This is a genomic window from Streptomyces caniscabiei (genome assembly GCF_014930365.1).
GTDB lineage: Bacteria > Actinomycetota > Actinomycetes > Streptomycetales > Streptomycetaceae > Streptomyces > Streptomyces caniscabiei.
In genome coordinates, this window is the sequence record NZ_JABXWI010000005.1 from 1 (window position 1) to 226,888 (window position 226,888).

At 71.4% G+C, this 226,888-nt stretch carries 208 protein-coding genes, 3 pseudogenes and 1 riboswitch (1 of these 212 cut by a window edge); of the genes and pseudogenes, 88 read left to right on the forward strand and 123 right to left on the reverse strand.

Annotation, left to right across the window (positions count from 1 at the left end; translation table 11 throughout):
* Positions 1-439 precede the first annotated feature (439 nt).
* The gene (locus tag HW837_RS15075) at positions 440-1,081 is read right to left on the reverse strand and encodes a DNA-3-methyladenine glycosylase (RefSeq protein ID WP_045560777.1); all 642 of its coding nucleotides are present in this window, start codon (positions 1,079-1,081) and stop codon (positions 440-442) included.
* A 211-nt stretch (positions 1,082-1,292) separates the two neighbouring features.
* Between HW837_RS15075 and HW837_RS15080 the strand changes: the two genes are divergently transcribed.
* From HW837_RS15080 to HW837_RS15090, 3 genes are all read left to right on the forward strand, one after another.
* Positions 1,293-2,075 carry a sporulation protein gene (locus tag HW837_RS15080; RefSeq protein ID WP_045560778.1) on the forward strand — a complete coding sequence of 261 codons (783 nt, stop codon included), beginning with the start codon at positions 1,293-1,295 and terminating at the stop codon, positions 2,073-2,075.
* A 52-nt stretch (positions 2,076-2,127) separates the two neighbouring features.
* Positions 2,128-2,667, forward strand: coding sequence for a YbhB/YbcL family Raf kinase inhibitor-like protein (locus HW837_RS15085; protein ID WP_045560779.1), 540 nt, complete (start codon positions 2,128-2,130; stop codon positions 2,665-2,667).
* Positions 2,668-2,818: 151 nt separating this feature from the next.
* On the forward strand, positions 2,819-3,325 hold the full coding sequence (locus tag HW837_RS15090) for an HNH endonuclease (protein ID WP_033529234.1): 507 nt from the start codon (positions 2,819-2,821) through the stop codon (positions 3,323-3,325).
* 132 nt (positions 3,326-3,457) lie between these two features.
* Here HW837_RS15090 and HW837_RS15095 read toward each other — a convergent pair whose 3' ends face one another.
* The 3 genes from HW837_RS15095 to HW837_RS15105 form a co-directional block, all read right to left on the reverse strand.
* The gene (locus HW837_RS15095) at positions 3,458-4,405 is read right to left on the reverse strand and encodes an SPFH domain-containing protein (RefSeq protein WP_033529233.1); all 948 of its coding nucleotides are present in this window, start codon (positions 4,403-4,405) and stop codon (positions 3,458-3,460) included.
* A gap of 158 nt (positions 4,406-4,563) precedes the next feature.
* Positions 4,564-4,995 carry an NfeD family protein gene (locus HW837_RS15100; RefSeq protein WP_045560780.1) on the reverse strand — a complete coding sequence of 144 codons (432 nt, stop codon included), beginning with the start codon at positions 4,993-4,995 and terminating at the stop codon, positions 4,564-4,566.
* A gap of 145 nt (positions 4,996-5,140) precedes the next feature.
* Complete coding sequence (locus HW837_RS15105) at positions 5,141-5,932, reverse strand: ABC transporter ATP-binding protein (protein WP_045560781.1); 792 nt, start codon at positions 5,930-5,932, stop codon at positions 5,141-5,143.
* A 149-nt stretch (positions 5,933-6,081) separates the two neighbouring features.
* Between HW837_RS15105 and HW837_RS15110 the strand changes: the two genes are divergently transcribed.
* The gene (locus tag HW837_RS15110) at positions 6,082-6,867 is read left to right on the forward strand and encodes a hypothetical protein (RefSeq protein ID WP_045560782.1); all 786 of its coding nucleotides are present in this window, start codon (positions 6,082-6,084) and stop codon (positions 6,865-6,867) included.
* 238 nt (positions 6,868-7,105) lie between these two features.
* On the opposite strand, the gene HW837_RS15115 is transcribed toward HW837_RS15110, so the two are convergent.
* The 4 genes from HW837_RS15115 to HW837_RS15130 form a co-directional block, all read right to left on the reverse strand.
* Complete coding sequence (locus HW837_RS15115; RefSeq protein WP_193382203.1) at positions 7,106-7,345, reverse strand: chaplin family protein; 240 nt, start codon at positions 7,343-7,345, stop codon at positions 7,106-7,108.
* A gap of 210 nt (positions 7,346-7,555) precedes the next feature.
* Positions 7,556-7,804, reverse strand: a complete 249-nt coding sequence (gene chpE, locus HW837_RS15120) for a chaplin ChpE (RefSeq protein WP_033529228.1) — start codon at positions 7,802-7,804, stop codon at positions 7,556-7,558.
* 157 nt (positions 7,805-7,961) lie between these two features.
* Positions 7,962-8,603, reverse strand: coding sequence for a response regulator (locus HW837_RS15125; protein ID WP_093788510.1), 642 nt, complete (start codon positions 8,601-8,603; stop codon positions 7,962-7,964).
* Positions 8,596-9,741, reverse strand: a complete 1,146-nt coding sequence (locus HW837_RS15130) for a GAF domain-containing sensor histidine kinase (protein WP_045560785.1) — start codon at positions 9,739-9,741, stop codon at positions 8,596-8,598. The genes HW837_RS15125 and HW837_RS15130 overlap by 8 nt, the downstream gene beginning before the upstream one ends.
* Before the next feature lie 269 nt (positions 9,742-10,010).
* Here HW837_RS15130 and HW837_RS15135 point away from each other — a divergent pair, with 269 nt between their 5' ends.
* The 3 genes from HW837_RS15135 to HW837_RS15145 all read left to right on the forward strand — a co-directional run bounded on the left by HW837_RS15135 (position 10,011) and on the right by HW837_RS15145 (position 12,774).
* The gene (locus tag HW837_RS15135) at positions 10,011-10,706 is read left to right on the forward strand and encodes an SDR family NAD(P)-dependent oxidoreductase (RefSeq protein ID WP_193382202.1); all 696 of its coding nucleotides are present in this window, start codon (positions 10,011-10,013) and stop codon (positions 10,704-10,706) included.
* Positions 10,703-11,791 (forward strand): S-adenosylmethionine:tRNA ribosyltransferase-isomerase, encoded by a 1,089-nt coding sequence (locus tag HW837_RS15140; protein ID WP_193382201.1) that lies wholly within the window; start codon positions 10,703-10,705, stop codon positions 11,789-11,791. Before HW837_RS15135 ends, HW837_RS15140 begins: the two co-directional genes overlap by 4 nt.
* Before the next feature lie 314 nt (positions 11,792-12,105).
* Positions 12,106-12,774: a transglycosylase SLT domain-containing protein gene (locus tag HW837_RS15145; protein ID WP_045560787.1), complete on the forward strand. Its 669-nt coding sequence runs from the start codon at positions 12,106-12,108 to the stop codon at positions 12,772-12,774.
* A 79-nt stretch (positions 12,775-12,853) separates the two neighbouring features.
* On the opposite strand, the gene HW837_RS15150 is transcribed toward HW837_RS15145, so the two are convergent.
* Positions 12,854-15,367, reverse strand: coding sequence for an ABC transporter ATP-binding protein/permease (locus tag HW837_RS15150; RefSeq protein ID WP_193382200.1), 2,514 nt, complete (start codon positions 15,365-15,367; stop codon positions 12,854-12,856).
* Positions 15,368-15,608: 241 nt separating this feature from the next.
* Here HW837_RS15150 and HW837_RS15155 point away from each other — a divergent pair, with 241 nt between their 5' ends.
* Both HW837_RS15155 and serB read left to right on the forward strand, forming a co-directional pair.
* Positions 15,609-17,558, forward strand: a complete 1,950-nt coding sequence (locus HW837_RS15155; RefSeq protein ID WP_193382473.1) for a streptophobe family protein — start codon at positions 15,609-15,611, stop codon at positions 17,556-17,558.
* Positions 17,559-18,106: 548 nt separating this feature from the next.
* Positions 18,107-19,315 carry a phosphoserine phosphatase SerB gene (serB, locus tag HW837_RS15160; RefSeq protein ID WP_045560790.1) on the forward strand — a complete coding sequence of 403 codons (1,209 nt, stop codon included), beginning with the start codon at positions 18,107-18,109 and terminating at the stop codon, positions 19,313-19,315.
* A gap of 123 nt (positions 19,316-19,438) precedes the next feature.
* Here serB and HW837_RS15165 read toward each other — a convergent pair whose 3' ends face one another.
* The 4 genes from HW837_RS15165 to HW837_RS15175 form a co-directional block, all read right to left on the reverse strand.
* Positions 19,439-19,957 (reverse strand): SixA phosphatase family protein, encoded by a 519-nt coding sequence (locus HW837_RS15165; protein WP_045560791.1) that lies wholly within the window; start codon positions 19,955-19,957, stop codon positions 19,439-19,441.
* A gap of 97 nt (positions 19,958-20,054) precedes the next feature.
* Complete coding sequence (locus HW837_RS15170; RefSeq protein ID WP_045560792.1) at positions 20,055-20,270, reverse strand: hypothetical protein; 216 nt, start codon at positions 20,268-20,270, stop codon at positions 20,055-20,057.
* Positions 20,271-20,448: 178 nt separating this feature from the next.
* The gene (locus HW837_RS49595) at positions 20,449-20,565 is read right to left on the reverse strand and encodes an SGM_5486 family transporter-associated protein (RefSeq protein ID WP_093788503.1); all 117 of its coding nucleotides are present in this window, start codon (positions 20,563-20,565) and stop codon (positions 20,449-20,451) included.
* A 50-nt stretch (positions 20,566-20,615) separates the two neighbouring features.
* Positions 20,616-22,016: a CynX/NimT family MFS transporter gene (locus tag HW837_RS15175; protein ID WP_237270215.1), complete on the reverse strand. Its 1,401-nt coding sequence runs from the start codon at positions 22,014-22,016 to the stop codon at positions 20,616-20,618.
* Positions 22,017-22,098: 82 nt separating this feature from the next.
* Here HW837_RS15175 and HW837_RS15180 point away from each other — a divergent pair, with 82 nt between their 5' ends.
* Positions 22,099-22,794 carry a FadR/GntR family transcriptional regulator gene (locus tag HW837_RS15180; protein ID WP_045560794.1) on the forward strand — a complete coding sequence of 232 codons (696 nt, stop codon included), beginning with the start codon at positions 22,099-22,101 and terminating at the stop codon, positions 22,792-22,794.
* Here the strand turns inward: HW837_RS15180 and HW837_RS15185 are convergent.
* The 3 genes from HW837_RS15185 to fabG (HW837_RS15195) form a co-directional block, all read right to left on the reverse strand.
* Positions 22,769-23,143, reverse strand: coding sequence for a hypothetical protein (locus HW837_RS15185; RefSeq protein WP_045560795.1), 375 nt, complete (start codon positions 23,141-23,143; stop codon positions 22,769-22,771). The genes HW837_RS15180 and HW837_RS15185 overlap by 26 nt on opposite strands.
* A 180-nt stretch (positions 23,144-23,323) precedes the next feature.
* Complete coding sequence (gene fabI, locus HW837_RS15190; RefSeq protein ID WP_193381632.1) at positions 23,324-24,091, reverse strand: enoyl-ACP reductase FabI; 768 nt, start codon at positions 24,089-24,091, stop codon at positions 23,324-23,326.
* A gap of 5 nt (positions 24,092-24,096) precedes the next feature.
* Entirely contained in the window at positions 24,097-24,816 is a 720-nt protein-coding gene (gene fabG, locus HW837_RS15195) for a 3-oxoacyl-[acyl-carrier-protein] reductase (RefSeq protein ID WP_045560797.1), read from the reverse strand.
* 251 nt (positions 24,817-25,067) lie between these two features.
* On the opposite strand from fabG (HW837_RS15195), the gene HW837_RS15200 reads away from it, so the two are divergent.
* The 3 genes from HW837_RS15200 (at position 25,068) to tyrS (ending at position 29,388) form a co-directional block, all read left to right on the forward strand.
* Positions 25,068-26,591, forward strand: a complete 1,524-nt coding sequence (locus HW837_RS15200) for a TldD/PmbA family protein (RefSeq protein WP_045560982.1) — start codon at positions 25,068-25,070, stop codon at positions 26,589-26,591.
* Positions 26,592-26,673: 82 nt separating this feature from the next.
* Positions 26,674-28,077 (forward strand): TldD/PmbA family protein, encoded by a 1,404-nt coding sequence (locus HW837_RS15205; protein WP_045560798.1) that lies wholly within the window; start codon positions 26,674-26,676, stop codon positions 28,075-28,077.
* A 42-nt stretch (positions 28,078-28,119) separates the two neighbouring features.
* Positions 28,120-29,388, forward strand: coding sequence for a tyrosine--tRNA ligase (gene tyrS, locus HW837_RS15210; RefSeq protein ID WP_045560799.1), 1,269 nt, complete (start codon positions 28,120-28,122; stop codon positions 29,386-29,388).
* 107 nt (positions 29,389-29,495) lie between these two features.
* Here the strand turns inward: tyrS and HW837_RS15215 are convergent, their stop codons facing one another.
* A complete protein-coding gene (locus HW837_RS15215; RefSeq protein WP_045560800.1) occupies positions 29,496-29,774 on the reverse strand; it encodes a GlsB/YeaQ/YmgE family stress response membrane protein in 279 nt (92 codons plus the stop codon).
* A gap of 245 nt (positions 29,775-30,019) precedes the next feature.
* On the opposite strand from HW837_RS15215, the gene HW837_RS15220 reads away from it, so the two are divergent.
* Positions 30,020-30,391, forward strand: a complete 372-nt coding sequence (locus tag HW837_RS15220) for a DUF3099 domain-containing protein (RefSeq protein ID WP_045560801.1) — start codon at positions 30,020-30,022, stop codon at positions 30,389-30,391.
* A 217-nt stretch (positions 30,392-30,608) separates the two neighbouring features.
* The gene (locus HW837_RS15225) at positions 30,609-30,848 is read left to right on the forward strand and encodes a hypothetical protein (protein ID WP_045560802.1); all 240 of its coding nucleotides are present in this window, start codon (positions 30,609-30,611) and stop codon (positions 30,846-30,848) included.
* 6 nt (positions 30,849-30,854) lie between these two features.
* Here HW837_RS15225 and moaA read toward each other — a convergent pair whose 3' ends face one another.
* From moaA to HW837_RS15240, 3 genes are all read right to left on the reverse strand, one after another.
* Positions 30,855-31,844 carry a GTP 3',8-cyclase MoaA gene (gene moaA, locus HW837_RS15230; RefSeq protein WP_045560803.1) on the reverse strand — a complete coding sequence of 330 codons (990 nt, stop codon included), beginning with the start codon at positions 31,842-31,844 and terminating at the stop codon, positions 30,855-30,857.
* A 156-nt stretch (positions 31,845-32,000) separates the two neighbouring features.
* Entirely contained in the window at positions 32,001-33,626 is a 1,626-nt protein-coding gene (locus tag HW837_RS15235) for a solute symporter family protein (RefSeq protein ID WP_045560804.1), read from the reverse strand.
* Complete coding sequence (locus HW837_RS15240) at positions 33,623-33,979, reverse strand: DUF485 domain-containing protein (RefSeq protein ID WP_045560805.1); 357 nt, start codon at positions 33,977-33,979, stop codon at positions 33,623-33,625. Before HW837_RS15240 ends, HW837_RS15235 begins: the two co-directional genes overlap by 4 nt.
* 477 nt (positions 33,980-34,456) lie before the next feature.
* Between HW837_RS15240 and HW837_RS15245 the strand changes: the two genes are divergently transcribed.
* The 4 genes from HW837_RS15245 (at position 34,457) to HW837_RS15260 (ending at position 40,197) form a co-directional block, all read left to right on the forward strand.
* Positions 34,457-35,986 (forward strand): S8 family peptidase, encoded by a 1,530-nt coding sequence (locus HW837_RS15245; protein WP_093788493.1) that lies wholly within the window; start codon positions 34,457-34,459, stop codon positions 35,984-35,986.
* Between the two features lie 37 nt (positions 35,987-36,023).
* Positions 36,024-37,556 (forward strand): S8 family peptidase, encoded by a 1,533-nt coding sequence (locus HW837_RS15250; RefSeq protein ID WP_045560807.1) that lies wholly within the window; start codon positions 36,024-36,026, stop codon positions 37,554-37,556.
* 68 nt (positions 37,557-37,624) lie between these two features.
* Entirely contained in the window at positions 37,625-39,013 is a 1,389-nt protein-coding gene (locus tag HW837_RS15255; protein WP_045560808.1) for a CoA transferase, read from the forward strand.
* Between the two features lie 134 nt (positions 39,014-39,147).
* Positions 39,148-40,197 carry a CopD family protein gene (locus HW837_RS15260; protein WP_390623566.1) on the forward strand — a complete coding sequence of 350 codons (1,050 nt, stop codon included), beginning with the start codon at positions 39,148-39,150 and terminating at the stop codon, positions 40,195-40,197.
* A gap of 33 nt (positions 40,198-40,230) precedes the next feature.
* Here HW837_RS15260 and HW837_RS15265 read toward each other — a convergent pair whose 3' ends face one another.
* Together HW837_RS15265 and HW837_RS15270 are read right to left on the reverse strand one after the other, a co-directional pair.
* A complete protein-coding gene (locus tag HW837_RS15265) occupies positions 40,231-40,944 on the reverse strand; it encodes a lysoplasmalogenase (protein ID WP_193381630.1) in 714 nt (237 codons plus the stop codon).
* Positions 40,941-41,873: a sterol desaturase family protein gene (locus HW837_RS15270; protein ID WP_193381629.1), complete on the reverse strand. Its 933-nt coding sequence runs from the start codon at positions 41,871-41,873 to the stop codon at positions 40,941-40,943. The genes HW837_RS15265 and HW837_RS15270 overlap by 4 nt, the downstream gene beginning before the upstream one ends.
* A gap of 190 nt (positions 41,874-42,063) precedes the next feature.
* On the opposite strand from HW837_RS15270, the gene HW837_RS15275 reads away from it, so the two are divergent.
* The 3 genes from HW837_RS15275 (at position 42,064) to HW837_RS15285 (ending at position 44,251) form a co-directional block, all read left to right on the forward strand.
* Complete coding sequence (locus HW837_RS15275) at positions 42,064-43,074, forward strand: DEDDh family exonuclease (RefSeq protein ID WP_093788487.1); 1,011 nt, start codon at positions 42,064-42,066, stop codon at positions 43,072-43,074.
* Between the two features lie 80 nt (positions 43,075-43,154).
* Positions 43,155-43,388, forward strand: coding sequence for a hypothetical protein (locus HW837_RS15280; protein ID WP_078853751.1), 234 nt, complete (start codon positions 43,155-43,157; stop codon positions 43,386-43,388).
* A 59-nt stretch (positions 43,389-43,447) separates the two neighbouring features.
* A complete protein-coding gene (locus HW837_RS15285; RefSeq protein WP_093788485.1) occupies positions 43,448-44,251 on the forward strand; it encodes an SURF1 family cytochrome oxidase biogenesis protein in 804 nt (267 codons plus the stop codon).
* Positions 44,252-44,263: 12 nt separating this feature from the next.
* On the opposite strand, the gene HW837_RS15290 is transcribed toward HW837_RS15285, so the two are convergent.
* From HW837_RS15290 to HW837_RS15305, 4 genes are all read right to left on the reverse strand, one after another.
* Positions 44,264-45,223, reverse strand: a complete 960-nt coding sequence (locus HW837_RS15290) for a hypothetical protein (protein WP_093788483.1) — start codon at positions 45,221-45,223, stop codon at positions 44,264-44,266.
* 221 nt (positions 45,224-45,444) lie between these two features.
* Positions 45,445-45,633, reverse strand: a complete 189-nt coding sequence (locus HW837_RS15295; RefSeq protein ID WP_045560816.1) for a YbdD/YjiX family protein — start codon at positions 45,631-45,633, stop codon at positions 45,445-45,447.
* Entirely contained in the window at positions 45,630-47,780 is a 2,151-nt protein-coding gene (locus tag HW837_RS15300) for a carbon starvation CstA family protein (protein ID WP_045560817.1), read from the reverse strand. The genes HW837_RS15295 and HW837_RS15300 overlap by 4 nt, the downstream gene beginning before the upstream one ends.
* A 65-nt stretch (positions 47,781-47,845) precedes the next feature.
* Positions 47,846-48,085, reverse strand: coding sequence for a DUF3311 domain-containing protein (locus HW837_RS15305; protein WP_045560818.1), 240 nt, complete (start codon positions 48,083-48,085; stop codon positions 47,846-47,848).
* 168 nt (positions 48,086-48,253) lie between these two features.
* Between HW837_RS15305 and HW837_RS15310 the strand changes: the two genes are divergently transcribed.
* From HW837_RS15310 to HW837_RS15330, 5 genes are all read left to right on the forward strand, one after another.
* On the forward strand, positions 48,254-49,810 hold the full coding sequence (locus tag HW837_RS15310) for a sodium:solute symporter family protein (RefSeq protein ID WP_193381628.1): 1,557 nt from the start codon (positions 48,254-48,256) through the stop codon (positions 49,808-49,810).
* Entirely contained in the window at positions 49,807-50,514 is a 708-nt protein-coding gene (locus HW837_RS15315; RefSeq protein WP_193381627.1) for a SigE family RNA polymerase sigma factor, read from the forward strand. Before HW837_RS15310 ends, HW837_RS15315 begins: the two co-directional genes overlap by 4 nt.
* Positions 50,511-50,804: a hypothetical protein gene (locus tag HW837_RS15320; RefSeq protein ID WP_045560820.1), complete on the forward strand. Its 294-nt coding sequence runs from the start codon at positions 50,511-50,513 to the stop codon at positions 50,802-50,804. The genes HW837_RS15315 and HW837_RS15320 overlap by 4 nt, the downstream gene beginning before the upstream one ends.
* A 76-nt stretch (positions 50,805-50,880) precedes the next feature.
* Positions 50,881-52,683 (forward strand): glycoside hydrolase family 15 protein, encoded by a 1,803-nt coding sequence (locus HW837_RS15325; protein WP_193381626.1) that lies wholly within the window; start codon positions 50,881-50,883, stop codon positions 52,681-52,683.
* Positions 52,684-52,688: 5 nt separating this feature from the next.
* Positions 52,689-53,444, forward strand: coding sequence for an SDR family oxidoreductase (locus HW837_RS15330; RefSeq protein WP_086803828.1), 756 nt, complete (start codon positions 52,689-52,691; stop codon positions 53,442-53,444).
* A 16-nt stretch (positions 53,445-53,460) separates the two neighbouring features.
* Here the strand turns inward: HW837_RS15330 and amaP are convergent, their stop codons facing one another.
* From amaP to HW837_RS15355, 5 genes are read right to left on the reverse strand one after another with little or no spacing between them, the layout of a single operon-like run.
* Positions 53,461-54,039, reverse strand: a complete 579-nt coding sequence (amaP, locus tag HW837_RS15335; protein ID WP_093788475.1) for an alkaline shock response membrane anchor protein AmaP — start codon at positions 54,037-54,039, stop codon at positions 53,461-53,463.
* Between the two features lie 6 nt (positions 54,040-54,045).
* Complete coding sequence (locus HW837_RS15340; protein WP_093788473.1) at positions 54,046-54,777, reverse strand: DUF6286 domain-containing protein; 732 nt, start codon at positions 54,775-54,777, stop codon at positions 54,046-54,048.
* The gene (locus HW837_RS15345; protein ID WP_196789051.1) at positions 54,774-55,211 is read right to left on the reverse strand and encodes an Asp23/Gls24 family envelope stress response protein; all 438 of its coding nucleotides are present in this window, start codon (positions 55,209-55,211) and stop codon (positions 54,774-54,776) included. The genes HW837_RS15340 and HW837_RS15345 overlap by 4 nt, the downstream gene beginning before the upstream one ends.
* Positions 55,208-55,393 carry a hypothetical protein gene (locus tag HW837_RS15350; protein WP_045560825.1) on the reverse strand — a complete coding sequence of 62 codons (186 nt, stop codon included), beginning with the start codon at positions 55,391-55,393 and terminating at the stop codon, positions 55,208-55,210. The genes HW837_RS15345 and HW837_RS15350 overlap by 4 nt, the downstream gene beginning before the upstream one ends.
* A gap of 27 nt (positions 55,394-55,420) precedes the next feature.
* Positions 55,421-55,906, reverse strand: a complete 486-nt coding sequence (locus HW837_RS15355) for an Asp23/Gls24 family envelope stress response protein (protein ID WP_045560826.1) — start codon at positions 55,904-55,906, stop codon at positions 55,421-55,423.
* A gap of 88 nt (positions 55,907-55,994) precedes the next feature.
* On the opposite strand from HW837_RS15355, the gene HW837_RS15360 reads away from it, so the two are divergent.
* Positions 55,995-56,783: a nucleopolyhedrovirus P10 family protein gene (locus tag HW837_RS15360; protein WP_193381625.1), complete on the forward strand. Its 789-nt coding sequence runs from the start codon at positions 55,995-55,997 to the stop codon at positions 56,781-56,783.
* A gap of 30 nt (positions 56,784-56,813) precedes the next feature.
* Here HW837_RS15360 and HW837_RS15365 read toward each other — a convergent pair whose 3' ends face one another.
* From HW837_RS15365 to abc-f, 3 genes are all read right to left on the reverse strand, one after another.
* Positions 56,814-57,605 (reverse strand): enoyl-CoA hydratase/isomerase family protein, encoded by a 792-nt coding sequence (locus tag HW837_RS15365; RefSeq protein ID WP_045560828.1) that lies wholly within the window; start codon positions 57,603-57,605, stop codon positions 56,814-56,816.
* Between the two features lie 159 nt (positions 57,606-57,764).
* Positions 57,765-57,986 carry a helix-turn-helix domain-containing protein gene (locus tag HW837_RS15370; protein ID WP_006123601.1) on the reverse strand — a complete coding sequence of 74 codons (222 nt, stop codon included), beginning with the start codon at positions 57,984-57,986 and terminating at the stop codon, positions 57,765-57,767.
* 336 nt (positions 57,987-58,322) lie between these two features.
* Complete coding sequence (gene abc-f, locus HW837_RS15375; protein ID WP_045560829.1) at positions 58,323-59,921, reverse strand: ribosomal protection-like ABC-F family protein; 1,599 nt, start codon at positions 59,919-59,921, stop codon at positions 58,323-58,325.
* 219 nt (positions 59,922-60,140) lie between these two features.
* Here abc-f and HW837_RS15380 point away from each other — a divergent pair, with 219 nt between their 5' ends.
* Entirely contained in the window at positions 60,141-60,554 is a 414-nt protein-coding gene (locus tag HW837_RS15380; protein WP_107073795.1) for a VOC family protein, read from the forward strand.
* Between the two features lie 18 nt (positions 60,555-60,572).
* Here HW837_RS15380 and HW837_RS15385 read toward each other — a convergent pair whose 3' ends face one another.
* The 3 genes from HW837_RS15385 to HW837_RS15395 all read right to left on the reverse strand — a co-directional run bounded on the left by HW837_RS15385 (position 60,573) and on the right by HW837_RS15395 (position 64,195).
* Positions 60,573-61,976, reverse strand: a complete 1,404-nt coding sequence (locus HW837_RS15385) for a hypothetical protein (protein ID WP_177261683.1) — start codon at positions 61,974-61,976, stop codon at positions 60,573-60,575.
* A 204-nt stretch (positions 61,977-62,180) separates the two neighbouring features.
* Positions 62,181-63,308 carry an alpha/beta hydrolase family protein gene (locus HW837_RS15390; RefSeq protein ID WP_193381624.1) on the reverse strand — a complete coding sequence of 376 codons (1,128 nt, stop codon included), beginning with the start codon at positions 63,306-63,308 and terminating at the stop codon, positions 62,181-62,183.
* Between the two features lie 140 nt (positions 63,309-63,448).
* Positions 63,449-64,195 (reverse strand): class II aldolase/adducin family protein, encoded by a 747-nt coding sequence (locus tag HW837_RS15395; protein ID WP_045560832.1) that lies wholly within the window; start codon positions 64,193-64,195, stop codon positions 63,449-63,451.
* Between HW837_RS15395 and HW837_RS50350 the strand changes: the two genes are divergently transcribed.
* From HW837_RS50350 to HW837_RS15420, 5 genes are all read left to right on the forward strand, one after another.
* The gene (locus HW837_RS50350; protein ID WP_390623565.1) at positions 64,184-64,663 is read left to right on the forward strand and encodes a glycoside hydrolase family 25 domain-containing protein; all 480 of its coding nucleotides are present in this window, start codon (positions 64,184-64,186) and stop codon (positions 64,661-64,663) included. The two genes, HW837_RS15395 and HW837_RS50350, sit on opposite strands and share 12 nt — an antisense overlap.
* Positions 64,645-65,904, forward strand: coding sequence for an inorganic phosphate transporter (locus tag HW837_RS15405; RefSeq protein WP_045560833.1), 1,260 nt, complete (start codon positions 64,645-64,647; stop codon positions 65,902-65,904). Before HW837_RS50350 ends, HW837_RS15405 begins: the two co-directional genes overlap by 19 nt.
* Before the next feature lie 28 nt (positions 65,905-65,932).
* Positions 65,933-66,154 carry a hypothetical protein gene (locus tag HW837_RS15410; protein ID WP_033529177.1) on the forward strand — a complete coding sequence of 74 codons (222 nt, stop codon included), beginning with the start codon at positions 65,933-65,935 and terminating at the stop codon, positions 66,152-66,154.
* A gap of 224 nt (positions 66,155-66,378) precedes the next feature.
* The gene (locus HW837_RS15415; protein WP_093788467.1) at positions 66,379-67,236 is read left to right on the forward strand and encodes a helix-turn-helix domain-containing protein; all 858 of its coding nucleotides are present in this window, start codon (positions 66,379-66,381) and stop codon (positions 67,234-67,236) included.
* A gap of 41 nt (positions 67,237-67,277) precedes the next feature.
* On the forward strand, positions 67,278-67,790 hold the full coding sequence (locus HW837_RS15420) for a hypothetical protein (RefSeq protein ID WP_093788465.1): 513 nt from the start codon (positions 67,278-67,280) through the stop codon (positions 67,788-67,790).
* Here HW837_RS15420 and HW837_RS15425 read toward each other — a convergent pair.
* Positions 67,720-68,031 carry a hypothetical protein gene (locus HW837_RS15425; protein WP_234442704.1) on the reverse strand — a complete coding sequence of 104 codons (312 nt, stop codon included), beginning with the start codon at positions 68,029-68,031 and terminating at the stop codon, positions 67,720-67,722. The two genes, HW837_RS15420 and HW837_RS15425, sit on opposite strands and share 71 nt — an antisense overlap.
* A gap of 31 nt (positions 68,032-68,062) precedes the next feature.
* On the reverse strand, positions 68,063-68,281 hold the full coding sequence (locus tag HW837_RS49600) for a DUF397 domain-containing protein (RefSeq protein WP_064744319.1): 219 nt from the start codon (positions 68,279-68,281) through the stop codon (positions 68,063-68,065).
* 224 nt (positions 68,282-68,505) lie between these two features.
* Positions 68,506-68,648: riboswitch (cobalamin riboswitch) on the forward strand.
* Between the two features lie 98 nt (positions 68,649-68,746).
* Here HW837_RS49600 and HW837_RS15435 point away from each other — a divergent pair.
* The 5 genes from HW837_RS15435 (at position 68,747) to HW837_RS15455 (ending at position 75,410) form a co-directional block, all read left to right on the forward strand.
* On the forward strand, positions 68,747-69,688 hold the full coding sequence (locus HW837_RS15435) for a cobalamin biosynthesis protein (protein ID WP_093788463.1): 942 nt from the start codon (positions 68,747-68,749) through the stop codon (positions 69,686-69,688).
* The gene (locus HW837_RS15440; RefSeq protein WP_045560837.1) at positions 69,685-71,202 is read left to right on the forward strand and encodes a cobyric acid synthase; all 1,518 of its coding nucleotides are present in this window, start codon (positions 69,685-69,687) and stop codon (positions 71,200-71,202) included. Before HW837_RS15435 ends, HW837_RS15440 begins: the two co-directional genes overlap by 4 nt.
* 172 nt (positions 71,203-71,374) lie before the next feature.
* The gene (locus HW837_RS15445) at positions 71,375-73,441 is read left to right on the forward strand and encodes a putative cobaltochelatase (protein ID WP_045560838.1); all 2,067 of its coding nucleotides are present in this window, start codon (positions 71,375-71,377) and stop codon (positions 73,439-73,441) included.
* Positions 73,442-74,041 carry a cob(I)yrinic acid a,c-diamide adenosyltransferase gene (cobO, locus tag HW837_RS15450; RefSeq protein ID WP_033529174.1) on the forward strand — a complete coding sequence of 200 codons (600 nt, stop codon included), beginning with the start codon at positions 73,442-73,444 and terminating at the stop codon, positions 74,039-74,041. It begins immediately after the preceding gene.
* Positions 74,042-74,045: 4 nt separating this feature from the next.
* Positions 74,046-75,410 carry a cobyrinic acid a,c-diamide synthase CobB gene (locus HW837_RS15455; RefSeq protein ID WP_045560839.1) on the forward strand — a complete coding sequence of 455 codons (1,365 nt, stop codon included), beginning with the start codon at positions 74,046-74,048 and terminating at the stop codon, positions 75,408-75,410.
* A gap of 29 nt (positions 75,411-75,439) precedes the next feature.
* Here the strand turns inward: HW837_RS15455 and HW837_RS15460 are convergent, their stop codons facing one another.
* Complete coding sequence (locus HW837_RS15460; RefSeq protein ID WP_193381623.1) at positions 75,440-76,168, reverse strand: ZIP family metal transporter; 729 nt, start codon at positions 76,166-76,168, stop codon at positions 75,440-75,442.
* Between the two features lie 184 nt (positions 76,169-76,352).
* Between HW837_RS15460 and HW837_RS15465 the strand changes: the two are divergent.
* The 3 genes and pseudogenes from HW837_RS15465 to cobC form a co-directional block, all read left to right on the forward strand.
* Positions 76,353-76,721 (forward strand): annotated as a pseudogene (locus HW837_RS15465) (cobalamin biosynthesis protein); the annotation flags it as partial.
* A 172-nt stretch (positions 76,722-76,893) separates the two neighbouring features.
* Positions 76,894-77,862, forward strand: coding sequence for a sirohydrochlorin chelatase (locus HW837_RS15470; RefSeq protein WP_193381621.1), 969 nt, complete (start codon positions 76,894-76,896; stop codon positions 77,860-77,862).
* Positions 77,852-78,991: an Rv2231c family histidinol phosphate aminotransferase CobC gene (gene cobC, locus HW837_RS15475; protein WP_078853752.1), complete on the forward strand. Its 1,140-nt coding sequence runs from the start codon at positions 77,852-77,854 to the stop codon at positions 78,989-78,991. Before HW837_RS15470 ends, cobC begins: the two co-directional genes overlap by 11 nt.
* A 98-nt stretch (positions 78,992-79,089) precedes the next feature.
* On the opposite strand, the gene HW837_RS15480 is transcribed toward cobC, so the two are convergent.
* The 6 genes from HW837_RS15480 to HW837_RS15505 all read right to left on the reverse strand — a co-directional run bounded on the left by HW837_RS15480 (position 79,090) and on the right by HW837_RS15505 (position 86,548).
* Positions 79,090-79,743 (reverse strand): hypothetical protein, encoded by a 654-nt coding sequence (locus HW837_RS15480; protein WP_045560841.1) that lies wholly within the window; start codon positions 79,741-79,743, stop codon positions 79,090-79,092.
* Positions 79,744-79,856: 113 nt separating this feature from the next.
* Positions 79,857-81,767 carry a DUF2264 domain-containing protein gene (locus HW837_RS15485; RefSeq protein ID WP_177261682.1) on the reverse strand — a complete coding sequence of 637 codons (1,911 nt, stop codon included), beginning with the start codon at positions 81,765-81,767 and terminating at the stop codon, positions 79,857-79,859.
* Positions 81,768-81,868: 101 nt separating this feature from the next.
* Positions 81,869-83,032, reverse strand: coding sequence for a LacI family DNA-binding transcriptional regulator (locus HW837_RS15490; RefSeq protein ID WP_237270216.1), 1,164 nt, complete (start codon positions 83,030-83,032; stop codon positions 81,869-81,871).
* 44 nt (positions 83,033-83,076) lie between these two features.
* Positions 83,077-84,720: a type 2 periplasmic-binding domain-containing protein gene (locus HW837_RS15495; protein ID WP_045560842.1), complete on the reverse strand. Its 1,644-nt coding sequence runs from the start codon at positions 84,718-84,720 to the stop codon at positions 83,077-83,079.
* Positions 84,721-84,755: 35 nt separating this feature from the next.
* Entirely contained in the window at positions 84,756-85,616 is an 861-nt protein-coding gene (locus HW837_RS15500; RefSeq protein WP_045560992.1) for a carbohydrate ABC transporter permease, read from the reverse strand.
* Positions 85,617-85,693: 77 nt separating this feature from the next.
* The gene (locus HW837_RS15505; RefSeq protein WP_045560843.1) at positions 85,694-86,548 is read right to left on the reverse strand and encodes an ABC transporter permease; all 855 of its coding nucleotides are present in this window, start codon (positions 86,546-86,548) and stop codon (positions 85,694-85,696) included.
* Between the two features lie 411 nt (positions 86,549-86,959).
* Between HW837_RS15505 and HW837_RS15510 the strand changes: the two genes are divergently transcribed.
* Together HW837_RS15510 and HW837_RS15515 are read left to right on the forward strand one after the other, a co-directional pair.
* Positions 86,960-94,039 (forward strand): golvesin C-terminal-like domain-containing protein, encoded by a 7,080-nt coding sequence (locus tag HW837_RS15510; RefSeq protein WP_193381620.1) that lies wholly within the window; start codon positions 86,960-86,962, stop codon positions 94,037-94,039.
* A 38-nt stretch (positions 94,040-94,077) separates the two neighbouring features.
* The gene (locus HW837_RS15515) at positions 94,078-94,623 is read left to right on the forward strand and encodes an Imm1 family immunity protein (protein ID WP_045560844.1); all 546 of its coding nucleotides are present in this window, start codon (positions 94,078-94,080) and stop codon (positions 94,621-94,623) included.
* A 1-nt stretch (position 94,624) separates the two neighbouring features.
* Here HW837_RS15515 and HW837_RS15520 read toward each other — a convergent pair whose 3' ends face one another.
* Genes HW837_RS15520 through HW837_RS15535 form a run of 4 tightly spaced genes read right to left on the reverse strand, consistent with a single transcriptional unit; the run spans position 94,625 to position 98,256 of the window.
* Complete coding sequence (locus HW837_RS15520) at positions 94,625-95,716, reverse strand: amidohydrolase family protein (RefSeq protein ID WP_045560845.1); 1,092 nt, start codon at positions 95,714-95,716, stop codon at positions 94,625-94,627.
* 49 nt (positions 95,717-95,765) lie between these two features.
* Positions 95,766-96,563 (reverse strand): amino acid ABC transporter ATP-binding protein, encoded by a 798-nt coding sequence (locus tag HW837_RS15525; protein ID WP_193381619.1) that lies wholly within the window; start codon positions 96,561-96,563, stop codon positions 95,766-95,768.
* Entirely contained in the window at positions 96,560-97,399 is an 840-nt protein-coding gene (locus HW837_RS15530) for an amino acid ABC transporter permease (RefSeq protein WP_045560847.1), read from the reverse strand. The genes HW837_RS15525 and HW837_RS15530 overlap by 4 nt, the downstream gene beginning before the upstream one ends.
* Positions 97,396-98,256, reverse strand: a complete 861-nt coding sequence (locus HW837_RS15535; protein WP_093788457.1) for a transporter substrate-binding domain-containing protein — start codon at positions 98,254-98,256, stop codon at positions 97,396-97,398. Before HW837_RS15535 ends, HW837_RS15530 begins: the two co-directional genes overlap by 4 nt.
* 173 nt (positions 98,257-98,429) lie before the next feature.
* Here HW837_RS15535 and HW837_RS15540 point away from each other — a divergent pair, with 173 nt between their 5' ends.
* The 5 genes from HW837_RS15540 (at position 98,430) to thpD (ending at position 103,171) form a co-directional block, all read left to right on the forward strand.
* Positions 98,430-99,530, forward strand: a complete 1,101-nt coding sequence (locus HW837_RS15540) for a pyridoxal-phosphate-dependent aminotransferase family protein (protein WP_193381618.1) — start codon at positions 98,430-98,432, stop codon at positions 99,528-99,530.
* 340 nt (positions 99,531-99,870) lie between these two features.
* Positions 99,871-100,401, forward strand: a complete 531-nt coding sequence (gene ectA / locus HW837_RS15545; protein ID WP_177261681.1) for a diaminobutyrate acetyltransferase — start codon at positions 99,871-99,873, stop codon at positions 100,399-100,401.
* A gap of 107 nt (positions 100,402-100,508) precedes the next feature.
* Complete coding sequence (ectB, locus tag HW837_RS15550; protein ID WP_045560851.1) at positions 100,509-101,780, forward strand: diaminobutyrate--2-oxoglutarate transaminase; 1,272 nt, start codon at positions 100,509-100,511, stop codon at positions 101,778-101,780.
* A 64-nt stretch (positions 101,781-101,844) separates the two neighbouring features.
* Complete coding sequence (locus HW837_RS15555; protein ID WP_033529158.1) at positions 101,845-102,249, forward strand: ectoine synthase; 405 nt, start codon at positions 101,845-101,847, stop codon at positions 102,247-102,249.
* Positions 102,250-102,274: 25 nt separating this feature from the next.
* Complete coding sequence (gene thpD / locus HW837_RS15560) at positions 102,275-103,171, forward strand: ectoine hydroxylase (RefSeq protein WP_045560994.1); 897 nt, start codon at positions 102,275-102,277, stop codon at positions 103,169-103,171.
* 98 nt (positions 103,172-103,269) lie between these two features.
* On the opposite strand, the gene HW837_RS15565 is transcribed toward thpD, so the two are convergent.
* The 5 genes from HW837_RS15565 to HW837_RS15585 all read right to left on the reverse strand — a co-directional run bounded on the left by HW837_RS15565 (position 103,270) and on the right by HW837_RS15585 (position 108,197).
* On the reverse strand, positions 103,270-104,289 hold the full coding sequence (locus HW837_RS15565; RefSeq protein ID WP_193381617.1) for a maleylpyruvate isomerase family mycothiol-dependent enzyme: 1,020 nt from the start codon (positions 104,287-104,289) through the stop codon (positions 103,270-103,272).
* Between the two features lie 76 nt (positions 104,290-104,365).
* Positions 104,366-104,974, reverse strand: a complete 609-nt coding sequence (locus HW837_RS15570) for an RNA polymerase sigma factor (protein WP_045560853.1) — start codon at positions 104,972-104,974, stop codon at positions 104,366-104,368.
* A gap of 162 nt (positions 104,975-105,136) precedes the next feature.
* Positions 105,137-105,853 carry a DsbA family oxidoreductase gene (locus tag HW837_RS15575; RefSeq protein WP_193381616.1) on the reverse strand — a complete coding sequence of 239 codons (717 nt, stop codon included), beginning with the start codon at positions 105,851-105,853 and terminating at the stop codon, positions 105,137-105,139.
* Positions 105,854-105,943: 90 nt separating this feature from the next.
* Positions 105,944-106,552 (reverse strand): DUF1349 domain-containing protein, encoded by a 609-nt coding sequence (locus HW837_RS15580; RefSeq protein WP_045560855.1) that lies wholly within the window; start codon positions 106,550-106,552, stop codon positions 105,944-105,946.
* Positions 106,553-106,667: 115 nt separating this feature from the next.
* Entirely contained in the window at positions 106,668-108,197 is a 1,530-nt protein-coding gene (locus tag HW837_RS15585) for an aldehyde dehydrogenase (NADP(+)) (RefSeq protein WP_193381615.1), read from the reverse strand.
* 154 nt (positions 108,198-108,351) lie between these two features.
* On the opposite strand from HW837_RS15585, the gene HW837_RS15590 reads away from it, so the two are divergent.
* Positions 108,352-109,125, forward strand: coding sequence for an IclR family transcriptional regulator (locus tag HW837_RS15590; RefSeq protein ID WP_013004606.1), 774 nt, complete (start codon positions 108,352-108,354; stop codon positions 109,123-109,125).
* 95 nt (positions 109,126-109,220) lie between these two features.
* Complete coding sequence (locus HW837_RS15595) at positions 109,221-110,672, forward strand: peptidoglycan D,D-transpeptidase FtsI family protein (RefSeq protein WP_093788447.1); 1,452 nt, start codon at positions 109,221-109,223, stop codon at positions 110,670-110,672.
* A gap of 69 nt (positions 110,673-110,741) precedes the next feature.
* On the opposite strand, the gene HW837_RS15600 is transcribed toward HW837_RS15595, so the two are convergent.
* Positions 110,742-112,193: an NCS2 family permease gene (locus tag HW837_RS15600; protein ID WP_193381614.1), complete on the reverse strand. Its 1,452-nt coding sequence runs from the start codon at positions 112,191-112,193 to the stop codon at positions 110,742-110,744.
* A gap of 269 nt (positions 112,194-112,462) precedes the next feature.
* On the opposite strand from HW837_RS15600, the gene HW837_RS15605 reads away from it, so the two are divergent.
* The 4 genes from HW837_RS15605 (at position 112,463) to HW837_RS15620 (ending at position 116,601) form a co-directional block, all read left to right on the forward strand.
* Entirely contained in the window at positions 112,463-113,065 is a 603-nt protein-coding gene (locus tag HW837_RS15605; RefSeq protein ID WP_045560859.1) for a SigE family RNA polymerase sigma factor, read from the forward strand.
* Complete coding sequence (locus HW837_RS15610; RefSeq protein WP_045560860.1) at positions 113,062-113,931, forward strand: hypothetical protein; 870 nt, start codon at positions 113,062-113,064, stop codon at positions 113,929-113,931. Before HW837_RS15605 ends, HW837_RS15610 begins: the two co-directional genes overlap by 4 nt.
* Before the next feature lie 125 nt (positions 113,932-114,056).
* Complete coding sequence (locus HW837_RS15615) at positions 114,057-114,887, forward strand: pectate lyase (protein ID WP_093788445.1); 831 nt, start codon at positions 114,057-114,059, stop codon at positions 114,885-114,887.
* 31 nt (positions 114,888-114,918) lie between these two features.
* On the forward strand, positions 114,919-116,601 hold the full coding sequence (locus HW837_RS15620; protein ID WP_045560862.1) for a rhamnogalacturonan lyase B N-terminal domain-containing protein: 1,683 nt from the start codon (positions 114,919-114,921) through the stop codon (positions 116,599-116,601).
* A gap of 130 nt (positions 116,602-116,731) precedes the next feature.
* Here the strand turns inward: HW837_RS15620 and HW837_RS15625 are convergent, their stop codons facing one another.
* The 21 genes from HW837_RS15625 to HW837_RS15725 all read right to left on the reverse strand — a co-directional run bounded on the left by HW837_RS15625 (position 116,732) and on the right by HW837_RS15725 (position 142,131).
* On the reverse strand, positions 116,732-117,886 hold the full coding sequence (locus HW837_RS15625) for a right-handed parallel beta-helix repeat-containing protein (protein ID WP_045560863.1): 1,155 nt from the start codon (positions 117,884-117,886) through the stop codon (positions 116,732-116,734).
* 224 nt (positions 117,887-118,110) lie between these two features.
* The gene (locus HW837_RS48650; protein ID WP_193381613.1) at positions 118,111-119,721 is read right to left on the reverse strand and encodes a lipase family alpha/beta hydrolase; all 1,611 of its coding nucleotides are present in this window, start codon (positions 119,719-119,721) and stop codon (positions 118,111-118,113) included.
* Positions 119,722-119,839: 118 nt separating this feature from the next.
* A complete protein-coding gene (locus HW837_RS15635) occupies positions 119,840-120,952 on the reverse strand; it encodes a right-handed parallel beta-helix repeat-containing protein (RefSeq protein WP_045560865.1) in 1,113 nt (370 codons plus the stop codon).
* A gap of 35 nt (positions 120,953-120,987) precedes the next feature.
* Positions 120,988-122,205, reverse strand: coding sequence for a dienelactone hydrolase family protein (locus HW837_RS15640; RefSeq protein WP_193381612.1), 1,218 nt, complete (start codon positions 122,203-122,205; stop codon positions 120,988-120,990).
* The gene (locus HW837_RS15645) at positions 122,192-123,220 is read right to left on the reverse strand and encodes a pectinesterase family protein (protein WP_193381611.1); all 1,029 of its coding nucleotides are present in this window, start codon (positions 123,218-123,220) and stop codon (positions 122,192-122,194) included. Before HW837_RS15645 ends, HW837_RS15640 begins: the two co-directional genes overlap by 14 nt.
* 1 nt (position 123,221) lies before the next feature.
* On the reverse strand, positions 123,222-124,367 hold the full coding sequence (locus HW837_RS15650) for a pectinesterase family protein (RefSeq protein WP_193381610.1): 1,146 nt from the start codon (positions 124,365-124,367) through the stop codon (positions 123,222-123,224).
* Positions 124,367-125,674, reverse strand: a complete 1,308-nt coding sequence (locus HW837_RS15655; protein WP_193381609.1) for a pectate lyase family protein — start codon at positions 125,672-125,674, stop codon at positions 124,367-124,369. Before HW837_RS15655 ends, HW837_RS15650 begins: the two co-directional genes overlap by 1 nt.
* A gap of 115 nt (positions 125,675-125,789) precedes the next feature.
* Positions 125,790-126,596: a rhamnogalacturonan acetylesterase gene (locus tag HW837_RS15660; RefSeq protein ID WP_045560870.1), complete on the reverse strand. Its 807-nt coding sequence runs from the start codon at positions 126,594-126,596 to the stop codon at positions 125,790-125,792.
* Between the two features lie 137 nt (positions 126,597-126,733).
* Positions 126,734-128,080 carry an ABC transporter substrate-binding protein gene (locus HW837_RS15665; protein ID WP_045560871.1) on the reverse strand — a complete coding sequence of 449 codons (1,347 nt, stop codon included), beginning with the start codon at positions 128,078-128,080 and terminating at the stop codon, positions 126,734-126,736.
* Between the two features lie 71 nt (positions 128,081-128,151).
* A complete protein-coding gene (locus tag HW837_RS15670; protein ID WP_193381608.1) occupies positions 128,152-130,161 on the reverse strand; it encodes a pectinesterase family protein in 2,010 nt (669 codons plus the stop codon).
* A 32-nt stretch (positions 130,162-130,193) separates the two neighbouring features.
* Positions 130,194-131,756 carry a glycoside hydrolase family 43 protein gene (locus HW837_RS15675; RefSeq protein WP_371271387.1) on the reverse strand — a complete coding sequence of 521 codons (1,563 nt, stop codon included), beginning with the start codon at positions 131,754-131,756 and terminating at the stop codon, positions 130,194-130,196.
* Positions 131,753-132,601: a DUF6807 domain-containing protein gene (locus tag HW837_RS15680; RefSeq protein ID WP_045560873.1), complete on the reverse strand. Its 849-nt coding sequence runs from the start codon at positions 132,599-132,601 to the stop codon at positions 131,753-131,755. The genes HW837_RS15675 and HW837_RS15680 overlap by 4 nt, the downstream gene beginning before the upstream one ends.
* On the reverse strand, positions 132,598-133,773 hold the full coding sequence (locus HW837_RS15685; RefSeq protein WP_060885190.1) for a Gfo/Idh/MocA family protein: 1,176 nt from the start codon (positions 133,771-133,773) through the stop codon (positions 132,598-132,600). The genes HW837_RS15680 and HW837_RS15685 overlap by 4 nt, the downstream gene beginning before the upstream one ends.
* The gene (locus HW837_RS15690; RefSeq protein WP_093788427.1) at positions 133,770-135,074 is read right to left on the reverse strand and encodes a pectate lyase family protein; all 1,305 of its coding nucleotides are present in this window, start codon (positions 135,072-135,074) and stop codon (positions 133,770-133,772) included. The genes HW837_RS15685 and HW837_RS15690 overlap by 4 nt, the downstream gene beginning before the upstream one ends.
* Positions 135,071-135,973: a carbohydrate ABC transporter permease gene (locus HW837_RS15695; protein WP_045560876.1), complete on the reverse strand. Its 903-nt coding sequence runs from the start codon at positions 135,971-135,973 to the stop codon at positions 135,071-135,073. Before HW837_RS15695 ends, HW837_RS15690 begins: the two co-directional genes overlap by 4 nt.
* Positions 135,970-136,926: a carbohydrate ABC transporter permease gene (locus HW837_RS15700; protein WP_045560877.1), complete on the reverse strand. Its 957-nt coding sequence runs from the start codon at positions 136,924-136,926 to the stop codon at positions 135,970-135,972. The genes HW837_RS15695 and HW837_RS15700 overlap by 4 nt, the downstream gene beginning before the upstream one ends.
* A gap of 171 nt (positions 136,927-137,097) precedes the next feature.
* Positions 137,098-138,819: an L-arabinonate dehydratase gene (gene araD, locus HW837_RS15705; protein WP_045560878.1), complete on the reverse strand. Its 1,722-nt coding sequence runs from the start codon at positions 138,817-138,819 to the stop codon at positions 137,098-137,100.
* Positions 138,820-138,857: 38 nt separating this feature from the next.
* Positions 138,858-139,769 (reverse strand): dihydrodipicolinate synthase family protein, encoded by a 912-nt coding sequence (locus HW837_RS15710; protein ID WP_045560879.1) that lies wholly within the window; start codon positions 139,767-139,769, stop codon positions 138,858-138,860.
* A 97-nt stretch (positions 139,770-139,866) separates the two neighbouring features.
* Positions 139,867-140,523, reverse strand: coding sequence for a GntR family transcriptional regulator (locus tag HW837_RS15715; RefSeq protein WP_193381607.1), 657 nt, complete (start codon positions 140,521-140,523; stop codon positions 139,867-139,869).
* 174 nt (positions 140,524-140,697) lie between these two features.
* Positions 140,698-141,447 carry an MBL fold metallo-hydrolase gene (locus HW837_RS15720; protein WP_093788425.1) on the reverse strand — a complete coding sequence of 250 codons (750 nt, stop codon included), beginning with the start codon at positions 141,445-141,447 and terminating at the stop codon, positions 140,698-140,700.
* Between the two features lie 90 nt (positions 141,448-141,537).
* Positions 141,538-142,131 (reverse strand): TIGR03086 family metal-binding protein, encoded by a 594-nt coding sequence (locus HW837_RS15725; RefSeq protein WP_045560996.1) that lies wholly within the window; start codon positions 142,129-142,131, stop codon positions 141,538-141,540.
* 155 nt (positions 142,132-142,286) lie between these two features.
* Between HW837_RS15725 and HW837_RS15730 the strand changes: the two genes are divergently transcribed.
* Together HW837_RS15730 and HW837_RS15735 are read left to right on the forward strand one after the other, a co-directional pair.
* Positions 142,287-143,480 carry an MFS transporter gene (locus HW837_RS15730; RefSeq protein WP_045560882.1) on the forward strand — a complete coding sequence of 398 codons (1,194 nt, stop codon included), beginning with the start codon at positions 142,287-142,289 and terminating at the stop codon, positions 143,478-143,480.
* A 21-nt stretch (positions 143,481-143,501) separates the two neighbouring features.
* Positions 143,502-144,110, forward strand: a complete 609-nt coding sequence (locus tag HW837_RS15735; protein ID WP_193381606.1) for a dihydrofolate reductase family protein — start codon at positions 143,502-143,504, stop codon at positions 144,108-144,110.
* A gap of 33 nt (positions 144,111-144,143) precedes the next feature.
* Here the strand turns inward: HW837_RS15735 and HW837_RS15740 are convergent, their stop codons facing one another.
* A complete protein-coding gene (locus tag HW837_RS15740) occupies positions 144,144-145,310 on the reverse strand; it encodes a hypothetical protein (RefSeq protein ID WP_193381605.1) in 1,167 nt (388 codons plus the stop codon).
* On the reverse strand, positions 145,307-146,263 hold the full coding sequence (locus HW837_RS15745; RefSeq protein ID WP_045560885.1) for a 5-dehydro-4-deoxyglucarate dehydratase: 957 nt from the start codon (positions 146,261-146,263) through the stop codon (positions 145,307-145,309). The genes HW837_RS15740 and HW837_RS15745 overlap by 4 nt, the downstream gene beginning before the upstream one ends.
* A 265-nt stretch (positions 146,264-146,528) precedes the next feature.
* On the opposite strand from HW837_RS15745, the gene HW837_RS15750 reads away from it, so the two are divergent.
* From HW837_RS15750 to HW837_RS15775, 6 genes are all read left to right on the forward strand, one after another.
* Positions 146,529-147,338, forward strand: coding sequence for an NAD-dependent epimerase/dehydratase family protein (locus tag HW837_RS15750; protein ID WP_045560886.1), 810 nt, complete (start codon positions 146,529-146,531; stop codon positions 147,336-147,338).
* A 309-nt stretch (positions 147,339-147,647) separates the two neighbouring features.
* Positions 147,648-148,418, forward strand: a complete 771-nt coding sequence (locus tag HW837_RS15755; RefSeq protein ID WP_045560887.1) for a DeoR/GlpR family DNA-binding transcription regulator — start codon at positions 147,648-147,650, stop codon at positions 148,416-148,418.
* A gap of 126 nt (positions 148,419-148,544) precedes the next feature.
* Positions 148,545-149,912, forward strand: coding sequence for an ABC transporter substrate-binding protein (locus HW837_RS15760; protein WP_093788423.1), 1,368 nt, complete (start codon positions 148,545-148,547; stop codon positions 149,910-149,912).
* Positions 149,909-150,847, forward strand: coding sequence for a carbohydrate ABC transporter permease (locus HW837_RS15765; protein ID WP_193381604.1), 939 nt, complete (start codon positions 149,909-149,911; stop codon positions 150,845-150,847). The genes HW837_RS15760 and HW837_RS15765 overlap by 4 nt, the downstream gene beginning before the upstream one ends.
* Positions 150,844-151,680, forward strand: a complete 837-nt coding sequence (locus tag HW837_RS15770; RefSeq protein ID WP_193381603.1) for a carbohydrate ABC transporter permease — start codon at positions 150,844-150,846, stop codon at positions 151,678-151,680. The genes HW837_RS15765 and HW837_RS15770 overlap by 4 nt, the downstream gene beginning before the upstream one ends.
* Entirely contained in the window at positions 151,677-152,666 is a 990-nt protein-coding gene (locus tag HW837_RS15775) for a zinc-dependent alcohol dehydrogenase family protein (RefSeq protein ID WP_045560891.1), read from the forward strand. The genes HW837_RS15770 and HW837_RS15775 overlap by 4 nt, the downstream gene beginning before the upstream one ends.
* Positions 152,667-152,693: 27 nt before the next feature.
* Here HW837_RS15775 and HW837_RS15780 read toward each other — a convergent pair whose 3' ends face one another.
* A complete protein-coding gene (locus tag HW837_RS15780) occupies positions 152,694-153,572 on the reverse strand; it encodes a nuclease (protein WP_193381602.1) in 879 nt (292 codons plus the stop codon).
* Between the two features lie 175 nt (positions 153,573-153,747).
* Between HW837_RS15780 and HW837_RS15785 the strand changes: the two genes are divergently transcribed.
* Complete coding sequence (locus HW837_RS15785) at positions 153,748-154,962, forward strand: TerD family protein (RefSeq protein ID WP_193381634.1); 1,215 nt, start codon at positions 153,748-153,750, stop codon at positions 154,960-154,962.
* Positions 154,963-155,070: 108 nt separating this feature from the next.
* Here the strand turns inward: HW837_RS15785 and HW837_RS15790 are convergent, their stop codons facing one another.
* The 12 genes and pseudogenes from HW837_RS15790 to HW837_RS15845 form a co-directional block, all read right to left on the reverse strand.
* Positions 155,071-156,588: an MFS transporter gene (locus HW837_RS15790; protein WP_045560894.1), complete on the reverse strand. Its 1,518-nt coding sequence runs from the start codon at positions 156,586-156,588 to the stop codon at positions 155,071-155,073.
* A 45-nt stretch (positions 156,589-156,633) separates the two neighbouring features.
* On the reverse strand, positions 156,634-156,981 hold the full coding sequence (locus tag HW837_RS15795; protein WP_052683071.1) for a CU044_2847 family protein: 348 nt from the start codon (positions 156,979-156,981) through the stop codon (positions 156,634-156,636).
* Positions 156,982-157,004: 23 nt separating this feature from the next.
* Positions 157,005-158,270, reverse strand: a complete 1,266-nt coding sequence (locus tag HW837_RS15800; protein WP_045560895.1) for a hypothetical protein — start codon at positions 158,268-158,270, stop codon at positions 157,005-157,007.
* Positions 158,267-159,217 carry a hypothetical protein gene (locus HW837_RS15805; protein WP_045560896.1) on the reverse strand — a complete coding sequence of 317 codons (951 nt, stop codon included), beginning with the start codon at positions 159,215-159,217 and terminating at the stop codon, positions 158,267-158,269. Before HW837_RS15805 ends, HW837_RS15800 begins: the two co-directional genes overlap by 4 nt.
* On the reverse strand, positions 159,214-160,641 hold the full coding sequence (locus HW837_RS15810) for a VWA domain-containing protein (RefSeq protein ID WP_078853754.1): 1,428 nt from the start codon (positions 160,639-160,641) through the stop codon (positions 159,214-159,216). The genes HW837_RS15805 and HW837_RS15810 overlap by 4 nt, the downstream gene beginning before the upstream one ends.
* Before the next feature lie 51 nt (positions 160,642-160,692).
* Positions 160,693-163,011, reverse strand: a complete 2,319-nt coding sequence (locus HW837_RS15815) for a tetratricopeptide repeat protein (RefSeq protein ID WP_193381601.1) — start codon at positions 163,009-163,011, stop codon at positions 160,693-160,695.
* Positions 162,998-164,728 (reverse strand): trypsin-like serine peptidase, encoded by a 1,731-nt coding sequence (locus tag HW837_RS15820; RefSeq protein WP_193381600.1) that lies wholly within the window; start codon positions 164,726-164,728, stop codon positions 162,998-163,000. Before HW837_RS15820 ends, HW837_RS15815 begins: the two co-directional genes overlap by 14 nt.
* Before the next feature lie 187 nt (positions 164,729-164,915).
* Positions 164,916-165,935, reverse strand: coding sequence for a 1-aminocyclopropane-1-carboxylate deaminase (locus tag HW837_RS15825; protein WP_045560899.1), 1,020 nt, complete (start codon positions 165,933-165,935; stop codon positions 164,916-164,918).
* 72 nt (positions 165,936-166,007) lie between these two features.
* On the reverse strand, positions 166,008-166,673 hold the full coding sequence (locus HW837_RS15830) for a GntR family transcriptional regulator (RefSeq protein WP_045560900.1): 666 nt from the start codon (positions 166,671-166,673) through the stop codon (positions 166,008-166,010).
* A 104-nt stretch (positions 166,674-166,777) separates the two neighbouring features.
* Complete coding sequence (locus HW837_RS15835) at positions 166,778-168,364, reverse strand: TROVE domain-containing protein (RefSeq protein ID WP_045560901.1); 1,587 nt, start codon at positions 168,362-168,364, stop codon at positions 166,778-166,780.
* 460 nt (positions 168,365-168,824) lie between these two features.
* Positions 168,825-170,302: pseudogene (locus tag HW837_RS15840) on the reverse strand (alkaline phosphatase PhoX).
* Positions 170,303-170,973: 671 nt separating this feature from the next.
* A complete protein-coding gene (locus HW837_RS15845; protein ID WP_045560903.1) occupies positions 170,974-172,476 on the reverse strand; it encodes a hypothetical protein in 1,503 nt (500 codons plus the stop codon).
* Between the two features lie 395 nt (positions 172,477-172,871).
* On the opposite strand from HW837_RS15845, the gene HW837_RS15850 reads away from it, so the two are divergent.
* Entirely contained in the window at positions 172,872-174,695 is a 1,824-nt protein-coding gene (locus tag HW837_RS15850) for an endonuclease/exonuclease/phosphatase family protein (protein ID WP_045560904.1), read from the forward strand.
* Positions 174,696-174,731: 36 nt separating this feature from the next.
* On the opposite strand, the gene HW837_RS15855 is transcribed toward HW837_RS15850, so the two are convergent.
* The 5 genes and pseudogenes from HW837_RS15855 to HW837_RS15875 form a co-directional block, all read right to left on the reverse strand.
* Positions 174,732-175,475, reverse strand: a complete 744-nt coding sequence (locus HW837_RS15855; protein ID WP_093788405.1) for an SRPBCC family protein — start codon at positions 175,473-175,475, stop codon at positions 174,732-174,734.
* A 37-nt stretch (positions 175,476-175,512) separates the two neighbouring features.
* Positions 175,513-176,157: an ArsR/SmtB family transcription factor gene (locus HW837_RS15860; protein ID WP_093788403.1), complete on the reverse strand. Its 645-nt coding sequence runs from the start codon at positions 176,155-176,157 to the stop codon at positions 175,513-175,515.
* A 155-nt stretch (positions 176,158-176,312) separates the two neighbouring features.
* Positions 176,313-177,026 (reverse strand): antibiotic biosynthesis monooxygenase, encoded by a 714-nt coding sequence (locus HW837_RS15865; RefSeq protein ID WP_045560907.1) that lies wholly within the window; start codon positions 177,024-177,026, stop codon positions 176,313-176,315.
* Between the two features lie 945 nt (positions 177,027-177,971).
* Positions 177,972-178,133: pseudogene (locus HW837_RS50355) on the reverse strand (DUF3618 domain-containing protein); the annotation flags it as partial.
* Positions 178,130-178,591, reverse strand: coding sequence for a phage holin family protein (locus HW837_RS15875; RefSeq protein WP_078853755.1), 462 nt, complete (start codon positions 178,589-178,591; stop codon positions 178,130-178,132). The pseudogene HW837_RS50355 and the gene HW837_RS15875, both read right to left, overlap by 4 nt.
* Positions 178,592-178,832: 241 nt before the next feature.
* On the opposite strand from HW837_RS15875, the gene dapA reads away from it, so the two are divergent.
* Complete coding sequence (gene dapA / locus HW837_RS15880; protein ID WP_045560909.1) at positions 178,833-179,762, forward strand: 4-hydroxy-tetrahydrodipicolinate synthase; 930 nt, start codon at positions 178,833-178,835, stop codon at positions 179,760-179,762.
* A 9-nt stretch (positions 179,763-179,771) separates the two neighbouring features.
* Here the strand turns inward: dapA and HW837_RS15885 are convergent, their stop codons facing one another.
* The 8 genes from HW837_RS15885 to HW837_RS15920 all read right to left on the reverse strand — a co-directional run bounded on the left by HW837_RS15885 (position 179,772) and on the right by HW837_RS15920 (position 185,895).
* Positions 179,772-181,004: a WD40 repeat domain-containing protein gene (locus HW837_RS15885; protein ID WP_045560910.1), complete on the reverse strand. Its 1,233-nt coding sequence runs from the start codon at positions 181,002-181,004 to the stop codon at positions 179,772-179,774.
* A complete protein-coding gene (locus HW837_RS15890; RefSeq protein ID WP_045560911.1) occupies positions 181,001-181,558 on the reverse strand; it encodes a SigE family RNA polymerase sigma factor in 558 nt (185 codons plus the stop codon). Before HW837_RS15890 ends, HW837_RS15885 begins: the two co-directional genes overlap by 4 nt.
* A gap of 179 nt (positions 181,559-181,737) precedes the next feature.
* Entirely contained in the window at positions 181,738-181,962 is a 225-nt protein-coding gene (locus tag HW837_RS15895) for a hypothetical protein (RefSeq protein WP_045560912.1), read from the reverse strand.
* 105 nt (positions 181,963-182,067) lie between these two features.
* Positions 182,068-183,057 (reverse strand): 2,3,4,5-tetrahydropyridine-2,6-dicarboxylate N-succinyltransferase, encoded by a 990-nt coding sequence (gene dapD, locus HW837_RS15900; protein WP_045560913.1) that lies wholly within the window; start codon positions 183,055-183,057, stop codon positions 182,068-182,070.
* Between the two features lie 152 nt (positions 183,058-183,209).
* Positions 183,210-184,208, reverse strand: a complete 999-nt coding sequence (locus tag HW837_RS15905; protein WP_196789054.1) for a CU044_5270 family protein — start codon at positions 184,206-184,208, stop codon at positions 183,210-183,212.
* Position 184,209: 1 nt separating this feature from the next.
* A complete protein-coding gene (locus tag HW837_RS15910; protein ID WP_193380834.1) occupies positions 184,210-184,872 on the reverse strand; it encodes an RNA polymerase sigma factor in 663 nt (220 codons plus the stop codon).
* Between the two features lie 166 nt (positions 184,873-185,038).
* Positions 185,039-185,575, reverse strand: coding sequence for a TetR/AcrR family transcriptional regulator (locus tag HW837_RS15915; protein WP_045560914.1), 537 nt, complete (start codon positions 185,573-185,575; stop codon positions 185,039-185,041).
* Entirely contained in the window at positions 185,575-185,895 is a 321-nt protein-coding gene (locus HW837_RS15920) for a DMT family transporter (RefSeq protein WP_045560915.1), read from the reverse strand. Before HW837_RS15920 ends, HW837_RS15915 begins: the two co-directional genes overlap by 1 nt.
* A gap of 294 nt (positions 185,896-186,189) precedes the next feature.
* Here HW837_RS15920 and HW837_RS15925 point away from each other — a divergent pair, with 294 nt between their 5' ends.
* On the forward strand, positions 186,190-187,116 hold the full coding sequence (locus HW837_RS15925; RefSeq protein WP_196789055.1) for an AbfB domain-containing protein: 927 nt from the start codon (positions 186,190-186,192) through the stop codon (positions 187,114-187,116).
* Between the two features lie 72 nt (positions 187,117-187,188).
* Here HW837_RS15925 and HW837_RS15930 read toward each other — a convergent pair whose 3' ends face one another.
* The 8 genes from HW837_RS15930 to HW837_RS15965 form a co-directional block, all read right to left on the reverse strand.
* Positions 187,189-187,521: a metal-sulfur cluster assembly factor gene (locus tag HW837_RS15930; protein ID WP_005477879.1), complete on the reverse strand. Its 333-nt coding sequence runs from the start codon at positions 187,519-187,521 to the stop codon at positions 187,189-187,191.
* Positions 187,518-187,988 (reverse strand): Fe-S cluster assembly sulfur transfer protein SufU, encoded by a 471-nt coding sequence (gene sufU / locus HW837_RS15935; RefSeq protein ID WP_045560916.1) that lies wholly within the window; start codon positions 187,986-187,988, stop codon positions 187,518-187,520. The genes HW837_RS15930 and sufU overlap by 4 nt, the downstream gene beginning before the upstream one ends.
* Positions 187,989-188,004: 16 nt before the next feature.
* On the reverse strand, positions 188,005-189,261 hold the full coding sequence (locus HW837_RS15940; protein WP_193380833.1) for a cysteine desulfurase: 1,257 nt from the start codon (positions 189,259-189,261) through the stop codon (positions 188,005-188,007).
* Positions 189,258-190,022, reverse strand: coding sequence for a Fe-S cluster assembly ATPase SufC (sufC, locus tag HW837_RS15945; RefSeq protein WP_045560918.1), 765 nt, complete (start codon positions 190,020-190,022; stop codon positions 189,258-189,260). Before sufC ends, HW837_RS15940 begins: the two co-directional genes overlap by 4 nt.
* A gap of 7 nt (positions 190,023-190,029) precedes the next feature.
* Entirely contained in the window at positions 190,030-190,350 is a 321-nt protein-coding gene (locus HW837_RS15950; protein ID WP_045560919.1) for a non-heme iron oxygenase ferredoxin subunit, read from the reverse strand.
* A complete protein-coding gene (gene sufD / locus HW837_RS15955) occupies positions 190,347-191,540 on the reverse strand; it encodes a Fe-S cluster assembly protein SufD (protein WP_045560920.1) in 1,194 nt (397 codons plus the stop codon). The genes HW837_RS15950 and sufD overlap by 4 nt, the downstream gene beginning before the upstream one ends.
* Positions 191,541-191,628: 88 nt before the next feature.
* The gene (gene sufB, locus HW837_RS15960) at positions 191,629-193,053 is read right to left on the reverse strand and encodes a Fe-S cluster assembly protein SufB (RefSeq protein WP_045560921.1); all 1,425 of its coding nucleotides are present in this window, start codon (positions 193,051-193,053) and stop codon (positions 191,629-191,631) included.
* Positions 193,050-193,781 carry a helix-turn-helix transcriptional regulator gene (locus HW837_RS15965; RefSeq protein ID WP_045560922.1) on the reverse strand — a complete coding sequence of 244 codons (732 nt, stop codon included), beginning with the start codon at positions 193,779-193,781 and terminating at the stop codon, positions 193,050-193,052. The genes sufB and HW837_RS15965 overlap by 4 nt, the downstream gene beginning before the upstream one ends.
* 161 nt (positions 193,782-193,942) lie before the next feature.
* On the opposite strand from HW837_RS15965, the gene HW837_RS15970 reads away from it, so the two are divergent.
* The 4 genes from HW837_RS15970 to HW837_RS15985 all read left to right on the forward strand — a co-directional run bounded on the left by HW837_RS15970 (position 193,943) and on the right by HW837_RS15985 (position 197,588).
* A complete protein-coding gene (locus tag HW837_RS15970) occupies positions 193,943-194,776 on the forward strand; it encodes an AAC(3) family N-acetyltransferase (protein WP_193380832.1) in 834 nt (277 codons plus the stop codon).
* 10 nt (positions 194,777-194,786) lie between these two features.
* Positions 194,787-195,710, forward strand: coding sequence for an ABC transporter ATP-binding protein (locus tag HW837_RS15975; protein WP_045560924.1), 924 nt, complete (start codon positions 194,787-194,789; stop codon positions 195,708-195,710).
* Complete coding sequence (locus tag HW837_RS15980) at positions 195,707-196,486, forward strand: ABC transporter permease (RefSeq protein WP_045560925.1); 780 nt, start codon at positions 195,707-195,709, stop codon at positions 196,484-196,486. Before HW837_RS15975 ends, HW837_RS15980 begins: the two co-directional genes overlap by 4 nt.
* A gap of 67 nt (positions 196,487-196,553) precedes the next feature.
* The gene (locus tag HW837_RS15985; protein ID WP_045560926.1) at positions 196,554-197,588 is read left to right on the forward strand and encodes a COX15/CtaA family protein; all 1,035 of its coding nucleotides are present in this window, start codon (positions 196,554-196,556) and stop codon (positions 197,586-197,588) included.
* 24 nt (positions 197,589-197,612) lie between these two features.
* On the opposite strand, the gene HW837_RS15990 is transcribed toward HW837_RS15985, so the two are convergent.
* The 4 genes from HW837_RS15990 to HW837_RS16005 all read right to left on the reverse strand — a co-directional run bounded on the left by HW837_RS15990 (position 197,613) and on the right by HW837_RS16005 (position 201,052).
* Positions 197,613-198,380: a nucleotidyltransferase domain-containing protein gene (locus HW837_RS15990; RefSeq protein ID WP_193380831.1), complete on the reverse strand. Its 768-nt coding sequence runs from the start codon at positions 198,378-198,380 to the stop codon at positions 197,613-197,615.
* 18 nt (positions 198,381-198,398) lie between these two features.
* A complete protein-coding gene (locus tag HW837_RS15995) occupies positions 198,399-199,505 on the reverse strand; it encodes an amidohydrolase family protein (protein ID WP_045560928.1) in 1,107 nt (368 codons plus the stop codon).
* A gap of 57 nt (positions 199,506-199,562) precedes the next feature.
* Positions 199,563-199,910, reverse strand: a complete 348-nt coding sequence (locus tag HW837_RS16000; RefSeq protein WP_045560929.1) for a hypothetical protein — start codon at positions 199,908-199,910, stop codon at positions 199,563-199,565.
* Positions 199,911-200,095: 185 nt separating this feature from the next.
* Positions 200,096-201,052 carry a heme o synthase gene (locus HW837_RS16005; RefSeq protein ID WP_045560930.1) on the reverse strand — a complete coding sequence of 319 codons (957 nt, stop codon included), beginning with the start codon at positions 201,050-201,052 and terminating at the stop codon, positions 200,096-200,098.
* A 374-nt stretch (positions 201,053-201,426) separates the two neighbouring features.
* Between HW837_RS16005 and tkt the strand changes: the two genes are divergently transcribed.
* The 5 genes from tkt to pgl are packed head-to-tail and all read left to right on the forward strand — an operon-like array spanning position 201,427 to position 208,263.
* The gene (gene tkt, locus HW837_RS16010; RefSeq protein WP_193380830.1) at positions 201,427-203,514 is read left to right on the forward strand and encodes a transketolase; all 2,088 of its coding nucleotides are present in this window, start codon (positions 201,427-201,429) and stop codon (positions 203,512-203,514) included.
* Positions 203,515-203,547: 33 nt separating this feature from the next.
* Positions 203,548-204,666 carry a transaldolase gene (gene tal, locus HW837_RS16015; RefSeq protein ID WP_093788391.1) on the forward strand — a complete coding sequence of 373 codons (1,119 nt, stop codon included), beginning with the start codon at positions 203,548-203,550 and terminating at the stop codon, positions 204,664-204,666.
* 5 nt (positions 204,667-204,671) lie between these two features.
* Positions 204,672-206,195, forward strand: coding sequence for a glucose-6-phosphate dehydrogenase (gene zwf / locus HW837_RS16020; protein WP_045560933.1), 1,524 nt, complete (start codon positions 204,672-204,674; stop codon positions 206,193-206,195).
* Positions 206,192-207,484: a glucose-6-phosphate dehydrogenase assembly protein OpcA gene (gene opcA, locus HW837_RS16025; protein ID WP_045560934.1), complete on the forward strand. Its 1,293-nt coding sequence runs from the start codon at positions 206,192-206,194 to the stop codon at positions 207,482-207,484. The genes zwf and opcA overlap by 4 nt, the downstream gene beginning before the upstream one ends.
* On the forward strand, positions 207,481-208,263 hold the full coding sequence (pgl, locus tag HW837_RS16030) for a 6-phosphogluconolactonase (protein ID WP_193380829.1): 783 nt from the start codon (positions 207,481-207,483) through the stop codon (positions 208,261-208,263). The genes opcA and pgl overlap by 4 nt, the downstream gene beginning before the upstream one ends.
* A 200-nt stretch (positions 208,264-208,463) precedes the next feature.
* Here pgl and HW837_RS16035 read toward each other — a convergent pair whose 3' ends face one another.
* Positions 208,464-209,864 (reverse strand): MFS transporter, encoded by a 1,401-nt coding sequence (locus tag HW837_RS16035; protein WP_093788390.1) that lies wholly within the window; start codon positions 209,862-209,864, stop codon positions 208,464-208,466.
* A gap of 452 nt (positions 209,865-210,316) precedes the next feature.
* Here HW837_RS16035 and HW837_RS16040 point away from each other — a divergent pair, with 452 nt between their 5' ends.
* The 12 genes from HW837_RS16040 (at position 210,317) to fabG (HW837_RS16095) (ending at position 222,591) form a co-directional block, all read left to right on the forward strand.
* On the forward strand, positions 210,317-211,141 hold the full coding sequence (locus tag HW837_RS16040; RefSeq protein WP_177261680.1) for a 2-amino-3,7-dideoxy-D-threo-hept-6-ulosonate synthase: 825 nt from the start codon (positions 210,317-210,319) through the stop codon (positions 211,139-211,141).
* A complete protein-coding gene (locus tag HW837_RS16045; protein ID WP_093788388.1) occupies positions 211,138-212,340 on the forward strand; it encodes a 3-dehydroquinate synthase II family protein in 1,203 nt (400 codons plus the stop codon). The genes HW837_RS16040 and HW837_RS16045 overlap by 4 nt, the downstream gene beginning before the upstream one ends.
* A 6-nt stretch (positions 212,341-212,346) precedes the next feature.
* Positions 212,347-213,762: a class I adenylate-forming enzyme family protein gene (locus tag HW837_RS16050; protein WP_045560939.1), complete on the forward strand. Its 1,416-nt coding sequence runs from the start codon at positions 212,347-212,349 to the stop codon at positions 213,760-213,762.
* A gap of 76 nt (positions 213,763-213,838) precedes the next feature.
* Positions 213,839-214,123, forward strand: coding sequence for an acyl carrier protein (locus HW837_RS16055; RefSeq protein WP_177261679.1), 285 nt, complete (start codon positions 213,839-213,841; stop codon positions 214,121-214,123).
* The gene (locus HW837_RS16060) at positions 214,120-214,509 is read left to right on the forward strand and encodes an acyl carrier protein (RefSeq protein WP_237270218.1); all 390 of its coding nucleotides are present in this window, start codon (positions 214,120-214,122) and stop codon (positions 214,507-214,509) included. The genes HW837_RS16055 and HW837_RS16060 overlap by 4 nt, the downstream gene beginning before the upstream one ends.
* Positions 214,499-215,770 carry a beta-ketoacyl-[acyl-carrier-protein] synthase family protein gene (locus tag HW837_RS16065; RefSeq protein ID WP_193380828.1) on the forward strand — a complete coding sequence of 424 codons (1,272 nt, stop codon included), beginning with the start codon at positions 214,499-214,501 and terminating at the stop codon, positions 215,768-215,770. The genes HW837_RS16060 and HW837_RS16065 overlap by 11 nt, the downstream gene beginning before the upstream one ends.
* Positions 215,767-216,663: a beta-ketoacyl synthase N-terminal-like domain-containing protein gene (locus HW837_RS16070; RefSeq protein WP_234442707.1), complete on the forward strand. Its 897-nt coding sequence runs from the start codon at positions 215,767-215,769 to the stop codon at positions 216,661-216,663. Before HW837_RS16065 ends, HW837_RS16070 begins: the two co-directional genes overlap by 4 nt.
* Complete coding sequence (locus HW837_RS16075; RefSeq protein ID WP_193380827.1) at positions 216,650-218,422, forward strand: class I adenylate-forming enzyme family protein; 1,773 nt, start codon at positions 216,650-216,652, stop codon at positions 218,420-218,422. Before HW837_RS16070 ends, HW837_RS16075 begins: the two co-directional genes overlap by 14 nt.
* Positions 218,419-218,988, forward strand: coding sequence for a hypothetical protein (locus HW837_RS16080; protein WP_045560942.1), 570 nt, complete (start codon positions 218,419-218,421; stop codon positions 218,986-218,988). Before HW837_RS16075 ends, HW837_RS16080 begins: the two co-directional genes overlap by 4 nt.
* A gap of 3 nt (positions 218,989-218,991) precedes the next feature.
* Positions 218,992-219,912, forward strand: coding sequence for an NAD-dependent epimerase/dehydratase family protein (locus HW837_RS16085; protein ID WP_045560943.1), 921 nt, complete (start codon positions 218,992-218,994; stop codon positions 219,910-219,912).
* 136 nt (positions 219,913-220,048) lie between these two features.
* Positions 220,049-221,725 carry an MFS transporter gene (locus HW837_RS16090; RefSeq protein WP_234442708.1) on the forward strand — a complete coding sequence of 559 codons (1,677 nt, stop codon included), beginning with the start codon at positions 220,049-220,051 and terminating at the stop codon, positions 221,723-221,725.
* Entirely contained in the window at positions 221,722-222,591 is an 870-nt protein-coding gene (gene fabG / locus HW837_RS16095) for a 3-oxoacyl-ACP reductase FabG (protein ID WP_234442709.1), read from the forward strand. Before HW837_RS16090 ends, fabG (HW837_RS16095) begins: the two co-directional genes overlap by 4 nt.
* 79 nt (positions 222,592-222,670) lie before the next feature.
* On the opposite strand, the gene pgi is transcribed toward fabG (HW837_RS16095), so the two are convergent.
* The 5 genes from pgi to HW837_RS48265 form a co-directional block, all read right to left on the reverse strand.
* Positions 222,671-224,326 carry a glucose-6-phosphate isomerase gene (pgi, locus tag HW837_RS16100; protein WP_193380826.1) on the reverse strand — a complete coding sequence of 552 codons (1,656 nt, stop codon included), beginning with the start codon at positions 224,324-224,326 and terminating at the stop codon, positions 222,671-222,673.
* 287 nt (positions 224,327-224,613) lie between these two features.
* Positions 224,614-224,949 (reverse strand): RNA polymerase-binding protein RbpA, encoded by a 336-nt coding sequence (locus HW837_RS16105; protein ID WP_003957010.1) that lies wholly within the window; start codon positions 224,947-224,949, stop codon positions 224,614-224,616.
* Positions 224,950-225,177: 228 nt separating this feature from the next.
* Positions 225,178-225,408 (reverse strand): preprotein translocase subunit SecG, encoded by a 231-nt coding sequence (gene secG, locus HW837_RS16110; RefSeq protein WP_029181151.1) that lies wholly within the window; start codon positions 225,406-225,408, stop codon positions 225,178-225,180.
* Positions 225,409-225,509: 101 nt separating this feature from the next.
* Entirely contained in the window at positions 225,510-226,286 is a 777-nt protein-coding gene (gene tpiA, locus HW837_RS48260) for a triose-phosphate isomerase (RefSeq protein WP_045560945.1), read from the reverse strand.
* Between the two features lie 6 nt (positions 226,287-226,292).
* Positions 226,293-226,888, reverse strand: partial view of a phosphoglycerate kinase gene (locus tag HW837_RS48265; RefSeq protein WP_193380825.1) — the 3' end only. It continues 616 nt past the right edge of the window; only the last 596 of its 1,212 coding nucleotides appear in the window; the start codon falls outside the window, past its right edge — the gene reads right to left on this strand; its stop codon occupies positions 226,293-226,295.

Below are 226,888 nucleotides of genomic sequence, written 5' to 3' on the forward strand. Positions count from 1 at the left end.
GATGACCGGCCGGGAACGGGGTATCAACATATCTGGCGTTGATTTTTGGCACGCTGTTGAGTTCTCAAGGAACGGACGCTTCCTTTGTACTCACCCGAGCTACTCTCGGGCTTTCCTCCGGGCAGTTTCCCTTCGGTCTTGCTGTCTTGCGTTTCCGACTCTATCAGATCTTTTTCCGATCCGATTCCCTGTCGGGGGGATTTGCCTTTCGGCTGTCTTTTGGCCTCGCGGTTTCCCTTGCGGCCTTTCGACATTCACTACGTTAGCCGATTCCCTCGGCAACTCATAATTGAGTGGTGCGGGCTGAAATCAGGGCATGCCTGAATCGCCCCCGCTGAAGGGATGTCGTAGGTAGTGGGTTGGCCGCTCTCGGCTGCTGGCTGATCGCCGTAACCGGTTCAAGCGGCTCGGGCTACGTTACGGATCGCCCAGGGGCGAGTCAAGTTGAGCGCCGACGGGGGACGTGGGCCCGATAGGGGCTGACCGTCGGGTCGTTGGCGATCCAGAAGCGCCAGGGGTGGACGCCACCGTCTCCGGCGACTCCCGTACGGGGACCGTTGAGTACCTGGTCAGAGCTGACGGGGGTGCCGGGCAGGACGGTCAGGGGCGAGGCCTCGGACGCGCAGGCGTCCGTGCCGTCCAGGGCTCGGTCCACGTCCAGGGCCGTGGCCAGGCGGGCCGGTCCTTTGGCCAGTTCTTTGTCGTTTCGGGCCGAGATTCGACGTTTGCGGGCAAGTTCGACGCCCTCGGTGATCTCGCCGGCGCGCAGCAGGACCGCGCTCGCCCGGCCCTCCGGACCGCACACGAGGTTCATGCAGTGCCACATGCCATAGGTGAAGTAGACGTACACGTGTCCGGGTGGACCGAACATCACGTCGTTGCGGGCGGTGCGACCCCGATAGGCGTGCGAACCGGGGTCGTTCGCGCCGTCGTACGCCTCGACCTCCGTCAGGCGCAGTGCGATCGGCCCGTCCGGGGTGGAGCGGACGAGGACGCGCCCGAGGAGGTCCGGCGCCACCTCCAGTACGGGGCGGTCGAAGAACTCGCGGGCGAGGGGCGTACGGTCGGGGCTCGCGATCATGGCGTACGAGCGTAGTCCAGACGGGTGCGTGCCGACGGGTGGCGTGGTGGCGTCCTCCTTGGAAGGGTGAGGAACCGGGTGGACGCGGAACCGGGTGCCGTCGGTTTGCGTTTGTAGGGATCAAGGCTCCGCGCCACGCAGAGCGATCCACACCACAGAGAACACAGAACCACGCAGATGCGCAGGCTTCGGCCTGACGGGAGGAACAGACATGGGGTTCAAGCGGCTGCTCGCGAGCCTGGGAGCCGGTGGCGCTTCGGTCGAGACGGTGCTGACCGAGGTCAACGTCGTCCCGGGCGGTGTCGTCCAGGGTGAGGTGCGGATCCAGGGCGGCTCCGTGGACCAGCAGATCGAGGCGCTGTCCGTCGGGCTTCAGGCCAAGGTCGAGGTCGAGGGTCAGGACGCGGAGTACAAGCAGGACATCGAATTCACCAAGCAGCGGCTCGGCGGTGCCTTCGAGCTGAAGGCACAGGCCGTCCACGTGGTGCCGTTCGGACTGGAGATCCCGTGGGAGACGCCCGTCACCACCATCCAGGGGCAGACGCTGCCCGGGATGCACATCGGTGTGACCACCGAGCTGGAGATCGCGCGCGCGGTGGACTCCGGTGACCTGGACCCGATCAACGTGCACCCGCTCCCCGCGCAGCAGGCTCTGCTCGACGCCTTCATCCAGCTGGGCTTCCGCTTCAAGAACGCGGACATGGAGCGCGGCCACATCCGCGGGACCCGGCAGAAGCTGCCGTTCTACCAGGAGATCGAGTTCTACCCGCCGCAGCAGTACCACGGCCTGAACCAGGTCGAGTTGAGCTTCGTCGCCGACGAGCGCGAGATGGACGTCGTGCTGGAGATGGACAAGAAGCCGGGTCTGTTCAGCGAGGGCAGCGACTCGTTCCGTTCCTTCAAGGTGGGTCTGCACGACTACCAGAGCACGGACTGGGCGGCGTACCTCAACCAGTGGCTGTCCGAGGTCGGCAGCAAGCGCAGCTGGTTCTAGGCTCGGTACGAACGGAACCACACCTTCCCCGGATCCATCAGGAGGTACCGAGGTGACCGAGCCGAAGAGGCCGCCGCTCCCCCACGATTTCCACCCGGTCGTGCCGTCCTTCACGGTCGCGAGCGAGGACGTCGAGGCGGGTTCCACGCTCAAGGACGCTCAGGTCTACGCGGAGGGGAACACCTCTCCGCAGCTGCGCTGGGAGGGCTTCCCGCCGGAGACCAAGAGCTTCGCCGTGACGTGCTACGACCCGGACGCCCCCACGGGGAGCGGATTCTGGCACTGGGTCGTGTTCGACATCCCGGCGTCGGTGACGGAGTTGCCGACGGGTGCCGGCTCGGGGAAGTTCGAGGGCCTGCCCGAGGGCGCCGTCCAGGCGCGCAACGACTACGGGACGAAGGACTTCGGTGGGGCCGCCCCGCCGCCCGGCGATCCGGCCCACCGGTATGTGTTCACGGTGTACGCCGTGGACCAGGAGAAGCTCGGCCCGGATGCGGACGCCTCTCCGGCCGTGGTCGGGTTCAACCTGCGGTTCCACACGCTGGCCCGTGCGCAACTCATCGGTGAGTACGCCGCTGTGGCGGAAAAGTAACGAAGCCGGACGTTCATTGAACGTTTGCCCGTCTCTGGTCTTGGAAGTGATCAGAGACGGGCATTTTTTATTGCGTTGTCCATCTCGGCGTGCCCGGCCAGAGTTGATCCAAGCCCGCCGGGGGGTGGGCTGGCACAGGAGGTGGGCTGGGATGCGGGACACGCTGGTACTGAACGCGAGCTTCGAGCCGCTGTCGACGGTGACGCTCAACCGAGCCGTCGTGCTGGTGCTGCAGGACAAGGCCGTCGTCGAGCAGACCCATCCCGAGCTGCGCATGCGGGGAGCCGCGGTCGACATACCGGCGCCCCGGGTGATCAGACTCTGCCGCTATGTGCGGGTGCCGTTCCGAAGACAAGCGCCGTGGTCGAGGCGGGGGGTCCTCGTACGGGACAGGCACAGGTGCGCGTACTGCGGTCGTCGGGCGACGACCGTCGACCATGTGGTGCCGCGGTCGCGGGGCGGTGGTGACACCTGGCTGAACACGGTGGCCTCCTGCGCCGAGGACAATCACCGCAAGGCCGACCGGACTCCGGAGCAGGCGGGGATGCCGTTGCTGCGGCAGCCGTTCGAGCCGACTCCGGCGGATGCGATGCTGCTGTCCTTGGGCCACGATGACTTCGACGCGCTTCCTGCCTGGCTGTCGCAAGGCGCCGCGTAACGCCGTTGGGGTTCGTGTCGTTCGCGGGCTGCGGGTCCGTTGTGGCTGATCGCGCAGTTCCCCGCGCCCCTTAAAAGCAAAAGAACTGGGGCCCGCCTTCTTCTTCGAAGGCGGGCCCATCGTCGTGTGTGCTCAGTCGATCGCCGGCTTCTCACGGCGTTCGCCGTTGCCGTCGGTGGGGCGGGGGACGGTCGGGCCGCCGCCCAGGTTGCCGAAGTTGCCCATGGCTCCGGAGAGGCCCTTGAGGGCGTCGCCGATCTCGCTGGGGACGATCCAGAGCTTGTTGGCGTCGCCCTCGGCGATCTTCGGGAGCATCTGGAGGTACTGGTAGGACAGCAGCTTCTGGTCCGGGTCGCCGGCGTGGATGGCCTCGAAGACCGTACGCACGGCCTGGGCCTCGCCCTCGGCGCGCAGGGCGGCGGCCTTGGCCTCACCCTCGGCACGCAGGATCTGGGACTGCTTCTCACCCTCGGCGGTGAGGATGGCCGCCTGACGCGTACCTTCGGCGGTGAGGATCGCGGCGCGCTTGTCACGGTCGGCGCGCATCTGCTTCTCCATCGAGTCCTGGATGGAGGTGGGCGGCTCGATCGCCTTCAGCTCGACGCGGTTGACGCGGATGCCCCACTTGCCGGTCGCCTCGTCGAGGACGCCGCGCAGGGCCGCGTTGATCTCCTCGCGGGAGGTCAGGGTCCGCTCCAGGTCCATGCCACCGATGATGTTGCGCAGCGTGGTGACGGTGAGCTGCTCGATGGCCTGGATGTAGCTGGCGACCTCGTAGGTCGCGGCGCGGGCGTCGGTGACCTGGTAGTAGATGACCGTGTCGATGTTCACGACCAGGTTGTCCTGGGTGATCACCGGCTGCGGCGGGAACGGCACGACCTGTTCGCGGAGGTCGATGCGGTTGCGGATGGAGTCGATGAACGGGACCACGATGTTGAGGCCCGCGTTGAGTGTGCGCGTGTAGCGGCCGAACCGCTCGACGATGGCCGCACTGGCCTGTGGGATCACCTGGATGGTCTTGATCAGGGCGATGAAGACCAACACCACCAGAATGATCAGGACGATGATGATCGGTTCCATCGTTGCTCCCCGTGCCCTTCTCCGCCGTGGCGCTTCCTGAAGATCTTATGCCTGTTCGGACTGTTGAAGATCTTGCTGGTCGAGTCTGGCAGAACACCGCCTGCCGGGTGGGTCGTTCAGGCCATTGCGTCATCGCCTCGTGACCACGTCGTGCGAGGTCACATGACGATCGCCGTGGCTCCCTCGATCTCCACCACGTCCACTTCCTGACCCACCTCGAAGGCCTGGCCGGTGTCGAGCGCCCGGGCCGACCACACCTCGCCGCCCAGTTTGATACGGCCGCCCGCGCCGTCGACCCGTTCGAGGACGACGGCGTGTTTGCCCCGCAACGCGTCGATGCCGGTGGCGAGTTGCGGCCGCTGCGCTCTGTGCCGGGCCGCGATGGGCCGGACAACGGCGATGAGGGCGACGGAGACGATCGCGAAGACGACGACCTGGAGTACGACACCACCGCCCAGCCCCGCGACCACGGCGCCGGCGACCGCGCCCAGGGCGAGCATTCCCAACTCGGGCATCGCGGTCACGACGAGGGCGATCCCGAGCCCGGCCGCGCCGATCAGCCACCACACCCATGCGTCGATGCTGTCCACATCGGCAATGGTAGAACCGCGATCGGGCCGCCGAACAGAGCGCCCGGTCAATGATCGCGTACAAAGGCCGCCCAAGTCGGGTGCGCGCGGGCCGTGTTGCGGCCCTCGCGCGCCCGACGGACGGGAGATCGACAGGAGTTGGAGGTCAGGTGAGCGGCAGGCCGCGGGCGGTCCAGCGGTCGTCGAGCTGCTCGACGACGAGCGGGAGGCCGAAGCAGAGGGAGAGGTTGCGGGAGGTCAGCTCCAGCTCCAGCGGGCCCGCGGCGAGGACCTTGCCCTGACGGATCATCAGGACGTGGGTGAAGCCCGGGGGGATCTCCTCGACGTGGTGCGTGACCATGATCATGGAGGGGGCGATCGGGTCGCGGGCGAGGCGGCCGAGGCGGCGTACGAGGTCCTCGCGGCCGCCGAGGTCGAGGCCTGCGGCGGGCTCGTCGAGGAGCAGCAGCTCGGGGTCCGCCATGAGGGCGCGGGCGATGAGGGTGCGCTTGCGCTCGCCCTCGGAGAGCGTGCCGAACTTGCGGTCGACGTACTCGGTCATGCCGAGGCGGTCGAGGAAGGCGCGGGCGCGCAGCTCGTCGATCTCCTCGTAGTCCTCGTTCCAGGTGGCCGTCATGCCGTAGGCGGCGGTCAGCACGGTCTGCAGGACGGTCTGGCGCCGGGGGAGCTTCTCCGCCATGGCGATGCCGGCCATACCGATGCGGGGGCGCAGGTCGAAGACGTCGACCTTGCCGAGGGTGTCGCCGAGGATCGTGGCAGTGCCCTTGCTGGGGTAGAGGTAGCTGGACGCGATGTTCAGGAGGGTGGTCTTGCCGGCGCCGTTCGGGCCGAGGATGGCCCAGCGCTCGCCCTCCTTGACCGACCAGGAGACCTGGTCCACCAGAGCCCGGCCCTCGCGGACCACGGATACGTCCTCCAGCTCCAGAACATCGCTCATGAGCGCGCTGTCTCCCCTTGCAGTGTCGGCCTGACTCGGCTGTCGCGTACGCCTGTGGTTGGAGCCACCGCCGGGTGGGCGCAGCCCATGGGGAAATCTACGCCACCGGTCGGGCCGCCCATCGCCTCGGTCGTCCTTAGGGTGGGGGCATGCTCTCGGAACCACGCTCAGGACGCCTCGCCTCATGGGGAAATGCCCTTCTTGCCGGACTTGTCTCGCCGGATGACGCGGTGCTCGCGATCGTCGGGGACGACGCGGTGCACCGGGTGGAGGGACTGCCCGGCGAGTCGGGGCCCGTGGGACTGACGCTCGGACTGGGTCGGTTGCGGGCGCTCGGGGTGACGGGATTGCGGGTCGCGCTGCCGGCGCCGGGGCATCCGCTGGGGCTGAGCGGGCCGCCGGAGTTCAACAAGCGGGCGCTGGAGGCGGAGGAGGCGGTCGTCTGTCACGGGGGTGCGCTGGGGCTGGTCCCGGAGGTGTCCTCGGTCGGGCCGGCGGGCGACGAGCACGTCGAGGTCGTCTGGCACTGCCTGGAGGTGCGCGAGGCGCCGCCGGCCGATGTGCCGTCGCTCGGGGAGGCCGAGCGGGAGTTGGCGGAGGGGCTCCGGGAGGCGACGGAGGTGTTGTCGCGGCTGGACGTGGCGGCTTCGGGGCCGGTGGCGGAGGCGGCGATCGACGCGTACCGGGCTCGGGCGGAGCGGGGGCGGGAGGTGCTGGCGCCCGGGTATCCACCGCGTGCGGTACGGGTACTGGAGCTGGCGCAGCGCATCGGGCTGCTGATCTCCGTGGCGTTCGAGAACGGGCACGGCGGGGCGGTGAGCGCCTCGGAGATGGCCTCGCGGACGGCTGCGCTGCGGCCGGTGGAGCGGACGGCTCGGCGGGCGCAGGTGGCGGCGTACAACGCGTTCGTGGAGGAGCGGGAGCGGGGGCGGTAGGGGGCCAAGGGCACGCCTGGGCCTGGGTGCTGCGTTGCCCGGCGTCGGGGGCCAGGGGCGGGGCGCGGGCGGGCTGAGCACCTGGCGGTGTGTGGCCCGGCGGCTGCGGCTGGGCGGGCGGGGTCTCGCTCACCGGCGCTTGCCGGGTGCCGCATGCGCCCACCCGTGCCGCCCCTGGCGGCACGATTGCCCGCAGCTGGGACGGCCGGATGGTCGGCGCGGCCGAGCGCGGCCGTGCTCAGTGGTTGGCGGTGATGTTGCCGAAGGTCGGGTTGAGTGCGGCGATGAGGTTGGCGCTGAGGCCCGTGACGGTGACGGGGACGTCGACGGGGACCTGGACGTCCAGGCCGGAGGCGACGCCCGGGGAGCCCACGGCGGCGCTGTCGGCGACCGAGTCGGCGACGGCGGCACCGGACGAGGCGCCCGCGGCGAGACCGGCGGCGGTGACGGTCAGGGCGGCCTTCTTGGCGAAGTTCATGAACTGTGTTCCTCCTGCGTCGTACGTGTCCGGCCCAGCCGCGGGCCGTGCGCTGATCAACGCCCGGTGGCTCCGCGGTGGCACGCGCCGACGGCGGGAACGGCCCCTTCGGCGCATTGAGGCGATGGAACGACTACAGGACGAAACCTGACCGGCCCTCCAGGGGATGCCTGGAGGGCCGGTGGTCACTGGTGCTCCGGGGCGGGCACGTCAGTGGTTGACACCCAGGTTGCCGAAGGCCGGGTTCAGGATGCCGACGACGTTCACGCTGTTGCCGACCGCGTTCACGGGGATGTGGACCGGGGCCTGGATGACGTTGCCCGAGACGACGCCCGGCGAGCCGATGGCCTTGCCGTCGGCGTGCGCCCCGCCGTCGGTGGCGGAGGCCATACCGGCACCGGCGGCGACGAGGCCACCGGCCACCATCGTGACAGCGGCGGCCTTCTTCAGGTTCTTCACTTTGAGCCCTTCCTTGCGATCACTGCGGCGGTCGCACGCAGCACGCACTGAAGAACGCCGGGGGTTCCGGCAGGATGCGCCACCCGGGGGACATACACCCGACAGTATGAATCTCAGCCCGGAGGGGAACCCTCCGTGTTGCCGGACAATCCGCACATCATCCGGTCACACCATGGCGTACCGCCCAGAGGGCGGCCTGGGTCCGGTCCGCCAGGTCGAGCTTCATGAGGATGTTCGAGACATGGGTCTTCACCGTCTTCTCGGACAGCACCAGCGCTCGGGCTATCTCGCGGTTGGAGCGGCCGTCGGCGATCAGGCCGAGCACTTCGCGCTCCCGCTCCGTCAGCGAACCGCCTCTCCCCTGGCCGGAGTTGGCCTCCTCCTGGGACAGCAGGGCGTCGGCGACCTCCGGCTGGAGGAGGATGTGTCCGGCGTGCACCGAGCGGATGGCGCCGGCCAGGGCGTCGGGGTCCACGTCCTTGTAGACGTATCCGGCGGCGCCGGCGCGCAGGGCGGGGACGACCGTGCGCTGCTCGGTGAAGCTGGTGACGATGAGCACGCGCGCGGGGTTGTCGAGTTCGCGGAGTTTCCGCAGGGCCTCGACGCCGTCCATGCCGGGCATCTTGACGTCCATGAGGACGACGTCGGGCCGGAGCTCCTCGGCGCGGGCGACCCCTTCGGCGCCGTCGGCGGCCTCGCCCACGACCTCGATGTCGTCCTGCACCTCCAGGAAGGTGCGCAGACCTCGGCGGACCACCTGGTGGTCGTCGACGAGGAGCACCTTGATCGCGTCAGCCACCGGGGACCTCCATCTCGATGGTCGTGCCCTTGCCGGGCGCCGATTCCACGGCCAGCCGGCCTCCGACCCCGCTCGCCCGGTCGCGCATGGAGACCAGGCCGAGGTGGCGTCCCGCGCGGCGTACGGCCTGGGGGTCGAAGCCGTCGCCGTCGTCGGTGACCCGCAGGACGGCTCCGCCGCCGTGCCGGTCGAGCGTGACGTCGACCCGCTCGGCGCCCGAGTGCCGCAGGGCGTTGTGCAGGGCCTCCTGGGCGACGCGCAGCATGGCCTCCTCCTGGGCCGCGGGCAGCGCGCGGGTGCCCCGGCCGGAGAAGGTGACGCGGGCGCTGTGGGCACGGTCCAGGACGTGGACCTGGGTGCGCAGTGTGGCGACGAGGCCGTCCTCGTCGAGCCCGGCGGGGCGCAGTTCGACCACGGCGGCGCGCAGTTCGTCCGCCGCCTCGGCGGCGAGGGCGGCGACCTGCTGGAGTTCGCCCTTGGCACGTGAGGGGTCGCGGTCGACGAGGGCGGCGGCCGCCTGGGCGGTCAGGCGCAGCGAGAACAGCTTCTGGCTGACCGCGTCGTGGAGTTCGTGGGCGAGCCGGGAGCGCTCCTCGGCGATGGTCAGCTCGCGGCTGCGCTCGTAGAGGCGGGCGTTGGTGAGGGCGATGGCGGCGTGCTGGGCGAGGATCGACAGCAGGTCCTCGTCCTCCTCGGTGAAGCCGCAGCCACCGTCGGGTTTGGGGCAGCGCTTGTTGGCGAGGAAGAGGGCGCCGATGACCTCGTCGCCGTCGCGGATGGGCAGGCCCAGGAAGTCGATCAGGTCCGGGTGGGCGCTGGGCCAGCCCTCGAAGCGGGGGTCCTTGCGGACGTCGGCCAGGCGCTCGGGGGTGGCCTGGTGGAGCATCGCGGCGAGGATGCCGTGCTGGCGCGGGAGCGGGCCGATGGCCTTCCACTGGGCGTCGCTGACGCCGTCGACGACGAACTGGGCGAAGCCGCCGTGGTCGTCGGGGACGCCGAGCGCGGCGTACTCCGCGTCCAGCAGTTCACGCGCGGAGGCGACGATCGTCTTGAGGACGTCACGCACCTCCAGGTGCCTGCTCATGGCCAGCAGCGCGCTGCTCACCGCGGCGAGGCCGGACCGTGGACCTTGACTCATGACCTCACCGTACCGGCGGGTCCGACAGCGCGGATCGGACCGACGGAGGCTCCACCGGGTCCTCGGACCTAGGCCGGAGGCCTACGACCGGACCTAGGTCCGGGGCCGGTCCGGGGCCCACGGCCGTCCCGGGGACCGGCCCGGGGCCTAGGGCGAAGGGCCCCGGCGCTCTGCGGCCCGCGTACGAGGCGGCGGGGGCGGTCCCGTTCCTACGTTGGGATCACCGCCGCCCGGGTCGGGTGGCGTCCGAGGACGAGGGGACGGATGTCATGCCCGTAGCGATCATCACGGGGGCTTCGAAGGGGCTGGGCCGCGCGCTGGGCGCGGCGCTGGCGGAGCGCGGGTGGGATCTGGTGCTCGACGCCAGGACCGCCGGGGTGCTGAAGGAGGCGGCGGCGGAGCTGTCGGCGTACGGGACGCGGGTGGAGGCCCTGGCGGGGGACGTCACGGACGCCGGGCACCGGGCGGAGCTGGTGGCGGCCGCGCGGGGGCTGGGCGGGGTGGACCTGCTGGTGAACAACGCGAGCGCGCTGGGCGCCGAGCCGCTCGTACGGCTGGAGGAACTGCCGTTGGAAGGGCTGCGGCGGGCCCTGGAGGTCAATGTGGTCGCGGCGCTGGGGCTGGTCCAGGACGCGCTGCCGCTGCTGCGGGCCTCGGGCGCGGGTTCGGTGATCGCCGTCAGTTCGGACGCGGCGGCCGAGGCGTACGGGACGTGGGGCGGGTACGGGGCCTCGAAGGCGGCGCTGGACCAGTTGTCGGCGGTGCTGGCGGAGGAGGAGCCGGGGCTGCGGGTGTGGGCCGTCGATCCCGGGGACATGCGCACGGACCTGTACGCGGCGGCCGTGCCGGACGACGACGATCCGCGGCCGGAGCCGGCCGGCGTGGTGCCCGCCTTCCTGCGGTTGCTCGACGAGCGGCCGGCCAGTGGCCGCTACGCGGCGCCGTCCCTGATGGAGGGGCGATGACGACGGTGACGGTGCGGGTGCCGGAGGGACTGCACGCGCGCGTGCCCGCCGAGCAGCGCGGGCCGGGCCTCGACCGGGACGGCGTACGGCTGCTGGTCTCGCGGGGGACGGCGGTGTCGCACCACGCGTTCGCGGGGCTGCCGGGGCTGCTGACGGCCGGCGATCTGCTGGTGGTCAACACCTCGCCGACGCTGGCGGCGGCGGTGGACGGCAGGATCGGGGACGCGCGCGTGGTGGTGCATTTCTCCACGCGGGGTGACGACGGGCGGTGGGCGGTCGAGCTGCGGGATCTGGACGGGCGCGGCACCACGCGCGCGCGTGCGGGCGGTCCGGCGGGGACGGGGGTGTTGCTGCCCGGTGGCGTACGGCTGGTCCTGGAGGAGCCCCTGAGCGAGCGGGGGGACCGGTTGTGGTGGGCCCGGGTGTCCTCGTCGGCCGTGGCCGGGCTGCTGCGGGAGCACGGGCGGCCCATCCGTTACTCCTACACCGAGCGGGACCAGCCGCTGTCGGTGTACCAGACGGTGTTCGCGCTGCCGTCGCGGGACGGGGCGGGGAGTGCGGAGATGCCGAGTGCCGGGCGGCCGTTCACGGCTCGGCTGGTGGCGGAACTGGTGAGCCGGGGGGTGCAGTTCGCGCCGGTCTCGCTGCATACCGGGGTCGCTTCGGCGGAGGCGCACGAACCGCCGTATCCGGAGCGGTTCGCGGTGCCCGGGGCCTCGGCGCGGCTGATCAACGCGGCGCGGGCCGGTGGCGGGCGGGTCGTCGCGGTGGGGACGACGGCGGTGCGGGCCGTGGAGTCGGCGGCCGGGTCCGACGGTGTCGTACGGGCCCGGGAGGGCTGGACGGATCTGGTGGTGACGCCGGTGCGCGGGGTGCGGGTGGTGGACGGGCTGCTGACCGGGCTGCACGAGCCGGAGGCCTCGCATCTGCTGATGCTGGAGGCGGTGGCGGGTCGGGCGGCGATCGACCGTGCGTACGAGGCGGCGATCGCGGGGCGGTATCTGTGGCACGAGTTCGGGGACGTGCATCTGATCCTGCCCGGACCGCCGGAGCCTGGAGAAGCACCTCACGCAGAGCATTGCTGACGCAACTAGCCGTGAACAAACCGTCGGGGCGATGTGAGGCCTCCCATAGGGCCCACATCACGTACGAAGAAGCCTAGGAGATGCATACGGGCGGTATGAGCGGGAAGGACGGGGCGGTCTGTCCTATTTTGCCGGTTCCGGTGCAACTAAGTGACATCGTAGGTCACACCTTTGCCACCCGATTTTGCGGCCGCTAAGAATTGCTGCTGTCGCTCGACGCCGCGGGTCAAACCGCGGCGTTTGTGCTGGAAAAGCTGTGTCCCCCACCTGGCACGCAGAGCGACCTCCGCGCTATTCGAAGAGGTCCATCACTCATGCTCAAGAACGCCAAGATCCCCGGCCACAGTCTCGCGCTGACCAAGACCCACAAGCTCTCGTTCGCCGGCGTGGCCGCCTTCGGTGCCGCCGCCCTCGCGTTCTCGCTGGTGCCGGCCGAGGCTCAGACCGCCACGCAGACCGTGTCCGCGGCTCCGGCGGCGTTCAGCCAGAACCCGGCCCCGGCCGCGAAGGCCAGCGTCGTCGACCAGGCCGCCGACGCCGAGAAGAAGGCCGCCGCCGCTGCCGCGCAGAAGAAGGCCGCTCAGGAGCGCGCGAAGAAGGAGGCCGCGAGCCGGTCCGCCAAGCGCGCCGCCCAGATCAAGGCCGCCGCCGCGAAGTCGTACCCGGACAACCTCGACGGCTGGATCCGCGAGGCGCTCGACATCATGAAGAAGCACAAGATCCCGGGCACCTACAACGGCCTGCACAAGAACATCATGCGGGAGTCCTCGGGCAACCCGAACGCGATCAACAACTGGGACATCAACGCCCAGAACGGCGTCCCGTCGATCGGTCTGCTGCAGGTCATCAAGCCGACCTTCGACGCCTACCACGTCCCGGGCACGAAGAAGAGCCAGTACGACCCGGTCGCCAACCTCACGGCCGCCGCGAACTACGCCGCCGACCGCTACGGCTCGATCGACAACGTCAACAGCGCGTACTGAGGCCCGCGCGGGACCTCTGAGAACGTGGAAGGGCGGCACCCGGACCGGGTGCCGCCCCTCGTTCGTCAGTGCCCGTAGGTCACTTCCGCATGACCTCCGGCTCGTGGCGGCGCAAGAAGCGGGCCACGAGGAAGCCGCAGATCACACCCAGCACGATCAGGGCGATCATGTCGAGGCTGTAGGCGCCGACCGTGTGGTCCCACAGCGGGTCGGTGTCGCCGGCCTCCTTGGGCGGGCTGATGTTGTTGAAGTCCAGCGTGGCACCGGCGGCGGCGACCGCCCAGCGCGACGGCATCAGGTACGAGAACTCGTTGACGCCGGGGCTGCCGTGCAGGGCGAAGAGGCAGCCGGTGAAGACGACCTGGACGATCGCGAACATGACCAGTAGCGGCATCGTCTTCTCGGCGGTCTTCACCAGCGAGGAGATGACCAGGCCGAACATCATGGACGTGAAGCCGAGCCCCATGATCGGGATGGAGAGCTCCAGCATCACGGCGACCTTGCCCTCGCCGAAGATCAGCGCCTCGTCCGGGATCGTCCGGCTGGAGAAGCCGATCGCGCCGACCATGGCGCCCTGGAACACGGTCACCGCGCCGAGCACGATCACCTTGGACATCAGGTACGCCGAGCGCGACAGGCCGGTGGCCCGCTCCCGCTCGTAGATCACCCGTTCCTTGATCAGCTCTCGGACGGAGTTGGCGGCGCCCGCGAAGCACGCGCCCACCGCGAGGATCAGCAGCACCGTGGTGGCCGTGCCGTTCGGGATGGGCAGGTTCGTCGCCGGGTTGATCTTTCTGACCAGCAGGTCCTTGTCCGGGTCGATGAGCAGGCTCACCGCGCCGAGGACGGCCGGCAGGATCACCGTCAGCGCCAGGAAGCCCTTGTCCGAGGCGATGACGGAGACATAGCGCCGGACCAGGGTGCCGAGCTGGGAGAACCAGCCCTGCGGCTTCGGCGGACGCATCGACTGCGGCGGCGGCATGTGCACCGACTGCGGTGCGACGGCGTCGATGTCCGCGGCGTACATCTGGTAGTGCTGCGAGCCCTTCCAGCGGCCCGCCCAGTCGTAGTCGCGGTAGTTCTCGAAGGCGGAGAAGACGTCGGCCCAGGTCTCGTAGCCGAAGAAGTTCAGGGCCTCCTCGGGCGGACCGAAGTACGCCACCGAGCCGCCCGGGGCCATCACCAGCAGCTTGTCGCAGATCGCCAGCTCGGCGACGGAGTGGGTGACCACCAGGACCGTGCGGCCGTCGTCGGCGAGGCCGCGCAGCAGCTGCATGACGTCGCGGTCCATGCCCGGGTCGAGGCCGGAGGTCGGCTCGTCCAGGAAGATCAGCGACGGCTTGGTCAGCAGCTCCAGGGCGACCGAGACGCGCTTGCGCTGGCCGCCGGAGAGGGAGGTGACCTTCTTGTCCTTGTGGATGTCGAGCTTGAGCTCGCGCAGCACCTCGTCGATGCGGGCGTCGCGCTCGGCGGCCGTGGTGTCGGCCGGGAAGCGCAGCTTGGCCGCGTACTTGAGGGCCTTCTTGACGGTCAGCTCCTTGTGCAGGATGTCGTCCTGCGGGACCAGACCGATGCGCTGCCGCAGCTCGGCGAACTGCTTGTACAGGTTCCGGTTGTCGTAGAGGACGTCGCCCTGGTTGGCCGGGCGGTAGCCCGTGAGCGCCTTCAGCAGGGTCGACTTGCCGGAGCCCGAGGGGCCGATGACCGCGATGAGCGACTTCTCCGGGACACCGAAGGAGACGTCCTTCAGGATCTGCTTGCCGCCGTCGACGGTGACCGTCAGATGGCGCGCGGAGAAGGAGACGTCACCGGTGTCGACGAACTCTTCCAGGCGGTCGCCGACGATACGGAACGTCGAGTGGCCGACGCCGACGATGTCGTTCGGGCCGAGGAGGGCCGAGCCGCCCTTGGCGATCGGCATACCGTTGACGAACGTGCCGTTGTGCGAGCCGAGGTCACGGATCTCGAAGCGCCCGTCGGGCGTCGCGTGGAACTCGGCGTGGTGGCGCGAGACCTGGAGGTCGGAGACCACCAGTTCGTTCTCCAGGGCACGACCGATGCGCATGACACGGCCGAGCGCCAGCTGGTGGAACGTGGTCGGGCTGCGGTCGCCGTAGACCGGCGGCGCCCCCGCGCCACCACCGGGGCCCTGCTGCGGGAAGCCCTGCTGGTGCGGGACCTGCGCCGCCTGCGGCTGCTGCCAGCCCGCCTGCGGGGCCTGCTGCTGCGGGCTCTGCTGGCCGGCGTATCCGGCGCTCGCGCCCTGCGCCGCGTACGGCTGCTGCTGTGCGACGGACGCGGCGGTACCGGAGAGGCTGAGTCTCGGTCCGTCGGTCGCGTTGCCGAGGTGCACGGCCGAGCCGGGGCCGATCTCCAACTGATGGATCCGCTGCCCCTGCACGAAGGTGCCGTTGGTGCTGCCGTGGTCCTCGATCACCCAACTACGGCCGCCGAAGCTGATCGTGGCGTGACGCCAGGACACCCTGGCGTCGTCGAACACGATGTCCCCCTGCGGATCACGTCCGAGGGTGTATGCCCTGGACGGATCGAGCGTCCAGGTTTGTCCGTTCAATTCCAGTACGAGTTCCGGCACTCCATGCCCCACTGAGTTGTCCCCCGAATTACCCCCAACACAGGGAGTCTAGGGATGTCGAACATCGGGGGGAACTATTTCAGGCTCGACCCCCTGACCGAAAGTCGGGCCTTGTGAAGAGAACGTACGGGGGCATCCGCCCGTCCCGTTGACGGGGTTGAAACCGGGCCGGAGAGTGGTAATCCCACGCGAGGGGGACATCAGCGGTGCAACACCGCGATGCGGATCGGGGGGTCCGACCATGAGCGACCGGAATGCCGACCGTGTCGGCCGCGTGCCGTGGGGCGAGGTGGTGGTCTCCGCGATCGCCGCCGTGAGCTGGGCGTTGATCGGCATGGCGGGTGTGGCCGCGCTCGGTCTGCATCTGCTGGAGGCCGACACCGCGGGCGAACTCGGGCCCATGACGGCGGCTGTAGTGGCGCTCGGGGCGGGTGGGTCGGTGACTCCGTCGGGCGATGTGTCCGTGATGGGCCTGGAAGGGGCCGAGGCGACCACCGCCATCGAGATCACGCCACTGGGTGTCAGCCTCGTGGGTGCGCTCCTGCTGGCCTGGTTCTTCCTGCGCTCCTTGCGCGGCGCGGGAGTTGTCGTGCGGCCCGGGGAACTCCTCGCGCGCGCGGGCTCGGTGCTCGTGCTGTTCGTGGCGGCGATGGGCGGGCTGTCCTGGGCGGGGAACGCCGTGGTCACCCTCGACGGCGGCTCACTCGGCATCGAGGAGCGGTTGCCGGGCGGCGGCGACCTCGGGGACGTCGAGATCCCCGGGCTCGGCGACCTCGGCGGCGGTCTGCTGCCGGACCGGCTGGGCGACCTCGCCGACGCCGACGCCCGGGTCGGCTTCACCGTCGACGCCGTGCCGACCGTGCTCGGCGGCCTGACCTGGTGCCTCGGCGTGCTGCTCATCGCCCTGCTGGCCTCGCGCCGCGCTCCCCTGCCGCCCGGATTCGAGGCGGTGCACCGGGTCGTACGGCCGGCCGTGTCCGCGATGGTCACCGTGCTTCTGGTGGCGGTCCTGGCCGGGCTCGCGGCGGCCGTGTACGCGGCGATCGGCGACCCGAACCCCCGGCGGATCGCCGGCGCGGCCCTCCTCGGCGCGCCGAACGGGGTCTGGCTGGGCGTCCCCCTCGGCCTCCTCGTCCCCTGGGACGGCAGGGCGACCGGGGCGCTGGCCGACCTCCTGCCCGACCCGCTCGACGAACTGCTGCGCGTCGACGCGGGCGAGTCCGTCACGCTGGGCCGCCTGGCCGAACTCGACGACCGCGTCTGGCTGTTGGGCCTCGCCGCCGCGCTGATGATGCTGTACGCGGGGGTCCTGACCGCCGTGCGTACGCCGTTCGTACGGGGGTCGGCTGCCGCTGTTGCCGGGGGTGCGTCCGGTGCGGATGTACGGGGCGGGAGCGTGCTCGGCTTCATCGGTCACTGCGCGCTTCGGCTCGGGCTCGCGACGGCGGTGGCACTGCCGCTGCTCGTGTGGGCGACGGAGGTGTCGGTGGACGCGTCGCTGGCCGTGTTCGGCATCGACGCGTTCGACGCGGGGGTGGAGCTGCGGGGGCGGGCGGCGACGGCGGCGCTGCTGGGCGCGCTGTGGGGCGCGGGGGCGGGGGCGGCCGGGGCACTGCTGGCCTGCGCGACACGGGCGGCCGGGCTGCGGGCGTCGCCGGCGGCGCGGGGGGACGGGGGTGGCCGCGGGACGCCGGCGCCCCCCGCGCCCCACGAGGCGGCGCCCACCGGGCCGTACACACCGCACACGCCGTACCGGCCGCCGAACCCGGACACGAATCCGTATCTGCGACTGCCGGGGGCTGATGAGTTGCGGGGGATTCGGGGGGCGCAGGGGGCGCGGGGGGCTGGGGGGTCAGGAGCAGCTGGGGGATCTGGAGGGGCCGGGCCCGGTGGAGGGGCTGGGCGAGGTGGAGGTGGGTCTGGGGCGTCCGGCGGCTCCAGCGGCCAGGGGGCGCAGGGGGTGCCTGATGTGTATGGGGCGCCGACGGTGGTGCGGCGGTTCACGCAGCCGCCTCGGCGACCGGGGCAACGGCCGGGGACGGGGGCGGGCTCGGGCTCGGGGGCTGGATCAGGAGGGTCGGGGGCAGGGTCGGGGGCTGGCGCCTGGCCCTCACCGCCGCCGCCACCGGAGGAGAGGCCACCGCCGCCACCGCCTCCTCCCCCGCCGCCACGGGGGCCGCGAGGGCGGTGAGGGGCGCCGAGGGGGCGACGTCGGTCGAGCCGCCCAGGCAGGGCGTAGGGCGCCGTAGGGAGGCTTCTCAGGGCCGGTGGTGAGGCCCAGTGGGGCATCTCTCGGGCCCGGTGGTGGAGACCGAGGGCTGCTTGACGGGGCCGGTGGTGCCAGCCCGGAGGCCGGCCTCAGGGGCCGGTGGTGGAGCCCGCAGGCCGGCCTCTGAAGCCCCGCCGATCAGACCGGCCCCCTCGATGCGAGGGGGCCGAGCCGCGCCAGGTCAGCGCCGAGCCATGAGTGGCCCACCCGAATGGCGCTCTCGGGCCGAAGCGGGGCCCACCCGGGCCGGCCCCCGCGCTGCGGCGCCGACCTCCGGGCACGGTCTGCGTGCGACGGCGGCGCAGAACTCCCGGCACGGTCCGGGCGCGACGGCGGCGTCCCTCCGCACGCTCTCCGAGGCGTCGTGCGGCATCCCGGTGGGGTTCGGTCGTCGGTAACCCAGTGTTCTCCGTCCGCTGGGCGGACCTCAGGGGCAAAAGGCACGGGGCGCCGGATACGGTTGGCACATCATGAGCGCTTCGCAGACCTCCTCTGACATCCCCACCCTCCTCGTCAAGATCTTCGGCAAGGACCGGCCGGGGATCACCGCCGGGCTGTTCGACACCCTCGCCGCGTACTCCGTCGACGTGGTCGACATCGAGCAGGTCGTCACCCGTGGCCGGATCGTGCTGTGCGCGCTCGTGACCGAGCCGCCCGCCGGGCAGGAGGGCGACCTGCGGGCGACCGTGCACAGCTGGGCGGAGTCGATGAAGATGCAGGCGGAGATCATCTCCGGCCTGGGCGACAACCGGCCCCGCGGTCTCGGCCGCTCGCACGTCACCGTGCTGGGCCACCCGCTGACCGCCGAGTCCACCGCCCGTATCGCCGCCCGCATCACGGCCACCGGCGGCAACATCGACCGTATCTTCCGGCTCGCCAAGTACCCGGTGACGGCCGTCGAGTTCGCGGTGTCCGGCACGGAGCCGGAGACGCTGCGGACCGCGCTGGTCACCGAGTCGGTGGCACTCGGCGTGGACGTCGCCGTGGTCGCGGCGGGGCTGCACCGCCGGGCGCAGCGCCTGGTGGTGATGGACGTGGACTCCACGCTCATCCAGGACGAGGTGATCGAGCTCTTCGCCGCCCACGCCGGGTGCGAGAAGGAGGTCGCCGAGGTCACGGAGGCCGCCATGCGCGGGGAGCTGGACTTCGAGCAGTCGCTGCACGCGCGCGTGGCGCTGCTGGAGGGGCTGGACGCCTCGGTCGTGGAGAAGGTGCGCAGCGAGGTCCGGCTCACGCCGGGCGCGCGCACGCTGATCCGTACGCTGAAGCGGCTCGGCTTCCAAGTCGGTGTCGTCTCCGGCGGGTTCACCCAGGTCACGGACGACCTGAAGGAGCGGCTGGGCCTCGATTTCGCGCAGGCCAACACCTTGGAGATCGTCGACGGCAAGCTCACCGGCAAGGTCGTGGGCGAGATCGTGGACCGCGCGGGCAAGGCGCGGCTGCTGCGCCGGTTCGCCGCCGAGGCGGGGGTCCCGCTGGCCCAGACCGTGGCCATCGGCGACGGCGCGAACGATCTCGACATGCTCAACGCGGCCGGTCTGGGCGTCGCCTTCAACGCCAAGCCGGTCGTCCGCGAGGCCGCTCACACCGCGGTGAACTTCCCCTTCCTCGACACCGTGCTGTACCTCCTCGGGGTGACCCGTGAAGAGGTCGAGGCGGCGGACACGCACGACGAGTAGCGGGGCCCGGCACAGCACGAGGGCCCGGCACCGCTGAGGTGCCGGGCCCTCCTCGTGCCGGATACCGGATGCCGGATGCCGGACGAGAGATGCCGGGTGCCGAGGATCGGCTACGCGGCGGAGTTACTCGGTGGGCGCCCAGTAGTCGGCCAGCGTGGTCACGCCCGGCTCCAGGCTCTTCCAGGCGCCCTCGAAGGTGAGCACGGCGTAGGCGGCGGCCGGGAAGCCGAGGCGGTTCATGCGCTCGCGGGCGTCGCCCTCGGAGCTGCCGGCGAGGATGTCGGCGAGAGCCTGGACCCCGGGGTTGTGGCCGATCAGCACGACGTTCTGCACGTCGTCCGGGGTTTCGTTGAGCAGGGCGATCAGCTCGCCGGGCGAGGCCTCGTAGATCCGCTCCTCGTAGACCGTTTTCGGTCGCTCGGGGAGTTCGTGGACGGCCAGCTTCCAGGTCTCGCGGGTCCTGACGGCGGTCGAGCAGAGGGCAAGGTCGAAGGGGATTCCGGAGTCGGCCAGCTTGCGCCCGGCGACGGCGGCGTCCATGCGGCCCCGGTCGGCGAGCGGCCGCTCATGGTCGGAAACTTGGGGCCAATCGGCCTTAGCGTGCCGGAAGAGGACAATCCTGCGGGATTCTGCGACGCTCATGCGTCCCAGCTTCGCACGAAACAGGCCACGGGGCGCAGGGAGTTGAAGTGCGGATACCCGAGACCGGTACATGTGCTTCCGGTGTGCCGGGCGCTCGTCACGGTGTGTGGCTCGCCAGGGCGTGCCGTATGCGCTCCACGAGGTCGGCGATCACGGGGTCGCCACTCGCGGCCTGGGCCTGCGCGGGGTCGGAGATCAGCAGCAGGAGCATGACGAAACCTACGGCGGGCAGGGCGATCGCCCACCAGGGCAGCCGGACGACGACGGCGCTCGTGGTCGCCGGGTGGGGTCGGGGGTGCGTACGGGCCGACATGCCGCCTCCGTGGTCTGCGAGTCCTCGTGGCCCGGTCCTCCGTGGGCCCTCGCGGGTCCCCTGCGGCCACATCTCGACGTTACGGAACGCGGGCGGTCCGACCCATCCGGTGATCCACCCACTTCACCCTGAGACTCGCCCCCTAGGGGACGGGGGGTTTTCCCCACCCCCCGGGCGGTCACGGTGAGGCGATGGCCGCGATGATCCCGATGACGACGAAGATGGCGAGGAACGAGCCGAAGACCACGAGCATCTTCTTCTGGCCGTTCTGGGGGTTCGGGTCGAGCACTGGCATGCGCCCAGTCTCGCACCCCGGGACCCCCGTCGGGCCGCCGGGGGTGCGCCTCAGCGGGCCGCCTCGTCCTCCACGACCCGGTCACGGCCCGCGAGGACGCCCGCGACGATCTGCGGGAGCATCAGCGCGGCCATGAGGGCGAGGGGCAGGCCCCAGCCGCCGCTGTGCTGGTACAGGACGCCGACGACGAGCGGGCCCGGGATCGAGATCAGATAACCCGTGCTCTGCGCGAAGGCGGACAGCTGGACCACGCCCGCGCCGGTCCTGGCCCGCATGCCGACCAGGGTGAGCGCCAGCGGGAAGGAGCAGTTGGACACACCGATCAGCAGCGCCCACGCCCAGGCGCCCTGGGCCGGGGCGAGGTGGAGGCCGCCGTACCCGAGGAGGCCGCAGACGCCCAGGGCGACGACGATCGGCCCCTGGTGGGGCAGGCGGGTGGCGAGCCGGGGGATCACGAAGGCCAGGGGCACCCCCATGACCATGGTGAGGGCCAGCAGCAGCCCAGCCGTACCCGCGGGGACCCCGGCGTCCCGGAAGATCTGCGCCATCCACCCCATGGTGATGTAGGCGGCGGTCGCCTGGAGGCCGAAGAAGACGGCGAGCGCCCAGGCCGTACGGCTCCGGGTGATCCGCAGGGCGGCTGCCGCCTCGCGCCCGGCCCCCGACGCTCCCCCGGCACCGCCCACCGACCCCGACGCTCCCCCGGCACCGCCCACCGACCCCGACGCTCCCCGGGGACCGTGTGCCGCCCCCGACGCTCCCCGGGGGTTCTCCGCCGAGCGCGCGTCCCGGGCCCGCAGCAGCGGGAGCCACGGGACGACGGCCGCCGTCGCGAGGAGCGCCCAGACGGCCAGCCCGGTCCGCCAACTCCCGCCCAGCGCCGAGGTCATGGGCACGGTGACGGCCGCGGCGGTCGAGGTGCCGAGGGCCAGGGCCATGGAGTAGAGGCCCGTCATGGAGCCGACGCGGTCGGGGAACCAGCGCTTGACGATGACCGGCATCAGGACGTTGCTGACGGCGATGCCCATCAGGGCGAGGGCGCTCGCGGCCACGAATCCGGCCGTGCCGCCCGCGTACGGCCGTATCAGCAGGCCGGCGGCGATCGCGGCCATGCCCGCGCAGACCACGGCGGCCGGACCGAACCGGCGGGCGAGCCGGGGCGCCATGACGCCGAAGAGGGCGAAGCAGAGCGGCGGTACGGAGGTGAGGAGCCCGGCGACGCTGCCGCTCATACCGAGTCCGGTGCGCACCTCTTCGAGGAGGGCGCCGAGGCTGGTGATGGCGGGACGCAGGTTCAGGGCCGTCAGGACGATGCCGACGACCACGAGACGGATCGTCCACGCGCGCGTGGCGGGCGCCGGGGGTTCGGACCCGGCCCGGTCGGACCCGGGTGCTTCGGACGGTGCCCGGCCCGGTGCGGATGTCGTCGTCGCGGTCTCCTGGCTCACCATGACACCCATCATAGAATCATAGGATGATTGGTTGTCCATGGCCCGACCGCACCCGGTCGGTCACTTCGTGCGAAGGTGTGCCATGCCGTTGAGCCATCCCCGTCGATCGGCGCTGTCCGAGCAGGTCATCGCCGCGCTGCGGAACCAGATCACCTCGGGCGAGTGGCCGGTCGGCTCCCGCATCCCCACCGAGCCCGAGCTGGTCGAGGAGCTGGGCGTCGCCCGGAACACGGTCCGTGAGGCCGTCCGCGCGCTCGCGCACAACGGCCTTCTGGACATCCGCCAGGGCTCCGGCACCTACGTCGTCGCGACCAGCGAGCTCGCGGGCGTGATGCACCGCCGCTTCGCCGACGCCGACCCGGGCCACATCGCCGAACTACGCTCCGCCCTGGAGTCGAGCGCCGCGAAGCTGGCGGCCGAGCGGCGCACCGAGAAGGACCTCAAGCAGTTGGACGCGCTGCTGGCGCGCCGCGAGGAGGCCTGGGCCTCGGGCGGCGCGGAGGCCTTCGTGACCGCCGACGCGACCTTCCACATGGCGGTCGTGGCCGCGTCCCACAACGACGTCGTGACGACGGTCTACGCCGACCTGGGCGAGGTCCTGCGGGACTGGCTCCGCGGTGACGTGGGCGAGGAGCTGACCCCGGAGACGTACATGGACCACGCCCGGCTGGTGGACGCGATCCGCGCGGGCGACGCGGAGACCGCCGCGGCAGAGGCGGCCGGCTATCCGTTCCACTGCCGTCCCGGCCGGGTCAGCCCTCCCCCCGCTGGTGGCTGAACCACACCGAGCCGACTTCCTTCCAGCAGCGCCCGGTGAGCCGTACCGTGCGCGCGGGACCGGCCTCGACCGCGGCGCTGTCGCTGTCGATGTCCCACCACCGGGCGCACTCGATGTGCAGCCGGACGTGGTCGACGGCCGCGTGGGGGTTGAAGCAGTACCCGACGACCTGGGAACCGGTGACGGTGCTGCGGCAGGCCGCCCCGAACGCGTCGGGCTTGTCGTCCGCCCCTACGCGCGCGGGTGACTTCCCGGTCTCCACGCGCGCGTACGGTGCCGATTCGGACGGAAGAGTGAGGACGAGAACCAGGGCGACGACAGCTGGGGCGATGCTGCGGAGGATGCGCACAAGGGGGACCTCCTCGGCCGAGTGGCTGAGCGGTGTACGTCCAGCGTGCGCGGCACCGGCCTCCGGCGGCCCGCCGGATGAGCCGAACGAGTGATGATCCCGGCGGACAGGAGTACGGCGAGGGCGCGCACCCGAATGGATGCGCGTCCTCGAACCGTGGCAGAGCCCTGTGGGTGACGCTCACGCGCCGATCGCGTGCAGCCCGCCGTCCACGTGGATGATCTCGCCGGTGGTCTTGGGGAACCAGTCGCTGAGCAGCGCGACGACACCACGGCCGGCCGGCTCGGGGTCCTTGAGGTCCCACTCCAGCGGCGAACGGTCGTCCCACACGGCGGCCAGCTCGCCGAAGCCCGGGATGGACTTGGCGGCCATGGAGGCGAGAGGGCCGGCGGAGACGAGGTTGCAGCGGATGTTCTGCTTGCCCAGGTCGCGAGCGACGTAACGGCTGGTGGCCTCCAGGGCGGCCTTGGCCGGACCCATCCAGTCGTACTGCGGCCAGGCGAACTTCGCGTCGAAGGTCAGACCGACGACCGAGCCGCCGTTCTGCATCAGCGGCAGGCAGGCCATGGTCAGCGACTTCAGGGAGTACGCCGAGACGTGCATGGCCGTGGCGACCGACTCGAACGGCGTGTTCAGGAAGTTGCCGCCGAGGGCGTCCTGCGGGGCGAAGCCGATGGAGTGGACGACGCCGTCCAGGCCGCCCAGCTCCTGGCCGACGATGTCGGCCAGGCGCCCGAGGTGCTCGTCGTTGGTGACGTCGAGCTCGATGACCTTGGTGGGCTTGGGGAGCTTCTTGGCGATGCGCTCGGTCAGCGTGGGCCGGGGGAAGGCCGTGAGGATGATCTCGGCGCCCTGCTCCTGGGCCAGCTTGGCGGTGTGGAAGGCGATGGAGGACTCCATCAGCACACCGGTGATCAGGACGCGCTTGCCCTCGAGGATTCCGCTCATGGTGATCAGTGACCCATTCCCAGTCCGCCGTCTACGGGGATGACGGCTCCAGTGATGTACGAGGCGTCGTCCGAGGTGAGGAACCGCACCGTCGCGGCGATCTCCTCGGGCTGCGCGTAACGACCGAGCGGCACCTGCTTCACGATGCCCGCGCGCTGCTCGTCGGTGAGCACCTTGGTCATGTCGGTGTCGACGAAGCCGGGGGCGACGACGTTGAAGGTGATGTTGCGCGAGCCCAGCTCACGGGCGAGGGAGCGCGCGAAGCCGACCAGGGCGGCCTTGGAGGCGGCGTAGTTGGCCTGGCCGGGCGAGCCGTAGAGGCCCACGACCGAGGAAATGAGGACGACGCGGCCCTTCTTGGCGCGCAGCATGCCGCGGTTGGCGCGCTTGACCACGCGGAAGGTGCCGGTGAGGTTGGTGTCGATGACCGAGGTGAAGTCCTCCTCGGACATACGCATCAGGAGCTGGTCCTTGGTGACGCCGGCGTTGGCGATCAGCACCTCGACCGGGCCGTGCTCGGCCTCGATCTCCTTGTAGGCCTGCTCCACCTGCTCGGGGTCGGTGATGTCGCACTTGACGGCCAGGCAGCCCAACTCTGTCAGGGCGGCCGGCGGCTCCCCCGAGCGGTATGTGATGGCGACCTTGTCGCCGGCGTCGGCGAACGCGCGGGCGATGGCGAGGCCGATGCCCCGGTTGCCTCCGGTGACGAGAACCGAGCGGCTCAACGGATCACCCTTTCCTTAGCGGTCTGAACGCCTGCCCGCATGCCTGGACGGCAGGCGCCTTCCCTCGAAACCTATCGGTCCACTTCCCCCGGCGGGCATTCGAGCTGTGACAGTGGCACGGGGTAGTCGCTGTGGGGTCCCTACAGAAAGCCCGCCGACCACAGCCGGAAAGATGTGGTCCGGCCGGCCGCGGGCGCGACATGATCGGATCCGACACGCCACGACAACCGTTCGGCGACAGGGAGACCTCGGTGCCTCATTCCATCGACGAAGCCTTCACGGCACTACCGCTGAGGGCATTGGCCGACGCCGCGCTCGCCCGCGCCCGTGCCCTCGGCGCCGAGCACGCCGACTTCCGGTTCGAGCGGGTGCGCAGTGCCTCCTGGCGGCTCAGGGACGCCAAGCCCGCCGGGTCGTCGGACACCACCGACCTCGGGTACGCGGTGCGGGTCGTGCACGGCGGGACCTGGGGGTTCGCGTCCGGGGTGGATCTGACGATGGACGCCGCCGCGAAGGTCGCCTCACAGGCCGTGGCCATGGCCAAGCTGTCCGCGCAGGTCATCAAGGCCGCCGGGTCGGACGAGCGCGTGGAGCTGGCGGACGAGCCGGTGCACGCGGAGAAGACCTGGATCTCCTCGTACGGGATCGACCCGTTCACCGTCCCCGACGAGGAGAAGACCGCGCTGCTCACGGAGTGGAGCACGCGGCTGCTGGCGGCCGACGGGGTCAACCACGTCGACGCCTCGCTGCTCACCGTGCACGAGAACAAGTTCTACGCGGACACCGCCGGGACCGTGACCACCCAGCAGCGGGTGCGGCTGCACCCGTCGCTGACCGCCGTGTCCGTCGACGAGTCCAGCGGCGAGTTCGACTCGATGCGGACGCTGGCGCCGCCGGTCGGGCGCGGCTGGGAGTACCTGACGGGCACCGGCTGGGACTGGGACGACGAGCTGGCACGCATCCCCGAGCTGCTCGCGGAGAAGATGCGGGCGCCGAGCGTCGAGGCGGGCGTCTACGACCTGGTCGTCGACCCGTCCAACCTGTGGCTGACCATCCACGAGTCCATCGGGCACGCGACAGAGCTGGACCGCGCCCTCGGCTACGAGGCCGCGTACGCCGGCACGTCGTTCGCCACCTTCGACAAGCTCAACAAGCTGAGGTACGGCTCCGAGCTGATGAACGTCACCGGTGACCGCACCGCCGAGCACGGCCTGGCGACCATCGGGTACGACGACGAGGGCGTGGCGGGGCAGTCCTGGGACCTGGTGAAGGACGGCACCCTGGTCGGTTACCAGCTCGACCGTCGTATCGCCAGGCTCACCGGGCTCGGCCGCTCCAACGGCTGTGCGTACGCCGACTCGCCCGGACATGTGCCGGTGCAGCGCATGGCCAATGTGTCGCTGAAGCCGGACCCGGCGGGGATGTCGACGGAGGACCTGATCGGCGGGGTCGACCGGGGTGTCTACGTCGTCGGGGACCGGTCCTGGTCCATCGACATGCAGCGGTACAACTTCCAGTTCACCGGCCAGCGGTTCTTCAAGATCGAGAACGGGCGGATCACCGGGCAGCTGCGGGACGTCGCCTACCAGGCGACGACGACCGACTTCTGGGGTTCGATGGCGGCCGTGGGCGGGCCGCAGACCTATGTCCTGGGCGGCGCGTTCAACTGCGGGAAGGCCCAGCCGGGCCAGGTCGCCGCGGTGTCGCACGGCTGCCCCTCCGCCCTCTTCAAGGGCGTCAACATTCTGAACACCACGCAGGAGGCCGGTCGATGAGCGTGCACCACGGGATCTGCTGGGGGTCCGGGGGTCGTCCCCCGGGCGAGCACAGCCTGAACACCACGCAGGAGGCCGGTCGATGAGCGGGCGGAACACCAAGGCGCACAAGCCGCACGAGATCGTCGAGCGGGCCCTCGAACTCTCGCGTGCCGACGGCTGTGTGGTGATCGCCGACGAGTACTCGACGGCGAACCTGCGCTGGGCGGGCAACGCGCTGACCACGAACGGGGTCACCCGGGGCCGGTCGGTGACGGTCGTCGCCACCGTCGACGGCAAGGAGGGCACCGCCTCCGGGGTCGTCTCGCGGGCCGCCGTCACGGCGGAGGAGCTGGAGCCGCTGGTGCGGGCCGCCGAGACCGCCGCGCGCGGCGCCGGTCCGGCCGAGGACGCCCAGCCGCTGGTCACAGGGGTGGCGCACTCCCCCGACTTCACGGACTCGCCCGCCGAGACCTCCTCCGCCGTGTTCACCGACTTCGCGCCGGCCCTCGGCGAGTCGTTCGCACGCGCGCGTGCGGGCGGCCGTGAGCTGTACGGCTTCGCCAACCACGAGCTGGTGTCGAGCTACGTCGGTACGTCCACCGGCCTCCGGCTCCGCCACGACCAGCCGAACGGGACGCTGGAACTGAACGCCAAGTCCCCGGACCGCAAGCGCTCGGCCTGGGCGGGACGCTCCACGCGGGACTTCAAGGACGTCGACCCGGCGGCCCTGGACGCGGAGCTGGCCGTGCGGCTGGGCTGGGCCGAGCGGCGGGTGCCGCTGCCCGCCGGACGGTACGAGACGCTGCTGCCGCCGACGGCCGTGGCGGACCTGCTCATCTACCAGATGTGGTCGGCGTCGGCGCGGGACGCGGCCGAGGGCCGGACGGTGTTCAGCAAGCCCGGTGGCGGCACCCGGATCGGCGAGCGGCTGACCGAGCTGCCGCTGACCCTGCGCAGCGACCCGAACGAGCCGGGTCTGGAGTCCGCGCCCTTCGTGCTGGCCCACTCCTCCGGCGGCGACAGCTCGGTGTTCGACAACGGGCTGCCGCTGACGGCGACCGAGTGGATCAGCCGGGGCGAGGTCGCGCATCTGCCGACCACCCGGCACAGCGCGGGCCTGACCGGGCTGCCGGTGGTGCCGACGATCGGCAACCTGATCCTGGACGGCGGTGAGGACCGCTCCCTGGCGGAGATGGTCGCCGACACCGAACGGGGGCTGCTGCTGACCTGCCTGTGGTACATCCGCGAAGTCGACCCGGCGACGCTGCTGCTGACCGGCCTGACCCGCGACGGGGTGTACCTCGTGGAGAACGGCGAGGTCACGGGCGAGGTCAACAACTTCCGGTTCAACGAGTCGCCGGTGGACCTGCTGGGCCGGGCCACGGAGGCGGGCCGCACGGAGAAGACACTGCCGCGCGAGTGGAGCGACTACTTCACCAGGGCCGCGATGCCCGCGCTGCGGGTGCCGGATTTCAATATGAGTTCTGTCAGCCAGGGCGTATAACCTCGTACCTGATTACGACCCGAACGAGGAGACACGAGAACCGTGACGGACATCGTCGACGAGCTGAAGTGGCGGGGACTGTTCGCCCTGTCCACCGACGAGGACGCCTTGCGCAAGGCGCTCGCGGACGGTCCCGTCACGTTCTATTGCGGTTTCGACCCGACCGCGCCGTCCCTGCACGTCGGGCACCTGGTGCAGGTGCTCACCGTGCGCCGGCTCCAGCAGGCCGGTCACCGGCCGCTGGCGCTGGTCGGCGGTGCGACGGGCCTGATCGGCGACCCCCGCCCGACGGCGGAGCGCACGCTGAACGACCCGGAGACCGTGGCCGGCTGGGTCGGCAAGCTGCGCGGCCAGATCGAGCCGTTCCTGTCCTTCGAGGGCGAGAACGCGGCCGTGATGGTCAACAACCTCGACTGGACCGAGGGCCTGTCGGCCATCGAGTTCCTGCGGGACATCGGCAAGCACTTCCGCGTCAACAAGATGCTGACGAAGGACTCCGTCGCCCGCCGGCTGGAGTCCGACCAGGGCATCAGCTACACCGAGTTCAGCTACCAGATCCTCCAGGGCATGGACTTCCTCCAGCTCTACCGGAGGTACGGCTGCACGCTCCAGCAGGGCGGCAGTGACCAGTGGGGCAACCTCACGGCCGGCCTGGACCTGATCCACCGCCTGGAGCCCGGCGTGGAGGCGCACGCGCTGGCCACTCCGCTGATGACCAAGGCGGACGGCACCAAGTTCGGCAAGACCGAGGGCGGCGCCGTCTGGCTCGACCCGGAGATGACCACGCCGTACGCGTTCTACCAGTTCTGGCTGAACGTGGACGACCGGGACATCACCCGGTACATGCGGATCCTGTCCTTCAAGTCCCGTGCGGAGCTCGAGGAGCTGGAGAAGCAGACCGAGGAGCGGCCGCAGGCGCGGGCCGCGCAGCGGGCGCTGGCCGAGGAGCTGACGACGCTGGTGCACGGCGCCGCCCAGACGGCCGCCGTGATCGCCGCGTCCCGGGCCCTGTTCGGTCAGGGCGAGCTGGCGGAGCTGGACGAGAAGACGCTGGCCGCGGCGCTGTCCGAGCTGCCGTCCGCGAAGGTGACCGAGCTGGCGCCGGTCGTGGATCTCCTCGCGGAGGTCGGGCTGGTGCCGAGCAAGTCCGCGGGGCGGCGGACCGTGAAGGAGGGCGGGGCGTACGTGAACAACGTGAAGGTCACCGCGGAAGACGCCGTGCCGGCGTCGGAGGACCTCATTCACGGGCGGTGGCTGGTGCTGCGGCGGGGGAAGAAGAACCTGGCCGCGGTCGAGGTCATCGGGGCCTAGGCGCGAGCGAGTTTGCCGGGGCATAGGCGCCGTAGGGGCGTGGGTGATCTGGCGAGTGCCGCTTCGGCGTAGTTGCTCGCGCAGTTCCCCGCGCCCCTTTCGGGGGCTCAGGTCCGCTGTTTTCTCTTGCCCAGGGTCGCCATGTACGCCATGTCGCCCAGGGCCACGATGGCGATCGCGGCGACCAGCTGGAAGATGTGGCGGCTCCAGTCGATGCCCGCGGTCTCCTCGACACCGAAGCCGCGTGCGATCGCGTTGCCGACGACGGCGCCCAGCATGCCGAAGATCGTCGTCAGCCAGAGCGGGCTGTGCTGCTTGCCCGGGAGGATCGCCTTGGCCAGCAGGCCCAGCACGAATCCCACGATGATCGCCCACAACCAGCCCATGGCTGCCTCCTCGTACGGCTCGACGTGAGCATTACGCCCAGTCTCGGCCCGCCTGCGGTACGCCGCATGTCGGGCACGGCCGTACGCGACGCGGCGCATTTCCTCCACTCTCCGTGGAAGGTGACCCGGTCTCGTAGGCGGCGCAGACGCGGCGTAACGTGGAACGTGTCCGGACCGTGTTCCTGTGGCGGGCACGGACGGGCCCGGGCCGGGGAGCGTCCGATACAGGCGGGTGGTGGAACGTGATGCGGAAGCAGCACAACGTCGAGGTCTTCCGGATCACGGGTGCCCGGCAGGGCCTCGCCGACGACGTCCGCGGCCGGCAGCGCCGCTACATCATCTCGATGTCCGTGCGCACCCTCGCGGTGATCGCCGCCGCGGTCCTCTGGAACGTCGAACGGCACGTCGCGGTCGTCGCGCTGGTGCTCGGCGCTGTGCTGCCGTACGTCGCCGTGGTGATCGCCAACGCGGGCCGGGAGAACGCGCCCTCGCTGCCGTCCACGTTCGTCAGGGCCCCCATGCGACCGATGATCACGCCGCCCGCGGAATCCGTCGCGGAGGACGCGGCGGCCGATTCGGCGGGGCAGAGGCGGAGCGAGCCGCGCGAGCGGGCCTGAGCGCGGGCCGTCCGGCAACCTCGGCGAAGCGGAATCCGGCCACCCGCCAAGCTCAAGAAAAGCTCAGATCAATCATGTAGTTCCTGTGCCGGGCAGAGGCCCACCCGTGACATACTTCGAGAGCGCTCCGCATCCCCCGTCGGAGCGACAGACCGACGCCGGGCAGCTCCCCCCGTGGCTGCTCGGCGTCGCCTTTTCTGCGGCTAGGGTCGACGTCGTGAACATCCTCAACGTCCCCGGGTCCGATCCTTCCTCCCCCATCTGTTCGGCCAAGGGGTGTCGGGCCGACGCGGTCTGGGTGCTCGCCTGGAACAACCCGAAGCTGCACACGCCGGAGCGGCGCAAGACATGGCTCGCGTGCGACGAACACCGGGAGCATCTGTCGCAGTTCCTGGGGGTGCGGGGGTTCTTGAAGGACGTGGTGAAGCTGGACGACTGGGAGGAGTCGGCGCCGTAGGACCGCTCAGCCCCCGATCGCCGACATCGGCCGGTCGGGCTGGACGAACGACGGGTCGTCGAGGCCCGCGCCCGCCTTCTTGCCCCACATCGCCAGACGCCAGATGCGGGCTATCTCCTCGTCCGGGGCGCCGGAGCGCAGCGCGGCGCGCAGGTCGGTCTCCTCGCGGGCGAAGAGACAGGTGCGGACCTGCCCGTCGGCGGTGAGGCGGGTGCGGTCGCAGGCGGAGCAGAAGGGGCGGGTGACGGAGGCGATGACGCCCACGCGGTGGGGGCCGCCGTCGACCAGCCAGCGTTCCGCCGGGGCGGAGCCGCGTTCGTCCCGGCCCTCGGGGGCGAGGTCGAAGCGGGTGCGCAGGGAGGTAAGGATGTCGCCCGCGGTGACCATGCCGTCGCGCTTCCAGCCGTGCTGGGCGTCCAGGGGCATCTGCTCGATGAAGCGCAGCTCGTAGTCGTGCTCGACGGCCCAGGCGAGGAGGTCGGGGGCCTCGTCGTCGTTGAGGCCGGGCATCAGGACCGAGTTGACCTTGACCGGGGTCAGACCGGCGTCGCGGGCGGCTTCGAGTCCTTCGAGGACGTCCTTGTGGCGGTCGCGCCGGGTGAGGGTCTTGAAGACGTCGGGGCGCAGGGTGTCCAGGGAGACGTTCACCCGGTCCAGGCCGGCCGCCTTCAGGGCCGTCGCCGTGCGCCTGAGGCCGATGCCGTTGGTGGTGAGGGACATCTGGGGGCGAGGGGCGAGGGCCGCCACACGCTCCACGATGCCGACCAGGCCGGGGCGCAGGAGCGGCTCCCCGCCGGTGAAGCGGACCTCCTCGATGCCCAGGATCCGGACGGCTATGTCGATGAGACGGACGATCTCGTCGTCGCTCAGCAGGTCGGGCTTGGCCAGCCACTGCAGGCCCTCCTCGGGCATGCAGTACGTACAGCGCAGATTGCACCGGTCGGTCAGCGAGACCCTCAGGTCGGTGGCCACTCGGCCGTAGGTGTCGATGAGCACGTGGGCCCCCTCCCTCGCGGCGGATCACAATTGTTCGACATCTGCGAGCCTACGTGACCGCGCCGACAACATCACCGGCCCGATCGCACAAGACGCGGCGAGGGGCCGCCGTAGAGATCTACGACGGCCCCCTCGTGACGGCGTCCCCCGGCGGAGCTAGTGCGCTCCGGTGCCCGTGAGGGAGCGGACCTCGAGCTCCGCGTACTTGGCCTCGTCGGGCTTCTCCTTGGACAGGACCGTGCCGAGGAAGCCCATGAGGAAGCCGAACGGGATGGAGATGATGCCCGGGTTCTTCAGCGGGAACCAGGCGAAGTCGACGTCCGGGAACATCGCCTTCGGGTCGCCGGAGACGACGGGCGAGAACAGCACCAGGCCGACGGCGACGATCAGACCGCCGTAGATCGACCACAGCGCGCCCTGGGTGGTGAACCGCTTCCAGAAGAGGCTGTAGAGGATCGTGGGCAGGTTGGCGGAGGCCGCGACCGCGAAGGCGAGGGCGACCAGGCCGGCCACGTTCAGGTCGCGGGCGAGGGCGCCGAGACCGATGGAGACGATGCCGATGAAGACGGTCGCCCACCGGGCCGCGCGGACCTCCTCGGCGCCGGAGGCCTGTCCCTTGCGGATGACGTTGGCGTAGATGTCGTGCGCGAAGGACGACGACGAGGCGAGGGTGAGGCCGGCGACCACGGCGAGGATCGTCGCGAAGGCCACCGCGGAGATGGTGGCGAGCAGGATCGCGCCCCAGGCCGAGTCGATGCCGCCCAGGTGCAGGGCGAGCAGCGGGGCCGCGGTGTTGCCCGACGGGTTGGAGGCGATGATCTCGTCCTGGGAGATCAGCGCGGCGGCGCCGAAGCCGAGGGCGATGGTCATCAGGTAGAAGCCGCCGATGATGCCGATGGCCCAGTTCACGGACTTACGGGCGGCCTTGGCGTTGGGCACCGTGTAGAAGCGGATCAGGATGTGCGGCAGGCCGGCGGTGCCGAGGACCAGGGCGATGCCGAGGGAGATGAAGTCCAGCTTGGAGGTGCCGGTCGCGCCGTACTGGAGGCCGGGCTCCAGGAAGGCGGCGCCCTTGCCGCTGTTCTCGGCGGCGGTGCCGAGCAGATCGGAGATGTTGAAGTTGAACTTCAGCAGCACCAGGAACGTAATGAGGATCGTGCCGCCGATGAGGAGGACGGCCTTCACCATCTGGACCCAGGTGGTGCCCTTCATTCCGCCGATGGAGACGTAGACGATCATCAGGATGCCGACGAGGGCGACGATGAGGATCTTGCCCGCGTCGGAGGTGATGCCGAGGAGCAGCGAGACGAGGACGCCCGCGCCCGCCATCTGGGCCAGCAGGTAGAAGATCGACACGACGATCGTGGAGGTGCCGGCGGCGGTGCGGACGGGGCGCTGGCGCATGCGGTACGCGAGCACGTCGCCCATGGTGTAGCGGCCGGAGTTCCGCAGGGGCTCGGCGACCAGGAGCAGGGCGACCAGCCAGGCGACCAGGAAGCCGATGGAGTAGAGGAAGCCGTCGTAGCCGAAGAGGGCGATGGCGCCCGCGATGCCGAGGAACGAGGCGGCGGACATGTAGTCGCCGGAGACCGCGAGGCCGTTCTGGAAGGCGCTGAACTGGCGGCCGCCCGCGTAGAAGTCGGCGGCGTCCTTGGTCTGGCGGCCGGCCCAGATGGTGATGCCCAGGGTCGCGAGGACGAACAGCGCGAAGAGGGTGATGATGAGCGGCCTGTGCTCGCTGGCCTCGTTGGCCGCGAGGATCGTCTGCGTTGCGGGGCTCATGCGCCGCCCTCCATCCGGGACTTGATCGCCTCGGCCTTGGGGTCGAGCTTCGCGGCGGCGTGCTTCGAGTACCACCAGGCGATGAGGAACGTGGTGACGAACTGTGCGACGCCCAGGACGAAGGCGACGTTGATGTTGCCGAAGAGCTTGGTGCCCATGAAGTCGCCCGCGTAGTTGGAGAGCAGGACGTACAGCAGGTACCAGGCGATGAAGCCCACGGTCAGCGGGAAGGCGAACGAGCGGTAGGAGCGGCGCAGTTCGGCGAACTCGGCGCTCTCATGGACCGCGGCGAACTCCTCGGGTGAGGGGAGGTGATGCTCGGCCTTCGCTGGGGGCGGTGCGTCGGTTGCCACGGAGTCTCCTCGCGTCTCCGCCGCGTTCGCGACGGTGGATGGTGACCTCTTCGCCGTCGGATCGGGGGACGGACTGGGTGCGGACATGGGGTCGGTTCTGTTCCTTCGGTGACGGGCGCACGATCGTGCTCGGGCTCCCTGCTCAACGTCACGGCGGGGCGCGAGGACCGGTTCAACCGTGCGTGTTTCTTTCGAAAACCGATTCGGAAACCGTGGCGGGGTCCGATGCGTGGCCGACTCCCGACCGACGCGTCGGCCGATCCGTGACGGCGCGTGGCCGAAGTGCGCCCGATGCGGAAATGGCCAGGAGATGCGGCGACTTCGAGGGTTACCCCTCTACTTCCGCCTCCCGCCCGTGAAGTCATTGCTGGCCGGCGACGACCAGAGATAGCTTCGAGCTGCACCACCAACGTCATGTACCTGCCCAGGCACACGTGTGTCTCGGGCCGGTTTCTTTGAGAATGATGTGGAGATCACATGGCTCATCTGCGCTCCAGGCGACGGCTCGCCCTCGCGGTGCCGGTCGTCCTGTCGCTGACCGCCTCGCTCGGTTTCCTGCCGGGTGTCGCCTCGGCGGCCCCGTCCGCGGAGTCCACCGCCGCGACCGCGGAGGGCCCGAACCTGTCGTACGTCGTGAACACCAAGACGGACAAGCGCACGATCGCCAAGGTGCAGAAGGCGATAGCCGAGGCCGGCGGCAAGACGGTGGTCACGTACGCCAAGATCGGCGTGATCGTGGTCCACTCGACCGACCCGGCCTTCGGTGCGAAGATCCGCGCGGTGCGTGGGGTGCAGTCCGCCGGTGCCACCCGGACCTCGCCACTGACCCCCGCCGGTACGACGGACGTGGGCGCCGTCGACATGCTGACGGACGCGGAGGCCGCGAAGGTGAAGGCCGCCTCGGCGGACATCCCCGACGCCGAGCCCCTCGAGGCCGACCAGTGGGACCTGCGGGCGATCGGCGCCGACAAGGCCGCGAAGATCGACGACGGCAGCAGGAAGGTCACCGTCGCGGTGATCGACACGGGCGTCGACGACACCCACCCGGACCTCACGGCGAACTTCTCCAAGTCCCAGTCCGCCAACTGCGACGGCGGTGTCGCGGACACCAGCGAGGGCGCCTGGCGGCCGTACACCGTGAACGACTACCACGGAACGCACGTCGCCGGTGAGATAGCCGCGGCCCGTGACGGCGTCGGCGTCGCCGGTGTCGCTCCGGGCGTGAAGGTCTCCAGCATCAACGTGACCGACCGGACCAGCGGTCTGTTCTACGCCGAGAGCGTCGTCTGCGCGTTCGTGTTCGCCGCCGACAAGGGCGTGGAGATCACGAACAACAGCTACTACGTCGACCCGTGGCTCTACAACTGTGTGGACGACCCGGACCAGGAAGCCATCGTCGACGCGGTGAACCGGGCCCAGAAGTACGCCACGAGGAAGGGCACCCTGCACCTGGCCTCGGCCGGCAACTCCAACCACGACCTCGCCTCCGACGCGATCCTGGACGCCTCCAGCCCCAACGACACCACGCCGGTCGAGCGCACCATCGACCCGAGCGAGTGCTTCGACGTCCCGACCCAGCTGCCGGGCATCGTCACGGTCAGCGCGACGGGCGTGAAGAACGAGAAGTCGTACTACTCCACGTACGGCAACGGCGTCATCGACATCGCCGCGCCGGGCGGCGACGCCCGCTACCAGATCCCGGACACGCCGTCGAAGAACGGCCGCATCCTGTCCACCATGCCGAACGGCGCCTACGGCTACCTCCAGGGCACCTCGATGGCGTCGCCGCACGCCGCCGGTGTCGCCGCGCTGCTGAAGTCCACGCACCCGTGGGCGTCCCCGAAGCAGCTGCAGAAGCTGCTGAAGGCCCAGGCGGACGAGCAGGCCTGCCCGACGTCGTACGACCAGAACGGCGACGGCGTCCAGGACGCGGTTTGCGAAGGCAGCCCCAGCGTGAACGGTTTCTACGGGTTCGGCATCGTCAACGCCCTGAAGGCCGTCAAGTAACCCGGTCGACGAGCAGCCACGACGAACTGGAGACAGCATGACAGCGCCGCCTCTCGAGCGCTCCCGTCGTCTGACCGCGATCCCGCTGGGGATGGCCATGGCGACCGCGCTGGTCGTCGTACCGAACGTCACGGCCTCGGCGGCCGAGTCGTCCGGGTCGGTCGCGTCGGCCGGGCGGGCCGACGCGACCGGGCTCAGCTACGTCGTCAACGTGCGCGCGGGGCACGGGCCCTCCGCGCACGTGAAGAAGGCGATCGCTCAGGCCGGCGGCACGATCGTGACGTCGTACGACCGGATCGGTGTGGTCGTCGTCCACTCCACGAATCCCGGCTTCGCCGCGGAGATCCGTGAGGTGCGCGGGGTCCAGTCGGCCGGTGCCACCCGCACCGCGCCGCTGCCCGCGCAGTCGACCACCGACGTGGGCACCCCGAGGGTGCTGACCGCCGAGGAGATCGCGGACGTCGAGGCCGCGGACGGGCAGGACCCGCTGGAGCCGTTGCAGTGGGACCTGCCGGCCATCAAGGCCGACAAGGCCCACGAGGTGTCGCTCGGCAGCCGGGACGTCACGGTCGCCGTCATCGACACGGGGGTCGACGACACGCACCCGGACATCGCGCCGAACTTCGACCGCGACGCCTCCGTCAACTGTGTGACGGGCAAGCCCGACACCACCGACGGGGCCTGGCGGCCGGGGCCGACGGAGAGCGCGCACGGCACCCATGTGGCCGGGGAGATCGCCGCCGCGAAGAACGGCGTCGGTGTCACGGGTGTGGCGCCCGGGGTCAGGGTGTCCGGCATCAAGGTGTCCACCACCGCCGGCTTCTTCTACACGGAGGCCGTGGTCTGCGGCTTCATGTGGGCCGCCGAGCACGGGGTGGACGTCACCAACAACAGTTATTACACCGATCCCTGGTACTTCAACTGCAAGCACGACCCGGACCAGAAGGCGCTGGTGGAGGCCCTCGGCCGGGCGACGAAGTACGCGGAGAGGAAGGGCGCGGTCAATGTCGCCGCGGCCGGCAACGAGAACTACGACCTCGCTGCCGACGAGATCACCGACCCGGTCTCCCCCAACGACTCGACCCCGTCGGACCGGGTGGTCGACCCGTCCGAGTGCCTCGACATCCCGACCCAGCTGCCGGGTGTCGTCACGGTCGCCTCCACCGGCGCCAAGGGCATCAAGTCGTCCTTCTCCAACCACGGTCTGGGCGTCGTCGACATCGCCGCACCCGGCGGCGACTCGACCCGCTTCCAGACCCCGGCCCCGCCCGCCACCAGCGGCCTGATCCTGGGCCCGCTGCCCGGCGGCACCTGGGGCTACATGGCCGGTACGTCGATGGCGTCGCCGCACGTCGCGGGCGTCGCCGCGCTCATCAAGTCGACCCATCCGCACGCCCCGGCCGCCCTGGTCAAGGCGCTGCTGTACGCCGAGGCCGACGCCACGCCCTGCACCGACCCGTACGACATCGACGGGGACGGCAAGGCCGACGCGGTCTGCGAGGGGCCGAAGAACTACAACGGCTTCTACGGCTTCGGCACCGCGGACGCGCTGGACGCGGTGACCAGGTAGGGGTCTCCACGGAAGTCGGGCCGGGCGGTGGTACACCGCCCGGCCCTTTCGTTGCGTAGGTTCGGATCATGACTGACATGGATGATGTGTGGGCGGCCCTGGGCGGCGATCCCGCTCTGCTGCCGAGGGTCTCGACCGTCGTACGCGGCGGGGTGCTCGACGCCCGGCTGCCGGTACGGGAGCTGGCGCGGACCTGCGTCGGGGTGTGCGCGCTGGCGGCGGCCGAACTGGGGGCGCGCCGGGCCGGGCTCGCCGAGGTCCCCCGGGTCCGGGTGGACGACGGGGCGGTCGGCACGGCCTTCGTGAGCGAACGTCATCTGCTGGTCGACGGGCGGGCGCCGGTCAACTTCGCGCCGCTGTCGCGGTTCTGGCGGACGGCGGACGGGTGGGTGCGGACGCACGCGAACTATCCGCATCACCGGGAGCGGCTGCTGTCCGTGCTGGGGGTGCGTGCCGATGAGCTGCCCGACGAGGCAGTGCCCGCCGTGGGACCGGCGCTCGCCGAACGGTCGTCCCTGGAGGTCGAGGAGGCCGTGTGCGCGGCCGGGGGGCTGGCGTTCGCCCTGCGGACGCCGAAGGAGTGGGCGGCGCACGAACAGGCGGCGGCCGTGCGGGAGCGTCCGCTGATCGAGTGGCGGCGGTGGGACGGCGCCGACGCGCCACGCGCGCGCGTGCTCGATGCCGGGGCGGAGGTGTCCGCGCCGGCCGCCGGGGTGCGCGTCCTGGACCTGACCCGGGTCATAGCGGGACCGGTGGCCACGCGGACGCTCGCCCTGCTGGGCGCGGACGTGCTGCGGATCGATCCGCCGGGGATGCCCGAGATCCTCGACCAGCACGCCGACACGGGCTTCGGGAAGCGGTCGGCCACGCTCGATCTGGGTGCGGACCCCAGGGCCTTCGAGGCGCTGCTCGCCGAGGCGGACGTCGTCGTCACCGGGTACCGGCCCGGCGCGCTGGACCGGTTCGGGCTGTCGGCCGAGGCACTGGTCGAGCGCCGGCCCGGGCTGGTCGTGGCACAGCTCTCGGCGTGGGGCGCGTACGGCCCGTGGGCGGAGCGGCGGGGCTTCGACAGCCTGGTGCAGGTGGCCACCGGCATCGCGGCGGTCGAGGGTTCCGCGGAGCAGCCGGGCGCGCTGCCCGCGCAGGCGCTGGACCACGGGACGGGGTATCTGCTGGCGGCGGCCGTACTGCGGGCACTCACCGAGCGGGCGGACGGGGGCGGCGGCCGCGTCGTCCGGATGGCACTCGCGCGTACGGCGGCCTGGTTGACGGACGGCGTCGAGCCCGGCCCCGGCGGGCACGCGGGCTACGACGGGCCGGAGGCGTGGCTCGCCGAGCGGGACAGCCCGCTGGGACGGCTGCGGTACGCGCGGTCGCCGGTCTCCTACGAGGGCGGACCGGGCGACTGGGCTCGGCCTCCGGGGCGTTGGGGCGCGGACGAGGCGCGCTGGCGGTGAGTCACCTCAAGCCCTGAACCGCCGGAAGCCCTGAACCATCGGAAGCCTCGAACCGTACGTATGGGCGGAATATCGAACTGCCAGTTGTTTTCCGGCACTTGCCCGGTTCTGGTACGACTGGTGAACTTTCCGGGGTGAGCCTGACGAGACGGACGACGGAGGAGACGGACGCCACGCACGCGGCGGGAGGGAAAGCCGACGGGCCCGAGGGGCGGGCCGGGGGCGAGGCCGGGCGGGCCGTCGTCGCCCTCGTCCTGGTGGCCGTGGCGGCGTTGATACCCCTGTTCGGCCCGCGGGTGGCGCTCGACGGCACGGGTGAGGCCGGGGCGCCCGGCGCCGGCGGGGTCGCCCTGCTGCGGACGGTACTGCTGGCGGCGCTGTGCGTGCCGGTCGGCGAGCTGTTCGTGGCCCGGCTGGCGCGACGGGTGCCCGGCGCTCCCGGGCAGGCGCCGCGCAGTTGGGCACCCTGGGCGGCGGGGGCCGGTTTCGTGGCCTCGCTCGGGCTGGCCTCGGTCGTGGCCACCGGCAATCTGGTGCCGGACTCCCCCGCCGACATGGACGTGGGCGGCCTCCACGAGACCCGGGACGGCACGCTCGCCCTCGTGGAGGTCAACGCCTTCGCGGCGGCCGGTCTGCTGGCGCTGTCCCGGCGGCCCGCCGCCCAGGCGCTGCCCCTGGCCGCCGTCGTCGTCGCGGAGGCGCTGCGCGCCCACCCGAGCGCCGACCACCACGACCCGCTGGTCGGCACCGGTCTGACCCTGGTGCACCTGACGTGCGCGGCCCTGTGGGTAGGCGGACTGCTGCACGTGCTGCGGACCCTGCGCACGCACGCGTGGCGCTCGTCGGGGCCGGCCACCGCGTTGCTGGGCCGCTACGCGCGCGTGGCCGCCGCGCTGCTCGCCGCCGTCACCGCCAGCGGGGTGTGGAGCACACTGCGCCGGATGCCGCCGGGCACGGTGCTCGACCAGCTGACGGAAACGGCGTACGGGCGCGCCCTGTTCGCCAAGGTCGTGCTGGTGGCCGCCGTCGCCGTGCTGGCCCTCCGGGCGCGGCTCCGGCTGCGCCGCGCGGCCGACGACCCCCTCGGCGCCTGTGCTCCCGCGCGCGTGGAGGTGGTGCTGCTGGGCGCGGTCGTGGCGGTGTCGGCGCTGATGACGGCCCTGCCGCTGCCGATCCGCTGGTGAGAGGGCGGGGGCAGGGCGGGAGGACCGCCCCGTTCACACCGTGGGCCGGGGCACCTCGTCCTCCGCCGGGGTGGACGGGGGACGCGCGCCGGAGGTGCCGAGGACCCCTCGGGTCAGCAGGTACTGGGCCGCCAGGTAGGTGAGCATGATCCACAGGTCGGGGCGGGGCGGCTGCGGCCACTCGGCGACGCCGGTCGCGATGAGCATGTCCGACACCACGAAGAGCGCGCCGCCGAGCCCCGCAACGGGCCCGAGCCGGGCGGCGGCCCACGCCATCGTGGTCAACAGGGCGCTGTAGCAGGCGACGGGCAGCCGCAGCTCCGCCGGCAGACCGGGCCAGAGACCGACGACGGCGACGACCAGGGCGAGGGCGTACGCGACGCCGTACGCGACACCGGACGCCGCGCGGTACGTGGACTGTCCGGACCTGCCGGGTCCGGTGGGTCCGGTGGGTCTGGCGAACAGCACGAGGTAACAGACGTGGCCCGCCGCGAAGGAGCCCATCCCGGCGAGGAAGGCCGGTTCGGCGTCGGAGAGGAGCATCACGTCGCCGCCCCAGCCGAACAGCAGCGCGGCGAGCAGCGGTCGGGGCGCGCCGCGCGTGTATGCGTACGCCGCGAGCAGGGGCATCAGCAGGGGCTTGGCGGCGAGGTGCCCCGCGTCGAAGCCGACGGCCAGGGAAGCGAGGTCGACGCCGGCGGCGACCCCGAAGGCGACGAGGAGGGCGGTCCCTCTGTCCCGCCTCACGCGACGGTCTTCGAGGGCGGGGCCGATGGTGAGGAGGAACTGGGAGAGCTGGAGGAACCGGAGGAGCCGGCGGAATCGGGGAGGTCGGCCGACGACGGCTGCGCGGGCTTCCAGCCCGGTCCCCCGAAGACCCGCCCCGCCCGTTCCCCCCAACCGCTCGCCCTCCTCAGGTCCTTGGCGATGGCGACGTACTCGTGGGTGGCGACCCGCAGCGGGTTGTATGTGTCGATGTTCTTCGTCAGGCCGTACACCGGTCGCTCGGTCTCCTCGACGAACGAGCCGAAGAGCCGGTCCCAGACGATGAGGATCCCGCCGAAGTTGCGGTCCAGATAGCCGCCCTGGGAGGCGTGGTGGACCCGGTGGTGCGAGGGCGTGTTGAAGACGAACTCGAAGGCGCGGGGCAGCTTCCCGATGCGTTCGGTGTGGATCCAGAACTGGTAGACGAGGTTGGCGGAGGAGCAGAAGGCGAGCGCGGCCGGGTGCACGCCGAGGGCGATGAGCGGGACGTAGAAGGGCCACACCGTCCAGGTCGTCCAGGGCTGCCGGAGGGCGGTGGTGAGGTTGAACTTCCGGCTGGAGTGGTGGACGACGTGACAGGCCCAGAGGACGCGGATCACGTGGTGGCCGCGGTGCGACCAGTAGTAGAAGAAGTCCTGCGCGAGCAGCATCAGCGGGATCGTCCACCACAGGACCGGGACGCGCAGCGGGGTCAGTTCGTGGACGGCCGTGTAGATCGCGACGATCGGGATCTTCCAGAGGAAGTCGAAGGCGAGGCTCCCGAGCCCCATGCCGACGCTCGTCGCGGCGTCCTTCGTCTCGTACCCCGCGGCATCGTCGTCCGGATGGATCCGGACACTGATCACCTCGATCACGGTGAGCAGCACGAAGGCGGGTATCGACCACAGCACGACATCGGGCAGGTTCGGCATGGGGGCACGGTAGATCCGCTGGTCGACGGGGGCTAGACGTTGTTACTGACAAGTATTTCCGGCGGTACGCGCTTGCTTCTTGGCGCTCCTCGCCAAAGCGGGGGGTGAGGGGAGAGCTGTCGCCCCGTCACTTGTGCGGCGCCACCGCCGGGTAACGAGCTGTCAGTCCCGGCCCGTATCCTCAGGGACCATGCTCGAAGACCACACGACCGCAGCGTCGCAAGCGCCTTGGCCGGCCGCGTATCCCCAGGGGTACGCGGTCGTGGACGTGGAGACGACCGGGCTGGCCCGGGACGACCGGATAATCTCCGCGGCTGTGTACAGACTGGACGCGCGGGGCGAGGTCGAGGACCACTGGTACACGTTGGTCAACCCGGAGCGGGATCCGGGGCCGGTGTGGATCCACGGGCTGACGAGCGATGTGCTCGAAGGGGCACCGCTGTTCAAGGAGATCGCGGAGGAGTTCTCGTCGCGGCTCGCGGACCGGGTGCTCGTCGCGCACAACGCGGTGTTCGACTGGTCGATGATCGCCCGGGAGTACGCGCGCGCGGAGACCGAGGCGCCGGTGCGGCAGCGGCTGTGCACGATCGCGCTGTCGAAGGAGCTGGCGCTGCCGCTGCCCAACCACAAACTGGAGTCGCTGGCGGCGCACTTCGGGGTGGTGCAGCAGCGGGCGCACCACGCGCTGGACGACGCGCGGGTGCTGGCGGAGGCGTTCCGGCCGAGTCTGCGGGCCGCCGCCGCGGGGGGTGTACGGCTGCCGCTGCACGAGTGCCGGCCGCTGACCGAGTGGCGGGACAGCCCGGCCACGCCCCGCATCGGGCAGCAGGCGGGTCACGGCGGCGGTCAGGGTGGGGGTTACGGCGCTTACCGGCCCACCAGTTGGCGCCCTTCGCGGAAGCGGCCCGCATGCCCCTATCCCAACCCCGGGCGCTTCGAGGACGGCAAACCGCTCAAGCAGGGCATGCGGGTCGCCTTCTCCGGGGACACCTCGATCGAACGCGATCTGCTCGAGGACCGCGCGATCGAGGCGGGTCTGCATGTGGCGACGACTCTGTCCCGGGTGACCAGTCTGCTCGTCACCAACGACCCCGACTCGAACACGTCGAAGGTCGTCAAGGCCCGGCAGTACGGGACACCGGTGGTGGACGAGGCCGCGTTCGGGCAGTTGCTCCGCGATGTGGCGCCCGCCGACGAGTGACCCGTACGGACGGGTGATTGCCGGGCGACTCGCCCGGCGCCCGCTCGCCCGCGCGGCGGCGACGGCTCACCCTGTGGCGCATGGCGAGATGCGAAGTTTGCGGCAATGACTACGGAATGACCTTCGAGGTCCACGCCCAGGGCGCGGTGCACGTCTTCGACTGCTTCTCCTGCGCGATCCACCGCATGGCCCCCATCTGCGAGCACTGCCGGGTGCAGATCATCGGCCAGGGCGTCGACGTCGACGGCCACTGGTACTGCGGCGCCCACTGCGCGCGGGCCGAGGGGAAGGCGGGCATCGTCGACAAAGTCTGAACACCTGCGAGTGCGCACCCGCCCGAACGCACCCCACGACCGAGTTGTACGGTCGTGGGGTGTACCGCTTCCTGTTGTCCCGGCAGTGGGTGATCCTCGCGCTGCTCGCCCTCGTCCTGGTCCCGACCATGGTCAGGCTGGGTATCTGGCAGATGCATCGCTACGAGGAGCGCAGCGCGCGCAACCAGCTCGTCGCCGAGGCACTGGCCGCGAAGCCGGTCCCCGTGGAGCGGCTGACCTCCCCCGGGCACACCGTCACCAGCGCCGAGCGCTACCGCACGGTGACCGCGAAGGGCCGGTTCGACACCGATGACGAGGTCGTCGTCCGCCGACGGGTCAACGCCGACGACGAGGTCGGCTTCCACGTCCTCACCCCGTTCGTGCTCGACGACGGCAGGGTGCTGCTGGTCAACCGGGGCTGGATCCCCGCGGACGCCCCGAGCCAGACCACGTTCCCCAAGATCCCCGCGCCGCCGGCCGGCGAGGTCACCGTCACCGGGCGGCTGATGCCCGACGAGACGACCGAGGCGAGCGGCATCAAGGATCTCCAGGGCCTGCCGGACCGGCAGATCATGCTGATCGACAGCGAGCGGGAGGCGGAGCGTCTCGGCGTCCGGGTCCTCGGCGGCTATCTCGCGCAGACCGCTCCCGAGCCCGAGGGTGACACCCCGGAGCAGCTCGACAGCCCCGGCAACGAGAACGCCGCGCTGAACTACGCCTACGCCCTGCAGTGGTGGCTCTTCGCCCTGGGTGTTCCCATCGGCTACGTCGTCCTCGCCCGCCGGGAGCGCCGCGACCGCGCCGAGGCGGCGGCCGCGGCGGAGGCCGAGGACGACAAGGAGACGGCACCGACCCCGGTGTAGGTGCCGGCCGGCTCAGGTGCGGTCGTGGCTCTCCGCCGAGCGCTCCCACCAGTACGCGAACGTGCGGCGCGGTTCGGGGAGCAGGTCCCACGGGTGGGTCGTCATATGGCGGCCCAGGCGGGCGAAGACGGGGGCGGCCTCGGCCGGGCGGTGGGCGCGGGTGAGGGCGAAGGCGAGGGTGTTGAGGTCGGTGACGGCCTCGGCGTGGGGTGCGGTGCCGACGTCGAACCAGCCCTTGAGGGCGAGGTCGATCTCGTGGACGGACCGGGGCTCGTTCCAGTTGCCGCCGCCCGAGCCGAGGGCGTCGACGGGTGTCGATCCCTGACGGTGGGCCATGAGTTCGACGCGGGCCGCCACCGGGAGCAGGGCCAGCGGCGAGCCGTGGGGCGCGCGGGCGGCGGCCTGCCAGGCGAAGTCCATCATGTCGGGGACCGTCCCGTGGCCGCGCGGGGAGAGATAGCGCAACAGCCGGTGGTAGGACGTCCGGAGCCAGGGGGCCCGGTCGACGGCCTCCGTCCACACGGGCACGGCGTCCCTGACCGGTACGGCACAGGTGTCCATCAGCGACAGCAGCGCGAGCCAGGGCGTGGGGTCGTCGGGGCAGGCCTCGGCGGCGCGGAGGCAGGAGTGTTCGGCGCGGCGGACGGCGGCCCGGTCGGTGGCCGGGGCGCGGTACGACTCGACGAAGGCGCGCAGGGTGAGGGCGTCGCCGTCCTCCGGGCGGTCGGCCGTCCAGCGTTGGGGGACGGCGGCGGGGAGGCGTCGGGCCAGTACGGCGACGCGGTGCGCCCGGCGGTCCCAGTCGCGGCCGGTGGCTCGGAGGAGGTCGGCCACGGGTTCCCATGGGGGGCGGGTGCGGCCGGCGCCGAGGCCGTGGAGCTGGGGGGTGGGGCGGAGTTCGGTGAGCGTCCTGTGCAGGGGGTCGTCGTCGAGTTCGGGGCGGATCAGCAGGGAGGGTCGGCGTCTCAGCATCTCTGGATCCGGGGGTCGGAGGGGGTGGGTTCGGGTGCGTCGGCGGGTGCGTTGCGGGGTGCGTTGCGGGGTGCGGGTCCGGTGGGGCTTCTCGCGCAGTTCCCCGCGCCCCTGAAAAGCAGGGGCTGGGCTTTTAGGGGCGCGGGGAACTGCGCGACCAGCCCCCACGCACCCGCACCCGACAACGCACCCTGGGCCGGCTCAGCACGGGGCCGTGGCTCTCAGCAGCAGCGGCCCTCCGGGTGTTCCTCTCTCCGCCGGGTCCGCAGGGTGTCGTACTCCCTGCGGGTCGGGAGCGGGGCCTTCGGGTGGTGGCGGCGCCGACGCTCGCAGTAGCGGTCGTACTCGGCCTCTCCGGTGAGTTCCCGGAGGTACCAGCGGACCCCTCGGGCCCAGCTCCGGACGGTCATCGGCGGGCCCCCACCAACTGCTTCTCGGTCTCGTCGTCGTCGATGCGGGACTCGACGTACGGGGCCTCGGTCGACGGCAGGGGCACCGGGGACCGTACGGCGCGGACGCAGACCACCGCGCAGTTGACCAGCACCGTGAGGACCAGCAGCAGGAAGATCGCCATGATCACGCCGTCGACCGTGTTGTTGGTGACGATCGTGTGCATGTCGTCCATGTTCGTGGCGCCGGGCAGGAGTTCGCCCTTGTCGATGGCCGCCGCGTACTTGTCGCGGAGGGCGAAGAACCCGATCGCGGGGTTGTCCGAGAAGATCTTCTGCCAGCCGGCGGTGAAGGTGACGGCCACGTCCCAGGCCAGCGGGATGCCGGTGACCCAGGCCCAGCGCAGCTTGCCGGACTTGATCAGGACGGTGGTGGTGACGGCCAGGGCGACGGCGGCGAGCAGCTGGTTGGCGATGCCGAACAGGGGGAACAGCTGCTTGATCCCGCCGAGGGGGTCGGTGACACCGGCGTAGAGGAAGTACCCCCAGGCGCCGACGACCAGGGCGCTGGTGATCCAGATGCCGGGCTTCCAGGTGACGCGGCCGATCGGCTTCCAGACGTTGCCGAGCATGTCCTGGAGCATGAAGCGGCCGACGCGGGTGCCGGCGTCCACCGTGGTGAGGATGAACAGGGCCTCGAACATGATGGCGAAGTGGTACCAGAAGGCCTTCATCCCGGCGCCGCCGAAGACTCCGGCGAAGATCTCCGACATGCCGACGGCGAGCGTGGGCGCGCCGCCGGAGCGGCCGACGAGGGTCTCCTCCTCGACGGCCTTGGCCGCCGCGGTGAGCTGTTCCGGGGTGATGGTGAAGCCGAGGTTCTTGACCGCCTCGGCGGCGGTGTCGACGGTCGGGCCGAGCAGCGCGGCCGGGGAGTTCATGGCGTAGAAGAGGCCGGGCTCCAGCACACAGGCGGCGATCAGGGCCATCACGGCGACGAAGGACTCCGTGAGCATGGAGCCGTAGCCGATCAGCCGGACCTGGGACTCCTTCTGGATCAGCTTCGGCGTGGTGCCGGAGGAGACCAGGGCGTGGAAACCGGACAGGGCGCCGCAGGCGATGGTGATGAAGAGGAAGGGGAAGAGGGAGCCGGCGAAGACGGGTCCGGCGCCGGTGTGGGCGAACTCGGTGACCGACTCGGCGCGCAGGTTCGGGGCGGCGACCACGACGCCGACGGCCATCAGGGCGATGGTGCCGACCTTCATGAAGGTGGAGAGGTAGTCACGCGGGGCCAGCAGCATCCACACGGGCAGCACGGAGGCGACGAAGCCGTAGCCGACCAGACAGAAGACCAGGGTCTCGGGGCTCCAGACGAAGTACTCGGCGAGCGAGGAGTCCTGGATCCAGCCGCCGCCGAGGATGGCGAGCAGGAGCAGGGCGACGCCGATGAAGCTGGTCTCGACGACCCGGCCGGGGCGCAGGTAGCGCAGGTAGAAGCCCATGAAGAGGGCGATCGGGATGGTCATGGTGACCGAGAAGGTGCCCCAGGCGGACTCGGCGAGGGCGTTGACGACGACCATCGCGAGGACCGCGAGCAGGATGATCATGATGGCGAAGACACCGATCAGCGCGGCGGCGCCGCCGACCTTCCCTATCTCGTCGCGGGCCATCTGGCCGAGGCTCTTGCCGTCCCGGCGCATGGAGAGGAAGAGGACGATCATGTCCTGCACCGCGCCGGCGAAGATCACGCCCGCGATGATCCAGATGGTGCCCGGCAGATAGCCCATCTGGGCCGCCAGCACCGGTCCGACCAGCGGGCCCGCGCCGGCGATGGCGGCGAAGTGATGGCCGAACAGCACCCGCTTGTCGGTCGGGTGGTAGTCGACGCCGTCCTCCAGCCGTTCGGCGGGGGTGGCCCGGGTGTCGTCGACCTGGAGGACCCGGCGGGCGATGAACCGGGAGTAGAAGCGGTATCCGATCGCGTACGAGCCGAGGGCCGCCATGAGCAGCCAGACGGCCGAGATCTCCTCACCCCGGGAGAGGGCGAGCACGGCCCAGCCGATCGCCCCGACGAGGGCGACACCGATCCACAGCGCGATCGATTTCGGTGACATGCGTGGCTTTTCCGGCGCCTCGCGACCGGATTCGGGCATGGCTGACGTAGACATGGCGGCTCCTGACCTCAACGGGGTACGGCAGGGAAGGGAAGAAAAGGGGAGGGTGCGGCGGCGGCTCAGCGATGTCGGTCGCGGTGCCCGGCGGAGCGTCGCCGCTCCGTCAGCGCGTACGCGGCGAGCAGGCAGAGGCCGCAGCCCGGCACCCAGGCGAGCTGGTACCAGTAGAAGAACGGCGTGCCCGCGAGCCGTGGTGCGGCACCGGCGTACCAGGGGACCCACAGCAGGCCCGCGGCGGGCGCGAGGAGCAGTACGGCGATCGCGACGCGCCGTAGCCGGGGGTGACCGGTCTGTGCCATGACCTGCTCTCCTCTCCCGCTTCCTGGGGGTCTGTGCAAGAGTTGCCCACTCGCCGGGATCGGTTGACAGCGAATTTCCAGAAGATTTCCCGCCGATTCCGTGTCATCCGGATCGGCCGTCCCCGCAACCAACAGGCGAGGGCCCAGGCACACCAAGGACGGTGACCCATGGCGGACGCTGCCATGACCGCGACGTTCCTCGCCGTGATCGGCGGAGCGTCGCTGCTCGCCGTCACCGCGCGCCGGCTGCGGCCCAGCGACCGGCTGCCCTCGCTGGAGGGCTGGGCGCTGGCCGACCGCGGCCTCGGTCCCGTGTGGACCTGGCTGCTGCTCGGCGGCACGATCTTCACCGCGTACACCTTCACCGCCGTCCCCGGCCTCGCGTACGGCAACGGGGCGCCGGCGTTCTTCGCGGTGCCGTACACGGTGATCGTCTGCCCGCTGGCTTTCGTCCTGCTGACCCGGCTGTGGGAGGTGGCCCGGCGGCACGGATACGTGACGGCCGGGGACTTCGTGCGCGGCCGGTACGGTTCGGCGCCGCTCGCCCTGGTGGTGGCGCTGACCGGGATTCTCGCGACGATGCCGTACCTGGCGTTGCAGCTGCTCGGCATCAGGGCGGTGCTGACGGCCGGGGGTGTCTATCCGAAGGGCGCGGCCGGTGACCTGGTGATGGTCGCGCTGTTCGCGGGCCTCGCGGTGGCGACGTACCGGCACGGGCTGCGGGCGCCCGCGGTGATCTCGGCGCTGAAGGCGGTGGCCGTCTTCGTGTCGCTGACCGCCGTGTGCTGGCTGGTGCTGGAACGATTCGGCGGCCCGGGCGCGGTCTTCGAGGGAGCGGCCCGGCGGCTCGGCGGCGCCGGCGTCGAGGAGTCCGCGCTCCTCCTGGCGCCCGAGCAGCAGCCCGCCTACGCCACCCTCGCACTCGGCTCGGCGCTGGCCCTGCTGATGTATCCGCACGTACTGACCGCCGGGTTCGCCGCCGACGGGCCGCGCACGGTCCGCAAGGTCGCCGTGGCGCTGCCCGCCTGGACGGGGCTGCTGGCCCTCTTCGGCTTCCTCGGGGTCGCGGCGCTCGCGTCGGGCGTGCGGGCCCCCGAGGGCGGTGCCGAGGCGGCGGTGCCGATGCTGGTGGACCGGCTGATGCCGGGCCCGCTGGCCGGACTGGTGTTCGGCGCGATCACCGTGGGCGCGCTGGTCCCGGCGGCGGTGATGTCGATCGCGGCCGCCACGGGCTTCGTCCGCAACGTGTACGTCGAGTACTTCCAGCCCACCGCCACGCCCAAGCGTCAGGTGCGCATCGCCAAGGTGGTGTCGCTGACGGCGAAGGTGGGGGCGGTGGCGTTCGTGTTCGGCCTGCGCGACCAGGACGCCATCAACCTCCAGCTGCTCGGCGGGGTGTGGATCCTCCAGATCTTCCCGGCGGTGGCGGTCGGCCTGTTCACCGGGCGGCTGCATCCCCGGGCGCTGCTGGCGGGGTGGGGCGTGGGCATGGTGACCGGCACTTTCCTTGTGGTGCGCGAGGGGTTCTCCTCCATCGTGCTGCTGGGCGGCGGCTCGCTGGAGATCTACGCCGGGCTGCTCGCCCTCCTGCTCAATCTGACCGTCGCCGTCACCGGCACCGCGGTCCTCGAACGGCTCGGTGTCCCGCGCGGCGCCGACGCGACCGACCTACCGTCCCGCCTGACCGTCAGGCGGCGCCCCGAGACGGGAGCGAGCAACCCGTGAGACGCAGAACGCACATGCGTATGCCGGTGGCCCCGGCGGCTTCCGCACCGCTGACCGCCACCGACCCTCCGGGGCAGGTGCCGGCTCCGCCCGCCGTCGAGCCCCCGGCCCCCCGGGCCGACGCCCTGGTCCCCCGCCCCGCGCCGGCCCCGGACTCCCCGCCGGTCCCGAACCCCGCGCTGCCGCCGGGCGCCCTCGGGGACCCCGCCGACGTGGAGCGCGAGGCGGGGGTGGCCCGGCTGTTCGAGCTGCACTACTCCTCGATGCTGCGGCTCGCGGTGCTGCTGGGCGCGGACGACCCCGAGAACGTGGTGGCCGAGGCGTACTACCAGATCTACCGCAAGTGGCGGCGGCTCAGGGACGCCGAGGCGGCGGAGGCGTACCTCCGCTCCACCGTCTGCAATCTGACCCGGATGCGGATACGGCACCTCCAGGTCGCCCGCCGGCATGTGGAGCTCCCGGTGGTGGAGGAGCCGGTGGCCTCCGCCGAGAGCACCGCGCTCCTCCACGACGACCAGCGGGTGCTGATCGGCGCGCTCCAGCAGCTGCCCGCCCGGCAGCGGGAGGCGCTGGTGCTGCGCCACTGGCTCGGGCTGAAGGAGAGTGAGATCGCGGCCGCGATGGGCATCTCCTGCGGCTCGGTCAAGACCCACACCGCACGCGGCCTCGCCGCCCTCACCCAGGCGATGGAGGCCCGGCGATGAACGACACCACCGGAAACGACACCGGCCAGGACCGCACCGAGCGGGAGCTGGCCGCGGCGCTCGCGGCGCTGGCGGGCGGCGTGCACGCCGCGCCGGACGCGTACCGGACGGCCCGGGGGGACTGGCTCCGCCGTGAGCGCCGGCGGCGGCTGGTGCTGGCCGTCCTGATGCTGGTGGTCTTCACCGTCGCCACCTTGATCGGCCTCTGGGTGCTCAACCAGGCCCCCTCCGGCTCCGGGGTGATCTTCTCGGGGGTGGGAGGGACGACGGCGGGGACGGGGCCGGGCTGACGGGGCCGGGCTGACGGGGCCACGCCCTCCGGATCCCGCCGGACTGATCACCCCCGGCCCCGGGAACCCGACCCCCGTGCATCCCCACATCGAGGACTACGCCCTGATCGGTGACCACCAGACGGCCGCGCTGGTGAGTCGCCACGGTTCCGTCGACTGGCTCTGTCTGCCGCGCTTCGACTCGGCCGCGTGCTTCGCCGCGCTGCTCGGTGACGAGGAGAACGGCCACTGGAGGATCGCGCCCGAGGAGGGCGGCACCTGCACGCGGCGCTCCTACCGGCACGACTCGCTCGTGCTCGACACCGAGTGGGAGACCGACGACGGCGCGGTACGCGTCACCGACCTGATGCCGCAACGCGACCGCGCCCCCGACGTCGTACGGATCGTGGAGGGCCTGTCCGGCCGGGTCACGATGCGCAGCACCCTGCGCCTGCGGTTCGACTACGGCTCGGCCGTTCCCTGGATGCGCAGGTCGGACGGCCATCGCGTGGCGGTCGCCGGCCCCGACTCGGTGTGGCTGCGCAGCGAGCCCCGGGTGCGGTCGTGGAGCGAGGACCGGGCCACGTACGCGGAGTTCACGGTGGAGCCGGGCGAGAAGGTCGCGTTCGTGCTGACCTGGCACCCCTCGCACGAGCCCCGCCCCCGCCTCGTCGACCCGTACGAGGCGCTGGAGACGAGCCTGCACGACTGGCGGGCCTGGGCGGCGCGCTGCCGCTACGACGGCCCGCACCGCGACACCGTGGTCCGCTCGCTGATCACCCTCAAGGCCCTCACCTACGCCCCCACCGGCGGCATCGTCGCGGCGGCCACCACCTCCCTGCCGGAGGAGATCGGCGGCGTCCGCAACTGGGACTACCGGCACTGCTGGCTGCGCGACTCCACCCTCACGCTCGGCGCGCTGCTGTCCTGCGGCTACCAGGAGGAGGCCGAGGCCTGGCGCGACTGGCTGCTCCGCGCGGTCGCGGGCGACCCGGCCGACCTGCAGATCATGTACGGCCTCGCCGGTGAGCGCCGCATCCCCGAGTACGAGCTGCCATGGCTGTCCGGCTACGAGGACTCGCGCCCGGTCCGGGTCGGCAACGACGCCGTACGGCAGTTGCAGCTGGACGTGTACGGCGAGGTCATGGACTCCCTGTTCGTGTCCCGGCGTTCGGGCCTCCCCGACAAGCCCGACATGTGGCGGATGCAGTGCGCGTTGATGGAGTACCTGCGGACGGCCTGGCGCAAGCCGGACGAGGGGCTGTGGGAGGTGCGCGGGCCGCGTCGCCACTTCACCCACTCCAAGGTGATGTGCTGGGTCGCCGCCGACCGGGCCGTCCGCACGCTGGAGGACGACCCGACCCTGACCGGCGGCGACCTCGAGGGCTGGCGGGCCCTGCGCGACGAGATCCACCGCGAGGTCTGCGACCGCGGCTACGACGCCGAGCGGGGCACGTTCACCCAGTCCTACGGCTCCCGCGAACTCGACGCCGCGCTGCTGCTCATTCCGCTGATGGGCTTCCTGCCGCCGGACGACCCCCGGGTGGTCGGCACGGTCGACGCGATCCGCGAGGAGCTGTGCCACGAGGGGTTCGTCCGCCGCTACGGCGCCGACCACCGCACGTCGGCGACCGGCTCGGTCGACGGGCTGCCGGGCGGCGAGGCCACGTTCCTCGTCTGCTCGTTCTGGCTGGCCGACGCACTGCGTCTGACCGGCCGCACACAGGAGGCCCGCGACCTGTTCGAACGGCTGGTGGGGCTGGTCAACGACGTGGGCCTGCTCGCGGAGGAGTACGACCCGGTCGCGGGCCGTCAGCTGGGGAACTTCCCGCAGGCGTTCAGCCACGTCGGTCTCGTCGGCACCGCCCTCGCCCTCTTCGACGGGGAGAAGGCAGGATAGGGGCCATGGATCTTGGGCTGAAGGACCGTGTCTACATCGTCACCGGGGCGACCCGCGGACTGGGCAACGCGGTCGCGCGGGAACTCGTCGCCGACGGCGCGAAGGTGGTCGTCACGGGCCGCGAGGAGGAGACAGTGGCCGCGGCGGCCGCGGCGCTCGGGGCGAACGCGGTGGGTGTCGCCGCCGACAACGCGGACCCGGAGGCCGCCGGGCGGCTGATCGCCGCCGCCCGTGAGCACTTCGGGCGCTTCGACGGCATCCTGGTCAGCGTGGGCGGACCGGCGCCGGGCTTCGTCGCCGACAACACCGACGAGCAGTGGACCACCGCGTTCGAATCGGTGTTCCTGGGGGCGGTGCGCCTGGCGCGGGCCGCGGCCGAGGAGCTGGGCGAGGGCGGGGTCATCGGCTTCGTGCTGTCGGGGTCGGTGCACGAGCCGATCCCCGGGCTGACCATCTCCAACGGGCTGCGGCCGGGGCTCGCCGGGTTCGCCAAGTCGCTGTCCGACGAGTTGGGGCCGCGCGGCATCCGGGTGGTCGGCCTGCTCCCGGCCCGTATCGACACGGACCGGGTGCGGGAGCTGGACGGGATGTCGGCGGATCCGGAGGCGACACGGGCGGCCCACGAGTCCCGGATCCCGTTGCGGCGGTACGGGCGGCCGGAGGAGTTCGGGCGCGCGGGGGCCTTCCTGCTGTCTCCGGCCGCGTCCTATCTGACGGGGATCATGCTGCCGGTCGACGGTGGGATGAGGCACGGGTTCTGACGGTCGTCGGCGATCGTCAACTGACCCTCTCCGCCCGGTGTCCGGCCCCTCGCAGCCGGACCTCCGCCGGCAGCGCGGCCAGTCCCGCCGACTCCCTGGCGTGAGCCAGTGCCTCGGTGGTCAGCGTGTGCAGGGCGTCCCCCGGGTTCACATGGGGCTGGAGGAGGAGGCGGACCCTGGCCTCGGGGGCGGTGCGGCGGCCGGTCAGCCGGGCGTGGGCGCGTGCGACGCCGTCGGAGCCGGCCGCCTCGGCGGTGAGGACGCCCTCCAGCGCCCGCCCCCGGAGCAGCGCGCCCTCGCCGTCGCCGGTGTCGACGAGCACCTCGGCGAGGCGGTGGCGGCGCAGCACGGCTGTCAGCCACCACAGCGCGAGCAGGACGAGGACGGCGAGCACCGCGATCACGGTGGGCCACCACCAGCCCGAGTCGCGCCAGCGGGTCCGGTCGGCGTCACTGAGCAGCACGTCCCCCCGGCCGTCGTAGGGCCACCAGGAGGGCGGGGCCACGCCGAGCCCGACGGCGAGGACGGCGCCGCCGACCACCACCAGGACGAGCCCGACGACTCCGAGCAGCACGCGGTTGACGATCCTCAGCATCGCGGGTCACCCCTTCCGGCCGGGTCGGCGGACATGCACCGAGAGGGCGGGGGGCCGGGCCAGGCCCAGGCCCCGGATGCCGTCGGCGAGCGTGACGTCCAGGTCGGCCCGGACGTCGTCGAGTTCCCGGAAGTGGGACACCGCGCGGACGTCGACCCGCTTGCGTCCCGCCCGGACCCGTACGGACCGCACGCCGGACACCTCCATGGCCCGGTCCCGCAGGGCCAGGGCGGCGGCGTCCCGGTGCAGTCCGGCCCGGACGTGCGGGTGGACGCGCCGCATGGGCAGGACGTCACGCAGCCCGGGGGTCGCGGCCAGCACCAGCAGCCAGAGGCCGAGGAGGACGGCGACCGCGGCGCCGACGAGGACCCAGATGTCGTCGAGGGGCCGCTCGGCGAGTTCCCGCGCCAGCGAGCGGCGCCATGCCATGGCGGGCCGGTCGGCGCGGACGGCGACGACGTCGTAGAGGAGGAGGCCCGCGCCCGCGAGGAGGAGCACCGCGAGGACGGCCGCGGGGACTCTGCGCGCGGACCAGAAGCGCCGCTCGCCGCCGCTCTCGCCCTTCCCCCCTTCGGGGGCGGTGGGCGGGTGGTAGGCGGAGGCGGACGCGGACTGGTCCGGATCGCGGCCGGCCGCCTCGCCGCCGGCGGCCGCGTCGTCCGAGACCGCCTCGGCGGCGGCCTTTTCGATGACAGGTAGGCGTCGCGTGGTGCCTTCGGTGCCGTGGGGTTCGCTCATCGCGTCCTCCCCTGTGCCACGTCGTGGGCGTGTGCCAGGTGCAGCCGTTCCACCTGGACGGCCACCTCCGTCACGCGCATTCCCGCCAACGCCCCTACCCGCTCGGTGACATGACGACGCACCGCAGCGCACTGGCCACCGATGTCCGAGGGGTAGAGGAGCCCGAGCGTGACACGGACGCGCGCGGTCTCGTGAACGACGACGACGGTGGCGTTCGGGGGCGCGGTGGCGGGCGCCGGCGCCACCAGTGCCTCGCGCGCCGCCTGGGCGGCGATCTTCGCGACCACCCGGTCGGCGATCCGCGTCGCCCCTCGCCCACCGGGCGCCACGGCCTCCGCCGACGGCGTCCGGCGCGCCGTCCACGTGTCCTGCGTCTCCTGCGTCTCCTGCGTCTCCTGCGTGTGAGGGGAACGGCCGCTGTCCGCCGGGGTCATCGGCGTCGGTCGTCACGCGGGCGGAAGAAGTCGCGCAGGTCCAGGTCCCCCTCCAGGAACCGGCCGACGACGAAGCCGACGGCGCCCAGCGCCGCCACCAGCAGGAAGGCTCCGAATCCGCCGAAGTATCCGGCGAAGCCCAGCGCCATCCCGGCGACCATGCCGATCACGGCCAAGCTCATGCTGCGCTCCTAGCGACTCGAGCCCGCTCACTGCAGCCGGGACTCCGGCTCCTCGTCCTCCTCGTCCGGCAGCTTCACGTCGCTGACGGCGATGTTGACCTCGACGACCTCCAGGCCGGTCATCCGCTCGACGGCCGCGATGACGTTCTCGCGCACATCACGGGCCACGTCGCTGATGGACACCCCGTAGTCGACGACGATCTCCAGGTCCAGCGCGGTCTGCACCTCGCCGACCTCCACTTTCACACCCCGGGTCACGGACTTGGCCCCGCCGGGGACCCGGTCGCGCACGGCCCCGAAGGTCCGGGAGAGCCCGCTGCCCATGGCATGCACACCCACCACTTCCCGCGCGGCGAGTCCGGCGATCTTCTCCACGACGCCGTCGGCGATGGTCGTACGCCCACGGGCCGCCGGATCGCCGCCGCCGCGCCGGGTGGTCCTGCGCCCGACCTGCGTCGGCTCCTTGGTGGTGTCGGGTCCTTCCGTCCGGTTCCGCTCCGTCATGTCAGTCATGCCGTCAGTCCCTTCCGGTCGTCCCCCCTCAAGCCCACAGTAAGCGCGGTTGCGGCGCCGCGCGCCGGGGATGCGGCAGGCTGGAGGAATGACGGCGGACGGTTGGACGAAGGCGGTACGCCAGCAGCTCGGGCTCGGCCGGGTGCTACCCCTGGGCGGCCCGCACGACGGCACATGGATCACCGAGAGCGCGGCCGTGGCGGCCCTCGGCCGCACGGCGGCGGCCCTGCGGGGGCTCAGCCTCGACCGGCTCCGAATCGAGCCGGCCGACTCCGGTGCGAAGGAGGGTGAGGAGGGTGAGGGCGCGCATGAGTACGGTCACGACACGGCCGTGCCCCCGCCCCCGAGTGCCCTGCCGCCCGGTCCGCTCCGGATCACGGCCGATCTCGCGGCCATGGCGGGCCCGGCCGCCGAGCCTCTCCCGGCCACGGCGGCCCGTCTGCGCACGGCCCTGTTCACCGCCGCCCGGGAACGCCTCGGACTGACGGTGACCGAGGTGGACCTCCGGGTGACGCGGCTGCTGGAGGCCGACGCGGTGCCGTCCGGTCCGGCGCCCGCACTACCGCCCTCCGCCGCCGCTCCGACAGCGCCGGCCGGCGACGACGAGGAGTCCCGCGTGGCCGCGGCGGCGCTCTCCGTCCCCGGCGTCGCCCGTCTGACCGGCGCACTCGGAGGGCTCGGGGGTCCCGGCGGCGTCGGCCGCCCGGTCGACATCGCCGCGGGGCCCGCGCTCCCCCGCCGCCATGTCCGCGTTGAGCTGGCGGTGACGGAGGAACGGCGTGCGCTGGACGTGGCCCGCGAGGTACGCGGGGCGGTGACCGTCTGCCTGCCGGACCACCCCTCGGTGGCGGTGCTCATCACAGCGATCGGCACCTGACCCCGCAGCCGGCCGGAAGGACCGGCCGGCTTACTCGCCGATGCCCGCGAGATCCCGCAGGCGCCGGGCCTGGGCCGCACGCTCGGCCGCCCGCTGCTCGTCGTACCCGCGGTCCTGGGCACCGCGCAGCAACGCCTTGGTCTCGACGACGGCGTCCCGGGGCGCGGTGACCAGTGCACCGACGAGGTCGCGCACCGTGGCGTCGAGCTGGTCGGCGGGTACCGCGAGGTTGGCGAGGCCGATCCGCTGGGCCTCGTCCGCCTGGACGAACCGTCCGGTGAGGCAGATCTCCAGCGCGCGGGCGTACCCGACGAGGCTCACCAGGGGGTGTGTCCCGGTGAGGTCGGGCACGAGTCCGAGGCTGGTCTCGAGCATGGCGAACTGCACGTCGTCGGCGACGACGCGCAGATCACAGGCGAGAGCGAGCTGGAAGCCGGCACCGACGGCGTGCCCCTGCACGGCGGCGACGGACACGATGTCGTTGCGCCGCCACCAGGTGAACGCCTCCTGGTACTCGGCGATGGTCGCGTCGAGCCCGGCGTCGTCACGGCGCGCGAGATCGATGAACGACGGCTCCCCTTCGATGCCTTCGGGCGTGAACATCTGCCGGTTGAGTCCGGCGGAGAACGATTTGCCCTCGGCCCGCAGCACGACCACACGGACGGAGCCCGGCACCGACCGCCCGGCCTCGGCGAGGGCCCGCCACAGGGCGGGGCTCTGCGCGTTGCGCTTGGCCGGATTGGTCAGCGTCACCGTGGCGACGGTGTCGTCGACGGTGAGCCGTACGCCGTCCTTGTCGAGCAGCGGTTCGAGCGAAGCCATGGTTACGCCTCCGATGGGTGCGGTCAGCAGAGCGAGGGAACCTCGCCAAGTGACTGCACAGTAACCACCCGGTCGATCTGGGGTCCCCCCAGGTCCCTTGAGGGCTCTGGGGGACGACCGACCGGGTGGCCACCATCGAAGCCGATGGGCCGCCCGGCGTCAGGCCGAGGCGGCTTTCTTGCCCCGCGTCGCGCCGCCACGCCCTCGGAGCGTGACGCCCGACTCGCTGAGCATCCGGTGTACGAAGCCATACGAGCGGCCGGTTTCCTCGGCCAGCGCCCGAATGCTCGCACCGGAGTCGTACTTCTTCTTCAGGTCTGCCGCGAGCTTGTCGCGCGCGGCGCCGGTAACCCGGCTGCCCTTCTTCAGAGTCTCGGCCACCCGGTCCTCCTCATGGGAAGTGCGCTCTGGTCTCCTCATGATCACCCCTCCGGGGCGGGTTGGCCACCCATTCGGCAAGGTCCGTGCGACAAGGTTGTGACGACAGGAGCGCGTCCCCACGAGCGGAATGTGTGATTCCGCCCGGTCGTGTCCGTACGGCCGAACGGGTTGTTCCGTGAAGCCCCAGGTCAGAGACGCACGACGGCCGAGCCCTTCGCACAGAAGGGCTCGGCCGTGAAATCGATGTAGGACACACCTCAGTACGAGGAGATCTCACACAGATGATGGATCACCGATGGGCCGAATGATCCAGCGGCAGTTGATCAACCGATTCGATCAAGCGAGCGCGACGAGATCCGCGTAGTCCGCGCCCCACAGATCCTCGACGCCGTCCGGCAGCAGGATGATCCGCTCGGGCTGGAGCGCCTCGACCGCGCCCTCGTCATGGGTGACGAGGACGACCGCGCCCTTGTAGGTGCGCAGGGCCCCGAGGATCTCCTCGCGGCTGGCGGGGTCGAGGTTGTTGGTCGGCTCGTCGAGCAGGAGGACGTTGGCGGAGGAGACCACCAGGGTCGCGAGCGCGAGACGGGTCTTCTCACCGCCGGAGAGGACACCGGCGGGCTTGTCGACGTCGTCGCCGGAGAACAGGAACGAGCCGAGCGTCTTGCGGATCTCGACCAGGTCCAGGTCCGGGGAGGCGGAGCGCATGTTCTCCAGGACCGTGCGCTCCGGGTCGAGGGTCTCGTGCTCCTGTGCGTAGTAGCCGAGCTTGAGGCCGTGGCCCTCGATCACCTCGCCGGTGTCGGGCTTCTCGACGCCGCCGAGGAGGCGGAGCAGGGTGGTCTTGCCGGCGCCGTTGAGGCCGAGGATGACGACCCGCGAACCCTTGTCGATGGCCAGGTCGACGTCGGTGAAGATCTCCAGCGAGCCGTACGACTTCGACAGGCCCTCGGCGGTGAGCGGGGTCTTGCCGCAGGGCGCGGGCTCGGGGAAGCGCAGCTTGGCGACCTTGTCGGAGACCCGGACCGCGTCCAGGCCGGCGAGCAGCCGGTCGGCCCGCTTGGCCATGTTCTGCGCGGCGACGGTCTTGGTGGCCTTGGCGCGCATCTTGTCGGCCTGCGAGTGCAGCGCGGCGGCCTTCTTCTCGGCGTTCTGCCGCTCGCGCTTGCGGCGCTTCTCGTCGGCCTCGCGCTGCTGCTGGTACAGCTTCCAGCCCATGTTGTAGACGTCGATCTCGGCGCGGTTGGCGTCCAGGTAGAACACCTTGTTGACGACCGTCTCGACCAGGTCGACGTCGTGGGAGATCACGATGAAGCCGCCGCGGTAGGTCTTGAGGTAGTCCCGCAGCCAGATGATCGAGTCGGCGTCGAGGTGGTTGGTCGGCTCGTCGAGGAGGAGGGTGTCCGCGTCGGAGAACAGGATGCGGGCCAGCTCGATACGGCGGCGCTGACCGCCGGAGAGGGTGTGCAGCGGCTGGCCGAGCACCCGGTCGGGCAGGTTGAGCGCGGCGGCGATGGTGGCGGCCTCGGCCTCGGCGGCGTACCCGCCCTTGGTGAGGAACTCCGTCTCCTGGCGCTCGTACTGCTTCAGCGCCTTCTCGCGGGTGGCGCCCTGGCCGTTGGCGATCCGCTGCTCGTTGTCGCGCATCTTGCGGATCAGTGCGTCGAGGCCGCGGGCGGAGAGGATGCGGTCGCGGGCGAGGACGTCGAGGTCGCCGGTGCGGGGGTCCTGCGGGAGGTAGCCGACCTCGCCGGAGCGGGTGATGGTGCCGCCGGCCGGGATGCCCTCGCCGGCCAGGCACTTGGTGAGAGTGGTCTTGCCGGCGCCGTTGCGGCCGACCAGACCGATGCGGTCGCCCTTGGCGATGCGGAAGGTGGCGGACTCGATGAGGACGCGGGCACCGGCGCGCAGCTCGACGGCGGAGGCGGAGATCACGGACAGACTCCAGGGCGGATCGGGGGTGGCGGGTGGGCGGCTGAGGACGTTCCCGCCGTCTAATGCGCGAGGAGAATGGCCATGAGCCGATTCTAACTGGGGCCGGCAAGCGGTTTTCCGCCCGTATGACAAGGGATCACGTGGCCTCGGTCACCGGCTCACGAGGAACGGAAGACGGACCCGGACGACGGACCGGACGACGGAGAGGTCGTGATCGGTATGGCGGGAAAGGGCGACGGACGCCCGAGCATCTGCCCGACGCTGCTCTACGCGGACGCGAAGGCCGCCGTGGGGCAGCTCACGGAGGCGCTGGGCTTCACCGAGGTGGCGGTGTACGAGGGCGAGGACGGCATCGTGCGCCACGCCGAGCTGGCGCAGGGCAACGGCGTGGTGATGCTCGGTTCCAAGGGCAGCGGCAGCGTCTTCGACGGCGCGATGAAGGGCGCGGGGCCCACCGGGGTGTACGTCGTCGTGGACGACGTGGACGCCCACCACCGGCGGGCCGTGCAGCACGGCGTGGAGATCCTGATGCCCCCGACGGATCAGGACTACGGCTCGCGGGACTACCTGGCCCGGGACCTCGAGGGCAACGTGTGGAGCTTCGGCACGTACGCCCCCGGGACGGGCGGCTGACCCCGCCGGCCGGTCCGGTCAGCTGCCTCCGGTGTGCACCTGGAAGGCGGCGCGGCGCACGGCCTTGGCGAGGGCCGGGTCGGGGTGGGCCGCCGCGAGGGCGACCAGCACCTGGACGGTGCGGGGGTGGCCGACCGCGCGGACCTCGTCGAGCAGCGCGGGGACGGTGGCCTGCACGGCGGACTCCAGATGCCGTACGAGCAGGGGTGCCTCGCCGTGGTCGGCGACGGCCGCGGCCGTGTCGACCCAGAGCCAGGTGGACTCCTCCCGGGTGAGGACCTCGTGGGCGTCCTCGGGGTCGGCGCCGTCGTGCTCGGCGAGCCACAGCAGCGCGTAGGGGCGCAGCGGGGTCTCGTCGGCGACGGTGCGGACGTCGGGCTCGGCGGGGGCGCCGACGACCCGCAGGGCCTCGAAGGCGAGGCCGCGGATGAGGGCGTCCTCGCCGCGGGCGGCGGCGATGAGTTCGGTGACGGCGCCGCCGACGGGGCGGGCGGCGAGCCAGGCGCGGTACTCGGCGCGGGCCGCGTTCGGGCGGAGCTGGGCGCAGCCTCTGAGCATGTCCTCGGCGGAGACCTCGATGTTGCCGGCGGGGCTCTGCGCGGCGACACAGATCTGTTCGAGCTTGACCCAGACCGCCCAGCTGCCGAGCGGGGTGAGGGTGGCCTGGCCGTCGCCGTAGGTGAGGGCGCCGACGGAGGCGAGGGCGCGCAGGGACCAGTCGAGGAGCGGGGCGAGGGGGGTGTCCTCGGCCGTGGGCTCCGCGCCGGACCCGGGATCGGGCTGCGGGCCGTAGGGGACCTCGCAGCGCTCGGTGCGCAGTTCGGTGACGCGCTGCTCCAGGAGGTCGAGGAGCTGCTCCACGGGGACGGGCCCGGCGGAGAGCTGGAGGAAGGAGAGGACCTGGGGCATGGCCGAGACGACCTCGGCGACCGCCGCGGGTTCCCGGTCCTCGGGCTCCGGATAGGCGATGGACCAGGCGTCGAAGAACGCGACCCAGCCGCGCAGCACGGCGCTGTCGTCGCGGTTCCAGGCGCGCAGGCGCCAGCCGGGGCGCGCGCTGTCGCCGTGCACCTCGATCAGGCCGGCCAGACGTGCCGTGTCCCAGTCGTGGCGTACCTGAGCCGGGGTCAGCCCGAGGTCGGCGGCGGCCCGTTCGCCGGTCGCCGCGGAGAGGGTGCCCTTGCCGTCGGGGCTCGCGCCCTCGCGGCCCGGGCGCAGGGCGGCATCGGCCCAGCGGGCGACGCGGGCCGCGTCAGCCAGGACGGCGCGGGCCATGCGGGCGAGTTCCACGGGCGGCGGTGTGCCCTCCGGGGGCCGGGGAGCCGGTCGGCGGCGCTGGGTCACTGCTGCTCGGGGAGCGGCGGCCAGGGTTCGCGGGCTGACGAGTCGGAGCCTGGAGTCGCGCGGATTACGGGACGTCACGGGGGCAGTCTTCCGGTTGACGGTCCGAAAACCCAAACGGAATGTCACAGCGGGCGACAGGGGTGGCCAACGCACGGGTTTTCCCAGGGGTCCGCACCGAGGAGGATCGCCTTGGTTCGACACTAAACGGAATGTGGCGTACCTCTCTCCGGCGGGGCGGTGCGCGGCCCCTCCCCCGCTCTGCCGCCGGTCGGCCGCGGGCCGCTAGATCAGCGGGGTGAGGAAGCGGCGGAGGGTCTCTTCGTAGGTCTTGGGGTCGGCGTTCCACATGGCGCCGTGCGGGGCGTGACGGACCGTGCGGAGGGTGACCCGGTCGGGCCGGCGGGCGGCGAGGCGCCGGGAGGGGCCCCAGGGGGCGACGGTGTCGTCGGGGCCGTGGAAGATCAGGGTCGGTGCCCCGAGCCCCGAGGGGTCGCCGTCCTGGTGGGCGGGGGCGACGCCCAGTCCGGTGCGGCCCTGGGCGGCGCGGACCGCGAGGGGCAGCAGGGCCCCGGGGGTGCGGCGGGCGGCGGCGAGGGCGCGCAGGGTGGCGGTCCAGTCGAGCACCGGCGAGTCCAGGACGAGTCCGGCGACGCGGTCGCGCAGCGCGGAGCGGGTGGCGGCGCGCAGGGCCATGGTGGCGCCGGTGGACCAGCCGAGCAGGACGACGCGTTCGGCGCCGAACCTGACGGCGTGCCGGACGGCGGCGTCCACGTCGCGCCACTCGGTCTCGCCGAGGTGGTTCAGGCCGTCCGGGGAGCGGGGGGCGCCCGGGTCACCGCGGTAGGCGAGGGTGAGCACCGGGAAGCGGTGGCGGTGCAGGAACTCCATGACGTTCATGGGGTGTTCGCGGGTGGTGCCCAGGCCGTGCACGGCGATCACCCAGATGTCGCGGTCCGCGGGGGTGAACCAGGCGGGCAGGGTGCCGAGTTCACCGGGGATCTCGACGTCCTCGTGGTCGAGGCCGAGCGCGGTGCGCGGGTCGCCGAGGTGGAGGGTGGGGGTGAGCCACACCTTGTCGCCGGGCTCCAGGGTGCCGTGGGTGACGCGCTCCAGGCGGCGGACGACCGCGTCGGGGGCGTGCGGGGCGCCGTCCAGGACACCGCCGACGACCGCGTGGGCGCCGTGGCCGGTGAGGCCGTAGGTGCCGGGGCGCTGGGAGGCGAAGGCGCGGGTCAGGGCGATACGGCCGGCGGCGGTGGCGTGCACGGTCAGCCGGGGTTCGGTGGGCAGCGGTTCGCCCGGCGGTGCCTTCAGCGCGACATCGCTGGCCAACCGGCCCGCTGCGACACTGGCCGCACCGGCCGCGAACGCGACCCCGACCGCGGCGACGGCCGCTTTGACTGCACCCACCCCTCCAGTGTCCCGGCGGACCCCGCCTCCGGCCAGTGGGCACCGACCGGGGAGTGACCGGAGGGGCGAGGACGGCGAAGAGAGCCGCACGAGGCGGTCGACGCCACGACGGAGAAGCTCGGGCGGGAAGTGGCGCGGCACTAGGTCGGCTGGCCGTAGTCGCGGAGGTGGGTGGCCACTGTCGTCAGTTGGGCGGGGGTGAGGAGGTGGGGGGTGCGGTCCGGGAGCGAGGACGCCGTCAGCCAGACTCTGCACATCCATTCGAGCTGGGCCGTGCGGTCGTAGGCCTCCGTGAGGGTGCTCCCGTAGGTGATCGTGCCGTGGTTCTGGAGGAGACAGCCGCTGCGCCCCGTCAGAGCGCGGAGCATGTTCTCGGCCAACTCGGCGGTGCCGTAGGTCGCGTAGGGGGCGACCCGGACCGGTCCGCCGAGGGCGGCGGACATGTAGTGGATCAGCGGCAGCTCGCTCACCAGCGTGGAGACGGCCGTCGCGTGGACCGCGTGGGTGTGGACGACGGCACGGGCGTCGGTCGTGCCGTGGATCGCCAGGTGCATCGGGAGCTCGCTCGTCGGGCGGAGCGTGCCGAGGACCTGCCGGCCGGAGAGGTCCACACCCGTCACGTCGTCCGGGGTCAGGCGGTCGTACGGGACACCCGTGGGGGTGACCAGGACGGTGTCCCCGACACGCACGGACACGTTCCCCGAGGTGCCCACGACCAGACCGTCGGCCACCGTCCGGCGGGCCGTCGCGACGAGTTCGTCCCACGCCCGCGCCACGTCTTCCGGCACGCCCTGCGCACCCGCCGCACCGCGCCGCCGCGCGTCCCGCTCGCCCTGCTCGCCCTGCTCGCCCCGCTCACCCTGGGCGTTCCCCTGTTGTTCGACCATGCCGCGATCCTGCCAGGCGGCCGGCGCGCGGACGGCTGGACGCTTCCGTCGGCGCTCGACATCGCATACAACCCTTACGACCGGAAGCGGAAGTGCCACGGCCTGAGCGACGCCGCGACGGTCGGCTGGATCACGTCGTTCAGCGACGAGGTCAGGCGCCGCATGGGCCGTCGCCCGGTGATCCGCACGACCACCCGCTGGTGGGGAACCTGCACCGGCGACGGCGCGACCTTCGGCTGGAAGCACGCCGCGGGGTTAGCGGATCTTCCCGTTCCGCCTCCGTTCGAAGGGCGGACGGCCGCCCTCTGCGGCCCGGGCCGCCCGGCGGCCGGAAAGCGGAGTGGCGACACCTCGTTCATTACACCCGCGCGCCTGCCTCAGTTCATCTTCCGTTCACCCAGGTTGCCTACGGTCCACATGCCACTGACGTCCGAAAGAAGCTCGGGTAAATGGAAAACTTCTCGCTGATCCTCGCGATCGTGGTCATCACCGCGCTCGCGTTCGATTTTACGAACGGTTTCCACGACACCGCCAACGCGATGGCTACCACCATCTCGACCGGCGCCATGAAGCCCAAGGTCGCGGTGGCCATGTCCGCCGTGCTCAACCTTGTCGGCGCGTTCCTGTCCATCGAGGTCGCCAACACCATCTCCAAGGGACTCGTCGACGAGTCCGGGATCCAGCCAGAGGTCATATTCGCGGCGCTCGTCGGCGCCATCCTCTGGAACCTGCTGACCTGGCTGGTCGGTCTCCCGTCCAGCTCCTCGCACGCTCTGATGGGCGGCCTCGTCGGCGCCACCATCGCCTCGGTCGGCGTCACCGGTGTGCACGGCGACGTGCTCGTCACCAAGGTGCTGATCCCCGCCGTCGCGGCCCCGCTGGTCGCCGGCATCGCGGCGATGCTCGCCACCCGGCTGACGTACAAGCTCGGAGAGCACACGAGCGAGAAGGCGTCCGGCAAGGGCTACCGCGTCGGCCAGATCGCCTCCGCGGGCCTGGTCTCGCTGGCCCACGGCACGAACGACGCCCAGAAGACCATGGGCATCATCACCCTCGCCCTGGTGGCCGGCGGCGTCCTCGCGCCCGACTCCGACCCGCCGGTGTGGGTCATCGTCTCCGCCGGTCTCGCCATCGCACTCGGCACCTACCTGGGCGGCTGGCGCATCATCCGCACGATGGGCAAGGGCCTGACCGACCTCCAGCCGCAGCAGGGCTTCGCCGCCCAGACCAGCGCGGCGACGGTCATCCTGGCCTCCTCGCACCTCGGCTTCTCGCTCTCCACCACGCACTCGGTCTCCGGTGCGGTGATGGGCGCGGGCCTCGGCCGCAAGGGCGGGGTGGTCCGCTGGTCCACCGCGACCCGGATGTTCGTCGCCTGGGGTCTGACCCTGCCGGCCGCCGCGCTGGTCGCCGCGCTCGCCGAATGGGTGACGAGCTTCGGCAGCTGGGGCACGGCCGTCGTCGCGGTCTTCCTCATCGCCTCCAGTGCGGCGATCTGGGTGATCTCGCGCCGCGAGGTCGTCGACCACACGAACGTCAACGACACCGAGGAGCCGCCCGGTGTGGTGACCACGGCGATGGCCGCCGTGACCCCGCCGCCCACCGCCGCCGTGGCCGAGGAGCTCACGGCGACCATCCCCGCGGCGGCCGCGGCCGCCGCAGAGACCACGGCCCCGGCGAACTCGTCCGCGCCGACGCCCGCCGTCTGAGCCCCGCGACCTCCTGAGGAAGATCACCATGCACATCGACTGGGCAGCCCTGGGCTCCGTCTTCGGAGTCAGCCTCGTGGTCACCGTGGCCCTCGTCGGCCTCTTCACCCTGGGGATCGTCGGTCTCTCCAAGCGGGAGGCCGCGACCACCGCGGGCACCTCGCCCGCGCTCGCCACGACAGCGGCGTACGCCTGCTTCGCGGCCTGCACGGCGGCGGTGGGTTACGGGATCTACCTGATCATGGCCTGAGGCCCCGGCACCCCCTCCCACCTCGCACGACACATACAGACAAACCCCTCGTACCGTTTGACCCGGTACGAGGGGTTTGTCTATTGTCCACACAAAGCCGTGACCCTCGTCGAAATGACATATGTCATTGAGGAGGTGTCTGTACGACGATATCCAATCGGCGTAAGCTATCAGATACATGCCGATTCGACGATGGCCACCCGACAGCTGAACAGGGGAGCGCCATGCCCAGGGACATCGATCCGAGCCTGAATCGACGCAGGCTCAGAGTCGAACTGCGCAAAGCCCGCTACACACGCGGGCTGACCAAGCAGCAGACCGCGGACGCCCTGGAATGGTCACTGTCGAAGATCATGCGCATCGAGGCCGGCACGGTCGGAGTCAGCGTCACCGACGTCCGGGCACTCATCCAGCAGTACGGGATCACGGATCCGGCGCTGGTGAACGAGTTGGAAGAGGCCGCGCGGGGCTCGAAGGGGCCGTCGTGGTGGGCTCCCTGGGGGAATCTGGTCTCCCAGCCGTTCGCCCAGTACCTGGGCTACGAGGGGGCGGCGACCTCGCTCCGCATGTACAACCCCATCGTGCTCCCCGGCCTCCTGCACACCGAGGACTACGCCACCGCCCTGCTCTCCCCCACGTCGGAGCCCACCGATGTGCGCCGCTCGGTGGAGCTCCGGCTCGCCCGGCAGGAACGGCTGATCCACTCCGACTCCGGCCCGCGCATCGACATCGTCCTGGACGAGGCCGCCGTACGGCGGGTGATCGGCGGCCCTCGCGTCATGCGACAACAGCTGGACCACGTGAAGGCGCTGGCCGGGCGCCCCGGCATGGGCATCCGGCTCCTGCCGTTCACGGCGGGGGCGCACTTCAGCACCCTCAGCCCGTTCATCCTGCTCGGGTTCAGGGACGACGACGACCTGCTCTACCTGGAGGGCCCCAACGGCGGGTTGTCCAACCGTGAGGATCTCGATCTCACGGTCCGCCACCAGGAGTGCTTCGCGGACATCAGCGACCTCGCGTACGAGGGCGACCGGATGATCGAGTTCCTCGACACGGTCCGGGAGAGCCTGGACAACGACTGAGCACCGGGCCGGGACGCCCGGCGGAATCGGGGGGAGGGCCCATGGCGGTCTTCGGATGGCACGAGTGGTGGAGGCGGCTGACGGCGCGCCGAACCGTTCCGGGCGGCGGGGACCCGGACGCCCCTCCTCCGGGTGACCCCCCGGAGACCGGCGGTCCGGGCCGGCTGGACGACTGCACGCTGAAGGCGTACGCCATGCAGGAGGCGGAGTGGGCGGAGGCGCTCATCCGGGTGGAGAGCGCCCGGGTCGACGGCGAGATACGGCTCCTGTCCACCCGCCTGTTACTGGGCACGTTCTGCGCCAGCGTCCTGCTGCTGAGCATCGCCGTGGCCGGTCGGGTCGTCCCCACGACCCGGTTCGACGCCACCGCACCGCTCGCCACGGCGATCACCGGCGCGATCGCCGCCGCTCTGCTCACCTCGCTCGCGGCGGGCATCGGCAGGGTGCTGCGCGCCCGTGCCGACGCCGGGCGGCCCGGCGGCCTCAGCGTTCCTCCGGCCCCCGCGGCCGAGCCCCGACCAGAGCCCGGTCCAGGGCCCTCAGCCGCTCCGTGACCGGGGTGAGCCCCCACCACAGGCCCGCCCCCGTCGCGATCAGGGCGGTCACCACCAGCCAGACGACACCCCGCGCCTCCGTCCCCGGCACCAGCAGGGCGGCGAGAGCTCCCACCCCTACGGCCAGGACTCCGGCGACCGTGCTGAAGAGCACCAGCGGGGCGGCGGCGGACAACAGCGTCCGCCGGTCCCTCGATGCCCGCGCGCGCGCCGAGGCGGATCCCTTGGTCCGATCGTCCATCGCGTGTACCTCCCGTCCCCCGAACGGTTCTTCAGGAGCCGTCCGCTCCCGGGTCCACAAGCCCCGCCAGAAAACCACACCACGCGCTGTGACGGAAGGAGAGCACAGCGTTCTTCTTCGAGTTCGAGTCACGCACCAGAACCCGCCTCTCCCCGAACGCCGCCTCCACGCACAGGCCGGCGTCGCCCGAATAGCTGCTCCTGATCCAACTCCGCGCCGAGAACTCCCTGTCGGACACCCTGACCTCCACCTCACAAGTCAGCGCGCCGACACGCGTCCACCGCGACGACCCGAGCGCCGTGGCCGGCCGCTGCCGCTCGTCGGCGCTCAGTCTTCGTACTGCCGTTCCCTCAAGTGTTCCCGTCCGAGGCCGTGGAAATGAGCGCAGAAAGAGCCGATTCGGGCGTCTGGCGATATTTCAGCGATGTGGGGCTGAGCACACCCCTGCGCCGCAGGTCAACAGCAAGTTGACGGGTCTTCCGGGGGCGTGGTGGACTGCCGGGGCCATGTACGACGGCAGGAGAGGAAGCCGGTGGAAGTCCGGCGCGGTCCCGCCACTGTCACCGGGGAAGAACCTCCCGGGAGCCAGGAACTCTCGCCGTCGGTCTCGTCGAACCAGGGCGTGGACACCCTGAGTGAGGACATATCGCCATGTGCGGCTGCCGTTTGAGTCCCAGCACCGGATCCCCGTCCGACCTCGCGACCGGCTGAACCCGTGCGTGCCGATCGCGTCTTCGCGTACGGCGCCACCGCCGGACTCCTCGGTGATCTGCTGCTCGGCGATCCTCGCCGGGGGCATCCGGTCGCCGTGTTCGGGCGGGCGGCCGGTGCCGTGGAGCGGGTGCTGTGGCGGGACCACCGGGGGTGGGGCGCGCTGCACACCGCCGTGTGCGCGGGAGGCGCCGTGGCGCTCGGGGCCGTCGCCTCGACTGCCGTACGGCCGTCGCGCGCGGCCTCCGTCGCGTTGACCGCCGCCGCCACCTGGGCCGTCGTCGGGGGGACTTCGCTCGCGCGGGAGGCCCGGACGATCGGGCGGTCCCTCGACGCGGGGGACATGGAGTGCGCGCGGGCCCGGTTGCCCCATCTGTGCGGGCGGGATCCGCAGGCCCTCGACCGGGACGGGATCGCGCGGGCGGTCGTGGAGTCCGTCGCCGAGAACACCTCCGACGCGGTGGTGGGGGCGCTCGTGTGGGGTGCCGTCGCGGGTGTGCCCGGGCTGGTGGGGTTCCGGGCCGTCAACACGCTGGACGCCATGGTCGGCCACCGGTCGGAGCGGTACCGGCGGTTCGGCTGGGCCTCCGCACGGCTGGACGACGTGGCGGGGTGGCCGGGGGCCCGGCTCACGGCGGTGCTGGCCGCCGCCTCCGGTGGGGACGCCCGGGGGGCCGTACGGGCTTGGCGCGCGGACGCGGACAGGCACCCGAGCCCCAACGCGGGGCCCGTGGAGGCGTCGTTCGCGGGGGCGCTCGGAGTGCGATTGGGGGGCACGTTGTCGTACGGGGGGCGGGTCGAGCACCGGCCGGTGCTGAATGGGGAGGGACGCGCCGTCGAAGTGGGGGACATCGAGCGGGCCGTGCGGTTGTCCCGGCGGGTCGGGTGGCTGGCGCTGGGGATCGGTGCGGGTGTGTCGCTGCTGCGGTCGAGGAGGCAGGGATGAGTGGCGGGCTGCTGGTCGCCGGGACGACCTCCGACGCCGGGAAGAGCGTGGTGACCGCCGGGATCTGCCGGTGGCTGGTGCGGCAGGGGGTCAGGGTCGCGCCGTTCAAGGCGCAGAACATGTCGCTCAACTCCTTCGTGACGAAGGAGGGCGCCGAGATCGGGCGGGCGCAGGCCATGCAGGCGCAGGCGTGCCGGGTCGAGCCCAGCGCGCTCATGAACCCGGTGCTGCTCAAGCCCGGGGGTGAGCGCAGCAGTCAGGTCGTGCTGCTCGGGAAGCCCGTGGGCGAGATGAGCGCGCGCGGCTATCACGGCGGGCGGCAACAGCGCCTGCTCGGGACCGTGTTGGAGTGCCTCACCGAGCTGCGGGGCACGTATGACGCGGTGATCTGCGAGGGGGCCGGCTCTCCGGCCGAGATCAATCTGCGGCGGACCGACATCGTCAACATGGGGATCGCCCGCAACGCCGGGCTGCCCGTGCTCGTGGTCGGCGACATCGACCGCGGTGGGGTCTTCGCGTCGTTCTTCGGGACCGTCGCGCTGCTCTCCCCCGAGGACCAGGCCCTCGTCGCCGGGTTCCTCGTCAACAAGTTCCGCGGGGACGTCTCCCTGCTGGAGCCGGGGCTCGACATGCTGCACGGGCTCACCGGGCGGCGGACGTACGGCGTGCTGCCGTTCCGGCACGGGCTCGGGATCGACGAGGAGGACGGGCTGCGGGTCTCGCTGCGCGGGACGGTCCGCGAGTCGAACGTCGCGCCGCCCGTCGGGGAGGACGTGCTGCGGGTCGCCGTGTGCGCGGTGCCGCTGATGTCCAACTTCACCGACGTGGACGCGCTCGCCGCCGAACCCGGTGTCGTGGTGCGGTTCGTGGACCGGGCCGAGGAGCTGGCCGACGCGGACCTCGTCGTCGTGCCGGGGACCCGGGGCACGGTGCGGGCGCTGGAGTGGCTGCGGGAGCGGGGGCTGGCCGACGCGCTCGTGCGGCGTGCCGCCGAGGGGCGACCGGTGCTCGGGATCTGCGGGGGGTTCCAGGTGCTCGGGGAGCGCATCGAGGACGAGGTCGAGAGCCGGCTCGGGCGGGTGGACGGGCTCGGGGTGCTTCCCGTGCGGGTCCGCTTCGCCGTGGAGAAGACCCTGACCCGGCCCGTGGGCAAGGCCCTCGGTGAGCGGGTCGAGGGGTACGAGATCCATCACGGGGTCGCCGAGGTCCTGGGGGGCGAGCCCTTCTTGGACGGGTGCCGGGTGGGGCAGACCTGGGGCACGCACTGGCACGGGTCGCTGGAGTCGGACGGCTTCCGGCGGGCCTTTCTGCGCGAGGTGGCGGCGGCTTCGGGGCGGCGGTTCGTGCCGGCCCCCGACACGTCGTTCGCCGCGCTGCGCGAGGAGCAGCTCGACCGGCTCGGCGATCTGATCGAGGAGCACGCGGACACGGACGCGCTGTGGCGGCTCATCGAGTCGGGCGCGCCGACGGGGTTGCCGTTCGTGCCGCCGGGGGCACCGGGGGTGCCGGGATGAGGGCGCCGGGTCGGTTCCGCCGGGAGAGCCGGGGGAGGGAGCGTCGTCCGCCGGCCGGTGGGGCTTCTCGCGCAGTTCCCCGCGCCCCTGAAGAGCGGGGGCTACGCCCCGCGCTCTTCATCCCGCCGGTCGGCACTCGTCTCATTCATTCACCTGTAGGAGGGACCACCGCGTGAGCACGCACTTCCCCTTCACCGCCGTCGTCGGGCAGAGCGACCTGCAACTCGCCCTGCTCCTCAACGCGATCTCACCGCGCATCGGCGGTGTGCTCGTGCGCGGCGAGAAGGGCACCGCCAAGAGCACCGCCGTGCGGGCGCTCGCGGCGCTGCTGCCGCCGGTGGAGGTCGTCGTCGGCTGCCGGTTCTCCTGCGACCCCGTGAAGCCGGACCCGGCGTGTCCGGACGGCCCGCACGAGCCGGCGTTCGAGACCCGGCCCTCGCGCATGGTCGAGCTGCCCGTCGGCGCCTCCGAGGACCGGCTCGTCGGCGCCCTCGACATCGAACGGGCGCTGTCGGAGGGCGTGAAGGCGTTCGAGCCGGGCCTGCTCGCGGACGCGCACCGGGGCATCCTCTACGTCGACGAGGTGAACCTGCTCCACGACCACCTCGTCGACCTGCTGCTCGACGCGGCCGCGATGGGCGCCTCGTACGTGGAGCGCGAGGGCGTCTCCGTACGGCATGCCGCGCGGTTCCTGCTGGTCGGGACGATGAACCCCGAGGAGGGCGAGCTGCGGCCGCAGTTGCTCGACCGGTTCGGGCTGACCGTGGAGGTCGCGGCCTCGCGGGAGCCGGACCAGCGGGTGGAGGTCGTCCGGCGGCGGCTCGCCTACGACGACGACCCGGCCGGTTTCACGGCCCGTTGGGCGGACGAGGAGGCCGACGTACGGCAACGGGTCGTCGCCGCGCGGGAGTTGCTGCCGTCCGTGGTGCTGGGCGACGGGGCGCTGTTGCAGATCGCGGCGACCTGCGCGGCGTTCGAGGTGGACGGGATGCGGGCCGACATCGTGATGGCCCGGACCGCGACCGCGCTGGCCGCGTGGGCCGGGCGGACCGAGGTGCTCGCGGAGGACGTGCGCCAGGCGGCACTGCTCGCGCTGCCCCACCGGAGGCGACGGAATCCCTTCGACGCGCCCGGCCTGGACGAGGACAAGCTCGACGAGACGCTGGAGGAGTTCGCGGAACCGCCGCAGAACCCCGAGGACCCGCAGGGCCCTCAGAACTCGCGGGACCCGCAGGACCCGCAGGGCGACGACGATCCGGATCCCGGTCCCGACGGCCCCGGTGGCGGTGGGCGGCCGCCCGCTCCCGAGTCCGACGGGCCCCAGGGCGGCGACGGCGGCGCCCGGCCCGAGTCCGGCGAGGGCGTGCCGGCGCAGGCTCCGGCCGCCGGGGAGCAGTCGGCCGTACGGGCCGCCGAGCCGTTCCGTACGAAGGTGCTCAGTGTGCCGGGGCTCGGGGAGGGCGCCGCCGGGCGGCGTTCGCGTGCACGGACCGAGCACGGGCGCACGACCGGGGCGCGCAGGCCGCGTGGCACGCTGACCAAGCTGCATCTGGCGGCGACGGTGCAGGCCGCCGCGCCGCATCAGCGGACGCGGGGGCGGTCCGGGCCGGGGCTGGTCGTACGGCGTGACGATCTGCGGCAGGCGACCCGGGAGGGGCGGGAGGGCAACCTCGTGCTGTTCGTGGTCGACGCCTCCGGGTCGATGGCGGCGCGGCAGCGGATGGGTGCCGTGAAGGGCGCGGTGCTGTCGCTGCTGCTCGACGCCTACCAGCGGCGGGACAAGGTGGGCCTGGTGACGTTCCGGGGGTCGGCCGCCGAGGTGGCACTGCCGCCGACCTCGTCGGTGGACGCGGCGGCGGCCCGGCTGGAGTCGTTGCCGACGGGCGGGCGTACCCCGCTCGCGGCGGGGTTGCTCAAGGCGCACGACGTACTGCGGGTGGAGCGGCTGCGGGACCCCGCGCGCCGCCCGCTGGTCGTGGTGGTCACCGACGGCCGGGCGACCGGTGGGCCGGAGCCCGTCGCGCTCGCCGGGCGGGCGGCCCGCCTGTTCGCGGCCGAGGGCCACGCGTCGGTGGTGGTCGACTGCGAGTCGGGCCATGTCCGGCTGGGGCTCGCCGGGCAGCTGGCGGGTGAACTGGGCGGTACGGCGGTGACGTTGGACGAGCTGCGGGCGGACTCCATCGCCGGGCTGGTCCGGGATGTGCAGGGAACGCAGAGGACTTCAGGGAAGGCGGCGTAGATGCCTCAGGGACAGCCGAGTGTCGTACCGGACGACGGACTGACGACTCGTCAGCGCAGGAACCGTCCGCTGGTGTTCGTGCACACGGGCATAGGCAAGGGGAAGTCCACCGCCGCGTTCGGGCTCGCGCTGCGCGCCTGGAACCAGGGGTGGCCGATCGGGGTGTTCCAGTTCGTCAAGTCGGCGAAGTGGAAGGTCGGCGAGGAGAACGCGCTGCGGGTGCTGGGGGCGTCCGGTGAGGGCGGTTCCGTCGACTGGCACAAGATGGGCGAGGGTTGGTCCTGGGTGCAGCGCGACGGGCAGATGGACAACGAGGACAAGGCCCGGGAGGGCTGGGAGCAGGTCAAGCGGGACCTGGCGGCCGAGACGTACAAGCTGTACGTGCTGGACGAGTTCGCGTACCCGCTGCACTGGGGGTGGATCGACACCGACGAGGTGATCGACGTCCTGCGGAACCGGCCCGGGACCCAGCATGTGGTGATCACCGGGCGGAACGCGCCGGAGAAGCTGGTCGACTTCGCGGACCTCGTGACCGACATGTCGAAGGTCAAGCACCCCATGGACGCGGGCCAGAAGGGCCAGCGGGGCATCGAGTGGTGACATCGTGACGTCCTACACCTCGGTCCCCTCCGTCCCCCGGCTGGTGATCGCCGCGCCCTCGTCGCGCAGCGGCAAGACCACCGTCGCCACGGGCCTGATGGCCGCGCTCACCGAGCGGGGCCTCGCCGTGTCCCCGCACAAGGTGGGGCCGGACTACATCGACCCCGGGTACCACGCGCTCGCCAGCGGGCGGGTGGGGCGGAACCTCGACGCGTATCTGTGCGGGCCCGAGCTGGTCGCGCCGCTCTTCGCGCACGGCGCGCGCGGATGCGACATCGCGGTCGTCGAGGGTGTGATGGGGATGTTCGACGGGGCCTCGGGGCAGGGGGAGCTGGCGTCCACCGCGCATGTGGCGAAGCTGCTGCGGGCGCCGGTGGTGCTGGTCGTGGACGCGTCGTCGCAGTCGCGGTCGGTGGCGGCGCTGGTGCACGGGTTCGCCTCGTGGGATCCCGAGGTGCGGATCGGGGGCGTGATCCTCAACAAGGTCGCCTCCGACCGGCACGAGGAACTGCTGCGGGACGCCCTGGAGTCGACCGGTGTCCCCGTGCTGGGCGTGCTGCGGCGGGCTCCGCAGGTGGACACCCCGTCCCGGCATCTGGGGCTGGTCCCGGTCGCCGAACGGCGGGCCGCGGCACTGGAGGCCGTGGCGGCGATGGCGGCGCAGGTGCGGGCCGGGTGCGACCTGGAGGCGCTGGTCGCGCTCGCCCGGAGCGCCGGTGCGCTGTCGGGGGCGGCGTGGGAGCCGCCCGTCGCGGCGTCGGCCGGGCGGGAGGTGGTCGCCGTGGCCGGCGGGCCCGCGTTCACCTTCTCCTACGCCGAGCACGCCGAGCTGTTGACCGCGGCGGGTGCCGAGGTGGTCGTCTTCGATCCGCTGCGCGACGAGCGACTGCCGGACGGGACGCGCGGGTTGGTGATCGGCGGCGGGTTCCCCGAGATGTACGCCGCCGAGCTGTCCGCCAACGAGCCGCTGCGCAAGGCCGTCGCCGAGCTGGCGTTCGACGGGGCTCCGGTGGCGGCCGAGTGCGCGGGGCTGCTCTATCTGTGCCGGGAGCTGGACGGGCGGCCCATGTGCGGCGTGCTCGACGCGACGGCGCGGATGGACGAGCGGCTGACCCTCGGATACCGCGACGCCGTGGCCGTGAGCGACAGCGCGCTCGCGCCGGCCGGGACCCGGATGCGGGCCCACGAGTTCCACCGGACCGTCGTCGAGCCGGGGGCCGGGCCCGCGCCCGCCTGGGGGATACGGTCCCCTCGGCCTCGGGTCGAGGGGTTCGTGCAGGGAGGGGTGCACGCGAGCTATCTGCACACCCACTGGGCGGCGGAGCCCGGTGTCGCACGGCGGTTCGTGGAGAGATGCCGGGCGTCATGAGCGGTACGTCGACCGGTGGGGTGCGCCGCTCACTCCGCCACGCCCACCACCAGCCAGATGAAGGCCGCCCCGGCGACCGTGCACAGCAGGGTGGAGTGGGCCGGGTGCTGGTGGTGGGCCTCGGGGAGGATCTCGGCGGCGGCGAGATAGAGCAGGGCGCCGCCGAAGAAGCCGAGGTAGCAGCCGAGCGGGCCCTCCGGGATCGTGAACAGCAGCGTGGAGGCGGCTCCCACCACCGGGGCCGCCGCGTCCGCGAACAGCATCGCCAGCGCACGGCGGCGGGCGTTGCCGTAGACGCTGGTGAGCGTGTACGTGTTGAAGCCGTCCGCGAAGTCGTGGGCGATCACCGCGAGCGCGACCGCGATGCCCATGCCCTCGCCGATCTGGAACGCCGCGCCGATCGCGACGCCGTCCATGGCGCTGTGTCCGACCATCGCCGCCGCGGCCGTCAGGCCCACCTGGGGTGTATGGCCGTTGTGCTCCTCCGCGCCGTGCGCCGCCTGGCGGACGGCCAGCAGGCGTTCCACCAGGTGGGCCAGGAGGAACCCGGCGACGAACAGCAGCAGCGCCGCCGGTACGCCGAAGATTTCGTCGCCCGCGGCCTCCAGCGCCTCGGGGAGCAGATCGAGGCCGACCACGCCCAGCATCAGACCGCCGGCCAGGCCCAGCACCAGGTGACGGCGGTCCGTCACGCGCTGTGCCGTCCAGCCGCCGAGCAGCGTCATCAGGAACGCGCCGAGTGCCACGAAGACCGCCATGGGTCTTTGCTACCGGATGAGTGGGCGGTGTCGGCTGCGGCGCCCCGGGGTGGTGTGGAGTGGGGAGGTCGGATTTCGGGTGCGGGTTCGTGGGGGCTGGCCGCGCCCACGCGGCGGAGCCGCATATGTCACAGCCCCGCGCCCCTAGAGAACCGGCGTGGCCATGGCTGACCGTGTGTTCGGGGCACTCGTTGTCGGTGTGGGCGCCTCTGCCGGGGTGTCGATGGTGGAGGTTCTAGGGCTGGTGGAAGGGGTGCTGCGGGATGCCGGGCTCTCCCTCGGGGCCGTTTGCGCGCTCGTCACCGTCGACGCCAAAGCCGGTGAACCCGGCCTCGTCCAGGCCGCCGAGCGGCTCGGGGTCCCGCTGGTCACCCACTCCGCCGCGGAGTTGGCCGCCGTGGCGGTGCCGAACCCCTCCGACGTGGCCCTCGCCGCCGTCGGAACCCCGTCCGTCGCGGAGGCCGCCGCGCTCGTCGGCGGAGGTGAACTCCTCGTGCCGAAGCGGAAGTCGGAGCCGGTGGACGGGCGGCCGGGACGGGTGACGTGTGCCGTCGCGACGGCGAACCCTGGCTGTGCCGCCCCCGGCGGCGGTCGGCATGATGATCGTGGTGGCGGTGACCGTGACCGCGGTCGTCGAGGGACCCGATGACGGTGACCGCCGCCGACCCGCCCGACCGCCCCCGCTTCCGCGCCCGCACCACCCCTTCCGCCTCCGAGGAGTCACCGTGACCACCCCGCCGCCCGCCCTGCTCATCGCCGGTCATGGAACCCGGGACGAGGCCGGGGCCGAGGCGTTCCGCGTCTTACTGCGCGAGCTGGGACGCCGCCACCCCGGGCTGCCCGTCGGGGGCGGCTTCGCCGAGCCGTTCCGGCCACCGCTGGGTGAGGCCGTGACCGCGCTGGTGGAGCACGGGGTACGGCGGTTCGTCGTGGTCCCGCTGGCCCCGGAGGCCGCCGGGCGCGCCGAGGCCGATGCGCGGGCGGCGCTGGACGGCGTACGGGAGCGGCACCCGGAGGTGTCGTACGGGCACGGCCGTCCCCCGGGCCCGCGTCCCGCGCTGCTGGGCCTGCTGGAGCGGCGGGTGGAGGAGGCGCTGGGGTCGCCCGCGCCGCGGACCCCGGGCGACCGGGCCGATGTGACCGTCCTGCTCGTCGGGTACGGCTCCACGGACCCCGGCGCCAACGCCGAGGTGCACCGGGCGGCCCGGCTGCTGTGGGAGGGGCGCGGGTACGCGGGGGTGGAGACGGCCTTCGTGTCGATGGCGGCGCCGGACGTGCCGAGCGGTCTCGACCGGTGTGTGCGGCTGGGCGCGCGGCGCATCGTCGTCCTCCCGTACTTCCCGCTCGACGGCGGGCTCGCGGACCGGGTGCGGCAGCAGACCGAGGGCTGGGCTGCCGCGCGTCCGGAGATCGGGGTACGGTCGGCCGATGTCATCGGACCGGAGCCGGAGTTGCTCGATCTGATCGTGGAGCGGTACCGGGAGGCGCTGGAGGGCGGCCCGCACCCGCACCGCGATTCCCCCGGCTCCTCCGGCTCCCCCGACTCATCCGGCTCCTCCGTCGCCGGTGGCACTCCGCACGGCGGCGGGAACAGCCCGGGGCTGCCGCGGCAGCCGCAGGCCCGTCCGGACGACGACGGGCGCCACGGTCACGATCATCACCTCTGGGGACACACGCACTCCCATGCACACTGAATCCGACTCCGGGAGCAGGCACGGCCTGCGGAACACGGGGCACGACGTGACCGACTCGGGCCATGACCCGGCGCACGCGGGCCATGACCTGCGGCATCACGGCGACGCCGAGGTGCGGGACGACGGGGCGAGGCTCATCGACCTCGCCGTGAACGTCCGGGCCGGCACACCGCCCGCCTGGCTGCGGGAGCGCATAGCCGGGTCGCTGACCGGGCTGGCCGCCTACCCCGACGGACGGGCGGCGCGGGCGGCGGTGGCGGCCCGGCACGGACTGCCGGCCGAGCGGGTCCTGCTCACGGCGGGCGCCGCCGAGGCGTTCGTGCTGCTCGCGCGCGCCCTGAAGGTCCGTCATCCGGTGGTGGTGCACCCGCAGTTCACCGAGCCCGAGGCCGCGCTGCGGGACGCCGGGCACACCGTGGACCGGGTGCTGCTGCGGGAGTCGGACGGCTTCCGGCTGGACCCGGCGGCCGTGCCGGACGACGCGGACCTGGTGGTCGTGGGCAACCCGACCAATCCGACGTCGGTGCTGCACCCGGCGGAGTCCCTCGCCCGGCTCGCCCGGCCGGGGCGGACGCTGGTGGTCGACGAGGCGTTCATGGACGCGGTGCCGGGTGAGCGCGAGGCGCTGGCCGGTCGGACGGACGTGCCCGGCCTCGTCGTCCTGCGCAGCCTCACCAAGACCTGGGGGCTGGCCGGACTGCGGATCGGTTACGTCCTCGCCGCGCCCGGGACGATCACCGAGCTGGAGCGCGCCCAGCCGCTGTGGCCGGTGTCGACGCCGGCCCTCGCGGCGGCCGAGGCGTGTGTCTCGGAGCGGGCGCTGGCGGAGGCCGCCGAGGCGGCCGCGCGCGTCGTCGCCGACCGCGCCCATCTGGTCGCCGGACTGCGGGAGTTCGCCCCCGACGGGCTGGCCGTGGTCGAGCCCGCCGAGGGCCCGTTCGTGCTGATCCGGCTGCCCCGCGCGACCGCCGTACGACGGCATCTGCGCAGCCTCGGCTTCGCCGTCCGCCGCGGGGACACCTTCCCGGGGCTGGACGACGCGTGGCTGCGCCTGGCGGTCCGCGACCGGACCACGGTCAACGGCTTCCTCCAGGCGCTGGACCGGGCGATGACACTGGCGGACCGCTGAGCGGAGGGCCTCAGCGGTCCGCCGTCCGACCGGTCGGACCGGTCGGACGGCTCGGGCGTGTCACGGCCCAGGGTCGGCCGGCGCGGGCACCGCGCGGGTCAGCACTGCGAGCTGTGCTTGCAGTGCATCTTGACGCCCATCTTGTGGTTGAAGTCCTGCCACTTGCCGCGCGCGAACGACTTGTTGACGCCGTCCGGGACGGAGGGCTTGGCGACGTGGGCCCAGACGTGGAGCATCAGGTAGCCGGTCTTCTTGTCGTTGTAGAACTGGAAGTTGACCCTGGAGCCGGCGCCGTCGAAGTGGCCCTTCTGCGCGATGAAGTACCAGCCGTTCTTCATTCCCTTCGTGTAGAACTTCACCGGCGCGTTCCGGCAGCCGAAGGGCCCGGCCGCGCAGGCCTTCAGCTTGATCAGCTGACCTTCCCTGGGGTACTTCTTCGGCGCGTTCTTCACCGGGAACGTGCAGTTGAAGCACCTCTTCAGCTCCTGCATCGGCTCACTGGCCTTCCAGGGGCGGCCGATGTACTTGGCGTTGTTGGGCTTCACGTGGAAGCGCCAGTCGTAGAGCTTGCGGAGCTTCACGGCGGACGCGGCCCCGGTGCCCTTCTCGGCGACCGCCGCCGGGCTCTTCTTGACGACGGCGGCGCCACTGTGGGCGGACGCCGCGCCGGCCGGGGCGAGGACGGCGAGCATGGCGGCCCCCGCGACCGCCAGGTTCGAGAGGGTGCGGAGGAAGGGGGAACGGGTGAACACGGGTCTCCCTGGTGTCGGACGGACGTCTGGGACGGACGTGCGGTGCGCCACCAAGCTAGGGAGTTCGCGGATCCCCCGACATTGTCACTTCGGGCACTGCCCCTCGGGGAGCCTCAGCGGGGCCGCCCGTACGGCGTCTCACCCTTGCGGACCGATTCACGGGTGCCGTCCGGGAAGCGGATGTCCACGTCTCCGCCGGCGTCGACCGTGGCGCTCGCGCCGGTGTGCGGGGTGTGCGGGTCGCCGGTGAGCAGGACCAGGGTGACCAGGAGCGACTGACCGCCGGACGCCGTGCGGCCTTCGAGGACGGGCGTCGCCGAGTGGTGTCCGTAGGCGTTCGTCCCGGCGGCCGGCACGACCGTGCCGGGGCCGTCGCCCCAGCCGTGCAGGCCCACGAGCGCGCTGGTCAGGCCGTCCACGCGACGGGCCAGTGCCCAGCCCGGCCCGGACGTCCCCTCGGGCGGCCCGTCGTCGTCGGCCACGGCCCAGCCCCCTTCGCGTACGGGCGTGCCGGCCGGGGCGTGGACGCGGTGCACCCGCACCTCCCACGGGCCGTGCACCACGCTGACGGTCTCGATCCCGTCGCCGTCCGCGCCGCCGTACCGGGACGCGGCGCGGCGGCCCTCGGCGCCCAGGGGACGGATCCGGCCCCGTGGGGAGGGGGTGCCGTCGGGTGCGAGCAGGGCGAGGTGGTTGTCGGGGCCCGCCGGGGTCTCCGGTGCCGTGGCGCTGGAGTAGGCGAGCCGGGCGTAGTGCGGGCTGTCGTCGGCGGTGGCGGGCGGGGGCGGCAACCGGTCGCTGCCGTGGTTGACGAGGCGTACGAGGCCGTCGGCGGCGGTGGTGTGCAGCAGCCAGCCGGGGCCGGGCAGGGCGAGCGTGGTGTCGTCGGTGTCGATCGGCGCGGGCTCCTCCGGCGCGGTCCACACGGGGTGGCTCTCGGGCAGGAGCAGGCCGAGGAAGGCCTTGCTCGCCCAGTACGGGGAGGCGGGGCCCGAGTAGCGCTGGGTGACGGGGAGGAAGGGCCGGTACCAGCCCAGGGTGAGCAGGCCCCGTTCGTCGGGCACCCCCCGTTCCGCGAAGTGCCGCAGGGCACCGGAGGCGAGCCGGCGGGTGCGGCCCGGCGGCAGGGGCGTGGCGTCGGCGAGGGCGCCCGCCCACAGCGGGGCGGTGGTCGCGAAACGGTAGGTGAGGGAGCGGCCCTGGTGGAGCGGGCCGCCGTCGGCGCCGAAGAAGTGCTGGTGCGCGGCGAGGAACTCGCGCAGCCGCGCCCGGTGCCGGGCCACCGCCGCCGTGTCCGCCCGGGGGCCCGCGATCCGCGCCCACAGCACCGGATACAGGTGCAGCGCCCAGCCGTTGTAGTAGTCGAACTTCTGCCCGTCGCCGTCGGTGTACCAGCCGCCGCCCCGGTACCAGTCCTCCAGCCGGGCGAGGCCCGCGTCGATCTCGGCGCGGCTGTGCGGGGCGCCGACCGAGGCGAGGAACTCCTCGGTGATCACCTGGAAGAGGCGCCAGTTGGAGTCGTTGACGTCCGCGCCGACGAACCCGCCCAGCCAGTCGGCGACCCGGGCGCGCACCCCGTCGTCGAGCCGGTCCCACAGCCAGGGACGCGTCTCGTGCAGGGCGATCGCGATCGACGCGGCCTCCACCATGGGCTGCGCCCGGTCCGTGATCGCCGGCCAGCGCTCGTCACCGCCGGCCGGATCGGTCCCGGCGGCGAGCCCGGCCGCGTACCGCTCGATCAACGCGGGGCCGACCCGCCCCCGTGAGCCCGCGATCCGGAAGGCGGCGAGCAGGAAGGACCGCGCGAACCCTTCGAGCCCGTCGGACGACGCCCCCGAGTGACTGGCCCGCCCCGGCAGCCGGTACTGCGCGAGGCCCGGCGAGGCGAACGGCTCGATCCCGTCGAGCAGCCGGTCGGCGAGCGCCTCCCAGTGGGCTCGGGTCCAGCCGGTGAGGGGGGAGAGGAGCGAGTCGGTGGGCGGAAGCGTCGAGTTGTCGGCGGGTGACATGTGCGGCGCGGTCATACGGGGTCGAAACCTCCGGTGAGTTGTGGACAGAGAGCAGGGCAGCGCGCCCCTTCAGGGGCGCGGGGAACTGCGCGACCAGCCACGAACGACCCGCACTGTCACGACGGCCCCCTCGGCGGAGTCACCGGCGGAGCCACACTCCGCCGCACGACGATGTGCGTGCCCAGCACATGCCGGCCCCCCACCCCCCGCTCCGGATCCCGCAGCGCGATCCGCACCGCGGCCCGCCCCAGCTCCTCCGCCGGGGTACGCACCGTCGTGAGCGGCGGATCGAAGTCCTCGGCCAGCGGGATGTCGTTGTACCCGACCACCGAGATGTCGTCGGGAACGCGCAGCCCGGCCGTGGCGATCGCGCGGAGCGCGCCCGCCGCGACCATGTCGTCCCCCGCGAAGACGGCGGTGAACTCCCGTGTCTCCTCCAGCAGTTCGGTCATCGCCCGCAGCCCGGCCGGGCGGCCGAGGCCGCAGTTCACGACCCGCGCGGCCTCGGGCGGCAGCCCGTGCTCCGCGAGCGCGGCCCGGTATCCGGCGACGCGGGCGTCGAGCGCCGTGTTCCCGGGCAGTCCGCCGAGGAAGACGATCCGGCGGTGCCCGGCGGACAGCAGGTGCCCGGTGATGGCCCGCGCCCCCGCCTCGTTGTCGAACTCGACGACCAGTGCCGGTATCCCCGGGTCGGGAGACGGGCGTCCGCACAGCACGAGCCGGGCGCCGGAGGCGTCCAGGGCCTGCGCGTACTGGGCCACACGGGAGCGGTACGCGTCGTCCTCGACGACCCCGCCGACGAGGATCACCAGCCGTGCCCCCTCCTCCCGCATCAGCCGGACGAAGTCCATCTCGCGCTGCGGGTCTCCGCCGGTCGCGCCGACCACGCACAGCCAGCCCCGGTCGGCGGCCTCCGCCTCCACGCCCTCGGCGACCTGGGCGTAGAAGGGGCTGGTGACCTGGCGGACGACGACGGCGGCCATCTTGCGGCCGCCGCCGACGAGGGCACGGGCGTGCGCGTTGGCGACGTAGTCGAGTTCGCGGGCGGCGCGCAGGACGCGGGCCCGGGTGGCGGCGGGCACCGGGTGGTTGCCGCTGAGGGCGCGGGACGCGGTGGCCGTCGACACGCCCGCCCGCACGGCGACCTCACGGATCGTGATCCGGCCCCTGGCCGCCGGGTCCTTGGGCTCGCTCTCCTCGGCGCCCCGGGTCGCGGAGTCCGGCTTCCGCCGTGCCGGGGCCTTGAGTTCGGTCTCCTCGGGCGCCATGTCGTTCCCCATCCCCCGCGTCTCCTGTTCCGCTGCCGCCGGCCGCAGGCCGTCGCTCATGTGTTGGCCGCGTAGTCCTTCGCGAACTCCTCGGCCATTCTGTCGCCGCCCCGCTGCCGCCACGTCTTCACGGTCGTGTCCCATTCCGAGAGGGGGAGGCGCCCGGCGACGATGCCGGTGACCGTGTCGTCGACGAGGGCCTTGAGGGTGGCACCCTGGGCGTTGAAGGTGGCGGACTGCAACCCGTAGGAGGCGTTGCGGACGGCGTGCGGCACGACCTTCCGCTGCCAGGCGTGCAGGGCCCGTACGGCGTCGGGCATGCCCGGCACGAAGAGCACCTGGGGGCCCTCGGCGAGGTACTTCAGCGGCAGGTTGGTGTTGTTCTCGACCTCGCCGAGCTTCGTGGTCTCCGGCGAGCCGTCCTTGCCCCGGGTGAAGTGGACGCCCTCGACGCCGTGGTGGACGAGTTCCCACTCCTTGGTGCCGAAGGGCGCGGCGAGGAAGTCGAGGACGCGCAGCATCAGCTCGACGCGCTCCTTCTTCGCCTTCTTCAGGATGGTGTAGCCGAAGGAGCGACGGGCGGCGACGACTCCGCCGGGCGTGCCGTCGACGCTGTACGGCAATGCGGCGGCCGGGGTGAACTTGCCCTTGGAGTCCTGGTACTTGGGCAGATAGGCGCCGAAGCCGTCCTGCATGGAACCGACGGTGCCGTTGAGGAAGAGGCTGCTCAGGTCGATCTGGGAGACCGAGGTCGCGTCCGGGTAGTAGGAGCCGTTCTCGCGCAGCCGGGCGCGGAAGGCGATGGACGCCTTGTAGCGCTCGTCCGCGTACCCCGGCACGAAGACCCCCTCCTCGGTGACGGACCAGTCCTGGGGCGCGTTGTGGGCGGCGGAGTGGAAGCCGTTGCCGAAGCCGGACCCCTGGGCGGCGCCGAGGGCGTACGTCCTGCCTCGGGTGGCCTGCCGGGCGACGGCGGCGAAGTCCTCCGCGGTCCAGCCCTCCTCCATGCCCGCGCCCGCGAACATGGCCTGGTTGAGCCAGAGCGTGGAGCCGGGCAGCGGGCGTTCCAGGGGGATGCCGTAGATCCGGCCGCCGATACGGCCCATGTCCCGCCAGGCGTGGCCGGGGATGTTGGCGAGGTTGGGGTAGTCGGTGACAGCGTCGCCGGACAGGTACGGGGTGAGGTCCTCGCCACGGGTCCGCACGAACTGGGCCTCGCGGGGCACGGTCAGCCCGGTGAACATGTTGATGATGTCGGGGAGGCTGTCGGCGTCGCCCGCCATGACCGTGGCCATCTTCTTCTGGTAGTCGGCCTGGGAGATGATCGTGTAGTCGATCTTCACGCCGAGTGCCTTCTCGACGGCCGCCCAGAACCTGTTGGACGAGGCCGGTTTGGGCGGTGTGCCGAAGGACACCGTCATGACCTTGATCGTGGACCCGTCGCCCGGGGTGCGGGAGACGGACTGTGTCAGCTCGGCCGGGTAGGAGGTGTATCCGGCCTGGACCCCTTCCGCGGTGGCGGCGAGGTCCGGCTTCGGGGCCTTGGCCGTGGGCCGGTACGTGGGCCAGGGGGCCAGCTTCTTGCCGGCGTTGGAGACGTCGCTGTCACGGCTGCCGGAGGAGGAGCAGGCGGTCAGTACGCCCGGGACGGAGGCGGCTGCCAGGGAACCGAGCAGAGTACGGCGGGACATGCGGGGCATGGGTGAATCCCTCGTGTCGGCTGGAATCGGCGGGGTCAGCTCTTGATGGCGCCGGTGAGCACGCCCTTGGTGAAGTACTTCTGGAGGAAGGGGTAGACGAGCAGGATCGGGACGGTGGCGATCACCAGCACCGCCATCTGCACGGTCTGGGGCGCGGTGACCGTGCCCTCGCCGGTCGTCGCGTCGGTGAGCCCGGAACCGGCCACCACATAGGTGCGCAGGACCTGTTGGAGGGGCCAGTGGTCGCTCTCCAGGTAGAGCGAGGCGTAGAACCAGGAGTTCCAGTACGCCACCGCGTAGAACAGTCCGACGACGGCGAGCGCGGCCTTGGACAGGGGCAGGACGACGGAGAACAGCACCCGCCAGTCCCCGGCCCCGTCCAGGCGCGCGGCCTCGTACAGCTCTTCGGGGATGCCCTGGAAGAAGCCGCGCAGCACGATGAGGTTGAAGACGTTGACGAGGACGGGCAGCACCAGGGAGGCGTAGCTGTCCAGCAGGCCCAGCTCCTTGACCAGCAGGAAGCTCGGGATCATGCCGGGCGGGAAGAGGAAGGTGAACAGGATGAGCAGCAGCGCCGGCCGGCCGCCGAGGACCCCGGGCCGGGAGAGGGCGTAGGCGAGGGTGACGGTGCAGGCGAGGCTGAGGAGGGTGCCGACGAGCGTCACACCCGCGCTGACACCGAGGGCGTGGGTGACGATGCCGCCTTCGAGGATGTCGCGGTAGGCGTCGAGGCTGGGTTCGGTGGGCCAGAGGACCCAGCCGCCGTTCGCCACGACCTCGTCGGTGGAGGCGAGGGAGGTCGAGACGATGACGAGGAACGGCACACAGACCAGGAGCACGACGGCGGCGAGGGCGACGGCCTTGGCCGCCTGGGTCACCGGCTTCGGCTTCTCCAGCCAGCCGGGCCGGACGGCGGTGCGGGAGCCGACGCGGACGGCGGTGCGGGTGCGTACGGCGGTGCGGGTGCGGGCGCTCACTTGTAGACCCCCTGTTCGCCGAGGCGGTGGGCGACCTTGTTGGCGGCGTACACGAGCAGCGCGCCGATGAGGCCCTTGAAGAGGCCCGCGGCGGCGGCGAATCCGTAGTCGCCGCCGACGATGCCCTGGTAGTAGACGAAGGTGTCGATGATCTCGGCGGCCTCCGGGCCGACCGCGTCGCGCTGGAGCAGCATCTGCTCGAAGCCGACGGAGAGGATGTCGCCGAGCCGCATGATGAGCAGCAGCACGATCACCGGGCGGATGGCGGGCAGCGTGACGTGCCAGAACCGCCGCCAGGGGCCCGCCCCGTCGATCGCGGCGGCCTCGTACTGCTGCTCGTCGACCTGGGCGAGGGCGGCGAGGAAGATGATCGTGCCCCAACCGGCGTCCTTCCAGATGACCTGGGCGACGGTGAGCGGCCGGAAGGCGTCGGGGTTGCCGATGATGTCGACGGTGCTCAACCCCATGCCGTCGAGCGAGGAGTTGAGCAGTCCGGTGTCGCCGAGCACCTGTTGGAACAGGGCGACGACGATCACCCAGGAGATGAAGTGCGGCAGGTACGCCACCGACTGCACGAAGCGGCGGACGCTGCTGAAGGTGAGGCTGTGCAGCAGCAGGGCGAGGCCGAGCGGCACCGGGAAGTAGAAGACGAGCTGGAGGACGGCGATCCAGAGGGTGTTGAGGACGGCCGCCCAGAACGCCCCGTCGTCGAACATCCGTCGAAAGTTGTCCACCCCGACCCAGGGGCTGCCCCAGATGCCGTCGAACGGGACGTACTCCTTGAACGCGATGAGGTTGCCGGCCAGCGCGCCGTAGTGGAACAGGAGGAAGTAGGCGAGTCCGGGGAGCATGAGCAGGACCAGTGCACGCGATTGGAAGCGTTTTCGGCTCGGTTGCACATCGTCCGCTCGATGGATGGTCGCGCTGTCCTCCTCTGCACCTGCACGTTCCCGTAGTACCGCGCCCACGGGTCCCCCTCACATCTCGACGTCGGAGTGAGGGGAAGTTAAAACGTTTTCAATGGGCGGTCAACAGCCCTGACAAAGAAGGTCTGTTGACCCGACGACCGGATCCGGCCGCCCCAACTCCACGGCTTCACAATGCCTCACCGGTCCGTACAGGACTTCTCCGCAATGTTCGCAGTCCGGAATTCACCCCTTCATTTGGCATGTCATTGACACGGCTTTGGAGGGCCTTGGTAGACAGTTGCGCCCGGCGATTCCTGTGCGACCCCTGTGCTCACGGGGAACAAGGAGCCCTTCATGGCAGCCTTAGACCACACCCGCGTCCGTATCCGCCTCCGCCGCGTCCGCCTCCGTCGCTTCCGCTTCCGCGCCGCCCTGGTCGGCACCGTGGCGACAGCCCTGATCATCGGCAGCGCCCCTGCCACCCCCGCCGGAACCGGCGAGGCGAGACCCGCCGCCGCGGCCGAACCCGACACCAGCGACCCCCGCGAGGGGTGGAGACCCGCAAGCGAACTCGCTGAGGACGAGGACGACCCGGGCCTCCTCGATCGCCTCTTCGGCGACGACGAGGACGACGACGAGATCGACCGGGGCGACGGCCACAAGCCGCCCCGCATCGGCCTGGACCGCTCCCGGGGCTCGTCCTCCCTGACCCACCGGGGCGTCACGGGCGAGGCCGGCAGCGTCCGTATCGCCGCGCCCCGGACCACGCACTCCACCGGCGCCGACCTCTCCTGGAGCGCGTACCGGGGCAAGGACCTGCGGGAGTACGAAGTCCACCGCGCCACGAAGAAGGACTTCACCCCGACCGACGAGACCCTCCTCGCCCCCGTCGACCGCGACACCCGCACCTTCGCCGACCGCACCGCGCCGCCGGCGCTCCACGGCGCGGGCAAGAGCGAGAGCGGGGGCAGGAGCAGGAGCGAAGGCAAGGGCGAGGGCAGGACCTACCACTACCGGATCGTCGTCCGCACCCAGCAGGGCAAGCTGCTGGCCGGTCCCGCCCGCACGGTAGAACTCCCGCCGCCGGGCAAGGTCACCGAGGGGGCGAAGCTGCTCGCCGCCCCCGAGGACGAGACCTACTTCCTGCCGTACACGCCGGCGCGGATGATCCCCGGCGAGAAGGCCACCGTCGAGGCGACCCTCACCAACACCACGGACACGGTGTGGAAGAAGGGCGAGCGCGTCCTGTCGTACCGCTGGACGCTGGACGGCAAGGACGTCACCAACCTCCTCAACAAGGACGCGACCGGGCTGCCCGAGGACGTGGCCCCCGGCGAAGCGGTGACCTTCGACGCGGAGTTGAAGGCCCCGGTGCTCGTCGACCCGCTCGACAAGAGGCTCACCTTCGGCCTGGAGTGGGACCTGCGGGAGAAGGCCACCGGCGACTGGCTGTCCGAGACGGACGGGGTGCCGCCCTCGAAGCACCAGGTGACCGCCGAGTACCCGACCTCCGACCAGCTCGGCCTGGAGGACTTCCACTCCTACGCCGGCAAGAACACCGGCGCGGGCTCGGCGCTGATGAGCAATCTTCACGCGGGCAACGCGGTGTGGTCGTACAACGCCTTCTCGAACCCGTCGCTCGGCTTCTCGACCTTCCTGCGGCTGGCCTACAACTCGCAGGACGCGTCCAGTACTCCGGCCGGATACGGCTGGTCGCTGCAGGCCTCGTCGCCGGTCCGGCTGGGCACTCCGCTGGACTTCCACCCGGCCGCCCTGCTGCCCAAGCAGATCACGCTGACCGACGGCGACGGCACCAGCCACGTCTTCAGCAAGAACAAGAAGGGCGAGTGGGACTCCCCCGCCGGCGTCCACTTCCGGGTCAGGCAGCTGGAGAAGGACTGTCTGCTCCACCCTCACCAGCGCGAGGCCTGGGAGTTCCTGCGCCCGGACCGGACCCGGTTCCTCTTCGACTGCCAGGGCTATCCGAGTGCCCAGGTGGACAAGAACGGCAACCGGATGGAGTTCACGTACGAGGAGCGGCTGCTCGGGCACCCGTCCAAGCTGCTGAAGTACGTCACCGACGCCGAGGGCCGGCGCACGCTCACCGTCGAGTACTGGGAGAAGGGCGAGGCGTACTCGTACGTCGACAAGGACGGTGAGGTCAAGGAAGGCAAGCACCTCCTCAACCCGTTCATCGTCGACAAGGTCCGGTCGGTCACCGACGTCTCCGGGCGCCGGGTCGACTTCACCTTCACGGAGAAGGGGCTGCTGGCGCGGCTGACGGACGGCGCGAACGCGGCCGAGGAGAAGCGCAAGGTCTTCACGTTCCGGTACGGCAAGGAGTTCGACCACCCCGGCGTGAAGCTGGTCCAGGTCACCGACCCGCGCGGCAACTCCTCGAAGGTCGACTACGTCGGCCCGCACGACGACAAGGACCAGCTGCACTACCTCGGGTACACCAAGACGGTCACCGACCGGCTCGGCGGTGTGACCAAGTACCGCTACGAGGACCCCGACGGCCATGACGGCAAGGGGACCGAGACGGTCGTCACCGACGCCGAGGGCAACCCCAGCACCCAGCGGATGGACGGCTACGGCCGGCCCGTGAAGCTCACCGACGCCAAGAAGCGCACCACCAGGCTGGGTTGGGACGCCGACAACAACGTCACGCGCCTGGAGGAGAACAACGGCGCCGCCCGCACCTGGAAGTACGACCCCAGGACGGGCTATCCGCTGGAGATCCGGGACGCGGAGTCGGTGAAGAACGACCGGCCCGCCGCCACGCTCACCTACGCGACCGGGGAGAACGGCTACATCGCCGACCTGGCGCGCCGGGTCTCCCCGGAGGGCCGTACCTGGCAGTTCGGCTACGACGCGCGCGGCAACATGACCTCGGTCACCGACCCGAAGGGTGTGGCGAGCGAGCCCGCGGACGACTACACCTCCACCAACGCCTACGACGCCCGGGGACGGCTCCTCTCCGCGACCGACGCGAACGAGCACACCACGAGGTTCGAGGACTACGACCCGTCCGGCTATCCGCGGGTGATCGTCGACGCCCTCGGCAACCGCACACGGACGACGTACGACGTGCGCGGCAACGTCACCGAGGTCGAGGAGGCCGACGGGGCGACGACCACGCAGACGTACGACGTGTTCGCGCGTCCGCTGGAGAACCGCCGGCCGAAGGACCAGCAGGCGGGCGAGTTCATCGTCACGCCCGCGCCGAAGTACGACGTGAACGACAACACGCTCGTCTTCACCGCCCCCAACGGGGTGTCGAGCAGCAGCGAGTTCGACGCCGCCGACCAGCTGCTGAAGTCCAGCCAGCCTGGTGACGAGGAGGGCGCTCCCGCACGGGTGTCGACCTTCACGTACGACAAGGTCGGCAACCAGCTCACGTCGACGGAGCCCAAGGGCAATCTGACCGAGGAGCCCGGCGACTTCACCTCGACGACGCGGTACGACGAGGTCTACCAGCCGATCGAGGCGGTCAACGCGGCGGGCAGGCGCGCCTCGGCCGTCTACAACGACGTCGGTGACCTGGTGAAGGTCGTCGACGCCCGCAAGAACGAGACCGAGGACCCCGACGACTACACCACGAGGTTCCGCTACGACCTCGACCACCGGCTCCTGGAGACGACCGACGCGATCGGCAAGTCGACCACGAGCACGTACGACTGGGACGGTCTGACCACCGCCACCACGGACGCCGACGGCAACCGCACCGAGCTGGTCATCGACGCCCGTGGCGCCCTGGCCGAGGCGCGGGTCCCGCACGACGACGGCGTCGTCCGGAAGACCCGCTTCGAGTACGACGAGGTCGGCAACCGGACCCGGGTCGTCACCCCGCGCGGCATGGAGACCGAGGACCCTGAGGACTTCGCCTCCGAGACCGTCTACGACGAGCTGAACCGCGTCAAGGAGACCCTGAGCCCCTTCGACCCGGACGACGACCGCTACAACACCCCGGACCGCACGACGTACGAGTACGACGCGCTGAGCCGGGTGAAGAAGGTCAGCGCCCCGCCGTCCGAGGGACAGAGCGTCCGCAACGAGACGGAGTACACCTACTTCGACACCGGCCTGATCAGGACGTCGGTCGACGCCTTCGACATCAGGAACTCCTACCGGTACAACGACCTCGGCCAGCAGATCCAGAACACCCTGAGCAGCGCGGGCGACGCGGTCTCCCGCACCCTCGACTCCTCGTTCTATCCGAGCGGCGCCCTCAAGTCCCGCTCGGACGACGGGGTCCCGGTGGGCCTCCAGGTCGCCCTGGTCGACAACAGCGACATCAACAACACGGCGCAGCAGGGCACATGGACGACGGTCACCCCGGAGGGGGCGTACGGCTACGACGCGCAGACGCATGAGCCGGGTACCGGCGAGGACCGCTTCGTCTGGCAGCTGACGATCCCGCAGGCCGGCGACTACACGGTCTACGTCCGCCATCCGAAGGTCGACGGGGCGGCGAAGGACGCCGCGTACGAGATCAAGCACAAGGACGGCACCGAGACCAAGACCCTCGACCAGAGCGAACTACCCGGTGAATGGCGCTCCCTGGGCAAGTACGCCTTCGCCGAGGACACCGGTCAGGCCGTCACCCTCACCGACAAGGCGACCGGCACGGTGGTCGCGGACGCGGTGCGGCTGGTCCGCGACTACGAGGGCGACACCGACAACGAGAAGAAGGACTTCTCCTACCGCTACGACGCCAACGGCAACCAGACCGAGATCGTCGACAACAGCCCCGGCGTCGAGACCGACCGCTACACCCTGGCCTACGACGAGCTCAACCAGCTCACCGAGGTGGTGGAGCGCGACGGGGACACGGTCCGCGACACGACGGCCCTGACGTACGACGCCAACGGCAACACGCTGACGACCACCCACGACCTGACCTGGAGCAAGCTGGAGTACGACGAGCTGGACCGGGTCGAGCGCATCACCAACGCTGCGTCGCCGACGGCGGACGACCGCCAGGTCACCTCGGTGGAGTACACGGCCCGGGGCGAGCTCGCGAAACAGACGAAGCCGAACGGCAACGTCCTGACCGTCGACTACTACCTCGACGGCGCCACGAAAAAGACCGCGGAACGGCAGTCCGACGACACCCTCGTCGCCGAGCACGCCCTGAAGTACAACGCCAACGGTCACAAGGTCGAGGACGTCCTGAAGCTGATGGACGCCGACGACAACGGCTCCACGATCGACAACACGTACGCGTACACCTACGACCCGCAGGACCGCATCGCGAAGGTCGCGAAGACCGGCGACGACGAGAAGACGGAGGAGTACCGGCACGACGCGGCCGGCAACGTGGTCCGGCAGACGGTCGACGACACGACGACGACCCACCGCTACGACCGCAACCGTCTCCTGACGTCGACGGAGGACGGCGCGTCGTCGACGTACAACTACGATCCGCTGGGCCGCCTCGACACCGTCTCCTTCGGCGGCGAGACGATCCAGAAGTACCGCTACGACGGCTTCGACCGTCCGGAGTCGATCACGTCGGGCACCGGTGACGCGGCTCGGACGACCCGTCTGACGTACGACGCGTTCGACCGCACGGTGAAGGAGGCGGTCGGCAGCGGCGACGACGCGAAGACCACCCTCTTCACCTACCTGGGCATCACCTCGAACTCCCTGCGGGAGGAGGTGACGGACGAGGGCGTCACGTCCTTCCAGTACGCCTCCTGGGGGCAGAAACTCACCCAGATCAAGGACGAGGAGGACAAAGACCCCGAGACCACGCAGTACCTCTACCACCCGCACGGTGACGTGGAGGCGCTGACCGACAAGGACGGCGACACCAAGACCACGTACGGCTACACGGCGTACGGCAAGAACGACACGGCCCAGTTCACGGGCGCGGACAAGCCGGGGGTGGGCGGCGAGGAGCCGTCGGAGCCGTACAACTCGTACCGCTTCAACTCGAAGCGCTACGACACGGCGTCCGGCACGTACGACATGGGCTTCCGCACGTACGACCCGGGGCTGAACCGCTTCCTCACCCGCGACATGTACGGCGGGGCCCTGGCCGACATGGGTCTGACGATGGACCCGTACACCGGCAACCGCTACGCGTTCGCCGGCGGCAACCCGATCTCGTTCATAGAGATCGACGGCCATCTGTTCGGCCTCTCCTGGTCGGACATCGGCCACGCCGCCCTGGACGTGGTCGGTCTCATCCCGGTCGTGGGCGAGGCCGCCGACCTGGCCAACTGCGGCTGGTACGCGGCCGAGGGCGAGTACGTCGACGCGGCTCTGTCCTGCGCCTCGGCGATCCCGTTCGCGGGGTACGGGGCGACGGCTGCGAAGGTGGCCAAGTACGGGGACGAGGCGCTGGAGGCCCTGGACACGGCGAGCGATGTGGGCCGCAACGTCCCGTCGGGCGGGGCGACACCGCCGACGGGCGGCGTGAATCCGCCGCCTGCCGGCGCCGCCGATCCCCCGCCGGCCGGCGCCGCGGACGCACCCCCCACGGGCGGCGCCAACCCCCCGGCTGCCGACGCCCCGGCCCCGGCTGCCCCGAAGCCCCCGGACGCACCGCCGTCCTGCAAGAACAGCTTCGTCCCCGGCACCAAGGTCCTGATGGCCGACGGTTCCACGAAGGCGATCGAGGACATCGAACTCGGTGACAAGGTCACGGCGTCGGACGTGGAGACGGACGACACGCAGTCCCGCACGGTGACCCGCACGATCAAGGGTGAGGGCAAGAAGCGCCTGGTGACGATCACGGTCGACACGGACGGCCGGTCGGGGGACGCCACCTCCACGATCACGGCCACCGACGGCCATCCGTTCTGGCTGCCGGACCTGGCGCAGTGGGTGGATGCGGGCGACCTGAGGCGCGGTCAGTGGCTGAGCACCGGCAGTGGCAGCTGGATCCAGATCACGGCCGTTTCGACCCGCACCGCCGTGGGGCCGGTCCACAACCTCAGCGTCGCCGGCGTGCACACCTACCACGTGCTGGCCGGGTCCACTCCGGTCCTGGTCCACAACTGTGGCTTGGAGGATGTCGCCGGGAGTCTGGGCTCGCGTGGTCCCGGTGACCCCACCAGAGGGCAGGTCGTGAACATCGCCGACGGTGGTGTGTCTCGAGTGGGGCAGCCGATCCAGAGCGGCAGGAGCGGCGTCACCGACGACATCAACGATTTCCTGATGGGCTCCCCCAACATCGCGAACCCGGCGTCCGGCCCGCATGCGGCAGCCACACACGTCGAGACAACGGTCGCTTGGTTCATGCGGCAGCGCGGGGTGACGTCGGCGGACCTGGTGATCAACCATGCCGGCGGTCCATGCAGGGGCCCGTTCTCCTGCACCAACGCGGTCGGGGCCATCCTCCCTCAGGGGTCGACCCTGAATGTGTGGTTCCCGAACGCGGCAGGCGGAATGTCGAACGTACTGTTGAGGGGTCGGGCCTGATGAGGGCCGAGTCAGCGCCACCAGGGAGTCGAGCCACCGTGATTCTGAGCGTTTCGTACGGCAGTGGCTGGCACCACGCCGAGACCTGGGAAGAGAAGGCCCGTCTGATCACGCAGGTGATGGAGACCCTGCAATCGGAGGGCCGGACAGGTCAGTGGTACACCCCGGGCGAGGACGCGTGGTTCAGTCTCTCCGAGGAACGGCACGACGACAGTCGGCCGGTGGCGGACAACTATCTGCGTGTCGCCGTCAACAGGTCGACGGGGTACGGGGGGCTGGTCTGGGGAGTCACCGAGGACAGTCCCAGAAGAGGCGGCATCCACAACTCCGTCTGGGTGTCCGACAATCCGCTACCACCGGCCTTCGACCCTCGGGTCGTGTCGGATCCCGGTTATCCGCTGTTCCATGATCCGTGCAGCACCCTGCCCGTGCCACGAGTACGGGCGGCGGTGGAGGAGTTCTGCCGCACGGACACGGGAGACAGGCCGCGATGCGTCCAGTGGGTCCCCGGCCACCTGAATGGAGAACGTCTCGACAAGGCTCCCATGGTGGACCTCGTCGAGAATTCCGACCCGTTCGCCTGATCTAGCCGACGACCCGCCCGTTCAGCACCACTCTCGTCGGGGCCCCCAGCACGTGAACATCCGTGCGGGGGTCCCGTTCGTACACCACCAGGTCCGCGGGGGCGCCCTCGGTCAGGCCGGGGCGGCCGAGCCAGGCGCGGGCGTGCCAGGTGGTCGCCGCGAGCGCCTGGACCGGCGGGATGCCGGCGGTGACCAGTTCGGCGACCTCCGCGGCGACCAGGCCGTGGGCCAGGGAGCCGCCGGCGTCCGTGCCCACGTACACCGGGATGCCCGCGTCGTAGGCGTTGCGGACGGTGTCGTAGCGGCGTTCGTGGAGGCGGCGCATGTGCGCGGCCCAGTTCGGGAACTTGGCCTCGCCGCCGTCCGCCATGGACGGGAAGGTGGCGATGTTGACCAGGGTCGGGACGATCGCGACGCCTCGGGAGGCGAAGAGGGGGATCAGGTCGTCCGTCAGGCCCGTCGCGTGTTCGACGCAGTCGATGCCCGCCTCGACGAGGTCGCGGAGGGACGACTCGGCGAAGCAGTGGGCGGTCACGCGGGCGCCCAGGAGGTGCGCCTCCGTGATCGCCGCCTCGATCGCCTCACGCGGCCAGCACGGCGACAGGTCGCCCAGCCCCCGGTCGATCCAGTCCCCCACCAGCTTCACCCAGCCGTCCCCGCGCCGGGCCTCCTGGGAGACGTACGCGACCAGTTCGTCCGGCTCGATCTCGTGGGCGAAGTTGCGGATGTAGCGCCGCGTGCGGGCGATGTGGCGGCCGGCCCGGATGATGTTCGGCAGGTCGTCGCGGTCGTCGATCCAGCGGGTGTCGGAGGGGGAGCCCGCGTCGCGGATCAGGAGGGTGCCCGCGTCGCGGTCGGTCAGCGCCTGTTTCTCGGCGATGTCCTCCGGGACCGGGCCGTGGGGGCCGAGGCCGACGTGACAGTGCGCGTCGACCAGGCCGGGGAGGGCCCAGCCCTCGACGGTACGCGTGTCCCGGGCGCCGGCCGGGCGGTCGTACGACACCCTGCCGTCGATCACCCACAGCTCGTCCCGGACCTCCTCGGGTCCGACCAGGATCCGGCCCTTCACATGCAGCACCGCACGCTCGCTCATGCACCGCACCTTAGTCAGCGCGCCGGTACGGCAGAAAGGGACGCCCTTCTCAGTCCTTGCCGCCCACCTGGTCCGACGTCTCCTCCTCCTCCACCTCCGCCATCGCCGGGTCCAGGAGGCGGGAGAGGAAGTGGCGGGTGCGTTCGTGGCTCGGGCTGCCGATGACCTGGGCCGGGGTGCCGTCCTCGACGATCACGCCGTCGTCCATGAAGACCACGCGGTCGGCGACCTCCCTCGCGAAGGTCATCTCGTGGGTCACCACCATCATGGTCATGCCGTCCTGGGCGAGCATGCGCATCACCGCCAGGACGTCCCCCACCAGCTCCGGGTCGAGCGCCGAGGTCGGCTCGTCGAAGAGCATCACCTCGGGGCCCATCGACAGCGCGCGGGCGATCGCCACGCGCTGCTGCTGACCGCCGGAGAGCGAGGCGGGGTAGGCGCCCGCCTTCTCCGACAGGCCCACCCGGGACAGGTTCTCCGCCGCCACCTTCGCCGCCGTCGCCTTGTCCCGCTTGAGGACCCGGCGCTGCGGCAGGGTGAGGTTCTCGGTCACCGTGAGGTGCGGGAAGAGGTTGAACTGCTGGAAGACCATGCCGATACGGCGGCGTACGGCGTCGATGTCGACGTCCGGGTCCGTCAGTTCCGTACCGCCGACGAAGACCTGGCCCTTCGTCGGCTCCTCCAGGAGGTTCACACAGCGCAGCAGCGTCGACTTGCCGGAGCCCGACGGGCCGATGACGCACACCACCTCGCCCCGCCCGATCTCCAGATCGATGCCCTTCAGCACCTCGTTGGCGCCGAACGACTTGTGCAGACCCCGGACCTCGATCTCCGCCCTGGTACTCATTTCACGGCCTCCTGGGCCTTCGCCTCCATGCGGCGTACGACGAAGCCGAGCGGAACGGTCACCAGCAGGTAGCACAGGCCGGCGACCAGGATCGGCGTGGAGTTGGCGGTGGTGCTGGCCAGGTCACGGCCGTACTTGGACAGCTCGCGCTCCTCCAGCGTGACGCCGAGGAAGAGGACGAGCGAGGAGTCCTTGAACAGCAGGACCAGTTCGTTGGTGAGCGGCGGCAGGATGATCCGGAACGCCTGCGGAATGATGATCGACACCATCGCGCGGGCGGGCGAGAACCCCAGCGAACGGGCCGCCTCCAGCTGGCCCTTCGGCACCGCCTGGATGCCCGCGCGGATCGTCTCCGCCATGTACGCGGCGGCCACCAGACCGAGCGCGAGCGCGACCTTGCCGTACGTGCCGCCGGGGATCTCCGTGCCGGGGAAGGCCAGCGGCACGGCGACGCCGATGAAGATGAAGATCAGTAGGGCGGGCAGGCCCCGGAAGATCTCGATGTACACGCCGGCGAACCAGCGGTACGGGCCCACCGACGACAGCCGCATCAGCGCGATGACCATGCCGAGGACGAGCCCGAACACGAAGCCGGACAGCGTGTAGAGGACGGTGTTCTTCAGTGCCAGCGTGATGACGTCGGGGAACATCTGCTCGGCGATGTCCCACTGGGCGAACTGGTTCTTCAGCCGGGCCCAGTCCGCCGACACCGCGAAGGCGACGACGGCGGCGACGAACAGCGCGTACTGCGCGCCCCGGGAGAGGGTGCGCTTCTGGCTCCGGGTCAGGCCCTTCTTCTTCGGCTGGAGCGCTGTGTCCGTGTCGGTCCCGCTCATGAGGCCGACGGGGAGGCCGAGGCGGCGCTCTCGTCGTACGGGCCGATCCACTGCTCGTACAGGTCCTTGTACGTGCCGTCGGACTTGGCCTCGGCAAGCGCCTTGTTGATGGCGGCGACGAGCTTGGTGTTGCCCTTCTTGACGGTGAAGCCGTACTCCTCACCGGTGTTGATCTGCTCGGCGACCGTGTAGGCGTCGGCGAGAACCTCGTCCTTGAGCCAGCCCTGGACCACCGGGTAGTCGATGACGACGGCGTCGACCTGGCCGGTACGCAGGCCGTTGAGGACGGCGTCGGAGGACTCGAAGGAGACGGGGTCGAGGCCCTTGCTCTTGGCGTAGTCCTCGCCGGTGGTCTGCGCCTGGGTGCCGACCTTGTAGTCCCCGTCGCCCTTGAGGTCCGCGAACGAGCGGATGTCGGCGTTCTTGGCGGCGAGAACGGCCTGCGTGGCCTCGAAGTACGGGTCGGAGAAGTCGACGTTCTTCTTGCGCTCGTCGGTGATCGTCATACCGGCCGCGGCGAGGTCGCACTCGCCGGAGTTCAGGAAGGCGCCCGTCTTGAAGTTCTCGAAGGGGGTGTCGACGATGTCCTGCTTCACCCCCAGGTCCTCGGCGACGAGGTCGATCAGGGACACGTCGAAGCCCTGGACCTTGCCGTCGATCTCGGACTGGAACGGCGGGTACGGGAGGTGCGTGCAGGTCGTGAGCTGACCGGCCTTCACCAACTCGACCCCGCCGGCCGCGGTCTTGGAGCCGCTGCCGCCGCCGTCGTCCGACGAACAGCCGGCCACGAGCAGCAGTCCGGCCGCGGCGGTGGTGGCGGCGAGGATGCGGGTCCGGCGTCCGGGGACCGAGTTCACGGGGAGACCTCCTGTGGGGAAACTGAGACAACCGATGATAAGGAAATCTTTGGCTCGCTCAAACTATTCCGATGGCCATCGGGCCGCCTGACCTCCGATGTTGGCGATGCGGGGCGCACGGATGCCGTCGGTACCCTCGACACCATCTACCCCGTCCTTGAAGAGAGCACCCCGTGACACACCCGTTTCTGGATCTGGCCCCGCTGAGCGCGTCGCACTTCGCCTCGATCGAGGACCGGGTCGCCCGGCTGCTCTCCACGGAGCAGGACGTCGTGATCACCCAGGGCGAGGCGCTGCTGCCGCTGGAGGGCGCGATCCGCGGGGCCGCCGGTCCCGGCACGACCGCGCTGAACGTGATCACCGGGCCGTACGGGCAGACCTTCGGGGACTGGCTGCGGGACTGCGGGGCGACGGTCGTCGACCTGGCGGTGCCCTTCCACACGGCGGTGACGGCCGGGCAGATCCGCGACGCCTTCGCCGAGCACCCGGCGATCGACTTCGTGTCGCTGGTGCACGCGGAGGCCGCCACCGGCAACACCAACCCGGTGGCGGAGATCGGCGAGGTCGTCCGTGAGCACGGCGCCCTGTTCTACCTGGACGCGGTGGCCTCCGTCGGGGCCGAGCCGGTCCTGCCGGACGCGTGGGGTGTCGACCTGTGCGTCATCGGGGCGCAGAAGGCGATGGGCGGGCCGGCCGGGGTCTCGGCGATCTCCGTGAGCGAGCGGGCGTGGGCGCGGATGGCGGCCAACCCACGGGCGCCGCGCCGCTCGTACCTCTCCCTGCTGGACTGGAAGGAGCGCTGGATCGACGGCGGCCGCCGGGCGCTGCTGCACGCGCCCGCCCAGCTGGAGATGCTCGCCCTGGAGGCCTGCCTGGAGCGCGTCGAGGCGGAGGGGCTCGGGACGGTGATGTCGCGGCACGCGTCCGCCGCCGCGGCGACCCGGGCCGGAGCGCTCGCGCTGGGCGGAGGCCTGGAGCCCTATGTGCGTGAGGCGGCCGACGCGGCGCCCGTCGCCACGACCCTGCGGACACCCGCCGGGGTCGACGCCTCGGAGCTGGTCGCCAAGGCGCTGGCCGCGGATCCGGCGCTCCCGCTGGCCGCCGGCGGCGGCGCCCTCGCCTCGGAGATGGTCCGCGTGAACCACTACGGCCCCGACGCCACCCCGGGGGTCGTGCACTCCGCCCTCGCCGGGCTGGGCGCGGCCCTGGCGGAGTTCGGCGCGCGCGTCGACCTGGAGGGGGCCCGGCGGGCGGCGACGGCGGCCCGCGCATAGCGGGAGCGCTTTCGGCGGGGAATTGCCACCGGCTTTTCCGGCAGAAATGAAGTGGAATTCACAGAACAGGATCCCGTATTCTTCTGCCCGCTCTTCCCCCGCCTAAACGCAAAGATTTCGCGAACGCCGACGGGGCCGATTCGAGCAGGACTCGTGAGGGTTGCGCACATGTGACCGACTCCACAACGTGCCCGTTTTGTGCGGTAATTTACGGGCGAAACCCACCATACCTACCGCGTTTCCGTAGGTCCCTCACGCCCGCGTGATAACACGTGAACGGCTCATGCGTAACCCCGCGCGGCGATGCAATTCGAAATTCCCATGGGTAAATTCAAGCCCCATGACTGCCGCACAAGCAGAACCACTGACGGAAATCGCGGAAGGGATTCGGATCGACCGCCCGGACGTGTCGGACGGCGCGTCGCTGTGGCGCATCGCCGGGGACTCCAAAGCGCTGGACCTGAACTCCTCGTACAGCTATCTGCTGTGGTGCCGGGACTTCGCGGACACCTCGGCGGTGGCGCGGGACCGGTCCGGGGAACCGGTCGGCTTCGTGACCGGGTATGTGCGCCCGGAGCGGCCGGACACCCTGCTGGTGTGGCAGGTCGCCGTCGACGAGGCGCACCGGGGGCTCGGGCTCGCGGGCGCGCTGCTGGACGGGCTCACCGCCCGGGTCGCGCGACGGCACCCCCTGACCTGCCTGGAGACCACCATCACGCCCGGCAACACCGCGTCCGAGCGGCTGTTCGCCGCGTACGCCGAACGGCACGGCGCGAGCGTCGAGCGCACGGTCCTGTTCGAGGCGGGGGACTTCCCGGACGGCCCGCACCAGCCCGAGGTGCTGCACCGCATCGGCCCGCTCTCCCCCTGAGGCCGCCGCGCGTCCGGGTCTCCGCCCGCCGGCGGACCCCGCCCCCTTCTCCACTCCCCCACTCCCCCTCCCTCCCTCACCCCCCACGCACCGAGGAGCGATTCGACGTGACCATCACCCAGCCCGACCTGAGCGTCTTCGAGACCCTGGAGTCCGAGGTGCGCAGCTACTGCCGCGGCTGGCCCACCGTCTTCGACCGCGCGCAGGGCAGCCGGATGTTCGACGAGGACGGCCACACCTACCTCGACTTCTTCGCCGGCGCCGGGTCACTCAACTACGGCCACAACAACCCCGTGCTCAAACGCGCCCTCATCGACTATCTCGAACGGGACGGCGTCACCCACGGGCTCGACATGTCGACGACCGCCAAGCGGGCGTTCCTGGAGTCCTTCCAGAACCTGGTGCTGCGGCCGCGCGATCTGCCGTACAAGGTCATGTTCCCGGGGCCGACCGGCACCAACGCGGTGGAGTCGGCGCTGAAACTGGCGCGGAAGGTGAAGGGCCGGGAATCGGTCGTGTCGTTCACCAACGCCTTCCACGGCATGTCGCTCGGCTCGCTCGCCGTCACCGGCAACGCCTTCAAGCGGGCCGGGGCGGGCATCCCGCTGGTCCACGGCACCCCGATGCCGTTCGACAACTACTTCGACGGCACGGTCGAGGACTTCCTGTGGTTCGAGCGGCTGCTGGAGGACCAGGGCTCCGGGCTCAACAAGCCCGCCGCGGTGATCGTGGAGACCGTGCAGGGCGAGGGCGGCATCAACGTCGCCCGCCCGGAGTGGCTGCGTGCGCTCTCCGAGCTGTGCGCGCGGCAGGACATGCTGCTCATCGTCGACGACATCCAGATGGGCTGCGGTCGTACGGGCGCCTTCTTCTCGTTCGAGGAGGCCGGCATCACACCCGACATCGTGACCGTCTCGAAGTCCATCAGCGGCTACGGGCTGCCGATGTCGCTCTGCCTGTTCAAGCCGGAGCTGGACATCTGGGAGCCGGGTGAGCACAACGGCACCTTCCGCGGCAACAACCCCGCCTTCGTGACGGCGACGGCCGCCCTGGAGGCGTACTGGGCCGACGGCTCCGTCATGGAGAAGCAGACCCGCGAGCGCGGTGAGCAGGTCGAGCAGGCGCTCATCTCCATCACGGAGGAGAACCTCGCCGACGTGAAGGAGTACCGGGGCCGCGGTCTGGTGTGGGGCCTGGAGTTCCACGAGAAGGAGCGCGCGGGACGGGTGGCCAAGCGGGCCTTCGAACTCGGGCTGCTGATCGAGACGTCCGGCCCGGAGAGCGAGGTCGTCAAACTGCTGCCGGCCCTCACCATCACCCCCGACGAGCTGGACGAGGGCCTGCGCGTCCTCGCCCGCGCCGTGCGGGAGACCGTCTGACGTCGTACGGGAGACCGTCCGGCGCCGTACGGCGAACCATCTAACTAGGAGGCATCGCACCACCGTGATCGTCCGTTCGTTCAAGGACATCGAAGGAACCGACCGGCATGTGAAGTCGGCGTCCGGCACCTGGGAGAGCAAGCGCATCGTGCTCGCCCGGGAGCGGGTCGGCTTCTCCCTCCACGAGACGACTCTGTACGCGGGTACGGAGACGTCCATGTGGTACGCGAACCACGTCGAGGCCGTCGTGTGCGTCGAGGGCGAGGCCGAGCTCACCGACCAGGAGACCGGGCGGAGTTACACGATCACGCCCGGAACCATGTACCTCCTCGACGGGCACGAGCGGCACACACTGCGGGTGAAGGAGGACTTCCGCTGCATCTGTGTCTTCAACCCGCCCGTGACCGGCCGGGAGGACCACGACGAGAACGGCGTCTACCCGCTGCTCACCGAGCCCGAGGAGGTGTGACATCACCATGACCACGACCACCACGATGAACACTGCCACCACCGTCCCCGACCTCTACCCCAGCCGTGGGGCCACCGAGGTCTCGGTCCCGCGTCAGGACCCGGTCGTCTGGGGCTCCCCCGCCACGCCCGGCCCGGTCTCCCTCGCCGAGCTCCAGGCGTACGAGCGCGACGGGTTCCTCCCCGTCGAGCAGCTGATCGAGCCGGACGAGGTCGCCGTGTACCGGGGGGAGCTGGAGCGGCTGGTCGCCGATCCGGCGATCCGCGCCGACGAGCGCTCGATCGTGGAGCCGAAGTCGCAGGAGATCCGGTCGGTCTTCGAGGTGCACCGGATCAGTGAGCTGTTCGCGCAGCTGGTGCGGGACGAGCGGGTCGTCGGGCGGGCCCGGCAGATCCTCGGCTCGGACGTGTACGTCCACCAGTCGCGGATCAACGTGAAGCCGGGCTTCGGCGCGTCCGGGTTCTACTGGCACTCCGACTTCGAGACCTGGCACGCCGAGGACGGGCTGCCGAACATGCGGACGGTGTCCGTCTCGATCGCCCTGACCGAGAACTACGACACCAACGGCGGTCTGATGATCATGCCGGGGTCGCACCGGACGTTCCTCGGCTGTGCGGGAGCCACCCCGCAGGACAACTACAAGAAGTCGCTGCAGATGCAGGACGCCGGCACCCCGTCCGACGAGGCGCTGACGGCCATGGCGTCCGAGTACGGCATCAAGCTGTTCACGGGCAAGGCCGGTTCGGCGACCTGGTTCGACTGCAACTGCATGCACGGGTCCGGTGACAACATCACCCCGTTCCCGCGCAGCAACGTCTTCATCGTCTTCAACAGCGTGGAGAACGCGGCCGTGGAGCCGTTCGCGGCGCCGGTGCGGCGGCCGGAGTTCATCGGCGCACGGGACTTCACCCCGGTGCGGTGACCTCACCGTCCCCCTGACGGGGCCGGGCGATCGCCACCCCTGAGCGACCGCCCGGCCCCTTTCGCGTGCCCACGGGCGACCGCCGCCGACGGGATCCCCTACAGCCAGGCCAGCGAGGCCGCCCGCTCCAGTACGGTGCGGGCCGCGCTCTCGTCGCCGGTGATGCCCCTCGGGACCTCGTCTGGGGCATGGCGACCGCCGACCAGGAGGCAGAAGTCGACCGGGTCCAGGCTGAGTTCGGCGTGCACGGGCCCGGTGTCGTCGCCGAGGATCCAGCTGGTGTCGGTGGGCCCGGTGACCTCGAAGAGGACGGGCGGCGCGTCGTGGAGGGCCAGGCCGAGGATGCGGACGGCCAGCCGGACCAGGGACCACAGGTGTTCGTCGGGGGGCGGCGGCACGGGCAGACCGAGGGCCCGGCCGATGTCGTCCGTGTGGATCCAGGCCTCGAAGGCGCGGATCACGAAGTGGTCGGCGACCGGCAACCTGAGGCCCATCACCGTGACGGGGCGGGCGGCGAGTTCGGGGTCGGCGGCCTCGGGGGTGGCGAGCAGCGCGGCGGCCTGCGCGGCCCAGGTGGCGAGCGTCTGCGCGGGTGTGCGCCGGTGCTCGTGGGCGATGACGTCGGCGGTGCGCCGGGCCCAGGCGTCCGGGGCGGGGGTCTCCTCCGGGATGTGCGAGAGGGGCAGCGGGGTGTCGACGCCGAGGCGTACGGCGAGGTGTTCGTCGGCGGCGACGAGGTGGGCGACGGTGGCGTGGGCGTCCCAGTCGTGCACGACCGGGGTGCCCCAGCGGCCCTCCACCTCCGGTACCAGCGCCTGGAGTCCGGCCACGGCCGCGGCGTAGGGCGCCGCGTGGTGGGCGAGCTCGGCGGCACGGGGGCGGCGGGAGCGGAGCGCGAGCGCGAGGACGCCGTCGGCGCGCCCGTCCACGGCACCGACCGGGTTCCCGTCCACCGATCCGTCCAGCAGCCGTACCGTGGCGCGGAGCCGGTCCGCCTCCGCCGCGCACGACGCGCAGACGGCCAGGTGCGGGGCGACTCTCCGCCGCTCGCCGGGCGGGAGCGCGCCGACGGCCCAGGCGGCCAGCAGCTCCCGTACGCCGTCGTGGTCGTTGGTCATCGCGCGCCGCCCTTTCGCCCTGCCGCGTCCACGATACGCAGGTGCCACGCGCTCCGGACGGTCCCGTGCGCCCCCATCACGCGCCCCTTGCCGCAGCCGGGTCCGGCGGGTCCGCGAGGGACTCCGCCAGCTTGCGCAGCGCCGAGCGCAGGCGGGCCTTCGCGGTGCCCTCGGGTATGCCGAGTTCGACGGCGGCCTGGCGGTAGGTGCGGCCGGCGAAGTAGGCGAGGTGGACCACCTCCCGCTGGGGGCGCGGGAGTTCGGCGAGGGCGGTGTGCAGCAGGAGGGAGCGTTCGCGGTCGACGAGCGCCTCGGCCGGGTCGGGGGCCGCGTCGGGGATGGCGTGCAGCGCCGAGTCGTCCGCGCGGACGTCCTTGCGGTGCCGGGCCTCGCCGCGCACCCAGTCCACGGCCCGCCGGTGGGCGACCATGGAGAGCCAGGTGCGCAGCGAGCCCCGGCGCGCGTCGAAGCCGTACGGCCTGCTCCACAGCTGGGCGAAGACCTCCTGCGCCACGTCCTCGGCGGCCGCCGGGCTGCGGGTGACCCGGACGGCCACCCGCCGGACGAGTCCTCCGTACGCCGCGTACGCCTCACGCAGCGCGGACTCGTCCCCGTACACCAGCCGCCGATGCAACTCCACATCGATGGACGGCTGTTCGAGCGTCGGCTCCACCGGCACCACCACCTCGTGATGCCTTCCTAGCGTCCTGGCGCGGTCCGCGCCAGTGAGTCGGGAAAGTCAGCCGGAGAGGACGACCGGAACCCGGTCGGCGTCCGTTCACGTGGTGTACACGTGGAGGGCGGCGCGCGGCTGCCCGGCGCGGGGCCGGTCCGCGCACCACCGCTCCTACTGCGGCACGGCGCATCCGTCGGGCCCGCAGACCTCCGCGCCGTCCGAGGCCACGACCTTCAGCGGCGCGGGCCGCTCCCCCCACGCCTGCGTGAGCGCCTTCTCGAAGACCTCCGCGGGCTGGGCCCCGGAGACGCCGTACTTCCGGTCGAGCACGAAGAACGGCACGCCGTTCGCGCCCAGCTCCGCCGCCTCGCGCTCGTCCGCGCGGACGGCGTCCGCGTACGCGTCCGGGTCGGCCAGCACCTTGCGCGCGGCCTCCTCGTCGAGCCCGGCCTCGACGGCCAGCTCGACGAGGTAGTCGTCCGCGTCGACGTACACGGACCGCTCCTCCGCGAAGTTCGCCCGGTAGAAGGCCTGGAGCAGTTCGCTCTGGCGTCCCTGGTCCTTGGCGAAGTGGATCAGGCGGTGCATGTCGAAGGTGCTGCCGTGGTCACGGCCCTCGGCCCGGTAGGCGAGGCCCTCGGCCGCCGCCTGGTCCCGGAGGTTGTGCTCACCGGCCTGGGCCTGCGCGTGGCTCATCCCGTACTTCTTGGTCAGCATGGTGAGCACGGGCTGGACATCGTCCTTGGCGCGGCCCGGGTCGAGCTCGAAGGAGCGGTGCACCACCTCGACACCGTCGCGGTGCGGGAAGGCGGCGAGCGCCTTCTCGAAGCGGGCCTTGCCCACGTAGCACCAGGGGCAGGCGATGTCGCTCCAGATCTCGACGCGCATGGTGTCAGCTCTCTCCAGGTCGCACGGGTACCGAGACGCCCTCCGTCTCCACGATGGATGAACGTTCAAGCAGTGCGTCCCATTCCCCGGTCAGCTGCCGTTGCGTAGATCTTCCGGCCAGTTCGGCCGGAACTCGATCTCGTCGTAGGTGACGACGCACCCCTCGCCCATCGGGGACTGCGTCATGAAGCCGATCAGCGCGGCGCCGCTCTCCCGCTCGCCGGCGAGGGTGAAGAGGCGGACGAAGGTCCACCGCTCGCCGTCGCGGGAGGCGTGGAAGGCGAAGGCGCGGCCGGTGCGGCTGATCCTCAGCCAGACCGAACTGCCCTCGACCGTGAAGGAGTTGGCGTCGTCCGAATGACCGCGGGTGACCACCGTGCAGACGGTCGGCACGTCGGGCGAGTTCTCCAGGCAGAGCTTCGCCCAGGCCCGCTCCCCCACGTGCACGTACAGCACGCCCGCGTCGAACCCGGCGGCGAAGCCGACGGTGACGCGGGCTATCAGCTGGAAGTCCCCCTCCGGCGACCCCAGCAGCCGGGGCGCGTCCGATTTCGGGTCCAGCCCTTCGTCGGTGGGCGGCACGAAACGGTCCTGCCGGGCACCGGCCCACCCGGTGAGCACCCCGTCCTCGTAGGACCAGTGCCCATCGGGGCCGTACGTACGAAGGGGGAAGGGGAGTTCGGGGATCTCGACGTCCATGGGGGGATTCTTGCAGTTCCCCGCGCCCCGAAGAGGGCGCGGGGAACTGCGCGAGCAACCACGACGCACGCGCGGCCCGAAACCGAACCGAACCCCTACGGCGCTCCCCGAAGGGCTATCGCTCCAGAACGCCGTTGAACCGACGGGGCAGCCCCAGCGGATTGGCGTCCTTCAGCTCGGCCGGCAGCAGCCCCTCCGGCGCCCCCTGGTACGCCACCGGCCGCAGCCACCGCTCGATCGCGGTGCCGCCCACCGAGGTGGAGGTGGAGGTCGTCGCCGGGTACGGGCCACCGTGGTGCTGGGCAGCGGCCACGGCCACACCCGTCGGCCAGCCGTTGACGAGGACGCGCCCGGCCAGCGGCGTCAGCTCGGCCAGCAGCTCCGGTCCGCGTCCGCCCTCGGCCGCCTCCTCGCCCGACACGTGCACCGTGGCGGTGAGGTTGCCGGGCAGCCGGGACAGCACCGACTTGGCCTCGTCCTCGTCCGCGTAGCGGGCCACGACGGTGAGCGGGCCGAAGCACTCCTCCAGGAGCAGGTCGTGCTCGCCCTCGACGGCCAGCTTCTCCGCGGGGACGGTCAGGAAACCGGGGCTGACCGTGTGCTCGCCGCCCGCGCCGGCGGTCACCGGCGACTCCACGTCCGGCAGCTCGGCGCGCTCGGCGACACCGGCGAGGAAGTTGTCCCGCATCCGGTGGTCCAGCAGGACGCCGGAGTCGACGTCGCTGACCGCCTCGGTGAGCGACTTCAGCAGGCGGTCACCGGCGTCACCGGCGGGCGCCAGCACCAGGCCGGGCTTCACACAGAACTGACCGACACCGAGGGTCATCGACCCGGCGAGGCCCGTGCCGATGGCCTCGGCGCGCTCCGCTGCGGCGGCCTCGGTGATCAGGACGGGGTTCAGGGAGCCCAGCTCGCCGTGGAACGGGATCGGCACGGGGCGCGCCGCCGCCGCGTCGAAGAGGGCACGGCCGCCGCGCACCGAACCGGTGAAGCCGGCGGCGGTGACCAGCGGGTGCTTGACCAGCTCGACGCCCGCCTCGAAGCCGTGCACGAGGCCGAGGACGCCCTCGGGGAGGCCGTGCTCGGCGGCGGCCCGGCGCAGCACGATCGCGACCAGCTCGGACAGCGCCGGGTGGTCGGGGTGGGCCTTGACGACGACCGGGCAGCCGGCGGCCAGCGCGCTCGCCGTGTCACCGCCGGGGACGGAGAAGGCGAAGGGGAAGTTGGAGGCCGAGTAGACGGCCACCACGCCGAGGGGGACCTTGTAGCGGCGCAGGTCCGGGATGGGCGGGGTGGCGGTGTCGTCGGGGTGGTTGATCACCACGTCGAGGAAGGCGCCCTCGTCGACGATGTCGGCGAAGGCCCGCAGCTGGTAGCAGGTGCGGGCGAGTTCGCCGGTGAGGCGGACCGGGCCGAGCGCGGTCTCGGCGTCGGCGACCTCCACGAGCTGGTCATTGGCCGCCTGGAGCTGGTCGGCGGCGGTGCGCAGGAAGGCCGCGCGGACGGTGCGGTCGGCCAGGGAGCCGCGGGCGGCGTGCGCCGCGCGGACGGCGGCGTCCACCTCCTGGGCTGTGGCCTCCACCGCAACCTGCTCGCGCTGCTTCCCGGTACGGGGGTCGACACTCCAGACTGGTGCTGCTGCCACCGCGGGTTCCTCCACATATTTCTGGATCGATTCCCAGGGGTATATCTGGGTCATTCACCAGCGTCGTTCGATATGCTGAACGCCGTCTCTGATGATGAATATTCTGTCGGAGACTATATCTTCAGCTTCTCGCCGAACGAAGGGGTCACGGGCGATGTCGGCAGTGGAGACGGGCGGCGGGGCACAGGTCAAATCGGCGGTAAGGACCGTTGAGCTGCTCGAATACTTCGCCGGACGCCCCGGTATGCATTCCCTGGCCGCGGTCCAGGAAGCCGTCGGATATCCCAAGTCGAGTCTCTACATGTTGTTGCGCACCCTGGTGGAACTGGGCTGGGTGGAGACCGACGCGACGGGCACGCGGTACGGCATCGGCGTGCGGGCGCTGCTCGTGGGCACGTCCTACATCGACGGCGACGAGGTGGTGGCGCTGGCCCGGCCGACGCTGGACCGGCTGTCGGACGACACCACGGAGACGATCCACCTGGCCCGGCTCGACGGCACCAACGTCGTCTATCTGGCCACCCGCCAGTCGCAGCACTATCTGCGCCCCTTCACCCGCGTCGGCCGCCGGCTGCCCGCGCACTCCACCTCGCTCGGCAAGGCGCTGCTGGCCACCCACACCGACGAGCAGGTCCGCAAGATGCTCCCGGAGACCCTCCCGGCGCTGACGGAGCACACGATCACCGACCGGGAGCGGCTCATCGAGGAGCTGCGCCAGATCCGCGAGCAGGGGTTCTCGGTGGACCGCGAGGAGAACACCCTCGGACTGCGCTGCTTCGGGGTGGCGATCCCCTACCGCACCCCGGCCCGCGACGCGATCAGCTGCTCCGTCCCGGTGGCCCGGCTGACCCCGGCCCACGAACAGCTGGTCAAGGACGCCCTCTTCGATGCCCGCGACCGGCTGACCCTGGCGACCCGCAGACTCTGAACCGGCCTCGTGGCAACCCCGGTTCCATGAAGACCTCATGAGAAAGCCCGGCAAGGGGAACGACTGATCGCATCCCGCTCGTCCTTCCGGGTGCGATGAACAAGACGATCAGGCGCTCCGCCGTCTTCTCCCTGCTGCTCGTGCTCGCCCTGCTGGTCAGGGCGACATGGGTGCAGTTCTACGAGGGCACGGCGCTCGCGGACGACCAGGACAACCGGCGCAACGCGATTCGGACGTACGCCGACCCGCTCGGGAACATCATCGTGGCCGGGGATTCGATCACCGGCTCGGCCCGTACCGAGAGCGGCGACCTCGCGTACAAGCGCACGTACACGGACGGCGAGCTGTACGCGGCGGTCACCGGCTACGCCTCGCAGTCCTACGCGCCCACGCAGCTGGAGGGCATCTACCAGAGCCTGCTCGACGGCACGGACCTGAGGCTGAAGTCCGTGATGGACACGGTCACCGGGCAGCGGGCCGATCCGGGCAATGTGATCACCACGATCGATCCGGCCGTGCAGAAGGCCGCGTTCGACGCGCTGGGCGACAACAAGGGCGCGGCCGTCGCGATCGACCCGAAGACGGGGAAGATCCTCGCGGTGGTGTCGACGCCGTCGTACGACCCGTCCTCGCTCACCGGTGCCAACTCCGCCGGCGAAGCCTGGAAGAAGCTCAACGCGGACCCGGACAAGCCGCTGACCAACCGGGCGCTGCGCCAGCCGCTGCCGCCGGGCTCGACGTTCAAGCTGGTCGTGGCGGCGGCCGCGCTGGAGGACGGGCTGTACGAGTCGGTGGACGAGAAGACCGTCAGCCCGGACCCGTACACGCTGCCGGAGACCGAGACCGAGCTGTCCAACGAGAACCCGAACGCGCCCTGCGAGAACGCCACGATCCGTACGGCGCTGCAGTACTCCTGCAACAACGTCTTCGCGAAGATGGCCTTCGACCTCGGGCAGGACAAGGTGCGGGCGACGGCCGAGAAGTTCGGCTTCAACGACACCTCGCAGGACGTGCCGGTGCGGGCGTACGAGAGTGTCTATCCGTCGGACATGAACAAGTCCTCCACGGCTCTGACGGGCATCGGCCAGTACGACGTCACCGCGACGCCGCTCCAGATGGCGATGGTGTCGGCGGCGATAGCCAACGACGGCAAGCTGGTCTCGCCGCACATGGTGGCGCAGATCACCGACGGCGGCGGTGACGTGCTGGAGGACTACGACGCGGAGGCGGGCACCGAGGAGATCATGAGCTCCGACACGGCCGAGCAGCTCCAGTCGGCGATGCGGACGGTAGTGGAGGACGGCACCGGCACCAACGCGCGGATCAGCGGGGCGACCGTGGGCGGCAAGACCGGTACGGCCCAGCACGGCGAGAACAACAGCAAGACGCCGTACGCCTGGTTCACGTCGTACGCGAAGGCCGACGGCAAGGAGGTCGCCGTCGCGGTCGTCGTCGAGCAGTCGAACGCGGCGCGCTCGGAGGTCAGCGGCAACGGGCTGGCGGCGCCGGTGGCCAAGGCGGTCATGGAGGCCGCGCTGAAGGACTGAAGAACCCCTGGACCACCTGAATGAGAAGGGCCGCCCTCACTCCCCCCGGAGGGCGGCCCTTCGTCCGTCCTACCTGACCCCGAACAGCTGCTGGATCGGGTTGATCGCGAAGTACACCAGGAACAGCGCCGAGGTGGCCCACAGCAGCCAGTGGACCTCCTTCGCCCTGCCGAGGACCGTCTTGATCAGCACGAAGGCGAGAAAGCCGGCGCCGATGCCGTTGGTGATGGAGTAGGTGAACGGCATGACGGCGATGGTGAGGAACGCCGGGATGGCGATGTCGTACCGGTCCCAGTCGATGTTCTTGACCTGGGTCATCAACAGGAAGCCGACGGCGACGAGCGCGGGCGCGGCGGCCTGCATGGGCACGATGGTCAGCAGCGGGGCGAGGAAGAGCGCCCCCGCGAAGAGGCCGCCGGTGATCAGGTTGGAGAACCCGGTGCGGGCGCCCTCGCCGACGCCGGCCGCGGACTCGATGTAGGAGGTCGCGGAGGACGAGGAGGCCGCGCCGCCCGCGACGGCCGCCGCGCCGTCGATGAGCAGGACCCGGCCGAGGTTCGGGACCTTGCCCTCCTCGTCGAGCAGGCCCGCCTCGGCGGTGATGCCGACGACCGTGCCCATGGTGTCGAAGAAGTCCGAGAGCAGCAGGGTGAAGATCAGCAGGACGACCGTGATGACGGTGGTCTCGCCGAACGAGCCGAAGAGGCTGAAGTCGCCGATCAGTCCGAACTCGGGGGCGGCGACGATGTCGTCGGGGACCTTCGGGGTGGTCAGGCCCCAGCTCTTGATGTCGGCCACCGAGTTGATCACGATCGCAACGACCGTCATCGTCAGGATGCTGATGAGGATCGCGCCCTTCACCTTGCGGGCGAGCAGGCCGATGGTCAGCAGGACACCGAGACAGAAGACCAGGATCGGCCAGCCGGACAGGGCGCCGGTCGCACCGAGCTGCACCGGAACCGTGGTGTTCGCGATGTCCGGTATGCGGCTGACGAACCCGGCGTCGACGAAGCCGATGAAGGCGATGAACATGCCGATGCCGACGCTGATCGCCTGCTTCAGCGGCTGCGGCATGGCGTGCATGACGGCCTCGCGCAGGCCGGTGACCACCAGGACGCAGATCAGCAGGCCTTCGAGGACGACCAGGCCCATCGCGTCGGACCAGCTCATCAGCGGGGCTATCTGGAAGGCGACGACCGCGTTGAGACCGAGGCCGGTGGCGAGCGCCAGCGGAAGGTTTCCTCCGACGCCCATGATGATCGTCATCACGGCGGCCACGAGGGCCGTGGCGGTGACGAGTTCGGCGCCGTCGAGGGTGTGGCCGTACTTGTCCTTCGCGCTGCCGAGGATGATGGGATTCAGGACAAGGATGTACGCCATCGTGAAGAACGTGGCGAAGCCGCCGCGTATCTCACGGGCGAAGGTGGACCCCCGGGCGCTGATCTTGAAGAAGCGATCGACGCTGTTCGCCCCGGGTGGCTCGGCTGCGGGCCGGTCGGCCACCTTCTGTGCGTCGGACATGAGCGGTGCTCCTAGTGACATGCGTGGACTACGCGCGGATGCTGGCTGGATTGTGCCCGTGTTGAACCTGGTTCAGGTTTTCCCCGTGTTACGGAATCGGAGTTCTCCCTGCAAGACGGCGTTCGAAGCCGCGCACGAACCCCCTTCACGATCACTGCTACTCTTCCGGATCTCGTCGGGGGTCGACCCCGGACGATCACATGTCATTCACATGACACGCACAGCCAGCCGGCTCGGCTGCTGTGGCCGCAGCGAGAAGAGAGGTCCCCGTGGGCACTGTCGTCGACGACGCAGCCTCCGTGGAGTTCCACGCCTTCTTCGAACGGCACTATGCCGAACTGTCGCGTCTGGCACACCTGTTGACGGGCGAGGCGGACGCCGCCGACGACCTGGCCGCGGACGCGTTGCTCGCCCTGTGGCACCGCTGGGACCGGGTCCGGGCGGCGGACCATCCGGTGGCCTACGCCCGTGGCGTCGTCGCCAATCTGGCCCGCACCCGGATCCGCAGCGCGGTCCGTGAGCGCCGCAGGATCACGCTGTTCTGGTCGCAGCGCGAGGAGAAGACCGAGAATCCCGATGTGCCCGGCGTGGTCGACGTCCAGTCGGCGCTGCGCCGGCTGCCGTTCCGCAAGCGGGCCTGTGTGGTCCTGCGCCATGCCTTCGACCTCTCGGAGAAGGACACGGCGCTCGCCCTCGGCGTCTCGGTCGGTACGGTGAAGAGCCAGACGTCCAAGGGGATGGCCGAGTTGCAGAAACTGCTCGGCACCGAGGACACGCCGCAGCGGATGCACGCGGGCATCGCGGGCGGGGGCGTCACGAAACCGCGCGTGACCCGCGCGGGTGTGACCGGCACCGGAGGAAGGGACCGATGAGGGACGTGCACGAGGAGCTGCGCGCCCGGCTGCGCGAGTCGGCCGAGGCGCACGAGCCCGACCGCGCCCGCATCCTGGCCCGGATCGAGCGTGGTATGGCCACCCCCGACGAGCGCCGGAGCCGCAAGGCGACCAGGCCGCCGCTGTGGGGCTGGGTGCGGGTGGTCACCGCCACCGCCGGGGTCGCGAGCGTGCTCGCGGTCGGCGGGTACGCGGTCGCCTCCGCGGTCAAGGGCGAGGAGACACCGCCGGCCGACCGGACGGTCGTGGTCTCCCCGAGCCCGGTCGACTCCCCCGCCGCGACCAGCCGGGCCCCGGTCCGGCCGGACCGCCCTAGCCCGAGCGCCGGCGGCGAGCAGGAGGACAAGCCCCGTTCGACGCCGTCGAAGAGCCCGTCGCCCAAGGAGACGACGGTGCCGAAGCTGCCCGTCTCGGGCGACGAGGAGGACGGCCCGCTCTGGTCGGACGGCTCGGTCGACCCGCACAGCAACGACTTCTGGGCGCAGAGCAATCTCACCCTGAGGACGAGCGAGCAGCTCACCGAACTGACCGTCCAGCTGACGATCGCCCAGACCGGCGGGGTCTCCTCGGCCGGTGCCTGGCGGTCGCTGCCGGAGCAGGACTTCGACCTCACGGTCGAGGCCGACGACGGGTTCCTGGTCTACACCTGGGTGCTCAAGGACGGACGCACCGTCCCGAAGGGCGAGTTCGTCTTCGCCGGGCAGTACAACCACGAGCGCGGCGGCCGTGACGCGGGGAAGGACCGCTACACGATGACCGCGCGGGCGGGCGGCGAGAACCTCACGGTGGGCGGCGACTTCGAGGGCCACGACGACGAGGACTCCTCGGACGAGGGCGATTCCTGACGGCCGCCCCGCGCGCGGGAGCCGTGGCGAGGATCCCGTGAAAAAGATCCGCGGGTGCGGCAACCCTTTCTCCACCGGTGGCGACCAGGAGGCGCAAGCGTCACCACCAGCGAGGAATCGGGTACATGACCGCACCTGCAGAACAGCGCGTCCGGCACCGCCGTCGGGTCACCCGCCGACGGGCCGTGATCGGCTCGGTGGCCGCCCTCGCCCTCACCGGCGGGGCGCTCGTCACGACGTCGCTGCTGTCCCCCGCCGGCGCCGCCACCACCTGGCCGACGGCCAAGGGCAGCAAGGCCGTCTCCTCGACGATCGAGGTGAAGGGCACCTACGACGGCAGGCTGCGGAAGTTCTTCGGCAGGGGCGCGCTCGGCGACGGCAGTCAAGCCGAGGGGCAGGACCCGATCTTCGAACTGGCGGACGGCGCCGTCCTCAAGAACGTGATCATCGGTGTGCCGGGGGCGGACGGGGTGCACTGCAAGGGCAGCTGCACTCTGAAGAACGTGTGGTGGCTTGATGTCGGCGAGGACGCGGCCAGCTTCAAGGGCACGTCGCCGAAGGCCGTGTACAAGGTCCTCGGCGGCGGCGCGAAGAAGGCCTCGGACAAGGTGTTCCAGTTCAACGGCGCCGGGAAGCTCAGCATCACCGGCTTCCGGGTGCAGGACTCCGGCAAGCTGGTGCGCTCCTGCGGCAACTGCAGGAAGCAGCACAGGCGCACGATCGTGCTGAGCGACATCGACGTGGTCGCACCCCTGAAGGCGATCGTCGGGGTGAACGCCAACTACGGCGACACCGCGACACTCTCGAAGATCCGTATCCACGGCGACCCGAAGAAGAAGGTCAAGACCTGCGTGCGCTTCAAGGGCAACAGCTCGGGCAGGGAGCCGACCCGGACGGGAGTCGGCGCGGACGGAACCACCTGCAAGTTCTCGTCATCTGCCATCACGTACAAGTGAGCCAGGATCCCACATACCCGGAGTACCACCCTTGAGCACCCACAAGAGACGTCTCACCCGTCGACGCGTCCTCGGGGCCGGCGCGCTCGGTGTCGCCGCCACCGGCGCCGCCGTCGCGGGCGGCACCGGCCTGCTCTCCACGGCGTCCGCGGCCGGCTTCGGTCACTCGGACGATGGAAAGAACTTCGTCGTGGACACCGGGGCGAACCTGGTCTTCAAGGTCTCGAAGACCACCGGCGACCTCACCTCGCTGCGCCACCGGGGCAAGGAGTACGAGGGCTACGGCGGCAGGCACTCGCATGTGGAGTCGGGTCTCGGCGCCTCGACCGTCACGATCCGGCAGTCCGGGGCGACGATCCTGATCAGGGCCGTGCACGGCGCGATCACCCAGTGGTACGCGGCCCGCAGCGGCCAGGACAACGTCTACCTGTGGACGAACAAGGCGAACGCCTCCTTCACGGCGACCCGCTTCCTCGTCCGCCTCAAGCCCGGGATGTTCCCCAACGAGGGCCCCGACTCCTGGATCGAGGCCTCCGACAAGGTCATCGAGGCCGGTGACGTCTGGCGGCGCGCGGACGGCACGACCCACTCCAAGCACTACTCGGGCAAGCGGGTGATCGACTACGACCACATCGGCTTCACCACCGGTTCGGTCGGCCTCTGGATGGTCCGCTCCAACCACGAGAAGGCCTCCGGCGGCCCCTTCTACCGCTCGCTGCTGCGCCACTCCAACGACCTCGGCGCGGGCCTCTACGAGATCCTGCACTACAACCAGGCCCAGACCGAGGCGGAACGTTTCGGCCTCCAGGGGCCCTACGTCCTGGCCTTCACCGACGGCGGGGCGCCCGCGCCCTCCCTGGCCCACGACCGGCTGGACACCTCCTGGGTGGACGGCCTCGGCATCACCGGCTGGGTCGGCAAGGCCGGACGCGGCAGGGTGGCCGGCGTGGGGCTCAAGGGCATGGACCCGAAGTACGCCTACACGGTCGGCTTCGCCAACGCCGACGCCCAGTACTGGGCCAGGGCGACGGCCGGCACCGGCGCATTCTCCTGCAAGGGGATGCTGCCGGGGACGTACACGCTGACCGTCTTCAAGGGCGAGCTGGCCGTGCACACCCGGGAGGTGAAGGTGACGGCGGGCGGCTCGACCGCGCTGAACTCCCTCACCCTCACCGGCGATCCCTCCGCCGCGAGGACCGTCTGGCGGCTCGGCGACTGGGACGGGACGCCCGGCGGGTTCAAGAACGCGAAGCTGATGACGTACGCGCATCCGTCCGACGGCCGCGCGGCGAAGTGGACGGGAGACGTCACGCTGGGCGGCGGCGATCCGGCGGCCTCCTTCCCGGCGTACGTCTGGCAGGACGTCAACGACGGTGTCCGGATCCTCTTCAAGCTGACGCCCGCGCAGGCCGCCGCCGCGCACACGCTGCGGATAGGTGTCACGGACGCGTTCGCGGGCGGGCGTCCCCGGGTATCCATCAATGACTGGGTCTCGCCGGTCCCGGCGGCCCCGAAACAGCCGTCCACCCGTTCGCTCACCACGGGTTCGTACCGGGGGAACAACCACACCTTCCTCCACAGCGTCCCTGCCAGTGCGTGGAAGTCGAACACCAGTGAGTACAACGTACTGACCATCGACATCGTCAGTGGTTCGAGCGGCACGGGCTTCCTCAGTCCGGGCACCTCGTTCGACTGCGTGGACCTGCTGGCCTGAGCCCCCCTCGGCCGGCAGCAGGTGCCGACCGGAGCCCCCCTCGGGGTCGGCACGAGAAACGCCCCCCGCCGGTGACGACCGGCGGGGGGCGCCTTCTTCTCGCCCTGCGTGTTCTGCCTTGCGCGGCGGGTCAGTTCATCGTCGCGCCGATGGCCTTGGAGCCGGTGGTGAGGAACGTCGTGACCGGCAGGGACCCGTCCGTGCGCCGAGCGGCGTGGGCGGTGGCCGCGTCCGTGGAGCGGAAGGCCGGTGTGGCGGTGCCGGCGTCCCAGTTGTTGGCGGCCGAGACCGCGCGGGAACCCAGCTTCGCCCTGCCCGTGCCGTTGCCCACCGCGAGGTTCCGCGCCAGCCGGGCCTTGCCGGTGGCGAAGTAGAAGCCGCTCTCCTTGTTGGCGTACGCCGTGTTGCGGTTCAGCAGGATCGCGCCGGTGTTGGAGTTCTCGGTGAACCCGTGCAGCGTGTTGTCCCAGGCCGCGTTGTTGTTGACCGAGTGCGCGACCGAGGCCCCGCCGCCGCCCAGCTTGAAGCCGTTGCCGTTGCCCTCGAAGGCGGGGTCCTTCCAGCGGTTCCTGCCGTTGCCGAAGGCCCAGGAGTGGTCGACGGTGACGGGCGAGGAGAACTGCCAGAGGTCGAGGCCGTCATCGGCGTTGTCGTACAGGCGAGCGCCGGTGATCCTGTTGCCGGTGCCGGAGCCGAACTTCACGGCGATGCCGTCGGCGTTCTGGCCGTGGTTCGCGGCGTCGTAGTTGCCGTGGCTGTCCAGGTTGCGCACGAGGTTGTCGCTCGTGCCGTCGCCGCGCAGGGTGAACCCTGAGTCGCCGTTGTTCGCGGTGACGAGGTTCTCGAAGATCCCCCCGACCGAGGACGTGACGACGAGGCCCTGCGCCGGGGAGTTCTGGAAGGTGATGCCGGAGACCGTCCAGTGGTCGCCGTGGATCCCGGCGAGCCAGGAGCCGGCGGGCAGCGCGGACCCGTCGACCTTCACCTTCTCAGCGCGGTACGCGGTGAGCGTGATCCGGGCGGTGGGGGTGCCGTTCGCCGTGGACTTCAGCGTCCGCGCGGGCCGGTAGGTGCCGCCGCGGACCTGGATGGTCGTCCCCGCGACGGCGTTCGCGACGGCCGACTCCAGCGACGCGGTGCTGGAGACGGTGACGGTGGTGGCGGCGGCCTGGGCGCCGTCGTGCGCGAGACCGAGATAGACGCCGCCCGCCCCCGCGGCGACGGACACGGCGGCGGCGATCGACAGGGTCCGGGTTCTTCGGTGGCGTCCGATGGTCTGACGCACGGGTGTTCCTTTCGCAGGGGACGCGTCTTCGGGAAGACGAGGAACGAAGCGGGCCGGAGGGGCCGCCCCGGCCCGCTTCTGATCACTGGTCGCCACCCGCCGGGAAAGGGTTGCCGCGCCGCCGCGAAATCGCTCGAAAGTTTCGCCCGGAGTCTTCACACGCACACCGATCGACGCGACCCCTCCGGCACCCGGATCCGTGAACGGCCCGTGCGGGCCGTCGGTCAGGCCGGTGCGGCGCCGGTGGTCCGTTCGTCGGTCACCGTCAACAGCAGGTCCGCCGTGAAGCCGGTCCCGCCGACCTGGAAGGTCCAGGTGCCGTCGCCGGTGGGCCTCAACGGCAGCACCTCGGGCACCTGCTCGTCCGCCGCGGCGGCCTGACCTTCCTCGGTGCTCACTCCCGGCGCGAGGAAGCGCTCGCCGGTGTGGAGGTACAGCGACCACCCTCCCTCGCCGTCGGGCACCGCCTGGACGTAGTACTGCTTGCGGAAGACGACGTTGTCGGAGAATCCGATGCCGAGGCTGTCCCGCTCGCAGACATGGACGTCCAGGCGGAGCACCACGCTCCGGTCCACCGCCCCCTCGGGTTTCGCGGCGGCGTCGACCCAGCCCTCCCAGATCAGCCGGTTCCCGTCCGCCCACCCGGTGGTGGTGTCGCCCGGTGCCGACAGCGGCTTGCTCAACTCCTCGGCGAGGTCGGGCAGTTCGTCGCTGAAGTCGTTCTTGCGGAAGGGGCCGTAGTAGTTCTCGGCCTCGCTGCTCTGGTGGCACAGGTCGAAGTCGACGAACCGGGGTTTGACGGACACCCCGAAGTAGAACTCGCTGCGGCCGAAGAGGTCCCGGCCCCGGGTCACCTCGGCCCGGTCCAGTCGCAGTTGGACGTGGTGCGTGCCGTGGAAGAAGCGCATGGCGATCTCGTACGCCTCGCGCGAGGTCACCAGGGAGTCGTCGCCGCCGTGGCACTTGTGGACGAAGGTCCTCGGGGCGCCCGGGATCTGCGCGGAGGACTGCTTGACCAGGCCGTCGCTGCGGTTGTAGGTGAGCGTGCCCTCGTCGATCAGGCCGGCGATGCGATTGCCGAGGGTGGCGAACTTGTTGCTGTAGGAGCGGTGGTCCGTGCCGACCACCGTGAGGATCCTCCTGACGGGGAACGGGATGGCGCGGATGTCCGTGCGGTCCGGGTCGAAGGCGGCGATCTCGTCCGCGACCGCGTCGGGCAGGCACTTGACCAGGGTGTCGGGCAGGTACTGGAACGCGATGCCCCGGTGCGGTGTGCCCAGGGTGACGATGCGGTGGACGAGGTCCGCGCTCCTGTCCCCCAGCCGGCTCAGGGCGGCCCGGGTGACGAGGCCGCCCATGCTGTGGGCGACGATGTCCACGCCGGTGAACTCCTCGTCCGGCCGCATGCCGTGCCGGATGATCTCGATGAGCCGGACCAGCCCCTCCCCGAAGCGGTCGATCTTCCGGGGCAGCAGGTCGTAGTAGCGGTAGATCCAGAGGGTTCCCCGGGCGCCCTGGCCCAGCACCTCGCGCGCCATGGGGACGTCCACCACCATGGTGCCGGTGAGCAGGTGCTCGGGCCATCCGTCGTGCTCCCCCGGTCTGGGCTTCTGCTCCTTCTCGTAGTAGCCGACCACGTTGGTGGCGTCCCGGTAGGGGTGCAGCGTCGACTTGAGGGCGCGCAGGACGAATCCCTCGTAGATGTAGTTCTCGCCGTAGCGCTCGGCGTAGACGCTGCCGTTGTTGAATCCCTGATAGGCGTCACGCCGCTCGTCCGACACACCGGGGCCGCCGAATCCGCGAATCAGGATCAGCGGGCGGGGGCTGTCGACCACTTGGACCACTCCACTCAGATGCGCAGGTGCTGTTCGTCGCGCAACACTGTGTGGGGTCGCCTCGCCTCCGGGTCGACAGAATCGTTTTGCCCGGCGTGCCGGACGAGCGCCGCTCCGGTCAGTTCATCGTCGAGCCGATCGTCGTACTGCCCGTGGTCAGGAAGGTGGTCGCGGGCAGGGTGCCGCTCGACGAACGGGCGTTGTACGTCGAGGAGGCGTCGGTGGAGCGGAACGACGGGGTCGCGATGCCGGAGTCCCAGTTGTTGCCGGACGACACCACCGACGAGCCCTTGTTGACCGCGCCGCCGCCGTTGCTCACGGCCAGGTTCTTGCCGAGGCGGGCCGCGCCGGTGGCGAAGTAGTAGCCCCACTTGGCGTTGGCGTAGGCGGTGGTCCGGTTGATGACGATGGCGCCCTTGTTGCTGTTCTCGGTGAAGCCGTTGCCCGCGTTGTCCCAGGCCGCCGAGTTGTTGATGACATGGGCGACGGTCTCGCCGTCGCCGCCGAGCTTGTAGCCGTTGCCGTCGCCCGCGAACGCGGAGTCGCCCCAGCGGTTCTTGCCGTTGCCCATCGCCCAGGTGTGCTCGACGGTGACGGGCGAGGAGAAGGACCAGAAGTCCAGGCCGTCGTCCGAGTTGTTGTAGAGGCGGGCCCCGGTGATGAGGTTGCCCGAGCCGGAGCCGAACTTCACGGCGATGCCGTCGGCGTTCTCCCCGTGGTTGGCCGGGTCGTAGTGGCCGTAGGAGTCGATGTTGCGGACGGTGTTGTTGGTGGTGCTGTCGCCGGTGAGCGTGAAGCCGGAGTCGCCGCCGTTGATGGTCTTGATGTTGTCCCAGACCGTGGAGGCGCAGGACTGGCAGACGACCGCGCTGTCCGGGGAGTTCTGGAAGGTGATCCCGGAGACGGTCCAGTAGTCGGCGGTCAGCTTGAAGATCCAGTCGCCGTCGGGAAGGTTCGAGCCGTCGATCTTCACCGTCTCCGAGCCGTACGGCTGGAGGTATATCCGGCTGGAGGAGCTGCCGTTCGCCGTGGACTGGAGGGTCGCCGTCGGGTAGTACGTGCCGCCGCGCACCTGGATGACGGTGCCGGCGGTGGCGTTCTTGATGGCGTTGGCCAGGTCGGTGGAGTTGCTCACGACCACGGTCGCGGCGTGCGCCTGGGTGGGGAGCACGGCCAGACCGGCGCCGAGAGCGAGGGCGGTGCCCAGGGCGAGAGTGGTACGACGAGACATGGAGAGCGGTTCCTTTCTCGTGCGGGTGGGGTCGTTCACAGGACGGAGTCGAACCAGTCGACGACCTCGTCCTGCTGGGGTGCGGTGAACACATGGCCGAGGTCCGGCCGGATACGCAGGTCCAACCGCTCCCCGGCGTGGCGTGAGCGCCAGACGGCGCGCAGCTTCTCGTGCGCGACCCGGACGCCCTCCTCGGTGAAGAGGGGGTCCTGGCCGCCGTGGAGGAAGAGCATCGGCTTGGGGGCGCCGATGCTCGCCACGTCGGGGAAGTCGAGGTGCCGGGCGAGCCCGGGGTGGAGCATGTAGTAGGAGGACTGGCCGCGCAGGATGTTGTTGCCGGGGACCATGACCTCCTTGAGGCCGGTCATCCAGCACACGCTCGCGGCGGCCGCGATGTCGTCGCTGAGCGCGGCCGTCTGCCAGGCCCGGAAGGCGCCCATGGAGAACCCGAGGGCGGCCACGCGGCGGCGGTCCACCCGGTCCAGACCGGCCAGGAAACCGGCCGCGCGCACGTCCTCCCGGGCCATCAGCCCGGCGAGCGACGAGCCCAGGTTGTAGAGGTTGCTGGCGAGGGCCTGCTGCTCCTCGTAGGTCGTCGGGCCCCGGTCGCCCCAGCCGAGCGCGTCCACGGCGAGGACGACATAGCCGCGCCGGGCCAGTTCGTCGCCGACGAAACGGCCGCTGAAGTACCGGTCGGCCCAGGCCTGCGCGGAGGCCAGCCGGCTCTCGTCGAACCACGGCCGGACCAGCTTCTCCTTGCCGATGTCGAACTTGGCGCCGTGGTCGTGCAGGAGGAGGACCGCCGGGAACGGGCCGGTGCCGTGCGGGGTGAGCAGGGCGCCCCGGACCCGGCCGTACCGGGTGAGGGAGAAGGTGACCGTCTCGCGGGTGTAGCCGTCTCCTTCGCCGCGCTCCCCGCCGAACTCGGGCTCGTACGGGGTGTCGTCCCGTCCGACGAACAGATGCTCCTCGACCTTGGCCCGGGCCGCCCGCCGCCAGGCGCGGAAGTCCCGGATCGGTGAGGTGCCCCAGGCGAGCGGGAAACGCAACTCCTCCTTGAGCAGGGGGTGGAAGTCGGGGAGGGCACCGGCCATGGCGGACCCGGCGAGGTCCACGCGTTCCGCCCCGGCCGCCGGCGTCGCCGTCCCCGTGAGGAGCGCCGCCGCCCCCGCGCCCACGACGAAGGCGCGGCGCCCCACGGACCGGCGGGTGCCGGCCGGGCCGGGGTCGCCCGCCGGTTCACCGGCCGGCATACGGCCTCCAGTCCCCGAGATACGTCCGCCGGGTGTGCTCCCGTGCCTCGGCCGCCGTCAGCTGCGGCCGGTTCTCCGGCACGGAGACGACCGCGCCCGGGCCGGAGTTGGCGTGCTCGCGGAAGCGCATGGTCTGCCAGGGGTAGGCGTCGCGCATGTTGGTGTAGGGCGCGACCGCGTCGATGCCGGGGCCGATCCAGGTGTCCCGCACGACCAGCGAGGGCCAGGCGGTCGTCTCGTACGACGGCACCCAGGGCCGGGCGATCTTGTACGCGGCGTCCTCCGCGCCGGAGGTGATCCGGCCGCGCAGGGCGAGGAAGCCGTAGGGGTTGGCGCGGGCGGTCGCGGGGGCGAAGACCATGCCCTTGGGGGTGAAGGACACGTCCCGCTGGAGGGTGCGGAAGTGGCAGGAGTCGAAGACGGCGCGGGCCCGCCCGAACACGAAGTCGACGTCGCCCTCGATGTGGCAGTGCCGGTAGTACTGCCGGTCGAAGGCGTCGAGCGCGGTGGTGTCCGCGAACAGGGTGTCCTGGTGGGCGAGGAACCGGACGTTCTCGAAGTGCGAGCGGTCCCCGGTGACGTACGCGGCGACGGCCTGGGTCCCGGTGTAGTCCGGGTGGTCCGCCCGCAGCCAGTCGTTGGCGAGGGTCAGGTCGCGCACGGTCAGGCCGGGTGCCGCCGAGGTGAAGGTGGCGGAGCCCGCCGTGCCGTAGGTGCCGCCCTCGGGCCTCGGGGTGCCGTTGGCGCGGTCGAAGACGACCACGGCGGCGCGCGGGTCGTGGGACGCGCCGCGCAGGGTCAACTCCCCTTTTTCCACAGGTATGTTGACGACCTCGCGGTACGTGCCCGGGTGGACGACGATCGTCCACCCGGGGCCGGTGACGGCGTCCACGGCGGCCTGGACCGATCCGCCGGGGCGGACGTGCAGGACCCGGCGGCCGTGGGCGAGGGCGGGGGCCGCGCCGGCGGCCACCAGGCCGCCGGCGATCCCGCCGAGGAGGGTGCGCCGGCGCATCTCAGCACCTCTCCGACGGGGTCCAGTCACCGAGGTACGCCTCACGGGTGGCGGAGGCGGCTTCGGCGGCCGTGAGTTGGGGTCGGTTCTCCGGGACGGAGACCACGGCGCCCGGTCCGGTGTTCCGGTACTCGGCGAACCGCTGGTCCTGCCAGGGGAAGCCCGCCGACATGTCGGTGTAGGGCGCGACCGCGTCGATCCCTGCACCGAGACGGGTCTCGCGCACGGTGAGCATGGGCCGGGCGGTGGTGTCCGAGCTGGGCACCCAGGGGCGGGCCAGCTTGTAGAAGGCGTCCGGGGCCTCGCTGGTGACGCGGCTCCGGGTCACCAGATACCCGCGCGGGTTGGCGCCGGCCGTGGAGGGCGCGAAGACGAACCCGTAGGGGGCGGAGGCCAGATCGGTCCTGGTCAGGGTGTGGAACCGGCAGCGTTCGAAGACGGCCGTGGCCCGCCCGAAGACGAAGTCCACGTCCCCCTCGGCGTAGCAGTCGCGGAAGTACTGCCGGGCGAAGGCGCCGAGCGCCATCGAGTCGGCGTACAGCGTGTCCTGGTGGCCGAGGAACCGGCATCGGAAGAACGCCGACCGGTCGCCCTGCACCTTGATGGCGACGGCCTGGGTGCCGCTGATCCCGGGGTGATCGGCGCGCAGCCAGTCGTTGGCGAAGGTGATGTCCCGCGCGGTGAACCCGGCGCCCTGCACCAGGGTCGTGGCGGAGCCGGTGGTGCCGTAGGTGCCGCCGCCGGGCTTCGGGGTGCCGGCCGCGTTGTCGTAGACGACCACGACGTCCCGGGCGTCGCCGGAGGCCCCGATCCAGGTCATCTCCGTACGGGCGGCGGTGACCGCGACGGTCTCCCGGTACACGCCCGGGGCCACGACCAGCGTGTATCCACTCCCGCTCGCGGCGGTGACGGCGGCCTGGACGGTGGTGAAGTCACCGGCGCCGCCGGCGTCCACGTACAGGGTCAGGGCGTCGAGGCGGGCGGACGGCGATCCGTACCGCCCGAAGACCCGGCGGCCGCGGGCAGCACGGTCGGCCTCGGCCGCCGGGGCCGCTTGGGCCGGGGTCGCGACGGCGAGCGCGAGTGCGGTCCCGACCCCGGCGGCCACGAACGACCGTCTGCTCGGCCCCGGGTGGCGCTCGGCCATCAGCAGACCTTCCCGGCGCCCGCGCGGTTCGCGACGATGCCCGGCACCGCGCGCGGCGAGTCGACCTTGGTCCGCAGGGTGGGTGTCCAGCCGGCGCCGGAGCGGAGGAACTCCGCGGGGATCTCGGCGTTGTGGACGGCGATGAGGTCCGTCAGCCTGCCGTTGACGTAGTTGTTCTCGGCGGTGAGCGGGGAGTCGTTCCACCTCTTCAGGGCCTTGCCGACGCTCGCGCCCGCCGGCAGCGTGATCGCGTTGTCGCTGGCGTGGAGCTGCGAGGACAGGCCGACACCGAAGATGTAGTAGTCGTCCTTCTGCTCCTCGGTCACCAGGTAGTGGTTGTTGTAGACGTCGACCTGGCCGAACCGCACGCGCGGGGAGCGCTGGAGGATCCCGTCGAAGCGGTTGTGGTGCATGGTGACCTTGAGCTTGCCGGCGTCGAGGGCGGCGGTGCCGTCGCTGTTGCCGATCAGCATGTTCTTGTCGTGGTTCTCGAAGCGGTTCCAGGAGACGGTCACGTAGTTGGAGCCGCGCACGATGTCGGTCAGGCCGTCGTGCTGCTGGAAGACCTTGCCGAAGTAGACCGGCCGCTCTCTGTCGGGGTGGCGCCCGTCGGTGAACGTGTTGTGGTCGAGCCAGACATGGTCGGTGCCGAACACGACGACGGCGTCGTACTCGGAGTTCCAGTTGCCGGTGTTGTTGTCGTCGGTGGGGTCCCACTTGGGGAAGCAGTCGAGCGGCGCCTCGATGGTGAGGTTGCGCAGGATGACGTTGGAGACACCCTTGATCTGGAGGCTGCCGCCGAGGATGCCGGAGTTCTTGCCGACGCCGACGATGGTGGTGTTGCTGGGGATGTTGGCCTTGATCGCCGAGTCCTGGTTGGCCATGGAGGCGACCCGCGCGTCCTCCTGGGGGCCCTTGGCGACCTGGTCGTTGCCGTAGGTGGCCGGGTCGTAGTCCTTCAGGTACTGCTGGAGGTCGTACCCGCCGGCGACGAAGGCCTCGCAGCCCTCGGCGACGGCGTCGATCATCCCCTTCACCTTGATGATCTTCGGGGCGTTTCCGCCGGTCGCCAGCGCGGCCTTGAACTCGGCCCAGGTGGTGACCGTGTAGACATGCTCGGCGTCGGCCGCCGAGCCACCGGTGGTGCCGCCTTCGGCCGAGCCCCATCCGTCCCCGGCGCCGAGGACCTGCCGGCCGAGATCACTGCCCTGGGCCTGGGCGACACCGGTGCCGGCGACCCCGAGCACGAGCGCGGTGCAGCCGACGACAGATGTCATGACATGGGCATGCCAGATACGAGGACGCATGTGTGCGGTTCCTTTCAAAGCAAAGGGGGATGTCGAGCCCCTGCAAAGGGGCGCGGGGAACTGCGCGACCAGCCACAACGGCCCCGCAGCCGAAAACCGACCTACGAGCGGAGCACTACGCTTCCGGCCAGGTGATCCACGACTCCGGGATCTCTTCGCCCAATCGACGAACGTCCCGCGGCGAAAGCACCCGACGGCGCAGCAACTCACCCGCCACCAGCCGGGCCACGGCAATCGCTCCCGGCGGGTTGAAGTGCGTGTTGTCCTGCTCGGTCGCGGTCCAGTTGAAGTACTTCTTGGTCTCCTCGACCCCGAGCCGCTGCCACAACGCGATGGACAGCGCCTGGATGTCGAGGAGGGCGACACCCTCCTCCGCGGCGAGAGCGATCGCCGCTGCCGGATAGTCGCCGTGGGTCGGTACGGCGTTGCCGCTCGCGTCGAACTTTCTGCGCTCGACGGAGGTGGCGAGCACCGGCCGGGCGCCCCGCGCCCGCGCACCGTCGATGTACTGGCGCAGGTGGTCCTGGTACGTCGTCCACGGCTCGGTGTACCGCGTGGGATCGGCGATCTTGGAGTCGTTGTGCCCGAACTGGATGACGAGGAAGTCCCCGGGCCGGATCGCCCCGAGGATGACGTCGAGCCGCCCCTCGTCGATGAAGCTCTTCGAACTCCGGCCGTTCACGGCGTGGTTGGAGACCGCCAGCCCCTTCCCGAGGAAGAACGGCAGCGCCATCCCCCACCCGGTCTCGGGCGCGGCGTCGGCGTACTTCTGGGCGGCGGTGGAGTCGCCGGCGATGTAGAGGGTGCGCTCTCGCCGGGGACCGCCGGAGGCCGCGGCGGCGGACGCGGGGCCCGTGGCGGCGACGGCGAGCGGAACAGCGGCGAGCGCCGCGGTGGTGACCTGTCTACGGGTGAGTGACACGTGCGGGTGCCTTTCTCAACAGGGGTTACCCCCGCGCCCCGAAGGGGCGCGGGGCCGTGACATGTGCGGCTCCGCCGCGTGGGCGCGACCAGCCCCGACAAGCCGTCAGCCGGCCGCGAACGAACCGGACCGAGCTCTCAGCCCTTCTTCTGCTCGTTCCACTCGGCCTGCGCCGTGTTCAGCTGGTCGGCGAGCGTGTCCAGGAACTCCTTCGCCGTGCTCTGCCCGTCCATCACCTTCTGGAAGGCCGGCTCGTTGTCGGCCTTGGAGATCGTGTTCCAGTCCGGCAGGTAGTACGGCAGCTGCACGATCGAGGTCGAGCCGTCGGTCAGCGCGGCGGCGGCGAGCTTCGTCGGCTCCGCCTCGGAGATCCAGGTGTCCTTCGCGGCGTCGTTGTTCGACGGCACCTGTCCGGCCGACTTGTTGAACTTGGAGTTCTCCTCGTGCGAGGTCGCGAACTCGATGAACTTCCAGGCGGCTTCCTTGTTCTTCGAGCTCTTGAACATGCCGAGCCCGTCGACCGGGTTGGACACCTGGACCCGCTTGCCGTCGGGACCGGTCGGCTGCGGGATGCCCCGGAACTTGTCGCCGAACGCCTTCACATGGTCCTGGTAGGAGCCCAGGTTGTGGTTGAGCATGCCGATCGTGCCGGAGTCGAACTGCGCGACCATCTTGGTGAAGTCGTTGTTGAGGTCGGCCGCGGGCGTGACCTTCTTGTAGAGGCCGACGTACTTCTCCAGGGCCGCGACGTTCTTCGGGTCGTTGACGGTGGTCTTCTCACCGCTCGCGTCCCAGAACGAGGTGATCCCGGACTGCCCGTACATCGCGTCCAGCGCCTGCGCGATGGAGCCGGCGCCGCCGCGGATGGTGTAGCCGAACTTGTTCTTGTCCTTGTCGGTGAGCTTCTCCGCGGCCTTGTAGAACTTGTCCCAGTCGGTCGGCGCGGCCAGGCCCGCCGCCTTGAACAGGTCGGTGCGGTAGTAGAGGACACCGTTGTTGGCGGAGGTCGGGATCGAGTAGAGGGAGTCGCCGCCGCCGGCGGACTTCAGCGACTCGACCATCGCCTCGTTGAGCTTGCCGCTGAGGGAGGACTTGGAGAGCCGGTTGTCGAGGGGCTCCAGCGCGCCCTGCGCGGCGAACCCGGCGGCCATGGCCGCGCCGACACCGCCGACGTCCGGCAGGCCGCCGCCCTGGATGGCGGTGTCGACCTTGGACTGGTACTCGGTGGCGGCGATCCCGACGTACTCGACCTTGATGTCCGGGTTGGCCTTCTCGAAGTCGGCGATGATCTCCTTCCAGATCTCGGTGCGGACACCGCCGTTGTTGTCCCAGAAGAGAACCTTGCCCTTGCCGCTGCCTTCGGAGCCCTTGTCCCCGCCCGCGCCGCTGCCGTCGTCACCGCAGGCGGTGGCGGTCAGCGCGAGAACGGAACCCAGGGCGACGGCCGCGGCGGCACGCCTGCTTCTGCGATTGCTGATCTTCATTGAACGGCTCTCTTCTTCTGGATACGAGGGTTATGAAGTTGTGGGGGGTCTGTGCTGTCTCCGGGGCGGACTCAGTGGCCGGCGCGACCGCGATGCGGCGCCCAGCCGTCCGTCCCCGCGAGGTACTTGGTGACCGTGTGGGTCGAGGCGGCCGCGTCGTGGAGCTGCGGCCGGTCGGCGGTGACCGCGGACCCCGGCCCGTACGTCCGGTACTCCGTGAACCGCGCGTCCTTCCAGGAGAAGCCGCTCATGTCCGTCCACGGCGACGACTTGATCGCGGCGGGCAGTTCGGTCTCCCGGAAGAGCACCTGGGCGATCGCGTCCGGCTCGCCGCCCGGGTGCCAGGGCCGGCCGAGGTGGTACGTCCCGGCGGGCGCGTCGCTGACGACCTTCGACCGGGTGATCAGGAACCCGTAGGGGTTCTGCTTCCAGGTCGAGGCGGCCGTGATGTAGCCGTTGTTGCTGTCCGAGCCCCGGCTGAGCGCCTTGATCAGGGAGCGCTCGATGACGGTGGTGGCCCGGCCGTAGATGAAGTCGACATCGCCCTCGATGTAGGAGTCGCGGATGTAGACCCGGCTGACGACGTCGAGCTTGGGGCTGTCCGTCATCAGGGTGTCCTGGTTGCCCAGGAAGGCCGTGTTCTCGAAGACGATCCGGTCGCCGGTGGTCTTCATCGCGAGCGCCTGCTCGCCGTTCACCTCGTGCGCGGCCTCGTCGAAGTCGTTGCTGAAGGTGAGATTGCGGGCGGTGACGTCACTGGCGAGGATCCGCACGGTGGCGCTGCCGTTGGAGCCGCCGTTCGCGGCGGGTGTGTCGAAGACGATGACGGTGTCCGAGCGATCTTGTCCAGTCCCCTGCAGCACCAGATTCGGCTTGTTCGCGGGGATCAGGACCTTGGCCCGGTAGGTGCCGGGCGCGATGCGGATCGTGACGGTGCCGTCGTTGCCGGCGGGCACGGCGTCGACGGCTGCCTGCACGGTCGCGTGGTCGCCGGGGACGTTCAGCACGGTGTTCGTGCCGAGCGTCTTCTGCGGGCCGGAGAACCGGGTGACCAGCGCGGGGACTGCGGCGGCCGGGTCGAGCCGGTAGCGGTAGAAGTCCCTCGGGTCGAAGGCCGCGCCCCAGGTCTCCTGCCGTCCGCTGACGTTCTTCAGGATCGATCCCCGCTGCACCAACTCGGCGGTGGCGTCGGCCTGGTAGGGGTGCTGGACGCCGTCGTAGTAGCTGTTCTCGATGACCATCCTGGTCCGGCCGCGCGCCCAGTTCCCGTACGTCCACACGGGGTCGCCGTCGGACACCTGCGCCGAGAGGTAGTTGTTGTAGAGGTGGGCGTAGGCGCAGTTGTCGGCGGAGGGGTTGCGCTGTTTGGTGCCGGTGAACCAGTTGTGGTCGATGGTGATCTCGGTCTGGAGATTCGTCGTCCAGCCGATGCCGAGGGCCTTGTTGTGGTTCTTGAACTGGTTGTGGGAGACGGTGATGTACCGACTGTCCTTGCGGATGTCGAGCAGCCCGTCGCCCATGTGCTCGAAGCGGTTGTGGTCGATCCAGACGTGGTCGACGGTGTCCATCTGGATCGCGTCGAAGTCGGTGGTCTTGCCGTCCCAGTCGCCCTCGACGTAGGAGTCCCGGATCGTCAGATTGCGGATGATGACGTTGCTGGTCCCGGGGTTGAGGTGCAGTTCGCCGTGGACGATCTCGGCACTGTCGCCGACGCCGATGATCGTCTTGTTCGAGGTCACGACCACGTCGGAGCCGAAGGGTTCGACGTCGACGGTCCCCTTGACCCGGATGACGTACGGCTCCTCGGCGGACGCGTACCGCGCCAGTGCGGCCTGGTCGGTGACGGTCACGACCTTGCCGCCCGCGCCGCCGGTGGTGCCGCCGTCGAGGGAGGCGAACCCGTGCGGGCGGTCGGTCCAGCGGGGTGCCGCGCCGTACCCGGCGGCGGCGTCGGCGGCCGTCGCGGGCTGTGCGGCCTCCGCCGGGGTGAACGCGCCGACGACGAACGAGGCGATCAGTGCGGTGACGGCGGCGAGGGTTCTCCCCCGGCGCGGCAAGCGCTTGCTACGGAGGTGCGTCATTGCGGCTCCCAACAGGCGTACGAGGACTGCGGTCAGGCGGTGGTGTCCCGCGCGGCGGTGATCCGGAACTGCGTGAACGTGGCCGCCCCGGCGTGGCCCCCGCCGGTGGGCGCGACCGCGAAGAGGCCGAGCAGGGCGCCGACCCAGCGCCAGGGGGTCGCGGCGAAGACCTGTCCCGAGGGCTGCCACCCCTCCCCCACGTCGTAGGAGAACCGGCAGCGCGCCCCGGCCGAGGTCTCGATCCGCAGCCGGGCCCGTCCCCCGGGCGCCGGGCGCGCGTGATCGGCGTCCCGTTCCCGCTCGGCGACGGTCTCGGCGAACCGGTGGACGAGGTGCACGGTCCCGTCGGCGCCCCGCTGGAGCCCGATCCAGCGGAACGCGTCCCCGAGCACGGCGAGCCCGGCGCGCGCTCCCGGTTCCTCACTGTCGAGCCTCAGGTCCACCTCGACGACGGCGGGGATCCCCGGCAGCCGCTGTGTGAGCACATTCGCCAGTTTCCGCAGGTCGTGCGCGTGCACGGAGCGCACGCACGTGAGCCGCAGCCCGTCGCCGGAGTGCTGGGTGGCCCAGCCGTCCTGCGGGTTCGCGGTCCACTGCCACTGGCGTCCGAAGCGGCCGCCGGGGAAGTCGTCGTCGAGCGCGGGCGCGGCCGGCGGCTGCGTCGGCAGCTCCGGCTTGCGGTGGACCGCGACGGGGGCGCCGTCGTCGCCGAGCACGGGCCAGCCGTCCGGCCCCCAGCGCATCGGCTGGAGGTGGACGACCCTGCCGTAGGCGCCCCGCTGCTGGAAGTGCAGGAACCAGTCCTCGCCGGCCGCCGTGCGCACCCAGCCGCCCTGGTGCGGCCCGTTGACGTCGGTGTCCTTCTGCTCCAGGACGATCCGTTCCTCGTACGGGCCGAAGAAGTCACGGGAGCGTAAGGCGCCCTGCCAGCCGGTCTCCACGCCCCCGGCGGGGGCGAAGATCCAGTACCAGCCGTCGTGACGGTAGAGCTTGGGCCCCTCCAGCGTGAACCAGCCGGGGAGCCGGTCCGCGTCGACGATCACCTTGCCGTCGTCGAGCAGCCCCGTCCCGTCGGGCCGCATCCGGTGGCCGGTGAGCCGGTTCTTGACGCCGGAACGGGACTTGGCCCAGGCGTGCACCAGGTACGCCTCGCCGGTCTCCTCGTCCCACAGCGGACAGGGGTCGATGAGTCCCTTGCCCTCCTTCACCAGGTGCGGCCGGGTCCAAGGGCCCCTGATCCCGGGGGCGTTGACCTGGAAGATGCCCTGGTCGGGGTCGCCCCAGAAGATCCAGAACCGGTCGTCGAAGTGGCGCAGCGAGGGCGCCCACACCCCGCAGTCGTGGCGCGGTGCCCTGAACTCGGCGGCGGGTTCGAGTAGATGCAGCGCGTGGCCGACGAGCGTCCAGTTGACCAGGTCCCGGGAGTGGAGCAGGGGAAGGCCCGGGGCCCGGCCGAAGCTGGAGGCCGTCATGTAGAAGTCGTCGGCCACGCGCAGGACGTCGGGGTCGGACCAGTCGGCGTCGAGGACCGGGTTGCGGTAGGTGCCGTCGCCCAGGTCGGCGGAGAAGGCGGGTGCGCTCACCGAGGTGGTCACGGGCTCACCGCCTTGCGGACGAGGGCCGCCGCCTCGCCCCGGCCGAGGGTGCCGTCGGCGACGACGGTGACGACCCGGCGTACGGCCGTCCCGCCCGGCTCGACGGGAAGACGGTCGGTGTGGGCGAGGGAGGAGCCGACGCCCGGGTACTCGTCGGCGCGGACGAACCAGGGGTCGCGCCGGGTGGTCGCGGTGGCCCCGGCGAAGACGAGCGTCCAGTTCTCGCCGGCCAGGGCGAGCCAGTCGGCGCGGCTGCCGTGCGCCTCGGCCTCCCCCTCCGCCTCGGCGGTGAAGACCCGGGGTGCCGTGGCCTCCTTGCGGGCCCGCCAGAAGAAGCCGCCGTACGCGGCGCCGGGGCGGCCGTTGGTGGCGGGGCTGCCGATCGACACCGGGTCGTCGGTGATGTTGGTGAGGGAGAAGGTGAAGTCCAGCGCCCAGGCGGAGTCGGTGAGTTCGGTGGCCGCGACGGTACGGCGTTCGCGCAGCAGCTCCCGGCCGGCCGCCACCCAGCGCAGCTCCTCGACGAAGCCGTCGGGGTCGCGCAGCTGGAAGGCGGTGTGGCGCTGGGAGCCGTGGTTGTCGAGCTCGGTCGGGCCCTGGTCGCGGACGTAGGTCCGTCCGCCCCAGAAGTTGTGCCCCTCGACGTCGGGAACGGCGACACCGACGCCGAGGTGGTGGAGGTGGTCGGCGGGACTCAGCTCGGTGACCGCCGTACCGGACAGGGTGGTGACGGGATGCAGACAGGGGCGCGGGGAGAGCCGTTCCGGCAGCTCGGGCCGGGTGAGGTAGCGGCCCACCGGACGGCCCGCGACGCGCAGGATCAGGGAGTCGTCGGTGATCGTCATGTGCTCACCTCTTTCGCCGGTGCTTCGGGGAGCGCCCAGGGGGCGCCGAGTTCGGAGTAGAGGGCGAGGTCGTCGGCGGCGGCCGCGACGAGTCCGTCGATGCCGTCGACGACCCGGCGGTCCTCGTCGGGCAGGCGGTGCCAGGCGCCCGCCGGGAGCGCGATCGGGTCGGGGGCGACCCGGATCGCCTCGACGACCTTCATGAACGCGCCGGTCACCTCCGGCGGGACCAGCAGCTCGGTGCCGTCGACGAGATGGTCGACGAGGTTCTCCAGCAGGTCCGTGCGGCCGTACTCGATCTCCTCCGGGCCGTGTCCGGCGCGCTGGACGAGCACCCGGTCCTGCTTGTACCAGAAGGTGATCCGGCCGCTGGTGCCGTGGACGACGTTGTACGGGTCGTCCGGGTCCTCGGCGCACAGCGTGGCGGCGACGGTGACCCGGCCGCCGCCGGTGGTGGTGATCCGGACGCAGGAGGTGTCGTCGGACTCGATGTCGTTGGCGCGCAGCAGCTCGGTCTCGATGCCGGCGACGTCCTCGGCCCGGCCCGCGCCGGCGAGGGCCAGCCCGGTGGCGACGGCGTGCGCGAGCGGGTTGGTGAGCGCCCCGTCGATCACGTCCACGCCGTTCATGCGCCGCTTCCCGGCCCAGGGCGCGCGCCGGTAGTACGCCTCCGCGCGGGCCCAGGCACCGGCGCCGCCGATGCCGACGACCTCGCCGATGAGGCCCTCCGCGACCATCTGGCGGATCGCGGGCAGGGCGTGCGAGCCCAGCGACTGGAAGCCGATCTGGCAGACCGTCCCGGCCGCCGCGACCCCGTCGGCCATCCGGCGGAACTCGGCGTACGACGGGGCCGGCGGCTTCTCCAGCAGAACGTGGACGCCCCGCTCGGCGGCCGTCAGGGCCAGGTCGGTGTGGGTGGGGATGGGCGTGCAGATCACGGCGATCGCCGCGCCCGTGGAGTCGAGGAGCGCCCCGAAGTCGGCGGACTGCTCGGGCGTGCCGAGGCCGTCGGGGATCTCGTCCGCGCCCAGCGGGGTCAGTTCGCAGATCCCGGCGAGCCGGACGATCCCCTTGTCCGCGAGCCGCCGGATGTTCTCCAGGTGCCAGCGGCCGTGGCCGCGGGCGCCCGCGAGGACGAGCGGAAGCGGGCTCTCGTACGTCGTGGTGTTCATCGGATCCTCCCTGCGCCCGCGCCGCGTGCCACCTCTCGGTCGGCCCTCCCGGCGCTGTCGATCTTTTGGTGCAGGGTAGGCGTCCAGCCCACGTCGGCCGTGAGATCCCGCTCGCTGCCGGAGTTGTAGGCGTTGTATATGGCCAGGAGATCCACCGGATAGCCGTTGAAGAGGGTGCCCGTCTGGTGCAGGGCGGTGCCGTTCCAGCTCTTGACCAGGTCGGCGGCCTCGATGTGGCCGGGTGTGGTGAACGCGTTGTTCTCCGCGTACACGGCGGACTCGGTGGAGACACCGACGGAGTAGCGGTAGTCGTGGGCGCCGGCCGGGACGACGTAGCGGTTGTTGTAGAGGTGCACCTGTCCGAAGCGGACGCGCGGCGCGCGCTGCACGACGTTCTCGAACTGGTTGTGGTGCAGCGTCACCCGCAGCCTGCCCCGGTCGCCGGTGGCCGTGTCGCCGTTGCCGATCAGGATGCCCTTGTCGTGGTCGGCGAAGCGGGACCAGGAGACGGTCACCAGGTCGGAGGCGTTGGTGATGTCCAGCAGGCCGTCGTGGCGGAGGTAGTTGCGGCCGAAGTACATCGGCTCGTCCTCGTCGGCGTGCCCCCGGTCGGAGATCGTGACGTGGTCGATCCAGACGTGGCTGGAGCCGCGCACCCAGATGTTGTCGTACGCCGTCTTCCAGTCGCCGAGGCCGCCGGTGTTGGGCTGCCAGACGGGGAAGCAGTCGTAGGCGTCGCGCAGTTCGAGGTCGCGGACGATGACATTGTCCGCGCCCCTGAGCTGGAGGCTCGCGCCCTTCAGGACGGCGCCCTCGAGGCCGACGACGGTGGTGTTGGAGCCGACGGCCAGCTCGACCCGTTCGGCCTGCTTGGCCGCCGACGCCTGGCGGGCCTCCTCCTGGGGGCCGGCGGGCTTGGCGGAGCCCCAGGTGCGCGGGTCGTAGGCGGCCAGGTACTTCCGCAGGTCGTAGCCGTCGGTCGCGTAGTCGGCGCAGTCGAGCCGCTCGCCGTCGTCGGAGGTGTTGGCGTCGATGGTCCCGGCGATCCGGATGATCTTCGGGGTGGCGCTGCCTCCGTCGAGCGCGCGCACCAGTTCGGCGCGGGTGCGGACGGTGAAGACGTGGGCGTCGTCGGCGGTGGAACCCCCCGTGGTACCACCGTCGGCCGCCGCCCAGCCGTCGTCCGTCGCGAGCGTGTCCCGGCCGATGTCCCGGGACTCCGCCCCGGCCGGGGTGGTGAGCGCGCAGCCCAGCACCCCCGACAGGGCGAGGAGTCGCAGGCTCCTCCCGCGTCCGGTCATCCCTTCACCGCCCCCGCGCTGAAGCCCGTGATCAGCCACTTCTGGATGAAGGCGAAGACGATGACCACCGGGACGGCGGCGATGATGCCGCCCGCGGCCAGCGCGCCCAGGTCGACGCTGTCGGCGCTGAGCAGGGTGTTGAGGCCGACCGGGATGGTCTGCTTGGCCTGGTTGTTGAGGAACATCAGGGCGAAGAGGAAGTGGTTCCAGGAGTGCACGAAGGCGAAGGAGCCGACGGCGATCAGGCCGGGCCGCAGCAGCGGCAGCACGACCACCCGGAACGCGGTGAAGCGGTTGCAGCCGTCCACCCAGGCCGCTTCCTCCAGCGTGTACGGCACGTTCTTGATGAAGTTGCTGATCAGGATGATCGACAGCGGCAGCTGGAAGACCGTCTCGGCGAGGATGACACTGCCGAGCGAGTTGATCATCCGCAGTTCGGCGAAGATCTGGAACAGCGGCACGAGGAGCAGTGCGCCCGGCACGAACTGGGAGCACAGCAGCGCCAGCATGAACCCGCGCTTGATCTTGAAGTCGAAGCGGGCGAGGGCGTAGCCGCCGGCCAGGGCGACCAGGGTGGTCATCACCAGGGTGACCACGCCGACCAGCACGCTGTTCTGGAAGTAGATGCCGAACGACCGCTCGTTCCACACCTTCTCGAAGTGCTCGAACGTCATCGGCCAGGGCACGAGCGAGGTCGAGCCGGGCTTGCGCAGCGCGAAGAGCAGGATCCAGTAGAAGGGGACGAGGGTGAAGACCAGGTAGATCCCCAGCGGCAGGTAGATCTGCCAGCGCGGCACCTCGTCCCAGGCCCTGCGGACCTTTCCGGGCCGCTGCGGGGGCTCCTCGGCCGCGGGCGCGGACGTCACCGGTACGGTCCTCTCGGCGTCCTTGGTGATCACTTGGACTCGCCTCCGAACTTGCTCAGCCGCAGATAGACCATCGAGCAGAAGAGCAGGATCACGAACGCGACCGTGGTCAGGGCGGACGCGTAGCCGAAGTTGTGGGCGTCGACGGAGGTGTTGGCGATGTACAGCGGGAGCGTGGTCGTCACTCCGGCCGGTCCGCCGCCCGTCAGGGTGTACAGCAGGTCGACGTTGTTGAACTCCCACACCGCGCGCAGCAGCGTGGAGAGGATGATCGCGTCCTTCAGGTGCGGCAGCGTGATGTGCAGGAACTGCCGGACACGGCTGGCGCCGTCGACCTCGGCGGCCTCGTACAGGTCCTTCGAGACGGACTGGAGGTCGGCGAGGATGAGGATCGCGAAGAAGGGGACACCGCGCCACAGGTCGGCGACGACCGCCGCCGAGAAGACGGTGGAGGTGTCGGAGAGCCAGCTGGTGCCGTACTCGCCGATGCCCATGTCCGCGAGGTAGCGGGTGATGCCGGTCTGGGAGTTGTAGAGCAGCACCCAGATCGCGGAGGTCAGCACGCCGGAGACGGCCCACGGGGAGAAGACCAGGGCGCGGCCGACGGCCCGGCCGACGAAGGTCTGGTTGACGATGAGCGCGAGGGCGAGACCGAAGAGCAGCTGCAGCGAGACCTCGACGATCACCCACTTGGCGCTGAAGACGAGGGTGTCCCAGAAGAGGGGGTCCTCGGTGAAGGCGTGGACGAAGTTGTCGAAGCCGGCGAAGCCGTTCCGCCAGGGCTTCGTGGGGTTGTAGTGCTGGAGGCTGTAATAGAAGACGCTGATGACCGGGTAGGCGATGAAGCCCAGCATGAGCAGGGCGGCCGGCGCGATCAGCAGGTACGGCAGCCTGCGCGGGGTCGCGGAGGCACGGCGCGCACTGCTCCGCGCACGGCTCCGCCGGGGCGGCGCGGGCGGCTTCGCCACGGCTGCGGCTTGGGCCATGACTGGGGCTCCGTTTCTGGGTCTGTCGTGGTGCGTCGTGGTGCGTCGTGGTGCAGGAAGCGCTTTCTCGCTGTGCATGGGTGTGCGGTGCGCGGTTCGGGGTGCGGCTTGTCGTGCGTCGGCGGGTGCGTGGTGGCTGGTCGCGCAGTTCCCCGCGCCCCTACGGGGCGCTCAGCCCGCGTACGGGTCCGGGACCTTGCCCGGTCTGGCCAGGAACTCGAAGTCGCAGCCGGTGTCGGCCTGGGTGATCTGGTCGTTGTAGAGGGCGCCGTAGCCGCGTTCGTAGCGGGTGGGCGGCGGGGTCCACTCCGCTCGGCGGCGCTCCAGCTCCTCGTCGTCCACATGGAGGTGGAGGGTGCGCGCCTCGACGTCGAGGGTGATCGGGTCGCCGGTGCGGACCAGGGCGAGCGGGCCGCCGATGTACGACTCCGGCGCGACGTGCAGCACGCAGGCGCCGTAACTCGTGCCGCTCATCCGGGCGTCGGAGATCCGCACCATGTCCCGTACGCCCTGCTTCAGCAGGTGGTCGGGGATGGGCAGCATCCCGTACTCGGGCATGCCCGGGCCGCCCTTGGGGCCGGAGTTGCGCAGTACCAGCACGCTGTCGGCGGTGATGCCGAGGGACGGGTCGTTGATGGTCCGCTGCATGGTCCGGTAGTCGTCGAAGACGACCGCCGGGCCGGTGTGCCGCAGCAGGTGCGGCTCGGCCGAGATGTGCTTGATGACCGCGCCGTCCGGACAGAGGTTGCCGCGCAGGACGGCGACCCCGCCCTCGGCGGCGACCGGGTTGGCCCGCGTCCGGATCACGTCGTCGTTGTGGACGAGCGCGCCGTCGAGCTGTTCGCGCATCGTGTCGTGGGAGACGGTCGGCCGGTCCAGGTGCAGCAGGTCGGTGATCCGGGACAGGAACCCGGGCAGGCCTCCCGCGAAGTGGAAGTCCTCCATCAGGTACTTCTGGCCGCCGGGCCGGACGTCGGCGAGCACCGGGACCGTACGGGCGACGCGGTCGAAGTCGTCGAGGGTGAGCTTGACGCCCGCGCGGCCGGCCATCGCGATGAGGTGGATGACCGCGTTGGTGGAGCCGCCGAGCCCGAGGACGGTGGTGACGGCGTCCTCGAAGGCGTCGGCGGTGAGGATGTCGCTCAGCTTCCGGTCCCGGTGGACCAGTTCGACGATACGGAGACCGGCGGCGGCCGCCATGCGGTCGTGGCCGGAGTCGACGGCCGGGATGCTGGACGCGCCCGGGACGGTGACCCCGAGGGCCTCGGCGGCGGCGGTCAGCGTGGACGCCGTCCCCATGGTCATGCAGTGCCCCGGCGACCGCGCGAGACCGGACTCCAGCTCGGTCATCTCGCAGTCGCCGATCAGCCCGGCGCGCTTGTCGTCCCAGTACTTCCACATGTCGGTGCCGGAGCCGAGGACCTCGTTGCGCCAGTGCCCCGGCAGCATGGGCCCGGCGGGCACGAACACGGCCGGCAGGTCGACGCTCGCCGCGCCCATCAGCAGCGCGGGCGTCGACTTGTCACAGCCGCCCATCAGCACGGCCCCGTCGACGGGGTAGGAGCGCAGCAGCTCCTCGGTCTCCATCGCGAGCATGTTGCGGTAGAGCATGGGGGTCGGCTTCTGGAAGGTCTCGGAGAGGGTCGAGACCGGGAACTCCAGCGGGAAACCGCCCGCCTGCCAGACACCCCGCTTGACCGCCTGCGCGCGATCCCGGAGGTGCACATGACAGGGGTTGATGTCCGACCAGGTGTTGAGGATCGCGATGACCGGCTTGCCGAGGTGCTCCTCGGGAAGGTAGCCGAGCTGGCGGGTACGGGCCCGGTGGCTGAAGGAACGCAGTCCGTCGGTGCCGTACCACTGGTGGCTGCGGAGGTCTTCGGGCTTCTTCATACGGAGTTCTTCGGACCTCTTCATGTCGGCCGGCTCGCTCATATCGACCACCCGCCGGCGATGGCAGCGACCTCGGCGCGTTCGTCCTCGGGCAGCTGCCGGCTGGGGGCCCGGACGTCGCGGCGGCAGAGGCCGAGGGCGGCGAGCGCCTCCTTGACGACGGTGACGTTGTTGGCGGAGCCGTTGGCGGCGCGCAGCTCCTCGAAGCGGCGGATCTGCTCCCAGACCTTCATGGCGGCCGGGAAGTCACCCGCCCGCAGCGCTTCGATCATGTTCAGCGAGACGGCCGGGGCGACGTTCACCAGGCCCGAGGTGAAGCCGGTGGCGCCGGCCGAGAAGTAGGAGGGGGCGTACGGCTCGGCGAGTCCGGCCACCCAGACGAAACGCTCCAGACCGGCGTCGCGGGCGAAGGCGGCGAAGCGCGCGGCGTCCGGCACCGCGTACTTGACGCCGATCACGTTCGGGCAGGCGTCGGCGAGCTCGGCGAGGCGTTCGCCGGTGAGCTGGGCGTTGCGGATGTAGGGCACGACACCGAGTTCGGGCACGGCCTCCGCGATCGCGCGGTGATAGTCGACCCAGCCGCTCTGCGAGACGTAGGGGTGGACCGGCTGATGGACCATCACCATCTGGGCGCCGACCTCGCGGGCGTGCTCGGCGGAGGCGACGGCGGTCGGCACGTCGTGGCCGACCCCGACCAGGATCACGGCCCGGTCGCCGACCTCGTCCATGGTCAGCTCGGTGACCAGGCGGCGCTCCTCGGGGGTGAGGGCGTAGAACTCGCCGGTGTTGCCGTTCGGCGTGAGGGTGGTGATCCCGCCGTCGAGCAGCCGACGCAGCAGGGCCCGGTGGGCGCCCTGGTCGACGGTGCCGTCCTCGGCGAACGGAGTCACCGGGATCGCCACCACGTCGGCCAGAGCCGTCCGTTGGGTCTCGAACGTCACGCTGCTCATGGATGACCTTCCTCTGCAAGGAGCTCTTGGAGGACTACGGAGGCCCGGCGGGGCCGCCGTGTCGCGCGGCTCCGCCGTCCCTCGTGGACTCGGGGGCTTACTGGGCCTGCTGTTCCTCGCGGGCGCCCGGGAAGGCCCGCTCGACGAACGACGCGATGTGCGCGTACAGGGCGGCGGCGGCACCGTCGCCGTCGCCGTCGAGGGCGAGCCGCAGGATCTCCCGGTGCTCGGTGGCCTCCCTCTCCCAGGAGGGGTCGGCGGCCCAGGCGACGGCCGAGACCAGGGCGGCCTGGTCGCGCACCTCGTCGAGCATCCGGCCGAGCAGCGGATTGCCGCACGGTACGTACAGCGCGCGGTGGAACTCCCGGTTGGCCAGCGAGCGTTCGGCGGTGTCCGTGGCCTCGTCGGCCCTGGTCAGCGCGTCGCTCGCCGCGTCCCACGGGGCGCCGCGCCGTACCGAGCGACGCAACGCCTCCGGCTCCAGGAGCAGCCGTACGTCATAGACCTCGCGCGCCATGTCCGCGTCCACCATGCGCACCGTGACGCCCTTGTACTGGCTCATCACGACGAGCCCGGTCCCGGCCAGTGTCTTCAGGGCCTCGCGGACGGGGGTCTTGGACACCCCGAACTGCGCGGCCAGCTCGGTCTCGACCAGGGCCTGACCGGGCGTCAACTGCCCGGTGAGGATGCGGTGCTTGATCCCCTCCAGCACGAACTGCGTGCGGGACGGGATCGGCGTGGGCACAGCGGTCATGCGCGCCTCTCGGATCTCACGTATGCGATCTCACGTATGGGATCTCCCATATCGCGTCTCATATATGACGTACGAAGTACGACGCGTTGAAGGTAGGGAGGGCTCCCGTGTTTCGTCAATGCTTCTGACAGAAGAAGATGTGCGCGCGGTCACATGATCTTGGTGCGTGCGGCGTCACACGGTGTGGGTGTCCCCCACCCGCGCGCTGTCGGTCGGACCGCCGAAGACCACCGCCGCCCGCCCGGTCGCCCCCTCCGGGGTGAGCGTGGGTCCCACATGGGTGATCAGCAGCCGGCCGGCGCCCTTGGCGTACCTGCCGGCCTCCTCCGGGGTGAGATGCACCCGGGGTTCGCCTTCGCGATGCGCGTCGATGTCCGCCTCGCACAGGAACAGGTCGGCGCTGCCCGCGAGCGCGCCCAGCTCCTCGCACGGCCCGCTGTCCCCGGAGTAGGCGAGGACCCGCCCCTGGCACTCGGCGCGCAGCCCGTACGCCTCCACGTCGTGGACGACGGCGCGGGCGGTGAGGGTGAGGTTCCAGTGCCGGACGGTGTGACCGTCGTACAGGGGGCGGAAGTCGAACACCCCGTTCAGGAAGGCGCTGTCCGGCCTGCCGAGGAACGCCGCGAGCCGGGCCGCGCAGTCGCCGGGCGCGTAGACCGGCAGCGGCGCCGGAAGGGTGAGGCCACCGTGGGCGAACCCGTAGTGGGCGGCCACCAGATCCGCGCTGTGGTCCGCGTGCAGATGGGAGATCCAGATCGCCGTGAGCCGGGTGGGGTCCGTGTGCCGCTGCAACTCGGCGAACGTGCCGAAGCCCGCGTCCACCCACACCTCGGCGCCCCCACCGCGCAGCAGATATCCGGAGGCGGGGCGGCCCGGTCCGGGGTGCGGGGAGGCGGTGCCGAGGACGGTGAGACTCAGGGGCATGCTCGGGAGCGTACGGACGCGGGCGGGGGCGCGTGCCGCGTTTGTGCGTTCTTTCGCGGGTTGCTCATGGTGTTGCTCGCGGGATGGCCGTCATGGCTTCCACCGGGGATCACGTCCGCTCAGTCCGATCACCCGGTCGATCAGCGGCTCGTCGTCCGGCACCGGCACGACCGGGCCGAAGATCTCGCCGCGCGAGGGATCGTCGACCGACGCCTCGAGGAAGGCGTGCGTCGCGGTGAGGGCCGGCGGATCGACCTCGTACGGCTGACCGGTCGCCCGTGCGAGGTCCCAGCCGTGCACGACGAGTTCGTCCGTCGCCACGGCTCCGGCGACGGCTCCCGGCAGCGGCACCCCGCCCGCCCGGGTCTCGCCGGTCCACGCGGCCTGCTCCCGCCAGACCTCCGCCAGCTCGTCGAGCACCCGCGGCAACGCCTCGCGCCAGCCGGGCCCGATGTCGGGCAGCGCCGCCTGCGGGTCGGTGTCCGTCGTGGCCCCCAGCTCCTTGCGGCCCGCGTCCCGGAAGGCGGTGGCGAGCCCCAGCAGATGCCCGAGGAGGTGGCGCACCGCGTACTCGGGGCACGGGGTGGGGCCGGAGAGCTGGTCGTCCCGGACGGCGGCGACGAGCCGGGCGACGGTCCGGGTCTGCGGGCCGAGGTCGAGGGGGATCGGTCCGTGGTCGGTCATGCGGTACTCCTTCACCGGTCTTCGTCCTTCGTGTTCGTTAGACCGCCGGCGCCCCCGGAACTCATCGCCCGCGCGCCGTCCACCTGTCCCGGTGACGATTCCTAGGGCATCCGCCCGATCCCCCGGCCGGGGTCTTAGCGCCACGCTCACCGGACATGACATCCACGACATGGGCGGTGCGGCGCGTGCTCCGGGACCGCGACGCGGGGCTGTATCTGGCCGGGGTGGTGGTCTCGGGCCTCGGTTCGTCGGCGATGTGGCTGGTCGCGGGCGTCTGGGTCAAGGACCTCACCGGCTCGGACGCGCTGGCGGCGCTGTGCGCGTTCGTGCTGTGGGCCCCGCTGCTCACCGGGCCCGTCCTGGGCGCCCTCGCGGACCGCGCCCCCCGCCGCGCCCTCCTCGTCACCACCGACCTCGCCCTGGCCGCCCTCCTCCTCACCCTCTTCACCGTCGACGCCCCGGGCGACCTGTGGCTCCTCTACGCGGTCCTCCTCGTCTACGGCACGGCGGGTGTCGTCCACGACGCGGCGGAGTCGGCCCTCGTCGCCACCACCGTCGCCCCCTCCCTCCTCGGCGACTTCAACGGTCTGCGCATGACGGCGAACGAGGGCATGAAGCTGGTGGCACCCTTGGCCGGGGCGGGCCTCTACGCCGCGTACGGCGGGGCGACGGTGGCGCTGCTGGACGCGGTGACGTTCGTCGCGGCGGCGGGACTGTACGGGCTGGTGCGGGCCCGGGAGACACCCCCCGTCCCCACCGACCGCCCCACCCCGGGCCTCCGCACCCGCACGGCGGAAGGGGCCCGCCACCTCCTCACGGACCGGCGCCTGCGCCCCCTGGTCCTGGCCGGCGGCACGACCATGCTGCTCTCCGGCGTGAACGGCTCCCTGATCTTCGCGGTGGTCGACTCCCTCGGCCGCTCCCCCGCCTACGCCGGCCTCCTCCATGTCGCCCAGGGCGCCGGCTCGATCGTCGTCGGCCTGGCCACCGGCGTCCTCCTGCGCCGCCTGGGCGAACGCCGCTTCGCCGCGTACGGGATCGCCCTGACCGGGGTGGCGGTGGCGCTGCGCGCCGTACCCGACGACACGGTGGCCCTCGGGAGCGCCGCGGCGATCGGCGCGGGCCTGCCGTGTGTCCTCGTCGCCACGCTCACCGCGGTCCAGCGCGCGACCCCACCCCATCTGCTGGGCCGCACCACGGCCACCGCCCAGACCCTGCTGTTCGCCCCGACGGCGGTGGGCATGGCGCTCGGCGCGGCCCTGGTGGGAGCGGTCGACCTCCCGGTGCTGTCGGTGGCGGTGGGTGCCGCCACCCTCCTGTCTGCGGCCGCGCTGCTGCGCCGTCCCTGAGCCGTGGGGGACCCTGTACGCATGGGCAAGGTGAGCTGTGACATCACGATCTCGCTCGACGGCTTCTCGGCGGGACACCACCAGAGTGAGGAACGTCCGTTCGGCGACGACGGCGGTGACGGTTCGGGCGCCGCGCTGCACGCCTGGATGTTCGACGCGCCCGAGGAGAACCGGGCGGAGATCGACCGGCTGGGCACCGCCGGGGCCTTCGTCATGGGGCGCAACATGTTCGGCCCGGTGCGCGGCGCGTGGGACCGGCCGTGGAACGGCTGGTGGGGCGACGATCCGCCGTTCCACGCACCGGTGTTCGTCCTCACCCACCACCCGCGCGACCCGCGGCCGATGGCGGGCGGCACCACGTTCCACTTCGTCACCGAGGGGATCGCCGCCGCCCTGGACCGGGCCCGCGCGGCGGCCGGCGGGGACGACGTCACCGTCCTCGGCGGCGCGACCACCGTCAACCAGTACCTGACCGCCGGCCTGGTCGACGAACTGCGCCTGCACATCACGGCGTTCACCCTCGGCTCCGGCACCCGGCTGTTCGAGGACGTCCCGCCGCTCCGGCTGGAGCAGGTGGCCTCCCGTTCGACGAGCCTGGTCACCCACCTGACGTACCGCGTGGCGCGCTGAGCGGGGAGGGCTCCGCGATCCGCCCCGCCCGGCTCACCGCACCGCCGTCAGCGCCTCCCGTACCGCCGCCAGGTCCTGGTCGGAGGCCAACCCCGCGTGGTAGAGGCGGAGTTCGGTGGCGCCCAGTTCCGCCGCGCGGCCCGCGTCCTCGGCCAGGGTGACGGGGCTGCCGCCCATGCCCGACACGATGGCGAAGTTGGCGGCCAGGACGGCGCCCTCCGCGCCGACCTCGGCGAAGGCCGGCAGCAGACCCGGACCGCCCGCGCACGGGACGACCACACCGTCCGCCACGCCGAGGATGTGCGCGGGGTCGACGCCCGGGTTGGCGCCGCAGTGGTACGTCACCGGGTCCGCGTGCAGCAGGATCCGGAACCCGGCGGGCGCGGCGGCCCGCACCGCCTCGACGGCCGTCTCCTGGAGGGAGCGGGCGATCCCGTCGCGCCACGCGCGCGTGGCCTCCGCCCGCTCCGCGCCGAGCAGCTTCTCCACGGCCGGCCAGCCCTCGTCGACGGCCTCTCCCCGCCACAGCGGTTCCAGCGCCTCACGCACGGCCGCCGCCAGTGCCTCGGGGTCCTGACCGGCCTCGGCGTAGCCGGCGCGGCAGGTCCCGCAGAAGCAGAGCGACATCAGGTACTGGCCGGCGTCCCCGAGTCCGACGCCGCCCGTCTTGTCGTGGGCGTGCAGGTGGGAGATGCCGTACCAGCCGAGCGACTCCAGTTCCGTGCCGCGCGCGCCCGGCCGGACCGCCGCCTCCACGGCCAGGTCGACGAGGTACTCCCGGGTCGCCTCCTGCGCCACGCACGGGGCCCACGGATACCGGTCGCCGTAGGCGTTGACCACGGAGGTCGAGGGGTGCTCGGCGCCGAGCCGGGAGTTGTGGGCGAGGACGACCCAGGTGTGCACCTCCAGGCCGGCGTGCGCGAGTGCCGTCGCCGCCTCGCCGAACGCGTCGCCCGGCGCCCACTGTCCCGCCGGGTACGGCCGCAGCGTACGGCCCTCCCAGCGCGCCCCCGGCGGGTACAGGACGGCCGCGTGCTCGGCGGTGACGATGCGCCGGCGGGGGTGGCGGGGGGTGAGCGCGCGGGTGGAGTGGTACGCGGAGGCGAGCGTCACCTGCCCCACGCCCAGCCCCGCGATGCGCTCCGCGGCGGCCGGGTCCCCGTTGACGTCCCACGGGTAGACGAACGTCGACGCCTTCAATTGCCCTCCTGGCACTCTTCCAGCAGCGCGTGTCCGCGCTCGATCAACTGGCCCAGCTGCTTGACGTGTTCCTCGGCCGGCTCGTGCAGCGGCGGCCGTACCCCGCCCACGTCCAGTCCCCGTAGCCGTACCCCGGCCTTGACCAGTGACACGGCATAGCCCCGGCCCTTGGCGCGGAGTTCGACGAAGGGCCGGTAGAACCCGTCGAGCAGCCGTTCCACGATCGCACGGTCACCGGCTTCGAGCGCCCGGTGGAAGGCGAGGGCGATCTCCGGGACGAAGCAGAAGACAGCCGAGGAGTACAGCGGGACGCCGACGCCCCGGTAGGCGGGCTGGGTCAGCTCGGCGGTCGGCAGGCCGTTGAAGTAGAGGAAGTCACCGGCGGCCGGAACCTCGGCGCGTACCGCGCTGACGATCCGCGTCATCAGGTCCAGGTCGCCGACGCCGTCCTTGAGGCCGACGATGCCTTCCGTGCGGGCCAGTTCGACGACGGTCTCCGGGGTGAGGACCGCGTTGTCGCGCTGGTAGACGACGACCGGGAGCGAGGTGGCGGCGGCCAGTTCCCGGTAGTGGCGCAGCAGCCCCTCCTGCGCGGCCACGACGAGGTACGGCGGCAGGGCGAGCAGACCGTCGGCGCCCGCCTCCTCGGCGAGGCGCGCGTAGCGCACGGCGAGGGCGGTGCCGTAGCCCGCGCCGGCCACCACGGGCACCCGGCCGGCCGTCTCCGCGACGGCGGCCCGGACGCAGCTCTGGAACTCCTCGGGCGTGAGCGCGTGGAACTCGCCGGTGCCGCAGGCGACGAAGACGGCGGCCGCCCCGGCGTCGACGCCCTGGCGGACGTGCGCGCGGCAGGCGTCGAGATCGACGGCGCCGTCCGGGCCGTACGCCGTGACGGGGAAGAACAGCGGTCCGCTGGGGACCCTGAGCCGGGCGGTGAGAGGGGCTGACGTCACGGGCGCTCCCAAGTCCGGGCCGAAGTCGACCGTCCGGGGCGACGTCGACGCGCAGGTCCATGTCACTGATCAGTGTTTACATTTCTGAACAAGAGCACGCTAAGGCGCCCCCGCGGGGCGGGTCAAGCCGGGCAACCCCCACCGCACCAGCGATTTCCGCCCTCGCGCGCGCCACTTGACGCGCGCGACCCCACTCCTTAGCGTGTCCATGAATGTGAATGTCGGACGCCCATGTGCACGGCTGGCGATACAAGGAGACCCCCGGATGCCCGCTCCCCGCACGGTTCTGCTCACCGGCGCCGCCGGTGGACTCGGCACCCTGATGCGGGACCTGCTCCCGGCCCACGGCTACGAGCTGCGCCTGATGGACCTGCTGCCCGTCGCGGGCGCGCCGGACGCGATCACGGCCGACCTCGCCGACAAGGACGCCGTGCGCGAGGCCGTACGGGGCGTCGACGCGATCATTCACCTCGCGGGCATCTCGCTGGAAGCCTCCTTCGAGAAGATCCTCAGGGCGAACATCGAGGGAACCTACAACCTGTACGAGGCCGCCCGCGCGGAGGGCGTGCCGCGAGTCGTCTTCGCGTCCTCCAACCACGCGGTGGGCTTCACCCCCCGCCCCGGGGACGGGGACCCGCTGATCCCGGTCGACACCCCGCACCGCCCCGACACCTTCTACGGCCTGTCCAAGTCCTTCGGCGAGGACCTCGCCCAGCTCTACTGGGACAAGCACGGCCTGGAGACCGTGTCGGTGCGCATCGGCTCCTGCTTCCCCGAGCCCACCAGCGTCCGCATGCTCTCCCTGTGGATGAGCCCGGCCGACGGCGCCCGCCTCTTCCACGCGGCCCTGACCGCCGAGCACGTCGGCCACACCGTCGTCTACGGCTCCTCCGCCAACACCCGCCTGTGGTGGGACCTCTCCAGCGCCCGCGCCCTCGGCTACGACCCCCAGGACGACTCCGAGCCGTACGCCGAGAAGCTCATCGCCGAACAGGGCGAGCTGGACCCCGCGAACGAGGCACACGCCAACCTCGGCGGCCACTTCGTGAGCGACCCGCCGATCTGGCCGCACTGACCGCGCCGGAGCGGTCCCCAGGGTTCGCGCGTCGTACGGGAAACGAGGGCCGTACGGCGTGCGGAAGGAGCGGGCGGGCACCGAACGGGCCCGCCCGCTCCCGCATTCGGGCACGCCCGCTGCCCGATCCCCCCTCCGCCCCAGGTCCGCGACGGGCACCGGCCGCGCGAAACGGTCAGGGACGGGCAGCATCGGACCCGCAACAGGCCTGGTCGGCGCCGCGCACCCACTGTAGAACTTCCCCCAGGGCCCGCACCGGGCCCGAACGGGCAGCAGCACGGCGAGGGCTGTGCGGGCGAGGGAGAGCGGGTGTCGGCCATGAGCGCGGAGGAGAGGCAGCGCGAGATCGTCACGGCCGCCCGCCGCACGGGCGCGGTCGACGTCGCCGAACTCGCGGCGACACTCGGCGTCGCCAAGGAGACCGTACGGCGTGATCTGCGCGCCCTGGAGGACCACGGCCTGGTCCGCCGGACGCACGGCGGGGCGTATCCCGTGGAGAGCGCCGGCTTCGAGACGACGCTCGCCTTCCGGGCCACCAGCCATGTGCCCGAGAAACGCCGGATCGCCGCCGCGGCGGCCGAACTGCTGGGCGACGCGGAGACGGTCTTCGTCGACGAGGGCTTCACCCCGCAGCTCATCGCCGAGGCGCTGCCCCGGGACCGGCCGCTGACCGTGGTCACCGCCTCGCTCGCCACGGCGGGCGCCCTCGCCGAGACGGGCAGCACCACCGTGCTGCTGCTCGGCGGCCGGGTGCGTCCCGGCACCCTCGCCACCGTCGACCACTGGACGACGAGGATGCTGGCCGGCTTCGTCATCGACCTCGCGTACATCGGCGCCAACGGCATCACCCGTGAACACGGCCTCACCACCCCCGACCCGGCCGTCAGCGAGGTCAAGGCCCAGGCGATCCGCGCCTCCCGGCGCACGGTCTTCGCGGGCGTCCACACCAAGTTCGGCGCGGTCAGCTTCTGCCGGTTCGCCGAGGTGGGCGACCTCGACGCGATCGTCACCAGCACGCTGCTGCCGACGTCGGAGGCCCACCGCTACTCACTGCTGGGCCCCCAGGTCATCCGCGTCTGAGCCCCCACCGACCCGACTCCCGCCCCTTCCCTCCCCCGCCCTCCTCTCCCCCGGCACGAAGCACCACGCGCCGGAGCACCGCGCCCCACGGAATCCCTTTTCTCCCCATACGTCCAGGAGCGATCCATGCGAATCCCGAGCCGACGGAGGCCGCGCACACTCGCCGCGGTCGCCGCAGGGACGCTGCTCGCCCCGCTTCTCTCCGGCTGCTGGACCGGGGCGGGCGGGGCGGGATCCGGCGGCGACGCCATCAACGTACTGATGGTCAACAACCCCCAGATGCAGGAGCTGCAGAAGCTCACCGCCGCGCACTTCACCAAGAAGACCGGCATCCGGGTCAACTTCACCGTGCTGCCGGAGAACGACGTCCGCGACAAGATCAGCCAGGACTTCGCCAACCAGGCGGGCCAGTACGACGTGGCCACCCTCAGCAACTACGAGATACCCATCTACGCCCGCAACGGCTGGCTGGAGGAGCTGGACCCGTACGTCGCGAAGGACCCAGGCTTCGACCAGCAGGACATCCTGAAGCCGATGCGCCAGTCCCTGACCGGCGACGACGGCAAGCTCTACGGAGAGCCGTTCTACGGCGAGTCGTCCTTCCTGATGTACCGCAAGGACGTCTTCGCCGAGCGCGGGCTCACCATGCCCGAGCACCCCACCTGGCAGCAGGTCGCCGACCTCGCGGCAGAGGCCGACGGGGCCGAGGACGGCATGAAGGGCATCTGTCTGCGCGGACTGCCCGGCTGGGGCGAGGTCATGGCGCCCCTCACCACCGTCGTGAACACCTTCGGCGGCACCTGGTTCGACAAGGACTGGAAGGCGCGGCTCGACTCCCCCGAGTTCGAGCGGGCGACCAGGTTCTACGTGGACCTCGTGCGTGAGCACGGTGAGTCCGGCGCCGCCCAGGCCGGCTTCGCCGAGTGCCTCAACAACATGACCCAGGGCAAGGTCACCATGTGGTACGACGCCACGTCCGCGGCCGGCTCCCTGGAGGCGGACGACTCCCCGGTGCAGGGCAAGGTGGGCTATGTACCGGCGCCCGTCGAGAAGACCGGGTCCTCCGGCTGGCTCTACACCTGGGCCTGGGGCATCCAGCAGGCCTCCCGGAACCCCGACAAGGCCTGGAAGTTCGTCTCCTGGGCGTCGAGCAAGGAGTACGAGGAACTGGTCGGCGACGAGATCGGCTGGTCGAACGTGCCCGCCGGCAAACGGGAGTCGACGTACGCGAACCCGGAGTACCGCGAGGAGGCCGCCGCCTTCCAGGAGACGACCCGCGAGGCCATCGAGGGCGCCCGGCCCACCGACCCCGGCGTGCAGCCGCGCCCCGCGCCCGGCATCCAGTTCGTCGGCATCCCCGAGTTCACCGACCTCGGCACCAAGGTCTCCCTGGAGATCAGCGCGGCCATCGCCGGACGCCAGTCCGTCGCGTCGGCCCTGAAGAAATCGCAGGCGCTCGCCGAGCAGATCTCCGAGGAGTACGAGGGACGATGACCGCGACCACGACAGCGCCGACGGCGGCCGCCGCCGTACGCACCCGGGGCACACCGAACGCCCGGCTGCGCGCGTGGGCCACCCGCGCCCCGCTCCTGCCCGCCCTGATCTTCATGATCGCCGTGACCCAACTCCCGTTCGTGGCCACGCTGGTGATCTCCTTCTTCGACTGGAACTCCCTCTACCCGGACGCCCGCCACTTCGCCGGCCTCGCCAACTACGGCGAGGTCCTCACCGACCCCGACCTGCGCCGCTCGGTGTGGACGACGATCCTGCTGACGGTCGCCGTGGTCCTCGCCAGTCTTGTCCTCGGCCTGCTCCTCGCCCTCCTCCTCGACCGGAGGTTCCGGGGCCGGGGCATCGTCCGCACCCTGCTCATCGCCCCCTTCCTGGTGGTCCCGGTGGCGGCGGCCCTGCTCTGGAAACACGTCCTCTACAACCCCGAATACGGCCTGTTCAACGGCCTGTTGCACTACGTCGGCGGACCCCAGCCCGACTGGATCTCGGACACCCCGCTGCTCGCGGTCGAGGCCGCCCTGGTGTGGCAGTGGACACCGTTCATGATGCTGATCCTGCTGGCGGGACTCCAGTCCCGGGACCAGCAGCAGATCGAGGCGGCCCGGGTCGACGGCGCGAGCGACTGGCAGATCTTCCGCCATCTGACGCTCCCGCATCTGCGCCGCTACCTCGAACTGGGGGCGCTGCTCGGCTCGATCTACATCGTCCAGAACTTCGACGCGGTCTTCACGATCACCTCGGGCGGCCTGGGCACGGCGAACCTGCCGTACACCGTCTACCAGACCTTCTACCAGGCCCACGAGAACGGCCTCGCCTCGGCCGCGGGCGTCCTGGTCGTCATCGGCTCGATCATCATCGCGACGTTCGCCCTGCGTGTGGTGTCGTCGCTGTTCCGTGAGGAGGCGGGCCGGTCATGAGGCCAACTACCCAAAGAAGCAAGGGACTCGGCCTGGGACTGGCGGCCTGGGCGCTCGGTGTCCTGTTCTTCCTGCCCATCGCCTGGATGGCGCTGACGTCGCTCCACTCGGAACCGGACGCGGCGACCAACCCCCCGTCCTGGGCGGCCTCCCTGACCCTCGACGGCTACCGCGAGTTCTTCGGCGTGGACGGCGGGGCCGGCCCCTGGCCCGCCCTGATCAACTCGGCGGTGGCGTCCCTGGCGTCGACCCTGCTCGTCCTCCTCCTCGCCTTCCCGGCGGCGTACGCGCTGTCGATCCGCCCGGTGAAGAAGTGGACGGACGTCCTGTTCTTCTTCCTCTCCACGAAGATGCTGCCGGTGGTGGCGGGCCTGCTCCCCCTCTACCTCTTCGCGAAGAACACGGGCCTGCTGGACAACATCTGGCTCCTCGTCCTGCTCTACACCTCCATGAACCTGCCGATCGCCGTCTGGATGATGCAGTCCTTCCTGGCGGAGGTCCCGGTGGCGGTGATCGAGGCCGCGCAACTCGACGGCGCCCGGCTCCCCACGGTGCTGGCCCGGGTGGTGGCGCCGATCGCGGCCCCCGGCATCGCCGCGACCGCCCTGATCTGCTTCATCTTCAGCTGGAACGAGCTGCTCTTCGCGAGGGTGCTGACCGGTGTCGTCGCCGAGACCGCCCCCGTCTTCCTGACCGGCTTCATCACCAGCCAGGGCCTGTTCCTGGCCAAGGTGTGCGCCGCGTCGCTCGTCATCTCCCTGCCGGTGCTCGCCGCGGGGTTCGCCGCCCAGGACAAGCTGGTCCAGGGCCTCTCCCTGGGAGCCGTCAAATGAAGGCCGCCGTCATCGAGTCCGTGGGCAAGGCCGTCGTCGCCGAGGTCCCGGACCCGGCACCGGGCCCCCGCGAGGTCGTCGTCGAGGTCGCCGCGTGCGGTCTGTGCGGCACCGATCTGCACATCCTCCAGGGCGAGTTCGCCCCGAAGCTGCCGATCGTGCCCGGACACGAGTTCGCGGGCGAGGTGGTGGGCCTGGGCGCCCGGGTCACCGAACTCTCCGTCGGCGACCGGGTGGCCGTCGACCCGTCCCTGTACTGCCACGAGTGCCGCTACTGCCGCACCGGCCACAACAACCTCTGCGAGCGGTGGGCCGCGATCGGCGTCACCACGGCCGGGGGCGCGGCGCAGTACGCGGTGGCGCCGGTGGCGAACTGCGTCCGGCTCCCGGAGCACGTCCGCACCGAGGACGCGGCACTGGTGGAACCGCTGTCCTGCGCGGTACGCGGCTACGACGTCCTGCGGGCCCGCCTCGGCGCCCATGTCCTCGTCTACGGCTCGGGCACGATGGGTCTGATGATGCTGGAGCTCGCGAAGCGGACGGGCGCGGCGAGCGTGGACGTGGTCGACGTGAACCCCTCCCGCCTGGAGACCGCCCGCCGACTGGGCGTCTCGGCGGCCGCCGCGGGCGCCGACGAACTGGACCGGCCCCAGGGCTGGGACGTGGTGATCGACGCGACGGGCAACGCCGCCGCCATCCAGGACGGCCTGGACCGGGTGGCCAGGGCCGGGACCTTCCTCCAGTTCGGGGTGGCCGACTACGCGACACGGGTCACGATCGACCCGTACCGCATCTACAACCAGGAGATCACCATCACGGGTTCCATGGCCGTCCTGCACAGCTTCGAACGCGCGGCGGAACTCTTCGCGAGCGGCGTCCTGGACCCGGACGTCCTCATCAGCGACCGCCTGCCCCTGGAGCAGTATCCGCAGGCCCTGGACCAGTTCGCCTCGGGCGTCGGCCGCAAGATCGTGGTGATCCCCTGACCGCGCCCCGCGCCGGCGGGCGGCGGCTCACTTCTCCACGAAGACGATGTCCTTGCAGGGGCGGGTCATCTTCACCGTGTTGTCGGTCGTGACCTCGACGATGTGGTGCAGGCCCCGGTGGACCCTTCCGGAGTCCGGGAGGCGGTACTCGTCCGGGGCTCCGGCCAGGAAGGCGCGGAAGCAGGCCAGCGAGGGGGCCGTGCCCGTGAAGTCCAGGTAGTCCTTCAGCCGGCGGAACAGCTTCGGCAGGATCACCACGCCGGTCTTGTCATCCGTCAGCGAGGCCATGCCCATGACCTTCACGCCGTCGAGGGTCTTGTCCACCTTCCACACGCCCTTCGCGGACGCCTTCGCCTTCTCCGCGGCCTCGGCGAGCAGTTCGCGCAGGTGGAAGGGGAGACCCGAGTAGAAGGTCGGGTAGGCCAGACCGAGCAGGAGCAGGCGGTGGTTGGCGGTGCGCTTCAGCAGGTCCTCGTCGACGTCCGTCCAGTAGCCGCTGTAGACGGGCGGGGTGCCCTTGCCGGCGAAGGCCACGCAGCGGCCGTAGGCGTCGGCGCCCCGGGTGAGGATCCAGCCGGGCACACTGTCCGGCACGGTGGCGACGGTCTCGTCGTCGTCCCTGAGAACGGTCTTGAAGTCGAGGAACTTCAGCAGTTCGTCGGCGGCCTCGTGGGCGAGGTCCCGGGGCTGGTGCTCCACGTGCGGCTCCTCGCCGTAGTGGGTCTCCAGGGCGTCGATCCCTTCGAGCCGGACACTCGCGCGCCCGTCGGCCTTGGGCACGACCGGTGTGTCCCCGGGGACCAGTTTCCAGTCGTCCACGTCGTCCGGGATGAAGGGAAGGGTGTCCCCGTCCGGCTTGGCACCCCCCTCCACCTTGAACCGTCCTCTGATCAGCAGCATGGCCATGATCGGCTCCCGTCCAGGCGTCACGGTGGGTGTTCGTCCCTCACGGAAGGTACACACACGAGGAGCCGGCCGGAGCGCCCCGCGCCCCCGCCCGGCCGACCCCACCCACACGGCCCCAACCCGGACGGTAAGGGAACGGTAAAGCGGCTTGAATCGTTCACCCCGCATGACCGCTATGACCCCCGGCTCGAACATCCCGCTGCCCGTCACCCGCGTCGCGGTGGACGTCGCCGCGCCCGTGCGGCTCGACGTCTCGGGCCTGCTGCTCACCGCCGACGGCAAGGTCCGCTCGGACGACGACTTCATCTTCTACAACCAGCCGAGCGGCCCGGGCGTGACCTACCGCTCCGGCGGCGGCACGACCCCCGACTCGATCACCGTGGACACGACGGCCGTCCCCCCGGGCATCGAGAAGATCGTCGTCACGGCCAGCCCCGACGCGGCCGGCCAGACCTTCCAGGGCGTCGAACCGACAGCCACGATCCGCGACGCGGCGAACGGCTCGGTGATCGCCACGTTCACCCCGCCCCAGCTGGGCACGGAGACGGCCCTGGTGATCGTGGAGGTCTATCTGCGCAACGGCGCGTGGAAGGCGCGCGCGGTCGGCCAGGGATACGCCAACGGCCTCGCGGGCATCGCGACGGACTTCGGCGTCACCGTGGAGGAGCCCGCCCCGGCTCCGGTGCAGCCCGTCGCCCCGTCCGCCCCCGCCACCCAGCCCCCGGCCGCCCCGCCGGCCCCGCCCATGGACCCCCGCGTCGCCGCGCCCCCGGCACCCCCCACCCCTCCGGCCCCGCCCGCGCCCGGCGCCGGCAAGATCAACCTGGACAAGGGCCGCGTCAGCCTCCAGAAGAACCAGACGGTCTCCCTGGTCAAGGGCGGCCGCCCGCTGCTCTCCCAGGTCAAGATGGGCCTCGGCTGGGAGCCCGCGTACCGGGGCAAGGACATCGACCTGGACGCGTCGGTCATCGCGTACGGCCCGCAGCGCAACCACATCGACAGCTGCTACTTCGGCAAGCTGTCCATCGTGGGCGGCGCGATCAAGCACTCGGGCGACAACCTCACGGGTGAGGGCGGCGGCGACGACGAGGTCATCGTGGTCGACCTCGGCCGGCTCCCCCAGGACGTCACCGGTCTGGTCTTCACCGTCAACTCCTTCTCGGGGCAGAAGTTCACCGAGGTCGCCAAGGCCTACTGCCGTCTGCTCGACGCCGCGACCGGCGAGGAGCTGGTCCGCTTCGACCTCACCAACGCCGAGGCCCAGACCGGCGTGATGATGGCCAAGCTGATCAAGCAGTTCTCCGGCGAGTGGGATATGACCGCGATGGGCGACTTCGTGAAGTCCCGCACGGTCAGGGGGATGGTGAAGCCGGCGGCGCAGGCCCTCTGAGAGCACATCCGCCCCGGTACGCGACGCCGGGCGCCCCCACAAGGGTGCGCCCGGCGCGTGCCACGCCAGGGCGAGGCGAGGGCGCCCGTCACTTCTTCGGCGCTCCGGTCACCTGCTGTCCGCCCGTTCGGCCGCCCGCTCGGTGAGGTACTCCTTGGCGGACAGTGGTACGGCGATGGCCTCCAACGACCGCCCCTCGGCCGCCACGCCCAGGACGGCCGTCACCAGCCCGCCGGTGATCATCAGGACCGCTCCGACCGCATAGCCGAGGAAGAGGTGCTGGGGGTTGGGATTCGCGTCGTCGATCAGGGCACCGTAGAACAGCGGGGCGACCGCGCCGACGAGCTGCGCGATCGAGAAGAACACCGCGATGGCCTTGCCCCGCACCTCCAGCGGGAAGATCTCTCCCACCGTCAGATACCCCGCACTCGCCCCCGCCGAGGCGAAGAAGAAGACGATCACCCAGGCCGCGGTCTGTGTCGTCGCCGTCAACAGCCCGGCCCGGAACAGCAGTCCGCTGACGAGCAGCAGCGTCCCGGAGGCGAGATAGGTGCCGGCGATCATCTGCTTGCGGCCGACGATGTCGAAGAGCCAGCCGAGCGTCAGCGGCCCGAGCAGGTTGCCCACCGCGAATGCCAGGCCGTACAGGGGGATGTCGGCGTCGCGGACGTCGAAGAAGACGCCGAGGACCATCGCGTAGGTGAAGTAGATGGCGTTGTAGAGGAAGGACTGGGTGACCATCAGGGTCAGCGCGTACACCGACCTCTTCGGGTAGTCGCGGAACAGCACCCGCACCAGCCGCAGATAGCCGGTGTGCCGGGCCGGCCTGATCTTCAGTGCCTGGCTCTCCGCGACGGGTTCCAGGGTGCCGCCGCGTTCGCGCACCTCCGCCTCGATGCGGGTGATGGACTCCTCGGCCTCGGCCGCGCGTCCGTTCATGAGCTGCCAGCGCGGGCTTTCCGGGAGGTTGCGCCGGACGAGGATGATCACCAGCCCGAGCACCGGGCCGATCAGGAAACCGATGCGCCAGGCGAGGCTCGGATCGTCCTGGAGGAACTGGTTGTAGACGGCCAGCTGCACGAACGCGCCGACGACCGATCCGGCCCAGTAGGTGCCGTTGACCCCGATGTCCACACGCCCCCGGTAGCGGGCCGGGATCAGTTCGTCGATGGCGGAGTTGATGGCGGCGTACTCACCGCCGATACCGGTACCGGCGATGAACCGGGTGGCATAGAGGTACACCACCCACCAGGTGCCCGAGCCGGCGGTCGCCGCCGTGAGACCACTGCCCACCAGGTAGACGGCGAGAGTGATCAGGAACAGGTTCTTGCGGCCGAACCGGTCGGTCATCCGGCCGAAGAACAGGGCGCCGACGACCTGGCCGACGAGATACACCGTCGCGGTGCCCGCGGACGCGGCCGCCGACAGGTTCAGCGTCTCCGGCTTGGTCAGGGACCCCATGACCAGGCTGGCCAGGGTGATCTCCAGGCCGTCGAGGATCCACGCCACCCCGAGCGCCACCACCAGCCGGGTGTGGAAGAGGGTCCACGGCAGACGGTCGATTCTCGCCGGGATCAGGCTCCGGATGACTCCCGGGCTGTCCGATCCGGCTGGTGCAGACGACATGGCCGCCTTTCTGGGGTGTCGGGGCAGTGCGTGGTGGGGGCGGGGTCAGCCGCCGCTCGCGCCCGGCTCGGGGGCCGTGGGCCGAGCCGTCCAGCGGAGTTTCACGTTGAGGTGGGCCGTGGCCTTGGCGCTGGCGATGACACCGCCGAGCTTGCTGTCGAGCGTGACGGCGAAGCCGACCTCCACCTCGTCGGGTCGCCGGCCGGCCTGCCGAAAACCGTCCATCATCTCGGCCGCCGCGGCCGTCACCGGTGCCAGCGCCTCCCGCAGGCTCTGCTCAGCGGTCTGCAGCCGGTCGCCCAGGCCGACGGCCCCGGTACCGACCCTGCTGTCGGCGGGGGCCACGGCGACGGTTGTTCCATCGGCGAGGGAGAAGGTCACGACGTCTGACATGGGGGCCTTTCTCGGGCTCGGGTTCAGGGGGTGGTGCAGAACGCGGAGGTGGGGTCCGGCCGCTCGGTGGGCTTCAGGTCCGCGCTGATCCGGTCGAGCGTCTTCATGTGCTCGGCGAGAACAGCCTCCTTCTGCGGTGTGCGCAGGTGGACGTAGTAGTCGACGACCGCGCGGTAGAAGGCCGCCGCAAGGTTCGGGTCCATCGTGTCGGCGGCGCTGAAGCAGAGGGTGCGGGCCTCGTCCTGGAGGATCCCGGCGACGAGCCGCTGGGCGTCCGGGGGGTTCCCCGGCGGCATGACTCCCCGGACGGCGGAGAAGGCCGAACTCCCCTGGCCGCCGACCCAGCGCTGCTGGGTTGTCGTTGTGACCAGATGGGCGACCAGGTCCTTGGCGTCCGCGTTCTCCGTGAACATGGCGATGTAGTCCGCCGACACCTGCAGCGGTACGTCCTTGGCGGGGGCCACGAACGCGTAGTTCTCGGCCACGAGGGAGGCGGTCGGGGAGCGCAGCGCGCCGAGCGCGCCGTGCGCGAGGTCGCAGGTGCGGTCGACGCCGGACATGTCCGCGGCGACGTCGGGGAAGTTCTTCACCGGCGCGTCGGGCGAGCTGTCGCGGACCACCGCACCCCACTCTCTCCAGGCCTTTTTCATCTTGGGCGAAGCCCACAGCAGCCGGCCGTGGAGCCATTCCTCGTACGCCTTCTTCCCCTCGTCTCCGGAGAGCAGGACGTCGGCGATCCAGTCGGCGCCCGGCCAGCCCGATGTCGCTCCCGACTCCATCCCGAGGCACCAACTCCCGCCCGGGGCACCGCGCTCGGCGCGTACCGCCGACCGCCATACCGGACGCACCCCGACGACGGCGGGGTCGTACCAGATCAGGGACTTGACATCGACCTTGACGGGAACGGCCAGGAGGCCGTCGCCCTTCGCGGGAGGTCTGAAGGGCTTACTGAAGCGAGAGGCCGGAATCTCCTTGATGGGCCGCAGGACCTTCGCATAGCGCCGGATGGAGCCGAGGCTGGGGAGGACCACCAGATCGGGCCGGTAGTCCCGCTCCGCCGCGGCGTCGAGATGCTGGTCCAGTGCGCGGGTGGCCTGGACCCGTACCTCGATGTCATCGTGATGCGCGTCGTAGGCCGAGATGATCGACTGGAACGCGGTGAACTCGGCCCCTCCCCACGGCACCATGATCGTGACGGTGCGCCGGGGTTCCTCCGCGCAGCCGGAGAGGCCCAGCAGCAGGCCGAGGGCCAGGGCACAGCGCGCGAGTCGCGCTCCCAGTGCCCTCATGACGCCCGGAACCGGTACTCGGCCAGACGCGGGCGGTAGGCGCGGTGCACCAGCACCGCGGCGGCGGCCAGCAGGGAGAGCAGCACCGGCATGACCATCGCGAAGCATTGCCGGGTGAGGACGTGGTCGTCGCCGTAACGGGGGCCCTGCGTACAGACGAAGACGGCGACGGCGACGGTGATCAGCAGCGACGCACCGAGCATCGGGCTCACCCATCGCCGGAAATGCGTCGCCAGCACGCGTGCGGTGACCCAGGCCAGCAACAGCTGGACCAGCACGGGGCCCAGCAACAGCGGCAGCAGCACGGGAGGTTCCACCCAGTCGGGTCGCTGCCGTTCCGCTTTCGTCTTCTGGAAGTGCCCGAGTGCGTCGAGGGCCGGGATCAGACCGCCGGTGTAGTGCACCGGCCTGCTCTCCCCGTCCGGCTGTCGATAGGTCTCGTCGCCGGCCTCCAGGGCCTGCAACGCGGACCGGGCGACGTCCTTCCTGAGCTTTCCCTCGGCGGGGAAGCGGTCGTACTGCTGGGCGGCCACTTCCGCGAGATGGACGCTGGTGGCCAACTGCCCCAGTACGAACTGGAAGTTCCGCCGTCCCTCCTCGCCCACGGTGTTGCCTTCCATGGCCAGGGCGATGGCCGTGTTCGCCTCGCCGATCTTGTTCACGAACCCGGACCCGGTGCCCGTGAGAACGACGTTCCCGTCCGAGAAGGCCTGCCTCAGGTCGTCCCTCGCCCCTTCGGCCGCGATCTTCGCTCTGAAGATGTTGTCCCGCGACTTCTCCGTCCTGTCCGCGGCGATGCTGTTGGTCATGGCTTCCGCCCCCACTCCCACCACCGCCACGGCCATGAAGGCGATGCAGGCCAGCACGCCGTTCCGTAACCGCCACAGCACCTCGACCGGGTGCGCGCGGACGTCGGACGACGTCGGTTCGTCCACCCGCACCGTCATGACGCCCCCACCCCCGTCCCCGACTCCGCGTCCTCGCCGCCGCTGACGGGCCGTGGGTGCGGCAGGGCGTCGACCGGTTCCGCCGGTCCGGTCGGCAGGGCGGCGCGGTACGTCGATTCGAGACCGACGCGCTGCATCTCGCCCCGTGTGACGTCGGGCCGCAGCAGGACCACGCCGTGCTCGTCCCTGATCGCCACGCTCTCCAGCAGCCGTACGCGTGCGCCGTCGTCCAGGTCCTGTGCGAGCGCCAGCGCGTGGCGCAGTTCCTGATGTGCTTCCAAGAGGTCCCCTCGTTCGTGGGCGTTGGCGCAGCCGCGCATGGCCAGACCCAGTTCGTGCGCGTTCTCCACGCGGGTGAGTTCCTCGGGCCGGGCGGGGAGCGGGTCCCGGTTCGTGTGCCGTCGTACGACCATCGCCCTGGCGTCCGCGCAGCGTGCGCGCTCACCGGTGGAGGTCTCCGCGAGGAGTTCGATGTGGGCGGCGCGCAGTTCCTCCCCCACGGGCAGGGTGGGGGCGGCGAACCGCAGGGACAGCCGGTACTGCCGGTGCGCGGCGCCCCAGGCGCCGAGGGGAATGTGCAGGAGGTCCCCCGCGCGTTGCTGACGTCCCGTCAAATCGGCCTCGACCGGGCGGATCTGGCGCAGGGAGGCGAGCCGGAACCGGCTGTCGAGCCGCAGGCCCAGATAGACCCGGGGGACGACCAGACGCTGCGCCTGCCGTACCAGCGTGGTGAGGTCGTCCGTGAGGGAGCCCGCGTCGACGGCCCTCGCGCTGCCGTGCAGTGCCTGGGTGATGTGCAGCAGTTCGGTGTAGCTCCAGTCGTCGCCCAGTCCCCGCGCGTCGCACACGAAGCGGTCGGCGCAGACGGCCAGCGCACGCTCCAGCTCCTCCGGGGTCTCGTGTTCGTTCCTGCCGTCGGTGTAGAGCGAGACGTGGCGCACGGCTTGCGCGGGTGCCGACTCCAGCAGGTCGGCGGTGTGGGCCAGCCAGCGGCCGATCGCCGTACCCCCTTCGGCCCACAGGGCGGTGATCCGGTGCTTCGCGGCCTGTCTGGTCTCGCGGCCGGCGACGGCCAGCCCCCGCTCCGGCAGGGGCGGGAAGACGTTCCGTGCGACGTGGGTGCCGGCGACGACGCCGAAGTACGTGTTGTCCGGCAGGGCGTCGACAGCGGCGCAGACGGCCTGTCTCGCCGCCCCGATCTTGCCGGCGTCGGCCATCGAGAGCGAACAGTCCATCACGAGGACCTCGGCGAGCGGCACGTCGGTGGTCCCGCCTTCGACGGGCTCGGCGCGGACGGTGACGAGGGCGTCCGCCCGCTGCGCGTCGTGCGCGAGGTCACCGGCCACATCCGTCTCGATGGTGAAGCACAGGCCGGGTGCCGTCCCCGTGGCCGTGGTCCGCGTGTTCATGTCCCCCGAAGTCATGTCCCTCCCCGGCACGGGGCAGCCAGGAGCTGCCGCTCGCACGTTTTCTTTCTAGGTCGTCCGCCGTCTCCTGGGCGCGAGTCGGGACCAAGGCCACCTGATCGGGGGACGCAGGCGGTTCGCCAGGTCGACGAGGACCCGGTGGTCGTGCCGGTCCTCGGCGTGCGGCGCCAGATCCCGCACGGCTTCGGAGAGGCCCTGCGACCGGCCCGACACGGCGTACCGCGCGAACGCGATCTCCGCCCGCACACCGAGCCGCTCGGTGTGGCCGATGACCAGCTCCTCCAGTGCCCTGTCGGCCGACTCCACGTCCCCGGGGTCGAGTTCGGCCTGGGCCTCGGTGGTGGTCAGGGCGACCCGCAGGCGTACCGCGGCGATCCTCGCCCACTGCTCGAAGCGGAACTCCCGTGCCAGTCGCTCCGCCGTGGCCACGGCCTCCGCGCGGTGCCCCTCCCGCAGCAGCACCCGGGCGAGGCCGAAACTCGCGGCGCCGAGCCCGGGCGCCGTGTCGACCACCGTCTCGTAGTACGTCCGCGCTGCCGCGAGCCGGTCGTCGCGTTCCGCGCAGAGTCCGAGTGCGAGCAACGGGACGAGTTCGCCCGGCAGCAGGTCCCGGACGTGTCCGAAGTGGTCGGCCCCGGCCCGTGGCCGGTCGTGGGCGAGGGCGACGAGACCGGCGTACCAGTGGTGCGGCCAGTCCCACTCGGGCAGGGCGGCGTCGGACAGGAGTTGTTCCGCCTCGGTCGCCTCGCCCCGTCGCAGCGCGTCGTGGCAGGCGTCCAGTGCGCGCCGGGCCCGGTCCCCGGTGCGCCGCTCGCGCCGGTCGTAGGGGTCGGGAGGCGGGGGCCGCAGGGCCGCCATCATCTCCATCCGGGTGGGCGGGGAGAAGGGTGCCCCGAGCCGGCAGGCTCCGTCCGGGGTGACGCGTGCGTCCACCCAGTGCCGGAGAGGGCGCGCCGCCCCGAGTCCTCCGTGCAGCGGCTCGGTCATGGACCCGAACTGCACCGAGTCCCGCGCGCACCGCCGGCTCCGCGGTGCTGCCGCCACGACCTGCCGGATCACACCGCTGAGCTGTTCCGCGAACTGGCGGGCGGAGGTGAAACGGCGTTCCGGCGCGTCGACGCGGGTGGCGCGGCGCAGCAACCGGATCAGGGAGTCGACGGGGATGTCCTGGGGGCCGGCGCGCAGCTGGCTCCGGCACACTTCCTGGAGCGTGCTGCCCAGGCAGTACAGGTCGAGGCCCGCCGTGGGGCGGTCGTGCTCGGGGTCGAGTTCGCCCGTGCCCGGGTGGCGTTCCGGTGGGGCGTAGGTCGCGGTGAAGGCGACGAGCGGGTGGGTGTCCTTCATGGAGCGGACGGCGCCGAAGTCGATGAGACGCACCCGGTCGTGCGCGGCGGTGTCGCCCTTCTCGGTGAACCGGATGATGTTCGACGGCTTCACGTCGCAGTGCAGCAACTGGCGGGCGTGCAGGTAGTCGAGTGCCTGGAGGATGCGCAGGCCGTGTGCCAGGAGGACCTCCAGCGAGTCACCGTGCCGTGCGGCGAACCGTGTGCCGGGGATGTGTTCGAGGACCAGGTAGGGGCCTTGCGGCTCGTAGCTGAGGATGCGGACGATGCTGTCGTGGCGGAGTCCGACGAGCGCGTTGCGCTCCTCGCGGGCCGTCCTCGCGACCGACTCGTGCAGGACCTTGAGCACCACGTCCGTGTTGAGGTTGTGGTCATGGCAGAGGTACGCCTTGCCGAACGCGCCGGCGCCGAGCATCCGCTTGACGACGTAACGGTCGGCGAGGGTCCGGCCGTGCGGTCCCGAGGCGGGGTCGGACGGAGCGCGGCAGACGGTGCAGGGGTCCTGCTCCCGGTCCAGGTCCCGGTGCCGGCCTCCGAGGCCTTCGTCCCCGCGGCCCGTGGCGCCGCAGGTCGGGTTCGGACAGGGGCCGTGCTCCTCGGTGCCCGGTGTCTCGTCCCTGTCGGTCCGGTCCGCTCCCGGTGCGTCCGGTGCGGGCCGCGCGTACTCCGCGTCCACCAGGTCCAGCCCCCACCAGGGCGCCGTGGGGACCTGTCCGGCCTCTTCGGGGGCGCCGACCGCCGGGTCGCCGCCGGGGAGCTGTCCGGCCTCTGCCGCGGCGGTGGCCACCGCCACGCCGCCGGGTGGCTGCCCGGCCGCTTCCGGGACCGTGACCGCCGCCGTCCCTCGGCCGGCGGGCCCGGGAGGGAGGAGCGGCTCGGGCGCCGATGTGGACGTCCGCGGCCCGGGCGACGGTATGGACGTCCGCGGCCCGGACCGGCGCAGCGGACGCAGGGCGCACGCGCCGCAGAACCCGTGTTCGTCGATCGTGCCGACGCCGCAGGCGGGCCGGTCACACCTCTCCACGGCTGTCCCTCCTGGCCTGCTCGATCCGGCGGTGGACCTCGTCCCGGTACTGTGCGACGGCGGTCTGCGCGGCCTTCAGGTCGACCGGCACGGTGCGCAACGGCCCGGTCGCCGATCCGTACCGTGCGGCGAGCCCGGCGTCCTCGGCGCCGAACGCGTCCCGGGCCCGTACCCGGTGCACTTCCAGTTCGTGCAGGAGGTCGTCGTACCGGCCGACGAGCTGCCCCAGCTCCCGTTCGGCCCCCGCCACCTCGCGCAGCGCCGACCGGGCCGCCGCGGCGATCGCCGCCAGTTCGGCGTGCGCGCCCGGGCCCTTCGCCACGGCGAGCCGCACACGCAGTTGCGGGGCGCGGCGCGGCGGCAGCCGTGGCGAGGGGAGGAAGCTCAGCCCCCACCGCGCGTACAGGGAGGAGGCGTCGTCCTCCGCGCCGCTGAGCCGTTCGACGGTTTCGCAGGCGTCCTCGCGCGGCACGGGCCCGGGCGAGTCCTCGTCCACAGGGTGGTCCACCATGTCCGATCCGAGCGCGACCTCGTACGGCAGACCGGGCGGCGGCGCCGCGTCGAACCCGAGGACGAGCCGGACACCGCGGGTCCGGGCCCGCAGCGCGAGCGGTCTCAGCAGGTCGCGCAGAAGCGACTCCGGTTCGGCGGAGCGGTCCACCCTGGCAAGGACGAGACAGACGGGAGGGGTGCGGTGCGTCAGCCGGTGCAGGAGGTCGGCGGCGTCGTGGGGGAAGCCGAACCGGTCGGCGACATAGTGCCGGACCTGTGCCGTGGTTCTGCCCCGGGCGTCGTACGCCGCGTCGACGGAACCGAGCCGGAGGACGGTGTGACGCGGGGCCGTGGACAGTTCGAGATCCGAGATCGCGGCGCGTGCGACCGGGTCCGCGGTGCGTACGAGCCGTACCAGCCACGACGTGCCGGTTTCGGTGGCGCCGCCGGTCAGCACCACGGTGCCCGACCATCCGCCGCTGAGCAGACGGACGAGTTCCTGTGTGAGGGTGAGGCGCAGGGGGTCGTCCAGCCCGTGGTGCGGGGGTGCGGCGCCGGCCGGGAGCAGACAGGCAGTCGGTGCGCCCTGCACATACGGTTCGAGGCCGGGCAGATAGCCGCGCACCGTCTCGGTCGGCAGCATCCACGCGGCTCTGGCGTCACCGTCGACGAAGTCGGCCACCACGATGCCGACGACGCGGCCGGCGAAGTCGCCGTCGAGGGCCACGACGCCCGAGCCGGAGAAGCCGCGCTCGATCCACGGCCGACCGCCGTGCACGGGGTTCAGCTGGGCCCACTCGCCCTCCCGGGAGCCGGAGCCCGCCATTTCGGCGTCGACCCCGATGCCGTTCTCCTCCAGGCGCGGGAAGCCGTACACCCGCACCCTTCCGCCGGAGACGGGGGCCTGCCACAGCCGGGTGCCGCCGTCACACGGAGCCGGCTCGTCGAGCCGGAGCAGGGCGACGTCGCCGCGTCGTGTGCGGTTGCGGTACACCCACTCGCCCGGCTCGATCCGTGCGGTGACGCTCCACTCGGGGCGGCAGACGGCGCTCGTGACGCGGACATGCGCGTCGGCCGTGTCCGGCGAGGCTCCGGCCTCCGCGACGACGTGCGCGCAGGTGAGCACGTGCCGACCGTCCAGGAGGACCCCGGCTCCACGGGGCCGACCGCTGTCGTCGTCCACTCTGACGCGCCAGGGATTCTCACCGTGGCGATGCCGCTGCATGCGGTCACCCTGCCACGGGGGTGTCCTTCCGCCCGGGCGTCGCCTCCCTCCCGGGCCGTCGCACGACGCTGCCCCGCATAAGTGGACTGGCGTTCGAAGGGTGACCGTCGCACGGAGCGTGGACGGGAGGGGACCCGGCGGACGGGGCCGGGTCCGCCCCCGCACGGTCAGATCATCACGTGAGGCGTCACTGGATCACCCCGCTGTACGCGTTCAACGCGGGCTGCCCACCCAGGTGCGCGTAGAGCACGGTGGAGTCCGGGCCGATCTCGCCGCGCTCGATCAGGTCGACCATCCCGGCCATGGACTTGCCCTCGTAGACGGGGTCGGTGACCATGCCCTCGGTGCGCGCCGCGAGCTGCATGGCGACGAGGGTGGCGTCGTCCGGGACGCCGTAGATCCCGGCGTGGTACCGCTCGTCCAGCTCCACGTCCGCGACGGTCAACTCCCGCTTGAGGCCGATGAGTTGACCGGTGTTGTGGGCGATCCGCGCGACCTGCTCACGCGTGGTGGCCGGCTTGGCCGAGGCGTCGATGCCGATCACCCGGCGCGCCCGTCCGCCCGCCTCCTCCAGCACGGCGAAACCGGCGACCATGCCGGCCTGGGTCGAGCCGGTCACCGAGCACACGATCACCGTGTCGAAGAAGACGCCCAACTCCCGCTCCTGATCGGCCACCTCGTAGGCCCAGCCGGCGAAGCCCAGGCCGCCGAGCGGGTGGTCGGAGGCGCCGGCCGGGATGGCGTACGGCTTGCCGCCGCTCTCCTCGACCTCCCTGAGCGCCAGTTCCCAGCTCTCCTTGAAACCGATGCCGAAGCCAGCCCGGACGAGCCGTACGTCGGCGCCCGCCAGCCGGCTGATCAGGATGTTGCCGACCTTGTCGTAGACGGCGTCCGGCCAGTCCACCCAACTCTCCTGCACGAGCACGCACTTGAGCCCGGCGCGGGCGGCGACGGCGGCGACCTGACGGGTGTGGTTGGACTGCACACCGCCGATGGAGACGAGGGTGTCGCAGCCCTGTGCGAGCGCGTCGGCGACCAGGTACTCCAGCTTGCGCGTCTTGTTGCCGCCGTACGCGATACCGGAGTTGCAGTCCTCCCGCTTGGCCCAGACGGAGGCACCACCGAGATGCGCGGTCAGCCGCTCCAGCGGGTGGACCGGCGAGGGCCCGAAGAGGAGCGGATAGCGCGCGAAGGAAGCAAGGGACACGGGTCCTCCCGGGGTGAAGTGGGGTGGCGCGGTACGTGGTGTCGGGTGGGGTGGCGTGGCCGAGGGGGACGGTCAGTGGTCCGTCTCTTCGACCGGCTCGTCGACGAGTGCGGCGAGGCCGTGCCAGATCTCCGCCGTCACACGGACCGCCTCCTCCGTGTCGCCGCCCGCGCAGGCCTCGATCAGCTGGTCGTGCAGGCCCGCCGAGCGGCAGTTGCCGCCCTCGCCGAAGCGCCGGCGCTCCAGGCGGCGGATGAGCGGGGTGTAGCGGGCGATGGTGGCGGCGGCCGCGCGGTTGCCGCTGACCCGGACGAGGACGTCGTGGAGTTCGTCGTCGGCGACGAGGGCGGCGTCCACGTCGCCGGTGCGGACGGCCGCCGCGAACCGCTCGTTGGCCGAGCGCATCGTCTCGACGTCCGCCGCGAACAGCCGGGGGACGGCGGCTCTGGTGGCCAGTTCGTGCATGGCGCCGACCACGGCCGCCGCGTCCCGCACATCGGCGGCCACGACGGCCGTGACCCGCGTGTAGCTCTGCGGCTTGCTCTCCAGCAGCCCTTCGTCGACCAGGCGCGAGAAGGCCTCCCGCACCGGCGCCCGGGACAGCCCCAGCAACTCCGCCAACTCGGCGTCACGCACCACCGCGCCGGGCTCGATCTCCCCGGCCACGATGGCGTCCCGGATGGCTTGGTAGGCGCGGTCCCTGAGAAGGGTGCGCCCGACCGGTCGTATGGCCTCCATGGACTGAAATGTTAGATGTCAGCACGGGACGCGAACAAGAGTGTGGCCCGCACCCCCACTGGGATACGGGCCACACTCACCCCCCGTCGGCCGAGGGACCGGAGTCATTCGGCCGCCCACGGCCAGTCGGCGTCCCGGGCCGCCTCCAGCAGCGGGACCATCCGGAAGGCCGCGTCCGAGAGCCCCCCGAACGTGTGCCGGTTCGCCCGGCCGGAGGGGCCGTGGCCCGCCCGGTACCCGGCGAGGTTCCAGGTGTAGACGGGGACGCCGGCCGGGATCTGCGCGGTCGGGTCGCCGTAGTGGCTGTACGTGGCCTGCTCGTCGGTGACGATCAGGACCCGGTCGTGCTTGCGGTAGTGCCGACGGACGGCCTCGGTGGTGTCGGTGCCACCGAGGTCGCCGAAGCGACCGATGATCTTCAGCACGGACTCGCCCGCGCCGGACTTCACCACCCGGCTCGTGCTGCCGAACTCGACGAGATCCGCGTCCGCCGCCCGCAGCGCGAGCGCCGTGCCGAAGATCGCCGCCGCGTCCGCGTACGTCAGCGAGGAGCGGTCGGTCAGCCGCGAGGAGAACATCGAGCCCGAGCGGTCGACCAGGACCAGGGTCCGGCCGGGCAGCGCGGGCACGTTGGCCAGCGAGTGACCGAGCGCCTGCTCCAGCGGGTACGCCCAGCGCAGCGAGGGCGCGTGCCGGAACGCCGAGAGGTAGCGGAAGGGGAACTGCCGCGACCGCGCGACCTCCGCCGGATCGCTGATCCGCGCCGCCACCCGCGCCGCGACCTCGTCGGAGACACCCGCCTCGTCGAAATTCCGCAGGTTGCGCACCAGGGCCATGGCGCCCATGGACGGGATGACGGCCTCCCAGGCCGCCTTGTCCATCGGCCCCTGCAGCCAACCGGCCAGCGCCTCCCAGGTGATCCCCGCGTCCGCGAGCCGCTGGGCGCCGCCCGAGCCGGTCACGACCCGGCGCCGCTTGGCGGGCCGCAGCTCCATCAGGTCACGGTGCGCCGCGAGCATCGGCAGCGACCTGGGCACGACGGCCGTGTCCGGGTTGTGGCGCCGGTCGAGGGCGTACTGGAACAGATCCCCCTGCCACGGCTTGGCCGGGTCCGGCGCCGCGTGCACCAGGTTCAGGATGTCGCCGAAGCGGTAGCCCTTGGACGCGGTGTCGTACTTCAGCAGCGACTTGGGGCTGTAGAGCCGCCGTACGGCGTCGGCGACGCCCCGCTTCACGGGCTTGGGGACGGCGCGCCCGTACCGCGAGGTCCAGTAGGCGAGCAGTTCGCCGGGCTCGTCGGGACGCCGCAGCACCGAGTCGACGACCTGGCGGTTGGTGGGCCCGTCGGTGACGCCCGCGTCGAGCCGTGCCTTCACGTACTCGGCGGCGCCCACGATCGCGGCCGTACGGAGGTTGCCCTCGCCGCGCAGCCAGCCGAGCAGGCCGGCCGTCCACACCGGGTCGGTGACGGCGAGGCGGCGGACGAGCGCGGCGAACCGGTCGTCGCGGTCCTCACCGCTCTCGTAGAAGGTCTTCTGCGCGACGAAGTTGGCGATCGACAGCAGGAACAGCTCGGAGCGCTCGTCCCGCTCACGGCCCCTGCCGCCCTCGTACGTACGGAGCACCTGCCCCGTCGAGGTGACCCGCGAGGTGGGCTGCGCCTTTCCGGCCTTGGTGTTGAACCGCGCCATGATGAATTCCCCCGAATACATGGGTATTTCGGAGGGAGGCACGGCAGAAGGAAGGTGACCGAGATCGAATTCGGCGGCGGTGCTTATAACAGGCGCGTCTTCCGTTCCGCCACACCGACCGGAGTCGATGACGGGATTCGAACCCGCACGGGGATTCCTCCCCACCAGTTCCCGAAGTATCCGCTGCCTGCGCACCGGGCACCCACCATCTGCCGCGCCTCCCGAGATCGCGTCGCACCGGGAGGTGCGTAAAGCCTTGGGTGTCCAGAGATCGAATTCGGCGGAACCGACGTAGGTGCTCTAACCCCTGAGCTACACCGGCGAGTTGGTACCGGTGGCGGGACTCGAACCCGCGGCCGCCCCATTATGAGTGGAAGTAGGTCCTGCCTTCGCACCTGGACAGGCATCACTCTAGGAGGCACGCCGCAGAACGGGCCAGTGAATTATTTACCGCTTCTCGCTACCGCTTCTGCCGCTTCCACGGCCCGGTGATCGCGAGCAGGATTCCCGGGGTCTGGATGTTGGCGTAGAGGGTCTTTCCGTCGGGTGAGAAGGTGACGCCGGCGAACTCGCTGTACTCGGGCTCCTCCTCGGTACCGCCCGCTGCGGCAGCAGCCGATGTGATCGCCAGGTCGTTGCGGGCGATCGGGTAGGTACGGCCGCTGTCGGTGGCGCCGAACAGATGCGAGATCCCCTCGCCGTCCTCGGCGAGGACGATGCCGCCGTACGGGGAGACCGTGATGTTGTCGGGGCCGTCGAGGGCGCCGTCGGCGGACGGGTCCGGGTTGACGCCGAGGAGGACCTTCAGGGTGAGGGTGCGGCGCTTGGGGTCGTAGAACCAGACCTGGCCGTCGTGCGCGGCACCGGGACTCTCGGCCCTGGCGTACGAGGAGACGATGTACGCGCCGCCGTCGCCCCACCACATGCCCTCCAGCTTGCGGGCGCGGGTGATCTCGGTGTCGGTGAACTGCTTTCGTACGGCGACGGACTTGGCGTCGCGGTCGGGGACGTCGATCCAGTCGACCCCGTACACCGTGCCGATGCGTGTGGCGCGGGACAGGTCGTCGACGAACCGGCCGCCGGAGTCGTAGCACCGGGGGGCCTGGAGGGCGCCCGCGTCGTCGGCGAGGGTACGGAACTTCCCGGGGCCGTAGGTGAAGCCCTTGGACGGGGTCCAGCGGTAGAAGAGGCCGTTGGGGGCGGCCGCGTCCTCGGTGAGGTAGGCGTGGCCGCGCCTGGGGTCGATGACGACGGCCTCGTGGTCGTAGCGGCCGAAGAACTTCAGCGGCTTCGGGGCGCGGTTGGCGCGACGGTCGCAGGGGTCGACCTCGAAGACGTAGCCGTGGTCCTTGGTCATACCGTTGACGCCGGCCCGGTCGGAGTTCTCCTCGCAGGTGAGCCAGGTGTTCCAGGGGTGCTGCCGCCCGCGCAGTTGGTGGAGGTGCCCGCGATGCCGACCCACTCGGCGACACGTCCGTCCGGCCGGACCTCGACCACGGTGCAGCCGCCGGCGGCCGCCGGGTCGTAGACGAGGCCCTCGGTGAGCGGCACCGGGAACTCCCAGTTGGCCCGCGGGCCCTTCAGCTCGTGGTTGTTGACGAGGAGGGTGGTGCCGCGGGGGCCGGGGAAGGCGGCGGTGCCGTCGTGCTTGCCGGGGGTGAACTCGCCCGACTCCAGCTTGGTCTTCCCACTGTGGGTGAGGATCCGGTAGGTGAAGCCCGCGGGCAGGGCGAGGATGCCGTCGGGGTCCGGCACGAGGGGGCCGTAGCCGACGCCACCGTGGCGGTCCGCCCCGGGGTTCGCGTCCGCGCCCGCGCCCGCGTCCGTCGAGGCGAGGGCGTGCGGTGCGGTGGCGAGTGCGCCCACGCTGCCGGCCAGGGCGACACCGGTTCCGGTGGCCGCGGTTCGTCTGGCGAAGTCCCTGCGGGTGAGCGACATGCTGTCTCCTGCGTGGCGTGGGCTGACCGTGGGGGGCGGACCCTGACTGTCGCGCCACACGCTCCCGCGCCCGCCTGAACACCGGTTGAACACACCATGACCCGGGGACACCTGCGCGGGGACGGGTGCGCCGTGGGAGGGGGTACGTGTTTCGAGGGAGCGTGCGGTCCGGTGGGCGGGTGCGGGACGGGGGTTGCGGGTGCGGGTCCGGTGGGCGGGTGCGGGACGGGGGTTGCGGGTGCGGGTCCGGTGGGCGGGTGCGGGACGGGGGTTGCGGGTGCGGGTCCGGTGGGCGGGTGCCGCTCCGGTGGGGCTTCTCGCGCAGTTCCCCGCGCCCCTAAAAACCCAGGCCCTGCGGGCCTGAAAGCCCACGGCCCTGCGGGCCGGAAAGACGACGGGGCTGCGGGCTTGGAAGGCGAGGCGGCGGCGGGCCTGGAAGACAACGTGGCTGCATGCCTTCAAAGCGGCGGGCCTGCGGGCCTGCGGGCCTGCAAAGCGGCGGGCCTGCGGGCCTTGGAAGCGACGGGGCCGCAGGGTGAAAAGCACGGGGCGCAGCCCCTGCTTTTCAGGGGCGCGGGGAACTGCGCGAGAAGCCCCACTCACCCGCACCCGCCGACGAACCCCCGCCCCCACCCCCGAAGGCGCCCCCACCCCTCAGGCGCCCCAACCCGTCAAACCCCCGGCCCCATCTGCGACCGCGCCTTGAACGCCGCCTTCCGCGCCTCCTTCGCCACCTTCTTGTCGGGGTGAATCCTCCCCATCGCCTCCAGCACGTCCGGCGTCGCCGGATGATCCACCCGCCACGCCGCCGCGAAGAACGCCCCGTGCTGCGCGGCCAACCCCTCCACCAGCGCCCTCAGCTCCGCCGAGTTCCCCTCCGCCGCCAACTGCGCGGCCACCGTGTCGATGGTGAGCCAGAAGACCATCGCCTCCGACGGCGCGGGCACATCCCCCGCCCCGCGCTCGGTCAGCCACACCCGGGCGAGCCCACCCAGCTCGGGATCGTCCAGCACCTCCCGGAGCGCCGGCTCGGCCACCGCCCCCACCAGGGACAGCGCCTGCTGACAGCGCAGCCGCCGCAGCGGAGCCCCCGCGTCGGAGCCGCGCGCCGCGGCCAGCAGTTCCCGCGCCGCGGCCAGCGCCTCACGGCGGGCGAGCCACTGCTCGGTCTCGGCCTGGGCCGCCGCCGGCGGGAACCCGGCGGTGCCGTCGAGGAGCACGTCCGCCCCCTTGTCGACGAGGTCCCCCACGGCGGGCGCGACGACGCCGGCCTCCTGGAGCCGCGCCCGCACCCCGTACAGCCCCAGCGGGGTGAGCCGGACCATGCCGTACCGGGTGACATCGGTGTCGTCGACGACGGGCACCCCCGACCCCTCGGCGGCGGCCGCGGCCTCCTCCGCGTCCGTCATCAGCGCCTCGTCCACCGGCTGGTACTCCACCAGCCCGACCGGCTCCAGCACCCGGAACTGGTCGTCGAGCCGCATCATGGCGTCCGAGACCTGCTCCAGGACGTCATTGGTGGGCTCCCCCATGTCGTCGGGGACGATCATCGACGCGGCGAGGGCGGGCAGCGGCACCGGCCCTTCGGGGCCGTCCTCGCTGACGGTGAGGAGGTAGAGGTTGGCGAGCACTCCGTCGAGGAAGTCCGCCTCGGCCTCGGGGTCCCAGTCCAGCTCGGAGAAGTCGATCTCGCCGCCGGAGTCCATGGCCTCGACCAGGCCGTCGAGGTCGGGCACGCTCGCGTCGGCGAGGGTGGTCTCCAGGGCGGTGAGCCAGATGCCGAGCACGTCCTGCGGTCCGCCCGAGGTGAGGAGCGCGAGGTCCTCGCCCGCCGCGACCGTCCCGGCCTCCTCGTCCACGATCTCGACGAGCCCGGTGTCCATGGCCACCCGCCAGGCCTCGCTCGCCAGGGCCGCCGCGTCGTCACCGTCGGGACGGTCGAGACGGTCGCCGGGGTCGGTGCCCACGCCGCCCGCGCCCGTGAGCCCCAGCGCCTCGGCGGCCGCGGGCAGTTGCTCCTCCACGAGTTCGCCCCCGGCGCCCACGCGCGTGTCCGGCCCGGCCCAGCGGGCGAGCCGCGCGGCGCGCGCGAGCAGCGGCGTGGCGAGCGCCTCCCGCGCCAGCTCCGCTTCGGAGAGAAGCCGCACCGGCGGCAGTGGCGAGCTGTCTGACATCGGTGGGGGTCTCCTCGGAACAGATGGTGACGTACGACGGCCGAGCGATTCAGGGCCGCTGTGCGGACGGCGCCCGTGAGCGATACGCGTACGAGTGCGCAGCCGCTCAGCCTAGACGGATTTGGCCCCATGCCGCCCGGTTCATGTACCTGCCAGGAGTCGGGTGTGGCTGAAACCTTGACAACTGACCTGACCAGGCAGGAGATTGACGCGCGTAGAAACTCACGGGTAGCTCTGGGCGGATTCCAGGGCCGCCCACAGGGGCGACCGTTCGGGCCCATCGAATCCCGCCGCCGCCCGCCGGAGTTCTACGCGCGTCGCACCGCCCCACCGGTCGCAGGCCACCCCCGTCCACTCTCGTCCCGGCGCTCACGTACGTCCCCGGAGGGATCCCCTTGCCGAGCAAGAGAACCGCGCGCATCGGCGCGCTGACCGTCGCCACCATCTGCTCCACGGTCTCCGCCGTGGTCCTGACGTCGCCCGCCGTGGCGGACTCCGTACGCATCCACGACATCCAGGGCACGACCCGGACGTCCCCGCTCGCCGGTCAGCAGGTGACCGGGGTCGAGGGGATCGTCACGGGCGTCCGCACCTACGGTTCGCGCGGCTTCTGGATCCAGGACACCAAGGCGGACGCCGACCCGGCCACGAGCGAGGGCGTCTTCGTCTTCACCAGCTCCCGGCCGACCGTCTCCGTGGGTGACGCGGTGACGGTCGCGGGCACGGTCTCCGAGTTCGTGCCGGGCGGCACTTCGTCCGGAAACCAGTCCGTGACGCAGATCACCCGCCCGACGATCACGGTGGTCTCCACGGGCAACGCCGTCCCGGCCGCGACCGTCGTGAACGCCCGGTCGGTGCCGAGCCGTTACGCCCCGACCGGCGACACCGCCGCCGGCGGTTCGGTCAACGGGCTCACGCTCGCCCCGGCCACGTACGCCCTGGACTACTACGAGTCCCTGGAGGGCATGAACGTCCAGGTCGCCGATGCGCGGGTGGTGGGCGCCACCGACCCGTTCACCGAGCTGTGGGTCACCGTGAAGCCCCGGGAGAACGCCGACCGCCGCGGCGGCACGGTGTACGGCTCCTACACCTCGCAGAACACCGGCCGGCTCCAGATCCAGTCGCTCGGCGCCGTCGCCGACTTCCCGAAGGCGAACGTCGGCGACGTCCTGAAGGGCACCACGGCCGGCCCGCTGGACTACAACCAGTTCGGCGGCTACACGCTCGTCGCGGGCCGGCTCGGCACCCTTGAGCAGGGCGGCCTGGAGCGCGAGACGACGCGCAAGCAGGGTCGCGGAGAGCTGGCGGTCGCCACGTACAACGTCGAGAACCTGGACCCCTCGGACGCCTCCTTCGCGGACCACGCGGCGGCGATCGTGCACCACCTCCAGTCGCCCGACATCGTGACCCTGGAGGAGATCCAGGACAACAACGGCGCCACCAACGACGGTACGGTCGCCGCGGACCAGACGGTGAAGAAGCTGATCGAGGCGATCTCGGCGGCCGGCGGTCCGACGTACGACTGGCGCTCCATCGACCCGGTGAACCTCGCGGACGGCGGCGAGCCGGGCGGCAACATCCGCCAGGTCTTCCTGTTCAACCCCGAGCGGGTCTCCTTCACCGACCGCGCGGGCGGCGACGCCACGACCGCCGTCGGGGTGACGAAGGCGTACGGCAAGGCGCGGCTGACGGTCTCCCCCGGCCGTATCGACCCGGCGAACGCCGCCTGGACCAACAGCCGCAAGCCGCTCGTCGGCGAGTTCTCCTTCCGCGGCAAGTCCGTCTTCGTGATCGCGAACCACTTCGCGTCCAAGGGCGGCGACCAGTCGCTGCACTCGGAGTTCCAGCCGCCGAAGCGGAGCTCGGAGACCCAGCGCCATCTCCAGGCGACCGCCGTGAACACCTTCGTCAAGGAGATCCTGGCGAAGGAGAGGAACGCGGACGTCATAGCCCTCGGCGACATCAACGACTTCGAGTTCTCGAAGACCGCCGAGCTGCTGGAGGACGACGGCGCCCTATGGTCGGCGGTCAAGTCGCTGCCGCGGAGCGAGCGTTACTCGTACGTCTTCCAGGGCAACACGCAGGTCCTCGACCAGATCCTGATCAGCCCCTCGATCCGGCGCTCGTGCGACTTCACGTACGACAGCGTGCACACCAACGCGGAGTTCCACGACCAGATCAGCGACCACGACCCGCAGGTGCTGCGCTTCAAGCCGTAACGGGCGCGGCGGGCAGCGGTTTCTCCGGGCTGTGTCTCAGGGCTGGCTGAACACCCCGTTCAGCCAGCCCTTCCACGTGGTCTCGTCGGCCTCGGAGTCGGCGCCCGGCGCGAAGTCGTGGACGCTCATGCCGACGACGTGGCCCCAGTGGTTGCGGCCGAAGAAGCGGAGGAGGGCGTCGTCGGTGCGCAGACCGATGAAGTACGCGTCGCGATAGTCGACGACGGCCTCGAAGCTCTGTCCGCCTGGCCCCTCGACCTGGACCCGGGCGCCTTCGGCGGTGTCGTCCGCCAGGCCGAGCGCCCGTCCGACGACGGAGAGCGCGTCGGCGCCGCCGGACGCCTCGGGGCCGTCGAAGGTGGCGAACGCGGTGATCTTCCGGCCTGCGAAGCGCGTCAGGTACTGGCGCAGGGTGTGCAGATAGAAGCCGGTGTGCTTGGCGGCACCGTCGTACTGGTTGTCCCAGTCGTCGACGAAGACTCCGCTGTGCACGTACCGCACCCAGGCGCGGCGGCCGTCGTCGCGCGGCTCGATCGTGTAGTCGAGCTGGTTGAGGGTCTGCTCGGAGATCCCCTCCACGTCCTCGACGCGGTTGGTGTAGCGGTGCGGCGGGTCCCACGCGGTGACGTCGGAGCCGAACGGCCCCTTGCCGCCGACCCGCGGCTCCGGTGCCTCCATCGGCCACAGCCACCCGCCGGTCCCGGCGGTGACGGCCTCCCACACCTCCTCGGGCGTGGCGTCGACCTCGAACTCACGGGCGATCTCGAATTCCTTGGGCATGACGTGCTCCTCAACGGGTTCCACGCGGGCGCGGGTCTTACGGGGCGGGCGGTTCAGGGTGGACGGGAAGTGCCGGCGGCTCCGGCTCATCGGCCGACTGCGGTTTGACCGTCGGGTGGACGGCCACGACGATGCGGTGACCCCGGCCGCCCTGGGCGCCGGGGGCGTCGTACTTGCGGATGAGCGCGCTCACCCCGGCCGTCAGCTCCTGGACGAACGCGGCCCGGTCGGCGGCCGAGGCGAAGGTGACCTCGCCGTCTAGCGCGAAGGTCGCCAGGCGCTTGCGGGCCTTGGCCGCGCCGGTGATCAGCGATCCGACGTCCCGGACCAGCCGGGCGCCGAGGGCCAGCAGCCACCGCGCGGAGAGCTGGTCCCGGAAACGGTCCGGATCCGGCTGTACGGCGGCGAGCGCGAGCGGTGAGATCACGTACGACGCGGCGGTGGCCCGCATCAGCCGCTCGGTGACGTTGCCCTTGCGGCGCTCCCCCGCCAGCTCGACCAGGCCGTGCCGCTCCAGTGCCTTGAGGTGGTAGTTCACCTTCTGGCGCGGCAGCCCGACCTTCCCGGCCAGCATGGCCGCCGAGGCGGGCCCGGCCGCCAGTTCGGCGAGCAGCCGGGCCCGCACGGGGTCCAGCGACACGGCCGCTGCCTCGGGGTCCTCGATCACGGTGACGTCCCACATGACTCCAAGTTCTCACCGAAAACTTTTTTTGTCCAGACGGTTGGAGTGTTCGGTGGACATGGTGAGCGGACGGAGCGGGTGAGGTGAGGGGGACTGGCGAGGTGGGGCAGGCCGGGGCGAGGGTCGGCCGGGTGTACGGGAGGGAGCCGCCGGGCTCAGTCGGGGACGAGGCCGAGGGCGTACTCGTACCGCTTGACCGAGCCGGTATTCAGCAGTCCGGGCCAGTTCTGCACGCGCTGCCAGAGCGGCGAGGGCGAGCCGACGCCGTCGCCCGGCGCGGCGAGGGCGTCGATGTGGTGTTGTGCCGTCTCCCATTCTGCGTAGTTGAGGACGCGGGTGCCGTCGGTGCCGAGGTGGAAGTGGGCGGAGATCCCGCCGGGGTGCGCGTCCGGCTCGGCGGCGAGCGCGTCCTCCACGGCGTCGACCCAGGCCCGCTGCCGCGCCGGGTCCGGCCCGTCGAACCGGACGTCGACGATCACGACACACCCCGGCACGCGCGCGGGCCGCCCCTGGCCGCCGGCCGTGAGGCTGCGGTACCGCCGATAGCGCGCCAAGCCGACCCGCTCGATTCCGGGTACGGCGGTGTCGATGGCGTCGTTGCGCTCCTGCCGATGCGTCTTGACGAAGGCGTCGTAGGCCTGCTCGTCGGCCCACTGAGAGTGATGCAGCAGGCCGGAGCCGTCCTCGGCGGTGTAGACGAAGTACCCCAGCAGCCCGGCCGCCGGCCAAGGACGTCGCTCCCAGGTGTCGGCGATGGCCTCGACCGCCCGGCGCTGCCGCTCGGGGGTGCCGACCTCCCAGGTACTGAAGAGGGCCGCCCCGACGTCCGGGCGGTCGAGGACGGGGTGGAGGTCCGTACGACGGGTCATGCCACTCTCCCAGGATCGGTACGCGATGAATGCACCGACCACCTTTCAACCTCAACCAAGATTCAGGTCAAGTGCGCGCTCGGGCCGAGCGCGCGAAGGTGCGGAAAACCGACGGGAGTGCGCCGCACCGGAGTCTGCTGGAGCGCGGATGGCATGGCGGCGGTACGGCGAGCTGCCACGCTTCCCCGCACCGCTGACGCCGGACGCCGACACGGCCCGGCCGCGAACCGCCGCCGATGCACTCGGCGCAGTAGACAGACTCGGCGCGCTCACGCACTCGCCCCGCAGCGCGCACCACACCCTCGGCGCGCTCCAAGCACTCAGCGTGCCCGCACACACCCATCAGCTCCACGCGCATGCTGGAACGGCGCCGCTTGGCTGTCACGGGCGCGTATGGCTGTCACGGCGCGCATGGCGTGGGCGCGCACGGTCTGCCCCACGACGCTCGATTTACACGGGGACACATCACCTGCGCGACGCGCATGGCGAGGCGGCGCACACGGCCGGCACCACAGCGCAGGACCTGTACGGCGCGCATGCCCTGCACGGCGCGGCGCACTGCGTGGGCGGCGCGCGTTGCTGTGCGGCGCGCACGGCCCGCACCACGAGGCGACCTGAATGGCGACGCATGACCCGCGCGGCGTGCACGGCCTGCACCTTCTACGCGACCTGAACGGCGACACGTGACCTGCGCGGCGTGCACGGCCTGCACCACAACTCACGACTCGGCGTCAGCAGCGGCAGCGGGGCCGCCTCATCGAGCTGAAGTTGTCAGAAAAGCGAGTCGGGTGGGTGGGTGGGCAAAGGAATCCGGCGCACCCCCGACGGTCACTCGTGGTAGTGCCGCCAGGCCAGCACCCCCGCCGCCGCCACGGCAACAGTCGCCCCGCCCACGACCACCGCTTCCCGCGGCACTCGCGGCACCCTCTCCCACGCGGAGTGCACCCTCGCCTTCACATCGGCCTTGGCGGCCAGCTCCTCGACCGTGTCGCCGAGCTGCGCCCGGGTCTGCTCGATCTGCCGCCGGAGTTCATCGGGCCCCTTGGCGCCGACCGAACCGTTGCTCGCGCCGCCGGACGTGCCGGCCGTACCGGAGGTGTGCGTCATCGCCGAGCCCTCCCCTTGATCTCGTCCACGTCGGCCTTGACGCTGTCGAGCGCCAGCTCCGGACGGGGAGGCGTGGCCCGCCGCAGCTGAGCGCGCCCCAGGGCGGCCAGCACTCCGGCGATCACGAACAGTACGGCCATGACGATGAGCGCGGCGGCCCACACGTCCAGCACCAGCGACAGCGCGGCGACCCCGGCCCCGGCGAGGGTCATGAACCCCACATAAGCGACGGCGCCGGCCGCGCCGAGGAGCCCACCGCCGCGCCCCGCGCGCCGCCCCTTCTCGGCCAGCTCCTCCTTCGCGAGGGCGACCTCCTGTCGTACGAGCAGGGAAAGCTGTTCGGTGGCCTGCCCCACCAGCTCGCCCACGGAGTGATGGTCGTGTTCCGCCGGCCCCGGACGCGCGGATCGCACAGAGCGCACGAATCGCGTGGGCCTGGTCTCGGTGGTCCCGGTCACGGTGTCGCCTCCTCACACATCGGGACGCCCCGAGTACCCGCACCGGCCCGCGCTACCCCTCGGTATATCCATCGATCAATCCATAGGTCTATCCATCGACGCACTCCCTCGGTCACCAGCGCGCGCCGCCGTGACCAGGCAGACGCCACACCAATCCGTAGCAACACTTCGCAATATCCCGTAGAAGAATTAAGTGGAGCTTCACAATGAGCCCGCCGAGACTACCCCCATGACACGCCCCATGACACGCATCCACCGCCCCGCCCCCTTCGGCCGCGCCCTCTGCGCGATGGTCACGCCCTTCACCGCGGCCGGCGCGCTCGACCTCGACGGCGCGCAGCGGCTGGCCGACCGGCTCGTGCGGGAGGGGTGCGACGGGCTGGTGCTGTCCGGTACGACGGGCGAGTCGCCGACGACGACGGACGCGGAGAAGACGGAGCTGATCCGCGCCGTACGCGCGGCGGTCGGCGGGCGGGCCGCGATCGTGGCCGGCGTGGGCACCGCCGACACCCGGCACACCGTCGAACTGGCGCTGGCGGCCGAGAAGGCCGGCGCGGACGGCCTGCTGGCGGTCACGCCGTACTACAGCCGGCCTCCGCAGGACGCCGTCGAGGCCCACTTCCGCGAGCTGGCCGACGCCTGCGGCTTGCCCGTCGCCCTGTACGACATCCCGGGCCGCACCGGCACCCGTATCGAACCGGAGACCATGATCCGGCTCGCCGGCCACCCCCGGATCGTGGCGGTGAAGGACTGCGCGTACGACCTCCTCGGCACCCAGAAGGTACTGGCGGAGACGGAGCTGGCGTACTACACGGGCTGCGACGAGTACGTCCTCGCGCTGTACGCGATCGGCGGGTCCGGTTACGTCGGGACGGTCGCGAACGCGGCCCCCCGGCACTTCCGCTCGATCCTCGACGCGTACGACGCGGGCGACACCGCCGAGGCGGCCCGGCTACAGCGGCTGGCCGTCCCGCTCGTCGAGCTGATGATGTCCTCGGGCCTCCCCGGCTCCGTCACGGCGAAGGCGCTCCTCGGCCGGCTCGGTCTCCCGTCGGGCCCGGTCCGCGCACCGCTGCGGCCCGCCGGCCAGGAGGTGACCGACGGGCTGCTGGCGGCGTACGAGGAACTGGTCGGCTCGGGCCACCCGGTAGGAAGTCGGGCCACCCGGTAGGAAGGAAGGTCAGTCGGCCCAGCGTTCGGTGAAGACCGGGACCCAGCGGCCGGGGTAGTCGTCGGAAGCCTTGCGGAACCCGCTGAGCTGAACGACCTTGTCGCTGCCGATCGTGAGGAGGATGAGCTGGTTGCGGAACTCGCCCTTGCCGCTGCACCTCTTCGGGTCGCAGCCCCAGGCGATGATCCGCTCGTCGTCCGCCCAGGCCAGGAGTTGCTGGCCCGGCACCGTCGTGACCCTCTTGCCGGTGCGCGAGTCGACGATCGCGGAGGAGATCTTCCTCCCCTCTCCGGCGAACTCGCCCCCGATCAGCTTCCCGTTGGGCGACAGACCCGCCTCCGCGTAGTTCACATACTTCTCGACGGCGGGCACATCGATCTTGTCGCCCTTCAGGTCGTAGTACTGCCGGAACGGCTTCTCCCCGGTGTCCGAGAAGACGGACCGGCCGTCCCGGCTCCACTCCATGTCTTCCCGGCTGTTGTAGAAGAAGCCCCACTCGTCCTTCCACTGCGGTGCCTTGTGCCAGGTCTCCTCACCCGAGCCCACGTCCACGACGGAGAACCCGGTACGGCTGGCGACGGGGCCCGGCACTTCCTTGCCGTTGACGTTCTGCGGGTGGTCGGCGAAGTTGCGGTCGGGGTTCTTGGAGTAGGTCGTCGCGACGAGCTTGGTGCCGTCCGGGGAGAACTCGACGGACGCGACGCCGTGGCCCACGGGGATCCAGCGGTCCACCTTGCCCGTGATCATGTCGAGCAGCCCGATCCTCCTGGCGGGCAGTTCGCCCTCCAGTACGGCCGCGGTGCGCATACCGGGTGCGACGTCGAGGAAGGCCCACTTGGTCTTGCGGTACTCGGCCGTCTTCTGGTCGAGGAGGCCGTACACGCGGGTGTTGACGATGTCCCCGCCCGGCTGCTTGACCGCCTCGCGCACATAGAACGCGGAGAGCGCGGTGTCGCCCGCCGCGATCATGTTCCGCGGCGGCGACTGCTCGGGGTGACCGATGATGTCGCTCTTGTTCATCTCGCTGGCGGGCCGCACCTCGTCCCCGCCCTCGGTCATCAGCATGGGCACGCCCACTGCGACGGCCACGACCGCGGCCGTCGCGGCGGCGGTGCCCGCGATCGCGCGGGTGCGGCGGCGCCGCCGGACGGTCAGCACCCGTTCGGCGAAATCCACTGCCAGGGGCGGCTGTTCGGCGGCCTGCTCGCGCAGGGAGTCGCGCACCAGTTCATCGACGTTCACGGACGCACCTCCACAGGCGAGAAGTCACGGGACGGCTGCTGCTCGGCCGCCGCGGGGCCGAGCGAGGCGAGTTCGGGCGCGAGTTCGCGCAGCCGGGCGAGCGAGCGGTGGGTCGTGGACCGAACGGTCCCGACGGAGCACCCGAGAATCCGGGCCACCTCGCCCTCCGGCAGGTCCTCGAAGTAGCGGAGCACCAGCACGCTCCGCTGCCGGGCGGTCAGCCGGGCCAGCGCCCCGCGCATCACCAGCCGCAGCTCCACACCGGCCACTCCGTCGACGACACCGCCGCTCTCGGGCGGCTCGGCGACGGTCAGCTCGCGCCGCCGCCACTTCAGCCGCCACCGGCTGACCTGCTGCCGGTAGAGGATCTGCCGTACGTACGCCTCCGGCTCGTCGATCCGCTGCCAGCGCCCGGCTGCCTTGATCAGCGCGTTCTGCAGCAGATCCTCGGCTGCGTGCCGGTCCCCGCCGCTCAGCAGTACGGCCGTCTTCAGCAGTGCCGACGACCGCCCGGCCACGAACTCCCGGAAACTCTCCTGCCCCGCGGCATCCATCGTCACCTTCTCTTCCCCCGGCGGTCCCTGTGTCCGCCCTGTGCTCCTTGAGACGCGTCGTCCCGGGCACCGCTATGCCTGGTCGACGAAGGAAAGTGTCGGTGAACGGGGCCGGGGCCCGCACGCGTGTCCACGCGTACGGGCCCCGGCCCCTGCGACGGCCCTGCCGCCGTGCCTGGTCAGCCCCAGCGGTACCCGTCACCGAACAGCAGCGTGTGCTCCAGCACGTCCTCCATCGGGTCGTCGACCTGCCCGACATTGACGAGTCCGATCCGGGGACCGTTGTGCGAGGCCCGGTTGGTCTCGTCGGCGTGCGCGACCCCAGCCGACACCCCGCACAGCAGCCCCACGGCCAGCCCCGCCACAACCACGCGCGCCACGACCCCCACCCCGTCGTTCCTCATCCCGCGGCCCCTCATCTCATCGTCTCGACCACTGATCGGACACACCGTCCACCCAGTTCATCGCCCCACCCCACGACAAGGTCACGCCGAGCAACCCTTACGGGGTCAGTTGTGGCTGTGCAGGATCTCGTTAAGGCCGCCCCAGACCGCGTTGTTCGGGCGGGCCTCGACCGTGCCGGTGACCGAGTTGCGGCGGAAGAGGATGTTCGAGGCGCCGGAGAGTTCGCGGGCCTTGACGACCTGGCCGTCGGGCATGGTGACGCGGGTGCCGGCGGTGACGTAGAGGCCGGCCTCGACGACGCACTCGTCGCCCAGCGCGATGCCGACGCCCGCCTCGGCGCCGATCAGGCAGCGCTCGCCGATCGAGATGATGACGTTGCCGCCGCCGGAGAGCGTGCCCATCGTGGAGGCGCCGCCGCCGATGTCCGAGCCGTTGCCGACGACGACACCGGCGGAGATCCGGCCCTCGACCATCGACGTACCGAGCGTGCCGGCGTTGAAGTTGACGAAGCCCTCGTGCATGACCGTGGTGCCCTCGGCGAGGTGCGCGCCCAGCCGGACCCGGTCGGCGTCGGCGATCCGGACGCCCTTCGGGGCCACGTAGTCCGTCATCCGCGGGAACTTGTCGACGGACGTGACCTGGAGGTGCAGACCCTCGGCACGCGCGTTCAGGCGCACCTTCTCCAGCTCGTCCACGGCGACCGGGCCGAGCGAGGTCCAGGCGACGTTGGCGAGCAGGCCGAAGATGCCGTCCAGGCTCTGGCCGTGCGGCTTGACCAGGCGGTGGGAGAGCAGGTGGAGGCGGAGGTAGGCGTCGTGCGTGTCGATCGGCTTCTCGTCGAGCGAGGAGATGACCGTGCGGACCGCGACGACCTCGACGCCCCGGCGCGTGTCCTGACCGATGGCGGCCGTCGCCCCACCGCCCAGCAGCTCCGCGGCGCGCTCGGCGGTCAGCCGCTCGGTGCCGGAGGGGCCCGGCTCGGCGGCGAGCTCGGGCGCGGGGAACCAGGTGTCGAGAACGGTGCCGTCGGCGGCGATCGTGGCGAGGCCGGCGGCCACGGCGCCGGTGGTACGAGGAGCAGTCGTGTCGGTCATGAGGGCAACCTAACCGGGAGGGGGGCACGCAGGCCAACCCACGGCACGGGCGTCTCAGAGGCCGGGCACGTTGCGGACATACGGTACGGGCCCGCGACGCCGGGCGGCCCGCCCACCCCCGTGGAGCGGGCCGCCCGGCACACCGCGCGACGTCAGCCGCGTTCGCCCGGCTTGTCGACGAGGGCAAGGGTGACGGCCGAACTTCCGCCGATCACCTTGCCGTCCCGGACCTCTCGCACGCCGAGGGTCTCGTACGTCTCCGGGTCGAACAGCCACTCCCGCCCGGTGTCACGGTCGCCGTCGTCCTGGCCGCCGTAGCGGACGGCGACGGCCCGGTCTCCGGCGGCGGTCTCGACCAGGTGGTCGACCACCGTGAGGTCGGGAAGTGTGGCGAACGCGCGATAGAGACCGGCCACTCCCCGGGGCGGTTTGAGGTCGGCGCCGAGCAGGACGGAGATCTCGCTGTAGTCGTTCCGCGCCCGGCTGACGCCCTTCTCGTCGGCGATGGCGTCCTTCTCGCGAAGCGCCCGCAGTGCTCCCTGCCCGTCGGCCGGCAGGGTGGCGATCAACCGGTACATCTCCCTCGGTGAGCGGTCGTCGCCCTCCGCGCCGTTCTCCAGTTGCATCTCCCTGACGTGGAGCTTGATCAACTTGCCGAACGGATCCAGTTGCTCGAAGGCCTGCGCACTGCCGTCGTACCGGATCCAGCTCTCCGAGAAGCGTGCCCGGTCCCCCAGTTGCTCCACCTCGTCTTCGTTCGCCCCCTCCACCGCCGACTTCTGGTATATCCACTGCCTGGCCCGCGGCTCCGCGACCGGCGGCTGTCCCTCCACCGCCTCGGCAGCCCGTTCCAGCAGCTCGGCCGCGGTCATCCCCTTCAGGTCCGCGTCCGTCAGGGTCGCCGGTGTCGTCAGCCCCCGGTCGTCCTCGCCGCCCACCAGCAGCGACGCGGCCACCGCCACCGCGGTCACGGCCGCCGCCACCCCCACGATCACGAACCTCGGCCGCGCCCACACCCGGTGCCGCCGCCCGTCGGCTCGCGCCGCGTCCAGCAGCCGGGCGCGGCCGGGGGCGAGGCGGGCGCGGTCCGGGGTCGGCGCCCCGGCGCGCAGCTCCCGCACCCGGGTCACCTCGTCGATCAGCTCCTCCATGTCAGACCACCTCCGCCGTGTCCCCGGCGAACGCCGGATCGGCCCCCAGCGCCGCACGCACCTTGCGCCGCGCGCGGTTGAGTCGCGAGCGGACCGTTCCCACGGGGATGTCGAGGGCCTGGGCGACCTCCTGATAGCCGAGGTCGGCCCAGGCGACGAGCAGCAGGACGTGCCGGTCCCCGGCCGACAGCGCCGCCAACGCCCCGGCGAGCGGTCCCTGCGCCGCCACCCGGCTGTCGGTCCGCTCGACCCAGGTCTCGCTCCAGGACGCGGCGACCGGATCGTGTCCGGTGCGGGCCAGCGCCCTGAGCGCCCGGACCTCCGTACGGCGGTGCCTGCCGATGAGGTTGCCCGCGATGCCGTAGAGCCAGGGGCGGGCGTTGGGGTGGGCCCGGTCGTAGCGGGCCCGGATGCGGAACGCCGTCAGGAAGGTGTCCGCGGTGATGTCGTCGGCCATGGAGTCGCCGAGGCGCCGGGCCACGTACCGGTGGATGTCCGGGGCGTGGCGGTCGTAGAGCCGCGCGAACGCCTCGGGCCGCTCCAGCGACCTGGCGACCACCTCGGCATCGTCCGCCCAGTCCGGATCCGTCCCACCCAGCTCCGTCCCGCCCAGCTCCGCGCCACCCAGCTCCGTCCCGCCCGCTCGCGGCGGTGGTCCGCTCACCGGGTTCTCCCCCCGCTCGTCACAACCGCTCTCCCTCACCCTGTCGTCGCCGCGTTCGTCGCGTTCATCGCGTTCGCCGCGCTCGCCGTGTTCCTGTCACCCCCTGTTTCCCGATGGCCCGGAAAAGGTTCACGGCTCACGCGAAGTCACCGGTGAGGCACGCGGCTCAGGGGATCGCGCGCGCCAGGGCCTCCCGTGCGTACTCCTCGTCGTAGGGCGCCCCGGTCAGCAGGACCTGGAGGCAGATGCCGTCGATGAGGGCGACCAGGGTGCGCGCGGTCACCGGGTCGGTGCGCTCGGCGAGGCAGTCGGCGAAGCCCCGGCCCCACTCGTCGGCGACCGGCCTGAGGGCGGGGCGGCGCAGGGCGGCGAGATAGAGCTCGTACTCGACCTCCAGTCCCGTACGGTCGTCGGCGAACCATTCGCCGCCCAGCGCGGCCAGTTCGGCGGCGAGGTCGGTGCCGGGGTCGCGCAGGGCCTCGCGGGCGGCGACGGTCTTCGCGGAACGCTCGTTGGCCTGCCGCAGCGCGGCGACCATGAGGTCGTCGAGGGTCTTGAAGTGGTACGTCGTCGAGCCGAGCGGGACGTCCGCCTCGGCGGCCACGGCGCGGTGGCTCAACCCGGCGATGCCCTTCTCCCGCACCACCCGGATCGCCGCGTCGATGATCCGCTGCCGCCGCTCGGGGTCGTAACGCCGGGCCATCAGTGGGCGCCTCCCAGGTTCAGCACCACGACCCCCGCGATGATCAGCACGATTCCGGCGATCTTGGGCACGCTCAACCCCTCGCCGAACAGCACCAGTCCGAGGGCGGCGACCGTCGCGGTGCCGACGCCGGACCAGATCGCGTACGCCGTGCCGATCGACATCGACTTCAGTGCCTGGGCGAGCAGCACGAAGGAGATGACGTACCCCACCCCGGTGACCACCGACGGCCACAGCTTGCTGAAGCCCTCGCTGTACTTCATCGCGGTGGTGGCGGCCACCTCGGCGGCTATGGCCGCGGCCAGCAACAGATATCCCATGTGTACGATCGTACACATGATGCGTACGGTTGTACACATCGCGCGGCACAGGCGTACTTATGGGCGGAATTGACCACCGTGGAAGTCCAAGAGGCCCTGGATTCGGGGCCGTTCCGTTATGGAAGCGCTCTCCGAAAGGGCTCCCCGCACGCCCCTTGGTCCACTACTGTTTCAACGGTCAATCTCCCGATTGTGTGACGACCGCCAGGGTTTGCACACACGGGTGACACGTACCACCCTCCCTGATCCGCATGACGATTCGCGTCCGCTTCGGCGACGCCGAAGGAACCGCGCATGCCGCCACACAAGCCCGGACCTGATCCGGACCAGACCACGCCCAACCTTCCGGTGCTGAGATCCGCGAAGGTGTGGGAGACGGGTGTCGCCCCGAACGACACCCGAATACCGGGCACGCGCCGCCTCTGGCTGGCCGGCGCCCTGGCCCTCGCCGTCGTGTCGTCGTGCGTCACCGCGATCACCCTCCAGGGCAGCGGACCTGACGACTCGTCGCGGAACGGGCACACCACCGCCGCCGGCGACGACCGTGTCCTGCCCTCCCTCTCGCTCCCGCCCACGTCGCCCCCCGCGACCTCGGCGCCGGACGGCAAGAGCGGTCTGTCGGAGCCCCAGGGCGCCGAGGGCGACGTCGAGGAGACCGACGGCAAGGGCAAGACCGAGGACGCCGACGACGCCAAGGGCTCCGGCTCGTCCGACGACAAGCAGCAGGGCGGCGCGAAGCCGACCGCCGAGCCGTCGAAGGCGCCCGCGCCCACGAAGAAGCCGCCGTCCACCTCGACCACGCGCAAGTCCGTACGGTCCGTCAACTACCCGGACCGCTACTGGCACCTGCGCGACGGCGGGATCCAGCTGGACCAGGTGAGCTCCCGCAGCGGCAGCGAGACCAGGGAGGACTCCTCCTTCAAGGTCGTCTCCGGCCTCGCGAACTCCTCCTGCTACTCCTTCCGCATGGCGGACGGCCGCTACGTGCGCCACCAGAACTTCGTGCTCCGCGCGTCCGGCAACGACGGCTCCCGCCTCTTCCAGCAGGACGCCACCTTCTGCCCCCGCTCGGGCTACTCGGGTTCGGTCATGCTGGAGTCGGTGAACTACCCCGGCTACTTCGTCCGCCACCGCAGCTTCCAGCTCCGCCTCGAACGCGCCGAACACAGCGGCTACTTCTACGCGGACGCCACGTTCAACCTGGTGAAGGGCTTCTCCTGACCGGACGCCCCACCGCGGACATGGGTGTGGCCCCCGGCTAACCGCCGGGGGCCACACCCATGTTCACAGGTCTCAGACGTTGAACCCGAGCGCCCGAAGCTGCTCACGGCCGTCGTCGGTGATCTTGTCGGGGCCCCACGGGGGCATCCAGACCCAGTTGATGCGCAACTCGTTGACGATGCCGTCCGTCGCGGACTTGGCCTGGTCCTCGATGACGTCGGTCAGCGGGCAGGCCGCCGAGGTCAGGGTCATGTCGATCGTCGCGATGTTCGCGTCGTCGATGTGGATGCCGTAGATCAGGCCCAGGTTGACGACATCGATGCCCAGCTCGGGGTCGACGACGTCGTACAGGGCCTCGCGGACCTCCTCCTCGGAGGCCGGCTTCATCTCCAGGGTCTCGCTCATGCCGTCTTCCTTTCGACGTCGGCGTCGGCGCCCAGCGCCTGGGCCGTCGCGTCCTTCCACGCCATCCAGCTGAGGAGGGCGCACTTGACCCGGGCGGGGTACTTGGAGACACCGGCGAACGCGACCGCGTCCTCCAGCACCTCCTCCATCGCGTCGTCCGGCTCGATCTTCCCCTTGGACTGCATCAGCTCCAGGAACGTCTCCTGGATCTTCCGCGCGTCCGTGAGGTCCTTGCCGACCAGGAGATCGTTCAGCACGGAGGCCGAGGCCTGGCTGATGGAGCAGCCCTGGCCCTCGTACGACACGTCCGCGATGGTCGTGCCGTCGTACTTCACTCGCAGGGTGATCTCGTCGCCGCACGTCGGGTTCACGTGGTGCACCTCGGCGTCACCGTCCCGCAAGCCCCGCCCGTGGGGGTGCTTGTAGTGGTCCAGGATGACTTCCTGGTACATCGAGTCCAGCTTCATGCGATCGCTCGTCCCCTCAGCCGAAGAAGTTCCGTACGTGCTCCAGGCCTTCGACCAGGGCGTCGATCTCGGCCGGCGTGGAGTACAGATAGAACGACGCTCGGGTGGTCGCGGGAATTCCGTACCGCAGGCAGACGGGACGGGCGCAGTGGTGGCCGACCCGGACCGCGATGCCCTGCTCGTCGAGGACCTGGCCCACGTCGTGCGGGTGGATGTCGCCGAGGGTGAAGGAGATCGCCGCGCCCCGGTCCTCGGCCGTGGCGGGGCCGATGATCCTGAGGTCCGGAACCTCCGTCAGCCGCTTCACCGCGTACTCGGTGATCGCGTGCTCATGGGCGAGGACCTTGTCCATGCCGATGGAGTTCAGGTAGTCGATCGCCGCACCGAGGCCGACCGCCTGCGCGATCGGCGGGGTGCCCGCCTCGAACTTGTGCGGGGCGGGGGCGTACGTCGACGAGTGCATCGACACCGTCTCGATCATCTCGCCGCCGCCGAGGAACGGAGGCAGGTCCTCCAGCAGCTCCTGGCGGCCCCAGAGCACACCGATGCCCGTCGGACCGCACATCTTGTGGCCGGTGAAGGCCACGAAGTCGGCCTGGAGCGCCTGCACGTCCAGCGGCATGTGCGGCGCGGCCTGCGAGGCGTCGATGCAGACCAGCGCACCGACCTCCTGCGCCCGGCGCACTATCGCCTCGACGGGGTTGACCGTGCCGAGGATGTTGGAGACCAGCACGAAGGAGACGATCTTCGTCTTCTCGGTGATGATCTCCTCGATGTTGGAGAGGTCGAGGCGGCCGTCGTCGGTCAGCCCGAACCACTTCAGCTTCGCGCCCGTGCGCTGCGAGAGCAGCTGCCACGGCACGATGTTGGAGTGGTGCTCCATCTCCGTGATGACGATCTCGGTCTCGGCGTCCACGCGGTAGGGCTCGTCGGCCCAGCCCAGCATGTTCGCCACGAGGTTGAGCGACTCGGAGGCGTTCTTGGTGAAGATCACCTCGTCGCGCGAGGGCGCGTTGACGAACTCCGCGACCTTGTCGCGCGCGCCCTCGTACAGCGCCGTGGCCTCCTCGGCGAGCACATGCACACCGCGGTGGACGTTGGCGTTGTAGCGCTCGTAGTACTCGCTCAGGGCGTCCAGCACCTGGCGCGGCTTCTGCGAGGTCGCCGCGTTGTCCAGGTACACGAGCTTCCGGCCGTCGTGGACCTGACGGTCCAGGATGGGGAAGTCCTTGCGGATCGCCTCGGTGTCGAGGAGGCCCGGCAGCTGTGTCACGCGGATGCGCCACCCTTCACGTACTTGTCGTAGCCCTCGGCCTCGAGCTGGTCCGCGAGCTCCGGGCCGCCGGACTCGGCGATACGGCCGTTCGCGAACACGTGCACCTGGTCGGGCTTGATGTAGCGCAGGATGCGCGTGTAGTGCGTGATCAGCAGGGTGCCGACCTCGCCGGTCTCGCGGACGCGGTTGACGCCCTCGGAGACGATGCGCAGCGCGTCGACGTCCAGACCGGAGTCCGTCTCGTCGAGGATCGCGACCTTCGGCTTGAGCAGCTCCAGCTGGAGGATCTCGTGGCGCTTCTTCTCACCGCCGGAGAAGCCCTCGTTGACGTTGCGCTCGGCGAAGGAGGGGTCCATGTTGAGGCGCTGCATGGCCTCCTTGACCTCCTTCACCCAGGTGCGCAGCTTGGGGGCCTCGCCGCGGATGGCGGTGGCGGAGGTGCGCAGGAAGTTGGAGACCGAGACGCCGGGGACCTCGACCGGGTACTGCATCGCCAGGAACAGGCCCGCGCGGGCGCGCTCGTCGACGGACATCTCCAGGACGTCCTCGCCGTCGAGCAGGACGGTGCCGCCGGTGATCGTGTACTTCGGGTGACCCGCGAGGGAGTAGGCGAGGGTCGACTTGCCGGAGCCGTTGGGGCCCATGATGGCGTGCGTCTCGCCCTGCTTCACGGTGAGGTCGACGCCCTTGAGGATCTCCTTCGTGGCGTTGTCGGCCTCGACGGTGACGTGCAGGTCTCGGATTTCAAGCGTTGCCATGGGTGCCTCAGGACTCCTGGGTGAGGGAGACGAGCACGTCGTCCCCTTCGATCTTTACGGGGTATACGGGGACGGGGCGCGTCGCGGGTAGGCCGGACGGCTTACCGGTTCTGAGGTCGAACGCGGAGCCGTGCAGCCAGCACTCGATCTGACAGTCCTCCACCTCGCCCTCGGAGAGCGAGACGTTCGCGTGGGAGCAGATGTCGTGGATGGCGAACACCTCCCCCTCGGTCTGTACGACCGAGACCGGCGTGCCGTCGAGTTCCACCCGCTTCGGGGTGTCCTCCTCCAGCTCGCTCAGCCCGCAGGCGCGTACGTAGGTGGTCATCGACCCGATCCAGACACGGTCTCCAGCTCCTCGTCGATCTTCACGAGGAGGCGTTCCTGGATGTCGTCGATGCCGATCTGCTGGACCAGCTCGGCGAAGAAGCCGCGGACGACGAGGCGGCGGGCCTCTTCGGCCGGGATGCCGCGGGCCATCAGGTAGAAGAGCTGCTCGTCGTCGAAGCGGCCGGTCGCCGAGGCGTGGCCGGCGCCGACGATCTCGCCGGTCTCGATCTCCAGGTTCGGCACGGAGTCGACCCGGGCGCCGTCCGTGAGGACCAGGTTCCGGTTCATCTCGTAGGTGTCGGTGCCCTCGGCCTTGGCCTCGATCAGCACGTCGCCGATCCAGACCGCGTGGGCGCCGTCGCCCTGGAGCGCGCCCTTGTAGACCACGTTCGACTTGCAGTGCGGGGTGTTGTGGTCGACCAGGAGGCGGTGCTCCTGGTGCTGCCCCTTGTCGGTGAAGTAGAGCCCGAACAGCTCGGCCTCGCCGCCGGTCCCGGCGTAGGCGACGCGGGGGTGGAGGCGGACGACGTCGCCGCCGAAGGTGACGACGATCGACTTGAAGGACGCGTCCCGGCCGACCAGCGCGTTGTGCTGGGCCACGTGGACGGCCTTGTCGTCCCAGTCCTGGACGGAGACGACGGTCAGCTTGGCGCCGTCGCCCAGGACGTAGTCGACGTTGGCGGCGAGCACCGCGTCACCGGTGTGGTCGATGACGACGACGGCCTCGGCGAAGGCACCCAGCTCGATCACCTGGTGGGCGTAGGCGGTGCCGCCCTCGCCGTGCACGGCGATCCGGATCGGCTCGGCGAGGACCGTCTCCTTGGGGACGGTGATCACGCCGGCCTTCTCGAACGCCGAGTAGGCCTGGGCGGCGACGCGGTCCACCGGGGTGCCGGCCTTGCCGAGGCGGGCGTCGTCGCGGCCGACGGCCTCGACGGTGACGCCCTCGGGGGCCTGGACGTCGACCTTCAGGCCGTCGCCGGTGGCGACGGCGGTGCCGTCGTGCAGCCCGCGCAGGCGCTCCAGCGGGGTGAACCGCCACTCCTCCTCGCGGCCGTGCGGCACGGGGAAGTCCGCCACGTCGAAGGACGGGGGCGCGCTCATGCGCGTGGCGACGGTCGACTCGGCGGCCACCGCGATCGAGCCGGCGGTGGTGCTCCCCACCGGGATGTTCTGAGCCTCAGCCATGGCTGTCGGTCTGCTCTCTTCCTACGTTTACGATCTTCGGCCCGCCCCGGAGAGGCGGGCCGCCTGCTGCTGGACCGGAGGGCGGTGCTTAGCCGACCGCGCCTTCCATCTGCAGCTCGATCAGCCGGTTGAGCTCCAGCGCGTACTCCATCGGCAGCTCCTTGGCGATCGGCTCGACGAAGCCGCGCACGATCATCGCCATCGCCTCGAACTCGCTGAGGCCGCGGCTCATCAGGTAGAAGAGCTGGTCCTCGGAGACCTTGGAGACGGTCGCCTCGTGGCCCATGGAGACGTCGTCCTCGCGGACGTCCACATAGGGGTAGGTGTCGGAGCGGGAGATGGTGTCGACGAGCAGCGCGTCACACAGCACGTTCGACTTCGAGCCGGGGGCTCCCTCGCCGATCTCGATCAGGCCTCGGTAGGAGGTGCGGCCACCGCCGCGCGCCACCGACTTCGACACGATGTTCGAGGAGGTGTTCGGGGCCATGTGGACCATCTTGGCGCCGGCGTCCTGGTGCTGGCCCTCGCCCGCGAACGCGATGGAGAGGGTCTCGCCCTTGGCGTGCTCGCCCATCAGGTAGACGGCCGGGTACTTCATCGTCACCTTGGAGCCGATGTTGCCGTCGACCCACTCCATGGTCGCGCCCTCGTAGGCCACGGCGCGCTTGGTGACCAGGTTGTAGACGTTGTTCGACCAGTTCTGGATGGTCGTGTAGCGGCAGCGGGCGCCCTTCTTGACGATGATCTCGACGACCGCGGAGTGCAGGGAGTCCGACTTGTAGATCGGGGCCGTACAACCCTCGACGTAGTGGACGTAGGCGTCCTCGTCGACGATGATCAGCGTCCGCTCGAACTGGCCCATGTTCTCCGTGTTGATACGGAAGTAGGCCTGGAGCGGGATCTCCACGTGCACGCCCTTCGGCACGTAGATGAAGGAACCGCCGGACCACACCGCGGTGTTCAGCGACGCGAACTTGTTGTCGCCGACCGGGATGACGGTGCCGAAGTACTCCTTGAAGAGCTCGGGGTGCTCCTTCAGGGCGGTGTCGGTGTCGAGGAAGATGACGCCCTGCTCCTCCAGGTCCTCACGGATCTGGTGGTAGACGACCTCGGACTCGTACTGGGCGGCGACACCGGCGACGAGGCGCTGCTTCTCCGCCTCGGGGATGCCGAGCTTGTCGTAGGTGTTCTTGATGTCCTCGGGCAGGTCCTCCCAGGACTCCGCCTGCTTCTCCGTGGAGCGCACGAAGTACTTGATGTTGTCGAAGTCGATGCCCGAGAGGTCCGAGCCCCAGTTCGGCATGGGCTTCTTCTCGAACAGGCGCAGACCCTTGAGACGGAGCTTGGTCATCCACTCCGGCTCGTTCTTCTTGGCGGAGATGTCCCGGACGACGTCCTCGTTGATGCCACGCTTGGCAGAGGCGCCGGCCTCGTCGGAGTCCGCCCAGCCGTATTCGTACTTACCCAGGCCCTCGAGCTCGGGGTGGGCTGTCTCCTCGATGGGGAGAGTCATGCGGGGTTCCTCCCGGCCGTGCTTGCGGATGCGTTGGTGGCTGTCTTGGAAATTCTGGGGATGAACGTCGTGCAGACGCCGTCGCCGTGGGCGATGGTGGCCAGCCGCTGGACGTGTGTACCGAGCAGTTCGGCGAAGAGCTCGGTCTCGGCCTCGCAGAGCTGCGGGAACTGCTCGGCCACATGGGCCACCGGGCAGTGGTGCTGGCAGAGCTGCTCCCCCTGGTGGGGGTGAGGGGCACTGCGTGCCGTAGCAGCGTACCCGTCGGCACTCAAGGCCTTGGCCAGGGCTTCGGTCTTCTCGTCGGGGTCCGCGGCCTCGACCGCCTCGCGGTAGGCCCCGGACTGGGCGGCGACCCGGGCGCGGGCGAAGGCGGCGACCGCCTGCTCCCCGCCCTCCTGGTCGGCGATCCAGCGGAGCGCGTCGGTGGCGAGCTTGTCGTACGACTGGTCGAAGGCGTCCCGTCCGCAGTCCGTCAGGGCGAAGACCTTGGCCGGGCGCCCGCGCGTACGCGTGCCGTAGACGCGCTGCTCGCGGGGTTGCACGACGTCGTCGGAGACCAGGGCGTCGAGATGACGGCGGACGGCCGCCTGGGTCAGCCCCAGACGCCCGGCGAGGTCGGCGACGGTGGACGGGCCGTGGGACAGGATGGACCGCGCGACCCGGTTGCGGGTGGACCGCTCACCGGTCGCGAGTTCCTCCTGCGGAGCCTCGCCGACGTTTTTCACAACGCCATTGTTGCGTAATTCCTCAGAGCTGGGCAAGCCGCGTCCGTCCGGGCGGGCGGTGCCGTGCATCACTTAGGCATACCTAAGCTGACCTGGGGAAACGATCACCGATCGAGCAAACCGGTGGCGTCGCGCGGAGCGCTCCGGAAGACTGCCACACCATGTCGACAACCCCTCCCACCGGCCCACTTGTCACCCGCGCCGGCCTGGCGGCGGACCTGCGCGCCGCCGGGGTCGAGGCCGGCGAGACGCTCCTCGCGCACTCCTCGCTCAGCTCGCTCGGCTGGGTCTGCGGAGGCGCCGTGACAGTCGTGCGCGCGCTGCTCGACGCGCTCGGTCCGGAGGGCACCCTGGTCGTGCCCAGCCAGTCCGGCGACCTCTCGGATCCCGCGCTCTGGGCGAATCCGCCGATACCCGAGGAGTGGTGGGAGACCGTCCGCGCCACGATGCCCGGCTACGACCCGGTGACCACCCCCACCCGCGGCATCGGGGTGATCCCGGAGACGGTGCGGACCTGGCCGGGAGCGCTGCGCAGCGCGCACCCCCAGACCTCCTTCGCGGCGATCGGCCCGGGCGCGGCGGCGCTCCTCGCGGACCACGCCACCGACTGCCGCCTGGGCGAGCGCAGCCCCCTGGCCCGGCTGGAGGCGGCGGGCGCCCGGGTCCTGCTGCTCGGCGCGGGCTACGACGCCTGCACCTGCTTCCACCTGGCCGAGTACCGGATCCCCGCACCGCTGGTGGAGGTCGGGCGGCCGGGCCCGGACGGCTGGGAGGTGGTGACCGAGGTGTCCATCGACGCGGACCGCTTCGACGAGCTGGGCCACGACTTCGAGCGCGACCGGGGCGTCCGCCGGACCAGGGTGGGCGGGGCGGACGTACGTCTGTTCCCGGTGGCGGACGCGGTGGCGTACGCCGAGCGCTGGCTCCCCGTGCACCGTCCCCGTGAGGAGGAGATCTCCGGACCCGCCCGCCTCGGCACCCGGCCGCGTACCTAGACTCGGGCCCATGCGAAGTGACCCCGTGGTCCAGGTCCGGTCCCTGGTGAAGCGGTACGGCGACAAGACCGCGGTGGACGGCCTGGACCTGGTGGCCGAGGTGGGCGTGACCGCCGTGCTCGGCCCGAACGGCGCGGGCAAGACGACCACGATCGAGACCTGCGAGGGCTACCGGAGGCCGGACTCCGGCTCGGTGTCCGTCCTCGGCCTCGACCCGGTGCGCGAGGCGGCCGCACTGCGCCCCCGGATCGGCGTGATGCTCCAGTCCGGCGGCGTCTACTCCGGCGCCCGCGCGGAGGAGATGCTCCGGCACGTGGCGAAGCTGCACGCCCACCCGCTCGACGTGGACGCCCTGATCGAGCGCCTGGGCCTCGGCGGCTGCGGCCGGACGACGTACCGGCGGCTCTCCGGCGGTCAGCAGCAGCGGCTCGCCCTGGCGATGGCCGTCGTCGGCCGGCCCGAGCTGGTCTTCCTCGACGAGCCGACCGCCGGTCTCGACCCGCAGGCCCGCCGGGCCACCTGGGAGCTGGTGCGGGACCTGCGCGCGGACGGGGTCTCGGTCATCCTCACCACGCACTACATGGACGAGGCCGAACAGCTCGCGGACGACGTCGCGATCATCGACGGCGGCAGGGTCATGGCGCAGGGCTCGCCCGAGGACCTGTGCCGGGGCGGCGCCGAGAACACGCTGCGCTTCACCGGCCGACCCGCCCTCGACGTCGGCTCCCTGCTGAAGGCCCTCCCGGCGGACGCCACCGCCGTCGAACTGACGCCCGGCGTGTACCGGGTGACCGGCAAGGTCGATCCCCAGCTGCTCGCGACCGTCGCCTCCTGGTGCGCCCAGCACGGGGTGATGCCGGACCGGATCTCGGTGGAACGGCACACCCTCGAAGACGTCTTCCTGGAGCTCACCGGCAAGGAGCTGCGTTCATGAGCGCGCGTACGGGCACGGGGTCCTACACACCGATGCCGGGGGCCGCCCCGCTGACCCGCATGATCGCGGCGCAGGCGGCGCTGGAGACGAGGATGCTGCTGCGCAACGGCGAGCAGCTGCTGCTGACGGTCGTCATCCCGACGCTGCTGCTGGTGCTGTTCGGCTCGGTGGACATCGTCGACACGGGCGAGGGCGAGGCGGTCGACTTCCTGGCGCCCGGCATCCTGGCGCTGGCCGTGATGTCGACGGCGTTCACCGGGCAGGCCATCGCCACCGGCTTCGAGCGCCGCTACGGCGTGCTGAAGCGGCTGGCGGTCTCGCCGCTCCCCCGCTGGGGCCTGATGACGGCGAAGACCCTGTCCGTGCTGGTCACGGAGGTCTTCCAGGTCGTCCTGCTCACGGTGATCGCCTTCGCGATGGGCTGGGACCCGCACGGCAACCCCTTCGCCGTGCTGCTCCTGCTGGTCCTCGGCACGGCGGCCTTCTCCGGCCTCGGTCTGCTGATGGCGGGCACCCTGAAGGCGGAGGCGACGCTGGCGGCGGCGAACCTCGTCTTCCTGCTGCTGCTGGTCGGCGGCGGTGTGGTGGTCCCGCTGGAGAAGTTCCCGGACGCGGCGCAGAGCGTGCTCGGGCTGCTGCCGATCGCGGCCCTGTCGGACGGGCTGCGGGACGTCCTCCAGCACGGCGCCGGGGTGCCGTGGGGCGACCTCGGGATCCTCGCCGGCTGGGCGTTGCTCGGGCTGGGCGCGGCGGCACGCTTCTTCCACTGGGAGTGAGCGCAGGCCGACGCCGGGAGCAGCCGCAGGTCACAGGGGGCGCGGCGGGGGCCCGTACCCCTCGTGAATGCGTGCACAAGCGGCGGCCTACGATGGGGGCGTGCCGAAAGTGACCCGTGACGACCTCGTCTCCGCCGCGCGCAACCCGCTCGCCTTCATCGCCGAACGCTGGACCCCGGACCCCAGAACGGTCCGGCGGGCGGCCCTCGCCGCCCTCGTCATGGCGGTGGTGATCGTGGTGACCGGCGGTGCCGTGCGGCTCACCGGGTCGGGCCTCGGCTGCCCGACCTGGCCCAAGTGCACCGACGACTCGCTCACCGCCACCCGCGAGATGGGCGTGCACGGCGTCATCGAGTTCGGCAACCGCATGCTGACGTACGTGCTGTGCGCGGCCGTCGGCTGGGCCATCATCGCGGCACGCTCCCAGAAGCCGTACCGGCGCGATCTGACCCGGCTGGGCTGGGCACAGTTCTGGGTCGTCATGAGCAACGCGGTGCTCGGCGGCATCGTCGTACTGGTCGGCCTCAACCCGTACACGGTGGCCGCGCACTTCATGCTCTCGACCGCGCTGATCGCCGTCGCCGCCGTGATGTGGCACCGCACCGGCGAGGGCGACACGGCCCCGCGTCCGCTGGTCGGCCAGGCGGTACGGCAGCTGGTGTGGGTCCTGGTCGGTGTGACGCTGCTGCTGATCGCGGTGGGCACGGTCGTCACCGGCGCCGGTCCGCACGCCGGCGACTCGAGCGAGGTGTATCGCATCCCGCTGAACTGGGAGAACGTCACCAAACTGCACGCCGTGCTGGCCTGGATCGTGGTGACGCTGACCTTCGCCCTGTGGTTCGTCCTCAAGGCCGTGGACGCCCCGGCCGGTCCGCTGCGCCGCACCCGCGACCTGTTCCTGATCCTCCTCGCGCAGGGCCTCATCGGCTATGTGCAGTACTTCACCGACCTCCCCGAGGTCCTGGTCGGCGCCCATATGTTCGGCTCCTGCCTGGTGTGGATCGCGACCCTGCGGGTGCTGCTGTCGCTGCGGGAGCGGCCGGCGGACGAGGTCGAGGTGTCCGCCGCGGCGGCGCAGACGCCGGTCGCGGCACGCGGCTGAGTCAGCCGTACGTCGGGGGCCGAGTCAGCCGTACGCCGCCACGAGGTCGTCGATCGCGGGGCCGAGGAACAGCCGGGTCAGCTCGGCCCGGTACGGCACCTCCTCGGCCGGTCCGCCGTATCGGCGCCGCTCCATGTCCTGGACCACCTCGGCGGGCGCGCCCAGCCCGGGCAGCAGGTCGAGCGCCTCGCGCTTGGAGATCAGGCGGCCGTCGCGCAGGGTGGCGGTGGCGCGGGCGAAGGTGAGCAGCCCGAGGTCGACCCAGACGTCCCGCTCCCAGAGGTGGGCCCTGTCCACCGCCGGGCGCCAGAACTCCCGCTGGTCGCGGACCACGAAGGCGTCCAGCTCGATGTCGGAGACGGGCGGCACCAGGGCCTTCGGCGGTTCGCCGTGCAGGACGAGGCCGAAGGTGTGCAGCTCGCGCCGGGTGACCGGGGTGACCGTCCGCCGGAACAGCTGTTCGTGCGCCCAGGCCAGGTGCCTGCGCTCGGCGTCGGCCGCCGTGGCCGGCGTCAGATAGGTGCAGTGCAGCAGGCCGGCAAGGCGGTCGTGGCGCAGCCGGGCGTGCAGTCGTCCGACCTGCCAGGCGGTGCGGGCGGTGACCGGGCCGTCCAGGACGGCGATCAGGTCGAGGTCGCTGCGGCCTTCTCGATAGTCGCCCCCGCCGAGGGAGCCGTGGGCCCAGACGGCGAGCGGGGCGAGTTCCCCCAGCTCGTCGAGGAAGCGTTCGAGCAGGGCCGCGGTGGCGGCGGCCGTGTCGGGTAAGAGGGCGGTCGCGTTGCGGCGCGTCATGCGCTCAGTCTCTCCGGCTCACTCCAGCCCGTACACCCGGCGTGCGTTGTCGGCCGCGATGAGTCCTGCCACGCGCTGGGCGTCCGTCAGTGACCAGGCGCCCTCCGCCACCCAGGTGCCGAGCACCCGTGCGAGTGCCTCGCGGAACAGCCGGGCGCCCACGACGTGCAGCTCGGGCAGGCCGTGGGCGCCGCTGGAGAAGAGGAGCTTGCCGAAGGGGGCGAGTTCCAGGACCTCGGCGAGCACGGCGGTGGCCCGTGCGCCGGTGCGGACCAGTTCGGCGCCCAGGTCGGCGTAGACGTGCGGGAAGACGACGGCGAGGTGGGCGGCGTGGCGGTGGTACGGGTAGCCGTGCAGCAGGATCAGGTCGGTGCCGAGGCCCGCCGTGGCGCGGGCGAAGTCGGTGAGCAGCACCGGGTCGGTGGCGTCGATCCGCAGGCCCGGTTCGCCGAGCCCCGCGTGGAGTTGCAGGGGGCGGCCCGAGGCGACGGCGATCCACAGCAGGTGGCGCAGGAGGACCGGGTCGGTGAGCGCGCCGCCGACCGGCCGGTGGGCGAGCCAGCGCCCCACCGCGCCGCGCACCTCCCCGGGGCCGGGCGGCTCGGGCGCGATCGCCAGGCCGTGCCGTACGCCCGCGACGGACGCGAAGGCGACGGCGTTCGCGGCGGCCGCGTGCACCGACTCGGCGAGATTGGCCAGGAACGACTCCACGGTGCCGGAGGTGTCGGCGACCTGTTCGGCGAGGAGTTCGAGACGGACGATCTCGTGCGCGTCCGCGTCTCCGGTGGAGGCCATCTCGCGGGGGCCGGTGAGGTCGCCCGGCAGGCCCGTGTCGACGAGGTAGGTGGTGACGCCGCTGCCGCGCAGGAGTCTGCGGCCGGCTTCCAGTACGCCCAGTTCGCGGCGCCGGGCGAGATAGCGGGCCGGTGGGCAGTGCGGTTCCAGGCCCAGCAGGGGCGGGCACCAGCGGCGTACGGCGAAGCCCGTCTGGGTGTCGAAGAACGTGGTGCCGGGGGCCGGTGGGCCCTCGCTGCGGGCGAGGTGGGCCTCGAAGGTGCCGAGGCCCAGCTCCGTGCGCAGTACGCCGTGGCAGTACTGGTCCACGAGGGACGGCGTGTCGATCATCGGGCTCCCCGAGACTGGACCTGTGAACTCCCACAGGTCCTAACGGGTGAGCCGGGCTCAGGTGTTGCTGTTGCTGGGTCCGCCGACCTGGATTCCGGCCATCCGCGACCACTCGTAGGGTCCGGTGCGGACCTTGGCCGCGAACTCGCCGTCGAAGTCCTCGTGGACGGTGACGCCGGCCTTGGCGACGGCCGCCTCGGCGATCGCGTACGACGGTGCCACCAGGTCGCCCCAGCCGCCGTCCTCGCCGACCAGGACGACGCGTGCGCCGAGCCGGCCGATGTAGGCGACCTGGGCCTCGGCGCCTCCGTGGGCCTTGGCGAAGGTGCCGATCTGCTGCGCGAGCTTGGCCGCCTTGCGCTCCGCGGTGCGCTCCGCCTTGGCTGCCTGCTTGGTGTCTGCCATGGTCAGGATGCTACCGAGGGGTAGGGCGGGCGGCGATGGGCGGGGTCAGTGGGCTTGGCCACTCGCCGTTGTGCGTTGCGGTGCTTGGGCGCGTGCGGGTTGTGCGTGGTTGCTCGCGCCCACGCGGCGGAGCCGCACATCGATACAGCCCCGCGCCCCTTTCGGGGCGCGGCTTCGGCTTGGCCTCAACGCAGGAAGGGGTCCACCGCCACCGCCACGAAAAGCAGGGACACGTAGGTGATCGACCAGTGGAACAGGCGCATTTCCTTGAGCTTGGCGCCGGTCGTGCCGTTCTTCGCGCGGTTCTGGAGGGCGTGCGCCTCCCAGAGCCACCAGCCGCCCGTGACCAGGGCGACCGCCGTGTAGAACCAGCCCGTGTAGCCGAGGGGGGTCAGCATCAGCGAGACGGCGACCATGACCCAGCTGTAGATGACGATCTGCTTGGCGACCACCTTGTTGGAGGCGACCACGGGGAGCATGGGGACGCCGACGCGGGCGTAGTCGTCCTTCACCTTCATGGACAGGGGCCAGTAGTGCGGCGGCGTCCAGAAGAAGATGACGAGGAAGAGGATGACCGCGGCCCACGACATCGAGTTCGTCACCGCGGACCAGCCGATGAGAACCGGCATGCAGCCGGCGATGCCGCCCCAGACGATGTTCTGCGACGTACGCCGTTTGAGGATCATCGTGTAGACGACGACGTAGAAGAGGAGCGCCCCGAGCGACAGCCAGGCGGACAGCCAGTTGACGAGGACGCCGAACCAGGCGGTGGAGACGGCCGCGAGGGTGAGGCCGAAGACCAGGCCCTCACGCGGGGTGACCATGCCGGTGACCAGCGGGCGCTGCGACGTGCGCTCCATGAGCGCGTCGATGTCCCGGTCGATGTACATGTTGAGCGCGTTGGCGCCGCCCGCCGAGAGGTAGCCGCCGACGCAGGTGGCGAGCACCAGCCAGAGGTCCGGGACGCCCTGTTCCGCCAGGAACATCACGGGAACCGTGGTGATCAGCAGCAACTCGATGATCCGCGGCTTCGTGAGCGCCACGAACGCCATGACTCGGGCCCCGATCGGCCGCTGACCCCGGCTGCTGCTCGTGCTGCTCGCGCCAAGCACGCCCGGTGGACGGGATTCGACGGCCGTCACGCACACCCCTGACAGAGACTCCTCAGCAAGCCTCCGGATGTGAACTCCCCGTGACGGCTCGCGCGTACCACGCCACTGTAGACGTTGCCCAGAGCCAGCCTTTCAAGGGGGTCGGGTCGTGTTGGGAGCCGCCCGCCGGGGAGCCGGACACACTTCGGTTGAGCAGTCGGATGAGCGGCTCCGTATTCAGATGTCGAACAGCGGAACCCCCAGGTCTCACCATGCGGAACACGGGTCGGGAGGCGGACCGGACCCAGTCCCGTCAGTCTGGAATGACTCGAAAAAATGCGCGTTCCTACGGGGGTAGGCTCGACAACGGCCGGTGCCGTGAAGAACACCGGCACGAGACATGTGGAGAGGAGCCCTGACCCAGGGTGAGCACCAAGCCGACCACTACAGACCTCGCGTGGACCGAATTGGACCAGCGGGCCGTCGACACCGCCCGGATCCTGGCCGCCGACGCCGTCCAGAAGGTCGGCAACGGCCATCCGGGTACGGCGATGAGCCTCGCGCCCGCCGCGTACACCCTCTTCCAGAAGGTGATGCGCCACGACCCCGCCGACCCCGACTGGGTGGGCCGTGACCGGTTCGTCCTGTCCGCCGGCCACTCCTCCCTGACCCTCTACATCCAGTTGTACCTGGGTGGCTTCGGCCTGGAGCTGGCCGATCTGGAGGCCTTCCGCACCTGGGGTTCCAAGACCCCGGGCCACCCCGAGTACGGCCACACCAAGGGCGTCGAGACGACCACCGGGCCGCTCGGCCAGGGTGTCGCCAACGCCGTGGGCATGGCGATGGCCGCCCGCTACGAGCGCGGCCTGTTCGACCCCGAGACCCCGCAGGGCGAGTCGCCGTTCGACCACCACATCTTCGCCGTCGCCGGTGACGGCTGCCTCCAGGAGGGCATCTCCGCCGAGGCGTCCTCGCTGGCCGGGCACCAGAAGCTCGGCAACCTGGTCCTGCTGTGGGACGACAACCACATCTCGATCGAGGGCGACACCGAGACGGCCGTCTCCGAGGACGTCACCAAGCGGTACGAGGCCTACGGCTGGCACGTGCAGCGTGTCGAGCCCAAGGAGAACGGCGACCTCGACCCGGTGGCGCTGTTCGCGGCGATCGAGGCCGCGAAGGCGGTCACCGACAAGCCGTCGTTCATCGCGATGCGTTCGATCATCGCCTGGCCCGCCCCGAACGCGCAGAACACCGAGGCCGCGCACGGCTCGGCGCTCGGCGCGGACGAGGTCGCGGCCACCAAGCGGGTCCTCGGCTTCGACCCCGAGAAGAGCTTCGACGTCGCGGACGAGGTCATCACGCACACGCGTGCCCTCGGTGAGCGCGGCCGTGAGGCCCGTGCCGTCTGGGAGAAGCAGCTCCAGGAGTGGCGTGACGGCAACGCCGAGCGCGCCGCCGAGTTCGACCGGATCAGCGCGGGCGAGCTGCCCGAGGGCTGGGAGTCGCACCTGCCGGAGTTCGAGACGGGCAAGGGTGTCGCGACGCGTGCGGCGTCCGGCAAGGTGCTCCAGGCGCTGGGCGCGGTGATCCCCGAGCTGTGGGGCGGCTCCGCCGACCTCGCCGGGTCGAACAACACCACGATCGACAAGACCAGTTCGTTCCTGCCGGCGGACAACCCGCTGCCGGAGGCGGACCCGTACGGCCGCACGATCCACTTCGGCATCCGCGAGCACTCCATGGCCGCGGAGATGAACGGCATCGCGCTGCACGGCAACACCCGTATCTACGGCGGCACGTTCCTCGTGTTCTCCGACTACATGCGCAACGCCGTGCGCCTGTCCGCGCTGATGCACCTGCCGGTGACGTACGTGTGGACGCACGACTCCATCGGTCTCGGTGAGGACGGCCCGACGCACCAGCCGGTCGAGCACCTCGCCTCGCTGCGCGCGATCCCCGGCCTGAACGTGGTCCGCCCGGCCGACGCCAACGAGACGGCGATCGCCTGGCGCGAGATCCTCAGGCGCTGGACCAAGGAGTTCGGCAAGGGCGCCCCGCACGGTCTGGCGCTGACCCGCCAGGGCGTGCCGACGTACGAGGCCGACGAGGATGCCGCCAAGGGCGGTTACGTGCTCTTCGAGGCGTCGAACGGCGCGCCGGAGGTCGTCCTCATCGCCACCGGTTCCGAGGTCCACGTGGCCGTCGAGGCCCGTGAGCGGCTGGAGGCCGACGGGGTGCCCACCCGCGTCGTGTCCATGCCGTCCGTGGAGTGGTTCGAGGAGCAGGACCAGGGGTACCGGGACAGCGTTCTGCCGCCGTCCGTCAGGGCGCGTGTCGCGGTCGAGGCCGGGATCGGGCTGACCTGGCACCGGTACGTCGGTGACGCCGGTCGCATCGTTTCGCTGGAGCACTTCGGCGCTTCGGCCGACGGCAAGGTCCTCTTCCGCGAGTTCGGCTTCACCGCCGAGAACGTGGCCGCGGTCGCGCAGGAATCCCTCGCCGCCGCTCAGCGCTGACGCTTACACACGACACGTAGGAGATGTAATTCCATGACAGACGCACTCAAGCGCCTCTCCGAAGAAGGCGTGGCGATCTGGCTGGACGACCTGTCGCGCAAGCGCATCACGTCCGGCAACCTCGCCGAGCTGCTCGACCAGCAGCACGTCGTGGGCGTCACCACCAACCCGTCGATCTTCCAGAAGGCGATCAGCAGCGGTGACGGCTACGAGCAGCAGGTCTCCGACCTCGCCGCCCGCAAGGTCACCGTCGAAGAGGCCATCCGCATGATCACGACGGCGGACGTCCGGGACGCCGCCGACATCCTGCGCCCGGTCTTCGACGCGACCGGCGGCCAGGACGGCCGGGTCTCCATCGAGGTCGACCCGCGTCTCGCCCACAACACCAAGGCGACCGTCGCCGAGGCCAAGCAGCTGGCCTGGCTGGTGGACCGCCCCAACACCCTGATCAAGATCCCGGCGACGAAGGCGGGCCTGCCCGCGATCACCGAGACCATCGGCCTCGGCATCAGCGTCAACGTCACGCTGATCTTCTCGCTGGAGCGCTACCGCGCGGTCATGGACGCCTACCTGGCGGGTCTGGAGAAGGCCAGGGAGCGCGGCCTGGACCTCTCCAAGATTCACTCGGTGGCGTCCTTCTTCGTGTCCCGTGTGGACACCGAGATCGACAAGCGCCTCGACGCGCTCGGCACCGACGAGGCCAAGGCCGCCCGCGGCAAGGCCGGTGTCGCCAACGCCCGTCTCGCCTACCAGGCGTACGAGGAGGTCTTCTCGGACGGCCGCTGGGCCGCGCTGGAGAGCGCGGGCGCCAACAAGCAGCGTCCGCTGTGGGCCTCGACCGGCGTCAAGGACCCGGCCTACAAGAGCACGCTGTACGTCGACGAGCTGGTCGCGCCGAACACGGTGAACACCATGCCGGAGGCCACGCTGGAGGCCACCGCCGAGAGCGGTGAGATCCGCGGCAACGCGATCGCCGGGACGTACGAGCAGTCGCGTGCCGAGCTGGACGCGGTGGAGAAGCTCGGGATCTCGTACGACGAGGTCGTGCAGCTGCTGGAGGACGAGGGCGTCGACAAGTTCGAGGCGTCCTGGAACGACCTGCTCAAGTCGACCGAGGCGGAGCTCCAGCGCCTCGCACCCTCGGAGGGCTGAACACCTTGTCGAGCAGCAATCCGCTGCGTGACGCCGCGGACCGACGGCTCCCGCGTATCGCGGGGCCGTCGGGCCTGGTCATCTTCGGCGTCACAGGCGATTTGTCACGTAAAAAGCTGATGCCTGCCGTGTACGACCTCGCCAACCGCGGACTGCTGCCGCCGGGCTTCTCGCTCGTCGGCTTCGCGCGCCGGGAGTGGGCCAACGAGGACTTCGCGCAGGAGGTGCACGACGCGGTCAAGGAGCACGCGCGGACGCCGTTCCGCGAGGAGGTCTGGCAGCAGCTCATCCAGGGCATGCGGTTCGTGCAGGGCACCTTCGACGACGACGAGTCCTTCGAGCGGCTGCGCGACACCATCGAGGAACTGGACAAGGCGCAGGGCACGGGCGGCAACTTCGCCTTCTACCTCTCGGTGCCGCCGTCCGCGTTCCCGGTCGTCATCCAGCAGCTGAAGAAGCACGGTCTGGCGGACCAGAGCCGTGGCTCGTGGCGGCGCGCGGTCATCGAGAAGCCGTTCGGCCACGACCTGGAGTCGGCCGAGGACCTCAACACGACCGTGGAAGAGGTCTTCGCCCCGGACCAGGTCTTCCGGATCGACCACTACCTGGGCAAGGAGACCGTCCAGAACATCCTGGCGCTCCGCTTCGCCAACACGATGTTCGAGCCGATCTGGAACCGGTCCTTCGTCGACCACGTGCAGATCACGATGGCCGAGGACATCGGCATCGGTGGCCGGGCGGGCTACTACGACGGCATCGGCGCCGCCCGTGACGTCATCCAGAACCACCTGCTCCAGCTGATGGCGCTGACCGCGATGGAGGAGCCCGCCTCCTTCGACGCGGACGCGCTCGCCGCGGAGAAGACCAAGGTGCTCGGCGCGGTGAAGCTGCCGAAGGACCTGGGCCGGGACACCGTGTTCGCGCAGTACGCGGCCGGCTGGCAGGGCGGCGAGAAGGTCATCGGCTACCTCGAAGAGGACGGCATCGACCGCAAGTCGAAGACCGACACGTACGCGGCGATCAAGGTGCAGATCGACAACCGCCGCTGGGCGGGCGTCCCCTTCTATTTGCGCACCGGCAAGCGCCTCGGCCGCCGGGTCACCGAGATCGCGGTCGTCTTCCAGCGCGCCCCGCACTCCCCCTTCGACTCCACCGCCACCGAGGAGCTGGGCCAGAACGCGATCGTCATCCGCGTCCAGCCGGACGAGGGCGTGACGGTCCGCTTCGGCTCCAAGGTGCCGGGCACCTCGATGGAGATCCGGGACGTGTCGATGGACTTCGCGTACGGCGAGTCCTTCACCGAGTCGTCGCCCGAGGCGTACGAGCGTCTCATCCTCGACGTCCTCCTCGGCGACTCCAACCTCTTCCCGCGCACCGAGGAGGTCGAGCTGTCCTGGAAGATCCTCGACCCGATCGAGGAGTACTGGGACAGGCACGGCAGGCCCGCGCAGTACCAGGCGGGCACCTGGGGTCCCGTCGAGGCGGACGAGATGCTGGAGCGAGACGGACGGAGCTGGCGCCGGCCATGAAGACAGACCTCACGGACACCACGGCCAGCAAGATCAACAAGGCGCTGGTGAAAGCCCGGCGGGCGATAGGCACCCCCGCCGTCGGCATGGTGCTCACGCTGGTCATCGTGACGGACGAGGAGAACGCGTACGACGCGCTCAAGTCCGCCAACGACGCCTCCCGCGAGCACCCCTCGCGCACGATCGTGGTGATCAAGCGCGTCTCCCGCTCCCCGCGCGACCGTACGAAGTCCCGGCTCGACGCCGAGGTACGGGTGGGCGCGGACGCGGGCACCGGCGAGACGGTCGTGCTCCGGCTGTACGGCGAGGTCGCGGACCACGCCCAGTCGGTGGTGCTCCCGCTGCTGCTCCCCGACGCGCCGGTGGTCGTCTGGTGGCCGGTGAACGCGCCGCTCGACCCGGCCCGTGACCCGCTGGGCGCGCTCGCCCAGCGCCGGGTCACCGACAGCTACGCCGCCGAGAAGCCCATCGATGAGCTGCGGGCCCGCGCCGACAACTACGAGCCCGGCGACACGGATCTGGCCTGGACCCGGATCACGCCCTGGCGCTCCATGCTGGCCGCCGCGCTCGACCAGGTGGACTGCGAGGTCATCTCCGCGGAGGTGCAGGGCGAGCAGTTCAACCCGAGCGTGGAACTGCTGGCCATGTGGCTGGCGGACCGGCTCCATGTGCATGTACGGCGTGGGGTGTCGGCCGGGCCGGGCCTCAACGAGGTGCGGATGCTGACCAGCACCGGGCCCATCCGGCTGTACCGTCCCGCCGGGGGGCTCGCCCTGCTCACGCTGGAGGACCAGCCGGACCGGGCAGTGGCGTTGAAGCGCCGTGAGACCTCCGAGCTGCTGGCGGAGGAGCTGCGCAGGCTGGACCCCGACGACACGTACGCCTCCGCGCTGCGGTTCGGGGTGGACCGGTTGGGTGGCGGGCTGAGCGGTGCGGCGGGCACTGCGGCCGGCAGCGCGTCGGCTGCGGGGGCCTCGACGGGGGCCGGCGGTGCGGGGTCCGTGGGTGCCGCGTCGGTGACCTCGTCCGGTGGGGCGGGGGACGCGTCGGCGTCCGTCGCGGGATCGGTGCCGGGGTCCGTGCCCGGGTCGGTGCCGGGTTCCGTTTCCGGCTCCGGGCCGGGGCTCGGGGCGGCTGTGGCGTCCGCGGCGTCCGCCGCGCGGGCGGCCGCGGCGTTGCCTCCCGCTCCTTCGGGGACGTCGGCCGCGGCAGGATCCGCCGGTGACGGTGACTCCGAGCGGCCGACTCCGGCGCAGATGCCGCCCGTGAAGAAGGCGAACTCGTCATGAGCACACCGCAGTTGGTCGTGCACCGCGACAAGGAGCTCATGGCGCAGGCCGCGGCGGCCCGGCTGATCACCAAGATCGTCGACGCGCAGGCCTCGCGCGGCTACGCCTCGGTCGTCCTCACCGGCGGTCGCAACGGCAACGGGCTGCTCGCCGCGCTGGCGGCGGCGCCCGCCCGGGACGCGATCGACTGGGGCCGGCTGGATCTGTGGTGGGGCGACGAGCGGTTCCTGCCCGAGGGCGACGCCGAGCGCAATGTCACCCAGGCCCGGGAGGCGCTGCTGGACTCGGTGCCGCTGGACCCGAAGCGGGTGCACGCCATGCCCGCCTCGGACGGGCCGTGGGGTGCCGATGTGGACGCGGCGGCCGCGTCGTACGCCGAGGAGCTGGCGCGGGCGGCGGGGCCGGAGAACCACGGTTCGGTGCCGACGTTCGACGTGCTGATGCTGGGCGTCGGGCCGGACACCCATGTGGCCTCGCTCTTCCCGGAGTTGCCCGCCGTGCGGGAGACCGAGCGGACGGTGGTGGGGGTACGGGGAGCGCCGAAGCCGCCGCCGACGCGGGTCACGCTGACGTTGCCGGCGATTCGGGCGGCGCGTGAGGTGTGGTTGCTCGCGGCCGGGGAGGACAAGGCGGGGGCTGCGGCGATCGCGTTGTCCGGAGCGGGCGAGATCCAGGCCCCGGCGGCGGGGGCGGCGGGGAGGTCGCGGACCCTGTGGCTGCTGGACGCGGCGGCGGCGTCCCGCCTGCCACGCGCCCTGTACCCACCGGCCTCACCGTGAACGGTTGACTCGCCCCCGCCGCCCCTACCCGTCCCATCCTCCAGGGGCTGCGCGCCGCCTTCGACCCCCGCTCAAAGACTCGGGGCTCCGCCCCGGACCCCGTTCGCGCAGTTCCCCGCGCCCCTTCAGGGGCGCGGGGAACTGCGCGAGAAGCCCCACCGGGCCCGCGGTTGGGGGTCGAGGGGGCGCAGCCCCTTCGCTCAGGCGGTGAAGTCGTCCTCCCTGGTTTCCGGCAGGGCCCACAGGCACACCAGGCTGACCAGGCACAACCCACCCGTATAGAACCCCAGCACCAACGGCGACGACCACTGGCTGTTCAGCCACGTCGCCACGAGCGGAGCGAATCCACCCCCGAGCGTGTTGGCCAGGATGAACGCCGCCGACGCCCCGGTGTAGCGCAGCCTCGCCGGGAACAGCTCCGCCAGGAACGCCGCCACCGGCGAGAACATCAGGGCGAGCAGCATGAGACCCACCGTGTACGCGCCGGTGATGACGAACCCGTTGCCCGTACCGAGCGACCCGTACATCGGCACCGCCCACACCACGCACCCGGCCGCGCCCGCCAGCATCAGCGGACGCCGTCCGACCCGGTCGGCCAGCCGTGCGACGGGCAGGGTGATCGCGATCCCGGCCGCCGCCCCCACACTCGCCGCGGTGAGCATCGTGTTCTGGGGGATACCGAGCGCCTTCGGCCCGTAGGACAGGCTGTAGACGATCGTCAGGTAGTAGACGGCGGACCCGCCGATCGCCGCGCCGGTGCCGAGCAGCAGCCGGCCGGGGTACCGCGCGACGAGCGTGCCGAGCGGGAAGCGCGACACCGAGTCCGCCGAAGACACCGCGGACGCCGAGGACTTCGGGGTGGTCCCGGACGTCTTGGCCGCGGGCCGGTCCTGGAAGACCGGTGACTCCGACACCGTCGTCCGCACCCACAGCCCGACCATCACGAGCACCGCGCTGAGCAGGAACGGCACGCGCCAGGCCCAGTCGGTGAAGCCGTCACGGCCCACGATGTTCAGGGTCGGGAGGATGACGGCGGTGGAGAGCAGGAACCCGAGGGAGGGGCCGACGTTCGGGACGGCGGCGTACAGCGCCCTGCGGCCGGGCGGGGCGTGCTCGGCGGCCAGCAGGACCGCGCCGCCCCACTCGCCGCCCATGCTGACGCCCTGCAGCAGACGGAGGGTCACCAGGAGGACGGGGGCGAGGAGTCCGGCGGTCTCGTACGTCGGGAGCAGGCCGACGCCGACCGTCGCGAGACCCATGAGCAGCAGGGAGGCGACGAGTGCGCGCCGCCGGCCCAGCCGGTCGCCGATCGTGCCGAAGAGCACGACGCCGAGCGGGCGGGAGAGGAAGGCCGCGGCGAAGGTGAGGAACGCGGCGAGGGAGGAGACGGTCGGGTTGCCTGAGGGGAAGAACGCGGGGCCGAGGACGAGCGCGGAGGCCGTGCCGTAGACGGCGAAGTCGTAGTACTCGATGGTCGTGCCGATGAGGCTCGCGGCGGCGACCTTGGAGGCCTTGCTCGACCCGGCCGGCGGGGAGACCGGTAACGGGACGGATCTGGGCTCCGCGGCCTCGGCGACGGTCCTGGACGGGGATTCGGGCATGGGGGCTCACTTCCGGTACGCCCGGACACGAATGGTCCGGGACCAGAGGGGGACGGCCACGCATGAAACACGAACCGGAGTGCGGCTGTCACCCTAGGCCGGGAAATTCGAGTCCCACAAGGAAACCTCGGAAAAGAGCGCCCGCACGGGTCCGTCGAATGTTTTCGACGAAGAATACGTGCCGATTACACGAGACAACGACAGGTAAAGCATGTGATCTCGCTATGCGTGCGGACAGATCGGTAGAGTATGCCATGAACACGACTCCCGGACCCCGTCAACCCTGGAGTTCCTGTCAAGTCGCTATCAATAATCATGTGCTCCACTGCATAAAAATTTGCTCTCGGTCACGCCTTGCCAACTGCCGATCACGCACGGAATGCTGACGTCCGGCTGAACTTGAAAGTTCTACGACCATCGTTTTTCGGACATGGACGGAAGGCTCTTTTCCCATGCTGAAAAGTGGCAAGCCATTACGTTGGAGAAGACTTTCCCTGACCGGCGACGACCGCCATTTGCTGATACCGCTCGACCACAGTGTTTCGGACGGTCCGGTCGCTCCTCCGGGTCAGTGGGAAGAGCTGTTGAAGGCGCTGGTGGCCGGCGGCGCCGACGGGATCATCGTCCACAAGGGGCGGGCCCGCACGCTCGACCCGGCCCTCCTGCGGAACTGCGCGCTGGTGGTGCACCTGAGCGCCAGCACGGCCTGTTCCGCCGATGTCGACGCCAAGGTACTGGTCGGCGACGTCGAGGAGGCGGTGGCCCTCGGCGCCGACGCGGTCAGCGTCCATGTGAACATCGGCTCGGACACCGAGGGGCGCCAGCTCGCCGACCTGGGCGCGGTGGCCCGGTCCTGCGACACCTGGGGCATGCCGCTGATCGCGATGGTCTACCCGAGGGGCCCCCGGATCGAGAACCCGCACGATCCCGCGCTCCTCGCGCACATCGTGAACGTCGCCGCCGACCTCGGCGCCGACATGGTGAAGACCTCCGTGGCCCTGCCGCTCGCCCGGATGGCCGAGGTGGTGGCCCACAGCCCCATCCCCGTCCTCGCGGCCGGGGGCCCGCCCGACGGCTCCGATCTCATCGACTACGGCACCGCCGTGATGGCCTCCGGCTGCCACGGACTGGCCGTCGGCCGCCGGATCTTCTCCTCGCCCTCCCCCGCCGCCCTGGTCTCCCGGCTCGCCGCCGTGGTGCACAGCGGCGAGTTCACTGATGACATGAGCATGTCCAACCCATCCGCTTACTCGACGATCGTGGCAGGTGTCGCATGAGGTTCGCGTGGATCGATCTCCGTGAAGTCCCCCGTCCGCAGCTCCAGGCGGTGGTGGACGCGGCCGTCCACGCCCGGATGGCCGGGGTCGTCTCCGCCGACGCCGAGCTGCTGGGTACGCTGCCGCCGACGGTGACCCGGGTGCTGGCCGGCGCGGCACCGGCCGCCGCTCCCCCGAAGAAGTCCGCCGACAAGGGCGACAAGGAGGCCAGGGCGGCGGCCGACGCCAAACCGGAGGCCAAACCCGAGGGCAAGGCCCCGGCCGGCGCCGGCTTCGACCTCCTGCTGCGGAGGTTCGCCACCCAGGACGAGCTGGACGCCCTCGCCGCGGAGAACCGGGCCGCCACCGGCGCGCCGGTCGCCGGCTTCGTGGACGTACGGGACGACCGCACGCTCCAGCTGTCCTGCGTGGGCGCGATGGCACTGCCGTACACGGTGATCCACTTCGCCGATCCGACGAAGATCCCGCTGGAGATCGTGCTCGCGGCGGCCGAGTCGGCCGAGGGGAAGCTGGTGACCGTCGTCGGGGACCTGGAGGAGGCGGCCATCGTCTTCGACGTGCTCGAACGGGGTTCCGACGGCATCCTGTTCACCCCCCGGAGCGCGGACGACGTGTTCGCCCTGGCCCGGCTGCTGGAGGCGACCACCCCTCAGCTGGAGCTGTCCACGCTCACCGTCGAGAGCATCCGGCACGTCGGACTCGGCGACCGGGTCTGTGTGGACACCTGCTCGCACTTCGAGGAGGACGAGGGCATCCTCGTCGGCTCGTACTCCTCCGGTTTCGTGCTCTGCTGCAGCGAGACCCATCCGCTGCCGTACATGCCGACCCGGCCGTTCCGGGTCAACGCCGGTGCCCTGCACTCGTACACGCTGGGCCCCGACAACCGCACCAACTACCTCAGCGAGGTCGGATCCGGCAGCGCCCTGCTGGCGGTCGGCGCCGACGGCCGCACCCGGCGCGTGGTGGTCGGACGGGCCAAGCTGGAGTCCCGGCCGCTGCTGGAGATCCGCACCCACGCGGAGGACGGACGGCTGGTGAGCCTGACCGTGCAGGACGACTGGCACGTACGGGTCCTCGGGCCGGGCGGGAAGGTCCTCAACGTCACCGAACTGCGGACCGGCGACGAGCTGCTCGGCTATCTGGCCCAGGACAAGCGCCATGTGGGCCTGCCCATCGGCGAGTTCTGCAAGGAGGTCTGAGGCCCCATGGGCGAACTCGTGGCGGCCGCGGCCGGCGAGGACGGGATGGGCGTCCTGGTCCAACGGCTGTTCGACGCGCGGGACGACGGTCTGCCCTACCTCACACACCAGCGGGAGACCGTCACGCGCGGGGAGTTACGGGAGCGGGTGGCCAAGCAGGCCGCCGTGTTCGCCGGTTACGACATCGGGCCCGGCAGCACGGTGGGGCTGCGGACGCCGCCCAGTTTCACGCAGGTCGAGGTGCTGCTCGCGCTGTGGCGGCTGGGCGCGCAGGTGATGCTCTTCGACTTCCGGCTGAAGCCCGCCGAGGTCGACGCCCTGTGCGCGGTCTGCCGGCCGCAGTTCATGGTCCGGGCCGGCGCCAACGTCCGGGCCGCGTTCGGTTTCCGCTCCGAGTACGAGGTCGCCACCGAGTGCCGCAGGGCGGGGCGGGCGGCCGACGGCGGCCACCGGCTGGTCCAGTTCAGCTCGGGGTCGACCGGGCGCCCGAAGGTGATCGGCCGGACCGCCTCCTCCATCGCCGCCGAGATCGAGTCGTTCGCGGCGGTCCCCGGGATGCCGGTCGAGGGTGACCGGCTGCTGCTGCTCAGCTCCACCGCGCACAGCTTCGGGCTGATCGGCGGGCTGCTGCACGCGCTGGCGGCCGGGGTCTCCGTCGTCTTCGCGCCCCGGGTATCGGCCCGCGACATCCTGCGGACCTCCCTCGACCACCGGATCACCACCCTCTTCGGGGTGCCGATGCACTACGAGCTGCTCGCGGCCGCCCTCGATCCCCCCGCGCTGCCCGCACTGCGGACGGCCGTCTCGGGAGGCGAGCTGATGCCCCCCGAGGTCGCCGCGCGATTCGCCGAACGGTACGGCGTCACGGTCGGCGAGGCGTACGGCACCACCGAGACCGGCATCGTCGCCGTCGACGTCGGCGGCACGCTCCGGCCGTCCGTCGGCCGGCCCGCCCCGGGTGTGGTGGTCCGGGAGCACAAGGGCGAACTGGACGTCGCGCTCGCCGAGTCGCCGTACCTCTTCGACTCCGGCGGCACCCAGTACACCGACGGCTGGCTGCACACCCGGGACCGGGCCGTGGTCGACGCCGACGGAACGGTCACCGTGGGCGGCCGTGCCGACTCCCTCGTCGTCATCGGCGGCCTCAAGGTCGACCTCACCGAGGTCGAGCACGTGCTGCGCGCGCACCCGGCCGTAGAACAGGCGGTCCTGGTCCACGAGGACGTCACCGAGGCGTACGTGGCCGTCGCCGCCGGGGCCGAGACCCCGTCGGCGGAGGAGCTGCTGCGCTGGTGCCGGGAGCGGCTGGCCGACTACAAGCTGCCCCGGGTGATCCGGCTGCTGGAGACCCTGCCCCGCACGTCGAACGGGAAGCTGGTCCGTCGGGCGGCGACGCTCCAGGCGGCGGCGGGCGGCGCGTGACGGCGCGTCCCAGCCTTCCGCGAGCTGCCCGCATACGACGTTTCGCACGACCCTCTCACGACATTCCCCTCTGGAGATGGCGATCATGAGCACGTCCACCCTGGACAACGAGATCCGCGAGTTCGTCCTGACCACGGTCATCGACGAGATGAACATCCTGCTGAGCCGTGACGGCATCACCGACGAGAGCCCGGTGACCGTCGGCGGCCTGGAGCTGGACTCCCTGAGTCTGATCGAGCTGACGTTGCGGCTGGAATCGCGGTTCGGCGTGGAGATCCCGGACACCGACATCGAGCCGCTGGCCTCGCTGACCCTCGGCGGGCTCGTCGCCGAGGTCGTCGGGCGCGGGGCGAAGGCATGAGGGCGGAGACCTCCCCGCCGCCCGTCACGGGAGCCGTCGTGCCGGCCGGCGCCGCGCCGGCCGTCCTCACCACCGGGCTCGTCCGGGAGCTGCTGTCCGACCGCAAGATCTTCCCCGGTGTCCCGGACGACCTCGACGAGGACGCCGAACTGGTCCTGGACTCCCTGGGGTTGGTGTGGCTGCTGCATGTGGTGGAGGAGCGGTACGGCCTGGTCGTGGAGCCCGATGACGAGGACATCGCGGGCCTGACCTCGCTCCGGCGCCTCACGGAGTTCCTGGGCACGGCCGAAACGTCGGAAGTGGCCGCGACAGCGGATGCGGCCGGGACACCGGGTGCGCCGGGCGGCCCGGGTGCGCCGGACGGGGGTGAGCGCGGTGACCGGTGAGGTGACGGTGACCGGGTTCGGCGTGCGGACGGCGTTCGGGGTGGGCTCGGACGTCCTGCGGCGCGGTGTCTTCGCCGGTGTCCCCTCCTTCGCCCCCACCACCCGGTTCGACACCGGCCCGTACCGCACCCCGATGGCCGGCGCCGCCCCCGACGGCCCCGACGCGGTGGAGCACTGGGCCCTGCGTCCCGCCCTCGCGCACTGCGGGGCGGAGGCCCTCGACATGGCGGGGCTGCCCACGGGCACCGAGGCGGCGGTTCTGCTGGGCATCGCGGGCGACTGCACGAGCATCACGCGGTACTGGCGGGAGGCGGCCGCGCCGGGGGCCGACGCCGGGCACGGCGGTCCCGGCGACGGGGCTCCCGGGGTTCCCGGGGTGACGGGATCGGTCATGACGGCGGGGACGGCGGGAGCGGCGGGGACGGCGGGGGCGGCCACGCCGGCCGACGCCGTCCCCGCGCATCTCGCCGAGTCGCTGGCCCGAGGCCTCGGGCTGACCGGGCCCCGGCTCACCTTCACCAACGCCTGTGTGGCCTCCGCCGCCGCGATCATCCACGCCTGCCGGCTGATCTCCTCCGGGCGGACCGAGGTCGCGGTGTGCGCCGGTGGCTACCTCGTGGAGGAGGAGACCTTCGGGAAGTTCGACTCGGGGCGGGCGCTGTCGCGTGACGGCGTGGTACGGCCGTTCAGCGCCGACCGGACCGGCCTGCTGCTCGGCGACGGGGTCGCGGCGGTCGTGCTGGAGTCCGCCGAGCACGCGCGGCGGCGCGGGGCCCGGCCGCTGGCGGGTGTCGTCGGGTGGGGCGCGGCAACCGACGCCCACCACATCGCGCAGCCGCATCCGGACGGCGTCGGCCTGGCCCGCGCGACCCGGCAGGCGCTGCGGCTGGCCGGGGACCCCGACGGATCGGGCCTCGGCTATGTCAACGCCCACGGCACCGGCACCAAGTACAACGACGGCGCCGAGACCCGGGGACTGCGTGCCGCGCTGCGCGAGCGGGCCGAGTCGATCCCGGTCAGCTCCACCAAGAGCACCACGGGCCATCTCCTGGAGGCCGCCGGAATCGTGGAGTTCGTGATCACGATGCTGGCCCTGACGGAGGGCGTGCTGCCGCCGACCGCCAACTTCACGCGGGCGGACCCGGAGTGCGACCTGGACTACGTGCCGAACCGGCCCCGGCAGACCGACCTCCGCCGGGCCCTCACCATCAACGCCGCCTTCGGGGGCGCCAACACCGCACTCGTCCTGGAGCGACCGTGACGACGACGGACAGGGGCACGAAACCCACATCGACGAGGGGGGACGAGCCCCCGGCGGCGGACGCGGGCGCATCCCCGTCGGCCGGCCCCAGCGAGGCCGGGCCGCCCGGCAAGGGGGCGGCGCCGACCGGCTCAGGGGCGGTACCGCGTTCGCCGCTCGTGGTGCTGGCCGCCGCCACCGCGACCCACGGCACCGGGCGGGACGGCGACATTCCGCTGCCGCGCCTGCCGGGGTTCGTGGAGTCGGCGTTCAGCCCGCTGGTGTACGAGGTCGCCGCGCGGTGTCTGACCGAGCGGCCGGCGGACCACTCCCGTACGGCCGTCGCGCTCGCGAGCCTGATGGGCGACACCACCACGGCCGATCTGGCGAGCCGGCGCGTGGTCTCGGGCCGGGTCCACAATCCGCTGCTGTTCATGCAGGCCACCCCCAACTCCGTGCTGGGGCACCTCAGCCGCGAGTTCGGGATCACCGGCCAGATGTTCAGCGTGTCGACGTTCGACGACCCGGTGACCGAACTGCTGGACATGGCCGACCTCCTCCTGGAGGACCCGGAGCTGGACCAGGTGCTGGTGGTGGGCGTGGAACTGGGCGGCGGCGAGCGGTGGGCCGCCGTGCACCGGGAGCTGTCCGCCGAGGACGGCCGCCCGGTCCCGGACCTGCCCGCGTCCGCCGCCCTGGCGGCGGCCGTCCTGCTCGGCCGCCCTGACTCCGGCGCGGACTCCGGGTCCGGCGCCCCCATGACCATCGGTCCGACGGAGACGTTCGCCGGGGCGCGCTCGGCGGCGGCTCCGCACGCCGGCAGCGTGCAGGGCCTGTTCGACCTGGCCGACGCGCACCGGCGGCTGCCGCGGGACACGGAACGAGACGAGACGGAGAGCCATGCTCATCAGTAGGCAGGAGCGGGCGCGGATCTGCTCCGACACGGAACTCGGCGCCGGCAACGTCCTGCGACGCCTGGCCGCCTACGAACGCCCCCTCGACGAACCGGTGTTGCACACCGACGGCACCTGGCGCGCACCGGACGGCAGCCGACCCGACGTGCTGACACTCGGGCAGTTGTACGAGGTGGTCGAGGCCTACGCGGGCTGGTACGCGGCCCACGGGGTGCGTCCCCGCGACCCGGTGGCCATCCACTCCTCCTGCGCCGCCGAGTTCGCCGTGAACTTCCTGGCGCTGACGTCGATCGGGGCCGTGCCGTCGTTCGTCAACGGCAACCTCTCGCCGGAGATCGCGCGGGAGTACGTCCGCCGCCAGGGCGCGGTGGGCGCCTTCACGGACGAGGCACACCGCGAGGTGCTGGCCGAGGACGCGGCGGGGGGAGGAGACGGTTCCGGAGGGCACGGTCTCGGGCTCCGTTTCCGGCTGACCGCCCCCGACGTCCGCCCCGAGCACCGCGCGTCGCTTCCGCCGTCGTACCCCTACCGGCACGACCCCACCGACCCGGTGCTCATCTCCCACTCCTCCGGGACGACCGGTCTGCCGAAAGGGGTGCCGCACACCCATCGGACGCTGATGTACGCCCAGCTGCACCGGCTGCGGTTCTCGACCGGCGCCGACATGGAGCGCACGCTGGTGGGGCTGCCGGGCGCGCACAACGCGATGGTGGCGACCCTGCTGTACTGCCTGCTGCTGCGCACCGACCTCAAGCTGCTCTCCAGTCAGCGCGGCACGGATGTGCTGGACGCGATCGAGGCGTTCCGGCCGACCACCGTGCTGGCCTTCGCCGGGACCTTCGGCGAGATGGCGGCGGAGGATCTGACGGCGCGCGATCTGTCCAGCGTGCAGGTGTGGTTCAACACGGGGGACGCGGCGCACGAGGCTCACATCCGGGCGCTCGTCCAGCACGGGAGCCGCATCGAGATCCGGCGCGACCTCAGCCGTGTCCGGGTCGAGGGATCGGTCTTCGTGGACGGGCTCGGTTCCTCGGAGGCCGGCTACTCGGTCTTCCACAACCGGCACACCAAGGACACCTCCGCCTACTCCCGCTGTGTCGGCAAGCCGATCAGCTTCGCCGAGGCCGCCGTGCTCGCCGAGGACGGCACCCAACTGCCGCCCGGGCAGATCGGCCGGCTGGGCCTCAAGTCGCCCACGCTGACGCCCGGTTACTGGAACGACTCGCTGACCTGGAACCGGATGCGGCTCGGCGGCTACTGGCTCACCGGCGACCTTGCCCACCAGGACGAGGAGGGCAACTTCTACCACCTCGACCGGGCCCCGGACGCCATCCGCACCCCGGCGGGCATCGTCTTCAGCACCCGCACCGAGGAACTACTCCTGGCCGCGCTGCCGGAACTCAGCGACTGCACGGTGGTCGGGGTCGCCCCCGACGGCGTACGCGCGGACTGGGACGGCGACGGCGAGGCGGAGGCGTACGCCCTGCTCCAGCTCGCCGACGCGGGCGGAGCCGGCGAGGAGCGGAACGGGCCGCGGGACGACGGGCAGCGGACCGGGACTGCGGTCGACGAGGAGTGGACCGGGCGGGTCAACACGGTGCTGACGGCCGCCGGGTTCCCGCCGGTGACCCGGGCCCTGCGGATGGAGGCCGGTGACGTGGCCAAGGGTGCCACCGGCAAGGTTCTCAAACGAGTGATGCGCGACCGGTTCGCCGCCGACACGGCCGCCGGGGTCGCCGCCGAGGAGCAGCACGCATGAGCACGCACACCGACGCCGAGGGCGTCAACCACCGCGCCCGGGCCGGGGAGGCGTACCGGCTGTGGTGGCAGCACGACGCCAACTGGTACCAGGGGGTGGCCGCCCGGTTCGGGCAGGAGGTCGCGAACGAGATCAACGCGGAGGCGATGGGGAAGGTCGCCCTGCACGTCGGACAGCGGGTCGCCCGGCTGCACGGGCCCCTGCCCGACACCGGCGACGGCCGCAAGGACCTGGAGGAGCTGCGCCGCCGGTACGACGACTGCGGCGACCGGATGTTCCCGCCGGAGCTGCGCAACGCCTCCACCGAGGTCGAGGACGACGACCTGATCGTCCTCACCCTCCGGCGGAACTTCGCGATCACCATGGTCCGGATGGCCGGTTCGCTGGAGGGCTACCGCTGCCCGTGCACCGCCGTCCACGCCGGCTGGTCCGAGGGCCTCGGTGTGACGCTCACGGAGAACCGGGCCGAGACCTGTCTGCGCGACGGCGACAAGGCGTGCCGCCTCCTCATACGGGCCGCCCCGGCCGCCGCACCCGCCGCCGTCGTCCCCGGATCGGAGGGCTGAGCCATGCGCGTACTCGTCGCCGGAGCCACCGGCGTGGTCGGACATCCGCTGGTGGGCGCGTTGCGAGCACGGGGCCACCACGTCGGCGTCCTGGTGCGGCAGGGGTCGCGCGCCCGGGCCCCGGAGGCGGACGAGGTGGTGGTCGCCGACGCCCTGGACCGCGAGGCCGTGCTGTCGGCGGTGTCCGCCGCCCGGCCCGAGGTGGTCGTCCACCAGATGTCCGCCCTGCGGCTGCTGCGGGACGACCCGCCGGAGGCCTTCGCCCGCACCGCGCGCCTGCGCGTCGAGGGCACGGCCCATCTGATCGAGGCGGCCCGCGCGGCCGGCACACGCCGGCTGGTCGCCCAGTCCATCGCCTTCGCCGCCGCCCCGGCCGGCGCCCCGGTCCTCGACGAGGACGCGCCGCTGTACGTCGACGCCCCCGACCCCGGCTGGGCCTCGACCGTACGGGCCGTCGCCGAGCTGGAACGGCAGGTGACGGGCAGCGGCATGGAAGGCGTGGTGCTGCGCTACGGCACGCTGTACGGCCCCCGCACGGCGTACGCCCGTACCGGCGCGACCGCGCTGTCCGTGCAGGCCGGCCGGCTGCCGCTGCCGGGCAGCGGGGCCGGGATCATATCGTTCCTGCACGTCGAGGACGCGGTGGGAGCGGCCGTGACCGCCGTCGAGTCCGACGCGGGCGGGGTGTTCCATGTGACGGACGACGATCCGGCGCCCGCCGCGCAGTGGCTGCCGCACTTCGCCCGGATGCTCGCCGCGCCCTCCCCGCGCACGGTCCCGGCGGCCCTCGCGCCCCGGCTCCTCGGCTGGTTCATGAGCCACCAGCTCACCTCGGCGCACGGCGCCGCCAACGACCGGGCCCGTACGGCCCTGGGCTGGAAGCCGACCAGACCGAGCTGGCGCGACGGGCTGGGCCAGGAGTGACGCGCGCCGATGTCGCCCTCGCCGTCGGCGGGAGCGCGCGCACCCCGGTGACCGGCCGCCGCGCCGTGACCGACCGCCGCGCCATGACCGGCCGCCGCACGACCGGACGCGACCGTGGGAGAGACGGAGGCACCCGATGACCGCCACGAGCCTGACGGCTGGGAACTCCTCGGCCGGCCCGGCCCGCGGTCGGCTCGTCCTCCTCGTCGTGGTCTGCGCGCAGATGCTGATCTGGCTGGACACCTCGATCCTCAACGTCGCCGTCACCACGCTCGCCGACCCGGTCGAGGGCCTGGGCGCCACCCCCGGCGAACTGGAGTGGGTGGCGAGCGCCTACACCCTGGTCGTCGCCGGCACCCTCTTCGCGGGCGGCGCGCTCGCCGACCGCTTCGGGCCCCGGAACACGCTCGTCGCCGGGCTCGCGCTGATCGGCGTGGCCTCCGGTGCGGGCGCGTTCGTGGACAGCCCGGAGTGGCTGATCGTGGCCCGTGTCTTCATGGGCGCGGGCGCCGGCCTGTTGATGCCGGCCACGCTGACGGTCATCGTGCAGAGCACCCCGGAGGAGAAACGCACCCGGGCGATCGCGATCTGGAGCTCGTCGAGCGGTCTCGGCGTGGCCATCGGCCCGGTCGCGGGCGGGGCGCTGCTCAGCCACTTCTGGTGGGGCTCGGTGTTCCTGGTCAACGTGCCGATCGTGGCGCTGTGTCTGCCGGCGGTCCTGGCCTTCGTCCCCGACCTCGGCGGCTCCCGACGCCGGGTGCTCGACCTGCCCGGCCTCCTTCTGTCGGTGCTCGGCCTGGGCGGGGTGGTCTACGGCATCATCGAACTCGGCGGCGGCAGCGCCTGGTACGGGCCGCACGTGCTGCTGCCCCTGGTGCTGGGCGGTGTCGTGCTGGTCGTCTTCGTCGCAGGTCAGCGCAGGTCCAGTGCGCCCAGTCTGGATCTGCGGCTCTTCCGGCAGCCCGGCTTCACGGCCGGCAGCGTGGTGCTGCTGATCGCCTTCATGGCGCTGGCCGGTCACCTGTTCTACGCGGCCTTCTATCTCCAGGGGCCCCGGGGCCTCTCCCCCGCCGACGCCGGAACCGTCATGATCGCCGCCGCGATCGGCATCGTCCTCGGCAGCCAGGCGTCTCCGGCGCTGAGCCGTCGGCTGTCGGCCCGCTGGACCGTCGCGGCCGGCGTCCTCGCCACCGCCGCCACCTACGTCGCGTACGCCTGGCTCGACGGGGGGACCCCGCTGTGGGTGGTCGCCGCGCTGCTGTGGATCCAGGGCTTCGGCATGGGCCTGGTCGGGACGCCGGTCACGGCCGTGATGATGCGCGGGGTGCCGCCGCAGCTCGCGGGCGCCGGTTCCGCCGTCAACAGTGTCACCCGGCAGGTCGGCGGCACACTCGGGGTGGCCATGGCCGGGTCGATCCTCTCGGCCGTCTACCGGGACCGGATGGCCGACGCCGAACTGCCCGGCCCCGCACAGGGCTTGTCCCCCTCCGCCGGGGAACAGGCCCGCACCTCCGCCGAGGCCGCCCGCGCCCTGGCCGACTCGCTGAACCTGCCCGGCCTGGCGACCGCGGCCGACCGCGCCTTCCTCGACGCCATGTACGCCGCCACGCTCTCCGTCGCCGCCCTCGCCCTCATCGGCTGCGCGGTCGCGGTGACAGGCCTGCGCGACCGCTCGGCCCCCGAGGACCGGGAACCCGCCGGGTCCCGGGACCGCACCCGGCCGGAGGCACCCTCCACACGACCCCAGGACCGCACACCACCGCAGGAGCCCGCCCAGCCGTCGGACCCGGCACCGAGAGGAAACGCACGATGACCCAGCCGACGAGCGCGGAGGCGGCTCCCGCCACGGCCCCGGCGCCCCCGGCCACGACGACCGCCTCGGCGGCTGCCACGACGGCCGTCCAGGCGACCGCCCCCGCGGATGCCACGGCGACCGCCCCCGCGAATGTCCCGACCGCTGATCCCTCGGCACCCTCAGGCCGCTCGGTCCTCGTCACCGGAGGGAACAGAGGCATCGGACTGGCCATAGCCCGCCGGTTCGCGGCGTCCGGAGACCGCGTCACCGTGACCTACCGGAGCGAGGCACCCCCCGCCTCCGAGGGCTTCCTCGCCGTGCGGTGCGATGTGACGGACAGCGCCCAGGTCGACCAGGCATTCAAGGAGGCCGAGACCGCCCACGGCCCGGTCAGTGTCCTGGTCGCCAACGCGGGCGCCGCCCGGGACCGGCTGCTGGTGCGCATGTCGGAGGAGGACTTCACCTCCGTCGTCGACACCAACCTCACCGGCGCCTTCCGCGTCGCGCGGCGCGCGGTGCGCGGCATGCTGCGGGCGGGCCACGGCCGGATCGTCCTGCTCTCCTCCACGGCGGCCCTGCACGGCTCCCCCGGCCAGACCAACTACGCGGCGGCGAAGGCCGGCCTCGTCGGCTTCGCCCGTTCCCTGACCCAGGAGCTCGGTGCCCGCGACATCACCTGCAACGTCGTCGCCCCCGGGCTCACGGAGACGGACATGAGCCGCGCCCTCACCCCGGAACAGCGCCGCGCACTGCTGAGCACCACCCCCGCCGGCCGCCCGGGCACCCCGGAGGAGGTCGCCGACGCGGTGGCCTTCCTGGTCGGCGCGGGCTATGTACGCGGCGCCGTGATCCCGGTCGACGGGGGCGCCGGACTGGGCCACTGAGGGCACCCCTGGACCGGGTGGGGAAGCGGACGTCGCGCGGCCGTTCGTTTCCCCACCCGTCGCACGGGCCCCGTCGGGGCTAGCTCCGCCCGCGCAGCGTCCGGTACTTGGCGACCAGTGCCTTCGTGGACTCGTCCAGGCCCGGCACGTCGGCGCCTTCCGTGAGCGCCGGCTCGACGCGCTTGGCGAGGACCTTGCCCAGCTCGACACCCCACTGGTCGAAGGAGTCGATGTTCCAGACGGCTCCCTGGACGAACACCTTGTGCTCGTACAGCGCGATCAGCTGGCCGAGGACCGACGGGGTCAGCTCCTTCGCCAGGATCGTGGTCGTCGGGTGGTTCCCCTGGAACGTCTTGTGCGGCACCAGCTCCTCCGGCACGCCCTCCGCCCGCACCTCGTCCGGCGTCTTGCCGAAGGCCAGCGCCTGGGTCTGGGCGAAGAAGTTGGCCATCAGCAGGTCGTGCTGGGCCTTGAGCGTGTCGCTGAGCTCGGCGACCGGCTCGGCGAAGCCGATGAAGTCCGCCGGGATCAGCTTCGTGCCCTGGTGGATCAGCTGGTAGTACGCGTGCTGTCCGTTGGTCCCGGGCGTGCCCCAGACCACCGGCCCGGTCTGCCAGTCCACGGGCACCCCGTCCCGGCCCACGTACTTGCCGTTGGACTCCATGTCCAGCTGCTGGAGGTAGGCGGTGAACTTGGACAGGTAGTGGCTGTAGGGCAGCACCGCGTGCGACTGGGCGTCGTGGAAGTTGCCGTACCAGATCCCCAACAGGCCCAGCAGCAGCGGCACATTGGACTCGGCCGGTGCCGTGCGGAAGTGCTCGTCGACGATGTGGAACCCGTCGAGCATCTCGCGGAAGCGGTCGGGCCCGATCGCGATCATCAGGGACAGCCCGATCGCCGAGTCGTAGGAGTACCGACCGCCGACCCAGTCCCAGAACTCGAACATGTTGGCCGTGTCGATGCCGAAGTCCGACACCTTCTCGGCATTCGTCGACAGCGCCACGAAGTGCTTGGCGACGGCCTCGGAGCCGGCCTTCAGCTCGGTGAGCAGCCAGTCGCGCGCGGAGGTCGCGTTGGTGATCGTCTCGATGGTGGTGAACGTCTTGGAGGCGATGATGAACAGCGTCTCCGCCGCGTCCAGGTCCCGGACCGCCTCGTGCAGATCGGCGCCGTCCACGTTGGACACGAAACGGACGGTCAGATCGCGGTCGGTGTAGGAGCGCAGCACCTCGTACGCCATCGCCGGGCCGAGGTCGGAGCCGCCGATGCCGATGTTGACGACGTTCTTGATGCGCCGGCCCGTGTGGCCGGTCCACTCGCCGGAGCGGATCCGCTCGGCGAAGCCGGCCATCCTGTCGAGCACGGCGTGCACACCGGGCACCACGTTCTCGCCGTCGACCTCGATCACCGCGTCGCGCGGGGCGCGCAGCGCGGTGTGCAGGACGGCACGGTCCTCGGTGGTGTTGATCTTCTCACCGCGGAACATGGCGTCCCGCAGCCCGAACACGTCGGTGGCGGCGGCCAGCTCGCGCAGCAGCCGCAGTGTCTCGTCGGTGACCAGATGCTTGGAGTAGTCGACGTGCAGATCGCCGACCTCCAGCGTGTACCCGGTGCCGCGCCCCGGGTCGGCCGCGAACAACTCGCGCAGCCGGACGTCGCCCTGCTGCTCCCGGTGCTCGGCCAGCGCGGTCCACTCCGGCGTCTGGTTGAGCCTGGTACGGCTTTCTGCGTTCATCTCGGACTTCAGCCTTCTTTCCTACCTGGTCCTGCCTGCGTACCTTGCCCCGCTGCCGTTCCAACCTAATTGATCACGACGGAACACGAGCCGTCGTCCCGGGGTCGTCCGACACGACAACAGATACGTCCGCCCGGAGCGCCGGTGTCAGCGCGGGCGAGGAACGGCATGAAGAAGGCGGCGAGCAGCTCGGCGGCACGCCGGTCGCCCTGTTCAGGGCATGGGGACGGCGCACGCCCCCGAACAGCTCCGGCCGGGCACCCTGGGTACCCGGCCGGTGTCGTTCGTCAGATCTCGCCCCGCAGTTTGGCGAGCGCCTCGGCGAGGATCGCCTCGCCGTCCGCGTCGCTGCGCCGCTCGCGGACGTAGGCGAGGTGCGTCTTGTAGGGCTCGGTGCGCGGTGGGTCCGGCGGGTTGTCCCGGTCCTGTCCGGCCGGGAAGCCGCAGCGCGGGCAGTCCCAGGTGTCGGGGACCTGAGCGTCGCTGGCGAAACTCGGCTGGGTCTCGTGTCCGTTGGAGCACCAGAAGGAGATGCGCAGCCGGGGTGCGGACTCGCCGCGCTCGGCTTCGCCCATCGGCCCCGCCCCGACCCGGCTTCCTCGGATCGCGTTGCCACTTGCCACGGTCGTAACTCCCTGCGTGATGGTGCGGCGAAGCGAGTCGGCGTTTCGCTTCGCTGCGAGCGCCTCAGTCTACGTAAGGCCCAACGCGCGTCCAGTGATTGGAGTTACATCCCGCCCACAGACGCAAGCCCCATGATAGGCCGCGCTCGAAGTCGCGTACCCGGCATGGGGCTTTACGTGCGGAATGGTGCGTCCGTGACGCGTTGTTCGCCGGTGTCGGCCTGAGGGTCAGTTGTTGACCTTCATCAGGATGCCGAGTACGACAATGCACGCGAACCACAGCAGACCGACCACGACGGTGATCCGGTCGAGGTTGCGCTCGGCGACCGAGGAGCCGCCGACGGAGGACTGCATACCGCCACCGAACATGTCGGAGAGGCCGCCGCCCTTGCCCTTGTGCATCAGCACCAGCAGCATCATCAGCAGGCTGAAGACGATCAGGGCGATCGAGAACCCCATAACCACGGCTGGACCAACTTCCTCGGATTCTGATGGACTGCGGGGACCGGCCGCGTCGGCCGGTCCCCGCAAGAGTACGACGTTACGCCGCTAGGGCCTACTCACTGGTCGCGGAAGCGCACGATCTTGACGAACTCGTCGGCGTCCAGCGAGGCACCGCCGACGAGGGCGCCGTCGATGTCGGCCTGGGCCATGATCTCGGCGACGTTGCCGGCCTTGACGGAGCCGCCGTACTGGATGCGGACCTGGTCGGCCAGCTCCTGACCGTACAGCTCGGTGAGCTTGCCGCGGATGGCCGCGCACACCTCCTGGGCGTCCTCGGCGCCGCAGACCTTGCCGGTGCCGATGGCCCAGACGGGCTCGTAGGCGATGACGACGGTCTCGGCGTGCTCGGCGGGGACGTCCTTGAGGCCGCCCTCGACCTGGGCGAGGGTGTGGGAGACGTGGTTGCCCGCCTCGCGGACCTCCAGCTCCTCGCCGACGCAGAGGATGGGGGTGAGGCCGTGCTTGTAGGCGGCCTTGACCTTGGCGTTGACGATCTCGTCGGTCTCGTCGTGGTACTGGCGGCGCTCGGAGTGGCCGATCGCCACGAAGGTGCACTTGAGCTTGGCCAGCATCGGGCCGGAGATCTCGCCGGTGTAGGCACCGGAGTCGTGCGCCGAGAGGTCCTGGGCGCCGTACTTGATCTTGAGCTTGTCGCCGTCGACCAGGGTCTGGACCGAGCGCAGGTCGGTGAAGGGCGGCAGGACCGCGACCTCACAGGCCTCGTAGTCCTTGTCGGCGAGGGCGAAGGCGAGCTTCTGGACGTGGGCGATGGCCTCGAGGTGGTTGAGGTTCATCTTCCAGTTGCCCGCCATCAGGGGCGTACGCGTGCTCATTGAGGGTCAGTCCTCCAGTGCGGCGAGGCCGGGGAGCGTCTTGCCCTCGAGGTATTCGAGGGAGGCGCCGCCACCGGTAGAGATGTGGCCGAATGCGTTCTCGTCGAAGCCCAGGATCCGTACGGCGGCTGCGGAGTCGCCGCCGCCGACAACCGTGAAGGCCTTGGAATCGAGGAGTGCCTGGGCGACCGCCTTGGTGCCCTCGGCGAACTCGGGGTGCTCGAAGACGCCCATGGGGCCGTTCCAGAAGACGGTGGCGGCGTCGGCGATCTTCGAGGCGTACAGCGTGGCGGACTCCGGACCGATGTCCAGGCCCATCTGCCCGGTGGGCATGGCGTCAGCGGCGACGGCGGTGGCGTCGGCCGGGGCCTTGCTCTTCAGGTCCGGGAAGGCGGGGGCGACGACGGCGTCCACGGGCAGGACGATCTCGACGCCGGTGCGCTCCGCGCGCTCCAGGTACTCGGTGACCGCGCCGAGCTGGTCCTCCTGGAGAAGGGAGCCGCCGACCTCGTACCCCTTGGCCTTGAGGAAGGTGTACGCCATGCCGCCGCCGATGAGGATGCGGTCGGCCTTGCCGAGCAGCTGGTCGATGACGGCGAGCT

What these genes read in the sequence shown, in the direction of transcription:
- HW837_RS15830 (WP_045560900.1), bottom strand. Translation starts at nt 166,673, where the DNA reads ATGGAGGCCATACGACCGGTCGGGCGCACCCTTCTCAGGGACCGCGCC.
- HW837_RS15275 (WP_093788487.1), top strand. Translation starts at nt 42,064, where the DNA reads ATGCTCGAAGACCACACGACCGCAGCGTCGCAAGCGCCTTGGCCGGCC.
- HW837_RS15985 (WP_045560926.1), top strand. Translation starts at nt 196,554, where the DNA reads ATGCGTGCACAAGCGGCGGCCTACGATGGGGGCGTGCCGAAAGTGACC.
- sufB (WP_045560921.1), bottom strand. Translation starts at nt 193,053, where the DNA reads ATGACTCTCCCCATCGAGGAGACAGCCCACCCCGAGCTCGAGGGCCTG.
- tpiA (WP_045560945.1), bottom strand. Translation starts at nt 226,286, where the DNA reads ATGAGCACGCGTACGCCCCTGATGGCGGGCAACTGGAAGATGAACCTC.
- HW837_RS15505 (WP_045560843.1), bottom strand. Translation starts at nt 86,548, where the DNA reads ATGCTCCCCGGACTCGCCTACTTCCTCCTGTTCCACTACGGCGCGCTG.
- HW837_RS16045 (WP_093788388.1), top strand. Translation starts at nt 211,138, where the DNA reads ATGAGGTTCGCGTGGATCGATCTCCGTGAAGTCCCCCGTCCGCAGCTC.
- HW837_RS15290 (WP_093788483.1), bottom strand. Translation starts at nt 45,223, where the DNA reads ATGCTGAGACGCCGACCCTCCCTGCTGATCCGCCCCGAACTCGACGAC.
- HW837_RS15680 (WP_045560873.1), bottom strand. Translation starts at nt 132,601, where the DNA reads ATGACGATCACCGACGACTCCCTGATCCTGCGCGTCGCGGGCCGTCCG.
- HW837_RS15590 (WP_013004606.1), top strand. Translation starts at nt 108,352, where the DNA reads ATGTCGGCAGTGGAGACGGGCGGCGGGGCACAGGTCAAATCGGCGGTA.
- HW837_RS15205 (WP_045560798.1), top strand. Translation starts at nt 26,674, where the DNA reads ATGAGCGGGCGGAACACCAAGGCGCACAAGCCGCACGAGATCGTCGAG.
- HW837_RS15655 (WP_193381609.1), bottom strand. Translation starts at nt 125,674, where the DNA reads ATGCGTCCTCGTATCTGGCATGCCCATGTCATGACATCTGTCGTCGGC.
- HW837_RS15110 (WP_045560782.1), top strand. Translation starts at nt 6,082, where the DNA reads ATGCTCTCGGAACCACGCTCAGGACGCCTCGCCTCATGGGGAAATGCC.
- HW837_RS15115 (WP_193382203.1), bottom strand. Translation starts at nt 7,345, where the DNA reads ATGAACTTCGCCAAGAAGGCCGCCCTGACCGTCACCGCCGCCGGTCTC.
- HW837_RS15080 (WP_045560778.1), top strand. Translation starts at nt 1,293, where the DNA reads ATGGGGTTCAAGCGGCTGCTCGCGAGCCTGGGAGCCGGTGGCGCTTCG.
- HW837_RS16055 (WP_177261679.1), top strand. Translation starts at nt 213,839, where the DNA reads ATGGCGATCATGAGCACGTCCACCCTGGACAACGAGATCCGCGAGTTC.
- HW837_RS15250 (WP_045560807.1), top strand. Translation starts at nt 36,024, where the DNA reads ATGACAGCGCCGCCTCTCGAGCGCTCCCGTCGTCTGACCGCGATCCCG.
- HW837_RS16080 (WP_045560942.1), top strand. Translation starts at nt 218,419, where the DNA reads ATGAGCACGCACACCGACGCCGAGGGCGTCAACCACCGCGCCCGGGCC.
- HW837_RS15595 (WP_093788447.1), top strand. Translation starts at nt 109,221, where the DNA reads ATGAACAAGACGATCAGGCGCTCCGCCGTCTTCTCCCTGCTGCTCGTG.
- HW837_RS15905 (WP_196789054.1), bottom strand. Translation starts at nt 184,208, where the DNA reads ATGGAGGAGCTGATCGACGAGGTGACCCGGGTGCGGGAGCTGCGCGCC.
- HW837_RS15670 (WP_193381608.1), bottom strand. Translation starts at nt 130,161, where the DNA reads ATGACGCACCTCCGTAGCAAGCGCTTGCCGCGCCGGGGGAGAACCCTC.
- amaP (WP_093788475.1), bottom strand. Translation starts at nt 54,039, where the DNA reads ATGCTGAGGATCGTCAACCGCGTGCTGCTCGGAGTCGTCGGGCTCGTC.
- pgl (WP_193380829.1), top strand. Translation starts at nt 207,481, where the DNA reads ATGAGCACACCGCAGTTGGTCGTGCACCGCGACAAGGAGCTCATGGCG.
- HW837_RS15750 (WP_045560886.1), top strand. Translation starts at nt 146,529, where the DNA reads ATGCCCGCTCCCCGCACGGTTCTGCTCACCGGCGCCGCCGGTGGACTC.
- HW837_RS15305 (WP_045560818.1), bottom strand. Translation starts at nt 48,085, where the DNA reads ATGGCACAGACCGGTCACCCCCGGCTACGGCGCGTCGCGATCGCCGTA.
- HW837_RS15410 (WP_033529177.1), top strand. Translation starts at nt 65,933, where the DNA reads ATGCACATCGACTGGGCAGCCCTGGGCTCCGTCTTCGGAGTCAGCCTC.
- HW837_RS15810 (WP_078853754.1), bottom strand. Translation starts at nt 160,641, where the DNA reads ATGACTTCGGGGGACATGAACACGCGGACCACGGCCACGGGGACGGCA.
- HW837_RS16050 (WP_045560939.1), top strand. Translation starts at nt 212,347, where the DNA reads ATGGGCGAACTCGTGGCGGCCGCGGCCGGCGAGGACGGGATGGGCGTC.
- HW837_RS15925 (WP_196789055.1), top strand. Translation starts at nt 186,190, where the DNA reads ATGCCGCCACACAAGCCCGGACCTGATCCGGACCAGACCACGCCCAAC.
- fabG (WP_234442709.1), top strand. Translation starts at nt 221,722, where the DNA reads ATGACCCAGCCGACGAGCGCGGAGGCGGCTCCCGCCACGGCCCCGGCG.
- HW837_RS15105 (WP_045560781.1), bottom strand. Translation starts at nt 5,932, where the DNA reads ATGAGCGATGTTCTGGAGCTGGAGGACGTATCCGTGGTCCGCGAGGGC.
- HW837_RS15090 (WP_033529234.1), top strand. Translation starts at nt 2,819, where the DNA reads ATGCGGGACACGCTGGTACTGAACGCGAGCTTCGAGCCGCTGTCGACG.
- HW837_RS15405 (WP_045560833.1), top strand. Translation starts at nt 64,645, where the DNA reads ATGGAAAACTTCTCGCTGATCCTCGCGATCGTGGTCATCACCGCGCTC.
- HW837_RS15785 (WP_193381634.1), top strand. Translation starts at nt 153,748, where the DNA reads ATGACCCCCGGCTCGAACATCCCGCTGCCCGTCACCCGCGTCGCGGTG.
- HW837_RS15175 (WP_237270215.1), bottom strand. Translation starts at nt 22,016, where the DNA reads ATGGTGAGCCAGGAGACCGCGACGACGACATCCGCACCGGGCCGGGCA.
- araD (WP_045560878.1), bottom strand. Translation starts at nt 138,819, where the DNA reads ATGAAGAAGCCCGAAGACCTCCGCAGCCACCAGTGGTACGGCACCGAC.
- cobC (WP_078853752.1), top strand. Translation starts at nt 77,852, where the DNA reads ATGCACACTGAATCCGACTCCGGGAGCAGGCACGGCCTGCGGAACACG.
- HW837_RS15130 (WP_045560785.1), bottom strand. Translation starts at nt 9,741, where the DNA reads ATGAGTCAAGGTCCACGGTCCGGCCTCGCCGCGGTGAGCAGCGCGCTG.
- HW837_RS15865 (WP_045560907.1), bottom strand. Translation starts at nt 177,026, where the DNA reads ATGACCCGTCGTACGGACCTCCACCCCGTCCTCGACCGCCCGGACGTC.
- sufD (WP_045560920.1), bottom strand. Translation starts at nt 191,540, where the DNA reads ATGGCTGAGGCTCAGAACATCCCGGTGGGGAGCACCACCGCCGGCTCG.
- HW837_RS15780 (WP_193381602.1), bottom strand. Translation starts at nt 153,572, where the DNA reads ATGGCCATGCTGCTGATCAGAGGACGGTTCAAGGTGGAGGGGGGTGCC.
- HW837_RS15600 (WP_193381614.1), bottom strand. Translation starts at nt 112,193, where the DNA reads ATGTCCGACGCACAGAAGGTGGCCGACCGGCCCGCAGCCGAGCCACCC.
- HW837_RS15895 (WP_045560912.1), bottom strand. Translation starts at nt 181,962, where the DNA reads ATGAGGAACGACGGGGTGGGGGTCGTGGCGCGCGTGGTTGTGGCGGGG.
- HW837_RS15635 (WP_045560865.1), bottom strand. Translation starts at nt 120,952, where the DNA reads ATGTCTCGTCGTACCACTCTCGCCCTGGGCACCGCCCTCGCTCTCGGC.
- HW837_RS15760 (WP_093788423.1), top strand. Translation starts at nt 148,545, where the DNA reads ATGCGAATCCCGAGCCGACGGAGGCCGCGCACACTCGCCGCGGTCGCC.
- HW837_RS15790 (WP_045560894.1), bottom strand. Translation starts at nt 156,588, where the DNA reads ATGTCGTCTGCACCAGCCGGATCGGACAGCCCGGGAGTCATCCGGAGC.
- HW837_RS15295 (WP_045560816.1), bottom strand. Translation starts at nt 45,633, where the DNA reads ATGACCGTCCGGAGCTGGGCCCGAGGGGTCCGCTGGTACCTCCGGGAA.
- HW837_RS15425 (WP_234442704.1), bottom strand. Translation starts at nt 68,031, where the DNA reads ATGGACGATCGGACCAAGGGATCCGCCTCGGCGCGCGCGCGGGCATCG.
- HW837_RS15310 (WP_193381628.1), top strand. Translation starts at nt 48,254, where the DNA reads ATGGCGGACGCTGCCATGACCGCGACGTTCCTCGCCGTGATCGGCGGA.
- HW837_RS15510 (WP_193381620.1), top strand. Translation starts at nt 86,960, where the DNA reads ATGGCAGCCTTAGACCACACCCGCGTCCGTATCCGCCTCCGCCGCGTC.
- HW837_RS15270 (WP_193381629.1), bottom strand. Translation starts at nt 41,873, where the DNA reads ATGCCGAACCTGCCCGATGTCGTGCTGTGGTCGATACCCGCCTTCGTG.
- HW837_RS15530 (WP_045560847.1), bottom strand. Translation starts at nt 97,399, where the DNA reads ATGAGCGGGACCGACACGGACACAGCGCTCCAGCCGAAGAAGAAGGGC.
- HW837_RS15650 (WP_193381610.1), bottom strand. Translation starts at nt 124,367, where the DNA reads ATGGCCGAGCGCCACCCGGGGCCGAGCAGACGGTCGTTCGTGGCCGCC.
- HW837_RS15280 (WP_078853751.1), top strand. Translation starts at nt 43,155, where the DNA reads ATGGCGAGATGCGAAGTTTGCGGCAATGACTACGGAATGACCTTCGAG.
- HW837_RS15485 (WP_177261682.1), bottom strand. Translation starts at nt 81,767, where the DNA reads ATGACCGCGCCGCACATGTCACCCGCCGACAACTCGACGCTTCCGCCC.
- HW837_RS15720 (WP_093788425.1), bottom strand. Translation starts at nt 141,447, where the DNA reads ATGCCCCTGAGTCTCACCGTCCTCGGCACCGCCTCCCCGCACCCCGGA.
- HW837_RS15245 (WP_093788493.1), top strand. Translation starts at nt 34,457, where the DNA reads ATGGCTCATCTGCGCTCCAGGCGACGGCTCGCCCTCGCGGTGCCGGTC.
- HW837_RS15995 (WP_045560928.1), bottom strand. Translation starts at nt 199,505, where the DNA reads ATGATCGACACGCCGTCCCTCGTGGACCAGTACTGCCACGGCGTACTG.
- HW837_RS16085 (WP_045560943.1), top strand. Translation starts at nt 218,992, where the DNA reads ATGCGCGTACTCGTCGCCGGAGCCACCGGCGTGGTCGGACATCCGCTG.
- HW837_RS15615 (WP_093788445.1), top strand. Translation starts at nt 114,057, where the DNA reads ATGACCGCACCTGCAGAACAGCGCGTCCGGCACCGCCGTCGGGTCACC.
- HW837_RS15610 (WP_045560860.1), top strand. Translation starts at nt 113,062, where the DNA reads ATGAGGGACGTGCACGAGGAGCTGCGCGCCCGGCTGCGCGAGTCGGCC.
- tal (WP_093788391.1), top strand. Translation starts at nt 203,548, where the DNA reads ATGACAGACGCACTCAAGCGCCTCTCCGAAGAAGGCGTGGCGATCTGG.
- HW837_RS15220 (WP_045560801.1), top strand. Translation starts at nt 30,020, where the DNA reads ATGCGGAAGCAGCACAACGTCGAGGTCTTCCGGATCACGGGTGCCCGG.
- fabI (WP_193381632.1), bottom strand. Translation starts at nt 24,091, where the DNA reads ATGAGCGGAATCCTCGAGGGCAAGCGCGTCCTGATCACCGGTGTGCTG.
- HW837_RS15075 (WP_045560777.1), bottom strand. Translation starts at nt 1,081, where the DNA reads ATGATCGCGAGCCCCGACCGTACGCCCCTCGCCCGCGAGTTCTTCGAC.
- HW837_RS15700 (WP_045560877.1), bottom strand. Translation starts at nt 136,926, where the DNA reads ATGGCCCAAGCCGCAGCCGTGGCGAAGCCGCCCGCGCCGCCCCGGCGG.
- HW837_RS15360 (WP_193381625.1), top strand. Translation starts at nt 55,995, where the DNA reads ATGACGGCGGACGGTTGGACGAAGGCGGTACGCCAGCAGCTCGGGCTC.
- HW837_RS15805 (WP_045560896.1), bottom strand. Translation starts at nt 159,217, where the DNA reads ATGACGGTGCGGGTGGACGAACCGACGTCGTCCGACGTCCGCGCGCAC.
- HW837_RS15950 (WP_045560919.1), bottom strand. Translation starts at nt 190,350, where the DNA reads ATGACCACCTACGTACGCGCCTGCGGGCTGAGCGAGCTGGAGGAGGAC.
- HW837_RS15845 (WP_045560903.1), bottom strand. Translation starts at nt 172,476, where the DNA reads ATGTCAGACAGCTCGCCACTGCCGCCGGTGCGGCTTCTCTCCGAAGCG.
- HW837_RS15820 (WP_193381600.1), bottom strand. Translation starts at nt 164,728, where the DNA reads ATGCAGCGGCATCGCCACGGTGAGAATCCCTGGCGCGTCAGAGTGGAC.
- HW837_RS16060 (WP_237270218.1), top strand. Translation starts at nt 214,120, where the DNA reads ATGAGGGCGGAGACCTCCCCGCCGCCCGTCACGGGAGCCGTCGTGCCG.
- HW837_RS16040 (WP_177261680.1), top strand. Translation starts at nt 210,317, where the DNA reads ATGCTGAAAAGTGGCAAGCCATTACGTTGGAGAAGACTTTCCCTGACC.
- HW837_RS15215 (WP_045560800.1), bottom strand. Translation starts at nt 29,774, where the DNA reads ATGGGCTGGTTGTGGGCGATCATCGTGGGATTCGTGCTGGGCCTGCTG.
- HW837_RS15795 (WP_052683071.1), bottom strand. Translation starts at nt 156,981, where the DNA reads ATGTCAGACGTCGTGACCTTCTCCCTCGCCGATGGAACAACCGTCGCC.
- HW837_RS15380 (WP_107073795.1), top strand. Translation starts at nt 60,141, where the DNA reads ATGGCGGGAAAGGGCGACGGACGCCCGAGCATCTGCCCGACGCTGCTC.
- HW837_RS15145 (WP_045560787.1), top strand. Translation starts at nt 12,106, where the DNA reads ATGCTCAAGAACGCCAAGATCCCCGGCCACAGTCTCGCGCTGACCAAG.
- sufU (WP_045560916.1), bottom strand. Translation starts at nt 187,988, where the DNA reads ATGAAGCTGGACTCGATGTACCAGGAAGTCATCCTGGACCACTACAAG.
- dapD (WP_045560913.1), bottom strand. Translation starts at nt 183,057, where the DNA reads ATGACCGACACGACTGCTCCTCGTACCACCGGCGCCGTGGCCGCCGGC.
- HW837_RS15320 (WP_045560820.1), top strand. Translation starts at nt 50,511, where the DNA reads ATGAACGACACCACCGGAAACGACACCGGCCAGGACCGCACCGAGCGG.
- serB (WP_045560790.1), top strand. Translation starts at nt 18,107, where the DNA reads ATGAGCGCTTCGCAGACCTCCTCTGACATCCCCACCCTCCTCGTCAAG.
- secG (WP_029181151.1), bottom strand. Translation starts at nt 225,408, where the DNA reads ATGGGGTTCTCGATCGCCCTGATCGTCTTCAGCCTGCTGATGATGCTG.
- HW837_RS15415 (WP_093788467.1), top strand. Translation starts at nt 66,379, where the DNA reads ATGCCCAGGGACATCGATCCGAGCCTGAATCGACGCAGGCTCAGAGTC.
- HW837_RS15710 (WP_045560879.1), bottom strand. Translation starts at nt 139,769, where the DNA reads ATGAGCAGCGTGACGTTCGAGACCCAACGGACGGCTCTGGCCGACGTG.
- HW837_RS15350 (WP_045560825.1), bottom strand. Translation starts at nt 55,393, where the DNA reads ATGAGCTTGGCCGTGATCGGCATGGTCGCCGGGATGGCGCTGGGCTTC.
- HW837_RS15180 (WP_045560794.1), top strand. Translation starts at nt 22,099, where the DNA reads ATGCCGTTGAGCCATCCCCGTCGATCGGCGCTGTCCGAGCAGGTCATC.
- cobO (WP_033529174.1), top strand. Translation starts at nt 73,442, where the DNA reads ATGCCTCAGGGACAGCCGAGTGTCGTACCGGACGACGGACTGACGACT.
- HW837_RS15730 (WP_045560882.1), top strand. Translation starts at nt 142,287, where the DNA reads ATGACATCCACGACATGGGCGGTGCGGCGCGTGCTCCGGGACCGCGAC.
- HW837_RS15365 (WP_045560828.1), bottom strand. Translation starts at nt 57,605, where the DNA reads ATGGCTTCGCTCGAACCGCTGCTCGACAAGGACGGCGTACGGCTCACC.
- HW837_RS15930 (WP_005477879.1), bottom strand. Translation starts at nt 187,521, where the DNA reads ATGAGCGAGACCCTGGAGATGAAGCCGGCCTCCGAGGAGGAGGTCCGC.
- HW837_RS16090 (WP_234442708.1), top strand. Translation starts at nt 220,049, where the DNA reads ATGACCGCCACGAGCCTGACGGCTGGGAACTCCTCGGCCGGCCCGGCC.
- HW837_RS15800 (WP_045560895.1), bottom strand. Translation starts at nt 158,270, where the DNA reads ATGAGGGCACTGGGAGCGCGACTCGCGCGCTGTGCCCTGGCCCTCGGC.
- HW837_RS15640 (WP_193381612.1), bottom strand. Translation starts at nt 122,205, where the DNA reads ATGCCGGCCGGTGAACCGGCGGGCGACCCCGGCCCGGCCGGCACCCGC.
- opcA (WP_045560934.1), top strand. Translation starts at nt 206,192, where the DNA reads ATGAAGACAGACCTCACGGACACCACGGCCAGCAAGATCAACAAGGCG.
- HW837_RS15330 (WP_086803828.1), top strand. Translation starts at nt 52,689, where the DNA reads ATGGATCTTGGGCTGAAGGACCGTGTCTACATCGTCACCGGGGCGACC.
- HW837_RS15770 (WP_193381603.1), top strand. Translation starts at nt 150,844, where the DNA reads ATGAGGCCAACTACCCAAAGAAGCAAGGGACTCGGCCTGGGACTGGCG.
- HW837_RS15575 (WP_193381616.1), bottom strand. Translation starts at nt 105,853, where the DNA reads ATGCGCGTCGAGATCTGGAGCGACATCGCCTGCCCCTGGTGCTACGTG.
- HW837_RS15440 (WP_045560837.1), top strand. Translation starts at nt 69,685, where the DNA reads ATGAGTGGCGGGCTGCTGGTCGCCGGGACGACCTCCGACGCCGGGAAG.
- HW837_RS15990 (WP_193380831.1), bottom strand. Translation starts at nt 198,380, where the DNA reads ATGACGCGCCGCAACGCGACCGCCCTCTTACCCGACACGGCCGCCGCC.
- HW837_RS15765 (WP_193381604.1), top strand. Translation starts at nt 149,909, where the DNA reads ATGACCGCGACCACGACAGCGCCGACGGCGGCCGCCGCCGTACGCACC.
- HW837_RS15645 (WP_193381611.1), bottom strand. Translation starts at nt 123,220, where the DNA reads ATGCGCCGGCGCACCCTCCTCGGCGGGATCGCCGGCGGCCTGGTGGCC.
- HW837_RS15725 (WP_045560996.1), bottom strand. Translation starts at nt 142,131, where the DNA reads ATGACCGACCACGGACCGATCCCCCTCGACCTCGGCCCGCAGACCCGG.
- HW837_RS15715 (WP_193381607.1), bottom strand. Translation starts at nt 140,523, where the DNA reads ATGACCGCTGTGCCCACGCCGATCCCGTCCCGCACGCAGTTCGTGCTG.
- HW837_RS15920 (WP_045560915.1), bottom strand. Translation starts at nt 185,895, where the DNA reads ATGGGATATCTGTTGCTGGCCGCGGCCATAGCCGCCGAGGTGGCCGCC.
- HW837_RS15580 (WP_045560855.1), bottom strand. Translation starts at nt 106,552, where the DNA reads ATGGACGTCGAGATCCCCGAACTCCCCTTCCCCCTTCGTACGTACGGC.
- HW837_RS15135 (WP_193382202.1), top strand. Translation starts at nt 10,011, where the DNA reads ATGCCCGTAGCGATCATCACGGGGGCTTCGAAGGGGCTGGGCCGCGCG.
- HW837_RS15165 (WP_045560791.1), bottom strand. Translation starts at nt 19,957, where the DNA reads ATGAGCGTCGCAGAATCCCGCAGGATTGTCCTCTTCCGGCACGCTAAG.
- HW837_RS15140 (WP_193382201.1), top strand. Translation starts at nt 10,703, where the DNA reads ATGACGACGGTGACGGTGCGGGTGCCGGAGGGACTGCACGCGCGCGTG.
- HW837_RS16000 (WP_045560929.1), bottom strand. Translation starts at nt 199,910, where the DNA reads ATGGCAGACACCAAGCAGGCAGCCAAGGCGGAGCGCACCGCGGAGCGC.
- HW837_RS15970 (WP_193380832.1), top strand. Translation starts at nt 193,943, where the DNA reads ATGTCGACAACCCCTCCCACCGGCCCACTTGTCACCCGCGCCGGCCTG.
- HW837_RS15980 (WP_045560925.1), top strand. Translation starts at nt 195,707, where the DNA reads ATGAGCGCGCGTACGGGCACGGGGTCCTACACACCGATGCCGGGGGCC.
- HW837_RS15690 (WP_093788427.1), bottom strand. Translation starts at nt 135,074, where the DNA reads ATGACCGGACGCGGGAGGAGCCTGCGACTCCTCGCCCTGTCGGGGGTG.
- HW837_RS15665 (WP_045560871.1), bottom strand. Translation starts at nt 128,080, where the DNA reads ATGAAGATCAGCAATCGCAGAAGCAGGCGTGCCGCCGCGGCCGTCGCC.
- HW837_RS49595 (WP_093788503.1), bottom strand. Translation starts at nt 20,565, where the DNA reads ATGCCAGTGCTCGACCCGAACCCCCAGAACGGCCAGAAGAAGATGCTC.
- HW837_RS16035 (WP_093788390.1), bottom strand. Translation starts at nt 209,864, where the DNA reads ATGCCCGAATCCCCGTCCAGGACCGTCGCCGAGGCCGCGGAGCCCAGA.
- HW837_RS15255 (WP_045560808.1), top strand. Translation starts at nt 37,625, where the DNA reads ATGACTGACATGGATGATGTGTGGGCGGCCCTGGGCGGCGATCCCGCT.
- sufC (WP_045560918.1), bottom strand. Translation starts at nt 190,022, where the DNA reads ATGGCAACGCTTGAAATCCGAGACCTGCACGTCACCGTCGAGGCCGAC.
- HW837_RS15495 (WP_045560842.1), bottom strand. Translation starts at nt 84,720, where the DNA reads ATGCCCCGCATGTCCCGCCGTACTCTGCTCGGTTCCCTGGCAGCCGCC.
- ectA (WP_177261681.1), top strand. Translation starts at nt 99,871, where the DNA reads ATGACTGCCGCACAAGCAGAACCACTGACGGAAATCGCGGAAGGGATT.
- HW837_RS15525 (WP_193381619.1), bottom strand. Translation starts at nt 96,563, where the DNA reads ATGAGTACCAGGGCGGAGATCGAGGTCCGGGGTCTGCACAAGTCGTTC.
- HW837_RS15915 (WP_045560914.1), bottom strand. Translation starts at nt 185,575, where the DNA reads ATGGCCCGGCGTTACGACCCCGAGCGGCGGCAGCGGATCATCGACGCG.
- HW837_RS15340 (WP_093788473.1), bottom strand. Translation starts at nt 54,777, where the DNA reads ATGAGCGAACCCCACGGCACCGAAGGCACCACGCGACGCCTACCTGTC.
- HW837_RS15775 (WP_045560891.1), top strand. Translation starts at nt 151,677, where the DNA reads ATGAAGGCCGCCGTCATCGAGTCCGTGGGCAAGGCCGTCGTCGCCGAG.
- HW837_RS16075 (WP_193380827.1), top strand. Translation starts at nt 216,650, where the DNA reads ATGCTCATCAGTAGGCAGGAGCGGGCGCGGATCTGCTCCGACACGGAA.
- HW837_RS15095 (WP_033529233.1), bottom strand. Translation starts at nt 4,405, where the DNA reads ATGGAACCGATCATCATCGTCCTGATCATTCTGGTGGTGTTGGTCTTC.
- HW837_RS15420 (WP_093788465.1), top strand. Translation starts at nt 67,278, where the DNA reads ATGGCGGTCTTCGGATGGCACGAGTGGTGGAGGCGGCTGACGGCGCGC.
- HW837_RS15345 (WP_196789051.1), bottom strand. Translation starts at nt 55,211, where the DNA reads ATGACCCCGGCGGACAGCGGCCGTTCCCCTCACACGCAGGAGACGCAG.
- HW837_RS15170 (WP_045560792.1), bottom strand. Translation starts at nt 20,270, where the DNA reads ATGTCGGCCCGTACGCACCCCCGACCCCACCCGGCGACCACGAGCGCC.
- HW837_RS15520 (WP_045560845.1), bottom strand. Translation starts at nt 95,716, where the DNA reads ATGAGCGAGCGTGCGGTGCTGCATGTGAAGGGCCGGATCCTGGTCGGA.
- HW837_RS15860 (WP_093788403.1), bottom strand. Translation starts at nt 176,157, where the DNA reads ATGTGGGACGTCACCGTGATCGAGGACCCCGAGGCAGCGGCCGTGTCG.
- HW837_RS15565 (WP_193381617.1), bottom strand. Translation starts at nt 104,289, where the DNA reads ATGACCAACGACCACGACGGCGTACGGGAGCTGCTGGCCGCCTGGGCC.
- HW837_RS15355 (WP_045560826.1), bottom strand. Translation starts at nt 55,906, where the DNA reads ATGACTGACATGACGGAGCGGAACCGGACGGAAGGACCCGACACCACC.
- thpD (WP_045560994.1), top strand. Translation starts at nt 102,275, where the DNA reads ATGAACACTGCCACCACCGTCCCCGACCTCTACCCCAGCCGTGGGGCC.
- HW837_RS15835 (WP_045560901.1), bottom strand. Translation starts at nt 168,364, where the DNA reads ATGGCGCGGTTCAACACCAAGGCCGGAAAGGCGCAGCCCACCTCGCGG.
- HW837_RS15235 (WP_045560804.1), bottom strand. Translation starts at nt 33,626, where the DNA reads ATGAGCCCCGCAACGCAGACGATCCTCGCGGCCAACGAGGCCAGCGAG.
- HW837_RS15395 (WP_045560832.1), bottom strand. Translation starts at nt 64,195, where the DNA reads ATGGTCGAACAACAGGGGAACGCCCAGGGTGAGCGGGGCGAGCAGGGC.
- HW837_RS15685 (WP_060885190.1), bottom strand. Translation starts at nt 133,773, where the DNA reads ATGAACACCACGACGTACGAGAGCCCGCTTCCGCTCGTCCTCGCGGGC.
- pgi (WP_193380826.1), bottom strand. Translation starts at nt 224,326, where the DNA reads ATGAACGCAGAAAGCCGTACCAGGCTCAACCAGACGCCGGAGTGGACC.
- HW837_RS15155 (WP_193382473.1), top strand. Translation starts at nt 15,609, where the DNA reads ATGAGCGACCGGAATGCCGACCGTGTCGGCCGCGTGCCGTGGGGCGAG.
- HW837_RS15855 (WP_093788405.1), bottom strand. Translation starts at nt 175,475, where the DNA reads ATGCCCAAGGAATTCGAGATCGCCCGTGAGTTCGAGGTCGACGCCACG.
- HW837_RS15975 (WP_045560924.1), top strand. Translation starts at nt 194,787, where the DNA reads ATGCGAAGTGACCCCGTGGTCCAGGTCCGGTCCCTGGTGAAGCGGTAC.
- HW837_RS15890 (WP_045560911.1), bottom strand. Translation starts at nt 181,558, where the DNA reads ATGGATGCCGCGGGGCAGGAGAGTTTCCGGGAGTTCGTGGCCGGGCGG.
- HW837_RS15460 (WP_193381623.1), bottom strand. Translation starts at nt 76,168, where the DNA reads ATGGCGGTCTTCGTGGCACTCGGCGCGTTCCTGATGACGCTGCTCGGC.
- HW837_RS15490 (WP_237270216.1), bottom strand. Translation starts at nt 83,032, where the DNA reads ATGGGGAACGACATGGCGCCCGAGGAGACCGAACTCAAGGCCCCGGCA.
- HW837_RS15735 (WP_193381606.1), top strand. Translation starts at nt 143,502, where the DNA reads ATGGGCAAGGTGAGCTGTGACATCACGATCTCGCTCGACGGCTTCTCG.
- dapA (WP_045560909.1), top strand. Translation starts at nt 178,833, where the DNA reads ATGACACGCATCCACCGCCCCGCCCCCTTCGGCCGCGCCCTCTGCGCG.
- HW837_RS15300 (WP_045560817.1), bottom strand. Translation starts at nt 47,780, where the DNA reads ATGTCTACGTCAGCCATGCCCGAATCCGGTCGCGAGGCGCCGGAAAAG.